Here is a 230,686-nt window from a genome sequence, read left to right as displayed (position 1 = left end):
GATTGTATCAGTAAATAGTTTCGGAATAGCTGTCGTTATTGTATCTTCAACCACTACTCCTTCTAAACGCAAAATACGCTCGCAGATATCAGCATCTAAGACGGTATCATTGTCAGTCATGCCTGTCAGTATTAAATGCTCTTCTTTAGCAAAAGAGTCTAATGACAGTAAGCTAAGCGACAACCATCCTGAGTGTCCTACTAATGGCTCAAGACTGGATACTTTTTTATCATAATTGCTGTAATCAAAGTTTATCTTCACAGTCTCAGTGGGTAGGTACTTTGCCTTATTTAGTACATACTCACCAAGTGGATGCGTGAGACGATATATGTAGGTATTATCAGGGACAGACTCGCCTTTACGGATGAGCTGATAATCCCCTACCTTGATATCCGGACTAGGCGATGTATGCAAGGTGAAGTGGAGCTGACTAGGATGAAAGTCAGCATAAGGTGCAAGTAGCGCTCGGCTAATCGTCCAAAAGAAATTACTGATACGATCCAATTGCTCTTCAGCACGCTGCTTATGAATCTTCAGCAATTCATGAATATCTGCATCAAAATGCTTTAATAGAAGGTCACGAGTTTGTAGCATTTTTTGATTGATCTGGGCTTCAAGCTCAGACTGTAGCTTATTAAAGCTTGCTTCAATCTCTTGGTTGGTACGGCACTTATCGTAAATTTCAAGAATACGTTTCTCAAAGTTAATACCGCTTTCTATCGATCCTAGTATTTCGTTCGATGCGCCAAATACACCTTCAAATAGATCAAACTTTTCACTAAGCAGCTCCATCACTCGCTTATCAGCAGCGTTGCGCTCATTAATAAAGTTCACTACGACAACATCAAAGGCCTGGCCATAGCGATGACAGCGACCAATACGCTGCTCCACTCTTTGTGGATTCCATGGTAAATCATAATTCACGACTAAAGAGCAAAACTGTAAGTTAACCCCTTCTGCTGCCGCTTCAGTAGCAATCATAATCTCAGCGTCATCTCTGAAGTAATCGATCAACGCTGTACGTCTGTCTATTGAGGATGAGCCTGTTACTCTATCACTGCCGACATGTTTAGCTAACCACCTATGATAAATACCTGTATTGACTGGGCTATTATTACTACCGTTAAAAGCAACTACCTTGCCATCAAAACCATGAGACTGCAAAAACTCTAAAAGATAGGTTTGCGTACGGCGTGACTCAGTAAATATCACGGCCTTTTTTGGTGCACCCATTTCAAACATACGAGCAAAGCCGCGCTCCAATGCTGTCAATAGCGCATAAGACTTACGGTCTTCATCAATTTCATGAGCTAAAGCAAGATAATGATCGACCTCTTTAATCTCAGATTTAAGCAAATCTGCATCAACGCCGCGATTTTCATATTCGCTATACTCGTCCTCATCCTCTTCGATAAGCTCTTCATCTATATCTTCATCAGCAATAAAATGCTCTATCCATTCAGCATCAATGGTCTGATTGTCTAAAAGAGCTTGCAAGCGAGTACGTATTGACTCTAATGTTGCGATAACCGCAGCTGTAGATGAAGCAAGCAGTTTACGCAAAACGATAGTAATGAGATGACGCTGTTGTACAGGAAAGGCATAGCTAAACTCGCGCTGTAAATAGCTATTAATTTGATCATACAAACGTTGCTCTATATCACTCGGCGTAAAAGGTACAGTCAAAGCATGACGCTTGGTATAAGGGATATACTCCAAAACGTCTTTACGTAGCGTACGATGCACAAATTGATCTAAGCGACGCTTTAGTGCTGGCAAGTTATCTTGATTGACGTATTGACGGCGAAACGCTTTATCATCTCCAAAAAGGTGCTCATCGATAATAGTGCTCAGTCCATATAGCTCCATTAATGAGTTTTGCAAAGGCGTTGCTGTTAAGAGTAGTTTACTGCGCGCAACTAAAGATTTCTTGAAGCTATTGCCTGTTTTGTTACTAGGACGATGAGCATTACGCAATCGGTGAGCTTCATCAATAACCACCATATCCCAAGGTATCTTTGCTAGTTCATGCTCCATACGAGTTGCGAATGGATACGAGATAACCGTAATCTTTTTATTTTCAAAAGGATTATAGACACCGTCTTCGCGTAGCTTTCGCCAAGTGGTAGCGTCTAATACCTGTACAGGTAAATTAAATTTATCTTGCAGCTCTAACGCCCATTGCTTCCGTAACGATGCTGGACAAACAATCAATAAATGTCTGCGATACTCTGCCCAATATTGGCATAGCACTAATGCAGCCTCAATAGTTTTACCTAAGCCTACTTCGTCAGCCAATACCACACCACGGCTCAAAGGATTGCTTAGCGCAAATAATGCCGCTTCAATCTGGTGTGGGTTTACGTCAACCTGAGCATCGAATAGCGACTGCGCAATACGTGCGTCGTCGGAGCTACTACGCTGCTTAGTAATTTCCCAAGCAAAATATTTGAGCTGGTGGTTGGTTACTTTATTCATAGTCTAAATCTTATTATTAAGTGCAGTTTTCTATATTGTAGCTTGCGTACTGCTATATCGACTATAATCAACCAACGATTATCCAAAGTCATGAACTATATAGGCTTTAAAGAATCGCAACCGATCTTATTAAGTAAGCAGTAGAGATAAAATATGAAAACAATTGAAGTTGTCGCCGCCATTATTGTTCATGATGGCAAGATTTTATGTACCCGGCGCGGCGAAAATAAATACCCCTACCTTTCTAAAAAGTTTGAATTCCCAGGAGGTAAAGTCGAAAATGACGAATCCCTAGCACAAGCCCTAACACGCGAAATTCAAGAAGAGCTCAATATGACCATTAGTGTCAAACGGTTATTTTTGACCATTGAGCACAGTTATCCAGATTTTAATATCGTTATGCATAGTTTTGTTTGCAATACTCAAAGCCGTGAGCTAACGCTTGACGAGCATATAGAAGGACTATGGCTAAAGGTAGCTGAGCTTGATAGTTTGGATTGGGCAGCAGCCGATATTCCCATTGTAGAGCAACTTAAGGCATCATTATCATGAGCAACAATCACGAAGAATTACAAAATGCCTTAGTTTCAGGCGCCTTTGGGGCGCTACCACTTTTTTGTCATGGCATCCTGTAGAATATCGGACTTAAGACATTCATCAGCATACATCTTCTTAAGACGTGCATTTTCAACTTCAAGTTCTTTTAAGCGCGCAATTAAAGAGGCATCCATGCCGCCATACTTTGAGCGCCAGTTGTAAAAGGTACTTTGGCTGATGTTATGCTCGCGGCACAGCTCAGTGATAGGAACGCCTTGTTCGGCTTGTTTTAGGATGTTGACGATTTGGTTGTCGCTAAAGCGTGTCTTTTTCATAGGATTCTCCTGCTGATGTATTCTAGCAGTTACTCTCTATTTATGAGTGTTCTTATTTATTGGGAGGATTACCCTAATCCTTGTATGTGTGTGGTGCGAGAGCTATAGTTATCACAAAGCGCAAAACTTCTAAACCAGTTAATGAACATATTTATCATTCAAATGATTTTCATCGTGTCTTTACTACAATGCTAGCCTCACTTCAACACGTCTATTAGCATCGTCTTCAGGAGTTATGCCTTTGATAGGCTGAGAGTCACCGTAACCAGCTACAATAATACGCTTTGCTATAGAACTATCTAATTGTCCGACTAGGAGTTTGCGTGCCTCTCTAGCTCTTGCAGCTGATAAAGTATAGTTGTCATCATATACTGTGCAAAATCGTTGGTAATCTGTCACAGGCTGTGATACTGGAATATTATCTGTATGACCTTCCACAAATATTCTAGCGTTCGAAGACTGTTCCAAAAAACTCGTGATCTTATCTTCTATATTGCTAAATGCTATTTTTGCTTCTGGAGTAATACAAGCGCTACCTCTAGCAAAAACGTTATCTTTTAACGTAATTTTACTTTGATCTAGATTAAAATCAATTAAATCTCCTGCACCTTGTTCGGTAACTGAAGATTGAATATCTTCTAATAAAGTTGCTATTTGCTGATGTTCGTTTTGCTGGCTACTTTCCATTTCTTGCTTATGTTTCATTTCAGCATATGTATTCTGCAATACAGATATAACAAGTAGTAGCATCACTACTGCCATGACACCTGACATTAAATCCGCAATAGATATCCATTCACTTGGTTTTTTTTGCATTTAAGTACACCCTTATGCTATAGCTTTGCTATCAATTTTAGCAAGTAACTTTTCATTGCTCCGGGTGATGCTGTCTACCAGTATAGAATAACTCTCATAGCGCGAATTTAATGACTCTAATCTATCTGCACTTTGAGATATGACTGTTAGCGCATTTTTGATATCATCTGATAACTGAGCGAAAATATTAGTTGAATCACGTTGTATTTTTACAGATTCAGATAAATTATGATTGATACCACTACTAAGATTCGGCATTGCTTCAATAACCTGTGGTAAATAGCTTGTAATTTTCTGATTACCATTCAATAGCTGTTGATTGGTCTCCGTAATTTTTTCAATCAATTCTGAGTATTTCTCATAGCGTGCATCAAGTGACTTCATGCGACGCCCACTTTCAGATACCGCTTTTAGTCCACTAGTTATATCGCCCGATAGTTGATCGATTAAGTTGGTCATTGCAGCTACTTTTTCATTTAAAATAGTACTTGTCAATGTAAATTCATCAGCAGACTTACGTTGTAGATTCATTGATTCACCGATCACGTTGGTTACTTCTTTCATAGTTTCATCAACGCTTGTAGATAATTCATCAACAGCTTTCGATATACCTAAAGTCGCTTGTCCCATACTTTTGGACATAGTTGACATGTTTTCTTCGAAACTATTACCCATGTTATTGATAGTTTCTGACAGATCTTGCTTGATCATTTCCATAACGCCTTCAAGCTCGTTACGTAAGTTTTCAACCACATCATTAAGACCTTCTGCAGAGCTACCGACAGCAGTCGCTGCTAAAGCCATTTTATCTGCAGAGCTTCCAATTGATGCCATACTGTGAACTGTATTCTCAACAAAATCCTGCATGGATTTTTGTGTGGCTTGGTTGTAACTAGCAATTTTTTGCAGCTCTGCAATACTCTTTTCCGAACTCGCGGTAGTTACATTATTGTTCTTATCAAGACTGTCTTGGACTTGTTTAAATAATCTTCCATATTCTACCAAGTTATTCTCTTGTGATTTATTAAAACTATCAATCAATAATCGACTATTATTATTAATATCGTTTCTTATTTGTCCAAATATTAAAAAACTATTATTCAACTCTTTACTATTTTTCTCTTGTAGTGTCCTGATGGTATCTATAAGCGTTTGGCTGTGCTTTTGAGAGCTATTATCAATATTTTTTAATACATCAATCATTATTTGATGTCGTTCTACCTCTTTAGTATTCAACATCCTTTCTTTTTCTTGAGCTTCTTCACGAACCTTTTTAACTGCCCATACGAGACGTTTTTCTTGGAACCCAAAGATATTAAATAGCAAATTAAGGATAATGAAACAGAGAATACCCCAAGTAGAGGTTTTGAATTTGGCACCCAAACCATCCATTAAACCCATCAACTGAGTCATGGCTGAATCCATTCCAGCTGTATCTGCCATTGCAAGTACAGTAGATGCCTTATTAAGCGCAATACCTAATCCTAAAAAAGTACCTAGCAGCCCGACAATAAGTAGCATACTAGGCATAATCTCAGCCACTTTTTCAGCTTTCGTAGCAACGGCTTCGCTTAATTCCTGCACAGAACCATGTTCACCTGCGAAATTATTTGTATCGTCATCTAGGTCACCACCATGCCAGTTGGCTTCCCAGTTAGTTTCTTTAGCTGAAACTAATAACCATATAACAGTAGCGATGGTCAAAATGATGAGACTCACTACAAAGACAGTAGACAGCGTTTCGCCGAATGGATTTAAGAACGCACCAATCTCTGCTATTTTCATTAAGCTGCTACTCCCACTTCAATTTGTTGTTTTAGTTTATCTGCACGCGCTTTACCTTCTGCCTCAAAAATATTGGCATAGTCTGTAATGAGACTTTGCTCATCATCAGTTAAAGACTCCCAAGCAACGTTATTCTGTGCAACACGCATAATGATGCTAGCAATCTCCTCACTATCCTCTAAAAGGTAATCCTTGTCTTCAGCTTCTAAAGTTACATCATCCTTTTCTAGAATTTGCATAAAACCTTCTGCAGCATAAACATAGCTTTTCATTGAGCGACGCTCGCTATCTAAACGAGTAAGCTTGGTTTGCTCTCCATTCATTTTGGTCAGTAACTCGCTATGAATCGCGGCTTCTTCTTCTGTTAGCTCTGAGGTACGCATTGCAACATCTAAACGGGTTTTTAACACTCTGTCTTTAGATAGCTTCTTACTCAATTCAGCCCACTCTTGTTCTAAAGACTGTTGTTTCTCAACCCAGACTACCATTAACTCTTCAAAGACGAACGGTATTAGAGACTTGCCAAAACGCTCTTGAATGATGCTGTCGAGTCTAATAGCGTCATCATCAGAAAGCTGTGCAGTAGATAACAGGCTCTCTGCTGTCTTAATCAAGTAAATATCGTCACTATTGATGTCGTCAATACTTTCAACTGCGATGATTTTTTGCTCTGTCATATCTAACAGCTTTTGTGTAGCTCTCAACCTCAAATAATGCTGAAAGTCCACAACACCCATCTCTAGAACATCCCTTAACTCTACTTTCAAAATTCCATAATTATTCAACATTTCATTCAGTTGTAATGCTTTTTGTTGCTCTTCACTTAATTGTGACTCATACTGTTGCTCAGCTTGCATAAAGGCATCACGGTTTTCTTTAGCTTCCTCTACTTCTTCTGGCGTTAGATACCTTTCCTTTACAAACTGAGCAAACTTAATAGTCTTTCTAGCTGCTTTTTCTAGAGCATGTAATACTGGGCTGTTTTCTAACGCCAATAATGTGTCAATCGCTTTGGCAGTAACCTCTAGTCCCGTTTTTAGCCATGGAAATGGAGCGATTAGTGCTGCTTTCTCAAGCCACGGTTTTACTTTCTGTAAAAAAGGCTTCACTTTTCTATAAACATCTTTAACTTTATCAATAAAGCCCTCGCCTTTTTCAGCTATCCAATCACAAGCCTTTGCAGCTTTTTCTCTTGCCCAAGATAGACCCTGACTGACCTTTTCTGAAGCATAAGAAACAACGCTACTAGCGGCACTAGCTACCCATGAACATGCACTACTTAACCAACCCATTTTCGTCCCCTAAATGTATAATATATTACCTAACCATCATTATCTTACTGTTCTAGCAACTCTTCTTTATCTGAAGATCTCTCTGCTGTACCTAGTAGTTTTTTTGCGATCAAAGCTTCTTTAGCTGCAAATTTACGTTTACTACTAGTATCGGTATTGCTACCAACTTCCCTTTGGGACTTTCTTACGTTTTCGATAGCTGATGTCAGATGATCAACACTTAAGGTCGCCTCTTCAATTGATACACCCGACTGCATTAATGCTTTTGGTAAAGCTAACCGCATACAAGTTCTAATTTCACGGCCTGAAAAACCATCTGATAGTTCTGCACATTGATTAAGTAGACTATCCCTCTCATCAGCCAATGGAATTTTTGCCACTAACATCCTTGACCAAAGCTTTTTGCGAGTGTCTAAGTCAGGAAGTATAAATTCAACGTGATACGTGATACGTGAGCGAAAAGCCTCATCGTAGTTTTTAGCGAAATTTGTTGCAAAGATAACAATACCGTCAAACTTCTCTAATTCAATAAGCATGGTTGAGCGCATAGCGTTAATTTCATTGTCTACGCCCTGAGTAACAGAAGACAGGCGTTTACCTAGCAAAGTGTCTGCTTCATCAAAAAATAAAACCGCATTTTGATCATAAGCGTCTTGAAAAACCTTTTGTATGTTCTTCGACGTTTCTCCCATGAGCTTGCTTTCTATTTCAGCTATACCCACTTTGATGATAGGTAAATCCAGTCGACCTGCGAACGCTTCAGCAGTCAAGGTTTTACCAGTTCCAGGACTTCCATAAAAATTCAAAATACTACTTCGTCCAATTTTATCAACTTCACTAAAACCCCAGTCCTCATAGATAACTTTATGAAATTTTAATTTCGCTAAACTTTCTTCAAGCTCGTTACGTGTATGAGCTGTCAGAATGACATCATTATCCAGATTATATTTCGCTGTCTGAGCTTGGTAAGCAATAGTATTTTTCTCACTGAACCGCCCCGACTATATCGGAGAGTGATTTACTTGAGTCAGGCAGCGATGCCTGACAGGGTTAAATTATCGTAATACCGCTTTTCAAACTCAAAAGGTGACACATAACCAATCGTGCTATGCAGACGTGTTTTATTAAACCAGTCCACCCATTCAAGGGTTGCCAGTTCAACATCATTAACGCCAGTCCAATTCTCCTTTAAATAGTCAATTACCTCAGATTTATACAGCCCGTTAACCGTTTCAGCCAGTGCGTTATCGTATGAATCACCAGTCGTGCCGACCGAGGCAATGATGCTAGAGTCCTTCATCTTATCAGTATAACGAATGGATAAGTACTGAACCCCGCGATCACTGTGATGAATCACATCTTTGGGGTTGTTCCTGTCTGCTATCGCCTGATTTAGCGCAGCCATAACCATATCCGTGTTCATGCGATTAGATACTTTCCAACCGACAATGCTACGGGCAAACACGTCAATAATAAAAGCGGTATATACCCAGCCGCTAGTTGTTTTTATATAGGTGAAGTCAGCTACCCATAGCTGATTAGGACGATGGGCATTAAAATTACGATTAATCAGGTCATCAGAGCATTTTTGGTCATCACGGCTATTGGTGGTGATCTTGCCCTTACCGCGCCAGATGCCTTGCATACCATACTGCTTCATTAAACGCTCTACCGTACAACGAGCCACATGAATACCATCTGCCTTCATCTGCTGCCAGACTTTACGAACACCGTAACGGCATTTACTGTCCTGCCAGATGCGTTTAATCTCGTTGATATAATAATCGTCATGCTGCTGACGCAACGAGCGCTTTTCAGGGTAACTCTCCAAGTCTTTAGTACGGTAGTAGGTTGATGGGGCAATCGGTAGTACTCTACAGATTGGCTCGATCCCGTATTTCTGCTTGTGATCATCGATAAATGTGACCATTATTTCGGTGGACGGTCGAGCTCCGCCTGGGCGAAAAAAGCGGCTGCCTTACGTATGATCTCATTGGCCTGTTTGAGTTCTTTGTTCTCACGTTCAAGATCTTTAATACGTTGCTCTTGGCTTTGAGCTTGTACCGATGCAGGGATAGTTTGATCTATATGCTTCTTGTGCCATGAGCGCAGGGTTTCAGGCGTGCAGCCAATCTTAGGGGCAATGGCTTGAATGGCTGCCCATGTGGAGGGATAGTCGTTTGCTGCTTCGATCAGCATACGGACGGCGCGTTCTTTAATCTCAGGAGTGTAGGTTTGTCTTTTCATTGTCGTATTCTCTCAGAATGTTAAGTCTCCGACAATACCGGGGCGGTTCACACCATTATTATCTTTTAATCTTTTAGTATCAGATAACAAAGGATTTTTAAATATATTTGAAGATCCAATGCTTTGCTCTACGTTTTCGTTTAAGCTTACTGCGTTAGAATTTTGCATCAATTATCCTAATATCTGTTGCTCATAATTAATTCTGATTAGCTTTCAAAAGTTTACTGATAACTTAATTTGCATAAATCGCTTTAAAACATTAATAATGTTGACTAAAATTGTTGATAATAGTGTATGGGGAACTTTTATGCAACAAATAAGTAACACTACTGTTATAAAATCGACTAGATTTATTGAGAAGACAAGCCGCCCGCATTATGAATGTAGGGCGGTTTAACATATCTATACTGGGCGTGCTTCAATCTTGCTATTAATCCAAGCAGCAATCTCACTTGCGACCCACACGACCCTAACCTGCGTCAGCTGTACCTTCTTAGGAAAGGTAGGGTCATAGCGCTCAGAGTCTTCATTGATCATCTCATAGATTGAAGAACGACTCAGACCTGTATAACTAATAACATCTTTGATGCTCAAGAGCTGTGGGATATGATTGCAATGTTCAATTACGGGTTGTGTAGTGTTTAACTGTTCCATGATTCTCTCCTTATAAGTTAGTGAGAAGATCTCTTCTCATATGGTTAGGGAGTCCTATATTTTTTTACGGCGTCCTATACCTTTCCGTGATGAGTCCTGATTAAGACAATAAAAAAAGAGCTGACTATTCAGCTCTTTTTTTATGCGTTATATCTTTACACTGCCTTAACTCACAGCGGTCACACTCTCTCGTAGGCTTCTTTCAATATTACCGACCTGATAAGGGGTAATATCGTTTTGCGACTTTGCTTGACGATTGCTATTAGCCGCATCTGTCTCTACGGGATAGAACTCTTCGACCACATCCAGTAAGTCGTCGCTATCAATCTCAAAGCATGAATTGCTATAGCCCTGCTTTGCAGCTGCCTCTAATGCGGCTTGGTCAAAACCGTGCTCGCCAAGCTCACGGTCAATGGCAACCGCATCTTGCACCGCATCCTTTAGCGTCACGCCATCACGAAGCGTTAAATCGACAAAGTAAATCGGCGTGCGATAGCTTTGCGTGGTACTTTTACCGCGTAAAGTGAGCTGCAATGGCAGGCAAGACAGCTTGTTACCTGATACCGCTGAAAAGTAGCTTAAGCGTGCTGCCAGCGTGCGAATACTATTAAAGCCTGTCGTTCTAAAGACGAACGTACCCAGCTCATCGTCTTCACTTAGATTCACATACAGCCTGCCATAGGGCTTACAAGCACCGCCTTGGGCTAGTGGACAGCGATCTGGTGATGGGCAGGCCAACTGCTCTACGCCATTATTCGTTCGACGTTGGCACTGCTCGCCATCACCTACACAAAGTGGGCGTCCTGTTTGTCTGTCAAAGAGTGTGTATTCTGCTCGAAGGTTTAGCGCAGGATCATTAAACAGCAGTCTTACAGGTATTTGTCTGAGCTTACCGTCATTATTGGCACGGAGCTTTTCATCAAGTGGGTGATTGATCCAGCCATCTTTGTTTTGTACTTGGCTGGTAATGGTAAATTGATCGTCCTTAGCAGGTAGCTTTTTGCCATCTTTGGCAATGACACGACCAATGCTAATGCGACCCAGTACAGGCGGGGTTATCGTAAGACCTTTAATTATGGTGATACTCCTAATTTGTTTAATAAAGCATTTAAGACATAAAAAAGCCCAGCATGGATAGCTGGGCATTGTGAGTTTGATGATCGTTGTATTTAGAGTGGCTGGTTATCCAAGACGACAAAGCGGCGGCTGCCTTGACGGGTTTTACTAAACTTTTCCAGCAGCTCAGGATGGGCTTTGATGATCGCTTTCGTATCCAAGGTCACACTGTCTTTCGAGCACTTCCAAGAGATTGCGCCTTTATCAAAGACAGCGATTTCATTATCTTTTATCAAACTTTGCAGTTGATGTTTTACTTGGTCATGACGCTGCTCTAGCTCTTGCATGTAGTCACGGTAACTGAGCAACTGCTCAAATAATTTATTAGCGCCGTCATCGTTACGTAAATCCATCTTACTTGATGGCTTGTTGATTGGATAAAGCTGCTTTAAAGCACATGCTGCCGACTCGCTATGATCAGGGGTTGGTGGTGTGTCCGTTTCCACGTACTGCCAGAACAGTCGTTCATGCTCGATAATAGATTCAATCAAACGTTCATCACGCTCAACCTTATAGATCTTTGCCTCGTGTCCATAAAGCAGTACGCAGATATGGGCAGCTTGTTTACCTGTCACTGCCAGTTGATGTTGTACTTGGCAGGTGACGTATAGAGGTACGCCATTTCGCCACAGCTTAGCACCGTACTCACCTGTGGTTTTACACTCCAGTATCTGTACGTCATCAGAGCCGATGATGCGGTAATCTAGATTTGCCAGCATAAAGCTTTTATCAGCATCGGGATGCTGCAAAATAGCATGAATGCGGCGTACCTTATTACCTGTATGCGCTTGATAGTACTTGGCAACTATCGGTTCTAACATGTTGCCCCAGTATAGCGGTGCATAGCTTTCGCTAGACTCATCAAAATCTGACGTCATGCGCCCTGTTTTTATCATCCATAATTCCAGCATGGATAAATACGGATGAATACCACAAGCAGCGGCAGCGTCAGAACTACCAATGCCTTGTCTGCGAAACTTAAGCCAATCTTCGCGGCTTAGGTCTTTGGTGTTGACCAAACGCTTTGCGGTGATTGATGATGTCGTACTGTCTTTCTTATCATGTTGCTTTAACTCCTTAGCTGTTGAAGAATTCTTAGTTACAACAGCTTTAGTAACTTTAGGAGTAACAGGTCGATACGCAGGGATGCGCTTGTAAATACCCCATTCTTAACACAACATCATCGTAGAATTGTTAAGCCACCTGCCTGTACTCAGCAGGTGTCATATCATTAAGTGAATCATGGGGTCTTTCGTTGTTATAAACCTTGATCCAGTCTTCAGTCAGCATATTGACCTCGTTTAAATTGTTGAAAAGGTAGCAATCTAAAACCTCATTGCGATAACTGCGATTAAACCGTTCAATATAAGCGTTCTGATAAGGACAGCCAGGCTCGATATAATCAATATAGATGCCATGAGCTGATGCCCAATCAGTGAATACCCTGGATGTAAACTCACTGCCGTTATCCACACGAATTTGCTTAGGATAACCATGCCACTCAGCCAGCTGATCAAGGTAGCGAATCACTCGGAGTGAGGGAATACTGGTACCAATATCAATGCCTAATACCTCACGGTTATAATCATCAATCACATTAAAGGTTCGAAAGCGAATATTGTTGTGTAGTCTGTCGCTCATGAAGTCCATTGACCATGTATGCCCCAATGCATTTGGCACACTTAGCGGCTGAGGGTTACGTGTTGGTAAGCGTTTTTTAGACTTGCGGCGTAGGTTTAAGTTTAACGCTGTATAAACTCGATGTACGCGCTTATGATTCCATGAATAGCCAAGCTTACGTATACGTTTAAAGCACTTTGGAAAGCCCCAGCGATTGTGCTTGTCAGTAAGCTCATTTAAGACATCAACAATCTCACTATCATCAAATAGCTTAGGCTTATAGTAGTAAGCGGTTCGACTCATGCAGACCACCTGACAACTCACTGCAATGCTGACATCATACTGCGCCTGTAATTCTTGCGCCCAGACTTTGCGCTCGGGTACAGGCGCTATAGCTTTTTTATGATCTCTTCCTGCATTTGCGCTTTGAGGCTTAAATCAGCATACATCTGTTTGAGCCTACGGTTTTCTTCTTCAAGCTCTTTTAATCGCTTAACATCAGAAGCTTCCATACCACCGTACTTGGAGCGCCATTTATAGAAAGTCGAGCTAGCAATCCCGTATTTACGGCACAGCTCTTTAGCAGGTATTCCAGCTTCTGCTTCTTTTAAAATGGATACTATTTGGGTCTCAGTCATTCGTTTGCTCATATCAAAACTCCTTATGGGTATTTTATAAGAAATTCTACGTTTGAGCTGTGTTATTTTAGGGGATAGTTACACGCTGAGTCGTTGCTCTATTGTTTGGCATAGTCGTGTTCATGATGAACTCCTTGTAAGTAATACATGTGGTTATCAGACTAAGGGCATAAAAAAACCACGCCTCTAAGCGTGGTTTGTGATGAAGTAAGTATCGTTAAGCGATTAAACGCAAGGCTTCGTCTAAGCTTTTGTCTTTAAGCTTTGCGCCTGCACCGAACCATGCAGAATCAAGGCGATGATCTTGCGACATAGCGCGGCGCTCATGATCGACAAATTCCGTCATCGCATTTAGTAAACCATAGGCAGTGTCTTTGGCAGAGGCCAAATCTGCACCACGACCTTGACCGTTAAACATGGTCATCACCTGATTCATTGCTTTGGCATTAGGGACAGCTTCTTTCTCTTTCTTAGCCGTATTGAATAAGATGAAGTTGTCTTCCTTGACGTCATTAAACACACGATTTAAATAGTTGGCAGCTTCCGCTTGTGTGACTCGGCGCTCTGATAACTGCTTCATTTCATAGTTAAAGGTGTCCCATTGGCTAACGGACACGCCCAGTTGCTGCTTTACCTTCTCTGCATCAAAGGTCGTGCTGTGCGGTACTTTGACCACGCCGCCGCTGCCATTGGCTAAACTGATTGCCAAAGTATTGTTGCAGACCACACGAATATTTGTGAACTGAGCAGTGGTGGCAAGAGTGCCATCACATGCAGTTGCCAGTAACAAGTAGCCGTTACTGACATCACCGCCACGAAGCGTTGCTGACTGTCCAGTGCGCGCCAACGCCCAAAACTTACGACCACCTTTAAGCACTCCAGCAGTTTCTAACTCAAAGTCTGCTTGCTCGGTCAGATCACGATAGAACTCTAGAATCTCATTGGGCTGTACTTCTTGATAGCGCTGACTGACGACTGATAACGGTTCAAGGGTGTCACTACGATACAGTACTTTGTTGCTGTCATAAGGCAAGATTAGATTTTGTCCTTTATCGTTGGTTGCCATATAGCTGACATCTGAGGACTCAATACGCCAATCCATACCTGCTTCACGTGCCCATACTTCAATGGGCTGTTTTGGGGATAGCTCGTTGCCGAGGCCATGCCAAGGGGTTTCGCCAACGTAAGCCATGCTCTCGATTAAATGTGCCATGATAGTTTTCCTTTTGATTGAGGTTTACTTAACTAAACGGATGGGTTATAGCGTGAATGATTTAAAACAGTGCTGACAAAGATAGCTTTGCTGATAGGTTGTAATCAGCGGTGTTTTTGCGCGGCCTGTTGCTACGCTCACAGCGGAGGCAATCGCAGTTGCCGTGATGACACCAATAGCAGGATTTACTTTGTAATGTTTGCAGATGCTTACACCAAGGCTTGTCAGCGTTGCCTGAGAGCACAGCTGATCGAGTACTGATGAGGCTGGGTTAGATTGACTGATCACATCGGATGAATGACAGTACGGGCAGATATTTTTCATAGAACCTCCTTATTATCGAACATAAAAAAGACCTGCTTATAGTCAATCCCACTTAAAAATGTTATAAACTAATTATCAAACCCAATTGTTATTATAAAGACCATGACTTACTCACTAGATTTTCGCAAACAAGTGCTAAAAAGCTTAGACGAGGGTATGACCTTTGCCGAGGCAGCTGAATTCTATAACCTCAGCCCAACCACGATACAAAACTGGAAGCGGCGTGTTCATAGCAAAACAACCAGGCAAACCAAACCCTATAAAATACCAGATGACGTGCTACTTAATGATGTTAAAGAACATCCTGATGATTACCAGTATGAGCGAGCCCGTCGTCTAAACTGTAGTAAAACAGGCATTTATCATGCCCTAAAGCGCCTAGGCATCAGTCAAAAAAAAGACATTAGAGCATCCAAAAGCTTGCCCAATAAAAAGAGCGGTGTATCAGGGAAAGCTTAATAGCTTTACGCAGCAAGGCTATCCCATCGTTTATATGGATGAAAGTGGCTTTGAGTCTGAAACCATTCGCTCTCATGGTTATGCACCGATTGGTAAGCCTTGTATCGATAGCTACAACTGGCAAGGTAAAAGGCGAACCAACGTTATTGGTGCTCTGTATGAAAAGATGCTGTTTGCGCTTGATTACTTTGAGACAAACATCAACAGCATTGTCTTCTATCACTGGTGCAAACACAAACTAATCCCAAGTCTTAAAACAAAATGCGTGATTGTGATGGATAACGCCAAATTTCATAAAAGCAAACGCATTCAAAAGCTACTAAACAGGCACGGGCATCGTATTCTTTGGTTGCCGCCGTACAGCCCAGACCTAAACCCTATCGAAAAGAAATGGGCTCAAGTGAAGTTTCTACGCCAAGGCTGGATGGAAAACGACTTATCCAAATTGTTTTATGATGTTTGTCCTAGCCATAACAATTTTATTTTGAACTGACTATATAGCAGGTCTTTTCAAATGGTTAGAAACAGATGAACAAAGCAGGGATAGCCACCTCAGTCATCTCATGAAGATACTATATATCTGAAATTATTTTGCTATAGGCGGTAGACCACGGCGATTGGCTGTGCGGTATTGTCCATGACCAAAGGTGCGCATACCACGCACTCTGATCTTAAGCGCTTGGTCTAATTTACTTGGATCAGCCAAGTATAGTGCCGTACTGATCGCATTTTCAGCTGTCACATCATTAACTTGAGAGTCTCGATGAACCATTCCAAGCCCTAATCGTTCGTTACGAGTAAAACGCTTTTTATGTGCAGGGTCATTGCAGTTAAAATACGACCCTAAGCCACCAGTTATTTCTTGCCATTTTTCACCAACTCTCTGCCCCAAATAAGTGTCTTTTTGCCGCTTATTACCTTGGTAAATCAATAACAGGTGGCAATGAAAGCCACGATCAAAACCTTGCTCGATTGCCCAAGCATGACCTTCCAAGTGCTCAAAGCAGGTTTTCTTATTACTAATTAAGTCTCTTAAATTGCTTACATGATCATTAAATTCATAAATATCAACTTTATCAATTTTTTCTTTTAAATATCCCAAATCAACTCGGACGACTAATAGCTTAGCATAATGATCAAATATGCAGCTTAAGTATCCCTTTAATGACAATCGATTATCTTGCTTTTGCTTTTGAAACTGCTTTTCATAATCAATCACTGCCAATTTATAATTTTCGTGAATTAAATTAATAAAATACAACGTTCGTGAATTATCCCAAATTAACTCTTCTGGTAAATACCATTCAGCAGCAACATATCCTGATCCAATAAATGCTTTGACAGTCTCTGGATAGCAAAGTTCAAAATCGAAATTGTAAAGAATAGGTAGGTATAATTCCGTGAGATAAATACTCACTTTGCTGATACTAATTCTCTGGTGCAAAATATATTTTACCAAGCGATCGGCTTGACAAAGTAGCTGGCTGAAATTGAGGTTTGATACGGTCATGACTTACTCCTTTGAATTGAGGTTCATAGGAGTAGTGCAATCTGTATTTTTTAAATTCCATTAACTTAATTATAAAAATCGTGTATAAATCAAAAAAAACAGGTTAAGTAATAATATAAATAACCTGCTAAGAAAGCACTTTAGCCACACAGTCAAAAATAAGATTTTGATTCGGAGAATACCGGTAATTATAAATAGAATGAAGGATATTCATGTAAACTTCGAAGCCATAGCGTCTTAAAAGTAGAAGATACTACTTAGTCAAGCACGTTCGACTTAGCATATTTTTGCATTTATCATGGATACGTTGAAGATGGAGTTAAGTATGTGTATACTGCTTTAACAGGTCATGTACTTATTGTAGCTTGTGTTATTAGGAATTTTTTATTACTAAAATATTACTGTAAATACTACTAAGTTAACGCTAAATTTCAATAAAAAAATTACTAAAAGTGGATGTTCTTACGACGTAGCTATCACTAAAATATTTATTTTGGAGACTCATATATGGATAATACTGTAGCTTGGATCAATAAACTCAATAATAGGGAGTTAAATTTTTTAACATTTGTTTTAAGTCATTACAATTATCAATTATTACTTCCAGCAAATAAAGAGCTTATTATTAGAGATGTAAAAGATCTTTACTCTAGAAAATTTAAAGTACTAGGTAGTATAGAAAAAATTTTCAAATCAAAAATAATTGATGAAGATTTATTCAATTGGTTAAAAGAAGATACTAGAGCTTTATTATGGATGTATGAAATCTACGACAAAAATTTCGATCGTGCCTCAATGATAAAGAATAAAACACAAGCTTCTCCCAAATTATTTGAAAATTTTATTTACAATATCGACGCTTCTTATTATCCAAACGACACACCAAGTTCTTTTTATTCATCTTCAGTAGCCATACCTAATTTTAATATAGATATTCAAAACAACTCTTATAAACCCCAATTCACTGATATTAATTTTTCTTTAGAAAAGAAAATAGAATACTTAAATTCAGCTAGAAGTAAATATATTGAGCGAAAGACTGATCGTAAAAACTTGATTTGGATAGATAAAAACAACGAAGAGCAGATATACTGGGCAATTGACTATTTAAAAAATAATGGCTTATTATTAAACATCAGGGGGTTTTTAGCTTATACGATTGATGATTTATATAATCTTATTTGTGCTAGCTTAGATACTCTTGACAATAATATTGACATTCCTTTTGGCAAGCAGTACACACAAAGCGCACACAAGCAGTTAACTATATCAAAAATGCGTAAAGCCTGGAGCCAGAAAAAATTTCGTGATAAAAAAGATGCTGAGTCTGCTCAAGAATACTTCTTGACTAGACGTCATATGAATAAGCTAAAAAAGCTAGCTGATGAATACGGTCTAAGTAGCAAAGAGTGTCTTCAAAAGCTGATTGATGAAGCTTATAATAGTATCGAGTGATAGTAATGCTTGTCTTGAATGTAAACATTTCACTTCATGTACACTACATTGTACACTTCAAAATGCACTTCAATTATTATCAAATAAAATCAATATCTTAAATACATATAACCATTCCGGCTCCGGGTACCATTACATAGTTCTATACTATCTTATAGAGTAGCCAAAGCCCCTGATATCAGGGCTTTGCTGTATCTATGATTCGCAACTCTTATCTATATGTCCAAGTCCAGCAGCTTTGAGCTTAAGCTCTTGCCATGCATATCTTGCGCCAGCGACTTGGTCACCCCGCCGCCTAATGCCCCATACAAAACAAAGTTAAAAGCTTTTAAGTTTGGCAACTCATAACGAATCACCTCTCCTGCTACAATATCTTGGAACCAGTCTTTGACCACGGCTGCGGTTACTTTATCTTTGAGCAATTCGTAATCAGTCTCCTCAAACGCGATCAGAGAAATATTGGAGATATTGCCTTTGTCACCAGTGCGAGAATGGGCAATTTCACGTAGTTTCATTTATTTGACTCCCAATATGAGACAGTAATGTCCGTATCGGTTTCTGGAATCAAGATAGAACCGATGGACACGATAGCCTGAATGTGTGAACGAATACCGCCGCCACCTGCGGGGCCATTGGTATACAGCGTCTCGACCTCTCGGGTGATGGCTTGTGCCATGGTTTTATCCGGGGTACGCGCCGCCACCCGTAGTCGCACCTCGGCCGCCTCCGCCGTGCTGGCAAACTCATTGCTATATAACGAATTGAGACCGATAAAGTCATAGCGTATCTCGATCGGTTTAATATGCTCAGCGGCTAGCCTGTTTTCAATGACCCGCTTGGCAAGCGCGGCCCTTTTGACTGCCCCTGAACCGCCGTAGCTGATCTCCGCTTCTGCGATATAGCCATCTTTATAGCCGATACTGGTTTTCAATAGACCTGTTTTGGGCCTGCCTGATCCGCCAGACACTTGAACCACATCGTTATCAATGGCTTTCACAGACACGTTAGAAAAATCAGCAATCACATCTGGGGTAAGATAGCGGGCAGGATCATGAATTTCGTACAGCAACTGCTCTTTTACCGTCGCCTCAGAGACCAACCCGCCAGCATTGGGCAGCTTGGACACGGTATACTCTCCGTCCTCTGTCACCGCCAAGATAGGAAAGCCAACATTCCAAAGCTCAGGTACCTCCTTATAATCAGGATCTGCAAAATAACCACCTGTGATCTGAGCGCCGCACTCCATCAAATGACCGCCAATTGTGCCTTTGCCCATCAAATCGGTATCGTCAAAAGACCAGCCAAACTCATACACCATCGGCGCCAAAAAGAGCGACGGATCGGCGGCGCGGCCCGTGATGACGATATCTGCGCCAGCGCTCAATGCTTGCACGATACCTTTGGCACCAATATATGCATTGGCCGAGACGATAGAATCGCCAAGATCTGCAATGGTGCGATCGTTTTCCAGCAGTGTCTCATTCTGATAACGCACAATGTCTGTAAACACATCATCACCTGTGACAGCAGCGATTTTTAAACCATGAAACCCTTGCTGCTCGGCGATCTGTTTGATTGTTTCGGCAGCAGCTTTGGGGTTGGCAGCCCCCATATTGCTGATGACTTTGACCTTTTTTTCGACACACAGCGGCAGTACTTGCGCCATACGATACTTAAGTAAACGGTCATAACCCTCGTTTGGCTGCTGCATTTTGCGCTGCTGGGCAATGGCAATGGTACGCTCAGCCAAGCATTCAAACACGATATAGTCCACGTCGCCGTAGGTCATAACATCAAGCGCAGGCGTCAATCTGTCATCAGCATAACCTGCGCCAGACCCAATTTTGATGGTTTTCATTCCTTACTCCTGATTATTTTATTTAAATGATCACGCCCGTGACTACCGCCACAATGGTCATGACCAGCGTGGTACCAAACGCCCATTTAAAGACAAACTTTTGATGATCGCCCAACTCCACACCCGCAAGGCCAATCAACAAGAACGTCGATGCGGTCAGCGGACTGAGTGGGAATCCGGTGGTCATTTGTCCCAGCATAGACGCTTGACCAATTTGGACAGGATCCAGCCCGTATGCACTCGCGGTCTGTGCCAAAATCGGCATCACCCCAAAATAATAGGCATCAGGAGTAAAGACGAGGCTTAAAGGCATGCTCAAGACGGCAACGATGACGCCCATCGAACCACCCACCGCGTCTGGAATGATCTGCACCAGCGCCGTCGCCATCGCAGAAATCATCTCTGTCCCTGATAAAATGCCCGTAAAGATACCTGCCGCAAAAATGATGGACACCACGGTAATCATGCCAACCGATTGCGACTTGATCTGATCCATTTGATCATTAGGTTTGGGATAATTGATAAGCACAGCGATGGCGAATGCCAGCATAAAGACGATTGGCAGTGGTAGCCAAACTTGCACCAACGCCACAATAGTAACTATGGTCAATATCAAATTGAACCAAAATAGCTTGGGGCGACGCATATCGCGCGCTTCTTCCGTCAGCTCATCATGCAGGCTGTGCTCCATGTCTTGAACGCCCAAGCGTTTGCGCTCTTTTTTGCCCACAAGGTAGGCCACAAATACAATCCAAACTACACCTGCCACAAACGCAGGAATAAGCGGATTAAATAACTGCGCGGTACTCACCTCTAAAGCCGCCGCCGCACGTGCAGTTGGGCCGCCCCAAGGCGTCATGTTCATCGTACCTGCACCAAGCGCCACCAAACCCGCCAGTATGATTCGCTTCATACCCAGTTTGTCATATAGCGGTAGTAGGGCTGGAATGGTGATTAAAAACGTCGAGGCGCCCGAGCCATCCAAATGCGCCACCATGGCGATCACCACGGTGCCGATACAGATTTTGACAGGATCGCCTTTGACCAGTGTTAATACCCGCGAGATAAGCGGATCAAACAAACCTGCATTGTTCATCACGCCAAAAAACAAAATGGCAAACCCTAACATGATACCCGTTGGTGCCACACCCACGATGCCGTCTAGCATAAAGCCGCCAAGCTCTGCGCCAAAGCCGCCGATTAAAGCAAAAACGACAGGCACAAGAATAAGCGCCACAATGACGGATACTTTTTTAGTAAGTATCAACGCCAAAAACACGAAAATCGTCAAAAACCCAAGTAATGCCAACACATTCCTTCTCCTTGTGAACGTTAATCTCTTCCATGTGATATCACGACCAGCTCACCTCTCCATCGGTGACTCACTGGCATCAGCTTTACTAGAAATATCACGGGTGCAGGAGGCTTCCAAGGGTACAGATGAACGTTTTGACAGGAAACTGTACCCGTTTTGGGCACACATTTCTGTGCTATGGCAGGCAGTTACTAGGAAAATGGGCGGTGCGATTCATCAAACAAAATGACAAAAATATCGGTCATTATCGATGCATTTTTAAGAAATACTGGCAGGTTTTGTATCATGTTATTAAACAAAAAATATCTCCCACACTGTCAAAAGCAAAAAGTATGCTTTGATATAACGCATCAACATAAGCGTTAATGATGGTTAAAAATAGCAGTTTTAATAAACTTAACCGTGGTTTTGTCTATATAGAATTTATTGACTCTTAAGGCAAAATAAGTCGGATCGGAGGGAAAAAACAGACTACCAGGCGCGATGAAAATATTATTATTTTTAGCGGCTTCTACCGCCTTTTTATCGTCCATCGGAATACGAAACCACAAAAAATTACCACTGGGATTATGCGGATAAAGCGTCAGGCCGTCGATTTTGTTTAGCTGAGTGATGGCAGTGGCTGACTTCTCCGCAGACAGATGCTTGAGCGCTTGCAAATGATTGGTCAAAGCGCCACTGGTGATCAGATGGTTGAGGATATTTTCCATGATGGATGAGGTATTGATCACCGTAATCATCTTAAGCCGTGTGAGTGATTTGATCACCGATTTGGAGGCGACGACAAAACCACATCTGATCGACGCAGAGACGGTTTTTGAAAAACTACTGACATAAATCACAGGACAGGTTTGATTAAAAAAGTAACTGGCAGCGTCGTCTCTTGCCAATAAAAACGGGTCGTTTTCCACAATAATCACATTATATTGGGTGCATAATGCCTGAATCTCTGCCATATTCTGAGACGTCAAATCTGTACCCATCGGATTTTGTGCAAAAGGCTGCAAAAATAAAATCTTGGGCTGAGATTTAATAATAAGGGCTTCTAAATGATTAGCGTCTATGCCCAATTTGGTTCGCTTAATGGTATTAATAGCGACTTGATGTAATTCAAGCTTACTAAATAGCGGATAATATCCGGGAGACTCAACGATGACTGGATCGCCGCTGGTCAAAAAGTGCCGAATGATCAAGTCCAAACTGTGATTGGTGCCATAGGTCAATAGAACATTTTGCGATTCAACCGTCATAGCGCGCCTGCTTAGGATGTCGACCAGCAGCCCTCGCAGTAATACATTGCCAGCAGGATCGCCATTACCACGATCAAAATGTGCCACCTCAGCGCTTTCACTCCCAAAACGGTCACTAGCCTGCCCCAAATAGCGCTCAAGGTTGAGCTTATCCATGTATTCTTTGGGATAGCGGCCCGCCCCAGGCTTATGATGCGACTGGTTGACCATTTGTTGCTCCAACAAGTCAATACCTGTATAAAACGGGGTCGCGTTTAGCATGGGTGTGTTGGACAAATCCTCTCCCACATAAAAACCCGATTTGGGCAGCGCTTTGATCCAGTGCTGCTCAAGCAACTTGTTATAAGCCGTGATTACGGTGTTTTTGGACACCTTATGTTTTTCGGCCATCGCTCGAATGGAGGGTATTTTGTCTCCTACTTTTTTTCGACCAGCTTTGATATCGTCAATCACAATGAGACAAATTTCTTCGAACTTTTTCACCGTCACACTCCATGTTGAGCAACCACCACGCTCAGTACGTACTCGCTTTCGCAAATGCTATTTCTAAAATAGATTAGTAGCATGTGAGGAAAATATCATAACTGAAAGACCTATAGTTTATAATCTGGATATCAAAATTGATATTATTAAAGAGAGAACAGACCGAACAAGGTATCTCTTCATCTCAAGTCGCCAAGTCGCCAAGTCACTGAGCATCGCGCGATAAGGCTTATTTTGGTGACTCAGAAAAAACACACTAAAAAAGGTTGTCTACGCTATGAGCATAAACAACCTTTTGATCGTGATTACCATCATAGTATCTGATGGCTAAGATTTTTTAACACCGATCAGGGATATCATGAATGGTATCTTAAAAGCAGAACGCTACGCCTCTAATAGCGCATCACCATACTCATCACGCAAGTCTTTTTTCACCATTTTTCCGGCACCGTTTAGTAAGATGTTCTCTACAAAAATAACTTTGTCAGGTATCTGCCAGCTAGCAATTTTATCTTCATAAAAACTTAGCACTTGTGACTCATCGAGTTCTGCATTCTCTTCTTTTACCACAATCAGTACCGGACGTTCTCCCCATTTTTTATGTTTTGCGGCGATAGCAGCTGCCATTTTTATCTGTGGATGGCCGGCAGCGATATTTTCAAGCTCTACTGAGGAGATCCATTCTCCACCAGACTTAATTAAATCTTTTGATCGGTCACGAATATTCATATAACCATCAGCATCAATAGTTGCAATATCACCCGTGTCAAACCAGCCATCTTCTGTAATGGCATCAGGATTCTCTGTATAATAATCGTTGATAATCCAGTGACCTTTGATCTGCAAGCGACCCTGAGACACTCCATCCTCTTTGACTGGCTTAAGTGGCTCATCAGTGTCTATGAGACGTAACTGAACACCATACGGTGGACGTCCTTGAGAGTTACGTAGCTCGTCAATCTCATCTTTACTCAGTGATTTATGCTTAGCTTTTATTTGATTCATCGTTCCAAGTGGACTGGTCTCCGTCATACCCCAGCCGTGTACCGCATCGCAATTAAAGTCTTCTCTAAACGTTTTAATCACTGATGGTGGACAAGCGGCGCCACCGACAATGGTCCGCGTCATACTATCAAGCTTACTGCCTCTGGCTTTAGCAGCGGTCAATAGGCTTTGCCAAATCGTGGGAACGCCTAACGCAACCGTCACCTTATAATCATCAATGAGAGATACTAGGCTATCACCATCCAGATTGGGACCTGGGAGCATCAGAGAGCAGCCAGTTAATGCAGCCGCATAAGGGGTTCCCCACGCGTTGACATGGAACATCGGTACTACAGGGAGTAGGACGTCTTGCGCAGATAAACCCGATACGTCCGGCATACAGAGTGCCATCGCATGAAGCACAGAAGAGCGGTGCGTATATAAAATCCCTTTAGGATTGCCTGTCGTTCCTGAGGTATAGCAAAGCGAGCTGGCAGTGGCTTCATCAAACTGAGGCCAATCAAAGTCAGCATTATGCTCTGCTAATAACTCATCAAAGAATAATACCTCAGGCAGTTTTGCGACGACACTGTCCTCTCGAGCGCTCAAGCAGATAAAGTGCTCAATCCCTTTAATATCTTCTTTAATCGCCATGATAAGCGGTAGGAATGTGACATCAAAAAATAGCACGCGGTCATCAGCATCATTGATGATGTAACTAAGCTGCTCAGGAAATAGACGTGGATTGATAGTGTGGCAAACCATGCCACTGCCTGAAATCGCATACCAAGCTTCTAAGTGACGGCGATTGTTCCAAGCCAATGTGGCTAAGCGCTCTGATGATTTAAGTCCGAGCGCAGCTAAGGCATTGGCCAACCGTTTTGAGTTATTCGAAATCGTAAGCCAATCAGTATGAGTCATTTGTCCATCGACTTCTTTGGACAAAACTGCCGTATCGCCATGATAGCGGGCAGCGTGTTCGATTAGACCACTGATCAGCAATGGCTGATACATCATTTTTCCTAACATAGTACATTCCCTGTCGTTGTTAAAAGTTCGCTTATTTTTATTCATGTATCCTCTAATACTAAAAATAAACCACAATTAAGAATAATCAGAATGGTGTGTCAAGACAAGATAATATTATAATCGCCATCGATTAAAATAAACGGCTGTTCATTATTTATAGATTGCTGCTAATACTCTATTTTCCTTATCCTACTAATTTACCAAACAGCTAACTACATTAATCATCAATAAAAAATCGTTGAATTGCTCTAAACTCATTAGGGCGTGTTGAACATTCGACCATGGCACTGACAGCGACTATTTTTTAGGCGATTCGATGTTAAAAATAATAAGTTTAGTCATTCTAAGCGCTTATTTTTAACGATGAAGCGGCAAAAAAGAGTCCTGTCCCCTGCTTTTATCGTTGGGGCTGATGCTAAAATTGCCCCATACTGCGTTACAAATCTCGCTAAGGCATCTGCATTATCGTCGCTTTGTGCCTTGTCTGGAACAATTTTAGCGATCAGCAGTGCCTATTTGCGAATGTTCAACACGCCCTAAATTTCTTAGGTACTTTGAGCAATACCATATAATGCAAAAAAACCGATCAAATTAAATGATCGGTTTTTTGTTCATGGTGGGATAGCAAGAACTAGGGACACGCCCTAAATACTTTGATAAGTTTTTTTAAAAACCAACTTCACTTTGCGTTAGTGCACGTACCTCAATCGGTACTGCATGAAACCAACCATTATCTGCGGTGCAATAAAACTGCCCGTCCCTAAAATCTACGATACACGCTGTAAAGTCGTTCCCTACTTGATCTTCCATAGCGTCTTCATCGCTCACATCACTCACGGCACACCATATTTCTTGATGGCCATTTTCAAGCATTAAGCGAGTTAATTGACTCCCCACCATTCCACTATCCATACCACTGACTCCTACAATGAAGATGATTATTTAGGCAAACAATCAGGTTACATCCGTGTTCATTCAACTATAAGCCTACGTCATCTTGAGTAAGCTCGACCTTTTTAACGGGTACAGCGTACTGCCATAGATGGCCTTTATCACAAACAAAGCCATCATCACCCAAAGACACGATAGACACTAATAATTCGTAATAACCATTATCGATGGCTGTCATAGCATGATCGTCACTGACATTGCTCACAGCACACCATACCTGATTATCATCCCGCTCTAATATTGCCTGAGTCAATCTACTACCCTGTAGTTCGATAAGCATGTCTAATCCCTCATTTTTAGTCTGTTATTTTTATACTTTACAGATAAATTCACTTTCTACAATATATTTTTTCGACTTGAAGGTTACAAATAGACATACTGAAAAGCAATTCTAGCTTGCCTTGAGTAGTGTTTTAGCTAATTACGACGATGATAAGCACGAGATATTTCATGGTGAAATCTATGCTACGTAACGTGATATAGGTCAAGGATATCAGAGTATTTTTTGTTAATATTGAACAGCTGGAAAAGCTTCAATACCAACAATAACCCCAACATCCTATATGGTAGCCAACCTTTTATAAGGTAAGAGAAAGTCAAAAAACACGCAAAATAAAGGGCTGACAATCTGCGACTGTCAGCCCTTTATCAATATTTGGTGGAGATGGCGGGAGTTGAACCCGCGTCCGCCAGCATTACGCTCATGAATCTACATGTTTAGTTTCTGTCTTTAAATTTAATCCGCACCGATCCGACAGTCAGGATGGATTGGACGATTCTCTACTTTTGAACCCAAGCGATTGAGACAATCCCTTGTGGCGAACCTATATGCGGACGCTTCAACTGGGCTAACCAACTATAGGTAATCGGCAGCGCAGTAAGCAGGGTTTAAGCTGCTAGAGCGTAAGTTTCGTCGTTTGCGACTATAACAATATATGTTTGATTAACGAGAGGACATACACTCTCGACATGCATCATTGAGTTTCATCACCAGCGTCGAAGCCAGAACATCCCCAATAAGACTGACTATTATATAGGATTTATTGATGGTTTTTCAACCTATACATAACCCTTATTACATTACGTTACAGCGAATCATCTTAAGCCAAGACGGTGTTTAGCCATTTGCCGATATTTTGAATCTGCGGCATACAGACTTGATGTGCCATCGAGTAAGTATGGTATTCAACGTTGTAGCCTTTGCTCGTCAATAACTGCTGCGCATGCTCGCCTAGGATGACAGGCACGACTGGATCATGCGTACCATGCTCAATCAGAATCGGCATGTCTTTATTGGCAGCACTATACTCAATATTGTCATTGGTCGCTAAGTAGGTGGAGAGCGTCATCAAGCCAGCTAAGCGCTCTGGGTAGCCAAGTGCCACGTGATACGCCACCGCCCCGCCCTGCGAAAATCCGGCAATAACGATGTGCTCTGGTGATACGCCGCGCTCAATCTCACGGCTAATCAAATCTTGTATCTGCTGAGCAGACTCTTCAATCTGAGCCACATCTACTTTGCGCTCCAGACTCATCTCTATGATGTCGTACCATGCTGGCATCACCATGCCGCCATTTACGGTTACTGGGCGTTTTGGTGCATGTGGAAAGATAAAACGTACTGCCATATCATCAGCCAAGCCAAGCTGCGGCACAACTGGCTCAAAATCATGACCGCTAGCACCTAAGCCGTGTAGCCAAATCACCGCGCGATCTATCTTTTTTTGAGAGGGATTGTGCTCAACGACGACGGCGTCTAAATAGTTACTCATAGTTATCCTTAATAATGTAGTGAGATATGCCCTAAGCATTTCTATGTTTTTTGTCAAAATAATGTATGTGTCATTATATGGTCAATATCATCTGTTAGTTTGAGAATATGTCAATAGTGAGGTACTAAATGGACAATAGCGAAAATGAGAACAGTATAAGAAGACACGTATGATTTTATGACCGATAAGCCCAGTACTATCAAGCTTATATACTGTCAACTGTCTACTCTTTAGTACATTTTCCTACAATTGTATCTGCATTAATGTTAAGTTCTTACAAAACTAAGCTCATACAAGAATGCAAGGCCTTTAGTTTCTTTTAGCAAACAGCAAGTAGCAACCAATAGTCAAACGCTAATCTTTTAATTCCTATCCCTACGTCCGATGGGATTTTTTATAATTTTGCAGGAACATTTTACATGACAATTTCTAATAAATCAGCGCTTGAGCTGAGTAAGCACACGCTGGCTAAAGTCAATAAGATTCATCTCGCCTTACCTTTAACGCTTGTCACCTCATTACTAATAGTAGGCTGCACTACTGATAGCCGCTCAACACTCACATCAAAAGCCTCTTCATCAATAGCGCAACTGCAATCACAGCCGCAACCGTCCTCACCTGTCGCATATACCTATGGCGTGCGTCCGTTTTATCTGATAAATGATATGGATGAGGGACCACTAAAACAAGAGCTACAGGCGTGCAGGGGGCAACTACCAAGTAAGACGGACTTCTCTATTGCGCATCGAGGTGCGCCATTACAGCTACCTGAACATACTTATGATAGTTACGTGGCGTCAGCACAAATGGGTGCTGGCATCTTAGAATGTGATGTTGCATTTACCAATGACGGTGAGCTTGTCTGTCGTCATGCCCAAAACGATTTGCACACCACGACTAATATTTTGACCACGCCGCTGGCCAAGCAATGTACCGTACCGCCTGTATTGGATGCTCAGGGTAAACTTACCAATGCCGATAGTATCGAATGTCGCACCTCAGATATCAGTGCCGCTCAATTTAAAACCTTGACGGGTAAGATGGATGCTGCCAATAAAAAAGCAACCAGTATTAGCGAGTATATGAATGCAACCGCACCGTGGCGAACGGACTTGTATTCACAAAATGGTCAGGTATTGACGTTAAAAGAGCATATCGCATTGGCACGCCAGCTAGGCATGAAGCACACGCCTGAGCTAAAAGCACCAGCCGTGACCATGCCGTTTAATGGCTATCGTTTAGACGATTATCGCCAACAGCTGATAGATACTTATAAGGCAGCGGGCGTGCCTGCAAGTGATGTATTTGCCCAGTCATTCAATATAGAAGATCTGGATTACTGGATCAAAAACGAGCCAGCTTATGGGGCTAATGCCGTCTATCTGATTGATGACAGCAATGAGACCGCTGACGATAAAACTTTTAATAAAAACGACGCAAGCACTTGGAGACATTCATTGGCTGATATCAAAGCACGCGGCATCAATACCATTGCACCGGCGCTTTGGTTATTAGTCACTACTGACGGTAAAGGCAATATGCAACCATCAGAATACGCAAAACAAGCCAAAGCCAATGGTCTAAAAATCATTACGTGGTCGATAGAGCGTTCAGGACCATTAACCGACGGTGGCGATTGGTACTATAGCGGTCTTGGAGATGCTATCAACAATGATGGTGATATGATGAATTATATTGACGTACTAGCGCAGGATGTCGGTGTCCAAGGCATTTTTTCAGACTGGCCCGCTACGGTAAGCTATTACGCCAATTGCAAAGGTCTTAAATAGATTTAGTCTATTAATAGATAATCACGCTTAGTTTGTATTACCGAGGCTAGCTTATCCATTGAGCTGGCCTTTTTGTTAAATGCATTAAAATGATTACACCGAAAACCATCTACTGAGCACCCTACTTTTCCATTAACTTTTCACACCATTCGGTTCCTAGTAGCAGGAGCATCCTGCTGTTTTGTGCTACGATAATTTACTAAGATTATAAGATGATGTAGAGACTATGACCCATATTTTACTGGTAGAAGATGATCCTGCGATCGCGATGTCGCTTAAGGTTACCTGCAAGCGCGAAGGCTGGCAGATGACTTGGCTGGATAATGCCAGTAGTGTGTTACCCATGCTGCATAGTCATGAAGCACAAGATCTATCGGCGATCATTATGGATGTCGGTCTGCCAGATGGCGATGGTCTGAGTCTGTGCCAACAAATACGTCATACACCTGATATCGACGCCTTAAAAGACTTGCCTATTGTATTTTTGACTGCACGTAGCGATGAGGTCGATCGTATTTTAGGGTTGGAGATGGGTGGCGATGATTACTGTGCCAAACCCTTTAGTCCACGTGAATTGGTCGCACGCCTAAAAGCCATTTGGCGACGTGAACAGCTGATTCAACAGTCAGGCTCTCATACCGTAAGCTCAAATGACAGCACTGACAGCACCTCCTCGAATAATCTATCAGGACAAGCATTAACGTTTGAAAACCAATCCGGCGTTTGGCACTATCAGCCGCTTAATTATTCATTAACGTGGCAAGAGCAAAAGCTGGAACTTAGTAACACCGAGCGCAAAGTTTTACTCACCTTATTACAAGCACCGAATCAAGTCTTTAGCCGTGAGCAGCTGCTTAACGCAGTTAGTGATTATCCTGATCATCGCCTAGCACGCACGATAGACAGCCATATCAAGTCGATTCGTAAGCAACTTGCGACTATTGATACGAGTATTGAAGTCATTCATACACATCGTGGACTGGGTTACGCATTATGTCCAGCTTAATAATAGCTGCTAATTTATGAATCATAATGCCAATAATGCTGAGAGCGATACTCATAACGACCAAAACAATTGGTATGCCAAATTGCATCCCATTGGTACTGTGCAGCAAACTCCTAAGCGTAAACGACTGCTCAATTTAAGTATATTTTTTAGGATTTGGCTGGCGGTCGCTTTGGTACTCATCATTTGTGGCATTGTTGTTTTTACTCAATTATTTGGCTACGTTAAGCCAACCGCGCAGCAAGTCATCGAAGACACGCTATTAGACACCAGTAAATTACTAGCCGCTAGCCTGCAAGTGCCATTGGCTACGGGCGAGCTATACGATGAAGCGTATCAAGCACAGCTCGATGCAGCCTTTGTGGGCATACCGGCGACTAACGAGCACTTAGGCGCTGTCAATCAAACCAAAAGCTATAGTAGCTTTCGGGTATATGTAACAGACAGCAGCGGCAGGGTCATTTATGATTCGCTACCCCAACCTGATAATAATGAGGGACAAAACTATGGGCGCTGGAATGATGTCTATCTCACATTAAGAGGTCAGTACGGTGCAAGAAGTACGCTGCGGGATAACCAGCAGCGTGATGGCTCGGTCATGTATGTCGCACAGCCAATAAAGAATATGTCTGGCGAGATTATCGGCGTGGTCAGCGTCGGCAAACCCGTCGCCAGCGTGCTACCTTATTTGGACGATACACGTAACCGCATGCTGATCACAGTGCTATTTATCAGCACGGCTGCCCTCATTTTAGCAGGTCTCATCGCATGGTGGCTCAAGCAAAGTATTACCTTAGTGACTCAATATACCAGTTCGCTGGCAGAAGACACCAAAAAGCCCTATTTTTATCTGGGTCATGAGCTAAACAGCCTGACAGATACCATTGAGACTATGAAGCATCGACTAGAGAATCGTGCTTATGTCACTGATTATGTGCATACACTCACTCACGAGTTAAAAAGCCCTTTAACCGCCATTCGCGCCAGTAGTGAGCTGTTAGAAGATGATGGACTAGATGGTCATACGCTTGATCAGGATGATCGGCAGATGCTCATTGAGACGGTTGGTGAGCAAAGCGTAAAAATGCAGCAGCTCATCGACCGACTACTGTTGCTTGCGAAAGTTGAACAGCCTACTTTTAAGCTCAGTCGTCAGCTAACGCCGCTACTGCCATTATTACAGAGTCTAATAAAAGACAATACCGCTAAGCAGCAACAGCAGAATCTACAACCTATCGATATATACATCGATGATCAGCACATGACAAACACTACAAACTTACCAGCAGAATTATTGGCCTCTACCAGTGTGTTTGCTGACCAATTTTGGTTGGTACAAGTCTTACAAAATGTGCTGGATAATGCCATTCATTTTGCTGATAACACTGTTGATATCTCGTTGCACAGCACAGCGCGAACGGTAATCATCGATATATTTAATGATGGAAAGCTATTGCCTGATTATGCTATTGAAAAAGCTTTTGAGCGTTATTTTAGCCTATCTCATCAAAGCCATTCTGTTCAGCAAGTGAAAAATCAGAATACAACCTATACGCTAGATACAGGTTCAGCACATCACAAAGCTGACTCAAAACAGTCCGATAGTATTCTCAAAAAAGGTACCGGTCTTGGACTCACTTTAGTGAAGCAAGTCATTGAGCATCATGGCGGTCAGGTAACTATTGATAATATCCATGCTAATGATAATAAAATTGGCACTGATAAAAATCATACTGGTAAAAATCAGCGTTCTGGTGTGATGGTTAGTATTACCCTGCCCCTGGCTTAAGAATAAGCATTGATAACAGTTCATCAATTTTCCATCATGACTGCACAGGATTTCTACTTCTTTATTTTACGATAGCACTAAGATCTATTGAACCATCAAATTTGTAAAGCAGATTAGAAGGAGAACATTTATGTCACGTCAATTAACTGATGATCCTATGATCAAGCACCTAATCGGCCTCAGTCGTCATCACTGCGCGCAGATACTATCCAGCCAAGGTGTCGGTAGTATTGAGTTTGGACATTGGCTAGCGATTCCTAGTCAGCAATTATTACTGGTCTTTCGGCATCAGCAATGTATAGCTATTGATGAATATCGATTGGCAGCCTGATATCTTGCTCGCTCAGCACGTTGATTGTTTTTAGGTAACCCCTGTATTTTATTGGGACATAAAAAAGCCCTTTATCATTTCTAGTATCAAACTACTGGAAACAACAAAGGGCTGATTGCTTTAGAGCAAAAATACTAAGTAATCGATTGTACTGGCGGCTTCACATCCGCGTTCTGACCACGGTGACGCAGATAGTGATCGAGCACTACAATCGCTAGCATCGCTTCGGCAATAGGCGTGGCACGCACACCGACGCAAGGATCATGACGGCCTTTGGTGAGCATATCGACTGCTTCACCTTGGGTATTGATACTTTTACCAGCGGTGGTAATACTAGACGTTGGCTTAAGCGCGATACTGACACGGATATCTTGCCCTGATGAGATACCGCCTAAGACACCGCCCGCATGATTGGCTGCAAACCCATCTGGGGTCAGCTCATCACGAGCGCTATGTCCAAATTGACCTGCCACTGCCATACCATCGCCAATCTCAACCCCTTTGACCGCATTGATACTCATCATCGCATGAGCGATATCGGCATCTAAACGATCAAATACTGGCTCGCCCAGACCTACGGGTACACCGCTCGCAATGATATCAAGGCGTGCACCGCAACTGGTGCCTTCGCGGCGCAAGTTGTCAATCAAGGTCTCAAAACGGCCAATCGCTTCTTTGTCTGCGCAGAAGAACGGATTGCTATTGACAAATTCCCAGTCAATTTGACTCGGATCTAGAACGTTACTATGCTCATTGCCGATTTGGGTCACATGACCACGAATTTGTACGCCCAGCTGTTCTTGTAAGTACTTCTTAGCGATAGCACCAGCAGCCACTCGCATAGCCGTCTCACGCGCTGACGAGCGACCACCGCCACGATAATCACGAAAGCCGTATTTCATACTGTAAGTATAATCGGCATGTCCAGGACGGAAGGTATCTCTGATATCGCTATAGTCTTTTGATTTTTGATTGGTATTGCGAATCAATAGACCGATGGATGTCCCTGTGGTTTTGCCTTCAAATACGCCAGAGATAATCTCAACTTCATCAGACTCACGGCGCTGGGTTGAATACTTAGACGTACCCGGTTTGCGACGATCCAGATCTACTTGTAAATCGTCTGCAGATAATGCTAAACCTGGTGGTACGCCATCAACGATGGCCATCAGTCCTGCGCCATGTGACTCACCGCAAGTGGTGACCGTAAAAACCTGCCCAATACTATTGCCTGCCATAATTGTCCTTAAACAAGTAAACGCGACTGATGGTTGTTCGACCAACCTTTTATGATTATCGCTGATCAGTTTTTATATGCTCGATTTTGTGACCCACACTCAACTATTGCATGCTATCTAATAGTTGCACATAAGCGGCAAACAGTTGACGATTGGCTACCAATTCATCATAAGTAATCGCAAAAACCCCATGTCCGCCATGTGCAAACTTCAACCAATCAAACTGAATCTCAGGATAGGCTTGCTTTAATGCCCATTCGCTGTCGCCCACTTCGCAGACCAGCAAACCATCTGGGCTAAGGTAATCTGGCGCTTCAAATAAAATACGATGTACCAAATCCAAGCCGTCTTGACCCGCGGCTAATGCATGCTCAGGCTCATATAAAAACTCAGGTGGCAAATCTGCCATGATAGCCGCATCGACATACGGTGGATTGGTGACGATAAGCTCATACTGGTTCTCAGCAGGTATCTTGGCAAACAAATCAGACTCGATTACGTTCACTTGATGGCCAAGGTCATGATGATCGACATTGACCATTGCCACGTCCAGCGCGCCTTTATCGATATCGATAGCATCAACCAACGCATCAACGAAACGGGTAGCAAGCGCGATTGCGATACAACCAGAGCCAGTACACAAGTCTAAGATACGCTCAGGCTGCGACAACTGCTTCACATCCAAGCCATGATCATAAAATACTGCTGACTTTTCATTCGGGCTAACACCCAGTGGTTTGGCGAGTTCAGTAACTTCAAAATAAGGATGGAACTGCTGACGAATCAACTCTGCGATTGGCGAGCGCGGGATAAGCACGCGCTCATCCACATAAAAAGGCAAATCACAGAAATACGACAAGTTAATCAGATAGCTCAGCGGCTTACGTTCAGCGATGCGCTCTTCTAATAGTCCTAGCACTGCCTGCTTCTCTGACGTGGTCAAACGACAGTCTAAAATCTGCTCATTGGCTGACCAATCTAAAGACAACGAATGCAACACAATGGCTGAGGCTTCTGCAAACTCATCGGTCGTGCCTTGCGCGACAACCACATCATAGTTACGCAATTGTGTGACGGAAAAACGAATAAAGTCGCGAATACTCACTAGCTGCTCGCGTGCTTCTTCTAACTCGGCATGTAAGTTAGCAAGTTCGCCATCCTCACCAAGAAGTCCAGTTTCTAGATCATACTCCATCTCACCTTCTAAGCCCTTAGACTCATCATCACTGAAGTATTGGTTTTGAAACTCTTCTGCACTCATTGTTTGGTCTTCTGACATATCGCACCTTATGGATTAACTATTAGCAGGTTAAATGGCTTGTTGCTAACAATCGATCTATTAATAAAAAAATTAATCATACATTATAGACGTAAACGCCAAATAGCGCCAATCACTGTCATTTTTACTAAAACAAAAAATAGTGAAAATAATGAGGAGTTTGCGTAAGCAGCCTGCCTGTCGCCGTACACATTTTGGCTAAAATATTACTCAACTGTAGCGAATACGTCAGCAGTTGACGTTTAACCCACTCTAAATGCAAAAAGATAGACCAAAAGTTTGCGAAGCAACCAAATTATGCGCATAATAGCCGCATTAGTAGCAACCACAAGTGATTCAATATGATGAAAATAAAGCCTATTATTACTGCTATATCTATCGCTGCCATGAGTGCCAGCGTTGGCGCACTTGCCGCCACTGCCGATAATACTCGCACATTGCCAGTACGAACAGCAAACGCCATGCCAGGCCTTGCTCAAAAGGTGAGCCTCAATGTGCAAGAAAATCGTAGTCGCTCAGATGGTGCTGCTACTGTACAGTTAAATACAGAGAACGCAAAACCCGTTGATAGCATGAACCAGCTGATCAACACTAAGCAAGATGCTCAAAATAGCACGCCAGCACCCGCTGCTGACAATATGAGCGCTGCTGAGTTGACGCGTAAAGATGAGCAGTCAGATAGCACTGATGATATCAGCGAAGGCCAAGCGGTCGCTGCACCCAGCGATGTCTCCTCTATCGACTCATCTGATCCACTCGCCTTTGAGTTACCGGAGAGTGAAAAGCGTCAAGACTTCAGTGATGATCCAACCATCAAAAATATCGAAGATAAAGATGGTAAGAGATATACCACATTAAACTTGTCAAATTACGCACAACAAGTCAATAACGCTGTCTGGTCGCCTAACATGAAAGTCAACTCAGCCATGACGATCAAAATGCAAGCGTTGCTCGATTGGAACCATGCCTCTCCTGGTCCTATCGATGGTGGCTGGGGTATGAACAGCAAAAAAGCCCTTACTAACTTCCAAGCGATGAAAGGCTTGCCAACCACAGGTAGAATGGATCAAAAAACGTGGGATGCCTTGGTTAAGAACATTCCTGCAACCAAACCTGTGCTTGTCACTTATACGTTGACTGATGATGATATTAATACCAACTTTGCCACCACGCCTGCTAGTGCAGAAGCCAAGTCAAAAATGAAAGGGCTGTATTATCAGGATATCAAAGAGATGCTTGGTGAGCGCTTCCATATGGATGTGCGCTATTTGGATAAACTCAATAAGAACAAAGAATACAAAGCTGGTGAGACCATCACTGTACTAAATACCCGTGGTGCGTTAAACAAGCGAATCAACCGCGTGGTCGCTAACAAAGCTGATAAAACGTTATATGCTTATGATGGTAACCAACTGGTAGCGACTTACCCAACGACCGTTGGTAGTGATGACACGCCGTCACCACATGGTACTTATAAGATTGTCAATAAAGTCAAAATGCCGTGGTATAAAGCCACAGTCGGTGAAGGCGCTCAGAAAAAAATCCATATGTTGCCACCAGGACCAAACAATCCAGTCGGTGTGGTATGGATGGGCTTATCTAAACCGTCATATGGCCTACATGGCTCACCAAAACCTGAAGGTATCAGTCGCCAAGCCTCACATGGCTGTATCCGCTTGACCAATTGGGATGTGCTTGAGGTTTATGCCAATATCGAAAATGGCGCAACCGTTGAGCTTAAATAACGCTCTAACCTAGATCGCTATCAGCATTTATTACCAAGTCAGCACTTACTACCAAAAAAGACCTCACTATTGAGGTCTTTTTTACGTTTGGCGACGCTTTAGCGTTTTTACTACTAAAACCAACATCATCTGAGCATCAAGCCAAAATCTGATCATCCGTCATGCTTTATGACCATCTTCGTTACCAGTGATGCTACCGATTTTTTTGGCAAAGAACATGGTGATGGGAATAGACGCCGCTGCACCCACTGCGACCGCTATTTGCATATGCGCGATCTCATCGAAACCCATAATGAGCGTACCGATGATGACAATCCCTGTGGTGACAGTGCCTGCTATGATGTAAATGACAGCAAATAATGGCCAGTTCATGACTTAATCCTTACTTTATGTGTGGGTATAGTTACTTTATACGCCATATCCCTACTAAAGGTAAGTATTTAATATAGACGCCAGCCTCATACATTTTGGCTGACTTATTCTAAAACCCATGTTAACATAAGGGTATTTCTCACTCATATTTCGCTATCTTCATTAATACTCATTTCCTATAAATTTTTACTCCGATTCCACTTTACATTCAGCCCCTCGATCATACCCTTACTACGATACCTCTTTCTATTTTGCCCAATGTCATGTCTAGCACTTTGCTTTTGCACAAAAAAAAGACAGCTTATCCCTTATTTTTCATTACAATAATGGTTTTATTTCATCTGACTAATAAAGCCCAATTGCTATGACCGCTTCTGATAATACGTCACAACAAAAAAAACCAGATACCGCTTCTCAGATTTCATCTGATATGACAAAAGAGACATCTGAGAGAAAGATCGATGATGCCCATGAACCAGAACAGACCACTGAACAGGAGTATGCAACCGAAAACAGTGAAGAGGAGTCGCTCTCTGAAACAAAAATCGTCATCACCTCACCAGAGCCTGATGTCGTCATTGCCACGCTAGACGCGCCTGATGATGACTCAGATCAATCTGAATTATCCAGCCCAAACACAGACACAGCCGCTCACGCATCAGAAACAGCGTCTGAGGCTTTTCATCAAACACAAGAAAATCCAGACACTTCCGAAGCGCCCAACACTCATGTTAGCCAACCTGTCGAACCCATTTCGATCGATCATAGTATCCATGAAAATGATCCTGCCGTTGCTGACGTCGCTGATCATCTAACCACAGAGTCTACAACGACAAACACTAGTGGTGAAAATGTGGAGAGTGATGACGACGAGCAACAGTCAGAAGAAGAAAAGATCAAAGATGAAAAAGAAGCCAAGCTAGAATCCTACAAGCAATTCGTGGCCAAGCAGTTTAGCGATAAAAAGATAGACTATCCTGAAGTCCGTGTCACGATCGAGGCCAACGCCCTACCAAGTAAAATGTACTTTGTAATGAACACGCTATCAGCCATTATTGCCAGTTATGGCTTGGTGACCAATTCAGCCGCAGTGGTTATTGGCGCGATGTTGGTCGCCATGATGCTCGGTCCGATTACAGGTGTCGCCCTAGCGATTATTGACTACCGTATGCCACTGTTGCGTAAGTCGTTGCTCACCGTGTTAGCGGGGGTGTTTTTGGTGATATTGGTCGGCTTTGTGGTGGGTCTATTGCATCAAGGTCAACCGCTGACCAATGAGATTTTGTCTCGTACCCAGCCCACGTCTATGGACTTGATGATTGCACTGGCTGGCGGTACGGCTGGTGCATATGCGATGGTGTCTCCGCACCTGTCCGTCGCCGTTGTTGGGGTTGCTGTGGCCACCGCCTTGGTGCCGCCACTCGCGGCCAGTGGCATTTTATTTGCCAATGGCGAGATACAGATGGGGCTAGGTGCTGCCTTATTGGCCCTGACCAACATCATTGCCATTCAGTTTACTAATGCCATGGTACTGTGGTTTTTAGGCTTCAGGCGCTTGGTCGATGATGATTATGAATCGGGCACCTATTTGATATTTTTCCGTCGAAATGCCGTCACACTATTGTTACTGGTCGGCTTGGGCATTTATCTTACTCTAAACCTCAATAGCAATGCCAAGCAGCAGACCTTTGAAAACAATGTCAAAGAAGCAATTAATGAACATTTTATCGATCAAGGTAACGTACTGACCAACATACAATTTGATAAGAATAATGCGTTTCAAATCATTCGTGCCGTGGTACGCGGTGAGACCAGTCCAAATTCACAAGATGTACAGCAGATCGAGGATGTGATTACCAAAGATATGGCAGAAAACTTCCCCAAATACTTGCCTATTAAATTGCAATTGCGCTACTTGCCAGTGCAGGTCATTGAGTCTGATCCATTAATCAAAGACAAGCTTGATGAGACTGATGCGGTAATTTTGACCAATTCACCATGATGCACCCTATATGAGCGGCAAATCATGAATGGACTATAACGAGCAGTTGTAACTCTTGTACCAAGAGCTTAGGCGTTTGTGCTAAAATCGCTTGCAAAATTATTTTATGTCATTTACTCAATTCTATCCGTCAGTAAGGAGCCGCTGTGAGCCAGCCATTTCGCTCAGCCGATATTCGCCAAGCCTTTATCGATTTTTTTATAAGCAAGCAGCACACCCAAGTTTCATCGTCTAGCTTGATTCCGCATAATGATCCAACATTGTTATTCACCAATGCCGGTATGAATCAGTTTAAAGAAACCTTTTTGGGCATGGAGCCACGTGACTATACACGTGCTGTGACCTCGCAGAAATGTGTCCGCGCTGGTGGTAAGCACAATGACTTGGACAATGTTGGCTACACTGCCCGCCATCATACGTTTTTTGAGATGCTTGGTAACTTCTCGTTTGGCGATTACTTTAAGCAAGCAGGTATCGAGTATATCTGGGAGTTTTTGACCTCAGATCAGTGGCTCGCGATTGATAAAGATCGTCTGTATGTCACCATTTATGAGACTGATGACGAAGCCTTTGATATTTGGCACAAAACCATTGGTCTGCCAAGTGAGCGCATCATTCGTATCGGTGATAACAAAGGGGCACCGTACGCCTCAGACAATTTTTGGACCATGGGCGACACCGGTCCTTGTGGCCCTTGCACCGAAGTGTTTTATGACCATGGCGCTGAGATCGAAGGCGGCTTGCCCGGTACGCCAGAAGAAGATGGCGATCGCTACATCGAGATTTGGAACTGCGTCTTTATGCAGTTCAATCGCCAAAAAGACGGCACGCTATTGCCGCTACCTGCGCCCAGTGTCGATACTGGCATGGGGCTTGAGCGTATTAGTGCTATCATGCAAGGCGTCCATGGTAACTATGAGATCGATCTGTTTACCCATTTGATGGATGCGGCAGCTGAGATCTTAGAGATTGACAATGAACAGCAGTCTTCACTAAAAGTCATTGCTGACCATATCCGTGCTGTGGCCTTTTTGATTGCTGATGGCGTCACACCGAGCAACGAAGGTCGTGGCTATGTATTGCGCCGTATCATTCGCCGTGCGGTACGTCATGGCAACAAGCTTGGCGCTGATAGTGAGTTTTTCTATAAAATGGTCGCACCGCTCGTGGCTGAAATGGGCAGTGCTTATCCAGAGCTAGTAGAAAAACAAAACGTGATCGAAAATGCGATTCAAAAAGAAGAAGCGCAGTTTGCCAAAACATTGGCACAAGGTCTGCGTTTGCTTGCCAGCGAGCTTGAAGGTCTAAAAGATGGCGATACGCTATCTGGCGAAGCGGCCTTTAAACTCTACGACACCTATGGCTTCCCGATCGATTTGACCGCGGATATCACGCGTGAGCGCGGTATTGCTATTGATGAAGCGGAGTTCGATGAGCACATGCAAGCACAGCGCGAACGTGCTCGTGATGCAGGTAAGTTCGATGTCGATTACAGCAGCGTCATCCAAGTCGAGACGCCAACCGTCTTTGTTGGTTATGAGCAACTTGAAGAAGAAGGCGTGACCATCGACGCGCTTTATCAAGATGGCAACCCAGCAGATAGCTTAACGGAAGGCACAGAAGGCGTTGTGGTACTTGATCGTACGCCATTTTACGCCGAAGGCGGTGGTCAAGTGGGTGAGCTTGGTGAAATCCGTACCGAATCAGGTGTCTTTGAAGTACAAGATACCAAAAAATCTGGTCAAGCCATCATTCATTATGGTGTGGTGACCATGGGTGATATCAAACCCAAGCAAACGGCGGATGCCCACGTGCTTTCAAGCATTCGTGCAGCCAGTGCCAAAAACCACTCTGCTACTCATCTATTACATGCAGCACTAAGAGAAGTCTTGGGTGATGAAGTCACGCAGAAAGGCTCATTAGTCTCAAGCGACGTCTTACGTTTTGACTTTGCTTATGATAAGCCTGTCAGTGCTGCTGAAATCATGCGAGTAGAGCGTCTCGTCAATGAGCAAATCCAAGCCAACACTCCTGCTCGTATTGAACACATGTCGATTGATGAAGCCATGAATCAAGGCGCGATGGCATTATTTGGCGAAAAGTACGGCACTGACGTTCGCGTACTAACCATGGGTACAGATCGTATCGTCGATGGTCAGCGCAAGCCATTTTCTATCGAGCTTTGCGGCGGTTTACATGTACAGCGCACTGGTGATATCGGTATGCTAAAAATCACCAGCGAGTCAGGTATCGCTGCGGGGATTCGCCGTATTGAAGCCGTCACGGGCATGAACGCGGTCAAAAACATTCAGCAAAGCGAGCAGCAACTAAGCGAGTTGGCAAGCCAGCTAAAGGTCAAACGTCCTGAAGTTGCCCAGCGTGTGCGTACCATGGCAGATAAGCAACGCGAGCTTGAAAAACAACTAGAGCGCTTAGAGCAAAAAATCGCCAGCGCTCAAGCTGCCAACTTACTCGATAATGTGCAGACTATTGCAGATACGCCCGTACTTCTCAGCACCTTAAGCGGTATCGATGGTAAATCCATCCGTACGCTGATGGATGATATCAAATCAAAACTGCCTGATAGTGTGATTGTATTGATTGGTGATAAAGATGACCAATTAGCACTAGCCGCGAGTGTCGCAAAATCTGTTACTGCTACAATCAAAGCGGGTGATATCATTCGTCATTTAGCCAGTGAGCTTGGTGGTAAAGGTGGCGGCAAGCCTGACTACGCACAGGGCGGCGCGCCGAAGTCCGACAACAGTACTGCGGTCATCAATGCCCTACCTGCTTGGATTGAAACCCAGCTTAGCTAATCATAAAAAGCCCAGTAACTCAGCGCCTTACTCTGGTTTACTGGGTATAAGATACGTGATTGGTTATAGCAACTATAACCAATCGCCATACATCTAAGCGGTACTGATACTTAAAGTTATGCAGTAGATATGGTATAAAGGTCAACGTTTGACAATATTGCTCATTCATGACAGTTGATGCAGTACCAATAAACGAATGACACATATAGGGCATAACTCTTACAATCTGGCTTTATCTATACACGCATGGACACGTGTCGCATTGAGACTGATCCATGAGAATAAAAGGTCATTAATGAATAATAGGTAGATTTTTATGGCGTTAATAGTACAGAAATACGGCGGCACCTCGATGGGCAGTATCGACCGCATCAAAAACGTCGCCAAACGCGTCAAACGCTGGCATGACAATGGTCATCAAGTCGTGGTCGTGGTCTCAGCCATGAGCGGCGAAACCAACCGTTTGATTGATCTAGCACGCCAAATCAGTAACAACCCTGACCCACGTGAATACGACCAGATGGTCTCAACCGGTGAGCAGGTTTCTATCTCGCTACTCGCGATGGCGATAAAAGAGCTTGGTATTGGTGCGCGTTCAATGACTGGTCGTCAAGTCGCGATCAAAACCGATAACGCCCATAATAAAGCCCGTATCGAAAGCATCGATGATAAAAACATACGCGAGCAGCTAGATGCCGGCAATATCGTCATTGTGGCAGGCTTTCAAGGTATTGATGAAGAAGGCAATGCAACCACATTGGGTCGCGGCGGTTCTGATACGACAGGCGTTGCGATTGCAGCGGCTTTGGGTGCTGATGAATGTCAAATTTATACTGATGTCGATGGCGTTTATACCACTGACCCTCGCGTAACCTCAAAAGCCAAAAAGCTTGAAAAAATCACCTTTGAAGAAATGCTTGAGATGGCAAGTCTTGGCTCCAAAATCCTACAGATTCGCTCAGTAGAATTCGCTGGCAAATACGGCGTACCACTGCGCGTCCTATCTAGCTTTGATGAAAACACTGACGGTAGCTTTGACCAAGAGTTTCAAAACAACGTGGGCACCCTAATTACGATAGACGAAGGAGACAATATGGAACAGGCAATCATCTCAGGTATCGCATTCAACCGAGACGAAGCAAAAATCTTAGTACGCGGTGTACCCGATCATCCTGGTATCGCCTCTGCTATCTTAAGCCCAATTGGTCGTGCCAATATCGAAATCGATATGATTGTCCAAAACCTCTCGGATAATGGTACCACTGACTTTACATTCACGGTCAATCGTACTGACTTGGACAAGACGCTAAAAGTGCTTAATGAAGAAGTCAAAGACGAGATTGGTGCCAAAGAAATATCAGGCAACAGCGAAGTGGTCAAAGTCTCACTAGTTGGTGTTGGTATGCGCTCACACGCAGGAGTTGCCAGCCTCATGTTCCAAACATTGGCTGAGAACAATATCAATATCCAAATGATATCGACCAGCGAGATCAAAGTATCTGTTTTGATTCAAGACCAACACTTAGAAAAAGCGGTCAAATCACTGCACACTGCCTTTGGTCTTGACCGTGAAGACGGCGAGAGCAAAATCGCTGGGCTATAATGCCAAAAAACTGTTAAAATACAGCTTTAGCATTGATGGTTATCTATTAACCGCTATTGAAAACTTCGCATCGTATGTAAATAAATAGCGTTTCGTTTAAACAAATAGCCTCCAAATAAAAACAGTACTTAAATAAAATAGGATCTTTTTAGATCCTATTTTATTTTTTAGCATAGTTGAAATGAGCATTTACCTAATAGTTTTGTGAAAAACCGTGACAGTATCTGTTATGCCACCTATAATGGGCTTTCATTTGGGCTAAATGAATCTACCTATCATTGCCGTGGTTTGCACAATGTCGAGTATGGTAATTATTGATATATTACTTACTGAGTGCTGCGGTGATGTTCTGCAATTGAGAAGTAATCTGATGAGTAATAATCTGTTGATGCGACATAAGGAGTGTGACGCATGTTAATTTTGACACGCCGTGTGGGCGAAACGCTAATGATCGGCGATGAAGTCAGTGTGACGGTATTGGGCGTCAAGGGCAATCAAGTACGTATCGGTGTGAATGCACCTAAAGATATTGCCGTACATCGCGAAGAGATTTATCAACGTATCCAGCATGAGCGCTCTGTACAGTCGCACATGCAACATCTTGAGCAAGGCAATTTTTCGCCGTCGTTCGATGACGAAGACTACTTCAATCGCTAATTTATAATACTTAATGCTCAACGACTAATGAGCATACATAAGCATTATATTTTTTATTTTTTAAACTGCTCTGAGGTCATTTATTTATGAGTATCCGCCAATCAGATGTATCGGCTCTACTTAATGGTTTGAATAAAAAAGCCATTGGATTCAATGATGTTATCAGCTTTATCGATGATTTTTATCGCTATTCGCCTGCCCCGTTTGTCAACGGTATGGTCCATAATGCAGCGGGCGAAAACGAAGGCAGTGCAAAGATTTTTGGATTCGCTAAGCATCACGGTTTGAATCAACTGGACACGCTAAAACTATTCGGCGAACATTATGCCAAAGTGCAAGCAACGCCTAACGGTACTGACCATGCTAATATTCGCAACTTTTTGCATTGGGGCTGGCAAGGATTTTTAATGCAAAAAAATCCATTAACCATTCGTCCTAGTGTCGACACAACTGCAATTTAAATATGTGTCGTGATTGAATAATTAATAAAGTAAAAAAAGCCACGCTCATGAGCGTGGCTTTTTTATTGACTGTTTATAGTCCTATTTATTACGAAACTTCACAGGTTGTACCGCCCCTTTCGGGTTCGGCATATTAGGATAGTGATGCTCATGCTCGACATCACACTCAGCGCCCACGATAGAACCGTCCTCTTTTACTGGTTTGTGGATATAACCCGTACGCTCGGCAAGTGGTAGGTGCTCGTGCTCCCATATCATCACCGCTTGCATGCAAGTTTCTCGCTGCTCAGCGGTAATTTTACGACCATCAGGCCACTTACCTAACTCAATCGCCATGCGGAATTTATCAACCACTTCCGGTGTTAGACTGGCTAATATTGTTTGTTTATCCATCTTGCCTACTCTCCACTACTATTTTTTCATCATATTTTTTGATGGCTATTGGACGATTTGAAAACATGCTCTAATAGATACGCTCATTCATCATCTATAATATCATCATCGACATCCAGACTGAATTCTTCGGCATGTACGTTCCAGTGCAGCTTGGTACGACAGGCTTCATAAAAGTCAAATCCAGGCGGATGCAGTAAAGTGAGCTTATCAGGATGCTTACGAATATATAAGCGCTGTTCTTGCTCAAGCGGTACGCTTGGTTTGCCATCTGCGCTGACCATCGGCTGCGTACGATTGTCTTCATGAATACGAATACAGACCTCACTATTACCACTGACAACAATCGGGCGACTAGATAACGTATGCGGATGCATGGGCACCAGACAGATGGCATCCATACTTGGATGAATGATGGGGCCACCACCAGATAGAGCATAAGCGGTTGAACCAGTCGGTGTCGCTGCTATCAGGCCATCACTATGCTGCCTATAAACATCATGTCCATCAATCTTCATCTGAAAATCGATCATATGTACCGATTTACCAGCATGCAGTACGATGTCGTTCAGCGCCATGTCTTCATGAATGATTTTACGCCCTTCTCGTATCTCCATCGTCAATAAAAACCGATGATCCAGCTGATAATCGCCCATCAATACTTGGCGTAATTTAAAAGCCGCTTCGTTGGGCTTTACATCTGCCAAAAACCCCAAACGACCACGGTTAACCCCTAATACTGGGACACGGTAGCGTGCCAATGCTTCAGCAGCATGCAATATCGACCCATCACCACCAACAACGATGACCAAATCGCAAATCTCACCAATCAAGCCACGCTTAACGATTTTGACTCTTTCTACTTCTGTGAGGTTAAGCGTTGGTAAGTTGGCTGTTTGTACATCCATGATCAACGTCAAGTTCATCTCATTGATGGTTTGCGCAATCTGTACCAGACTTCGCGTGACGCTGCGTTTACCAGCACGGCCCATCAAGCCAATACGCCTAAAAGCAGGATTTTTGATAGCGTGGAACAGCTCTGACTCGTGTAAGTGTGGCAATCTTGCTGACTGCGCTGAGTTTTCCATAAAACGACTCGGTATAACGGTGAAGTACAGGGTAATAATAGCGATAAATGCGCGCTTAGACTAGCATGTTTATGAATTATCGTTGTTAACTGTCGTAACTGGCCCCATATAAAATATATCAGATGCCTTACTCATGCTTGCTTGTCTGCTTGGGTTTTGAGACTACTAGGTTGAGCTGTAACGGCTGTCACGCAAACACAGTTGACAATAACGGCGGTTTTGCTAAAGTAGCAGCATCTCTATTTTTATATTTTATTATTAAGGACTTATGTATGGCCAATCCTATTGTCAGTCGCGCAGAACTTGCGATCGGCGGTAATCCAATGACGGTCAAAGGCGTTATTCAAAAGACCAGCCTGTTACTTGGGTTATCAGCTATTACTGGTGTGGGCTTTTTCTTTTATGCGCTTATGGCAGGTTTATCGCAAGGTTTTATTACCATGGCAGCCTTTGGTAGCATGATTGCTGCGTTTGTTCTTGCTCTTTTTATTACCTTTAAACCACAAAAAGCAAAGACGTTGGCGGTGCCTTATGCCTTGCTAGAAGGTATCTTTTTGGGCGGTATCTCATTATTTTTCATGAGAATGTATCCAACCGTCCCAGTCACGGCAATGTGTGCGACCTTCGTCACAGCAGCAGTCATGCTAGGACTGTATCGCTCAGGTTTGGTAAAAGTTACTGAAAAGTTCCGTTCTATCGTGACCTCAGCCGTTATCGCTATCATGCTAGTTTATGTAGCACAGTGGGTACTGTCTCTAGTATTTGGCTCAACCTTGCCATTCTTGTTTGAAGGTGGTGCTATCGCTATCGGCTTTAGCTTGTTTGTGATTGTTATTGCCTCTTTTACGCTATTATTAGATTTTGACAATATCGATCGCGGTGTTGCTATGGGTATCTCAGAAGACTACGAATGGTTGTTCAGCATTGGTATTCTTGCCACGCTAGTTTGGATGTATATCGAATTTATGCGTCTGCTCAGCTATCTACAAGACTAATCAAATAATTCGATAGTAAATCTGTATAAAAAAAATCGCCTTAGCTATTGATAGTTGCAGGCGGTTTTTTTATGGGCAAACTTTGAGAGCTATAGTTCAACTAAGCCCGCTTTAGGCGTAGCGCGTTTAACACCACAAACAATGAGCTAAGTGACATGCCGATAGCAGCAAGCCATGGTGGTACATACCCTAAAGCCGCTGGTATCAGCACGATACTATTATAAGCCAAGGCCCAGCGGAAGTTTTGCTTAATAATACGTTCGGTTTTATCAGAGATACGTTTGGCCGCAGTGATGGCCTCAATTTTCCCATTTAAGATAATACTGTCGCTAGATACTTGTGCCAAATCTGCAGCACCGGCAATTGAGGTGGATACATCTGCCGCTGCCAATACTGGCGCATCATTGATGCCATCACCCACCATCAGTACGACAGCGCCTTTAGATTGCAACTGCTGGATATGGTTGACCTTGTCAGTCGGTGATAAGCCATTATAAGCGGTCTGCATGCCTAAACTCTCAGCCATCACGAGCGCTTGCGGGCTTGGATCACCCGTCAACATCACAGACTCAATCCCTAGACCTTTGAGCGTATCGAGCATCGATTGGGTACTATCACGTACCTTGTCATTAAAATAAAAGCACGCCAGCGCTTGCCATTCCTTTGTATCAGGTTTCTGGCTCGACAAGACAACGGCGGAGCTGGCACGCTGCGCCGCCAAGTCAATGTTCAAATCATTGTTCGTATTGACCTCATTGGCACTGCCACTGGTTTTATCTAACGCAAAACTCACATGACCAATGCGATATACCATGTCATCAATCATAGCTTCTACCCCGCCTGCGGGATAATGCTGCATGGCCCTCGTCGGTGGCAGATGTAACTGATAGGCAGCGGTAAGTAGCGCGTGTGCAATCGGATGACGACTCCCTACTTCTAGGGCAGCTGCGATTGCCAATAGTTTATCTTTTTGTGCTGTTGATGCTGTGTTATCAGAATCAGTCTGGTTTACTGGCTCGATTACCTCAATATTTAATAAATTTGGCTTCCCATAAGTAAGCGTACCTGTTTTATCAAAAGCAACATGTGTAATTTCAGCCAATGTTTGCAGCGTATGCCCGCGCGTCGTCAAAAAACCATAGCTGGCTAAACGATTGGTTGAAACAGTCAAGGCAATTGGCGTCGCCAATGACAAGGCGCAAGGACAAGTGGCAACCAATACTGCCACCGTTGCCCAAATAGCTTGGCTTGGATCGACAATGTACCAGCCAACAAACACTAAAACTGATAGCACTAAGATACGCGCCACAAACCAACGTGCCAGTTTATCTGCTTGCTGTGCAAGTTTAGGCTTTTCGCTCATGGCGCGGTTCATCAGTCTATCAATCAGCCCTATTTGACTGTCTTTTGGTAATGCCGTCACTAACATCTCAAACGGCTGGCTATCGTTTTGCGCACCGCCAACAATATAATCGCCTTGGGACTTAATGATTAAATCACCTTCGCCTGTCAGTAGGCTTTGCGAGACTGTTGCAGTAGGACTTAACAAAATACCGTCACTGATAATCTCAGAACCCGCTTCAACCAAAATAATGTCACCCACTTGCAAGCTATGAGCCGTCACCATCTGCTTTGATGCTATATTTTCCTCTACCTGTGATAACGCATTTTGTTGATTACGTGACTGCTGCCAATCTTGAGCAATACCCGATGTGAGCTGATGAACATTGGCATCAACACCCTTCATAAAGTTAGGCATCATTTCTGTCGTCGCATCTGATGCCTTTTTTGCCTCATTTTCGATGGCGTCACCTTGTTGAGAGTCACTTTCTTTCAGCAGTTGTAAAATACGCTCTGCTGCTGATTTGTCTTCAGCCACTTTTTGTACCAATACTGGCTCTACTACGACCAGATCATTGGCCATGGTCGCAGCTTTTAGACGGGCATTATGTTCGATATAGCGTCCTGCCAGCAAAAAGAAAATAAACATACTGACGGAGTCATAGTATGTCTCCCCTTGCCCAGTAATGGTGGCATATAAACTGGCAAAGAAGGTGATAATCAAAGCAAGGCTAACAGGCACATCCATATTGACCTGGCGCGCACGAATCGCTGACCATGCGGAGGTAAAGAAAGGAATACCGGCATAAAAGAAAACAGGCGTACTAACAAATAAAGACACCCAACGCAAAAAGTCACGCTGAAATATCAACATGTCGCTATATTCACCAAAATAAAGCGCAACGGCATACATCATTGCCTGCATTGAACCGAGTGCCGCGATACCAAGACGCAATAGCATTTGGTTGTTATGACGCGCCAGCATGGCTTCATGGGTATCTTGCCGATAAGGCTTGGCATCATAGCCAATCTCATTGATGACCGCTAAAATGCGGCTAATCGGTAACTTGTCTTCATTCCAAATGACCCGCATACGCTGGTTGGTCAAATTCACCTGACACTTACTAATGCCTTCTAGCTCATCGAGACGCGACTCAATCAACCATGTACAGGCCGCACAGCGCAAATTATTAACAGACAGCTCCGCCACCGACAGCCCATCTTGCGCATATACGAACTGCGACTTTATCTCGTCATGATCATATATCTCAAGACGCGTCAGCTGGGTCGGTAAGCTTGCTGTACGGTTAATCTCCGAACGGTCAAGATAATATTGCTCAAGACCAGCCTCTACGATGCTCTGAGCTGCTAACTGACAGCCCATACAACACATCTCACGCGACTTGCCTAGAATCTCAGTATGAAACGGCGGCTTGGGCACTGGATCACCGCAATGGAAGCAGTGATCAGCAAGGGGTAGCACCAAGCCATCAGTGATGGAGTTGTCTTTATAAGGATGATTGGTAGCAGATGATACTGATGATGGGATACTAGACATAGTCGCGCTTACTTCCTTTGACAGGCTTGCTCAAAATGCATTCATTTAAGGCAAACTTGCTCTGATTGACTGTACTGTACGTCGTGCAACAGAGCCACTTTTCATCACATGAATATCACTATTGTTAGTAGCACAATATTGATAACAAATGGCTAATAGCAAATAACTAGCAACGGCGGATTCATACAAAATACATCATGGTACTTATCATAGATTGTTATCTTACATGGCGTTTATTAGCCCAATTGAAAGATGCTGATACTTGATTACAAGTATCAGTATTTTAGTAGAGATTATACTACAAGCAATCACCCTAGGCAGTACCAATGCTTATGGTCTAATACCAATGAATGCCCTCGCTAACGATGATAGATTGAAAAATTTGTCAATTTGCGTCATTATGAGGCAGTTTTTTATCCAAAAATGGTGCGACATCCGTGCAAAAATCCAATTTTAAGTTACCAAATACCAAGCTATCACCATCATCTAAGCCTGCTATAAATGCCTTACCTTCACATCAGCGCGGCTTGGTATTTAGTAGTCTTCTCTTAATTACCATCATCGCTGGCATGGTGCTATTTGCACTGTATTTGGTCAAGCTTGATCGCACCATTACCCATAAGTTTGAAGGCAAGCGCTGGGACATTCCAGCTAAAGTGTACTCACAGCCACTTGAGCTATATCAGGGTGCCAATATCGATAGAGATACGATGAAAACGTGGCTAGAGTTGCTTAATTATCAAAGCAACAAGTCTTATGATCGTACTGGCACTTATCATAGATCGGGTAATACTTATTTTATCCATACGCGCGGCTTTACCTATAGCTCAAGCGATATAGATGCTGAGCAAGTCATCAAAATGACCCTTGCTGGCAATAAAGTTGACTCTATTCAAAGCACCTTACCTGCCAAAAGTGGCATCATTCGTCTAGAGCCAGTGAGTATCGGTGGTATCTATCCAGACAGTAACGAAGATCGAATGGTTGTCTCTTTAGATGACGTGCCTCAGCCACTGATTGATGCATTGATTGCCACCGAGGATCGCGCGTTTTATGAGCATAAAGGCGTCTCGATACGCGGTATCGCCCGTGCCGTAATCAATAACTTTACTGGTGGTGCTAGGCAAGGTGGCTCGACCATCACCCAGCAGCTGATCAAAAACTTTTACCTCAACTCTGATCGCACCCTCAAACGCAAAGCCAATGAGGCGTTGATGGCGATACTGCTTGAGCTGCATTATAGTAAAGATGAAATTTTACAGACTTATTTGAACGAAATTTATCTGGGTCAAAACGGCAATCGCTCTATCAATGGTTTTGGTTTGGCCTCACAGTTCTATTTTGATAAACCACTTAACGAGCTGCGTATAGATCAGCAAGCCATGCTAGTTGGTATGGCAAAAGGCCCAAGTATTTACAACCCACGTCGTAATCCAAATGATTCAAAAGCTCGTCGTGACGTGGTGCTTGGTAACATGCTCGCAATGGGCACGCTCAGTCAAGAGGACTATGACAAAGCCTTAAAACAGCCGCTCGGTATCGTGGACAAGCCTGCTGAGGGCAAGAGCCAGTTCCCTGACTTTTTGGACATCGTCAAACGTGAGCTCAATGATGTCTATTACTCTGATGATCTCAAAAATGAAGGTCTAATCATCATTAGTACCCTAGACCCCATTGCTCAGTTGGCAGCAGATAAGGCGGTTGATAGAAAACTGGGCGAGCTGCGCCGTAGCGGTAGCAAGACTAAAGACTTACAAGGCGCGCTCGTCAGTGCCAATCCTGAGACTGGCGAATTGGTCTCTGTCGTTGGTAGTGGCAGTGAGTTCACGGGCTTTAACCGCGCCGTCGATGCCAAGCGTCAAGTCGGCTCTTTATTGAAGCCAATCATTTATATGACCGCGCTTGAGAGTGGTCGTTATAACTTAGCAAGCTCGGTGGATGACTCACCTATCACAGTCAATCTGAATGATGGTACCGATTGGAGTCCTAAGAATTATGACAACCGTGATCATGGCTATGTACCACTGACCACAGGACTTTCGCAATCTTATAACCAAGCGGCGGTACGCTTAGGTATGGAATTTGGGGTTGATACTTTTGCCAAACAGCTAAAACGCATGGGGGTTAAAGAAGAAATACCAGCATACCCATCGGCGCTATTAGGGTCTGTCAATCTGAGCCCGATGGACATGTTAGGTATTTACCAAGTCTTTGCGACTGGCGGTTTCCGCACACCTATTCATAGTATTCGCACGGTTATTGATGATCGCGGTCGTATTTTGCAGCGTACCGGACTCAATACTCAGCGCAGTATTCCACCTGAGACCAACTTTTTGACCAACTATGCGCTACAACAAGTGGTGTCAAACGGTAGCGCCAGACGGGCTCAATCACTTGGCAGCAATCTGAATCTCGCCGGCAAAACGGGCACGACAAACGACTACCGTGATGCTTGGTTTGCAGGCTACAGTGGCAACTACGTCAGTGTTGTTTGGGTTGGTCGTGATGACAACAAGCCCATTGGCTTGAGCGGTGGTACTGGTGCTCTACCGGTTTGGGTCGATTATATGAAACGCCTCAAACTCACTCCAGTGGCGCTACCAGAGCCAGAAGGTATCGAATGGTTGTGGCTCGAGAACAACTCAGGCAAGCTGTCTAACGAACGTTGTGCCAATGCTCGCTACTTACCTGTCATGTCAGCACATTTACCAGAGGAAGCCAGTAGCTGCGCGCTTAGCTTGTATCAACAAGACCGTGCTCGCGAGCAATCTCAATTCCAAAATCAGCAGAGCGCGATCAATGAGCAACGTCGTCGCGAAGGTTTAGATATCCCAAACGGTGAAGCGGTTGATGCTGGTGATTCAGAGGACAGTAATGGACAAAATAATGAAGGTCAAGACCGCGCTGACACATGGTATGACCGTGCTATTGAATGGTTTTAACATTATTTTTAAAATGTAGCGTCTGATATTTAAAAAAGGTCTCAATATGGTCTCATTTCTACAGCAGTCTGCCTCTGTGACACAAACAATGTCTTGGTGGCAGAAAAAATTTGCGTCAGTGAATACTCTAGTTGTAGGTGGCATTGTTTGTAGCATGCTAAGCCTCAGCGCATGCCAGACTGCGCCAGATAGCTCAGCTGCGATGAAAACAACACCTATTCAAACAACCCCATCATCACAGCCGCCAGTGACATCGACCACCACTGTGACTCAGGCACCCATCGTTGAAGCAGATGATGAGAACGAATACCCTATTGAGCCTTATACTCCACCCGAAAAGCTCGAGTCGCCGAACCCATTGACCCAAGAAACGCCTGTATTTGAGCCGCCTACTCCAGTGGTGACAGAGCCTAATCTGGGTATTGCCATACCATCGCGCAATGACTATATCATCTCTGAGCCCTCAGCACCGTCACACAATGATCTACTAGAGCAGGCAAGAAAAAACTCACAGCAACGCTCTCAACAATCAGCAAGTAATAACAGTAACTTGCCTGCATTTCGTAACTTGATGCAGGTAGGCGTTAATCAACTGAAATCAGGACAATTAACGAATGCTGAAAACAGCTTTACCCGTGCACAGCGCTTGGCCCCCAAGTCGTCTGCCGTATATTTTTATCTGGCGCAAGTGGCATTGAAAAAGAACCAACCTCGTAAGGCAGAAGCGATGGCACGTCGTGGCCTTAGTGTTTCTAAAAATGCCAGTCGCAGACGAGCGCTGTGGCAAATCATTTTACAATCAGGGCAAGCTCAAGGTAACTCACGCGTCGTTAGTGAAGCAAGACGAGCTTTACGCTAATAACCGCTCACTACAGTTATCATTTATCCAAAACATACATTTATTTTTTTTAGCTTAGGGTTATCGTTATGGCATGGCAACAACTGCATTTACAATGTGAAAAATCAAACGTCGATTTGGCTGAAGCGCTTTTATTAGAAGCTGGCGCACTAGCTATTGCCTTAGATGATGCAGGTGATCAGCCTTTGTTTGAACCACTTCCCGGTGAGTCACCGCTATGGGATGAAGTCATACTGACAGGGCTATTTGATGCCACCACTGATGATGGTAGCCGTCAAGCAGTTGAGCAGCTGAGTCATGAAATTGCCGCACAAGTACAGGCTACTCGTATCTGGCTAACGGCTGTTGATGACAAGGATTGGGAGCGCGAATGGATGAGTAACTACCATCCTATCGAATGCGCTAATGACTTGTGGATTGTGCCAGACTGGCTCACACCGCCCAACCCAGAGGCGACCAATATCATTATGGATCCAGGCTTAGCTTTCGGTACTGGCTATCATGCCACGACTCGTCTTTGTCTTGACTGGTTAACAGAGCAAGACCTGACAGATAAAGTGGTCATCGACTATGGCTGCGGCTCAGGCATCTTGGGTATCGCCGCTCTATTATTAGGTGCACGCCAAGTGTATGCAGTCGATATCGATCCACAAGCTGTACTCGCAACCAATCAAAATGCAGTGCGTAATCATGTCGGTGACCGTCTGCAAGCGTTCTTGCCCGAAGAGTTCACAGATTACTGCTCACAACATGATGTTTTGCCTGTAGAAGTGATTGTCGCCAATATTTTGGCCAAACCCTTAATTGGCTTAGCACCTTACTTTTCGACATTGATTGCATCGAAAGGTCGCATCGTATTGGCAGGTTTAATCGAGTCACAGACTGAACAAGTCATGGAAGCTTATCAACCCTATTTTGCACTCGATCCAAAGCATGCCTTTACCGCGCAAGAGGACCAGCATTGGCAGCGTTTATCTGGTACATTTACTAGCTAGCAACATTTAATTACATCTGTTACGATAGAGGGCAGTCAAACGTCACAGGTTTGGCGCCACTCTGTCGTTGCTCATGATTTATAGAATTTCAAAAAGCATGGTAGCTGTTGGTGAGTGGCTAAGCGGTATAGATAACCATACTTTTTTGGATTCGACCCTATGACCACCCCAATGAAAACCCAGTGCCCTCATTGCCAAGCTTGCTTTAAAGTGCAACAGAATCAACTAAATAAAGCCAATGCTACTATTAACTGTACTCAGTGCCAAAAAAGTTTTTCGGTCAATCAACACCTTATTGTAACCCCTGATACCTCCAACAGCTCCTCCTCTCAACATACTGCTACAGCACATCACGAGACTCAATCCAAGCTGAGTAATCGACCTGAAAGCTCCACTAATAGTCGTAATCAAGCATCTAATATATCAAATACTGCAAAGTCCTCACTCCATAAAAAACGTTCGGCTGATATATTGATTCATGATGACTTAATCTATGATGATATGGATATCGACGAGCCAGAAGACAGCATTGTAGAATACGACTCACTAGACAGCATGGATGCTTGGTTGACGCAAGTGAGCGATACCAATGCTGCGACGGCGACTGACAACGCGACAAACACACTTTCTAAAACCAATAATAAAAGCCAAGAGCAATTTGTAGCATCCCCTACCGAGCATACTACAACAGAACATTCCTCAATGACTCAAGAAGTACTGAGCTCAACTGCTGCCAATGACATTCATGCGAGCATCAACGACACAGCTGATGACTCATGGCTAGAAGCACTTCTTGAGGAACAAAATAAACGCGAAGCCAAATCAGTAGATAGCACAGATTTATCACAACTACTGATAGATATGGGTGTGCCTCTTAGGGACGAAGAAAATTCTGTTACAGAACGTGCAAACAAGGCGCAAGCACAGTTTGCGCCAACAGCCACAACCCATTCAATTGCATCTATCCTCTGGATACTGGGATGCTTAGTATTAGCACTATTGCTTGCCGCGCAGTATGTTATGTTTAACCTAGAGACGTTAGTCAAAAACCCTGCCAATGCGCAGCGCCTCCAAACGGTATGCTCTATTGCGGCATGTAGCTTGCCAAGCGCTGATCTGACAGCTTTGACTATTACCAATCCAAGTCATCGATCAAGTCAAATTAAAACCACAGGTACATTTAGCGATATCAGCGCGATATTGAACAACCAAAGCACAAAAGCACAGCTCTATCCAAATATAAAAGTCAGCGTTTATGGGACAGACAACCTCATTGGAGAGTTTATAGCAGCGCCTAACGACTATTTATTGGGTAAGCCAAGTCAGCTAGCTGCTAGTAATAACAGACAACTACTATTTACCATACCCGTTGACAATGCACAAATTCGCGAAATTACGATGACACCACTTTATTGAATGCTATTTTTAGCAATAGAATGAGCCTGACATATCGCTGACTTTAAGATAGCCGTCAATCTGTCAGCGCTAGACGATATTAATTTGATATACTATTATTCTGACATCTTATGGTTTGACTCTTTTTTCATTTCAAGGATATTATCTTATGGCACCTCATGCACAGCATCATGCCCATCATTTTGCTAAGAGCTCTGAGCATCCTGCCGACTATAATAAAGAAGATCATCACCATGTCGCTCACGATGTTGAGTTCCCGTTAGAAAGTGCTGCGAGTAGCGCACAGCAGCCTTTGCGTGTACATGTTGAGCGCGTCGTTCGCCAGTATTTCGCTATGCTAGGTGATGAGATGCCTACCGACTTGTACGAGCTTATCTTAAAGCAAGTCGAAGAGCCTCTATTGTCAGTGGTTCTAGAAAAAACTCGCGGCAATCAAACCAAGTGTGCACAAATCTTAGGCCTCAATCGTGGCACTTTACGCAAAAAACTCAAAACTTACGACTTAATGTAGCACTGCTATATGTGCTCACCCATTATTACTAATCATCATGCATGGCAATTCAATGTGCATGGCTTTATCTATCGCGATATAGTCTACCGTTGTTGCCATCATCACCTTGCCAGACGTTTACGTCAGGCTTTTTTTATGGAAGATTTTTTATGAGTACAACCCCACTTGCCCTACTCTCGGTCTCTGATAAATCCAATATCGTTGAGTTTGCTCAAGGCCTTATTAAAGCAGGTTTTGGCTTACTCTCTACTGGCGGTACCTATCGATTACTTACAGAAAATAATGTCGCTGTGACGGAAGTGTCTGACTATACGGGCTTTCCTGAAATGATGGATGGCCGTGTTAAGACCCTGCATCCTAAAATTCATGGTGGTATCTTGGGACGTCGTGGTACAGACGATACTGTGATGAATGAGCACGCAATCGAGCGTATTGACTTGGTTGTTGTGAATTTATATCCATTTGCTGAAACGATCGCACGTGCTGACGTGACGATGAACGATGCTATCGAAAATATCGATATTGGTGGCCCTACCATGGTACGATCAGCAGCAAAAAATCATGCCCATGTAGGCATCGTGACCGATCCTGCTGATTATGATCGCGTACTGACTGCTTTAAATGGTGGCACTGAATTGACAACGGCTCTACGCTATGATTTAGCGGTTAAAGCCTTTGAGCATACTGCGCAGTACGATGGTATGATTGCCAACTTCTTAGGCAGCCGTGTCAATGAGACGCAGGAACCAGAAAACTTCCCACGCACATTTAATGTACAACTAGAAAAAGCGCAAGATCTGCGCTATGGCGAAAACCCACATCAAAACGCTGCTTTCTACACTGAAAATCATCCTTTAAAAAGCCAGCAAGCTTCTATTGCAACGGCTAAGCAACTGCAAGGTAAGGCGCTATCATACAATAATATTGCTGATACTGACGCAGCCCTTGAGTGTGTTAAAGCCTTTAGTGCACCAGCTTGCGTTATCGTTAAGCACGCCAATCCTTGCGGTGTCGCGGTAGATAATGATCAAGTAGCTGCTTATCGCACTGCTTTTAGCACCGATCCTGAGTCATCTTTTGGTGGCATTATCGCCTTCAACCGTCCACTGACGCTTGCTGCTGCAAAAGCCATTATCGATAATCAATTTGTAGAAGTCATCATTGCACCCAGCATTGAAGACGGTGTACTTGAAGCGACTGCTACTAAGAAAAACGTACGCGTATTAGTATGTGGTGAACTACCAGCACCAGATCAGCGTGATAGTCAGCTTGATTACAAACGCGTCAATGGCGGCCTACTCGTACAAGAGCAAGACCTTGGTTTGATTACGGCAAACGATCTAAAAATCGTGACGGACGTTCAACCAACTGAAGCGCAAGTGGCAGATCTGTTGTTCAGCTGGAACGTGGCAAAATACGTCAAATCGAATGCCATTGTTTATGCGAAAGGTCAACGTACTATCGGTGTTGGTGCAGGTCAAATGAGCCGCGTTAACTCAGCCCGTATCGCTGCTATCAAAGCAGAGCATGCTGGACTGGCCACTGAAGGTGCCGTTATGGCCTCAGATGCCTTCTTCCCATTCCGTGATGGCATCGATAATGCTGCTGAAGTAGGTATCTCAGCTATTATCCAGCCAGGTGGCTCTATGCGTGATGATGAGACCATTGCAGCCGCTAATGAGCACGGTATTGCGATGGTATTCACTGGCATGCGTCATTTCCGCCACTAAACAATCATCTATTAGTTTAAGACTGGAATTAGTCGCAGCAATTGTATTTATTACTGCAACTAATTTTCAGCTTCTATTGTATTCGTGGTCACTACAGTTAAAGTATTACCCAATAAAAAAAGCCACTGCATCGCTACAGTGGCTTTTTTGCGTTTAATAATTAAGAGTAACCATACAGCGAACGCTTAGCGCCCTTGCGCATTTGCCATGTTGGCTTCGTTAATCTCAACTTGATAGACCATGCGTAGATAATCTAAGTAGTCTTGCAGCTGATCTTGACCTAAATTGTCACGAATGATGCTGGCTGTTTGCGCTCTTTGCATATCAGATAGTGGTGACTGCTGCTCAGTCTTGATGCGATCACCAACCAATAGCGTTGCACCTGCTTCAGTCTCACTAGCGAGCGCGACTACGCCATCATTGGCAGCTTGCTTGCTAAAGGCCAATCCACGCTCTTTATCCGTGAGTAACGTTGTTTGACGATTAATCTCACCCAAAGATTGCAAACTTACTGACTGCTTAGCAATATCAGCTGGCGTTTTGATACCAGCAGCGACAGCTTTCGCTTCTTTTAGCGCCAAGGCTGTGGCTTTTTGCTGACGCAATATCTGAGTGATTCTTGGCGTTGCACTAGATAAGCTCAGTGTGGTCGTAGGACGATAGTTGCTTGGTTGTACCCATACCGTACCGTTACCAACTTCTATACCTGCCGTCACGGCCTGATCTTGAATCGTAAATTCGTCAAAGGCCTGTTTGATCACTGCTGGTTGCGATAATACTGATTTGTTATTTTCTTTACGATAATCTTTGATACGTTTTATTGTGACATTCTCTTGCTGCGCAATATCTTCGATACTAAAGCCATCTGCTGCCAAATCATTAATCGAGGTTACTTTATCCGCGTAGACTTCTTGACGCTTGTACTCTTTTGCCTTAGCCGTCAGCTCAGCACGCATACTCTCGAGACTTGGAATCTTTTTGCCATTATCTTCAGTGACTGTGAATATCTGATAGCCAAAGCTGGTCTTGATAGGGGCTGTCACATCTCCAACGCTCAAGCCTTCTAGTGCTTTTTCAACAGCATCGGCGTCACCACCAAATACTGACGGATTAAAGCGACCAATGTCACCGCCTGCTTCTCCTGAAGGATCATCCGATTCTGCTTTGGCCACAGCAGCAAAAGACTCGCCTTTAGCCAAGCGAGCTTTAACTTTATCTGCTCTTGCCTTAGCATCATCACCTGTTAACAGTATTTGACTCACTCTACGCTCATCATCAGCAGCCAGACTTTGCTTATATGCTTCGTACTGCTGCTGCAACTCTTCTGTTGTCACATCATCGACTTTGATGGTCTGCGGGCTAAGCTGAATATAAGCCAAGTTGACCATTGCCGCGCTTTTTAGCGTGTCTTTATTGGCATCATAATATGCTTGAATATCATTTTTGCTCAGTTTGACCTGATCAGCATAGTCCTGCCAATCAAAACGATGTACCCAGACGTTGCGTGATTCTAGTTGCAAGTCGATCAATTGGCTAACTGCCTGCATTGGATAGACGGCTGTACCAACGATGCTCGCATTCAACTGATCCAAGCTTAACTGATTGCGAAACTCTGCAAACAGCTGATTTTTGGTCATGCCACGCTGACGCAAAAAGTTTGCAAACTGATCGTTAGAAAAGTTTCCATCAGCATCTTTGAATATTTCTTCTTCACGCAGCAAACGATTGATCGTGTCATCAGAGACTGTCATACCAAGCTTACCTGCTTGCTGCTCTAGTAATGTACGATCAATCAGACCTTTTAGTACCTGCTCGTGCAGTACGTCTTCATTCAATAAACTGGCATCATCAACTTGCTCTAGTATTTCGCTACGACGGTTATTGACGGCAGTCTGATACTCGGACAACCCTACGCTTGCCTCACCCACCTGAGCGATTTGGTTGGGATCAACCCCGCCGCCAAAATAGCTTTCGACACCCAATAGAGCCAGTGGCGATAGGCATAAAATCAATAAAATGCGACCTGGCCAGCTTTTTAAGAAATCGCGCAATTTATCCATAGTTATCTCTGCTTTATTAACCTATATTGATGAAAAACCATTGTAATACTGTTAGGAGCTGTCGAGTGCGACCTGCTAACATCAATGCTATTTAAGCCGGCAATGGTAAGAGGAAGAACGTGTACATTTTATTAGGGAAAACAAGGTTCAGTGACAATACCTTATTTAAACAACGCATCTATCGCGCGCCCTATGATACGTGATTTTTCGTATATACTCAAAATATTCACGTTGTATGAGATAAACTATAGCGACAAAAAAAGCACCTAATATTTAGGTGCTTTTTCAGTGCTTAGCTTATGACATCAGCCAAAGCGACCATCTACCATAGAGCGGCTTAGTTCAAACGCTCTTTTAGGTTTTTACCAGCTTTGAAGCTTGGTACTTTGCTTGCAGGGATGCTTAGCTCTTCACCAGTCTTAGGGTTACGGCCAGTACGTGCTTTGCGGTCTTTTACGCTAAAAGTACCGAAACCAACCAAAGAGATGCTATCGCCAGCTTCTAAAGCTTCGCCAACACTTTCCATAACAGCATTCAAAGCATCACCAGCTTGAGTCTTATTTAGACCACTTTTGTCTGCGATGCTATCAATTAATTCTGACTTATTCATAAAATTTCCTTCAAGTTTAAGGGGGTAATAAACGCTCACGCCAAGCATTGTAGCGCTCTCGTGGTACTTACGCAATAAAAACTACCTGACTGGCGTATTAACAGGTTTCGCTTTGTTATCGTCTTTATATCAAGGCAGCATAAGGAGTGCAAGCGATTTTACATCTTTTTGTGCCATCAACTACTTATTTGACACCCAATGTTACGCAAAACATCTGCAACCTATATACAGGCAAACTGTCCTCATTCAAACAATGAATCAACTTATTTGTTTACTCTTTAAAACAGTTGTCAGTTGGTGTCTGTGCATTACCAGTCATAAATTTTAATGTCTTTATCAACTGCTAGATTGTACTGTAATAATTTTACCACTGACAGAAACTAGCGTTACTTTTTATTATAAAGGCGTTACTATAAACAAAATACCACTGCAAATTTCGGGTAAAAATAAACTTAAGTTTATTACATAACTTTGATTTGCTAAATAAAAAAATGGATTATTTACATGAAGCGTTCTACGTTGTCTCACTCTCTTCTTAATATTATTCTGGTGTTCATCGAGTCGGCGCTGACACTATTGTTACGTTTGGATCCTGAACTACGTAAAGCCGCTTATCCACTTGCCAAGCAAGGTACGGTCGTAGCGTTGCGCTTATATTTGCCTCATGTTGAGGTTTTTGCCACCTTTAGTACCAAAGGTGTACTCTTGGATGCCGAGTTGCCTGTTGGTCGTAGCGAACCTGATGTCGTTATCAATGCTTATAGCATTCAAGTAATTAATGCCATCACCACTCACGATAGAGAGACGACCGAAAAATTACAGATGCGCGGTGAATCTGTTCAAGTACAGCTGGTCAAACAATTTATCATGCAGCTTGGTCTTGGTAGCCTGATTCAGGGTCTGATCAGAAAAATCAAAGGTGGTAAAGGTAAAACCAAGCCATCTGATGCTGAAATGGCGGAAAAGAAAGACCATTATAAAGAGCGTATCAAAGAACAGCAGGCCCAAATCAACACATTAACCATCAAGAACCGCGAACTTGAAACCACAGTTAAAGAGCTACAGAGTAAGCAAAAGACCTTTATGATTGTGACCGTAGTGGCATTGGTCGTCGCGGTAGTCTCGATCATAGCCCTCTTAATGAATTAATTGGTGCTAGATTTGGTTTTATTTAACGGTGCTACCAGTCATAGATAAGTGTGTGACATTTACCATAGGTGTTGCACGCTTAGTGACTATTCATATGGATCACAGTATATGAGTCACACCATATAACTATAATTTGTATTCAGCGCCCCTACATCTGTCGTTTATATATCACATCCCACCTGTTTTCCCATTTATCCCCCCTTTTTAACCACCATTGTTTTTATCAATCATAGCGATAAGCTCGATTAACCATTTAATCACACTTTAATCTTGACCAAATTACTCAGGATTAAGTATAATTGACTTAATCGTTGCACACATCGGGTTAACCATCTGTTGTTTAATAACGATAAGACACAACTTGAACGGATATGATTGACAGCTTTTATATTGATCTATTATTGACTGTATCTATCCCTTTCCAAGATCGTTATTAAATAAAAATGACCTAAAAGTTTGGAGATAACACATGCGTTTAACTACTCGAGGCAGATATGCCGTTACTGCTTTACTAGACTTGGCATTACAGACCAGTCAACAAGAGAGCGCAGTATCTCTATCTGATATCGCTAAACGGCAGTCAATTTCTATCTCCTACCTTGAACAGTTATTCTCCAAGCTACGCAAACGTGGCCTTGTGACCAGTATTCGCGGTGCAGCTGGTGGTTATAACCTAGCCAAGCCATTGAACGAGATAGATGTGATGAGCATCATATCTGCTGTCGATGAATCCGTTAATGCGATGCAGTGTGAAGGACGCGGCGACTGTCAAGGTGGTACAATGTGCCTGACCCATGACCTGTGGTGTGCACTATCAAATCATATTGAACAGTACTTGAAAAATATAACATTAGCGCAATTATTAGATATGGAAAATGTGCAGTCAGTATCAGAACGTCAGCACACCTCTACAAAAGATATTTCCATAAAAGACATCAATACTATTACTCTATCGAACAGCGAGGCAAACCCAGCATGAGCCAACATAACAACCTTATATACTTAGATTATGCCGCCACCACACCAGTTGCAAAATCAGTAGCGGCTAAGATGAGCGAATATCTGACAGTAGATGGCATCTTTGGTAATCCAGCCTCGCGCTCTCACGGCTATGGCTGGCAAGCAGAAGAAGCCGTAGAAACTGCTCGCGGACAAGTGGCTGAAGTCATCAACGCTGATCCACGCGAAATCGTCTTTACTTCTGGTGCAACTGAATCTGACAACCTAGCCATTAAAGGCGCAGCTCACTTTTATCAGTCTCGTGGTAAACACATCATCACCAGCAAAATTGAGCACAAAGCCGTGCTAGATACGTGCCGTGAGCTTGAGCAAGAAGGTTTTGAAATTACGTATCTTGAGCCGCAACCAAGCACAGGGCTTATCTTGCCAGAGCAAGTGAAAGAAGCGCTACGTGAGGATACAATTTTGGTATCACTGATGATGGTAAATAATGAGCTTGGTACGATTACTGATGTTACAGCGATTGGTGAAATCACTCGTGAAGCCGGTGTGGTTTTCCATGTTGATGGCGCACAGTCTGTTGGTAAAGTAAAAATCAATCTTGAAGAGATGAAGATCGATTTGATGAGCTTTTCAGGCCATAAAGCCTATGGTCCTAAAGGTATCGGTGCCTTATTTGTTCGCCGTAAGCCACGTATTCGCCTAAAAGCTGAGCAACACGGCGGTGGTCATGAGCGCGGTATGCGTTCAGGTACATTACCTACGCATCAGATCGTTGGTCTTGGCGCAGCATTTGCTCTAGCCAATGAGAGCTTTGAAGCAGATCATGCCCATGTTGCAAAATTGCGTCAAAAACTCTGGGATGGCCTACAAGATATCGAAGAGATCTATCTGAACGGCGATCTTGAGAACAGCGTACCAAACATTGTGAACATCAGCTTTAACTTTGTTGAAGGCGAGTCATTGATGATGTCGCTAAAAGACTTAGCGGTATCATCAGGGTCAGCCTGTACATCAGCGACGCTTGAGCCATCATATGTACTACGTGCTATCGGTCGCCCAGACGAATTGGCGCATAGCTCAATCCGCTTCAGCTTTGGTCGTTATACGACTGAAGAAGACATCGACACTGTTATCAAGCAACTGCATGAAGCTGTTGATAAACTACGTGCCCTATCGCCACTTTGGGATATGTACCAAGAAGGTGTTGATTTGAATTCAGTCGAATGGGCTGAGCATTAATATTAAGCGCCGTTAGCTAGTAATACATTTTATATATTTATTAAACGATTGATCAGACAATTAAAAATCCAGTTTTTATTAACTAAATGTTTGACCCCAATTATCGATGAGTAGTTAGATATTTAAAGTTAATATGCGACTACTCATCATCTAACTAGGAGAAAACCCCATGGCCTATAGTGACCAAGTTATTGATCATTACGAAAACCCACGCAACGTTGGTAATCTTGACAAAAACGCCAAAAACGTTGGTACCGGTATGGTCGGTGCCCCAGCCTGTGGCGATGTAATGCGTCTACAAATCCAAGTCGATGATAACGGTATTATCGAAGATGCACGCTTTAAAACTTATGGCTGCGGTTCAGCAATTGCTTCAAGCTCGCTCGTTACTGAGTGGCTAAAAGGCAAAAGCTTGGATCAAGCTGGCGAAATCAAAAACAACGATATCGCTAAAGAACTAGCGTTACCACCAGTAAAAGTGCATTGCTCTGTACTTGCAGAAGATGCCATTAAAGCCGCTATTAGCGACTATAAAGGTAAGCATGGCGTAGCAGCAGCGGCAGAAGAAGCCACTATCTAAGCCAAACCTACTAGCGTCTGCGCTGTGTTTTGTTAGCAATGCTAAAGTAGTAATACATCAGATGGTTACTAACGCTAAAAAGGTGACAATGACACTTATGTAATTGTCACCTTTTATTTTCTAAAAACTATTAGCATATTATTTTGGCAAACTCGTAACTTCGCTTGCCAGTTTACATAGTTTATTTATTGATATTTACGATTAATAGTCAATGGGAGTTGGCATGATTGAAATGACAGAACGCGCCGCTCAGCATGTTCAAGACTTTTTGGACAATCGCGGCAAAGGTGAAGGTATTCGAGTGGGTATCCGTACAGCGGGTTGCTCAGGCCTTGCTTATGTTTTAGAGTTTGTAGATATACCTGATGAAAATGACACGCGCTATGAAAGCCGCGGCGTTAGCATTTTTATTGATCCTAAAAGCTTGGTCTATTTAGATGGCCTGTTGATGGATTATGAAAAAGAAGGTCTAAACGAAGGTTTCAAGTTCACTAACCCTAACCAAAAAGGTGAATGTGGCTGCGGTGAGTCTTTTACTGTTTAATGGTTCAATCAACTGATTATTCAGTGATTGATGCACCCGTTGTGATGAATCAATACAAAAGATATAAATGCACTAATATATTTGGTAGAAGCACCAGATTAAGACTTTAAAAACAAATAAAAAAGCAAGGCGTAAGATATGACAGATACGATTCCAGAAACACAATTTGATAACTTCTTTGCCCTATTTGAGCAACCTGTACAATTTGAAGTCAATCAAGACAGTCTCGATCAGCATCTACGTCTGCTACAAAAACGCTATCATCCTGATAATGTTGCAAAGAATCTAGCAGATACTAAGCAAGCCAAGCAGCAATCAGAGCAGTATTCTGCCGTCATCAATCAAGCCTACCAAACATTGAGTGCACCTGATAGCCGTGCTGGTTACCTACTAGGTATGGCTGATCAAGCGCAAAATCTAGAACACTCCATCGCAGACTTGGATTTTTTAGAAGATGCGATGGAAATGCGTATGGATTTAGATGACGCTATTGTAGGCAAAGACCTTTTAGCCTTGCAGCAGCTACATCCTCAGATTACATCGCGCTTGGCAAACCAGTCTCAGCGTTTTGAGACTGCTTACCAAGAGCAAGATTGGCCAACGGCGATTGATGCGACACAGAAATTGAAGTTTTTGGTCAAATTGAATGCTGATGTTACAACGGGGCTTGATGACGTCGCCACTGCTGCACATTCAGATGACGATGACCTATACGTCTAGATAGCTGTGCATGATGTATCTTACTTGAAAGCTAGATTCTAAATATTTGGTTAAATTAGTATCAACTATACCGTATAATCTCTGATTTTGAGCATGCTTAACTGCCAAATTCCTCTATTTTGAGAATAAATAGATAGCGGTTAAGCAGTCATACTGAACATGCCATATTTGCCTCATTACACTTATTCATTTTATCTCTGAGTTATTCTTATGTCTTTAATGCAAATTGCCGAACCCAATCAAAGCGCTCAACCTCATCAACATCGTTTTGGCCTAGGTATTGACCTTGGTACGACACGCTCACTGGTCGCTGTAGTACGTTCAGGCAAGGCGCAAGTCTTAGAAGCAGGCGCAGCATCAGATACCTTGCTGCCTTCTGTGGTTTATTATCCAGCGACAGGTAATCCATCGGTCGGCTATGATGCCCTAGCGCATTTAGCAGACGATCCCAAAAATACGATCGTCTCGGCTAAGCGTTTTATGGGTCGCAGTCAAGCAGATATCAAATTCTCGCATCCTTATGAGTTGTCTGGTAGTACAGATGATATGCCAGCATTTGTCACGGCTCAAGGTGAAGTGTCACCTGTCGAAGTATCAGCGCGTATATTAGCCGCGCTTGAGCAACGTGCAGCGAGCGCACTGCCTGCAGACAGCATTGAGGGTGCCGTCATTACTGTGCCAGCTTATTTTGATGAGGCACAGCGCCAAGCCACTAAAGATGCTGCGCAAGCGGCTGGTATCAACGTACTTCGTCTATTGAATGAACCAACGGCGGCGGCGGTCGCTTATGGTCTTGACCAATCATCAGAAGACAACAATAAAGAAAATTACTATCTTATTTATGATTTGGGCGGCGGTACTTTTGATGTATCTATTCTGAAGTTGAATGATGGTGTCTTTGAAGTATTGGCAACTGGCGGTAATAGCGCACTGGGCGGCGATGATATTGATCGTCTGATTACCAACTGGATTATTAAACAGTTAAATATAGATCCAAAAGACGTAAGCCTGCATAACAAATCAGTACTCGCACAAGAAGCTAAAGCTTACAAGCAAGCGCTGACTGATGCTGAGCAATTGGATATCAATGTCACTGTCAACGGACAAACCTATCAAGGTGTATTGCGCCGTGAAGACATCCTTAATATCGTAGAGCCTGTTAGTCGTCGCACGTTAAGCGTATGTGAACAAGTCCTGCGTGATGCCAAGCTGACTGCCACAGATTTAGACGAAGTGATCTTAGTAGGCGGCTCAACGCGTATGCCTGCCATACAACAAGTCGTGACTGAATTTTTTGCCAAGCAGCCTCTTTGCCGTCTGAATCCAGATGAGGTTGTTGCCTTAGGCGCTGCTCAAACTGCTCACCAACTGGTGAATGGTGATAGTAACAACAATTTGTTGTTATTGGACGTAACGCCATTATCATTAGGTCTTGAGACCATGGGTGGTTTGGTTGAAGTACTCATCCCACGCAACACGCCTATCCCTGTCAAAAAACGTCAAGTGTTTACCACCTATCAAGATGGTCAAACAGGCATGGTGATACACGTCGTGCAAGGTGAGCGCGAAACAGTAGAAAACTGTCGCTCGCTTGGCCGCTTTGAGCTGTACGGTATTCCGCCAATGAAAGCTGGGTTTGCTCGTATCGAGGTCACCTTTAGCATCGATGCCAATGGTCAGCTGACTGTTAGTGCACAAGAAACCACGACCAAAACAGAAAGCAAGATCGAGATCGTGCCTTCTTATGGTTTGTCTGATGAGCAAAAAGAGCAGTTGCTTGTTGCCGGATTTAAACATGCAGAGGAAGATAAAAACGCACGCTCTTTAATCGAAACAAAAGTAGAAGCCGAGCGTGAAGTGTTGGCTCTAGAATCTGCACTCAATGAGTTTGCAGCACTGCTTTCTTCTGATGAGCAGCACACTTTAGCGGAGCATATACAAGCCCTGCGTTCTGCTCTTAGCACTAATGACTTGGCACTTATCGAAGCACAGCAAGCACAGCTTAAGCCGCATAGTGATGCCTTTGCTGCTCGCATTATGAACCAAAGCGTTCAAACCAGCATGGCAGGTACCAGCGCACAAGATTGGTAAAATCCATACTCAAAATGATAGCTTAGTTATGATACTAAGCTACTTTCTCTTATTTTTTAGATTGATTAGCATTGGACAAATAATTTATGCCAAAAGTTACCGTACTACCCCATCACGAAATCTGCCCAGAGGGCGCAGAAGTTGAGCTACAAGCTGGTCAGAATTTGTGCAAAGCGTTATTAGAAAAAGGCATCAAAATCGAGCATGCCTGTGAGATGTCAAAAGCTTGTACTACTTGTCACGTTGTCGTACGCAAAGGGTTCAATAGTCTAGATGAGATGGATGATGTAGAAGCTGATCTACTTGATCGTGCTTGGGGCTTAGAGCCTGACTCACGTCTGTCTTGTCAGGTCATGCTTGATGATGAAGATCTAACCATCGAGGTTCCAAAATACACATTGAATCATGCAAAAGAAAATCATTAATATGATCAGTACAAACTACTTATAAGTTACAAAAAAGCCAGCTATTAAAATATAATAGCTGGCTTTTTTTATACTCAATATTTCACGATATGACTTCCCAAATCATGACTTTTTGTTAGCACTATGACGTTTGCTTTCTTCAGCGATGCTCTGTGCCAATTTTTCTTCTTCTTGTTCGATACGCTCAAGCGCAAAGTTTAGACGACTCCTGATATCTTGATAGTCATTGTCTTTCATGTCTTTAAAATTTAGATGCAAGTTAAACCCTGGCAAGGTGTGATCTACCCATTTAGACAAATGACCTTTATTAGCATCAGGGTCAAGTACTTGCCATGCATTTACCTTGTCATCAAAGCCTTTTAGCTGAAGCGCTCCAACATGTTGACACTCATAGTTATGGCAAACATAATCATAAGTGCTTTCACTGACCAATATCTCATCTTTGCCAGCATTCGATTCGAGTCTTGACGCCAGATTAGCCTCTTTACCAATCAGTGTGTAACTAAGACGATTGTTGCTACCAAAATTGCCCACGTGGCAATAACCAGTTGTGATACCAATACGTATATATAACCCCTCAAACCCCATCAGCCGCCATTTTTGACGCAATGTGCGCATCTCGCGGCGCATATCTATCGCCATTGCCACGCAATCCAGAGCGTCTTGACGTGAGCCACGGCTATTAGGCTCACCGAAAAAGCACACCATGCCATCACCAATAAATTTATCAAGTACGGCACCATGTCTGTCAGCAATTAACGTCATGCAATGCATATAAGTGTTCAAAATATCAGCCACGTTGTCAGCACTCAGACTATCAGACAGATCGGTAAAGCCCACAATATCTGAAAACATAATAGTCAGCTTGGCACGTTTATTCGATACACTGACAGGGCTATCAGATCTAACAATTGGCTCCCAAATTTGCGGCGGTACAAAGCGAGTCAACTTATTGATGACCGACACCATGGTACTCAAACGTCCTCCGGCTTTAGAGGCACTTTCTTTATAACCAATATACTCTTGATACGTACTGCGAAACTGATACAAAATAACCATTATGCTTGCTAGCAATACGGTGGGAGGCACCCAACCTTCATTACAGTTCAATCCTTCGTTGTCTAGTATTGTACTGACATAATAAAAGACAATAGATGTCACCAATGCTACAGTAAATAATCTTAGACCGTTATCGACACCACTGACGATCATACGTACGCCGATTAAGGCTGCCAAACTGAGCGATATCACCGTACAAAACTGTATTGACCCAATAACGACCGCAAATAAAATAACGACCATATTAGACGTCCAAAGACTGGTTTGACGTCGATAGTTATAAATCAGAATCATCAGGCTAGGTAGTAGAACAACAACCAATAATGCCATTGAGGTAGGACGAAAATTGTAATGCGGGGCGAGTAATATGACAGTAAGAATTAAAACAAAAACTTCTGGATAGTCGAATTGACAGATTCCACTACCTTTTAACAATAGTTTTGGCTTTAACATCTCTATAAAAGGCATATTGAATTTCACTTAAATGAGATAAGCTATCAGAGAGATAAAGATATATAAGAACAACACACGCAAATTACCTATCTTAATGATAAATAATTACAAAAATATATTATACTTTCTAAATTAAATGAAACCTAGGTCAGTGGTAGCTAAAAAAATACCATTTATCATTTATCAAGATGACAAATCTTCTGGATAAATAACTGACAATGTTTGATTATTACAGAAAAAAGCCAGATATGACGAGTATCTGGCTTTTTTCTGTCGCAATAGTTTATGAGAGAGGCTTCATAAATAATGCTTTATAGATGAGGTAAAGCAATCCAAAGTTAAAAACGGATTACATCTGCCAATCAAAAGGCATTTGATGATGACCACGTAGCGCCATCATTAGCGTCTGCTGCATTTGTGCTAAGACTTCTTTGGTATAAGGGACCGCAGGAACTCCCCATATTGGATTTGGCCATTGCATATCATTTTGATAACGAACAATATGATGAAAATGAAGCTGCGGGACTTGATTACCAAGCGCGGCCACATTCATTTTATCTGCTTGAAAGGTTTTGGCTAGCTGACTCGATAACCAGCTTGACTCACGCAAGAACTGCGTTTGGTCTGCCTCAGACAATTCGTACAGCTCTTTGATACCCGATACGCGCGGTACTAATATCAGCCAAGGGAACTGGCAGTCATTGATCAAACGACAAGTAGATAATGGAAAATCACCCACTAAGAAACTATCAGCAGCAAGTTTATGATGAAGTTGGAACATAATGACGGTTCTCTTGTTGTTTAATGCAAATAAAAGTACGTAAAAATATCGAAGAAGAAGCAATCCGGTTATTTTATCAGTTATCCCTGCGATAAAATAGCACCATACACTATTGCATTTGTGTTGATTGTCTTAGAAACCCCGATGATGGCTCTCACTGATCGACTCTAGGCCGCTTCTGTCACCATATGCTCACTAAAATAACGTAGAAGATCTTGTATAACAGAGACTCGCTGTTGAGGCGTTGCCAGCTTCTCGCTATGTTGATAACGAATACCAGATGCCCCATTCATACGATAATGCTGCCCATCTGACTGAATCAGCTTAATAATCGCCAAAGCATCAACAGGGGTATCTGGTGCAAACTCCAACGTCATACTATTACTATTGGCATCAATTTTGTTAATCTTCAATGGTTCTGCTTGCAAGCGCAGTCCATGAATGGCAAAAAGCTGCTTGGTTTGGTCAGGTAGCGCGCCAAAGCGATCAATCATCTCTGTACGAATATCCGTCAACGCTTCTTTATCATTGGCGTTACTAATGCGTTTATAAAACAACAAACGCTGATGCACGTCATGTAGATAGTCTTCTGGAATAAGAGCAGAGCTATGCAAGTTAATCTCACTGGTTAGCGATAGTGGCGTATTCAAGTCAGGCTCTTTACCGGCCTTGATCGCCTTAGTTGCACGCTCCAGCATATCCATATATAAGCTAAAACCAATCGCCTGCATATTACCACTTTGCTGCTTACCCAGTATCTCACCTGCACCGCGAATCTCTAGATCTTCACTCGCCAGCATAAAACCTGCGCCCAGTGTATTGGCGCGTTCAATTGCATGTAGACGACGCCTGGCATCGCCTTTGAGACCTTTGAGAGAAGGCACCAATAGGTAACAATATGCCTGATGATGACTGCGACCTACCCGGCCTCGTAGCTGATGCAATTGCGCCAGACCAAACTTATCCGCACGCTCAATGATAATAGTATTGGCATTTGGCACATCAATACCTGTCTCAATAATAGTAGAGCACACCAACACGTTGAATTTTTTGTGATAAAACTGCTGCATGATTTGCTCAAGCTGACGCTCTTGCATTTGTCCATGAGCAACGCCCACTCGCGCTTCAGGTACCAGATCACGAATAGTTTCTGCCATACGCTCAATACTAGCCACATCATTGTGGAGCAGATAAACCTGCCCACCACGTAACAGCTCGCGCAAGATAGCTTCTTTCATCAAGGCATCTGTCTTTTGCATGACAAAGGTTTTAATAGCCAACCGGCGTGCAGGCGGTGTGGCAATGATTGACATATCACGCATGCCTGAGAGCGCCATATTAAGCGTTCTAGGGATGGGTGTTGCGGTCATAGACATACTGTCTACATCTGTCTGAATCGCCTTGATACGTTCCTTATGACGTACTCCAAAGCGGTGCTCCTCATCGACAATCATTAGCCCAAGGTTTGCAAACTTCACGTCAGGCTGCAATAGTTTATGAGTACCGATCACGATATCGACTTTGCCATCAGCCAAGTCCGTCAAGACCATGTCTTGATGTTTTTTGCCGCCAAAGCGTGACAAGCTCTCAATACGCACTGGCCAATCAGCAAATCGATCGCGGAAATTGTCTTCGTGCTGTCCTGCGAGCAATGTGGTGGGCACTAATACAGCCACTTGATAGCCAGCACTGACGGCAATAAAGGCCGCTCGCATCGCTACTTCTGTTTTACCAAAGCCAACATCACCGCAGATGAGGCGATCCATTGGCTGGTTTTGTCTCATGTCTTCCATAACCGCATGAATGGCATTGGCTTGGTCAGCGGTCTCTTCAAACGCAAACTGACTGGCAAACAGCTCGTATTGCGACGGATCTATTTTAAAATGAATACCAACTTTGGCCTCACGACGCGCTTGCATATTGAGCAGCTCTGCGGCGACATCGTGAATTTGCTCCAAGGCCTTTTGCTTGGCTCTATCCCATTTGCCACTGCCGATCTTATGTAATGGCGCTAACGCTGGATCGCCGCCACTATAGCGACTGATCATTTGTAGATTGGCGACTGGCACATAGATACTGGCATCATCGTCATATTTTAAATGAATGAACTCTTGCTCACCATCGCCCACATCTAGCGTGATTAGGCCGTTATAACGACCAATACCATGCTCGATATGAACGACTGGGCTGCCATCTGTTATCTCAGTGACGCTCTTAACCAAGAACTCCTCTGATACACCGCTTTGGCGACGACGACGCGTCTGCAAGACTTGACGACCAAATAGCTGCGTTTCACTAATCAATACCAAACGCTCAGGCACGTATACGCCGCGCTCAATCGGTGCCACAGTCAGACCGACATGTGGTAGTCTAGCGTTATTAATCATACTCGTTTTATCTGCTGCTAAAAACGCTTCAAAGCTATCATATGCTTTGATATCAATCTTACCCTTAAACAGCTCAATAAGAATTTCACGACGGCCAGCAGTCTCTGCAACAATTAGTACTGGCGTTGCTGTTTGTTGTTGAACGTTTAAAAAGTCGAGCAATGCCGTTAATGGCTCAGATTTCTGATGATTGACTGCAAGCTCTGGCGGTTCTTCGGCGCTTAATGTCACCAAGCCTTGCTGCTTAGTAGGCGTTAATGGCAGTTGCGGCTGAGATGAATCTTTACCTTCTTTTGATACAACGTCATTTGTCGTAGCCAGCTCATCACGAGCACTTAATATCACTCGTGGATATTGATTTAGTTGTTCATTAAGTGCGTTGGATAATAAGTATAAGAGCGCAGGTTCGACGATAGGCTTGTCAATATCATGGCGACGCTCTTCATAGCGGCGCTGGATTTGTGACCAATAATCTGCCTGCTTTTCGTTAATCAGTTCATCTGTGATAAACAACGCATCGCTTGGCAAATAAGAAAACAATGTACTTTCTTCTTGCCAATCTTTTAAGTCAAAAAATAGTGGCTGATAATACTCCAGTCCGCTACTCGCGATACCTGCCATTACATCTTTATGCAACTCAGACTTGCGGCTACTGGCATTAGGGAACATCGCCGCAAAATTCGTGCGAAATGTCTCTCGCCCTTCATCCAGCGGAAACTCCTTTGCTGGTAATATTTGGAACTGTTCGATAGGTTTAGAGATATCTGGCAATTTGTGCAGCAGCGACAGTGACTCTTTGCCCATGCTGGTATCATTGCCTGTCAACATCGCCTTGAGATCATCAGCGGTCAACGTGCGCTGGGTTTGCGGATGAAAAAAACGAATTGTCTCAATTTCATCGTCAAATAAGTCTAAACGCAGCGGAAAAGGCTGACCCATAGCAAAGATATCGATAATGCTGCCACGTACAGCGAACTCACCGGGCTCAAAGACATTATCAACCGCTCTATAACCCGCCTTTGCCAAAAGCCCACGTTGAGTATTGATATCAAAACGATCACCGACACTTAGATCAAAATGCTGCCCAATCAGCCAACTGGGCGGTGCGACGCGTTGCATCAATGTCTGTATTGAGATGAGTAGCACGCCTGATCTCGGCATATCCGTCAATAGGTTGATGCGTTCACTAACGATGTCTTGGTGCGGAGACAGCTCATCATATGTCAGTGTCTCCCAGTCAGGGAATACGTAAGCATCGACGCCGCAAAATGCCAGCTCGGTCTCTATCTGATTGAGTTGGTTTTGGTCACGGGCAACCACCACCTTCAATCGATCGGCAACATTCCAGTGAGGCGTTTGAGCCAAGCTTGCCAGCCATAAGCTACTGACCGCACCGTGGACAGGCGCAAGCCAACGCCGCTCGGCATTTTGGATGGGGAACAACTGCTGGTTAATGGGATCAAACGCGTCAGTCAAAGCAGTGATAGGCATAAAGAATAGGATCACAGTTAAGGAGTCAGAAAGCTATTATACGAATATTTGAGCAATTACCAAAACTTATGCCGTAACGGTTTGTCACGTAAAAGCTCACTCATTCATGATCGAGGATTGATAACGGTTATTAAGCTTTAACTATCATTACATAAAAAACCCCAACTGATAAGCTGAGGTTCTCATTCACACTGGTTAAACCAAGTTCAAATTAACGGTTTATCACTAGCGATAATGCCATTGTTGTCAGCATAGACAAACATTCCCGAGTTCAATGTCAAATCACCAAAGCGGATTTCGATATCCGTTTGACCTTCATCACGGCGAGTTGATTTGCGCGGGATGCAACCAAGTGCCATCACACCAAGATCCATCGCTGCCATGTCATCAACATCTCGGACACAGCCATATACGATAACACCCGCCCAGCCATTGTCGATGGCCGACTGTGCAATCATATCGCCGAGCAAGGCACAGCGCATAGAGCCGCCACCATCGACGACCAACACCTTACCATCGCCAGCTTTGTCTTTGCCATCACTATTCAATAGTGATTTGACGCGGCTATTGTCTTCAAAGCACTTCACCGTCACGATTTCACCGCAGAATTTATCTTTTGCACCAAAATGACGAAATACCTTACCTTCAATATTTGGTAGACATACTTGCGACTCAGGATTGGCGTCCAGTAAATCACATGTGACAAAGTTCTCTTTATTCATCTCCATCCTTTTTACTCCTTATTATGAGTGATTAAGCTGCTTGATCTTATAATACATGGTCATACTTGGCTGTAGTCTTGACTCAAAAATAATGCTTTATTTTTTCACGCGAGTCATTGCAAGCATCTTCTTATTTTCAATGATCTCTGTATGTTCAATCTGGGGTTCTGTACGGTATTTACGACGATGATAAATGTCATGAGCACTCATCGCCATTGCACTAGCGACGCGCTTAGCCGAGATAGGATGTAATGAGAGTGACTCTGAGACTAAAGGCGAGATAAGCTTAAAAGCTTTTTGACCAATGCTCTCGAGTGGACGCCCTTTATGCTTGCCTAGTAATAACGACGGTCGAAATATCACTAGTTGACCAAAGCCTAGTGCTGTAATAGATTGCTCCGTCTCTGCCTTGACTCGATTGTACAAAAAGCGGCTGTCAATATCGGCATTCATGGATGAAAGTAGAAAAAAGTTTTCTACCCCTTTGTCACGGCATAGCTTAGCAAAGTTAACATTGTAATCATGGTCTATCTTTCGAAAAGCCTCATCACTGCCCGCTTGTTTTTTGGTGGTGCCAAGACAACTAAAGGCATCTGTCGTTCGATCCGCACCAACGCTCGCAAACACTTCAGAGAGGTTATCAAAGTCATTAACCTGATAAAAACGCATGCTGGCATTAATATAACGTGGCGGGCGCCGAGCGATCACAATCAATGTATCATAGAGCTCACTCAGCTGTTTTACCAAATGCTGCCCTACCAATCCTGTTGCGCCAATCACAATTGCTTTTCGCTGCATACCCTATCCACTTATATAACATGAAAGATTCTATATTAATCACAAATGACCTATATCAAGGCCTACCATTAGAATATCATACCTAAGTTCATGAATAACTGACGCTATTATGTATGATATATTGTAAGAGATTTTAACCGCTGTCTATGTCTTTTGGTATCTGACAGGGCATTAGATGCCCTATTGAGTCCACTTCTATAAGTTTACGTTACTTCTTTGGGTATTGATAATCAAATATATTGTCCTTAGCGCAATAATTTGCTAAGATAACCGGCTTTACACGTCAACGCTGTTTAATTATTCCAAACAGTTCTGGCGCTTGCGATGATCTATTAATATTAGATACTTTAATATTAGACATCGACATCATGTTTGACGAGACGGCTGCTCGTCACCGATGATTGTTAAACCCATTATTGCAATCAACATTCATATTTTTATCTGTCTTTATCAAGGAGATACGCGTGGCTAATACTGCACAAGCTCGTAAACGCGCCCGTCAAAACACCAAACGTCGTCAGAACTCTGCGTCACAACGCTCTATGGTTCGTACTTACTTAAAACGTGTTGATGCGGCTATCGAAGCTAAAGATTATGACGCGGCTACCGAAGCTTACAACAGAGCGGTACCAGTTATTGATCGTATGGCTGACAAAGGTATTATTCATAAGAATAAAGCTGCTCGTCGTAAGAGCCGCCTAAACAAAACAATCAAAGGCCTACAAGCTTAAGATTTGTCTTGTCTAGACCGCATGACGCTTTTATAGCGTCATGACTAAAACCTTGCTACTGGTTCTCATACTGGGGCAAGGTTTTTTTATGCCTACTCGATATATATCTAGTGGAGCGTCATTACCATTTTTTGATGAAATCTTATGTCCATTGCACCCCTGGTGGTAATAGCAGTTTACTTGGGTGATACCCTGCTGCACGATATCCATTCAACAATGAACTAATCGGACGTGTATATACTTGACCACGCCAGATAAAATGCGCATTTGCCTGATCAAAAGGTTTATCATCAAACCACAAAAACACCCCTTCCATCATTTTTGGCCAATCATTCCAATCGATCTCTTCCACATCGAACATCACGGCTAAGAATGCAGACAACAAAGTATCATGACTGACAGCCAGCATCAGATGCCCATGCTGTGGCTGGTTTTGATAAAAGAGCGAGAGAATATCAAGGCCACCTTGATAAGCATTTTTGGTGCCTTCAAGATTGCCTTGCAAAAAGCGATTGATAAAATTGAGTACACCAATCTCTTTAAATATTGGGTTCGCTATTTCAGGTTCAGTAACGAGGCTACCAGGCTCAACCAGCAGTGACTGATGCGTAATATCACGCTTTAGACCTGCTCCTTCCTGCATGAGCTTCGCCGTATCAATACAGCGTTTAATGGGGCTTGAGATGCTATCAACATCGAGTGAGTATGGGAGGTGACCTGCTAACCAACGACCCCAAGACTTAGCTAGTACGCGGCCTTTAGGCGTCAGCGGCAACTGATAGCTGGCAAAACCATTGCCGTCAGAACGCTCACGCAAAGAGTGTCTGGTAAATAAAATCAGCCGCTCATTTTCAGGTAATAGTCTGACCGAAGAAATCATACTATCTGGCAGATGTGAAGGCGCAGGCGCACTTGGTGTGTGACTCGCAAGCTTGTCAGCAGAGACTTTTGATAAGGTGCTATTAAGATATTTACTCATAGTAGCAAGCGTAGCAGATTTTTTGATAGGAATGAACAACTGACAAGTCTAGTTGCACTATATCTTGTAAATATCTTGGCATACAAGGAGTGAGCTTGTTTTTAAGAGAACTAAGCGAAGATAAGTAACATGGCTTATCTACATAGATCCTCAACTAACCGATATCAATAACTTTATCCCACGCAAATGCCAACGCCGTACTGCTAATCTCATTAGGATAAGCCCTAGGATTGACAATCACTCGCGTATTACCTATTCGATAATCGAATGCTTCATGGGTATGACCATGCACCCACAAAGTCGGTGCCCAGTCCTCATGCATCCACCCAGACAAATCACTAACAAAGGCAGCATTGCTTGGTAAATTAGCATATTTTTCAGACACCGATAATGCACTGACACTATGATGACTCATGACGACCGTTTTTTTGCCCAGTGCTTTGGCAGTGATTAGTGCTTGCTGCAACCACTGACGATGCTCTGAGTGAATTTGCATGGAAACTTCAGGTGAGAACATCTCTTTACCTGCATATATCTGCTTATAATCACGCATAAAATGCCTAGCAGCAGCCATAGTATCTTCATTGGCATGATATTGATAATCCGTCCACAGTGTGCAACCTAAAATTCGTATATCACCAATATCAATATACTGGCACTGTAAGACACAAACCCCTTTGTTAGAGGCAGCATCATAATTGTCCCAAGTCGCCAACTTTTGGTCAAAACTTAGCACATCTTCGTCAAAATATTCGTGATTACCTGAGATTGTGATCAGAGGAACTTGTAAGCGTGCTGCCTGCTCTTGTAACCACGGCATCCCTCTATCGCTGTTGGCAGTGTCTCCCGCTACTAACACGATATCTGCGTCAGTTTTAGGAATATGCCCAATAGGGCGTGACTGGCGTGCATAACTATCAATATGTAAGTCACTTAGTATTTGTAATTTCATATAATTCAATATCGTCCAATAGTATCATTATCAGCCAATCGGTAACGTTAGCGTATTTTAATAGGCCAGCACTCCTTTTAATAGGCTGCATAATTGGTTGCAGATCAGCCTACTTATAAAACCTCTCAGGTAGTGTAACAGCTTTTTTCTGTCTGAAAAAAGTAAAAAAAGACAGCGATTTAGGCTGTCTTTTTTATTGTATTGCTATTAAAACTTAAATGCTTTGTAATATTCTATTTAGCTTCTCGGCAGGGTTTTTGGCTTGAGTGATTGAGCGTCCAATCACCAAATAATCAGAACCATCTAACAATGCTTGACTTGGCGTACAGATACGCTTTTGATCATCAGCATTGTCGTCTGCTAGTCGAATGCCTGGTGTGACCAATTTAAAATCGTGACCGCATAACGCTTTAAGCGTTTTCGCTTCTTGAGCAGAGCATACTACCCCATCTAACCCAGCTTGCTTGGTCAATTGTGCCAATCGGCTCACCTGTACGTCTAAGCTATCAGTGATACCCGTTTGCATCAATGCGTCACTGTCCATAGAGGTCAATACAGTCACCGCGATGAGTAATGTATCAAGGTTATTATCTATTAAACGCTGTTTTGCCAAAGACATAGCCTCTAGACCTGCACTAGCATGAACATTGACCATCCATACACCAAGCTCGGCAGCAACTAGTACCGCTTGAGCAGTAGTGTTAGGAATATCGTGAAACTTCAGGTCTAAGAATACCTCAAAGTTACGCTGATGCAGTGCCTTTACAATATCGGGACCACAGCGTGTAAATAGCTCTTTACCTACTTTGAGCCGGCATAACGCTGGATCCAATTGATCAGCTAATGCCAACGATGCTTGCAGAGTCATATTGTCTAAAGCAACAATGACGGGAGAGTTAATCATATTATTCATGGTTTTGCCGCATATCAGAATTATTCGAGCACTGTATTTTCAAAATCAACAACCATTTCTATGGCCGAGCAATTTAATCTCGCTTGCGCTTAGACAACGTACCACCTTCATTTAGATGCGTGTCTGTATTGTCTTGCATATCAATCGATCTGGCACCATAGACAGCCTCATCTACGGTTGGCGCATTAGCCTGACGGTCAATCACCACATTGGCTTGATTCAATTGCTCTTGTAGATTTGCATTTGCCTTTTGCAAACGTGAGATTTCCCACTTATTCTGTAGTACGCGGAATATAAGCAATGATAATAGAATACCAATAATGATGCCGAGTATTAGACATAGAATGAGCAGTAGTCCCAAATTCATTGTAGGCGCTTGCGAAAACAGTAAATTGACCCCGACCTCGGTATTATTTGCCAATACCAGACCAAGCGAGTAAGCAAAGCTCAAAAACAGCAATACGAATAATAAAAAGCGCATGAGACAGTTACCTCAGGTTGGAATGATAGTTTTTGGTCAGTCAATCATTAATGAATATTAGCTGTGTGCTACTTTATCATTGACTGCTTCACGTAATGCTTTACCTGGCTTAAAGTGTGGAATCGCTTTGGCAGGAACTGGTACGCTCTCCCCCGTTTTAGGATTGCGTCCGACACGAGCGCGGCGATGATGTAGACAAAAACTGCCAAACCCACGAACCTCGACTCGGCCATCATTGGCTAAAGTATGGGTCATCAAATTTAATATTTCGCGAACGGCGTCATCAACGATGGTATCTGCCATGTTGTCACAATTCGCACTCAAATTACTGATAAATTCGGATTTGTTAATCGCTTGCTGCATTATTACGCTTGCCTTGTTGATTGATGGATAAACTGATAATAAGTCAAAACAGTATTATCAACAGAAACACTAATAGCTCATATCAGAATAGTCTATTTGCACGAGTCATATCGCAACTCTAAATACACTGTCGCTCACATCTCGTTACTCAATGTTGCAAATGATAGCGGATATTGAGGAAAATAGGAATAAGAGTTTCCTTATTTAGCCAAAAATCTTACCTATTAATACAAATATCAAAACTTAATCATAAAAAAAGCGACCGAAGTCGCTTTTTTTATATTACTTTTATATCAATAACTTACAACTTACTGCATTTGCTCTTTGATCAAATCACCAATCGTTTTTGGCTGTGCATCAGAACCTGCAGCGGCAGTTGTGTTCGTGCTACCAAGATCTTTAATCGCTTGACGCTCTTCAGCTTCGTCTTTCGCTTTGATAGACAAGTTGATGTTGCGTGTTTTACGATCAACACTGATGATTTTTGCTTCAACGTCATCACCAACAGACAGATGCTTAGTTGCATCTTCAACGCGGTCACGTTGAATTTCAGAAGCGCGTAGATAAGCTTCAACTTCGTCAGCAAGCTCAATAGTAGCGCCTTTAGCGTCTACTTCTTTCACTTTACCATTAACGATAGCACCGCGGTCATTAGCGACTAGGTATTCGTTAAATGGATCAGAGCTCAACTGCTTAATGCCTAGGCTGATACGGTTAGCTTCTGCATCTACAGACAATACCATTGCTTCAACGGTGTCGCCTTTGTTGTAATTACGGATAGCATCTTCGCCAGTTTCGTTCCAAGAGATATCAGATAAATGAACCAGACCATCGATACCACCGTCTAGACCAATAAAGATACCAAAATCAGTGATTGATTTGATCGTACCAGTGATTTTATCACCGCGCTCATGTTTCTTATCAAACTCATCCCATGGGTTAGCTAGAGTCTGTTTGATACCTAGGCTAATACGACGACGTTCTTCATCGATATCAAGGATCATTACTTCAACTTCATCGCCCACTTGAACTACTTTAGATGGGTGGATGTTTTTGTTGGTGTGATCCATTTCTGATACGTGTACTAGACCTTCGATACCTTCAGAAATCTCAGCGAAACAACCATAATCAGTCAAGTTGGTTACGCGAGCTTTAACAACACTACCCACTGGGTAAGTACCGCTAACGTTGTCCCAAGGATCAGTACCAAGTTGTTTTAGACCTAGGCTTACGCGATTGCGTTCACGGTCAAACTTCAATACTTTAACTTTTAGGTCTTGACCAACTTCAACAACTTCAGATGGATGCTTGATACGGCGCCATGCCATGTCAGTGATGTGCAATAGACCATCGATACCACCTAGATCAACGAACGCGCCGTAATCAGTAAGGTTCTTAACGATACCTTCGATCTCGATGCCTTCTTCAAGCTTGTTCAATAGCTCTTCGCGCTCAGCTGAGTTTTCAGCTTCCATAACTGCACGGCGACTAACAACAACGTTATTACGCTTTTGATCAAGTTTGATGACTTTGAATTCTAGCTCTTTGCCTTCAAGATGCGTTGTATCACGGATAGGACGTACATCTACCAATGAACCTGGTAAGAACGCGCGTACTGAACCGATATCTACAGTGAAACCGCCTTTAACTTTGCTTGAGATGATACCTTTTACGATCTCATCATTGTCAGCGATTTTTTCAAGGAAGTTCCAAGTTTCAACACGCTTAGCTTTTTCACGTGACAGCAAGGTTTGACCCATGCCGTTATCAACCGCTTCAACTACGACATCAACACTATCGCCAACTTCAACTTCAAGTTCGCCTTCTTCGCTTAAAAACTCTTCACGAGCGACGATACCTTCAGATTTTAGACCAGTATCTACTGTGATCCAATCGCTATCGATGGCCACAACAGTACCGTTAATCACCGAGCCACGCTCGATATCTAGGCCTGTTTCTTCGATGCTCGCTTCAAATAGTTCAGCAAATGATTCCATTATGTCTACCTTTGTATAGCCGTATCCTGTCCAGCACAGTACGGATCAAATTTATGATTGCATAAAACGAGAATACTGGTTTTATATCTTATGCAATCATATATAAAAACGTTTGTTGTTAATAAGCGCATATTTAAACTTACTAACAACAATTGTCTTACTTTATTCTATCAAACAAAATTTTATCAACCCAGCCTAATAAATAATTAATCGTTAAAAAACACTAACTTCCAACTATACAATTCTACATTAAAAACAGAGACTATAGGAAATTTTTTAGTACTTAATATGTTGTTTTTATTAACTATTAAAAAACAGCCCTTTATCTTGGCAATGTCTTTTTACTTGCTCGTAAACCGCATCAGCATCGAGCATTGAGCTATCAAGTAACAAAGCATCTGCTGCAGGTTTCGATGGTGCGGTGCTACGGTTCTCATCACGATCATCACGTTCTTTAATCGTCGCCAAAATCGAGTCAAAATCTGCTGCTTGCCCAGCATTAACTAGCTGGGTCACGCGGCGCTCAGCACGCGCTTCCGCGCTCGCCGTCAAATATACTTTCACATCGGCATCTGGGAATACAACGGTTCCCATGTCACGACCATCAGCGACAAGCCCTGAGCGTGTCGCCATATCTTGTTGCAACGTAAGCAGCGCTTGACGAACTGTTGGAAACACCGCGATTTGTGAAGCATAGCCGCCTACGGTCTCGTTACGTACCTGATCACCTACCGCTTGTCCATTCACAATGATGTCTACACGTCCAGAATCATTATTTGGTAAAAACGCTATCTCCAAACTTTTCGTGAGCGCTAGCACTGCCGACTCATCGATTGGATGGCTGGCATCTGCTGTGATCAATCCAGCCTCAAATGCTTTGAGTCCTACGATTCTATACAGCGCCCCAGAGTCTAATAGCTGATAGCCCAACACTTGAGCTAAACGCCATGTGACCGTACCTTTACCAGCGCCACTAGGCCCATCGATACAGATAACCGGATAGCGTGCTGAATGGTGTACACTATCGTTTTTATTGAGTAGATCGTTATCAGATACGGAGACGGTCATAATACTTACTCAATAATAGTTGTTACCCGTATAGCTGTCATACAGTAGCAATGAAGCAATATTTACTGTTATATCAAATGTTTGATAGCAGGCTAAAAAATTCGCTACCAAATAGGGCGATATTATAGCAAAAAATCATTGCTACCACTAGCGCCCAAACTGATATCTTATTTATTAATCATTTTGGATTAAACGCTGTTTTTATTCTGTTTCGCTAATCGCCTACGCTCACGAAAAAACGTCTTTAGCAATTGACTAGTATGCTCACTGCACAATCCTCTATGAACTTGGATATTATGATTATAAAAAGGCTGCATTGATAAGTCCATCTGGCTGCCTACCATGCCAGCACGTGGCTCACTCGTCGCATATACTAGCCTATCAACACGTGCGTGAATGAGCGCGCCAATACACATCGTACAAGGCTCTAGTGTCACGTACAAAGTTGTCTGTAGCGGCAGACGATAATTTTGTAGACGCTGACAGGCCTCTCTTAACGCAACTATCTCAGCATGTGCCGTCGCATCATGGCAGCCAATCGGTTGATTGAACCCTTGACCAATGATCTGCTGATCATGCACCAATATAGCGCCTACTGGCACTTCACCCAGTTTAGCGCCTTGGCTTGCTAGTCTAAGCGCTTCTTGCATCCATTTACCATCTGATAGCGACCAAAACATAAGCTGAGCAAAAGGTATACTTGCTGAGTCGCTCGCCGCTGAAAAATAAGGCGCTAAAGTTGTCTTCATCATATTTAGCATTTATTGCGGTAGCTGCCAGTCAATGGGCGTTCGGCCATACTGCACCAGATAATCATTGGTTTTGGAAAATGGCTTTGTCCCAAAAAATCCACCGCGGTTCGCAGCCAACGGCGAAGGATGCACGGCGGTCAAAATAAGATGTTTGTCGGTATCGATATACTTACCTTTCTTTTGTGCTTTACTGCCCCACAAAATAAATACGGTATGTTCTGTCTGCTCGTTGACCGCGTCAATGACTGCATCGGTAAACTGCTCCCAGCCTTTATTTTGATGACTGTTTGGCTCGCCTTCTCGCACAGTTAGTGAGCTGTTTAGTAGCAAAACACCTTGCTGCGCCCAGTAAGTTAGGTCACCATGTTTTGAGGGTGCGATACCGATGTCATCTGCCATCTCCTTAAGCAAGTTGTTTAATGATGGCGGCTTAGGAATCGCTTTAGGAACAGAGAATGACAATCCCATGGCCTGCCCTGGCCCATGGTAAGGGTCCTGACCTAAAATCACCACTTTAACTTGCGATAAAGGCGTGAGATTAAGCGCATTAAACATCAACGGCGCGGGCGGATAAATGCTATCCCCTGACTGATAAGCTTCTTTCAAAAATGCGCGTAGATTGTCCATATTTTCGGACGTTAACTCATCTGTTAATGCCGCCTTCCAATCCTCTGGCAGACGGACATTGTCTAAAATAGCTTGTTTTTGTTCTGGCGTTTTGGTTGTCTGCTCGTCAAACAGCTCCATGGTATATCCTTTTATATTTATTATGAAATGAATGCTTAGTGATTGGCTTATTTTAAAGACTAATAGTAACAAAAAACCGTATGAGCTTTGTTGATGAATTATAGCAACAAAAAAACGGCTACCGTAATGTTACGATAGCCGTTACTCTTATATTCAAACTAAGTGTTTTAGCTAGCCACTGACTCAGAGTCTGAACGTGGCTCATGAGTCTCGACCACAGTCAAAACAATCCGACTATCCGGTGAACCTTTTTGCGAAGATTTATCTAACTTCACTGTATCATCGTCTTGCGTATTGTCGGCCTTAGGGGATAAAGTCAAATGAACAACGCCCCCATTTACCAAGTCACCGAATAAAATCATACTTGCCAGTGGCTTTTTGATCTCATCCTGAATCAGGCGCTGCATTGGACGTGCACCCATAAGGCGATCGTATCCTTTATCAGCCAGATAATCACGCACATCATCATCAATCTCTAACGTCACTTGCTTATCATCAAGCTGTACTTGTAGCTCAACCAAGAACTTGTCAACAACTGACACAACCACTGACGTATCTAGTGGATTGAACTGAATAATCGCGTCTAGACGATTTCGGAACTCTGGCGTAAAGACGCGCTTGAGCGCCTCAGTGTTGTCGCGGCTATGATCTTGCTGAGTAAAGCCCATAGAAGAGCGACTGATACTATCAGCACCAACGTTGGTTGTCATAATAATGATGACTTGCTTAAAGATAGCAACACGGCCATTGTTATCAGTCAATGTACCATGATCCATCACCTGCAATAGCAAGTTGAAGACATCAGGATGCGCTTTTTCAATCTCATCAAGTAGCAGTACGCAATGCGGATGTTGATTGATCTTTTCAGTCAACAATCCACCTTGATCGTAACCAACGTAGCCCGGAGGCGCACCGATCAGACGTGATGCGGTATGGGCTTCCATGTACTCTGACATATCAAAACGTACCAGCTCTACGCCTAATAGATTAGCCAGCTGACGAGAGACCTCCGTTTTACCCACCCCTGTCGGCCCTGCAAACATAAACGAGCCAATCGGTTTATCTGGTGCTTTTAGTCCTGCACGAGACAGCTTAATTGCATCAGCAAGCGTGGCAATCGCTTCATCTTGACCAAACACTAAGTGCTTAAGATCACGATCCAAGTGCTCAAGAATGCTCTTGTCATCACTCGATACCGACTTGGGCGGAATGCGTGCCAGTTTAGCGATAATGGCTTCGATATCAGCGACATCGATTTTCATCGGTGGCTTTTGCGCTTTAGCAGATTTTAGGCCATCGGCAGACTGAGCACGGTCGTTTGCCTTTGCCGTCTCTGCTTCGTCTTGCATCTCATTATCGCTGTCTGCATCGCTATCGATACCTTCGACATCAGCATCAATCTGTGCATCAAAGTCTTGCTCTAAATCTGCAATAAAGCTCTCTTCAGCTTCAATATCCTCTACATCAGGTACCACACCCAGACGTTTGTACGCACCTGCCTCATCGATCACATCAATGGCTTTATCGGGTAAAAAACGCTCATGAATGTGCTTGGCTGATAACTGTACAGCGGTCACTAATGCCTCATCCGTGTATTCCACATTATGAAACTCTTCGTAGCGAGGCTTGAGGCCACGCAAGATATCGACGGCATCATCTACACTTGGTTCTTTCACATCGATTTTTTGGAAGCGACGTGATAGTGCATGGTCTTTTTCAAACACTTGACGGTACTCAGTAAAGGTCGTTGAACCAATGCAGCGCAGCTCACCATTAGCCAAGGCAGGTTTGATAAGGTTAGATACGTCCATATTGCTGCTCATTGACGAGCCTGCACCAATGATCATATGAATCTCATCAATAAATAAAATAGCATTGGGCTTTTTCTTCAGCGCATCAAGAAGCGATTTCATACGCTTTTCAAAATCACCACGATATTTCGTCCCAGCAATAAGCGAGCCGATATCAAGGCTATAAATCACGCAACCATTAAGTGGCTTGGGTGCTTTGTCGTTGATAATCAACCATGCCAAACCTTCGGCGATAGAGGTTTTACCAACGCCTGGTTCACCGACCAATAACGGATTATTTTTGCGGCGGCGGCATAAAACTTGAGCGGCACGTTCAATTTCAGAAGCGCGGCCAATCAATGGGTCTGTTTCGCCTTCAGCAGCACGCTGATTTAAATTGGTTGCAAACTCAACCAGTGGATCTTTGCTGGTTTTTTCAGACGCACTGCGGCGCTCACCAGTCATAGAAGCACGTTGCTCAGATGGCTCTTCTTTGTCTTGACCATGTGATAAATATTGGGTCAGCTCAAGACGGCTAATACCTTGTTTTTTGAGCAGATAAACGGCATAAGTATCATGCTCTGAGAACATAGAAACCAAAATATCAGAGCCTTCTACCAATCGACCACCGCCTATAGACTGCACATGAAAAATAGCGCGTTGCAAGATGCGATCAAAGCTTTGCGTTGGCTGCGGTGACTGATCTGTATCTGCATCAACAGTTGGCGTGTGCTTATTAATATAAGCTTCAAGCTCAGTACGCAATGCCGATATATTGGCATTACAGGCAGTCAGGGTATTGGCAGCGTGAGTATTTTCTAATAGTGCCAATAATAAATGTTCAACAGTAAGATACTCATGCGATTTTTGGCGCGCAAGCGTCATTGCTAAACGTAGAGAAACTTCAAGATGACGACTTAACATAACAACTTCCTACGGTTATATCTATCTTTATAATTGATAGTTTTATGAATGAGTTAGTAAGTAAATCAGGGCGATAGATCGATTGTTCAAGGGTAAGATTCGTATAATTAAAAAATCATGGATATATCATTTGGACCATAGACTGTGTGACGAATGCTGTAATCTATCTATCAGTTAGCAGTGATTGTGATAATTCATAGTCGCTTTTCTTTATATCAACACGATACTTCGACAGAGTCAATCTATTAACGCAGACTAAAGTGTATCAAAGCATACTACGAGTACATAACGAAGAATGTGAGAGCGACGAGAAGCTTAAAGAGCTAATGTGGATAAAAAATAAGTAGATGAACGAGGATATTAATAACGAGTGATCGAAAGGTTGTAAAAATTATTAAGAAGCCTAGTTAGTATATAAGGATATATTACAATAAAATCAAGACTATAAGAGCGATATAATCACTGACATGCTTAATCAAATATGGGTATCTAAAGCGAGGCTGTAAAAATAGATGGCTTAGCTCACTTTAAAAGTGAGCTGCTATAACAACTGGATGAGAACAAAAAACGATTAGTTATGGCAATGAGAGCTGATGTAAGAATAAGATATAGTGTCTTGCTATCCTTTTACTCGCCTTGATGTGGCTCAATTTGGGTTAATAGTGGATAGCCCTCACGATGTGCCAGACTATTTACTTTTTTGGCCTTCGTCTCAGCGATGTCTTTAGGATAGATGCCCGCAATACCTTTGCTACTATTGTGAATCGTTAGCATAATTTCAACCGCAGAGTCCATACTATGGCGGAACTCTGACTGCAAAATATAGACGACAAACTCCATTGGCGTGTAATTGTCATTATACATAACCACCGCATACATAGGCGGTTTAGCAATTTCTGGCTCAGCAACCAGCACATCTGCTTGCGGTGACGTTTCACCTTCTGTGTCACCGTCCTGTGCGCGATGGGCAGGCATATTTGGAAAATGCCAATCAGCAACCGTTGGCGTAGCTTGTAATATCATTTTTTTCATCATAATCAAAGTATAATTATAAGGTAAGTTTGGAATAAGAGAGGTTAGCTAGGCAGGCGATGAAACATCAAGCACTATGACTATATATAGACATGGTGCTTTGTTTTCAACTATATCATCGCTGTTTGGTATTTATTAAGACTTGTATCTAGGGAACAATCGGGCTTTCATCAACTTCTGGCAAGTCTAAAAGTGATGGTAGCATGTTATCAACCTTATCACCGAGCTTCCAATCGTACAATTGCTCTACTGTTTGGCCACCTGCTTGCAAGCTTAGTTTTGCTTGTAAAGGTTTAAAACCTGAGGGCATCATAAAACGACCGCGTATACGAACAATACCTTCGATCGCATAGCTTGCAGGATCTAAGGGCACTTCTACAAGGTCATCATTATTGAGTAACGTCAAGGTTGGCTGGAGTCGTTTGGCTTGACCGTCGCTACTGAGCATACCAATATCAAAACCATACTCAAAAGCATTTTCGGGCAACGGCTCAATCTTAGCGCCCAATATTTGTAGCGGCATGCCACCTTTCTCAGCAATCACATCAGCATATATCTCATTAAGCTGTGAGACCTGCCTGTTTTCTACCGTCAGAGCTTGTTGATTTTCACGCAACTCTTTTAGATTTGCGAGACTTATGGCCAGCTCTTGCTTGGCTGTCGCGGCTTGATTGGTCGCGATTTTATTACTAAGACGCAAATCTTCTAGCGCTTTTGTCGCTTCTGTACCATCGATAATCGCTTGCTGAGCTTGCGTTTCCATCGAATGAAAACCACGCTGATAGCCCAGCTTATGTCCGAATAGCAATCCAGCCACGGCAGTCACTAATATCACTACTACAAATAAAGCCAATACTAATGTAGACGCGCCTCGTTGAGTGCTACCGATATCACTCATAAAGCCATTACTATTTTTATCGGAATGCGTCTTGCACGCCAAGCCATATAGAACAGAATCTTGACACGATAGACGTGATGACTTTAAAAAAAAGCGTCGTTCAAGTTTAACACGCATTTAGATGGTATCTCTTAAGAGTAAAGGCAAGTTATTATAGCGGAATTTATAATCAATACCTAGTACCATAAATATGAATGACTTAGCGACAAAAAAGCCAGCATTAAGGTACGATAGGTGCAAAATTGAGTCCCATCGACTCATCAAAGCCGAACATCACATTCATATTCTGGACAGCTTGCCCTGCGGCACCTTTTACCAAATTGTCTTGCACCACAATGACCGTCAGCTCAGCACGCTCGTTGTCTTGATGTACTGCGATACGTAGACGATTACTAGCACGCACACTGCGCGTGTCTGGATAAACACCTTTTGGCATGACATCAACAAAACCTTCTGATGCATAGCTGTCCTCAAACACTTGCTGCCAATCGATAGCCGCACCTGCGTCAGTCAGCTCCATGTGAATTGAGCTCAGCATACCGCGTATCATAGGCACTAAGTGCGGTAAAAAGCGAATGCGATGTGTAAACTGACTGTCTAGTAACTGCGCCACACCCTGCTCAATCTCTGGCAAGTGGCGATGACCTTCAACGCTATAGGCTTTAAAATTATCCGTTGTTTCCGCATAATTAAGTGCCAGTGACGCTTGACGACCAGCACCTGATACACCAGATTTGGCATCGATGACAATGCGAGATTCAACCAGTCTTTCTGCTTGCTCATTTTGTGCTTCGATAACAGGTTTTAAACCCAAAATCGCAGTAGTCGGATAGCAGCCAGGGTTACCGACCAATAAAGCGCTGGCAAGCTTATCACGATTGATTTCAGGCAAACCGTAAACTGCTGTCTTCAACAGCTCAGGGCAAGCATGAGATTGTTTGTACCAGTGCTCAAACTCCGTCAATGATTGCAGGCGAAAATCAGCTGCCAAATCGATGACTTTTACGCCAGCTTGGGTCAGCGCTTCTGCTTGCTTCATCGCAACACCATGCGGCGTCGCAAAAAATACAACATCACATTTTTGCAATGCCCCAAGCGTATTGTCACCTAAGTCACTGAAAACAATATCTGAGATACCGCGTAAGCTTGGGAAGATTTCATCAGCGCGAGTGCCAGCTTCGCTACGCGAGGTTAGCAAATCAATAGACACTTCAGGGTGAGCAGATAGTAAGCGAATAAGCTCAATACCTGTGTAACCTGTACCACCGACAATCGCTGCTGAAATCATAAATTATCCTTATTCTTAGTAAGCACTCATTATATCTAATAAATTCTATATTTTTATCTAGCTTACAAAGCCATATAGACATGAAACCAGTCTGTCAATCCTAACGTCTCTGAATATTATGGCTTTGAATACCATAGCTTTGAATACCGTGGCTTTTAGATCTTGTAGTCATGTACCGCATCAACAAACACTTTGGCATTGTCAGGATTCACCCACTGGGTAATACCATGACCTAAGTTTGCAATGTAGCCAGTTTTTTCGCCATTAGCATAGGCGCGATCAAGCATCGCATTCACTTCAGAGCGGATAGTGGCGGGTGATCCGTATAACGTTGCCGGATCTAAATTGCCTTGAATGGCTTTACTGCTTTGTAGCTTCTTATGCTTTTTGGTTAACTCGCGCTGACTCTCAGTCAGTACTTGACGCGCGCGGTCAAGCGGCATCGTCCAGTCTAGACCTAAAGCGTCAGCTTCGCTATCAGCCTGAATATCAAGCCATAATCCGCCACCTTTGGTAAATAATACCACTGGTACTTGTGGATGGCGTTGCTTTAGTTCAGCCACGATACGCTTGTTGTAATTGTGCGAAAACTCGATAAATTGACGATGACCAAGCGCCCCGCCCCAACTGTCAAATATTTGTACGATCTGAGCTCCGGCCACAATTTGTGCATCGAGATAGTCAATGACCGAAGTCACAAGCTTATCTAATAACTGATGTAAAAAGCTGGGATCGCTATACAAAAAGCCTTTGGTATAACGATAATCCTTTGAACTACCCCCTTCTATCATATACGTCGCGAGCGTCCATGGACTACCAGAAAACCCAAATAAAGGCACTTGACCATTTAGCGCTTTGCGAATGCTGGTCACGGCGCGCATTACATAGTCAAGAGAATCATTAGGCTCAAGTAATGGCAATCTATCAAGATCAGCCTGCTTGCGAATTGGATGCTTAAACTTAGGACCTTCGCCAGTCTCAAAATACAAACCCAATCCCATGGCATCAGGAATGGTCAAAATGTCACTAAATAAGATCGCGGCATCTAAGTCATAACGACGTAACGGTTGGAGCGTCACTTCAGTAGCACGTTCTGTATCTTTGCACAGGCTCATAAAGTCGCCGGCTTCAGCACGAGTGGCTTTGTACTCTGGTAAGTAACGACCAGCTTGGCGCATCATCCAAACTGGCGTGGTATCGATGGGCTCAAAGCGTAATGCACGTAGCAGCCTGTCATTTTTTAGTGGTGCAAATTGCTGCTGAATCGAGTCACTCTTGTCTGAAGCACTCATGTACAAATCTCCAAAACAACATAGTATCCATATTTATAAATAGATACTGTGCTGAATAAAATAGGTTGAATAAAATAACAATAAATATTTATAAGCTATAAAAAACAGCCGTGCTATATCATGAATACGTTATACAGTTATCGCAAGATTGTCACGATGCACCATCACCACACGGTCTTCGTTACCACCAAAGATTTTGTCAAACTTCTCTGTACGCTCACGGGCAACACGGTGCGCCTCATGCGATGAGAAGTTTACCTGACCAACGGCTATGCGCTCACCAGTGTCTTGATGAACAATTTCTACCACATCACCTTCATCAAAGCCGCCACGAACTTCTACAACGCCTACTGGCAGTAAGCTTCTGTTATGTTCAGTCAATGCTTTTGCGGCACCTGCATCAACGACCAAGCTACCTGACATACGCAAATGCGCAGCAAGCCATTGTTTCCGAGCGATGATTTTATCTTCTTCGTTGGTGGTCAATAATGTACCGACTGCCTCACCTGAGACAACACGAGTGATCACATCATCGATAGCACCGCTCACAATAACGGTTGGGCAACCACCCATTGCTGCAAGACGACCAGCACGAATTTTAGTTAACATACCACCGCGCCCAAGCTTGCCACCGTCACCTGCAATATCAAATAAATAATCAGCCATGGCACGTTCTTGACGAATCATCTTGGCATCAGGATTGTCACGTGGGTTATCAGTGAACACGCCTTCTTGATCGGTTAAGATGATGTACAAATCTGCATTAACCATCGCGGCTGCCATCGCACCCAACGTGTCATTATCGCCAAATTTAATCTCATCAATAGTAATGGTGTCATTTTCGTTAATGACCGGTAGCACGCGCCATTCTAATAGTTGCGTGAGCGCGCCTGTAGTATTGAGATAACGGCTACGATTGGACAAGTCATCATGAGTCAATAAGAGCTGTGAGCTTTGAATTCCATGCTGAATCAGTGCTGACCACCATGTTTCAATCAGTCCCATTTGGCCAATAGAAGCGCAGGCTTGTAATGCTGCCAGTTTTTTAGGGCGTTCCTCAAGGTCCATACGTACCACACCTTCAGCAACGGCACCTGACGATACCAGCAGCACTTCAACACCTTTTTTGTGCAGCTTAGCAATCTGCTTTGCCCACTCATATATGGCAGTACGATCCAACCCTCGACCATTATTTGTCAATAATGATGAGCCAATCTTGACAATAACGCGCTGAATATCAAAGTTGCGAGATTGTTTAACAAATCTTGCTTCTTCGGTCGTGTTTGCTATGTCATCTGCCATATAAACTCCTTTTTTTCATATCAATTGATTGTAGGGATTAAATTCACAATTCAAGTATAACCGCTTAAGGAACGTACATTACCTCAACACCATCGTCGTCATCATCCAAATCGGACAAATCTAAGCCTTCACGCGCGGCTTTACGAGCTGCACGATATGCTTCACGCTGTGCTTCAGTGTTTAGACGCACTTCGGCTTCTAAACGCTCAAAACGTTCTTTTTGTGCTTCAGCGAATATAGGATCTTCTATTTCACGCTCGCGCTCAAGTTCAATATCATTCATTAAATGATATTTTACTGCATCAACACCTTCACCAGTCAGCGTTGCTGTACGGAAAACCATACCTGTCCAACCAAGCTCTGCCACGATGTGTGTACAAAGCGCGTTCAAGTCTTCATCATTGACCTGATCGATTTTGTTCAATACCAAAATTTGCGGTAAGTTGGCCAATTCAGGTGAAAAACGCTCAAGCTCATTTAGGATAACGCGGGCGTTCTCGACCGGGTCGCTACCATCAACAGGCTTGACATCAACTAAGTGTAACAGACGACGGGTACGAGCCACGTGCTTTAAAAAGCGAATACCAAGTCCTGCGCCTTCTGATGCGCCTTCAATAAGACCAGGGATATCTGCCATCACGAACGAACGATGACGACCAATATCGACCACACCCAAGTTTGGTACTAGCGTGGTAAAGGGATAATCCGCCACTTTTGGTCTAGCAGCAGAGACTTGACGGATAAAGGTCGATTTACCAGCATTAGGCAAACCAATCAAGCCAACATCAGCCACAACTTTTAGCTCAAACTTAAGAACTTTTAACTCACCCTCAAAACCAGACGTGGCTTTACGCGGTGCTTGGTTGGTCGAGCTTTTGAAATGGGTATTGCCCAGACCACCATCGCCGCCCTTAGCGACCAATAGCGTCTGGCCAATCTCAATCAAATCACCGAGTACTTCATCAGTCTCGGTATCCACGACCGTCGTACCGACCGGCACAGGCAGATAAATATCCTCTGAGCCTTTACCTGAACAGTTTTTACTTTGTCCATTTTCACCGCGTTTTGCATCATAGCGGCGCGTATAGCGATAGTCCACTAGGGTGTTGGTGTTGTCCTCTGCAATGACATAGACGTCACCGCCCTTACCGCCATCGCCACCATCCGGTCCACCACGTGGCACATATTTTTCTCGGCGAAAACTGGCGATTCCGTTACCACCGTCACCTGCTTTTACCGTTACGACGGCTTCATCAATAAATCGCATCTTACGTTCCTTAATTCACAATCCAGTCGATAAACTGGTGACAACCAGCGGTTGTATTTTGAGGTTTTGCTATATCGTTCTGACAAAATGAGCAATCTATAGAAGCTATGTTACGTCATGCCCATTATGACAATAACACCCGATAATCAATCGGACTATCGGGTGTTTAAGTATGACAGTTAAAGTGATACCAAGCTATGCAAAGTAGAGTCTATTGCAGCATAATCTTTAAAGTGACCATGCTTTGAGAGGCTTAGTATAACGTTATTGCGCTACTGTATTTAGTAATCTATGCTGGAATCTGAGCGTAGCTGATTCCTGCCATCTGCGTCGCCAAACGCAATACCTGAGTACTATAACCGACTTCATTATCATACCAAACATAAACAATAGCTTGGTTGTCAGTCAAAATAGTCGCTTGGGCATCAACGATACCAACATGGGTGGTACCTACAAAGTCAGTAGATACCGCTTCTGTAGAATCGGTATAAGCAATTTGCGACTGCCACGTGCTGCTGTTAGCAATCTTACGCAAGAACTCATTCAGCGCATCAGCGCTTGCTGGTGCGGTCTTTAGATTCAAGTTCAAGATTGCTAGGCTGACATTTGGTGTCGGTACACGGATAGCATTACCCGTTAGCTTACCGTTCAATTCTGGTAATGCTTTACCAACGGCTTTTGCAGCACCAGTACTAGTGATAACCATGTTCATCACCGCACTACGACCACGGCGGTCTGCTTTGTGATAGTTATCAACCAAGTTCTGATCATTGGTAAATGAGTGAATAGTCTCTACATGACCGTTTACGATACCGTATTCGTCGTTTAGTACATTTAACGTCGGTGTAATGGCATTGGTCGTACAACTCGCAGCACTCACGATTGTGTCATCACCAACGGTGTCGTTATTCACACCATAAACGACGTTTTTGATATCGCCACCAGCAGGTGCTGTTAGGAGTACTTTTTTCACGCCAGTAGACTGTAGGTGCTTACCAAGGCCCGCTTCGTCTTTCCAAATACCGGTGTTATCGATAACTAGCGCATTGTCAATACCATAAGCAGTATAATCGATTTCGCTTGGGTCTTTGGCATAGATGACTTGTACGAAACGACCATTAACGATCATGCCGTTATTGTCTTCATCGATACTGATGCCACCTAAGAATCTACCATGGATTGAGTCGCGCTCAAGCAATGAGATACGCTTAGCCAAGTCACCAGCAGCGGCTGGACGTACCACGATTGCCTTTAGCTGCAAACCTTTTGCGCTTGATGCTTGTGACAATAACAGACGAGTCAAAATACGACCGATACGACCAAAACCATACAGTACAACGTCCGTTGCGCCATTCACGGCACCAGCGTTGTTGATAGACTGTAGAGCGACTTGTACATCAGTACCATTAGCAATCAATTGGCCAACGTCGATACGAGTCGCTTGAATCTCTTTGTTTTCGGCGATGACTTTTACCATTGCCAACGTGTCAGCGATATCAATGGCTTTAGCACCGTTATCACGTAATGCTGCTTTTTGATGTAGCGCAATTATTTGACCAACTGAAGTAGCGTCTAGCGTTTCGCCAAACAAAGTCACTTGTACGTCTTGCTCATTATAGAGCTTGCTCAATAGCCCCATCAGCTCAATGGCTTGTTGCTCTTGATTGTTGTAGTTTTTTAAGTGGTCTTGATGTAATTGGCGTAAGGTATCAGCGTTGCTCACGAGAAACATCCTTATGGTCAGTAATGTATGATCGATAAAATATGAAGAGATATAAATAAGATAGGTCGCGTATGCTCTAGGTGGTGACTGTAATAGGATAATCGACCACTATCAATATCAGTTCTTGACGTCAGAGTATTCAAATCGCCTAGATTTTAGCCTAAAATGCCTCATTTTGCCAGTAATAACCGATTAGCTAGTGTGCATAATAGGTTTTGTCGTCATATACAGACTCATATATAAATAAGGATAAAAATAAAGGCAGCCATATATGCTGCCTTATTAGGACGTCATTTACATGATAATTGCCATAGCACTTAATTAATTGAACCAATAATTTTCATTATATCTATTATGGTGCTAGATTCACTGTTTGATTGCTCTGCGACGTCAATGTAAACTCTTTCAAATCATATCCTTGCTGCTGAGCAACCTGACGATATTTAGTATACGTTTCTTGACTGATATTCGGCGACCGTGCTAGGAGCCATAAGTATTTTTTATCAGGTGTCCCTACTAGCGCAGTTTTATAATCTGCATCACGTGCTAGTACCCAATAATCAGCACGGCCGACTGGGATCCAGCGAATCCACTTCGGTAAAAACGTCACTTTTAGTTTGCTACCATTTTCATCGACTGGCTTAGCCAAACCTTCGGCCGTAATACCTGAACCATCCTCGCTCACGCATTTGTTAGTGACGATGATGCCTGACCCATCGGTCTTTTGCGTATAGTTTGCCGTGACATCGCCTGCACATTTACGCTGGAAATACATCGGTAGACGTCCAATCTCATACCATGTCCCAGCGTATTCATTGAGATCGACACTATCCACTGTCGTTGGTATGCTTGCAGGCTTATAGATAATATCGCTTGGCTTAACTGATAGCATATCGGTCGTAATCTTCTCGCTCATCACATTATCTTGCATATTACTGGTAGTAGCCATATTAATGGGCGGCGTTGCAGCATAGGCTGAAAATGCCGCTAGCGGTATGATGATCGCTAACGCAATGCCTGTATGCTTGATAAGTCCATTCATAAATATACGCTCCGGTATGTCTTTGTATGACGAGTTGATAGCGGTTGATGAAGTATCAAGGATTTGCTTGGTGCTGTCTTGCAAATTACTTGCTTGGTCATCTGCAAGCTCAGAGATTAGCGGCTCGTCTTTATTCAATGTTGCTGATCGCTTATATCCATTAGCAATGTTGAATTGTTCTTTATCACTATTTTTCAGATGTTGACTGTTACTCATAGCGGACTCTTTGACCTTAGTAAGGCTTTTGTCGGCGCTTTTGTATCCAAAATAGCTGTCTTGTGAAGGCATAGCTTCTGCCAGATGGTGCGAATATTCGCTGTTCAGGTTTTCATTGCTCAGTTTTTTATGGCTATAGTTTGCATCATTACTGGCATTTATTGTTTGTTGCGCATGACGACTATTGTTATAGCTGTTTGACTGTATAGTCTCCTGAGATTGAGAACCAGCTGCCTGTGAGTCAGTCCATGCTGACTCAGATAACTTATTGGTTTTCATAGGGATACCGTTATTAATAGTGACTGTTAAAATACTTTATCTGCATCATTTATTTGAGTTGATTTTATAATGATCCTGAGTTTCAGAGTTAATTATCGACCCAAACTCTACTGCTACAAACGCTCTTTTTTATTATAAATTTTGGTAAATGCGTTAATAGTTAGTTCACTGATAAAAATTAGAATTAATGCGTTGTAGATATGGAATATATATTAAGGGCAGCTGGACTATTAAAACAGTAGTGCAATGTATGAAAACGCAACGGTTTGTAAGTAACGATGGGTTTATGCGTTAGTACACACACATCATAATCACATAGTTACCGACTAGATAAATAACTTAAAAATCAGTTATTTATACTTACCTATCTTAATAAGCAAACATAGTCAAGTGAATGATATTACTGCTTAATGAGCACTCATTTTCTAGTTTTTTATTCGTGGAACTGACGAATGCCTGCGACACTGACACCGCCGTGCGCCAATGCTTGATCTATCATACTAGGTACCAAGCCGCCCAGACCAATGACTGGCATGTCAGCTAACTGTGCCAAAGCCGACCACGCCTCCCAGCCAAGTGGCACCGTCTCAGGATGCGTCTGAGTTGTAAGTACAGGAGACAAAAAAGCGCCAATCACTGGCGACAACTGCTGCTGTATGCGCATACTCGCAAGTTTATTAGCGGCACGAATGCTGGCAATATCATGACAGCTGACTATTAGTGGATGCTCACTCGAGATGTCGGCCAATTGCTCAGACTCTGTAATATCTTGAGTACCATTGAACCATGCCATTAATACCGAATGCGTCAGGTGTCTAGCGACAATCGAACCAGTCGTTTTTGCCTCTATCATTGCCTCTGTAATTGTCGTCTTGGAGCGCTGACAGTCATTGTCGTACGGCAAAATCGCTAGAATATCTAGACGCACATCCAGTAGCTGCTCAGCAATGTATGCCGCCTCCGTCTCTTTTAAGCGGATGTACACCCAAGCGGCTGGTGGCAGATTGTCTTGATGATAGTGCACCCATGCTGCTGCTGAATTTGGCTGGGCAGAAAAATGCGCAAGTGGATACGTAATCGCTATTTTTGTAGGAAGCTTTAGCCATTCTAAAATAGTGCTATTGGCAGCGGGCAAATGATACGCTCCTGCTAGTAGCTTAGATTTTTCAACCCACGTCATTGCTTGGCCTTCTAATCCATACTCACAATGCTTGTGCTGTTCATACTGCTGTGCGGTCAGTTCAACCTGATAAACCTGCAAGCTCACCTGCTTGTCACCATAGTCGTGATGCAAACGCCCAAGCTTCACCATCATATTTTGATGAATATCGATCCCTGTTTCTTCAGCAACCTCCCGAATCAATGCCTGCTCTGCTGACTCATCAGCCTCTATTTTGCCGCCTACAAATTCATAGCGATTGCCTTGATGCTGAGCTGCATCTCGGAATCCAAGCAAAAACTTGGTTTTATAATAAATAACGGCAACTGCAACATTGACGATGGTGATGTTTTTCGTTTTTGATTGGCCACTCATCTCATTTGGCATAACTCTACCTTTCACTTCTCTCTTCATTATGACTTTTTAATCGCCTGATTCTGCGTATATAACTTGGCAGCTGTAACAACGTGGCGACTGTCTTTATGGTCCCTATCGTTTTTATACATCTTATAAATTCTGTGTTTCTACAAGGAGAAAGCCCCCTATTCTCACTTTGGGACAGTAGCCTTAGATAAATTTACACAATAACTGCATTTTATTTTATCAATTACCTTGCAAATTCATTCAATCTAAATGATAATGATTATCGTTAAGGTTCATTAGAACATAGCTAATTTATTAAGCCACTTCTTATCAAAAGGAATTTACCATGAGTATGGTTATCTCTCGTTATCTAAACTGCCGTGAAAACCGTCTGCCAACGCTACAGTCGCAGCATCTATTTGCCCTGACCAAAGAAGTACGTATCGAGCATCAAGGCGAAGAGTATCGACTACGTTTGACTCGTAACAATCGGTTGATTCTGACCAAATAACTGTATGAGTAGACTACATTTTTTACAAAAAAAACGCCTTCATTACGAGGCGTTTTTTTTGTAAAGCAATAATTATAAGAATCCGTCTCAATCCATACCACTGATCAGATACCCACTCGGTCAAGTAAGAGCGTTAGAATTGCCAACTATAGACCACGTCTACCGCATTTTCAGCAGCCGAGCTGGCTTCTACGTAAATACGACGAGTCAATTGATAGCGAACAGACAGACTGTTTTGCGCATTGAAAACACCTACGCCGTAGCGGATATACAAGTCAGGGGTCACGTAACCGGTGACATTGACATTGGTATCTTCACTACTACCCGATGCATCCACCGTCAAGCTCTGTAAACCAAAGGCCTGTCCGATTTGATTGGTCAGACTGCGCGTACCACTCAGACCAAAGCTTAATCCAGCTGCTGCCAAGTTATTGGTCACTTGTGATTTAAACCCTTGCTCACTGATTTGAGTGGCGCTCTTATTATTGATTCGTCCTGTCACCAGCGCATTCATCGCTTGCTGCTGGGTCAATCCTGCATTATTAAAGACGATGATATTTGGACTTTCAGTCGTACCTTTCACACGCAGACCCACTGTTTTACCATCAATGGTTTTTGCCGCTTCAATACTCAAGTTGGGCTTCATGACATCGCCATTAAAGCGTACTTGACCATAATTTAGCTCTAGGCTTTGACCAAAAGCATTGATATTGGTACGACGTGATACTTGAACCACGCCTTTGGCACGCATGATGCCCGTGCCATTTTGGTTGATGTTAATCGCACCAGCCAATGGAATAACGGCACCAAAACCACGGAAATTGATGTCATCACCCAAATCAACACCGATATCAGCATTGATAGACCAAGGTTTTGATATTGCCAATACCTCATCGATGTTGCCGATCAAACGCCGATCCAGCACTACCACATCTTCTGATTGAGTCACAATGTCTTCGCTGGCCTCTGGTGGACGAATGGTAGCGGTTGGCACGCTGATAGCGCCTTTAATATCCACATAGCGATCCGTTGGGCGTACGATGATGTCGATATCAGGATTGATCTCGGCCACGAGCAGTGGCGGCTGCGTAATCACGAGCCCTTCACCAACGATACTCAATTTGGCCTGTAGTTTTTGCTGCCAGTTGACGGTTCCTGTTAAAGTTCCTGTTCCTGTACCGCTTTTGAACGTACCATCAATGGTCGCCTGCGTACCGCGAATTTTGGCCTGTGTGTTGACATTGGTCAGGTTCACTGGCAAGTCTAACATGGCGATGCGACCATCAGAGAGTTTCACATCACCATAGAACTGCGGCTTATCTAGCGTACCGCCCAGTCCTCCTGCCATTGTAACGTTGCCTTTTAGTACTCTCATACCTGGGAAGAAAGGCTTAAATATCGCCAAATCAAGCTCATTTAACACGAGTGCACCAGAGATGGGTTTCGGTGTTTTGTAAGGATCAACAACGACTTCAGCATAACCGCGAGCACCGCGACCCGTATTGATGTCGGTACGCAGCTTGATACCTTCTGGCACCGACAAGGCGATTAGTGAAACACGCTTATAAGGCAGTGTCACAGGCGTGCTATCCCCGTCTTGAATCAAGCCGATTTTGCCATTGTCTGAATAGAGTGTCGTGTTAATAGTTGGCGGACGACCACGTTGCCAACCGACAATGGCTTTACCATTAATCTTGCCGTGCCAATCAATATCCTTTGGTAAAAATACTGAAAATAATGACGTATCTAAATTCTGCAATGCCACATCGACTTCACCACTGGCTGGAGAAGCCACTAAGTTCTTGCGTAAGCATAGCTTGCCCGTTTGGTCCGTGGCTTGCCAACAATGTGCAGCCAACTGTACTTTGAGATCTGTATTATTGCCATTTTGATTATTGGGCAAATTCACAATCAGCTGTGCTGGCTGTAATTGATTTAAGGTAGCGTATCTGGATTTAACGCGGCCTTTACCGATGACTCCTGACCAACGAAGCTTGTCGCGATCAAACCCACCTTTAAGCCTAGCGCCAACATCAAGCTGCTGATTGGCTACATTTAGATCAACGATATGAGATTGCTCAGTCCCATTAAAGGAGGCTTTTACACTATCGAAGCTTTGTCCCGCAGCATCCAGACCTTCAGCGCTGACGATAAGCTGGCTTGGACTATTGGCTAGATTAACCAGCTTGCCACGTATACGACCTTGACGCAAAATAAAGCCCGGTAGTGCAATCCGTTCACCGACCAAGTCGATATAGATCGTCGGTAAAGCCTGACCTACTGGTTGAGACAAAGTCGCTCCACCAGTGACTTTGCCAGCAAGCTTATCTGACAGTTGATCTAGGCTTGTGATATTGATTTTGGTCTGTAGCTGTTTGGCATTGCCATTAGCAGTCACATAGTTGTCACCCCAGCGTAGTATCAAGTTGTCAGCATTCAAACTGTCTACCAAGGCATTCACTTGCTTATACTGTGCTTGGGCATCTTGTGTTTGTAGACGCTTAAAATAGCTGGCTAAGTCTTTTGGCAAGCGCAGTTTTGCAGCCAAGCTGCCTTTAGCACTAAGTGGCTGGCCTTTTAGCATACCGCTCAGATTGACTTGTCTGATATTGATTGTTTGCTGCGTATCGCCCCAACGTCCATCTGTATCGATGTTACCCGTGATAAGGCTTGGTGTATCCTTTAAGAAATATCCGATATTGAAGCGATCCATCACGGCACTAATGTCCCATGCAATGCCTTGACGCACATCAACCTCTCCTTTGGCATCAATACTACCTGCCGCGCCCACATGCCGCAGACGGTTGATACGGATCAGCTGACTATCGCCGCTCGCGTTAATATTCAGCTTACCTGCTGGTAACTGCTCGGCATCCAAAACCCCATCGAAATTCACAGCAAAACGCTGTAATTTACCTGCGGTATTTGGGCTGTTTTTAGGCGCAGCCTGCCACTCGCCACTGGTTTTTAGATCACCTGTGATGATTGCTGAATTATTTGGCAAAAAATACCCTAAATTAAACTGATCGAAACGTCCATCGACCGTCCAGCCAATATTACGACGCAAGTCAATGACACCTTTGGCATTCACCGCACCAGCTTCGCCATCATAATTCAATTTACGGATACTAATTAATTTTGGCGTACCCGCTGCGTCGATTGATAGACGACCTTTTGGTACATCTGCTGTATCGATCTGACCATCAAAACGTGCGTCAAATACAGACAACTTACCACCCACGATATCGACACTGGCATCACCGCTACCTGTTATACCGATTGCGCGACCGTTTTGCGTGGCATCAAGCTGTGCCTGTAAGTCGGTATTATTGACAGTAATCACATGGCGCTGACCGCTAACGCCATTTTTGGTGATATTTAACAGGCGACCACGAGCACTTAGGCGGCCCGTCAGGCGCTCAAGTGGTAAATCGCTACGGTACTCTTTAGGCAATAAACCCTTGGTCGCTGCATCAATCTGCCATGTCAACGGTCGGTTTTTGCCTGCTAGCCGAATATTCCCAGTTCCTGATAGGTCGCCTACGATGCCATCATAATTGAGGCGGTTAATATCAATGACGTCACCTGCTTTACGCAAGCGCACATCATAGTTGCCTTTGGGCGCCGCATTGAGTTCATTGATAACGGCATTGGCATCGACGGATAGGTTTGAACCACGAACGATGACATCTGCTTGACCACGCGGACTATCAATATTGCCTATGTTAGGCACATTACGGCGAGTCAAGTTTTGCCATCTTGCATCAATATACCAAGGCGCTGTCTGTTGAGATTTAGCAGACGTCTTGCCGCGCACTAGGTTGGCATTGACATATTCGCCGTCACGCTGACGTAGGTCTACATCAATCTCTGTATTACCTGTACTGTTTTGCTGCTGATAGCGTAACGATAATCTGCCATTGAGCGTTTGCGGAGCATACGCTTTAAAATCAGCATACTCATCAGGAATCGCACGTCGAATGTCAAAGTTACTACCAGCCGCACGCACTGTCGCATTAAAGCTCTCTTTCCAGCCTAAGATGCCCTGAAGCAGCAAACGTCCAGAGGGAACGTCGGCTTCTAAGCGGTCAATACGCAATTGACTGTCTGCAATGACGCCGCGCCCTTGATAATGACCGGATGGAATGTCTTTGGCAGTCAATTCTGTGTTGATGCGCAGTTGTATCTCAGAGATAACCCCTGATGCAGTCGCCATACCACTTTTTAGATGAATATTTTGGTCATCTGCATAAGGGACTAAAATATCATCCCACTTCAGTTTTGCCTGAAACGGTGCGCCTGCATCTAGGCCTTGAACCACAAAATCGCCGCTAACGTCGCTGTCGTTATAGCGGCTACGCACCTGCCCAACCGTACGTTTTAGCGTACCAGTTGCCGTGATATTCAATGGATCGATATAAGCTTTTTCAAGTGCACTCACCTCTACAATCGCGCTCAGATCCAGTGGGTAGTCGCCTTGTAAATCTGCCTCACCTTGTAAGGCACTGACTTTTACAATATCAGCATATTGCAAGCTGCCGCGACCGACCGTCACAGTGCTGCCAACCCATGTCAGATCGCGAGCCGTAGTATTGTTGATAACAATAGGCTCTTTGGTCACTTGCTTATAAATAATTTTATTGATTTTTGCGTGATCAAAACGTAGATTGACTGGTAGCTTTAGCGTCTTATAATCAAACGGCTCGCCAGTCGGTGGTTTCTTATTGAGAATTTCGATGGTCTGTATATCGGCATCACTCAGGTGTACTTCTTTTGCAAATATCGCACGCCAGCCTATCTTGACATAAGCTTTGTCCACCAAAATCTCAAGGTCTTCAGTGGCTTCAATATCGATATCTGTCACCCAAATACCATCACGCAAATTACCGCGCCCATATTTGAAACCGATACCCGTCTCAGCACTGATTTTTTCTAAAATGAATTTAGTACCCGCATCAGTACCTGCTGCATAAAAAAATATCGCAAACATAATCGCTAGTACGATAATGACCAGCACCAGCAGCTTGAGTAAAAATGATAGCGGATACCAGCGCCTAACGGCACGAGCATCGCGCTGTGCTGGGTCTTCATCTGGTGCATTGTTAGGCGGGGTATTTTTTGTCTGCATGACACTCAACTACGTTAAAAAGTGATGACCAGCAATCGGTACGATAAGTAATGAATAAAACGGTTCAAGCGATCTGTGTTCATATGTAGGAAGTAAGCTTTTACAACGGCGAGCCAATAAAGAAATGTAATCGCACAGGAATATTGTCTTCTGTCACCCCTGCGGCGACATCGACACGCACCATCCCAACAGGAGAGGCCCAGCGCACACCGACGCCGACGCCAACTTTGGTTTCAGCATCAAAGTCTTTGTCGTACGCATTACCAACATCGGTAAAGAATGCACCGCGAAAGCCCGGTTTGAACTCATAGTTATACTCTGCACTACCAACCGCTAGTACTTGCCCGCCTGTCAGATAGCCTTTATCGTTTAGTGGCGATAAGCTCTCGTAGTCATAGCCACGGATGCTTTGGTCGCCACCTGCGAAAAAGCGCAATTTATAAGGCACATCATAGAAATCATCTGCCCAAATATAACCACCATTCAAACTACCAAGCACTTGATGTTTTTTGTCATCGCCAAAGCTATAAATACCGCTAACACCAGCACGCACGATGGCCAAATCAGTATCACTCAGCGCTTTGTCAGCACCTGCTTCAATCGAATAATACTGACGCATACCGCGCGTTGGATTGGTCGCACTATCCGTGTCGGTTTTATTCATGCCATAGCCAAACAGCAATGCTTGCTGCTTGGGGTTTGACGAGGTAAAGCGGATAGGTAAATCATCCCGCGCAGCGCCGTCAACGCCAGTCTCTAGCTCATCTAAACGATAACGCATAGAGTAGCTACGATTCCAACCACTATCACGGCGAATATTACGTGCCAAAGCCGCTTTTAAAGTGGTGGTAGATAAATCAAAGTTACCTTTGCCTTGGTCAATGACTTCTTCTTCATAAGTAAGACGCCCATCTAATTTATCATTGAGTGGATGATTCCAAGGGCGGCTCGCATAGACAGCGACGTTTTTGCTGATTCTGGACACTTCGGTTTCTGCGCCTGCTTGATAGCCCTGACGGTTAAGCAAATTATAATCGATCTTGGCGGTTGCTCGCACGCCTGTGTCAGTACCGTAACCCAAACCAACCTGAGCATCACGCGGCTTATCAGCGTATACAAAGACATACAACGGTACTTTTTTGCTTGTGGCAACGTCTTGCGGTGTTTTACGTCCTGCGAGCGTTGGCGGTACGAAATCCTCATCAACGGTGAAGTCTGCATCATCAGGGAATATTTTTTGGGCCACATTACTGATAGAGTCACTGATTTTGCCTAATAAGTTATCCGCTTCTTGGTCTTTTTCATCCAGCACGCGGTCATCCGGCAGGCGGCTTAGACGCTCTGCTTTTTGCTTAACCGCTTGTAGCTTATCAAGCGTTTCTTCATCAACCTCAAACTCGATAGCAGCAATATCAGCTTCATTGACCGTCTCGCCACTACCATTGCTAAGCGCACTTTCACGCTCTACGCCAGTACTACTACCCGTATCTTCTGTACTAGCCAAACGATTATTGGATGCTGCTAGAGTAGCATTATCTCCAGTCATATCTGAGATGCCATCCTTATCAACATCCTCATCCAATATAGCATTGCTATTGGTAGGTGCATTATCAAATGCCAATGTACTGGCCTCACTCCGGTCATCTGGCGGTAATATCGATTCAACGTTGACAGCGTTGAAATAGCGAGTCGCTGATAAGTCATTACTAAACTTTGTCACTGATGGACGATAGAATGGGTCACCCGGCGCAAACTCATACAACTGCTGCAATAACGACAATTCTACTGGGAGTTTGTCAGGGTCTTGTGTCAGCGTGTTGGTTTCTTTGTCATAGGTAAAGAAAACAACATCATCAAACTCGTAGCGGTCGCCTGTGTTGTAGACCAAAGACATGTCCGCTTTGTTGTCTGGTAAGATAATATCGACAGATTTGTTTAACCAATACTGATCAAAATACCCATAGGTATTACTCAAAGACTCAAGCGCCGCTTTACTACTCTTGTAGACACGGTGGTTAAAAATATCCCCTTCTTGCGGCGGTAATTCTTTTTCAAGCGCGACAAACTCTGCTTGCTCACCGCCCTCACCGCGGATATCAACGATACGGCTGTCTACAATAACAGGCTCGCCCAGCTCTTCGATCACCACATTGATCGTATCACGCGTAGGCTGACGCAGGCTGAGAGTCACATCATAGTAACCCACTGCTTTGGCAGCATCCAATGCCGTTTGACGCAAACGTGGTAGCGCTGCGGTAAAATCAATGACCGACTGTACTGTCGTATCATCAAGGGCCGCTTTAATATTCTTCATTGGCTGAATATCGTCGTCAGCTTTGATGAGTTTTGGTTGACCATTTGCCGTATCTTCGGCGCCAGCTTGTTGTATATAAACTGTGGTCTCCACACTTGGTAACGCCATCACACCACCATTGAAAAAGCGATTATAGAGACGCTTGACAATGTTGCTTTTATTACGTGCAAGTGGTTTTGACTGGTCAGCTTGCTCGATGCTTTGATTGACGGCCTGAGTATCATTCTGATAATCCGGTAGGTAGTCTTCAGGATCAATCACATCTGAGGGCATGTTACCGCCATCAGTTATATCGCTATTACCTGCTATTATCTCATCATTAATGCCATTTGCCGCATTGACATTGCCACTGCTGACAGAGTCACTCACGTTAATGGGACGTGACATAATTTCAGCTGTGGCTGCCTGTTCTGCTGCGGCCTCACTTCTACCCAGTGTGTCAAGATTGCTAGGCATAGGCAAGTTGGTCGCATCTAAGTCAACATCTAAGCCGATGGGCGGCGCTGTGTCGTTCAATGTGGCAATTGGCGCATCAAAGGCACTGTCGTTGTTAATGCTGTCGATATCTTGGGTGTTTTGTAAATCGAGCGCCGCCAGCTCACGATCAATCTGCTCAGGCGTCATCATCTGATAGCCTTGCTGCTGTATCGCTGTTGCTTGCTGCAACAAATCATCATTAGATAGATCTGCCTGCATGCCTTCTACGTACATATCCTCGTCGAAACGATTTGAATCTTGCAGGCCACTATTGTGATTATTATTTCGGGCACTGTCATTCTGAGAAGATGACGAGTTAGCGCCTGATTTTTTGATACCTAGTGTTTGTTCGCTATAGTCGTCCAAGACCGACTGATCAATAATGCCTTGCTCCACTGCTTTTTTTAGACGTAGTGCATCTAGGGCAGCATCGAGCTGGGTATCATCGTCTGATAGTGCGCCTGATGTATTATTGGCTGTTTGATTGTTAGCTGATTGAGTCTTAGCGACTTGATTACTGGTCGATGCATTGGTGATATTTGTGTTGATTGTCTCAGCCAATGCCGCAGGTGCGACACTAACTAGACTAGTAGCTAGCGCGGTACAGAGCGCTGAGCGCTTAAAATGAATACGGGGAGTACCGACATGAGTGCTTTGGATGCTGATATCGTTCTGAATACTCACGCTGTCACGCTGCCTCATTAATATGTTGCGTGCTCGAGTTGAAGGCGGCTGGGTCATGTTTACGTCCTATCCCTTCACGCGGCATACTATTATTAACGATTGATTATCGCCAAGTCTGACCGGTGAATAAACTTATAGCAGTGGGCTGAAATTAATGGTTTACTACGTTGCTTGTCATGATGGAAGTCTCTGGTGCATATTATTCAGCACTCGATGGGTGACACCATACAAACAGTCTTGATTGATAGCAAGCCTTCACCTTTACCGTCGCTCGCACCTTTTAATGCAACCATATAAAATTTACAAATCATAACTTAGTTAATTATGAAATCATAGCGCAGGTTTCATGTATTTTTACCTAAGCCTTGCTATTATACGGCTTAATATTGATAAAACCTATGCTGTATTTCGATAAGTTTTTGATAATATTGATAATTGCTATCGCATTATAAGCTGCGTTCAGCGCCTCTTCTTACTTTATCAGCCGCTTCTCATCTGTAGGAACATTCATGTCCAATCAGTTTCAGCTATTTAAGCGCCGCCGTTTTAGCGCCATGTTTTTCACTCAGTTTTTGGGTGCGTTTAATGACAATATCTTTAAACAAGCACTTATACTGGTTCTGACTTATACCGCTGCCAGTCAATTGGGTGTGGAAGTCAGTATTTTAAATAATTTGGCCGCGATGTTATTCATACTGCCCTACTTTTTGTTTTCGGCATTGGCAGGACAAATCGCTGATAAGTATGAAAAATCCAAGCTCACGCAGTTTATCAAAGTACTTGAGCTAGTCATCATGGCAATCGCTGCGGTTGGTTTTGTTTTTGAATGGTACACCCTTTTATTTGTCGCGTTGTTTTTGATGGGCACGCATTCGACCTTTTTTGGACCGATTAAGTACGCTTATCTACCACAGGCGATGAAAGAAGATGAGCTGGTCGGTGCCAACGGTCTGTTTCAAATGGGCACTTCTCTAGCCATTCTTGTTGGTATGATTGTCGCTGGTATCTTAACTCAGCTGTCACACTCCTTATATTGGATTAGCGCTACCGTATTGGTCGTTGCTGTGCTGGGTTATCTGGCAGCGCGCTATATCCCTAACATGCCAGCCATGCAGCCTGATCTTAAGATTAACTGGAATATTATCACCATCAGCTTGTCTACGGTACGCTATCTCTACTCTCTGCCATTCTTGTTTTTTGTCATTCTTGGCAACAGCTGGTTTTGGTTTTATGGGGCGACGTTTTTGACTCAAGTGCCAGAGTTCAGCAAAGTCATTTTGCACGGTGATGAGTCGGTGGTGATTTTTCTATTGACGCTATTTTCAGTAGGGGTATCGATAGGTTCGCTCCTATGCAAATCATTGACCAAAAACCAAGTCAGCCTGCGCCTATTGCCTTTTGGTATTGCTGGATTGAGTATCTTTGCTATTGATTTGTACTTTTCACTTTCAAGCCTAAACATAAATGTGAATAATGACACATTGCTTGGTATCAGTGATTTATTTGGTACGAGCGGTAGCTGGCGCGTTTTTGCTGATTTGTTCTTATTGGGATTCAGTGGCGGTTTATATATTGTGCCTTTATATGCCTCAATGCAGGCCTATGCGCCAAAGAGCCATCGCGCGCGTATCGTGGGTGCCAACAATATATTCAATGCGATATTTATGGTCACATCAGCGATTTTTGCGATTGTCATCTTAAATGCATTAGGGCTAAGTCTACCGCAGCTATTTTTGGTAACAGGTGTGCTCAATATTGTTTTTGGTATCTTCTTATACCTTAAGCTAAATAGGCATATCAAACAGGCGGTTATCCAAACCAATGATGATGTGGTTATATAAATAAGCCATATTGAGCTTAAATAACGATAGCAATCGATAGGTTATCAAGGCAATAATATTGATGCCGATAATTTGGATTGTTTGCTATAGTAATGTATATAAGAGCTGTGCACAGGATTATTGCCCTAGAGCAGTCACTAGTCTTATTTTATTGATAGAATTTAACGCCATCAGGAGTGAACCATGGCCCTGCGTCCTTTATCCAAAATCGATCAGCTATTGCTTGGGGTCGACAAAGCATTACGAGCTGTCGTGCCAAACTCAAACCCCAGTACGCGCCCATTGCCAGTGAGTAGTGACGAGATTCCTGAACTGACCATCACAGAGGCACGCCATGTCGCAGGGCTGATGCGTATCAATCATACCGGTGAAGTGTGCGCGCAAGGTCTCTACCATGGACAAGCATTTGCTGCCAAAGACAGTGGCGTCAAGCAAGCTATGCAGAACTCTGCTGAAGAAGAAGTCGATCATCTGGTCTGGTGCGAGACGCGCTTAAATGAGCTGGGTAGCCATGCGAGTGTGTTTACCCCGCTTTGGTATGGGATGTCTTTTGGCCTAGGTGCAGTCGCAGGCGCCATCTCAAATGAGTTTAGTTTGGGGTTTGTCGCGGAGACAGAAGCACAAGTTAGCGAGCACCTGCAAGATCATATCAATCAACTACCCGAACATGATCAACGCTCAAGAGAAATACTGGCACAAATGGATATCGAAGAGCAACATCATCGCGAGCTAGCACTGGCAAGTGGCGGCGCTGCGTTGTCACCACCTGTACGTCAGACAATGCGCTGGATGGCCAACCGTATGAAGGCGACCGCTTATCATTTATAAAGGCAAATAGCAATTTGATGTCTGAGATGACGAGCAATACTCGATTTGCTCAGCCCAAGCGAGTAACAATCCTACCACAGATAGCGCAAAGCTTAATTTGCTAGGGTATTAAAAATTTGTACGATTTTGCAGCAAACATATATCCTGACTATCAACCGATTAATAAATAAATAACGACTAAATAAGGTAATGATTTTTATGAAAGCAACTCTCTCTAATAGCGCGTCTTCCAAGTCGCCAAAGCTTGCAACCTTGACTGCGCTCGCGGCCGCCTGTGCAATGATGCTTTCTGCGCCTGTGAATGCTGCAGAAGCTGACACTGCTGCTACATCAGCACCTGCTGTACCGAGCGCTGTAGATTCCAGTAAACGCGTGATTCGTCTAGCAAGGCCAGGTGCAACGACCAGCACAGCTCAAAGCACAACAGATGCTACGCCTGCTAATAGCGCTCAGTCAGTTAATACTCAGCCAATGATGCCGTCAAGCAACACTCAGTCTAACCGTACCCCTTTGAGCACGGCACAGGCAGCACAGATGATGCAATCAAGCAATGCTCAACCAAATCGTGTACCTATCAGCCCCGCTCAGCCACCAGCATCGCAAATGATGAATCCAGCTAACGCCCCTGTGATGAGCGGTACTACTCGCATCTATGAGCCAGGTCCGATGACCGCGACTGGTATTGATCTGCGCAGTGGTCAGCTCTCAAATATTCCAACGCCACAAGTACAGCTCTCAGATGTGAGCTTTATCAAAACCGTCTTGATTCCACAACAAAAAGGCCTAGGTACTGATAAGCTTGACGTCAGCTTGCTTGATGATTTTATCGCAGACGTCTCACCGAATGCTCGTCACTATCCACCAAACTTCCCTAACCGCACTCAGCGCCATTACACTCGCGAAAAAATCAAAGTATTGGCCGATTGGATTGAGCCTTACGCCAAATCACCAAATGCGTCTTATGATGTATTGATGCGCGCAGCCAAGCTAAATGGTATGGGTCGTAATCTAGACTTGGGCTCAGACTACACGGTACGCGGCGGCCAGTATGTTGATCGTGCGCTCAAAATCCAGCCAGATAGCGGTGAAGCCAACTTCTTATATGGCATGATGCTATCAGAAGGTGGCGGGTTTAAAGAAGGCCAAAAATATCTAGACCGAGCCGTATCTCTGGGTTATACCGAAGCAGAGCAAAGCTTGGCACAGTCAGACCTACTCAGTGATCGCCGTGCTAACGCCCTAGAGCGCCTACGTCGTCTTGAAGCAAAATACCCTAACAACACCGTTATTCCTCAGCAAATCAAACTGGTTGAAGATGGCAAATTCTACATTTGGGATATCCCTGCACCGGATATCAATGTCAAACCAGGTGCCTAAATTGGTACTGTTTGTCTATACTAAAGATAAACAAATAGTTTGATAGCCTGAGAATACCTAGCGCCTTTGTTTTTATGAATATAAAGCCAAGGCGCTTTTTTATGTCTGGCTTTTTTGTGCCTAATAGCAAGCTGCTTGCGCAGAACCCTGTCTTTTCCTACTTTGTCTAAATGAATGCCCTTTTTACCCAAAAATTTAAGTGTATCTCAAAACAATAACCATCCTTTAAAAAAGTCATTCGATATATAGCGCTTGGTTATAACCCTTCAAATAAAATAGTCTAATATCAAAAGTTACGCTAAACTCTACCATAACCAATAGCACTTCCATTGCTGGTTTTCTCATCACTTCTTTTTTACCGGACTGACCTATGACTTCTGCTAGCCCTAGCAAAAACACGGTAACGCAAGCCAATAAAAAAATGCTGCCTATCGCCTCAGTTGCATTATTGACAGCGGCAATGCTGCTACCAGCCTGTAGTGTCGTCTCGGTAGAAAAACAAGCATCGGCCAAGACCATCTCAGCACAGCGCGGTAATATCGTCACTGATAATCAACTAAGCAGCGATACGGCATCTGCCTTGCTATCAGCAGGTCTTGATGAGCAAGCTTGTATGCAGCAATTCGACTTGTGCTTGACTCAGCTCACGGACAGTATTTTAAATAAACACTATCGACCTGCACTGGCAATTTTTGCAGAACTGCACTACGCAAAAGCGCGCCAGCTTGCTGACTCACAAAACTGCCGCAATGCACTTGCCCGTCCACCACTTGACCCATACTATGCCAATGCGCCTTTGAGCGACGACGATGCCAAAACGCAGCAAGAAGAGACCACTCTTTGCTTAAACAATTATCAGGACAGACTGTTTGATGCGATTAAATATAGCTATACCTATTTGTTTTATGACAGTCTGACTCATGATTTTGAGGGTGCTGATGAAAGCTATAGTAGTGCTCACACGCAAACCCGCATCCCAACTGACAACGATATTCAGACCCAAGATATCTATAACGCTGCCAGCAATGATGTCATCACGCAGCTTTATCGATCGACCGAAAACTCAGATAAATTGATGAATGGCAAAAAAGTAGAATACTTAACCATCCCTTCTGCTAGGCGCGATAGTAGCGATCAAGCAGCGATTGCCAACCGAGCCCCGCTAAAAGGTAAAGCGACCGACCAAGTCAAGGTCATGAAAGTACAAGTAGATGATTATGACCTCGGCATCTATTTGCCCAATGAAAACAACTATTTGCAAAATGCTCATAAGCAAGACTCTGCGCTTGCTGACTTAGTTTCTACTTACGAGCTACGTCTCTCTGGGCTGAATTCTGTTAGCAAACGTCCCGGTTTAGGTATCAGCTTAGTCGCTTCTCTCGATGATCGTTACACCATCACGATTCGCCAATTATTATCATCATCACTATCGGGTCGATTAACCAATGAGAGTGACAATACAAAAGATAGCGAGCCAAGCTCACGCATTTATCCTACTGGTCATCTCCTGCTAACTGGTTTGATCAAACCAAGTGGTGATAGCGTGCTGGATGTGCTGAGCAGTCGCCAGCTCGATATCCATCTATACAATCCATATCAAACTGAAACCGTCAATATTCTTAACGATAACTATCCATTAGCAGCCAATTTCTCAGCAGGTTATGGAATGTGGCTGGCAGAAAACCAGTTGGATAGTGTGGGTTATTTGAACCTCATCACACGCCAGCCAGATGCTCGTCTGCCCAAACTGTTTATGCTCGAACCTTATGACCCTGACAAGCGTGTCATCATTATGCTACATGGTTTGGCCTCTAGCCCAGCCACGTGGGTCAATCTCACCAACGATATTCTCAATGATGACAAACTGCGCGACAATTACCAGGTTTGGCAAATATTTTATCCAACCAATTTGCCTATTTTAGAAAACCGCTATCAGATTCAGCAATTAATCAACACGACTTACGAGCAGACGGACCCAACAGGACAAAATCGCGCCAGTAAAAACAGCGTGATCATTAGCCACAGCATGGGTGCCCTTATCGCGCGCATGATGCTGTCCGATGATAATTTGGTCGATGATTTGGACAGACTTGATGATCAAGACATTCTCTCTAGTAGTGAAAAACGGCAAATCCGCGATGCACTAAAAGAATCGTTTGGTGAAAAGGAATTAAAAAAACGGTTTGAGCTACAATCCTTGCCACAAGTAGACACCGCTGTCTTTTTATCTGCACCTTTTCGCGGCACTGACTATGCAGACCGCTGGTTTACGCGGGCGCTGCGCCGCATTGTCTATCTGCCAGTCGGTTTGGTAAAAACAGTGACTGACAACTTGGCAACGATTGCCACGCAAGGCGATCTGGCACAAAACCCGTTGGGCGCTTTGTATTTGCAAAACGGTGCCAGCCAGCTAAGCGATGACTCTTCTTTTATTGAGCTGACCAAAGATCTGACGATCAATAGTCGTGTCACTTATCATTCGATTATTGCCAATAATGATGCTGATATCACCAAAGGACTGGCCCAAGCACAGCCTGACGGTGCCAAAATTGATTTATCGCAAGCGCTAGAAGAAGACGCTAAAGACGAACGCGCAAGTGCCCGCGTGTCAGATGACACATCAGAGCTGCCTCCTGAGCCACTGGTCGCTGCCGTCACTGTTGATAAAAATATCAGTCAAGCCCTAACCCAACGTTTATCAGACGGTATTGTGCCTTATACCAGTGCGCACTTAGATGGCGCGGCGTCTGAGACCATTATCAATGGCGGTCATAGTATTCAAACCAATCCACAAACGATTTTGACACTGCGACGGATTTTGCATAAACAGTTACAAGAATGATGTATGTTTTTGTTATTGGGGAACATTTTAATGCATGGGAAAGCAAGTAATAAACAAAACAGATGTTTTATAAAAAAATACTCGCTATTCCCAAGTCATTGTTATTCATAAAATTAATTTTATTTTCAAGGGTGTTTTATGTTTGTTTTTCTGACTCCTAGGTATGCAGCTGTCTAACCGCACGGGTTGCGTCACTATCTAGGGAAGCGCATAATATATGCATAGCACATACCTGTAGTATATGAGTTTATAGGGACATAAATTATTCAATTCAGCTAAACAGTGAATCGTAACCTTAGCCACAATTTATGCCTGATGTCGTTAAAGTTTTACGCCACTAAGAGCCATTGCCCGTAATCATTGTCACCTTGATTTATGTACCGTTACGGACAGTTACTTGAGCGTTGTACGGAAGACAGCGCTATGAAGCTAACAGATAAGAGTAACCATTTATGTTTGCTACGTTTATGATTGACCAGCTCGATGCGCTGACACTCGCGCGTATCCAGTTTGCTTTTGTTGTCTCCTTTCATATTGTCTTTCCCGCTTTTTCTATTGGACTTGCTAGCTGGCTGACCGTACTTGAGTTTCGCTGGTTAAGAACAGGCAATCCTGTTTTTGCGGAAGTCTACAAACACTGGGTAAAAATATTTGCCGTGGTGTTTGGTATGGGTGTGGTTTCAGGGGTAGTAATGTCTTACCAGTTTGGGACCAACTGGGCAGTCTTTTCAGATAAGGCGGGTAACGTCTTAGGCCCACTCCTCGCTTATGAAGTACTGACTGCATTTTTCTTAGAAGCCTCCTTTTTGGGTATCATGCTCTTCGGTTGGGGCCGCGTTAGTAAGCGCATGCACTTTGTCGCCACTGCAACCGTCGCTATCGGTACGTTGATCTCAGGGTTTTGGATCTTGGCCGCCAACAGCTTTATGCAGACGCCGCAAGGATTCATGGTCGGTGCTGATGGTCTGCTTTATCCAACCAACTGGCTTGAGATTATTTTTAATCCCTCATTTCCCTACCGCTACGCACACATGATGACCGCTGCTTTCTTGACGACTGCTTTTGTGGTTGGTGGTATTGGTGCTTATTATCTACAATCCAAAAAGCACATCGAACACCGAAAACATGGCCGCGTGATGTTGGGCATGGCGATGATTATGGCGATTTTTGTGGCACCTGCGCAGGTATTAATCGGTGATGAGCACGGGCTAAATACGCTTGAGCATCAGCCTGCCAAAGTCGCAGCCATGGAAGGTATCTGGGAAGATGAGCGCGGGGCAGCATTACGTCTCTTTGCGATTCCTGATCAAGAAAATCAAACCAATAAATACGAAGTAAAAATCCCTTATGTCACAGGTTTGATTCTCACTCACTCTTTAGATGGTGAAGTGAAGGGTCTTAAAAACTGGGCAACAGAAGACCAACCACACGTTATTATTGTATTTTGGGCCTTCCGTATTATGGTTGCCATTGGTATGTTAATGGTGCTTGTGGGTCTATTTAGTGTCTATAAATACTTCAAAAAACAGCAGTTCAGTCCTGACAGCAAGCTGTTCCACCGTGCATGGATGATGATGACGCCGCTTGGCTTTATCGCGCTACTTGCCGGTTGGTTTGTCACCGAAACAGGGCGTCAGCCATGGACAGTCTATGGTGTAATCCGTACAGCTGAAAGTATGTCACCCTTAGCAGCCCAACAGGTTGCCACTACATTGATCGGCTTTATTATCGTCTATACCTTTGTTTTTGGTGCAGGTAGCTTTTATATCTTGCGCTTGATTGGTCAAGGGCCAAAACCTTATACCGATCCTGCCGAAGACAATTTCTACGAGCATTCAGTAACCGAAGGTCAAGGTCGTACGCTGAGCGGAGATAATGATCCTGCTGGTCACACGACCAAGCAAGATATCGACACACCAGCAGATGACATCGATGATGGAGGGTTACGCTAATGTTTAATTTCGGTGATGTATTAGACTTACCCTTAATTTGGGGTGGATTGATTGCGCTTGCAGTCTTCATTTATGTCCTGCTTGATGGCTTTGATTTAGGCTGTGGTATTTTATTTCCGTTTGCAGGCTCAGACAAAAACCGTAGTCGCATGATGAACTCTATCGCCCCATTCTGGGATGGTAACGAGACGTGGCTGGTATTGGGTGGCGGCGGTCTATTCGCAGCTTTCCCAGTCGCTTATGGCATTATCATGACAGGCTTGTATCTGCCGGTCATCTTTATGCTGTTTGGCCTGATCTTGCGTGGCGTGGCGTTTGAGTTTCGCTTTAAATCGAGCACCCATCGCTACATTTGGGACGGCTTCTTTTTCTTTGGCTCATTGCTGGCCGCTTTCTTCCAAGGCGTGATGCTCGGCTCTTTAGTACATGGTCTTGAGGCGAGCAATCGCTTGTATACTGGCGGCCCATTTGATTGGTTGACCCCATTTTCTATGGTCAGCGGGGTGGCTTTGATTATCGGCTACTCACTGCTTGGCTCAACGTGGCTCATTTTAAAGACCGAGCACGATTTGCAAGTGTGGGCGCGTAAGGTTTCAGGCTGGCTGTTGATGGCGTTGGTTGCTGCGATGATTGTTGTGACCATCTTTATGTATTTTTCAGACATCGATGCGCTAGAAGATTGGTTTACACTCGGACGCTTGCCTTATCTGGCGCCGATGCCAATTATTGCGCTGATTGTGTTCTTTATTATGCGTAAAGACTTGACCACTGAGCGTGAATATCGTCCTTTCTTATTGACGGTATTGCTCTTTTTATTGGGTTATATTGGTGTGTGTATCGCCATATTCCCATACATTGTGCCGTATCAGATGACGGTTTACGAGGCGGCAGCGACTGATACATCGCTATCATTTATGCTGGTGGGTGCGGTAATCATGTTACCTATCATCTTAAGTTATACTGCTTATGCGTACTATGTGTTCAAGGGTAAAACTGATCACGAACATATGTACTAGTCATTGTAAATGACAAGCAGCTAGTAGTGAGATAAGCAGGTGCTACACATTTTTGTGGCACCTGTGCTCAATTTGTCAGATAAGAGGTCTTTATGAAAAATCTCAGTAAAAAACATTTGAGTAAAAAGCAAAGACTGAGTAAAAAGCAAAGACAATGGGCTTGGTTTTTGGGCTTATATGCCGCAGGATTTTTGACGATCTTTACGATTGCGCAATTGATTAAGCTGGCAATGGGCGTTTAACACGGTTATCAGACAGTGTCGTTACCTATGTGCTACGCGCTCAATTTACCAGCCCTTGTATTCACTCTTCATTTCTATTGGTAAAGATTGAACAAGATATAGAAATCATCTGTGTAAAAAAGCAGCGTTGAACGATCAACGCTGCTTTTTTGTGTTTACCAGTGTATTTTTGCTTATCTTATGAATTTATTCGACCTTGATGATTATCGATATCGTTTTTTTCAATAAATTCATTCACTTGTGCCAAGCGCTCGGCTGTACCGACGTCGATCCAGTTATCAGTAATCACTTCAGCAGTAATCTGGAATTTGATCATTGCTTGCTTAAGTAGTGGCGCCAATGCGGCAGGCTGTCCTGATACCAATCCCTCTACCAACGTAGGAGACATCACGCTAATACCAGCGAAAGTAAACTTGTCCGCATCGCCAACTGGCTGCTCGCTGGCAAGACCATTATTAATAGCGAAATCACCACCATCATTGTGCTCTGGATTGTCAATCAACAACAGGTGCGCGCGCTGATCCGCGCCTAATGTATAGTCTCGCAACTGAGCAAAATCATAGGTCGTCCAAACATCAGAGTTGACGAGAATAAATGGCTCGTCTCGCAGCTTGCCTGACTGTAATCCCTGAAAAATACCACCTGCCGTCTCTAACGGCTCATCACCTTCTACTGACCAATGTAGTTTGACTCCATATTGCGCACCGTCGCCCAAGGTATCCATCAGCTTATCTGCCAGCCATGACGCATTGATCGTGATATCGGTAATACCTGCGGCTTGTAGTGCTTTAATATGCCAGACAATAAGTGGCTGACCGCCCACTTCGACCAAAGGCTTGGGCGTATCTAGTGTCAATGGTCGCAGACGTGTGCCCTTGCCAGCAGCCAAAATCATGGCTTGTGTAATCGTCGAGCTAGACATGCTTACTCCTATTTTTATTATTTAGTTTATCAATTTGATTAAGCATCATCTAGGCTGAAGCAAACTTACCTTTGTATGCAGGTAGAACAGCATCTTTTAGCCATTGATTAAAAGGTAGGACGGCATGCTTGATCGCATCATTACCTTGTTCAGCCAGCCAGTTTAATTCAATAATTAAATCACGCATGACTTTGGGAATATCACCCAAATAGCGATCTTTGCCATCGCGTTCAGATAATCGAATAAAAATCCCTAGTACTTTTAAATGACGCTGCACGCCCATTACATTAACGTCGTTTTCAAGCTGAACCACATTATCGGCTGTGGTTAGCAATTGTTGCTTTTGTAGCTGCCAAAAGTCGTTAATCCATGCAGATACTTGGTGCTCTGGCCATTCAACATAAGCATCGCGTACCAATGATACTAAATCATAAGCATAAGAGCCGATGACGGCATCCTGAAAATCAATCACACCTAAGCGCGATGTGTCCGCTTGGTCTTGCATGAGGTTACGACTATGATAGTCGCGATGCACAATGACTTGTGGCTGTAGCAGGATTTCATTGATGAGTGCCGATTTTAAGTTTTCCCACACCTCCTCATTCAGCTCTACGCCGATATAAGGGATAAACCACTCACTAAACAGATTCATTTCGCGATCTAATAACGCCGTATCGTAATCTGGGAGCTGATACTGAGATTTTGCAGTCTCGACTGGTACCGTTTGCAGCGCTACTAACGTCTGCATGGCGAGCTGATAATAGTCATTGATTTGCTCTGGTGTTGCATCATTCAGCAAATGAGCAAACTCTACTGCACCAAAGTCTTGTAGCACCAAAAAACCTTTTTCTAAATTTTGTGCGATGAGCGTCGGCACATTGATTGCAGGCGACATGAGCTTGGCAACATTGATGAACTGCCGCATGGCATCTTGCTCATCAGCAGAATCCATGACGATATGACGCGTATCTCCTGATCCGTCAGCCTCTAGCAGTTGAATGCGATGATAGCGGCGCGCACTCGCGTCACCCGGTAAACTGTCTAGATCAAAGGGCTTATCTACAAATACTTGCTGCAACCAATGCTCGAGTTGTTGTTGGCGATTGTCGTTATTGTTATCGGTCATGTCAGGCTCTATAGTGGTTTTATCAGTCATAATGGGCATCACAGGTTAAATATAAATCATAAATAATTAAAGTAGTGATAAGTCAGGCAAATACTTGCTAAAATGGTCATATCTTAAGCCGCAACAACTGCGTTAGTAGACATATCAAGATATCATTCAGTAATTTAACGATAAGCTGAAATTTTTAGCTCATTTAAAAACAGCTTGGCTATATTATAAATTTTGGTAAATAGTGTAGCTGATTTGGTTTTTTTTGACTATGATTAGTCGTCATTATATGTAAAACAGCCAAATTCTTGAGATGACGCTATCGATGAGTGATTTTTTAGCCGTTCATTAACAACTTGGTCTTGTTGAATAATACGACTATGCAATTCAGTATCGCAATCCAATAGGCTCTGCAATCATAGGTGTGCCCTTGTTATATTCTCCGCTTTACCAAAGCATTCGTTTAATCTTATTTGGTGCCTTAGGCTTATCTAGCCTAACGGTTAATGCTGCCATCAACGATGCTGACACACAGACAACTGAGCCATCAAGTGCTGGTAGTACGAGCAGCTACCTTCCTGATACCAATAACAGTAATGTGACTCAAAGCAGTGATTACAACGATATCCGTTATAAAGACGCGCGCTCACAGATCGATAATTCTCAAAGAGCGACTCCTGCCTCTGATTTTGATGACACCCGTTTCGCAAGCGATGCTAAGTTAGAAGACAGCGCCTCCGATGATGTTTTGAATATCACAGAGATTAATGAGTCTTCTGATACCGCCTCAATACAACCATCAAATATGCCAGATAGCGATCAGGTAAGCCGCGACACACGCGCTAATGCTATAGCTACACCTGAAAATACCGTAGCGGATAACCGTCGGCTAGATATCAGTGATGAGAGCATTCAAGACAGCTTAGTGCGTTTGGCAGAATTCTATGAGCTTACACCAGAGACTCCTGTCTCAAATGACGTGGATAATATAGAAGATGCTGAGTCAGATAACATACAGAGTACTTTAGCGCCTACAGCGCAGACCATTACAAAAGTCGGTAAAAACTTACGATTATTGCCAAACGCTATAGATAGTGCACAACGCTGTGAAGGTCAATGGGTCTATCCAAAGAGCAACCCTAATTATCAGCGTGCTGTGAATGAAGCTGGCGGTGCAAATGGACAACCCGTACCTGATGTCGACAGTATTCCCAACAATCAAGCACCTTTATTCACAGAGTCAGACTACGGTTATTACAATAATATCAACTATGCTGAGCTATCAGGTAATGTGAAAGTCGATCAGGGCACCCAGCATATCGAAGCAGAGAAAGTTGTGATTAATCTAAGCAATGGCGTGGCTGCTGCACAAGGTAGAGTCATGTTTACCGATCAGGCGACAGGACAATCACTGCAACGTAGCAATGCACCAAGCAACGCTCAAGCCAGCTTTAATGAAAGAGCAAAAAAAGATGGTTTGATTGGGGTTGCAGACAGCTTAAATTATAATACTGAAACTGGACAATCAACAGCCAACGATGTGGCTTTTGCTAGTGTTGGGCTACAAGCACACGGCTACGCTAAACGCTTGAATAAGCCCAATGATAGTGAGTACGAGTTGGACGAGGTGATGTTTAGCACCTGTCCACCCACCAACCGTAAATGGCAATTTGATGCCAAAAGTATCGATTTGAATACTGATACAGGGCGCGGTGAAGCCTATAATACGACTTTTCGCATTGCTGACGTACCGGTCTTTTATCTGCCCTACTTTAACTTCCCAATAGACAGTCGTCGTAGCAGCGGATTTTTATTACCAAGTGCGAGCGTGAGTAGTAAGAGCGGTGTTGAGATTGATGTTCCTTATTACTTCAACCTAGCGCCCAACTACGATGCCACGCTCAATACGCATGTATATACTGATCGTAATCCTATGCTCTCAGGTGAGTTTCGTTATTTGACCGAAAACTATGGAGAAGGCATTTTTAACGGTTCATACTTGCCTAATGACAAAGAATATAATGACGAAGATCGTAAAAGCTTTTTTTATGATCATTATTGGTCATCGAAAAGTATTCCGCGATTAAGTGGTGATGCCAAATATAGCTATGTATCAGATGCAGACTATCTTGATGATTTTGATACCTTAGGTTTATCAGATAACACCATCAACCTACCAAGGCGTGCTCGAGTTAATTATTATAATGATTACGTCGATGGTGAGTTAAAAGTAGAAACCTTTCAAACGTTAGATGCGTTTACTGATAATGGTGAGGCTCTAGAGGATAAAGACAAACCCTATTCACGCCTACCACAACTAAAGCTCAACTATCGACTGCCGTGGGCGAAGAACTTTGACATCACTGGTGTACATGATTCTGCCTATTTTAAGAAGTCTATTGATGATGGCTCTGAGGATGAAAAGAGCGGCGCACGCATTTATAACAAAATAAGTGCCGTCTATCCGATGGAGAAGTCTTGGGGCTATATTAGACCGAAGCTAAGCCTACAGCACCTTTATACTTCCTATGATGAAGACAGCTTGGCAGACAATAACATCAGTGAAGAAGATGGTAGCCAATCCGTATTTGTGCCACAAGCCAGTATTGATGCAGGTCTGAATTTCTACCAAGCAGGTTCACCCTTTGGCGCTTTTGATGACACCATGGGTGGCTATCGTCTGCTTAGCCCGCGGGTGAAATACACGTATTCACCGTACAAAAACCAAAATGATATCCCTAACTTCAATACTCGTATTGCCTCTATCAACTATGAGCAGCTATTTTCAGACAGTTGGTTTTTAGGCCATGACCGCTTGCAAGATCTGCACTCTATTACGCCTGGTGTCAATTATCGTTACATCGATGCAACGGGTGTGACACGTTTTGATGGTAGCATTGCAGAACAGTTCTATATAGATGATGGTCGTGTCACGCTTGATGATGAGCAACGAGTTTTCAACTCTTCTTCCTCAGGCATGGTATGGGTTACCAGCACCCAACCTTATAACAATTTTTGGGTTGATGTGAGCGGTGCGCTGACTAACGACTATGATTTGAACTATATCACGACTGAGCTACGTTATCAGCCATCAGACAATAGCTTGTTCAATGTGGGCTATGTCAAGCGCCAGCGTGATGAAAATACGGATCAGTTGCCATTGTCCGCATTTACCGCCTCTGCTGTTTTCCCTATCAACAATAGCTGGCGGATATTGGCTCAAGGTCAATATGACTATAATAGTAATAAGATGCTCGATTCACTTATCGGCGTTGATTATGAAGATTGCTGCTTTGGCTTTGCAGTTTATGGTCGTCGTTACTATAATGACTTAAATGTCAAAGACGAGCCAACACAAGCTATTATGGCGGAAATTAGATTAAATGGGCTTGGTAGTGGCAGTAGCCGCTTAACACGATTGCTCTCTGATAAGATATTAGGCTTTGAACCTGTCCAAACTGCATGGAAAGACTAACGAGATTTTTTGAAGTAAAATATTATTTATATAAAAATGTATAAAGCACTATCTACAATCCAATTATGGACAACACTGTCGGGTATTTAATGATTAAAAGTATTGGATCGTGTTGACCAACTACCATCCGATGCGATGATATTGATGAGGAGCATCATGAGATTTTTTTCTTTACGTCAAACCAGCCGCGTTGTACTACTGTCTATAGGGGCCAGCCTTACGCTCACTTTGAGCGCTCAAGCAGCCACGGTGGCACCTGCAGTAGCACAAACGTCGAATCCGGCTGGACAAAATACCGTCGATCGTTTGACACCTGCCAATAGTACTGATGGCATCGTGGCTTTGGTCAATGAAAACGCTATCTTGAAGAGCGAATTGGTTGATGCCATTACACAAACCCAAGCCCGCGCACGAGCAGCGGGCGAGCCAATTGCAAACTCAGCACAACTACAGTCTGAGGTACTAAACGCGCTTATCTTGCGTGAATTGCAACTATCAATGGTAAAACGTGTCGGCCTATCTCCTGATGAGACCGAGATCAATCAACGCCTTGCTCAAATTGCTCAATCTCAAGGGCTTAATAGCATCTCAGCATTACAGCAACGCTTAGATGCCGCGCGTCCTGGTAGTTATGCCGCATTACGTGCTCAACTGATCGAAGATGCTGCTATTCAAGAGCTGCAGCAGCGTCAAATCAGTCGCCGAGTACGCATTAGCGAGCAAGATATTGATGCATTTTTGGCGTCGCCTGAAGCAAAACGTTTGAACCAAAGTGAATACCAAACTGTGCATGTACGCGTTCCTTATATAGATGACTACAGCCGTCTGTCAGCAGCTCAACGTGAGGAAGCGCTAAAAGTTGCACAGGATTTGCGTACTCGTTTACTTGAACCAAATGTCAATGTCTCTGAAGCTGTTGCTGCAAGCCAAGGTAGCTATCCTATCCCTATTCAAGGTGGCGATATGGGCTTTCACAAAGCCGCCTCCCTGCCGACAGAGCTATCAAGCAAAATTACCAATCTCGATATTGGTGCAGTTAGTGAGCCGTTACTAACGCCTGAAGGTATCGATATCGTTAAGCTGGCTGATAAAAAAGCCAGTGATACCATGCTGATTCCGCAGTGGCACACTCGTCATATCTTAGTAAAAGTCGATGAGTTACAGACAGATGCACTGGCTGAACAGAAAATTAATGATTTGTATGAGCAACTGCGTAATGGCGCTGATTTTGCTGCCTTAGCATCAACCTATTCAGACGATCCAGGATCGGCTGGACGCGGTGGTGATCTTGATTGGGTCAGTGAAGAAGATATGGTGGCTCCATTTGAAGCCACAATGAAAAACACAGCCGTTGGTGACTACTCTGCTCCATTCAAAACTCAGTTTGGCTGGCATATCCTAAAGGTTGACGGTAAGCGTCAGCAGGATGTGAGCGAGCAATATCGTCGCAATATGGCACGCCAAGCTTTGTATCAACGCCTAGCGCCTCAAGCACAAGAAGACTGGTTGCAAGAATTGCGTGCAGGTGCTTACATCCAAGTACTCGGTTAAAGACTTACGTTCAACTGCTTGGTCATAAGTTAATACACTGAACGCTAATAATACTAATTAGCTTGCACAGAAAAAGGGTATATGCCAATGCATATGCCCTTTTTTTATTTAGAAATTGACTGCCAGTTAATTAGAATAATGGATAGCAAACCGCCTAAGTACAATTAACTTAACAGACGGTTAAACCAATCTATTTAGCTGTTTATAGCAAGAATATTACAAATCGATAAAGGATGCACAAAGAAAAGCCCCGAACCTAGGGCGATTGGTTCGGGGCTTCAGTGCTTCATGTTATTGTTATTATCTCTCTTCCGTGTTGACTCATCCTAAGTCATAAACAGTAACGTATAAGACAGCGGGCTGACCTGTTCTTTTATTGATACCGTCTCAACACTGCATCCTTGCGTATCCTTGTGTTGATGAATGTATTATAGGACAATCAATTTGGTACGAATAGAAGCTAAAGACCTTATTTGACGTAAGCATATGCTTACGTTATAAGAGTAAACTTTAACCTATACGTCGCACTTCTTATCAACTAAAACTGCCTTGCGCTTCTTTGCGTTCATCTGACATTTTCTTGCCTTCTTTTTTACCTTCTTCAATCTTGCTATCTGCTTCTGCTACATCTTCTGCTTCTGCAGTAGGCGCGTTACCTTCTTGCTTACTCGTTTCTTCTGGCTCATATTGTAAAGTCGTCATGACAGGAAAATGATCAGATCCTATAGACGGCATACGTTTGATATCAACTACTGTAAAGCAAGCACTATGGAAAATGTGATCCAATGCCCAACGCAGAAACGGATATTTGACATGAAAGGTGTTGATAAAGTGTCGACCAATACGAGGATCTAGCAGCCCAGAAATACGCTGAAAGCGGCGCGTGGTTTTTGACCATGCCACATCGTTGAGATCACCAGCCAATATCGCGGTTTGCTTATTTTCTTTGATGTGTTTGCCAACCATCAACAGCTCAGCATCACGCGTGGTAGATTTATCAGCCTCAGTTGGACTTGGAGGCATAGGATGCAAGCAGTATAGCCAAATCACGCGGCCGCCTTGCAAGCGTAACTGCGTATGAATAGAAGGTATGTCATCAATCATTAGGTACTTCACTTCAGGATCTATGAGCTCAAGCTTAGAGTACAGGTGCATACCGTATAGATTATCCAGCGGAACCTTCACTGTATATGGATAATCAGACTCAATTTGCTGTAAGGCTTTCTCCCATTTTTTATCAGTTTCAAGCGTAATTAAAATGTCGGGCTGTCTATGCTTGACCAAATCAACCAATTTTTGTGTTTCATTATTGGGTGTTAATACATTTGACACCATGATTTTTAATTGATGTGCTTCCCCTTCTGGCTTATTTTTCGCTTTTTGAACTTCTTTTTTCCACAACCTTGTATAGGGCAATACCATTCTGAGTTGAAACGCTAGTGTGATGCTAAGCACTATAAATAACAACCATTGTCCCAGTTGCCACTCTGAGAAAAACACGATCATGCCAATCCAAGCAATAATGCCCAGTACCATTATCTGAATGCGTGGGAATTCGACGCCACGTACCCACCAATTATCCAGTGGCACCCAACCCCAGATCGTTACAAATGCGATGAATCCTGCGAGCCATTGTAAGCTGTAATATAATAGTGAGAGATCCATAGTATGTGATAACCGTTTATTGAGATGATAATGGGGCCAATAATGACATGTGCTGTGCCATTCATTCCATGACAACGCACATCATTATCTTAACTGAACTGAGTTTTAAATGAACTGAGTTGTAACTGAACTGACGTCAAGTATGAATGCTAGAAGCTTACTTTAGCATTTCATAAGATTTTCGCCTATATATGAGTCGTGATTCTGCAACAACTGCCATAAAAATTTACAATACCTGCCCAATCAAAATAATAAGTATTTTATCGAAAGACTTATTCTTTATAGGCAACCAAATATATTTTGCCAATACCTAAGCGCGACTCTAATAATAACGTAAAGTTATAGTACACATAGTTAATAGTGTATGGAAAACGAGTAAATAATAGCCAAAACGCCTTGCTTTTTTGTACCATTCACGGCATTGTTATCGGTTGGTGATGCAACAAATAATTGTAAATAGGACTGAATTTCATGAGTAATTTAACAGTAGGCTTGGTAGGCTGGCGCGGCATGGTAGGATCAGTATTGATTCAACGTATGCAAGAAGAAAATGACTTTAACGGTATTACGCCTGTCTTTTTTTCAACCAGTAATGCTGGTGGTGATGCGCCAAAATTCGACGGTATTAAAACTGGCCAACTAAAAGACGCTTATGATATTGAAGCACTCGCTGCCTGTGATGTGATTATTACTTGCCAAGGTGGTGATTATACGTCAAAAGTTCACCAACCACTACGTGATAGCGGCTGGACTGGCTATTGGGTTGATGCGGCAAGTACGCTACGCATGCGAGACGATAGCATCATCATTCTTGATCCAGTCAATCGCAGCGTCATTGATGACGCCCTAGCCAGGGGCAAAAAAGACTTTATCGGTGGTAACTGTACCGTATCTTTGATGCTGATGGCGATTGGTGAGTTATTTAATAAAGGTTGGGTCGAATGGGTCAGTGCGATGACCTATCAGGCGGCTAGTGGCTCTGGTGCCAATAACATGCGTGAGCTTATCTCAGGTATGGGTGTTTTGCATGACGCTGTACAAGATGAGCTGGCCAACCCTGCTAGCGCCATTCTTGATATTGATAAAAAAATCGCTCAGACACAGCGTTCAGCAGACTTCCCTACACAGTACTTTGGTGTGCCGCTTGCCGGTAGCTTGATTCCTTATATCGATGTACAGTTAGAAAATAAGCAGTCAAAAGAGGAATGGAAAGGCGGCGTTGAGACTAACAAAATTCTTGGTAATGACGAAGCTAGCACGATTCCTATCGATGGTATGTGTGTACGTGTCGGGGCAATGCGTTGCCATGCACAAGGTCTAACCATCAAGCTCAAAAAAGATATCCCTCTAGAAGAGATTGAAGCCGCCCTAAAAAATAGCGGCAACGAGTGGTTAGACTTGGTCGAAGACGACAAAGAAGCCACTATTAATCGCTTAACGCCAGTCGCGGTGACTGGCACATTAACAGTTGCATTAGGCCGCTTACGTAAGCTCAAAATGGGTCCTGAGTATTTAGGTGCCTTTACCGTTGGTGATCAGCTACTGTGGGGCGCAGCAGAACCATTGCGCCGTATGCTAAATATCATTCGTGAGCAAAACAACTAAATCGAGTAACCAAAATATCAGATAAAAAAGACAGCAAGTGCTGTCTTTTTTGTGTGGTCAAGAACCTAAATGGCTAAGAACAATGACTATATGCCCTAGTATTACTTTTGCTCATACGCAATCATTACCTCGTTACGACGTAAAAATGGCAATGCCCATGGCTCATCGTAACGTGCCAATTCTGGCTCACCTGTAGGCGTTAAATGTTTGCTTTGCATCCAATTTCGCAGTTCTTGTGTCTTTTTATCTACTTTATTACTTCCAGTAAATCCTGAGAATTTGATAATGTCATAATTTTGAGCTCGTACTTCGACGATTTCGACTTCTGGGTTATTTGGTTTTGCTGACGTCTCCATCGTATATTTACTGGGCATCGCGAATTGTACGCGCCACTTTCCGTCATCTTGCTGCATACTGACTGACTATATTGACAGAATGAATATCAATATCCAAAAAATCCCTAACAATGCTATAATTAGCGCCATTTTCATAGCTCATATATCGGTTAACATATGCAATTTGTCTTACATAAAACAGCCAGCGGTGCAACGCGTGCACGCCGCGGCACCGTTCATCTCAATCATGGCGACGTGCAGACGCCTGCCTTTATGCCTGTTGGGACTTATGGTACGGTCAAAGGTATGCTGCCACGTGATATCGAAGCCATTGGTGCTGATATCATTTTAGGCAACACTTTTCACCTCTGGTTACGCCCAGGTACGGAAGTGATTGATAAATTTGGCGGCTTGCATAAGTTCATGCATTGGGACAAGCCTATTTTGACGGATTCAGGCGGCTTCCAAGTATTCAGTCTGGGGGCCATGCGTAAAATTACCGAAGAAGGTGTTAACTTCAAATCGCCTATCGATGGTGCCAAAGTATTTCTTTCTCCTGAAAAATCCATGCAAATCCAGTATAGCTTGAACTCAGACATCGTCATGCAGTTCGATGAATGCACCCCTTATCCAGCGACTCACGATGAAGCAAAGAAATCTCTAGAGCTATCACTACGCTGGGGACAACGCTGCGTTGATGAGCACAATAGACTGGGTAGCACCAACGCATTATTCGGTATCGTACAAGGCAGTATGTATCCCGATTTGCGCCAGCAATCACTCGAAGGTTTGCTAGATATCGGCTTTGATGGTTATGCTATCGGCGGTCTTTCAGTTGGTGAGCCAAAAGATGAGATGATGGACGTCCTAGACTACCTGCCTGATGATATGCCAGCAGATAAGCCGCGCTATCTAATGGGCGTTGGTAAGCCTGAGGATTTAGTTGAAGGCGTACGCCGCGGTGTGGACATGTTCGATTGTGTGATGCCAACTCGTAACGCGCGTAATGGCCATTACTTTGTGACGGGCGATGCAGACAATGCTGGTGTGGTACGTATCCGTAATAGCCAGTATCGTAACGACGAAGGCCCATTAGATCCTGAATGTGACTGCTACACTTGCCAAAACTTTAGCCGTGCTTATTTGTATCATCTTAATAAATGTAAAGAAATGCTTGGCGCGCAGCTTGCCACCATTCACAACTTGCGCTATTACCAACGTTTGATGCAAGGTATCAGAGACGCCATTGAGCAAGATCAGTTTGATGAATTCGTTAGCGAATTTTATAATAAGCGTGGACAAACCATTCCTGAGTTAAACTTGCGTTAATCCATTTTAGTATTTATTGATATTATTAGACATAAAAAGGGCTTAAGATAATTCTTAAGCCCTTTTTATGTGTGTTGCTTTTATCACTCAATGATTTGCATGTCTAAATCATTGTAAATAACTATTAGCCCATCAGTGAGGTAACAAATACCACGATCACAGCGATTGGCGCGATGAATTTTGCAACAATTTGCCAAAGCTGCCATGTCGCATTAGATAAACCAAGCTCTTGCTGAATACTACGCTGATCCATTTTCCAACCAACAAATACGATAGCCGCAAGACCTGTTAGAGGTAACAGGAACTTACTGGTAATCTTGTCTAGGGCATCAAAGATACCGTTACCCATAATAGTAAATTCAGACCATAGGTTAAACGATAGCAATGCGGCAATGCCTAATAGCCAAATCACAGTACTGGCAACGATAGTCGATACGGTACGGCTCATCGACGTACGCTCTTCTAGTAGCTCAACCGTTGGCTCTAGTAATGAGATAGATGAGGTGACAGCTGCAAAGGTAATAAGCAAAAAGAACAATGCACCAATGATAATACCCGCACTCATGCTACCAAAAGCAATCGGTAAGCTGACGAAGATCAGACCAGGACCTGACGCAGGATCTAGACCGTTACTAAAGATAATTGGGAAAATGGCTAAACCAGCCGCCAAAGCGATAACCGTATCCAAAATAACAACGGTACGTGCAGTTTTTAGCAAGTTCACTTCGCGGCCCAAATACGAACCATAAGCAACCATGATGCCCATACCAATCGATAGCGTGAAGAAGGCATGACCTAATGCTGCAAGCATAACGTCAGCCGTCAGCTTGCTCATGTCTGGCGTGAACAAATAAGCAACTGCCTCACCAAAACCGCCATTCATTATGTTATAACCAACGATAACGAAAAGGATCACACCCAATAGTGGCATCAAAATCTTGGCTGCTTTTTCGATACCACTCGTTACACCAATACCAACGATAACGGCCGTTAAAATCATGAATACAGTGTGCCAAATCGTCAATGTACCGGCTGATGCTAGCATCGCATCAAAGGTCGCAGCCACAGAATCACTATCTTGACCTGTAAAGCTGCCTGACGCCACTTTGGTGATATAGTTAAGTGCCCAACCACCGATCACACTATAGAAGGATAGAATTAAAAAGCCACCCAAAATACCAGTAGCACCAACGATGGTCCAGCTACGAGATTTACCTTCGCTAGCAGCCACATCCGCAAACGTGTTGACTGGGTTTTTTTGTCCACGGCGACCAATGAGCCATTCAGCAACTAATATTGGAAAACCGACTAGCGCGATACAGAATAAATAAGCGATAACGAAAGCTGAACCACCGCTCTCACCCACCATATATGGAAACTTCCATATATTTCCCAAACCTACTGCTGAACCTACTGCCGCTAACACGAAGCCAAAACTTGAGCTCCATTGCGCATGTTCTTGTTTATTGATAGCCATTTTTTGCGTCCTCGTACTTCAAATAACGCTACTGACAATCCTCCTTGATCATCATAAATAGTCACTACTACTATCAAACTATTTAGTAAACACTTCAATATGGAGTGCCCCGTAACATTAAGAAAGAATTGTTTACAATATCATAAACGCTCAGTTTCTGCTAAGCGACCAAAAAAGTCAAGCACTCATAAATATAAAAAGCCATAACAATTGGTTATGGCTTTTAGCAATATTATCTTTTATTAATAAAATTTAGGCAGATTAAAACTGTAAAAAACGACTATCTAGCCTAGCTTCTATCGTAGCTCAATATGCGTTTAACGCACCACCCCGCGACGACTTTTTTGTAGTGAATCAATCAACAATTGAACTTTTGGCTCTTGAGATAGTAGCTCACCTTGCAGAACCTCTAAAGCTTGCGCTGTCGTCAGACCCGATCTAAAAATAGTACGATACGCTTGGCGTAGGACATCAATGGTTTCTTTCGACCAATCTTTTCGGCGCATGCCTTCGATATTTAGACCATGAGCTTTTGCTGGATTACCAGACACCATCGTAAACGCTGCGACGTCTTTTAAAATCAAGCTGGCGCCGCCAACCAGACTATAGTCATCTACTGTACAAAACTGATGAATGCCTGAGTTACCACCGATGATTGTATGGCTGCCGATAGTCACGTGACCTGCAACACCAACATTATTTGCCAGCACATTATGATCGCCAATCACACAATCATGCGCCACATGAGTATTGACCATCAACAAGTTATGACTACCTATCTTGGTTAGCTCACTATCTTGTGCAGTACCGCGATGTAGGCTACAAGCTTCGCGAATCGTATTGTGATCGCCAATCTCAAGCCAAGTACGCTCACCTGCATACTTTAGATCCTGAGGATCCTCTCCAACACTCGCAAACTGATAGAATTGATTGTGTGCACCGATACGCGTCAACTTTGTGACAACGACATGCCTATGCAACACAGTATGTGGTCCAATTGACACTTCATCACCAATGATACAGTAGGGACCAATGATGGCAGTCTCATCAATCTGTGCAGATGGTGAGATGAGTGCTGTAGGGTGAATCTGACTCATGATGTGGGCCCTTGTATCATTTAATGCAAATAAATAGTCAGCCAAATACAGCCAGTTTGGCTTCATGAATGAGGCCAATATCCGCTGCTTTGTTAAATATCAATATAATAGCTCATTATAATTGTGAAGATCGATTCGATATAGCGCTTTATGAATGCTAACTTATTACAAACTTAGGCACTTTTACTGTCTTTGATTTTTTGCTGCTCTTGACGCGCAATCATGATTTGAGCACTCGCAGCAAGTTCGTCTTCGACATGCACCGTACAATCAAACTTATAAATACCATGGCGCTGCATCACTGTCTTGGCACGAATGGTGAGTTGATCACCAGGAATGACTCGGCGCTTAAAACGCACTTTATCCACACCAGCAAACAAATACAGATAGCCATCTTCTGAAGTCAGACCTGCGGTAATGAACCCAAGTATGCCTGAAACCTGTGCCATTGCCTCTACCATCAATACCCCTGGCATGATTGGCTCGTCAGGAAAATGCCCATTAAAAAACTCTTCATTAATGGTCACATTTTTGATACCCGTAATGCACTCTCCTGGTGTACAAGCGACCACTCTATCGACCAACATAAAAGGATAACGATGTGGTAAATAATGCTTAATCGTATGATACGTTAGTGGCAGGGTAAGACCTTGCTCAGCCAAGCTTTTGATGTCTTCATCAGTTGGGATATCTATATGGTCATTGCTCATAATGAGGCTTCCTTGCTATGTTTTGGATGTTTATTGTTTGTATGTGTTCGCATTAATCACGACCAAGCTGACGAAAGCGTACCGCTGCACGGCGCCAATTAGCAGTTGGCATAGCAGCAGTTCCAGAAGAGTAAGAACCAGCAGTTTTTATAGATTTGGTAACCATGGTCATACCTGATAAAACCACATCATCTGTAATTTCGATATGCCCTGTGATACCAACAGCACCGCCAATAATGCAGCGTTTACCTATCGTCGTACTACCGGCAATACCCGTTTGGGAGGCAATGGCAGTACCGTCACCAATACGTACGTTATGAGCAACTTGAACCAAATTATCAATGATAACATGATTGCCAATAACCGTATCATCAATGGCGCCGCGATCGACACAGGTGTGACTACCAATGCGTACATGATCACCAATAATCACACGGCCTAGCTGAGCGATCCGCTCCCAGCCTGAAACACTAGGGTTGTTGGTAGGAGCAAAGCCAAACCCTTCGGCACCAATGCTCGCACCCACATGCAATCTTGCATAATTGCCAATGACACAATCATGGCCAATAACCACTTGCGACTTGATAACACTGTCAGTACCGATCTCAGAATGCGCCTCAATCACTACATGGGCATCAAGTGAGCTACGCGCTCCTATCTGCACATAGTCGCCAATGACACAAAAAGGACCAATATTAACCTCATCACCAATCACAGCGCTATCAGAGATCACAGCACTAGGATGGATTCCAGCAGATAGTGACTGACGGGCAAATAGTTGGCTAGCGCTGGCATAAGCTAGGTATGGGTCAGAGACAACCAACGCTAAGGCCGAGTCAGGTACTTGGTCACGATACGCTTGGGTGATCAATACTGCACCTGCTTGGCTACCGGACAAACTAGAGATATAGTGAGGGTCTGCCAAAAAGCTTAGCTGCTTTTGGTCAGCAGTAGTTAAACTTCCAACACTGTTAAATGGGTGACGTAACTGCTCAGCACTAATATCAGCCTTATTGATAATGGGCTGACGCTGCTCAATCCGAGTGATAAGTTGCTCAATCGTTATCATAATGACTATTAATAGACTATTGTTATATATAAAACGGTCGTCAAAATAACAATGTGTTTTGACGACCTACTGGAAACTAATGACATTCTAACTTACTTAGACAAATATTTGAGAACGATTAGATATATTTAGATAATATTAGCGATCTAGAATGTATTACCGATCTGGAATTGGACTTTTTCAGTTTCGTCCCCTTCTTTATCACCAAAAGGTACGGCATAACTGAGTGAAATTGGACCAATTGGTGTATACCATGTCACGCCCGCACCTGCACTAAAGCGGAATTCGTTGTCTTGGGTCAATAGTGGTACACCTGTATCCTCACCAGTGCCAGGATTAACGAAGGTACGGTCTTCTTTGTCACTTGTATCAAATACCTGACCACCTTCAGCAAATAGTACTGGACGTACTTGGTCTGCCCAATCGCCTTTAAACGGCATCGGTAAAATCAATTCGGTACCAAAAGTAACTAACGCATTACCACCTACTTTTTCGTCCTTATAACGAACACTATCATTGATGGCATCATTATAGCTTTGCGACTTAGGACCCAATCTTGATGATTTATAACCACGAACCGAACCATAACCACCAGCATAGAAGTTTTCATAGAATGGCAAATCATTACCATAGCCAAGCTTGGTATAACCACGCGCGATCCAATCTTTATAAATCGGATAGTAGATATTGCCGCGATAAACCAGTTTCTGATAACTGGCATCACCAAGACCAATGGTCGCATCGACCGTATGGCTCATGCCTTTATTTGGAAATACAGGGCGATCTAAGGTGCTATAATCCCAGCCCAATAGTAAGTTGTAAGTCTGATAATCATTTTTAAAGCCAGTACGACCTTCGAAATCTCCAGTGAAGTCTTCAACAGTACCGCCATCATCGATGATTTCTTGTGCGTTTGATATGCCGAGGAAACGACCACCACGTACTGTCGTGTTGTCGACATTTAGACCAGCACTGACACGCTTGGTTTCATCAACAGGATAGCTGTAGTTCAGCGTGGCACCATAAGCGTCGGTGACATATTTACTAACGTTTCTGTCGTCGTATTTGGTTTCGCGATAATAAGCACTCACCCCTTGTGAGACGCCATTTTCTGTAAAGTATGGATCGGTATATCCTAAGCTATACGAATCACGTGTCTCTGAACGTGATAGTGCGGCTTTAACGCGGTTACCAGTGCCCATAAAGTTATTTTGGGTCAAATCCAACTGAAAAGTAACACCGCCGCTCTGCGAGTAACCTGCTGCAATCGTTGAACTACCAGAAGGTTGCTCTTCTACTGTATAGTTGACATCTACTTGATCTGGCTGATTGGGTACTGGTTTTACATCAACGTTAACTGCTTTGAAGAAACCGGTACGCATAAGGCGTGTACGTGAAAGCTGAATCTTTTCACTAGAGGCAAGAGACCCTTCCAATTGACGCATCTCACGGCGCAATACTTCATCTTGAGTTTTTAGATTGCCTGTGAAGTTGATACGGCGAACATAAATAGGACGTGCAGGATCGATATAATAATCCACGTCAACCATCTTGGTATCGTCATTAATGCGTGGTACGGGTCTAACTTGGGCTAAATAATATCCTTCGTTACCATAGCGTCTCTTGAGCGCGGCTGTTGTTTCATCCAGTTTGGCTTGTGAATATTTTTCATTAGGCGCAAAAGTAACCAGCTCTTTTAGTTCGTTGTTATCAAAAGTCGGCTTACCTAAGAAATTGACGTCACCAAACTGATATTGCTCACCTTCACTCAAACTGACTTCGATGAACACACTACGTTTATCTTCACTAATATTGAGTACCGCGTTATCTACTGCGAAACGCACATAACCATCGTTTTGATACAATGCTTTTAAGTTGTCTAAACTGGCGGCCAGTTTTTCTTGTGCATATCGATCAGATTTTGATAGCAAGCGTGTCCATGATGATTCTTTTACAGCAAAGACATCTTTGATTTCTTCATCACTAAAATGTTTGTTACCAATCACATTGATATCAACAACTTTAGCAGGCTTACCTTCGATGAAGCGCACATCAAGCTTGACGCGATTACCATCAAGTACCGTCTGATCTACTTCAATATTACTGTTGTAATAGCCTTGACTGATATACTGCTGTTGTAGCTCATTAGCAACGCCTTGCAGGGTCGATTGCTTCAGTACATTACCGACAGACAGCCCAGCATTCCCAAGGCCTTGCTCAAGCCCTTCTTTAGGAATGAGCTTATTACCTTCAAAATTCACTTCGGCAATGGTTGGACGTTCAATAACATCAAACCTTAGATTGCCACCTTCGACACGGCTTTGAATATCAGCAAAGTTTTCAGTCGCATACAGTGCCTTGATACTGGCAGCTAAGCTACTGTCATTTACCGTATCTCCTACCGTAATAGGTAGAACCGGATAGAGGCTATCAGGGGTTAGGCGTTGCAAGCCATTGAAACCGATGTCAGTCACTACAAATTCTGCAGCCTGTACCGGCATACTCATCATCGCTACAACTAACGGCAACCCAGCCGCGCTCATAAATAAAGGCGTACGCATAAACACTATCCGTCAATAAAAAACTTGCTAAAGTTAAGGTAAAAAGCATATGTTGTCCAGCCCATTTGCACAAAGTCGCAACTCCATGCATGGCTAACTCAGAACACTTTATATAAAAAGAATCACAAAATAAACTAAAAATTACGATTAGTACAGAGGCGATGACACAAAGTATCTTGCGTATAATAGCAACAATCAAAGCGTAAGAGCCATTAAACCATTAGTATATCGTGCTTTATTGATTATATTACTCATTAACCGATCAAAACAGCCGACTGATGTCATTACCAATTGCTAACACCATGAAACTTGCCAGTAAGAGTAAACCGATATTTAACCCCACCATTTGCACCCTTTCAGAGAGCGGCTTACCGCGAATCAGTTCGATGAAATGATAAACGATATGACCACCATCCAATACTGGAATCGGTAAAAGATTCAACACAGCAAGACTCAGGCTAATCAATGCAGCCGTCGATAATACCATCTGCCAACTGATATCAAAGCTTTGCTTGGCGACTTTGGCAATGGTAATCGGACCTGACAAGTTATCCAGACCAATCATACCTGAGAGCATTTTTCCCATCGAGCTTACCGTCATCACGGCGAGTTGCTCAGTCTTCTCGAACGACTTGACCAATGACTCGCCAGGGCCATAAACCACGGTGGTTTTGTAAGCATCAGGAATAACAATCTCAGTCTGATCAACCATGGCGCCAATTTGACCGTAATTATTACCCAAGTTGTCTTTTTTACCTTGCGGCATAATTTGCAATTGCACCGTTTTGTCATCACGCAATACGGTAAAATCAAGTAACACCTCGGGATTATCACGAATAATACGCGTGGCGCTAATCCAATCGTCAATGTTTTGATTATTGATGGCGGTAATACGATCGCCCACCTGTAGACCTTGACGGCTAGCCGCACCATCAGCCGCCAATTCACCGACAATCGGGGCAATCTGTGGCTGCCACGGTAACATACCAAAGCTGGTCAATGCATCTTTACCTTGTGCATCACCCTGCATAAATTGTGTGACTGGTGCTTGATAGGTTTTGATCGACTGATTGGGTTGAGCATCTGACTGTAGTGTAATACTCACATTGTCTGTCTCACCCATCCGTCCTGCAAGGCGATAATTGATACCTTCCCACGTCTGTACATCGTGCCCATCAATCGCAACAATCTTATCACCGACAGGTAACTGCGCCATCGCAGCTGGGGTATCTGGCAGCACTTGCCCAATTTTGGTAGCCAATTGCTCAGACGGCGTCATAAACAACACCCAAAAGAGCGCAATAGCAATGATGAAATTCATGATAGGCCCAGCGGCGACAATCGCAATCTTCTTGAGCGGATGCTGATAATTAAACGCAAGATGCTGTTCATCTTTTGCGACATTGCCTTCACGCTCATCAAGCATTTTGACATAGCCGCCCAGTGGCAATGCTGAGATACGATAATCGATGCCACTTTTTTTGCTGGTCCAACCAAATAGTTTAGGGCCAAAACCGATAGAGTATGTTAATACTTTGACGCCGCACATCCGTGCCACGATATAGTGCCCCCACTCATGTAAGGCAATGAGTGGACCTAAGACAAATATTGCCGCAAGAAGCGTTAATAAAAACGTCATGATCTTTTCTCAGTATTGTTGCTTAGCATCTTTTATCAACATCAACATCAACATCAACATCAACATCAACATCAACATCAACATCTTCACTGATATCGTTTATTAGTACCATTTTTTAACCAAGAGGCTATTTATGGCTAATGATTGCTACGATTATGCCAATTTTGCCACAAGCTTATCAGTAAGGTGACGCGCTATTTTGTCAATGGCCAATATATCTTCTATGTCAGCCGTTTCGTTTAATGGTGGCAACTGTATATCGTTTAAGGCACGCTCATTGATATCAGCAATGTCAGTTAAACGAATTTGTCCATCCAAAAACGCCGCCACTGCAATTTCATTGGCTGCATTTAGTACAATAGTCGCCTGCGTACCTGCTTGCATTGCTTGACGAGCAAGGCGTAGACAGGCAAATTTTTGCAGATCAGGCTCAATGAGCTCCAAACCACTAAGTGCATATAAATCTAATGGCTGTGAGCCACTATCAATACGGCTCGGGTAACTGAGCGCATGAGCAATCGGCGTTTTCATATCTGGGCTGCCTAATTGCGCCAAAAAACTGCCATCACTATATTCTACCATTGAGTGAATGATACTTTGTGGATGAATGACCACATTTATCTTATTTTCAGGCAGATCAAACAAATGACAAGCCTCGATCAACTCAAGCCCTTTATTCATCATTGTGGCTGAGTCGACAGATATCTTCTGGCCCATTGACCAGTTAGGGTGCTTGACTGCCTCTGCAACAGTTGCTTGCTGCATCTGTTCAAAAGACTGCTGCAAAAATGGGCCACCTGAAGCCGTCAACCACAGTTTGCGTACACCATGATTTGGCTGATGAATTTGGGTGTTGTCTTGCTGAATAGCGAGTGGTAAGCACTGGAAAATAGCATTGTGCTCAGAGTCGAGGGGTAACAACGTAGCATTATGTGTTTTGACCGCATTGATCATGACCTGCCCTGCCATCACCAGCGCTTCTTTATTGGCGAGCAAAATACGCTTACCTGCGCGTGCTGCGGCTAAGGTAGAAGGCAGTCCTGCTGCGCCTACGATGGCAGCAACAACCGTATCTGTTTGGGTATCGGTTGCAATATCTATCAGACCAGCCTCGCCCCCGACCACCTCAATATCAAGCCCTGCCACACTAAGCCGCGCAGCAAAATCATCCACTGCCGATAGAGGTACGCTCACACGTTTTGGTAAAAACTGCTGACAAAGTCCAAATAGCTTATCTAAACGGTGGTAGCCTGACAATGCGTAAACTTCATAATGTTGCGGTTGCGCCGCTAATATTGCTAACGTGCTATCGCCAATCGAGCCTGTCGCGCCTAGTACGGCAATGCGTTGCGTCATAACCATTAATGCCTATGATATTTAGTATTTAGAGAAGGAGAAAAGAATAAATGAGGGTTGAACAGTATAAAAGGCAATAAAGCTATATAGCAATAAATAAGACCGTTGTAAAAGACTAGCCAAAACGGTCACTTCGCTTACTTATCACATCATAAAATCAGCTAAGTGACTTTGTCTTATACCACAATCAAACCTAGCTGCTGTATCGCCCAAAAGCCAAGTGCAAATATCGGAGTTGCAGATAGCAATGAATCAATACGATCAAGTACACCACCATGCCCTGGTAAGATGGTACCAGAGTCTTTGACATCAGCACGGCGCTTGAGCATTGATTCAAAAAGATCACCAAGCACAGAAGCCAGAATCGTTAGCGCCGATAGTGCCACAAAGGCGACTAGCGATGCGCCCGTCAGTTGTAGCTTAAACACACTGATCGCAACGACTACCAGTAGACCTGTAATCAAACCACCGGCCAATCCTTCCATACTCTTATTTGGTGAGACATTGGGTGCCATTTTTCGGCGGCCAAGCTTACGACCAACAAAATAAGCACCGCTATCAGCACACCAGACCAATAAAAACACATAAAGTAGCCACCATGCTGATAGCTGCCAGAGGTAAAAAATCGCAGTAATGGAGGCTGTCAAAATAACCACACCCAACAACGCTAGATGTTTTCCGTACCATTTTGTCTGTGTTGGGAATGCACGTACCCAAGACAGTGCCATCAGCCATATGACAAGCGAGGCCGTCCACCAGAATAACCAAGTCACCTTCAACATAAGCGATACGACAGTTATCACTAAAACTAATAGCACAAAGACAATAGGTTGACGCCACTTCGGCATCAACTTCGCCCACTCATGAGCTGCGATAATGACGCCAACGGCTAAAAGCGGTGCGAACAAAATAGGGGTTTGGCTCGCAAACATTGCAATACCAACGATAATAACGAGAACTATTGCCGTTCTAATTCGTTGCCACATACTTATCGAGCCTTATAATAATGAAGAAGGTACAGTCAAAAAAATGCATTATAACAGTTGATAGACCTGTGCCCATTAATAGCATTGACCCTCATTAAAACGGTTTATCATCTCGTAAGCAAGCGGTATTAGCGACCTAGAGAATACTGTCTGAATTTTTATGGCTACTATTGCATCAGCGACTATGCTGCTCTATCCCTACCTGCTCGCTGGTTTTACCAAAACGGCGTTGACGCTGTGCAAACTCAGCCATCATCGAAGCCAGCTCTTCTGGAACAAAATCTGGCCATAAAGTTGGCGTGAAAAACAACTCTGCATAGGCCGCTTGCCATAATAAAAAATTCGATATTCGATAATCACCACCGGTACGAACCAGCATGTCTACTGCTGGAGCGTCTGCCAGTTGTACTTGCTCACCGAGCATTTCTGCACTAATATCTTCAGCTCTCAACTCACCTGCCTGCACTTGTTGTGCCAGCTGTTTTGCTGCATGAGCAATATCCCATTGTCCACCGTAGCTAATCGCAATGACTAATGTCATGGCATCAAAGCTTGCAGTTTCTGCTTCGGCATCCGCCATTAACGCTTGTAATTCTTCACTAAGCTGACTGCGATCACCGATAAAACGTAAGCGAATACAGTATTTTTTCATACGCGGCATTTGCTCATCAATGGTCGATGCCAACAACTGCATTAATAGTGCAACTTCACTAGGTGGTCGCTGCCAATTTTCGCTAGAGAAAGCAAAAACAGTCAGTACTTCAATACCGGTCTCGACACAATATTCTACGATAGGGTCTAAAGCAGTTTTACCAGCTATGTGACCTTGACCTTTACCCAGGTTATTGGCTTTGCCATATCTGTTATTACCATCCATGATAATCGCGATATGACGAGGAAGAATGTTAGGAGCCGTAACGGCTGAAGTGGACATAGGCAAACTTGCTTATTGTTAAGGTAAAATAATAATAACGTATGCAGTGGCGATTAAAAGCGCCATGTAAATAATTCACAAATTTATCATAATTTAGCGATCAAAATTTTTATAGCTTACAATATATTTGAGAAATATCAGTAAACTGCACTCACATTAATAAATCATATTATCCATGTCATAATAAACAGCCAATAACTACAAGGTATTGGCTGCTAAAATGTAGATAATACTCTGAACTAAGTTTTGCCATAAATGATGGATGGCAAAACTGCTCTTATTAAACTTCCATCAAATCGCTTTCTTTTTTGCTGAGGCGGCTATCGATGGTGTCGATGTACTTATCAGTGATTTTTTGAATGTCGTCATTAGCACGGCGCTCATCATCTTCTGATATTTCTTTCTCTTTTGCTAGATCTTTGATGTCATTCATCATATCACGGCGAATATTACGGATAGACACACGGCTGCTCTCTGCTTCTCCGCGAGCAAGTTTTTGCATATCGCGTCGGGTGTCTTCGGTCAACGCTGGCATGGGCACACGAATCACATCCGCTGTCATTGGGTTTAAGCCCAAATCTGCTTCGCGAATGGCTTTGTCTACTGCTTGTACCATCGTACGGTCAAACGGTTGAACCAATAACGTACGTGAGTCTTCAACGTTGACGCTGGCGACTTGGTTTAGGGGGGTTGGTGCACCGTAGTAGCTGACCATCACGCCTGACAACATACCTGGGTGTGCACGTCCAGTGCGAACTTTACTGAAAGTGTTTTCAAGCGCTTCCAACGTTTTTTGCATGCGTGCTTCGCCGTCTTGCTTAATCTCTTTAATCATTATGTGTCCTTATTTATCGCTATCGACAAATTTTTTATTTGCTATTGGGATATTTGTTATTAGCTACTTTTTGTTATTAGCCACTCTCTGAAGTGACCGATCAACGCTACATCAATTCAGGGAATTAATTAATGAAAAACGCGTGTGCCTTCGTTTTCACCCATGATGACATTTAGCAATGCATTAGGTTTGGTCATATCAAACACTTGTAGCGGTACGTTATGCTCGCGGCATAGCGCGATAGCCGTCAAATCCATCACGCCAAGTTTCTGCTCTAACACTTCATCAAAGGTCAGGCCGTCGTATTTTTTGGCATCAGTATGGAGGCTTGGGTCTTTGTCATAAACGCCATCAACCTTAGTCGCTTTCAAAATCAAGCCGGCTTCAATCTCGATACCACGCAAACAAGCAGCCGTATCAGTGGTGAAGAATGGGTTGCCTGTTCCAGCAACAAAGATACACACTTCACCATTTTTGAGATAGCGAATCGCATTACGACTGCTATAGCTTTCGGTGACCTCACCAATTGGCAATGCAGACATCAAACGCGTTTTGATATTACGACGCTCAAGCGCATCACGCATCGCCAGACCATTCATGACAGTGGCTAGCATACCCATCTGATCACCCGTCACACGGCCAACCAAACCTTCTTTTTGTAATTGTGCGCCGCGATATAAGTTACCACCGCCAACCACGATACCAACCTGAACACCTAGTCCACGCAAATGAGCGATAGACAGGCTCATTTTATCGAGCACTTCGGTATCAATACCCATGTCTTTGCTACCAGCCAAGGCTTCACCAGAGAGTTTTAGCAAGATACGGGCGTAACGCGGGTTTTTGTCAGACATGAGGTCACCTTATTATCATGAAATTATAAAGAAAATTATGGGTAAAACACAAATCAAGTTTGCCCGTAACGCTGCACTTAAGGACAAGCGTATTAAACAGGCTAAATTGCGCTAATTGTAGCAAAAACTGCCCGCCATTGGGCAATTTTCACTCGTATATCTTGTCGAACACTTAACCTTGATAACTGGCAAACAGGTCGTATTCACTGGCATCATCAATCGTCACGGTCAAGAACTGCCCAACTTTGACTTGAGCGGTAATATCATCAACATAGACATGCCCATCAATTTCAGGCGCATCAGCATAACTGCGGCAAATAGCGATATTCTCATCACTATCAATCTCATCAACCAATACCATTAAGGTTTTGCCGACTTTTTCTTGTAGTTTTTGCGCTGAGATCTCTTGTTGCAGCGCCATCAAACGCTCGTAGCGAGATTGCTTGACGTCTTCAGGCACATGGTTTGGCAAATCATTGGCGACAGCACCTTCTACTTCTGAATACGTAAATGCACCCACGCGGTCAAGTCGCGCTTCTACTAGCCAATCAAGCAAGCACTGAAAATCTTCTTCAGTCTCACCCGGGAAGCCAACCACAAAGGTTGAACGAATCACGATATCAGGGCAGATATCACGCCATGCTTTGATACGAGCCAAGGTGTTTTCGCTGTGTGCAGGACGTTTCATTGCTTTTAGAATACGATGACTGGCATGCTGAAACGGAATATCGAGATAAGGCAGCAGTTTCTTTTCGCCCATTAGCTCAACGACTTTGTCTACATGTGGGTATGGATAAACATAATGCAGACGCACCCAAATGCCTAGATCATTCAAGGCTTGGCATAAATCATAAAACTTAGACTTGAACGGCATGCCATTCCAAAAGCTGGTCTTATATTTGAGGTCCAGCCCATACGCTGAGGTGTCTTGCGAGATGATAAGCAACTCTTTCACGCCCGCTTTTTTGAGCGCCATGGCTTCGTTCATGACATTATCGATCGGGCGCGACACGAGATCACCGCGCAAACTTGGGATAATACAGAACGTACAGCGGTGGTTACAGCCTTCTGAGATTTTTAGATACGCATAATGACTGGGCGTCAGTTTGACCCCCGCTTCATTGATCAAGTCTATTTTTGGGTCGTAATTGGCATCCAAGCTGCGATTTGGCTTTGGCACGTGCTGTGCAACGGCTGTAATCACCTCACCATAGGCATGCGCGCCTGTCACTGCGAGTACAGCGGGATGCATTTCACGGATTTTGTCCGCCTCTTTGCCCAGACAGCCTGTGACAATCACTTTACCGTTTTGACTAATGGCCTCGCCAATCGCATCAAGCGACTCTTGCACCGCTGACTCAATAAAGCCGCAGGTGTTGACCACGACCAAGTCCGCACCGTCATAGTCGCTTGCAACTTGATAGCCATCACGGCTCAGCTCAGTGATGATACGCTCACTATCCACCAAGGCCTTGGGGCAACCTAGTGACACAAACCCAATTTTTGGCGCTGCGCTCACTGGCATCGTGGCAGTTGCATTAGCCGTCGAGGCTGAAGTAGCGTGGCTGCTTTGAGTAATGCTGCGGTTTTGATTGTGGTTGGCTTTATGATGATAAGGCTGGTCAGTATGTGTTTGACTGACATCTGTCTGACTCTGCTCTTGCAGTATTGATGGCTTTGCAGGATTAAAGATAGTGGCAGTGTCTTTTACGGCTGACGTAGGGGCTGTCGTTGTCGTGTTCACTGACTCGGTAGAAGTTTTGGACATGGCTGACCTTGCTAGAGATAAATTGGCTGAGCGCATTGTACGTTTTTTTTGCAAAAATCACCAGTTTTGCCTCTCTATAGTCTTGATTTATGGTTAAATATTGATTCAAACATCCTATTTTTCTGGGCAATATCCATGACTGCTGATTTTATCACCACCAAAACCACCCCTGATTTAGCATTCGTATCACAGCATCTATTCACCGCTATTTTGTGGGTCAATGATCAGTTATCGATAACCCGTTTAAATGCTCAAGCGGAGCAATTACTGGCTATTAGTAGTGGGAGGTTAATTAACCAGTCTATCTTGACGCTATTGGCACCCGATGAATTAAAACTAAAAGAAAATGCTTCTATCGACAATGTCAGTGATGATAGTGAAAACAAACCTCTGGATGAACCCCTCTATTCTTTGACAGAGCGGTTCAATCAAGCACAAAACTACCAACAGCCTTTCATTGACCATGATCACGTCATCCAGACGCCTTTGAATGGCAACCTACTACTTTCGGTCGATTATAGCGTGACGCCTGTTATCTACGAGCAGCAGTCGTATTTTATTATCGAGATGTGGGGCAAAGACCGCCAAAGTCGCATCTCAGAGGAGCAGCGCCAGCAGCAGCAATATGCGGTTGCTCGTCACATGCTACGGTCGGTCGCGCATGAAATCAAAAACCCACTTGCGGGCATTCGGGGTGCAGCGCAGTTATTACAGCGACAGTTTATTAAATTCAGTGATGCGAATACGACGACGGCTAACAGTCACTCTAACGCGCTCAGTATCTCACAGGACACTAGCGCTGGCACAAACGATGATTTGCAAAAAATGAATCAAAAGCTGCGTAACTATACCGATATTATCATCTCAGAAACTGACCGTTTGACACATCTGATTGCTCAACTGCTTGGCTCAAATCAGCTGCCAAACTGGCAAACGCTGAATGTCCATGAACCACTAGAGCATGTTTTGACCTTGGTAGTCAGTCAATACCCACAAGTGACGATACAGAGGGATTATGATTTGTCATTGCCTGAGTTGTGTGCTGACAAAGACCAATTGATTCAGGTATTTTTAAATATTATGAATAATGCATGTGAATCTATGACTGAGTTTGAGCAAACGCTACAGCAGAACAAGCTCTCTGCGTCTAAGGAGTTACCATTAACCGATGTGCAGACCGATAGAGAGACTGCTTATCAGCCAACCTTGCACATTCAAACGCGCGTTGCCTTTCAGCATACGATTGTTGGGCAGCAGCACAAGCAAGTGCTGCAAATCACTATCACTGACAATGGTTCGGGCATTGATCCGGCACTTATCGGACAAATATTTTTTCCGATGGTGACCAGCCGTGCAGCAGGTACTGGCCTTGGCTTATCTATCGTACAAGATATTATCAGCCATCATCATGGTATGATTGATGTGAGCTCTACAGAGGAGGCGAACGGCAAGCAAACACGCTTTACACTATATCTGCCTTTTACCCAGCCCGTCACTGAATCATAGAACACATGGCGGCATAAAACTGCTAAATTGTAAGACATCCAATCCCAAACCGACAATAACAATTGCTCATTAGGCCCGATACATGACCCAATACAGTGACAACCAAAACCCTAAAAGCGATGCACACTCTCCAATAGTCACCGTCAATAATGCACCCAGCGATCAGCCTGCAACGCTCTGGTTAATCGACGATGATGCAGCGCTGCGTATGGTATTGGCCGATACGTTTGAAGATGCTGGATTGACCGTTATCAGTTTTACCCAAGCGCAGGCAGCATGGACTCGGCTCAATGATGCGCTAAAACAGCAAGAATCAGCCACACAGCTGCCAGACGTAATATTGACTGATATTCGTATGCCAATGATGGATGGATTGTCATTTAGTGACTGGGTACACCAGCACTTTCCGGACATGCCGATTGTCATTATGACAGCGCACTCAGACCTCACCTCTGCGATTAATAGCTATCAGACCGGTGCGTTTGAATACTTGCCAAAGCCCTTTGACCTAGATGATGCTGTTGCCACTATCTATAAAGCGATCAACTACCAGCCAAATATGGCGATAGCTCATTATTCGAACGAATCTGATACCCATATCGCGACTGACGCGCGCGCTGACAGTGAGATAACACCTGAAGCACCTACCAGTACACACTCTAAACACAGCAAAAATAAAGCTGAGGTGACAACTGCCTCTAAAGCTAATAGCAATCCGAGCGGTATCATCGGTCAGTCACAAGCCATGCAAGCCGTGTTTCGTGCCATTGGTAGATTGGCGCAGTCCCCCATCTCAGTCTTGATCACCGGAGAGTCAGGAACAGGTAAAGAGTTGGTTGCCAGTGCCTTGCACCAGCACTCACCGCGCAAACAGCAACCATTTATCGCCCTTAATATGGCAGCCATACCACATGATTTGATTGAGTCTGAATTATTTGGTCACGAAAAAGGCGCGTTCACTGGTGCAACGACAACTCGTCAAGGACGTTTTGAGCAGGCTAATGGCGGTACGTTATTTTTGGACGAAATTGGCGACATGCCCTTTAGTACCCAAACACGTCTGTTACGCGTACTGGCCAATGGCGAGTTTTACCGCGTTGGTGGACAGCAGCCGATCCAAGTAGATGTCCGTATCATCGCCGCCACTCACCAGAACTTAGAAGAATTAGTCAAACAAAATCGTTTCCGTGAAGATTTGTTTTATCGTCTCAATGTCATTCGTCTACCGCTGCCACCACTGCGTAAACGCCCCGAAGACATTCCTGCATTAGCGACCTACTTTATGCAGTCGGCAGCTGAGCAAATGAACACAACACCGAAACATTTGCATCCTGCGGCCTTACAGATGATGCAGACCTTTGACTGGCGCGGCAATGTGCGTCAACTTGAGAATGTCTGCCTATGGCTGACAGTGATGGCCACGGGCGACACCGTGATGGCGACAGATTTGCCACCAGAGCTATTAGAAAACACGCCTCTAGACTCAGAGCTAGACCAAGAACACGACTCGTCACCACAAGCAAATACAGAAAACCCTCAACTGCAAAATAAAGATGACTTAAATAATTACAGCCAAAATAATCAAGTCACTCAAGCTCCTGCCAGCCTTAGTTGGCAAAAAGCGCTCGCTATCTGGGCTGAACAATCTCTCAATACTGGCGAAACTGATATTCTACAAACGGCCACGCCTGAGTTTGAGCGGGTCTTGCTAACAGCAGCACTCAACCATAGTGGTGGCAAAAAGATAGAGGCAGCAAGTTTACTTGGTTGGGGTCGCAATACCCTGACCCGTAAATTACAGCAGTTAGACATCTCTGCACCCAGAGTGCCATCCAAAGAGTAAATAAAGGCTTAAAACGCAATATTAAAAAGCCATTAATATCAATTATTTATAAAAATACGTGAAAATAAATGCAAAATAACTAAAAATAATCGCAAATAGGGGTTGACCAAAAATTCAAACTCTATATAATAGCCAACCACTGAGACGCACTACCGAATCAGTTAACTGTCTAGATAGCGTTTGAACTTAATCGCTTTTGATGATAGAGTAACGAAAATGGGGCTGTGGCGGAATTGGTAGACGCACCAGATTTAGGTTCTGGCGCCGCAAGGTGTGAGAGTTCGAGTCTCTCCAGCCCCACCATTTTCGGATAGTACATCTTAGACCAAATATTAAAGCCTGCTTTTTAGCAGGTTTTTTTGTGTCTGTCATTCAGCATTTCCAGTTATAACCTTTATAAATTTGCTATCACCTCATCCATACTCTGATACCTTTTCTCTATTCGCTTTGCCAATGCTTTATCAACAATACTTTGATAGCGAACATACTCTAGCGGTAATTTTGGAATAGACTGCTGGCAGTGCTGAATGGCCCAATCTGTCATGGACTGATTACTTTGAGGGTCTATATTAAATGGTCGCTTCCCTACCAATATCTCAACCATCATGATACCGAAGGCATAGATGTCACTTTGTATCGTTGCTCTTTGTTCTTGCCAGCGTTCAGGTGCCAAATATGCTGGTGTTCCGCCAGAAAAATTTATTGCGTTTGGTCGATCATTTCTTTGGGCTAATGCAAAATCTGTCAATAGTAAGTCAGGCACTATACAATCACTATCGGCGTGACTTGTTAGATTATCACTGAGCAAAATATTACTGGGTTTAATATCATTATGAAGCCAGCCAGCGTTGTGTAGGTTGCAGACTAAATGAGCAGACTCTTTGATCAAATCATGTTTTTGCTTGTCTGTTAATGACACATGGTGATTCAACAGCTTAGCTAAGCTGCCGCTTTCATAATAAGGCATGACCAATACCATTAACTGCTGGCTCTGTTCTAATGTGTCGACCTCTACATTGTGATAGGCCAATAGAGGTGGCGTAATAGAGCTAACTTGGGTTTTCTGCGAAGTATATAACGCTTGCAACACGCTTATTTCATGAGTTAAATCTGAGACACTTTGAAGTCTAATTGAAGTGGCACATAGCTCCCATTTAATTATCACGCTACCATACTCTACATGGCGTGCACGCGTTATACCTTGATAGCAGCTTTGCTTGCTGCGTTGTTTGGTAATTTGCGTTTTACTCTCTTGGGTTTGCTCTGTGCTTCCCTCTCTGTATTGTTGACTGATACGCTGATGCACTATTTGGGTATATTGTAACTCTGACAATGCTTGGGTAATGACTGGCAATAGTTGTCCAGATTGCGCTTGCAAGGCTTGTGTAATAGGCAAATTACTGGCACTATTTTTCACAGTGTTATCTCTCATCATATTATAGAGTCGCAATCGCGCACTATCGTTTTACCCAACCGCCACTTTACCGCTAGAGTCATTATGTCACAGTCTAACAATTATGCCCTGCCCGCCCCTTTATTAGTATTGCTTAGCCAGTATCTACAAGAGCACGTCACACCAACCATTGAGATTGACCCAAGCCAGCTTGCGTATCGCTGGGTCGGTGGACGTACTGGTCACCTACAGCCTTTGTCTGTCAATTTATTTTTGAGCTTGGATGATTTGCAAGGTATTGATGTGCAAAAAGCAAAGCTGGTACAAAACACCCGCCAGTTCCTAAAAGGCTACCCTGCCAATCACGTCCTGATGACAGGGACACGTGGTGCCGGCAAATCCTCGCTGATTCGCGCCCTACTACAAGCCTATCACAGTGAAGGGTTACGCATTATCGAGATTGCGCGTGATGATCTACAGGTGCTAGACAAGATTCGTGCCGCGATTAATGCGCTGCCAGCGGACTGCGCTTGTCGCTATATCGTCTACTGTGATGATTTGGCATTTAACGGTCAAGATGAGAGTTATCGGGCGCTAAAAAGCGTGCTTGATGGCGCGCTTGATTCTGAGCAAGACAAGCTACTGGTCTATGCCACCAGTAATCGCCGTCGCTTGCTACCACAAATGATGAAGGACAATCTTGATATTTATAATGGGCAGACGGATGAAGTCAATCCTTATGAGACCATTGACGAGACCGTGTCATTATCAGATCGATTTGGCTTGTCCTTGACCTTTCATCCTATGGATCAGCAGACTTACTTACAGATTGTGCAGCATTATTTAAATTTAGAGCAACGGAAAATTTCAGCTCGCATTGATACTGATATTGAAATGGATGTGGACGGTGAAAATCTACCTGACAAAATCAGAATGGACGCCTTGCGCTGGGCATCTGAACGCGGTGGACGCTCAGGTCGAGTCGCTTATCAATTCAGTCGTTATTGGAGTGGCAAAACACAATTGGCTATTGAAGACCGTAAATCATAGCTGCTAAGCCATATCAGCTGCTAAGCCATATCTTTGAAACTATCTCTTTACAGTCACGCCTAATTGCTGCGTGCAGAGCCTACATACTGCACGCGACTCTCCTTTTGACTGCCCGCTTGATTGTCTACCAAGTCGGTAGCCCCATTGACGCTATATTGAGCAAAATCTGCTGCCAGCCATAGATTGCCGTTATAGACACTTTGCGCATCTAAGCGGATATATGCCATGTTTGGTGTTTCACTATCTGGATTGTCAAAGCTCTGATAACGAGCGCTAAAGTGAGTCAAAATGATGTTTTTCAAGCTCATTTTTTGTGCGAAAGTACCTACTATATGCGCGCTACTATGCATGGGGTCAAAGTCAGGGTTGCGGGCTTGAATGGCCATCATGACCTCATGCGTATAAGTGGCCTCATGCACCAATAAATCAGTATCAGCAACTGCTTCACTCAAACACTCTGGTGTGTCATTATCCCCTGCCACCACTACTTTTGTCCGCTGCACATCATCATGAACATAGTCTGCTGAATGTAAGTGCTGACCATCCTCAGTGATGACATTTTCGCCTTGTTGCAGCTTGCCCCAAAGCGCGCTTGCTGGAACACCATCCGCTATAAGTTTACCTGTATTGAGCGTGCGACGATTGATCATCTGCGTGATACCAAACCCGTAAGACGGCACGCGATGCGATAATGGATAAACCTCTATCATGAGCTGATGTTGATTATCCAAGTCAATTTTTACTTTACCTTTATTAACTTCTTGCGACAACAGATTTTCTATCGACATAAAATTGAGGGTAAATGGCAGATATAATTCAGTATGTAGGATAAAGACATCAAGCAGCGCCGAGATGGCTTTTGGTGCAATGATCGTCAGTGGCTCACGGCGACCTGACATCGCGGCACTCGCCAGCAGCCCTGGCAGGCCATAACAGTGGTCGCCATGGACGTGCGTAATACAAATAGCCGTCAATTGACGTAAGGAAAGTTTGGTATGCAGTAACTGCTGCTGTGTGCCTTCGCCACAATCGATGAGTAGCCACGGGCGCGACTTTTTATTTTGACTGTTACTATGCGGCTGGTTGCCTTTTGATGAACCAGACGCATGAGGATTCAAGCACTCGATTGCCAATGCCGTTACATTACGCTGCTTGGTCGGCACGCCTGCGGAGGTGCCCAAAAAGGTTAATTTCAGCATAGGTCATGTCTTTTATTTATTAGAGGCACGGGTTAGGACCGTTGGCATATCATGGTTTTTTGACCGTCAACCATTTGCCCACCATTGGCCGTACATTCATTAACCATATTAGATTCATAAGATTTCCAGCCACCATAAAAACTAGCGGCGCACAAAATTACAACCAGTAGTTTTTGTGACCAAGATTTGATAGATACTTGCTGGTTATCAACCGGTTGCCTATTTTGCAAGTTATGATCTAGCGACTGCTTAGCATCTGTGTCTTTCTTTGTTTTTGCATGATGCGATGTATTCAAGTCTGTCATTATTTTATCCTAAAAAAGGCTTTGCTTATGAATAAACAAAACCTTTTATCTAATATCACCTCAAGTATTGAGAGGTGTTTAAGTGTTTATACAAGTATCTTTTAAAACTGCGGTGTTCCGCCCTTTGCCTCAGCACGTTTGAAAGCGGGGCGTTCTTGACAGCGTTTGAGCCAATTTAATAGATTAGCGTATTTAGATTGATCCATACCTGCACGCGCATTAGAGGCGGCTACCACAATATACATTTGAATATCAGCGGCACTGAACGTCTCCCCTGCAAACCAATGACTGTCTTGGAGATGCTGCTCCATCAGATTTAGGTTGTTGATAATATTATTGTTGATCATGCCATCTTCAACTTGTTTGCGAATACCTTTACTGATCGGTTTGATCAGCATAGGCGATCGTTCAACGACTTTACTAAATACCAGACGCATAACTAACTGTGGCATCGCCGTGGCTTCGGCAAAATGCAACCAAAAAGTATAATCTTCCCACGCCGCTTCATTATCATCAGCCGGCTTAAACTGATGCTCTTTATCATAGTGTCTGAGCAGGTATTCAATGATAAAACCGGACTCAGCCAAAGCGCGATCACCCACTTCAAGCACCGGCGTGTGTCCCAACGGATGCACTTTTTTTAAGCTCTCAGGTGCAAGATACGCCTTCGTACGCTCATAGGTTGTCAGCTCATAATCCAGCTCCAACTCTTCTAGTAGCCATAAAATACGAAACGAGCGCGAATTGTTTAAATGATGCAGAGTTAACATAAACCGTCCTAGTTATATATTGTTTTAAATCAGCCATAATCTCTTAAATATGGCGCCACGTTTTGAATTAAACATGACACCACTGTGCTCGATAATAGCGTAATTTATGCCCCTTTGACACTGCAATTTTGTAGGACAATGACCAAGATACTGCCTTGTAAGTCAGGTTTATGTAAACCTAGGAGGCACCAGTTTTAGTCACAATCACAGACAGTGCTTCAATCTTGCGCGTCATCTTATCGATCTTTTGCTGATATTTTTTGATTTGGCGAAAGCGGTGCGCCATTAGCACGCCCTTAATACGGCGATTTTTGAGACGGCGGCGTGGCGGATAACCCAAGCACACAAACAAAGTCGCCCAAGAGATCGCACCATATTCAAAGATATCATAAGCGATACCGAGACCTGAGCATATAATCGCAGCCCACTGTAGCAAGCTCATACTCTCATTATAAAAAAATCGACCAACCACGATCATGATCATCGGATATAAGAAGTAACCCAACGTCACCTCAAGACCCAAACCATTGACTGGCGCCCACATAAACATCCAAGTTTGCGCCCCCAAAATCGGAGTGGGTAGTATGAATAAAAACCACTCTTTGGCATTTTTTAAGGTTTTTAGATAATCAAAAATATGCTGCCACTGTTTTAGCACACCCACCAGCAGCACCAGACCAAAAAACATCGTGAGCACACGCCACGAAGCAACTTGCGTACCTGATAACGGTTGCAACAGCAAACCAAATAGGAATAGCAATGAGTATAAAAAATTTGCAGCCACAGCAGTGATCGCACCCTGAGAAGTTTGGTTAGTAATCAACATCACAACAGCCTTTAGAGATTGGGACACATCCTTTGCAATTTTAAAAAAAACAAAAGCCTCAGACGATAACGTCTGAGGCTTTTTTATATAGGGTGGTCGCGCAATCTAAGATAAACGCTATTAATGTATCCTGCTACATTATGGGCGGCATTATGTCAAAGTCAAAATAGATAAGCAATACCAGTGTGCATCTAGTATCTCAATGTCGTTATCAAGCAAATTTAATGCTCGTAAGTCCTTATTTTGCATCAAGTTGTTCGAGTTTTTGCTGTATCTTATCCATCTTTTTTTGATAACGACGAATCTTACGAAAGCGATGCGCTTTTAGCACACCATCGATACGCTGATTGATAAAATGACGACGCGGTGGAAAGCCTCCTACCTGCGGCTCTCTATATCCATGCAAGCGGTCATTACGCTGACGAACGAGATAGCCTATCGCACTATCGATTATCATGACCACTAGGGCAAGTGTAATCATGCCGTACATAAAGAGCGAGCCACCTTCATCAAGACTTTGACTCAGAACGGTAATAGACAACACAAATAACAGTAGCGGCTCTATGTAGCTCAGCGCCCCAAATAGCGAGACCGGCAACTTGCTACTCGCAATCATCGTTAGCGACATTGCCAGTGCACTAAAGGCACCCAGCAATGGCAGTAGGTACCAAAACTTCATATTTTGTGCCGCCACACTAAAACCACCAGTGAGATAAAGCATGATCAATACCACGGGCGTCAGCAATGTCAAATCAAACAACAAGCCAGTAATGGGCGGTACAGCAAGCGTGCGGCGCAATAGATAATACGGCGGATAGCCCAAACATACAAATAGCGTCACCCAAGACACCGAACCATATTGAACAATGTCGTAGCCAATACCGAGCGCTGCCAGTATTGCTGCCGCATACTGCAAGACACTCATATCCTCACGATAAAAAAACCGACCAAGCACAATCATCACAAGTGGCAATAAAAAATAGCCCAAGGTGACATCCAGTCCAAATCCATTCACAGGTGCCCACATAAACAACCAAATCTGGCCGCCTAAGATCGGTGCAGGCAATATAAATATCAGCCATTCTTTCAAGGTCTTAAGCGTCTTTATATAATCAAAGACATGCTGCCATTGCTTAGTCAAACTGAGCAAGATGACCAAACTTAACAACATCATCAGCACGCGCCATGAGGCTACCTGTGTCCCCGTTAAGGGCAGCATAAACAGTCCAAACAAAAACATCATCGAGAATAAAAAGCTCGACGATACCGCTGCGACAGTTCCCTGAAAAGTTTGATTGGTTGTAAGCATAACAACAGCCTTAAAAGTAAAATCCTATGTACATTATTAAGAAAAAGTGAATAAAAAATAAAAGCCTCCGACGACAACGTCAGAGGCTTTTTTCTAGGACAATGATCAGAAACTAGACTGAAAAGCTAACTACCAAGACTATTACTCGTCATCGTCTACTGCATCATTATCCAATGTGTAATCGTTGGCAATATCGATAGCGTCGTTGGCATCGCTCAAAGCAGTATTGTCAGTTGCGGTATCGATATCTATCTGCTCCTGACTTTCCACCTCAAACGTGCCATCTTCTTTCATCGCATCGATTAATTCATCATCACCCTCTTCGTGCTCAACACGCGCCATAGCGACCAATTTTTCATCTTTTGGCAGACGAATGAGCGTGACACCCTGAGTGTTACGACCAGAGCTCGCAACGTGCTCAACTGGCGTACGTACTAGCGTTCCTTTGTCAGAGATTAAAATAATATCATCGGTAGCGTCAACCTTAGTCGCTCGCACCAATGCGCCATTACGCTCACTGGTCTTAATGGCGATAACACCGCCACCGCCACGGTTTTGCGTATTAAACTCTTCGATAAGGGTACGCTTACCAAAGCCGTTTTCACAAGCAATTAGGATTTCATGTACATCATCTTCGATAACGACCAATGATTTGATAAATTCATCAGTAGCCAAACGCATACCGCGGACGCCTTTCGCTGTACGGCCCATCGCACGAGCATCATTCTCATCAAAACGAATCGCTTTACCACTTGAAGCAAATAGCATCACTTCTTGATTGCCGTTGGTAATACGAGCGCTGACCAATTTATCACCCTCTTCTAGACCAACCGCGATCAAGCCGTTCGAGCGAATATTGGCAAACTGTTCAAGCTCAACACGCTTGACTGTGCCATTGGCGGTTGCAAAGAAGACAAAGCGGCCGCTAACTTCCTCAGACATTTGCGGAATCGGCAATATCGTCGTAACGGTTTCGTCGCTATTTAAACCAATTAGATTGACCAACGGACGACCACGAGCACCGCGGCTGGCAATCGGCACTTCAAACCCACGTAAGCTAAAGACGCGGCCACTGTCTGTGAAGCACAATACCGTAGAGTGCGTTGAGGTCACGACCAGATGATCAATCACATCATCTTCTTTCATTGCCGTTGCAGACTTACCTTTGCCGCCGCGCTTTTGTGCGACGTAGTCATCAATTGGCTGAGTCTTGGCATAGCCAGTACGCGACACCGTCATCACAACGGTTTGCTCAGGAATCAGGTCTTCACGGCTGAGATCCATGCGTGAGTCGATGATGTCGGTGCGACGCTCATCACCAAAGTTATCACGAATCTCAATCATCTCATTAGAGATAATACTCATCAGCTTATCAAAATCACCAAGAATAGACTCTAAATGAGTGATTTCGCGTAGTAAGTCTTGGTATTCCTCGGTCAATTTATCTTGCTCAAGGCCCGTCAAACGATGTAATTGCATGTCTAAAATCGCATTGACCTGCTCAAGTGACAAGCGATAACGCTCTTCGCCTTCGATCAGACCAAACGGCGCTTTAGGATCTTCGCCATCGATAAACTCAGGACGTACTGACTGACTACCAGCAGCCGTGAGCATCGCAACGACACTGCCTGAACCCCATGTATTATTCAATAAGCTTTCGCGGGCGAGTCCACGGTTTGCAGAGGCTTTAATCGTCGCAATAATCTCATCGATGTTGGCTAATGCAACCGTTAAACCTTCTAGCAAATGACCACGGACGCGGGCTTTGTTCAATTCATAAATCGTACGGCGCGTCACCACTTCTTGACGATGACGGACAAATGCAGCGATAAGCTGACGCAAGGTCAATAGCTTTGGCTGACCATTGTCTAGCGCGACCATATTGATGCTAAAGCTAGACTCAAGCGGCGTCTGCAAGAACAAGTTATTGACAATAACTTCGGCAGTCTCGCCGCGACGCAAGTCAATAGCGATACGCATACCGTCTTTGTCAGACTCATCACGAATCTCACTGATGCCCTCGATTTTTTTATCACGAACAAGCTCTGCGATACGCTCAATCAATTTGGCTTTATTCGCCTGATAAGGGATTTCGGTAAATACGATGCGCTCACGATCGCGGTTGACGCCAGTATTGCTCATCGGCTCAATATGATAACGACCACGAATATGCAAACGGCCTTTACCCGTGCGGTAAGCATCTAAGATACCTGCACGGCCATAGATAATACCGCCTGTAGGGAAATCAGGACCTGAAATATGTGACATCAGCTCTTCGGCTGAAACTTGTGGGTTTTCGGCATACGCCAAACAAGCATTGATCACTTCGGTCAAGTTATGCGGTGCCATATTGGTCGCCATACCAACAGCAATACCTGTCGCGCCATTGACCAATAGGTTAGGGATACGCGCTGGCATCACGCTTGGCATGCGCTCAGAGCCGTCGTAGTTGTCTTCCCAATCGACCGTATCTTTGTCCAAATCTGCCAGCATCTGATGAGTCAGCTTGGTCATACGTACTTCGGTATAACGCATCGCTGCCGGAGGATCATCATCGATCGAACCAAAGTTACCTTGACCATCAACCATTGGGTAGCGCAAGCTAAAATCCTGCGCCATACGGACGATGGCATCATAGACAGCACTATCGCCATGTGGATGGTACTTACCGATCACATCACCAACCACACGGGCAGACTTTTTGTACGGCTTATTATAATCATTAGACAACACGTGCATGGCATACATCACACGGCGGTGTACAGGTTTGAACCCATCACGCACATCAGGCAGCGCACGCGAGACGATCACGCTCATCGCATAATCCAGATAGGATTGCTTTAGTTCATCTACGATGCCAATAGGACTGACCGATTCGCTCATATACACTCCTTCACTCACATTTTTTTCTAACGTTGACACATCGCTTATGGCACCCACAGATCATATAAAAATACTGCCACATAAATGGGCAGTCATGATCAAAATACATACCATAAAAAAACACTGCTACACATGCAAAACAATAGGAAAATAGTGATACGGTTTTTGTTAAAAACAATGTTTAATAAAAGAAGCTATTTTAGCACAAATTTGCTGATTTAGGGGGTTCTGACCACCATTAAAATCAAGCTAGGCGGTTCATTTGCAGTGATATTTTGAATTACCCATACACTCTAAAATAATTCTAATGACAGGTTTTTTTTGATTGGCTGATTTTGCCATTTTTACAGACGAACTTACAACCTGCTGAGCAAAGAGATACTCCGTCCATCTTAGCTGAACAGAGCCTACCAATTGTTCTAACATGAGCTAATGGGTTTCATAAGTATATGATGATTTAAATTAGGTCAATGAGGCTATTTTTTTAGTGACGCTGGACAAAAAAATCCTAAGCGTTACACTAACTCATCTTTTATAGAACTCGAATAACGACCTAACAGGCTACTTTTATTATGGATATCATTCTTGCGATTGTTTGGATTTTAGCAATGGTGCTATATAGCTTTTCGAGCGATTATGTTGCTAGTTTTCCTAACCATAACAATCGCGCTGTACCCTATGTCCGTTGGGGAGCACTTTTAGTCGCCATGGCTTTGTCAGCATATTTAGCAAAAGCCTATCAAGAAAACCTACAAGGCAACGGTATGTGGGTATTTGTTATCGTCGTATTTGTCATTATTGTTTTAGCCAAGATCGTCTTTAAATGGGTCATTAATAGACGTTTGAAACGCTAAGCTATACTGAATATTTTTGTTGCTCTCAACCTCTCCGCTATTGATCTGAACGCCTTATGACCACTGAACATCAAAACAACCAACTTGGCCTAAACCAAGCCACCGCACCAGAAGACACACGAGCAGATCGTAGCTTCGATACCATTGCCGATCATTTTGAAAAAAAGGTCTATGGCGGTTTAAAAGGTGAAATCCGATTGGCGGTATTACGCCGTGATATTGTTGAATATAGTACACAAATGAGTGAAGCGCTTGGACGACCGCTGCGTATCTTAGATGTGGGTGCAGGGCTTGCACAAATTGCCATAGAGCTTGCTACTCAAGGTCATAGCGTCGTCATCAACGATATCTCAGCAAATATGCTTGAGAAGGCAAAAGCAAACGCTGAACAAATCGATCAAGCGCTGGATATCACATGGTACGTCTGTCCATACCAAACACTTGAAGAAACGCTAGGTAAAGAAGAAAACGATAAGTTTGATTTGATCCTATCGCACGCGCTACTTGAATGGTTGGCAGAGCCTGCTGCCGTCATGGACTTCTTTGATCAATATCTAACCGATGATGGCGCGCTATCTTTGTGCTTTTATAACCCTGCAAGCTTTGATTATCGCAACCTCATCATGGGAAATTTTAATTTACTCGATAATACGGACTATAAGGCGGACAATAAGAAAAGCCTCACACCCAATCATCCCGTTGCTAAAGAAGAAGTGGAGTCTTGGTTGAAGGCGCATGACTATCAGACGGTACGTAGCAGTGGTCTACGGGTATTTCATGACTATGCACCGCTCAAGCGTGGCGGGCATAACGATCCAGAGGCGGTGATAAGGATGGAGCTGCGCTACTCACAATTAGAGCCATACAAATGGCTTGGACGGTATTTGCATATTCTGGCTAAACGGTAAACTTAGACAACCGCTCAAAAGCTGTGAAGGCTGCTAAACGTCTTCATCAACTCTCGATGATCTGTCATATTCTGACCAAGTGGTGGCATTGACCTCTTTTTCGTCAAACACGACCACATGCTCCAATAACGGCAAGATACCAATATGTGAACCAATTTCATGATTATGATGGCTAGCAACCAGTGATAATATGGACTGTCCGTCATCTAACTGTAGACGGTACAAATAGTTGGCACCGCGGAACACTCGCCCAATCACCAAGGCTGTCTGCGTACTATCATCATCATGAATGATGTCATCAGGGCGCACGAGTACCTTGATTGGGGTACCATTTGGATAATCATATTCGCAGTACTGTGGTTGTCCTGATTGATCATAGACTTCCATGCGGCGATAGATATTGCCAAGCGCCGTCTCTACACGACCTTCTTTGATGATACCGTCTATCATCGCGCCTTCGCCGACGAACTCAGCGACAAAAGGACTGACAGGCTCATGATACAGCTCGCTTGGTGTTGCCCATTGTACCAATCTGCCCTTATCCATTACCCCGACTTTATCTGCTAACGCAAACGCTTCGTTTTGGTCATGAGTGACCAAGATTGCCGTAGTATTGGTACGTTTGAGAATGTCACGGACATTCATTGCCAAGGATTCACGTAATACCACGTCCAGATTAGAAAATGGCTCATCAAGTAGTAGTAATTTAGGCTTCGGTGCAAGCGCCCTTGCAAGTGCCACACGCTGCTGCTGACCACCGGACAGCTCATTTGGACGTTTATCCGCATGCTCCGTCAGTTCGACCAGGCTTAGCATCTCAGCCACACGAGCTTTTTTGTCAGCCGCTGACCATTTATTGAGGCCAAAGGCAATGTTTTTTGCCACGCTCAAATGACCAAAAAGCGCATAATCTTGAAACACCATCCCCATGCCGCGCTTGGCTGGTGCCACGGCAAAAGAGTCCCGAGCTGTTTTTTCCGTTAGACGTTGATTGTTTAAATGGATAGTACCGCCGCGGCTTTGCTCCAGTCCTGCAATCGCTCGCAATGCCGTGGTCTTGCCGCAGCCACTATAGCCCAAGAAGCAACCAATCTCTCCTTGCTCAAGCATCAACGACATGCCATTAACTACAATAGTATCGTCATAGCCGACAATTAGGTTTTGTACACTAAAATATGGATTGGTCGCGATAGTGCTCTCAGTATCTTGGCGCGCAGTATCGGCTTGTTCTACAGGCTTGCTACATTGAGACTGGGTTGTCCGAGTTTGCACGACTGGTGATTTTTTGACAGGAGTACTACGTGCTCCAGTCTTTACTGACTGAGCGTCTGACGAGTCGTTCATTGAATCAGTGTACATAGACAATCCCAGTTCGCTATTAGTAAATACAATGTTGGATAAAGCAGTAAAAATGATAATATAAGTTGGATCAAGCACCATTAAACATGACACATTTATAAGCAGCAATGGCGGTTAGCTGTGTTTGTCACTTTGACGCAATAGTATCCAAACAGGAAGCAATCCGACCAGTACAATCAATAAACTTGGTAATGCTGCCCGCCCCCACATGCCTTCGCTTGTCATCTCAAACACGCGCACCGCCAGTGTATCCCAGCCCTGCCTGCGTGTCATCAATGTGATCGGCATCTCTTTCATCACTTCGACAAATCCCATTAACAATGCCGTTAGTACCCCAGGGCTAAGCACAGGTAGCATCACATGACGCCAACGCTGGTACGCACTGTCACTAAGCAGTTTCGCTGCGGCCTCTTGATTGACGGTCAATCGTTGTAACTGCCGATCCACTGGCTGAAAACTCACCGTCATAAAACGCGTCGACAATGCCAATAGCATAACGATCACACTGCCTGAGAGCACCTGCTGCGAGGTGATACCAAAAGCAATCATTTGATTGTCTAGCCACGCAATAGGAATAAAAATACCCACTGCCAATACTGTACCTGGCACGACGTAGCCTAAATTAGCGAGCGTGGTCATCAGTTTAGTCGATTTATCAGGATATTGCCGCTTGATCCACGCAATAATCACTGCCAAAAAGGCAATAAAAACTGTGGTCATACTAGCAATCATGAGGCTGTTAGTCACAAAATCAATATAGCGCGCATCAAAATCTTGGCGAAAATTCAGTGCAGTCCAATAAATCAGCTGCAAGAACGGTATTAGAAAAGCCAGCAAAAATACAAACGTACATAGCAAGCTCATCCCTATTTTGGCAGGAGTACTGGCGTCGAAACGCTGGTTGCTGCCTTGCGTAATCGAGTTGCCGCGCTTGGCCTGCCAATACTGCTCAAACAGTACTACGATAAAGATCATACCGATGAGCAAGGCTGCTAACTGAGCCGCTGTGGTCAAACTAAAAAAGCCAAACCACGCCTTATAAATAGCGGTGGTAAACGTATCGACATTGAATACCGAAACCGCGCCAAAATCTGCCAATGTCTCCATACTTGCCAGCAATAAGCCACCGATAATCCAAGGCAGTGCTTGCGGTAATGCCAACCGAAAAAACACGCGGCTACGGCTCAAACCTAGCATCTGCCCTGCTTCAATAGCCCGTCGACCTTGTGACAAAAACGCCTGACGCGCCAGCAAATACACATAGGGATAAAATGCCAACGATAAAATTAAGCCAGCGCCCCATACATTGCGTATTGAGGGAATCGCTGTCGTGATACCAAAATCGCGCAGTCCTGTCTGTAACGGCCCACTAAAATCCACAATACCAATGGTGACAAACGCCAATACGTAAGCCGGTATGGCAAGCGGCAACATGAGCGCCCACGAAAAAAACCGCTGACCAGGGAAGCGGTACATGCTGGTTACCCAAGCGAGAACGGTACCGATAGTGCCCGATATAACCGTCACCATAAACAGTAGAATCGCCGTATTTTTGAGCACTTGCGGCAGGACATACTCTGCCATATGCGTCCAAATGTCTGCGACTGGTTGCGTCCACGACAACAACACGATCAAAATCGGCACCAGCATAAACAACGAAATCAGCCCTAAGACTGATTTCGAGATAATACGTTTACGAAGGGCATGGTCTTGACTGACCGTCTGATTGTCATCAGCTCTGCTACTGATTGGATCTTGCTCGCTAACAGACGCATCTGGCGTTGTGATCATAGTATCATTACCGTGTCATACTCACTCATCGAGACTTTTTAAGCGCCTACCAAACTCAAAACGTTCATTGTTTCATGACTAAACATTTCATCATCAGATTTTAGCAAATTGTCTTTAAAAAAGATGATGTTGAGCTTGGTATCACGATGACTGGCAGTCTTTTATTTATAACCCGCTTTGTCCATCATTTGAATGGCTTGAGTTTGTAGCTCACCAAATTTCTGTACGTTGATATCGTCTTTTTTGAACTCGCCCCAAGATCTGAGCATTTCTGACTCATCCACCCCTTCTTTGACTGGGAATTCTTTGTCTGAGCTGGCGTAAAGGCCTTGCGCCTCATCAGATGACAACCACTCAATCAGTTTAAGCGTACCGTCTGGATTATCTGACCCTGTAACCACGCCCGCGCCTGAAACGTTTACATGTGTACCAGTGGTGCCTTGGTTTGCCCAGAATATTTTCACAGGGAAGTTTGGTTTTTCGTCTAATAGGCGGCCATAGTAGTAACTGTTGGCGATACCAACTTCACACTGACCAGCAGCAATCGCCTCTAGCATGGCGGTATCATCACTGAACACGTCAGTGGCAAGATTATCAACCCAACCACGGATGACAGCTTCTGTTTTTTCTTCACCCAAATGCTCTATCATGCTGGCCACAAGTGACTGGTTGTATACCTTTTTAGAAGTACGCAAGCATAGTTTGCCTTTCCATTTTGGATCCGCCAAATCTGCATAAGTCGATAATTGATCGGCGCTAACTTTGCTTGGGTCATAAAAAATCGTACGCGCGCGCAGTGATAGACCTGTCCACTGACCTTTTGGATCGCGATACTTTGCAGGGACATTGGCCTCTAGCACAGACGACGCTACTGGCTGTAGCAACCCTTGCTGAGCCGCTTGCCATAAGTTACCCGCGTCCACCGTCAGTAGCATGTCAGCTGGAGTGTTTTGACCTTCCGCTTGCAAGCGCGCCATCAGTGGGCCAGTTTTGTCTGTGACAAGTTCAATCTTGACACCAGTCTGTTCAGTATAGCGATCTAGCAATGGTTTAATCAGCTGCTCATTACGTGAAGAATAAATAGTAATTGTTTGACCATCTGCACTGGTCGCACCGTCATCATTAGCTGCTTGCTGTTCAGTTTCAGTACCAGCCTCTGTTGTCTCTGTCTCCACGCTGTCTTCGGTTGTAGAAGAATTGCTACAGCCAACCATTCCCAACATCAGGCCAAATATGGCAGCAGACAATACAGGCTTGGTGGTGAATAGATTAGTGCGGATGGTGTTCAGTGGCATGGTTTTCCCCATAGTAATGCGATAAAAAAGAGACGGCAAATAGTGAGATAAAATGGTCAAAGCCCCTATTTGTTGGGATTCGTTGGACCATAATCATGGAAACAACATACTAATAGAAATGAGATTAACTATCAATACATTTATCTAACCCAAGATGCTGAAATTATTTGGCTTATTAGGGCGTGTTGAACATTCGACCATGGCACTGACAGCAACTATTTTTTAGGCGATTCGATGTTAAAAATAATAAGCTTAGTCACTCTAAGCGCTTATTTTTAACGATGAAGCGGCAAAAAAGAATCCTGTCCCCTGCTTTTATCGTTGGGGCTGATGCTAAAATTGCCCCATACTGCGTTACAAATCTCGCTAAGGCATCTGCATTATCGTCGCTTTGTGCCTTATCTGGAACAATTTTAGCGATCAGCAGTGCCTATTTGCGAATGTTCAACACGCCCTAGTCATTTTCTAAAGCTAAGTTGTACCCAAAACGGCTCTTGTGTTTTTGTACTCCTGCACTCTTGGGAATGGCAAATATATTAACGAATACCACACCAATTTAGAGCAGCCATTGCCCTAACATAACATTGACCGCCGCTTCTGTACGCAATATACGCGGCCCTATATGTACTGGCGTGCACCCGTGTGCGGCGAGTAGCGCTATCTCATAATCGATCCAACCGCCTTCAGCACCGATGCAGACCAAACTGGGCAATTCTAATGTTGTATCTAATTGTCGAAATTCAGAAAATGACTGCTCAGCATAAGGGTGTGCAACGATGGCTTGATTACTCACCAAACTGGTAAGCGTATCCTCGACAAATGGCTTAAAACGTTTTTGTAGCGTAATACGAGGTGCAATCGTATCAACCCCTTGTTGCAAGCCTTCTAATACAAACTCATCAAGACGCTCAAGCAGCGGACTTTGCCAATAGCTTTTTTGCGTGCGATAGCTGTTAACAAGCACAATATCGCATACGCCAAGCGCCGTCATATCCATGATCAAACGCCGCAATACTTTGGGACGAGGTAAGGCTAAAACCACTGTCAGGTCCAGTTTGGCTGGCGGGGTAATACCGAGCTGAACATCGTATAACTGAATACTATCAGCAGCAATGTCCTCAATGACAGCCGTACCAAGATTGCCATCTAGCTGCCCAATTTTGAGCGTGTCACCGACTTTTGCGCCCAGTATGTTATTGACATGATCGACTTGCACCACATCATTGATTTGCGCTTTACTTGTGGAGAAATTTTCAACGGGCAGTAATATACAATTCATAATATCTCTTGGTCTAACTTTTTAGGATAATACCGTTCAATAACATCCTCAATCATAGCCAGTTGACGAGTCAACACTGCTTGCTGTTGTACGGTTATTGTCTCACCCGCCTGTCCTGCCTGCGTCGCTAATGGTAAATCACTTAACCACACCTCTAGCTGCTGATAAATAAGTGCGATGTCATCAGCGCTATCAGTACCGTACTGATGATTTACTGTACTTTTAGCGCACTCATTTGAGCCATCTATCGTCATTGGACGATAAAACTCATTGTTTGGTTGATATAAAGCGCCCACCTCGGCCAGTTTATCGACCACACTTTGGCACGATTGGGTGTAACGACCCATGATAATAGGCGTTGCCACGCTCGCAGGTTCAACGGGATTGTGTCCGCCTATGTCTACTAGCGACCCTCCAACCAATGCGACATTTGCCAGTGTATACCAAGTCATCATCTCACCCATGCTGTCCGCCAGATAGACTTGCGTGTCTCCATTGATGGCCTCATCAAGACTGCGCCGTGCCATTGTTAGACCAGTCTTTTCGATCAATGCTGCAACTTCATCAAAACGCTCAGGATGCCTAGGCACGATGATCAGCAACGTATTGGCTAGTGCTGTCTGCGACAATAGCTGCTGATGTAGCGATAGCGCCGTCTCTTCTTCGCCGTTATGAGTGCTTGCTGCCACCCAAACTGGTCGGTCTGCTATCGCAAACGCTTTTGCCAGCGCATTTTTTTTAGCGAGCGCATTTTTTTTAGAGGGTATCTGCGCACTTGCATCTTTTGCATCAACAGCTAAATTATCGGAATCGATAGCTTCCACATCAATTTTAGGCGTATTGATGACCCACTTTAGCGACCCTGCTACGCGGATCTGTGCGCTATCCGCCCCTAATTGACGAAAGCGTTTGGCAGAATCGCTGTCTTGCGCAATGATGAGCGCAAGGTTTTTCATCATGCTGCTGCTCACCGCACCGATTTTTTGATAACTTTTAAAAGAAGACGCCGAGAGACGACCATTGACTAAGATACTTGGTATCTGATGCTCAGCAAGCTTGGTCAAGATATTCGCCCATAGTTCAGTTTCGACAAACAGTGCGGCGATAGGCTGTACATGCGTCAAAAATGTCTCAATCACGTCAGGAGTATCAACGGGGACATAACTGTGGCTCATGCGGTTTTGAGCGATTGCATCTGCAAACCGACTGGCACCGCGAGCAAAACCTGTCTGCGTGGTGTTGGTCAACCATATCTGATAGCCACTAGCCAGTAATGCGTCTAATAAAGGTGCAACCGTATTGGTTTCACCCAACGATACCGCATGACACCAAATCACACCTTTATTACTGTGACCAGTAATCGCTGGACGCGGTGGATATTTTTTGCCAAAACGCTGCGCCACTTCTTGCTGATAATTGTCACGTTTGTGAGAGCGCCGCCATACTTGCAGGCGATATAATGGTTTTAGCACACCGATCAGAAATTGATAATAAAATGGTGTCTGATACACCGCACGATCAGTCAATGAATTATGACCTGACAACCTAGTGTCAGTCGAATGGGAAGAGGTGTCAGATGGAGTATGAGATGATGGCATGGAGTAGCCCAGATTAGTAATGAATCAAACAGCAGAAGGGTAAAAGTAAAAACGCGCCAATTCTACCTGAAATCAGCGCGTAACCATAAACTTTTAAAAGTTTACTGAGTCAATAGCGCCTAGACAACAATCAGTATCATCAATGCGATCAAAATCACAGCGCCAAACAATAACTGATAACGCTTAGTATTGCTTTGCTCTTGTTTTTGCGTCGTGATCAGCGCTTGCGCTTGCTCCCATTGAGACACAAGGTTTGCCGCCTCTATATGACCATTATCTGCCGCTTGCTCTAGCCAGTATTTACCACTATCAATATCTTGCGGCATGCCTACCCCTTGATAGTACAGCTTGCTAAGTAAACGCTGGGCACGGCTGTCGTTTTTGCTAGCGGCTTGTTTCACCCATTCCACGCCAGATTTTTTAGCGTCCTTGTCATCTGCCGTGAGTCCTTCGCCAAGCAGCTCATACATCGCCAAGCGTAGCATGGCAGCCGTATTACCCGCTTCTGCAGCCACCTGTAATGCTAGCAATGCTTTATTTTTTGCTGCTATATGATTGTCTGAAAACACAACTTGGCCACGCGGTTTGTCCTGCTTGGCAATGTGCTGCTCAAACTGATCGAGGACTTTGCAAGCTTGCTGATATTCAGTCACGCCTGCTGTTTGCGGCACCTCAATCTCATCTAGCTCTATGAGCAGCTGGGTAAACATTTCTGGTGTCGGTGGGGTTTTTACAGGCGCCATAGGCTTGGTGGCTGGCGACTCTGTCTTCGTTTTCTCAGGTTTTATTTGAAGCTCTGGTTGGCGCGGCGCGGTACTCACTAATGGTTTAGATACAGTAGTTGCAGCAGAAGGGCGCTCGATATTGGCTGATACTATATTAACATCAGCCAATTCATTATTTACCGGTACGTCCTCTGATGCCTCATAATGACTAGCAGGTTGACTTGTACTGATAGTCGTACTCGAATCTGTCGTTGAGTGAATGCTTTGGGTCGTATTATGCGTTGCTGATTCAGTCTTTAAATAACTAAGAGTATCTGTATTATTAGCTTGATCCGTTAAATCTGGCAATCTTGCGCTGACTGCTTGGTATAGTCCACTCGCCGCCTGTCCCCCTTGTAGCGCTTCAAATGGCCGATCAATATTGCCAAATAGACGCAGCCCTATTGGCTCTAAAGGAAAAAATAAAGGCAGCGCATCAGTAGCCGCATTATTATCACCATAGCCAACGGCCATATGCTGATAAAAGTCATCGGTAATCAATGACAGCTCAGGGTAGCGTTTGCGTAGCTCAAACTGCCCATACCAATGGGGCTTATTTTGCCACTGCTGTGCCAATACGCGACCTGCATAAAACGCCAAAAACACCATAAAGTTGCGATAGTGCTCATCGACTAATAACGTCGCCTCGTTCCATATACCGCCTTTTATCATGTCACGGCGCACCTGAGACAATAGTGTATCAATACGCTGTAAGCTCTCAAGCGACTCATCTAGCGCACAATTATGTAGCTCTGTCTCATATGCGATACCACCTGCGATAGGACGCCCAGCTAAAAAATCTTGCCAGTAGCCTTCTGCAATATAGTCAAGTGGTGTTAAGGGCGAGGCAGACATAGACAAGCGTGTCCTTTTCTAGATAAGTTGATTATAGAGACAATGATAATGATTAAAAATATGAGCATCAAAAACACGGACAGGTTACCTTAACCTAAAATTGAGCGTGCTACAATAAAGGACTAAACAAGCGTACAACATTATCAAATAAGCGTTTTGATCCATGGCGCTGCTGCCACTCTTCATTGCCCAAAATACGGCAACTTTGTAAATATATTTCTTGACAGTCAGCCACTTGAGCGACCATCTCTGGCGTATAAATCGCCAAGCTGACTTCCATATTTAAATAAAAACTGCGCATATCAATATTGACCGTGCCAAACAGACAATAGTCGTCATCGATCACCACGGTTTTTGCATGTAGCAACCCCCCTCGAAATAGCGCAATGGTCACGCCAGCATCCAGCAGCTCTTGATAATAAGCTTGTGAAGCATGTTGCACCAAAAACGAATCGACTTTTTCAGGAACAATAATCGTCACCTCAACGCCGCGCTTTGCCGCTATCGTCAGTGCACCTGATAGCGACTCATCGGGTACAAAGTATGGGGTGGTAATACGAATACGCTTATTGGCACGGTGAATCACAGTCACTAACGTATTGTAAATCACATGCGCTGTCAGCTGCGGTGCTGACGGTATGAGCTGTGCCATCACCTTGTCTACGACAGGCATCTTTGGTATCACAATTGAAGTGCTACCGATACCTGGCTGCTCGTGATAATCAATGTGATCGCTCAATACTTTTACGCGACTGTTTAAGTCGTTGATGGTCGGATCCATCACATAGAGCTTTCGCGTATAGTTATTGATTCGCTGATTGAGCGCATCTAGGTTTTCGTTGTTTTCGGCGCCGATATCAGTAACAATAACTTTGGCCATGGCGGTATTGATACTAATAGAGTGCTGGCTGGTGGTTCTAATCGCCACATCAATCCACTGTCCGACATTTTTATTTTGCTTAAAAAACCGTGGATCAACCAAATTAAAGCTACCGATATAGCCAATATATTCGTCAATGACCACCATCTTACGGTGATTACGCAAATCCGAGCGCTTAAATAGTGTCTTAAGCAGTCCCACTGGCAGCGACTGATGGACAAACACACCGGCTTTTTCTAATTTACGATGGGCACTACTATTAATAAAACTAAAGCTACCTACACTATCAGCCAATATGTGACACTCAACGCCGCGCTGAGCGGCTACTGACAACGCCTCTATCACATCGAGTACTTTTCCTCTGGGATATACAATATAAAACTCCATAAAGACAATGCGCTGCGCTGCATGGATATCCTCAATCAAACGCTGAAAAATCGATGCAGGATCTGTTAACAACTGCATTTGATGATCGGGAAATACTCCTAGCCCTGTCCAGCGCGTTCCTATTTGGCTCACACCGCGGTATTTGATGGGTAGCAGATCTTGTCCTTTATCAAACACCAGATGCTCGCGCCGTGCCATGTCATTCATTATGATGCTTGCTTGATCCACGCGCTCACGGTAGCGTCGTCCAATCATCGGCTCGCCTAGTAGTATGTATGCAATCAGACCGAACACGGGCACGGTATAAAGCACTGCAATCCAAGCAATGGATACACCAATATTACGCTGCACTGACACAACGCGTAACGTCATAACAATCATCAGTATAATATGAAATATCAGACCTAGACCTGCGTACTCTCCCCACGTCCAGTTAGTAAAGATCTGCCCAATCGTAAAAATATCTATGCTGGCCTCCCTCAATCATGCTCAAAAAACAAAGTATCCGTAGTATAGTAGCTTTTCACCATCAAACAACTGCTAACAATCATAACCTGCCTCTAAAAAATACAAGTAAGTATCTACCATATATTACTGTTTTTAATACCATTAAAAATTTATTTCCGATTATTTCATAAAATAGTCAAAATAACGTTTGACAGCCAAGTGTAAATCTATATAATACACACCCACAGCAAGGGGACTTACTTAGATAAGCCCAGCTGATTAAGTTAACGTTAAGTGTGACAGCTAATGTTAATGAAGCAATACAGAAGTTCTATTTAAAGAATTTCTCTTGTAGTAGAAGTTATACCTTATATTGGGTACTGAGCTTCTAGAATTTACGAAAATGTAAATTCTCTTGCGCTCGGACGAAGCAGTGCTTCGTTTGCTCCTCGCTCAGGGTGATTAGCTCAGTTGGTAGAGCGTCTGCCTTACACGCAGAATGTCGGCGGTTCGAATCCGTCATCACCCACCACTTTTTAGCAAGTGGGCTCTTTAAATAAGAGTAAGAAGCTAAGACGACCTAAGCAGCGGTAGTTCAGTTGGTTAGAATACCGGCCTGTCACGCCGGGGGTCGCGGGTTCGAGTCCCGTCCGCTGCGCCATATTTAAAACTTAAGTTTTATACAAGTTTCGCCTCAAACATTAGATTGTTTGGGGTTTTTTTGTGTTTGAATTTCGTCGTTAAGCCTTTATCTATAAGGTGTGTATATTTTACCCCTACTAATTATTTATAATTGGCATAATCTTTGATAATGTATGAATGACAAGTTTTTTTGCATGCGCCCTATCTTCTGAAAAACGGTGACCAAGTACTCGGTGACCAAACGGTGACCATTTTGTGACCAAGGTTATTAAAGTTGCTGACTGTAACTGATCCTTAAAGTTCATGCTTACTGATAAGTCTAGTAGCTTAAATGTGAAGCTCAAACTAAGCTTTAGATAAAGACGGAAACCTTTCTACCCATTCACCGATAACCACTTTGTCAGTTTCAATACAAAATGGTATAGCCCACAATCTCAATTCTTCTGCTAAATAAAAACACTCCAAAGGTATTTCGAACTGATGATGCTTAGGATAAATAAGCATCATGTCCCCACACCCGTTCAAATATTTATAACCATAAGCAAATAACTGATAAATATCCGACTGACTGATATTGAAATTGTTATCACTGTTATTGAAGCTTATTAACTTCCACTTAGTATCAAGTACATGGTGATTTCTTCTTTCTTTACTGATTAATAGATCAGGTTTTAATTGAAAGCGCGGTTTTAAACCTTTTTGGTTATTCACCATGTGCTTACTAGAAGCTTGTGTTGTTAGTTGCCAGGGCGCCTTAATATCTCGTCGTAGGCATCTTGCTACATACTTCTCGAACAAAATTTCCATTGGAAATAACAATGCAATACCCCGATGCTCTCCCTTTTGAAAGTTTGGATTAAGCTTTTCAAGTATTAGTTGGCACCATGGCTTTATCGCTCGGTAGGATTGCAATATTTTGATGTCTGACCACTTATGCATTGAGTTTAGAGGCTCTCTAAGACTCGCTATAGGGTCTAAGATGTGTGAGAACTCATTAGCCAGTCGCCAGTTCTCAGAACTTCTACAGTGCTGCTGTACGTAATCCAATGCCGTTTTAATTAATTGGTTCTCAAGTCGATTGGAATGATAGACATCATGACGAATATGAAAAAGATGAGCTCTACCAACCGTTTGCCTTTGTTGAACTGTAATATCAAGCTGGCCGCGAATAAATCTACTTTCTTCTTCGACTCGCTGATAGTCAAATCTGAGCCCAGACGCTACCAGCTCCTTTAGCAAATATAAAAACTGGTAGTATATCCATTCGTGAATAGGTAGGTTCATTCGATTGAGATTGGCAGATTGAGCCTCTTTATAGGACAATTGCAAAACGGAGCTCAACATTTTGCATAAGACGGCTCTGCTATTATCTGGTTCCTGTAAACCTAACCCTGTCTTTGGTAGTACCTCAATACCTTCGCCGCAAGGACTTTCTAAATAGCCCACATAAGAGTGCAGCTGTAAGTATTGTGGACGCTTATAAGTAATAAACCGTCCATAGCTCTCTTTTTCGCTTAATTGCACTAACCAATCAAAAGTTTCTTGCTTGATAATAGCTAAATCTAAGCTAGGACATGCTGTCTTATCTGTTGTCAGCTGAGCATATTCTCTGACTTGAATCATGCTTCGCTATCCAAAATTTTAGACTCAGTCTGGATTAGTATTTTCTTATAGGATTCAGGATTGTTAAAAGCAGTCTTATTAATATGATAACGACGGTCGTTTAGACCTGTAATACTACTATGAAATAACTCGCTAACGGTCGGAGTTATCTCCCTAGTTTGAACAAACTGTTCTGATGTATGTTTACTAGGATCATTCAACACCCAGCCAATACGCTCCCAATCTGAAAAGAAATATTCCTGAAGTAACGGGATAATCCGTCTCTTAAAAATGTTACCTAATTCAATTTCTCTTTCGTCATCTGAATCTAAGTCTTTCAAGGACCAAAAATACGAGTGCCCTATGACGTGTTCACGATCTAACAGGACTTCAATACGCTGATTCATTACTGTCAGAATTTTAGATACAGCAATGCCATGAACTTTTATGCCATCTAATAGTTTAGGTTGAGGTAATAGCTCAACAAAATCAAATCGACGGCGTAATGCTAAATCTAGCTGTGCAAGAGATTTATCAGCGGTATTCATAGTGCCTAGTATGTAGAGATTTGAGGGTACTGAGAACGGTAGTTTTGAATAAGGCAGTATAACTTCACGCGCATCTGTACCGCCTTTACGCTTATCAGGCTCAAGTAATGTAATAAGCTCACCAAAAATACGGGATATGTTGCCGCGGTTGATTTCATCAATAATAATTAAATGTGGTAACTCTCTAGAATTGGTAGTAGGTTCTGGAGTAAGCAAATGTTTTAATTTTTCTCGATCAATGGTTGTGTCACGTAACTGATAAATAGCCATCTGAGACAATGACTTATCAAATAAACGTTCTTTTGGAAGACTCGGGCTATATATACGCAGCCACTTAACCTTTCTTAATTGCTGAAATCCATAGCGCTCTTTCGTGTCTAAAAATTCATAGTCGTCTGTAATCTCAGCAATAGCACGGAACTTATGGTTACCATTAGATATGATTACTAGATCACCAATACTAACCGCATTTTTGAAAATATTAACAGCTGTAGCTTTATAGTTACTAGGATCATCAGCTAAAGAAATGTTATGCGATTGCTCTATCTTTGCAACTACTTCTCTACGATTACTACAGTTCGAAAAGTCGATGTCATCACCCCAACCTAGAAGCACATAATTGTTATCAATGCATTCATTAAATATCTCATTTTCATCGGAGATATTAGTATTTCCTAAAGAAAGCTTCCATATATTCTTACCTTCAATATTGACTGTTTGTGTAGAGCCCGTCTGTTCTGTTGTTATGGCATTAGTACATAATTGCTTGAAAACACCATCAACCACTTCATAGCTAATGTTTGAATTATTATCGTTTCCTTCTACAACTACAGGTCTAATACCTTCCACGAAGTCCTCTGACCTCTGCTGTCAACAACGGAGAAAAACACTTGGTAGATTTCATCAGGCAGCCTGACGGTAAAAGTCTTGGAATACTTGAGCAGGCGACTTAAATCCTAACCCTTTTTGTATCCGTTGACGGTTGTAAAAAATCTCAATATATCTTGTAACATCAGCGATGGCTTGCTGACGAGTTTCATAGACCTTGTGGTAAATCAGCTCATTTTTTAGCTGACCCCAGAAACTCTCAATCGGGGCATTATCGTAGCAATTGCCTTTTCGGCTCATAGAGCCAGCTAAGCCATGCTTTTGAATGATTTGGCGGTACTGATAACTGCAATATTGGCTACCCCTATCAGAATGCACGATAAGCCCTTTAGCGGGTCGTTTATACTTGATGGCATTGTTTAACGCTTGGCATACTAAATCAGAGGTCATGCGTTTATTTAGGGCATAGCCCACGATTTCTTTGCTATACAAGTCTTTGACCGCTGCTAGATATAACCAGCCTTCATTGGTCCAGATATACGTTATATCGCTGACCCAGGCAATATTGGGTGCTACCACGTCAAATTGCTGTTCTAGCAAGTTTGGATAAACAGGCTTGTTGTGATTTGAGTCAGTAGTCGTTTTAAATCGCTTGTGACGCTTGCAGTAAATACTATGTTCTTGCTTAATTTGTCGCACCATGTAAAGGCTGATGTCATGTCCTTGGTTAGTTAAATGCTGATGTAAGCGTTCATGACCGTAGCTTTCTTTGGTATCCATGTGAGCGGATTTGACCAGTAATTCACAGCGGTTGTGGTGCTGTTTTCGCTTGCTGATGCCTCGCTTTAGCCAGTCATAGTAGCCTGATAGGCTGACTTCAAATAGGGTCGCCATACGTTGTATGCAGTATTTTAATCGATTCTCTTGCATAAAGGCGTACTTGGCTACTGGTTCTTGGCAAAGTACGCCGTTGCCTTTTTTAGAATTTCTCGTTCTTCTTGAGCGATTTTTAGTTGTTTTTTAAGGTCTTTGATTTCATCCAAGGCGGCTATGAGTTCAGGGTTATAGTTTTGTGTGCCTGCAAGTACGCCGCTTTCTGCTTTCCTGTGCCAGTTCGCTAGTGTGTTCATGGGTATCCCTAGCTCCTTAGCCGTTTGACTGATGTTGCCGTTATTTTCTTTGATTTTGGCGATGGCTTCGGCTTTGAAGGTGTCGCTGTATTCTACTCTTTTCTTACTCATGGTAAACTCCTGTTTAGATTACAAGTTTACCAAATATTTTTGTCCGTTTTTTTCAGCATACATCACAAAGGGATGGAGTCATCAGAACGTATATATTTATATGGAAACAACCAGAACTTTAGTGCCTGAGCTGTGGGTACGCCATCAAAATCTTTAGGAAGAGAAATATCTTTCCCAATTACATTTATTAATTTACTAATTAGTTTTTCTCTATTTTTAACTCCAAATTTCATAAAAGCAGCAAAAAAAGTAAAAGGATCTATCTCTTTCAATGCTTCTTTTTTTTCTTCTTCTATGTATTCATCTTCTAATCCTTTAGTATAGTCAATCCCACTTAAAAATGTTATAAACTAATTATCAAACCCAATTGTTATTATAAAGACCATGACTTACTCACTAGATTTTCGCAAACAAGTGCTAAAAAGCTTAGACGAGGGTATGACCTTTGCCGAGGCAGCTGAATTCTATAACCTCAGCCCAACCACGATACAAAACTGGAAGCGGCGTGTTCATAGCAAAACAACCAGGCAAACCAAACCCTATAAAATACCAGATGACGTGCTACTTAATGATGTTAAAGAACATCCTGATGATTACCAGTATGAGCGAGCCCGTCGTCTAAACTGTAGTAAAACAGGCATTTATCATGCCCTAAAGCGCCTAGGCATCAGTCAAAAAAAAGACATTAGAGCATCCAAAAGCTTGCCCAATAAAAAGAGCGGTGTATCAGGGAAAGCTTAATAGCTTTACGCAGCAAGGCTATCCCATCGTTTATATGGATGAAAGTGGCTTTGAGTCTGAAACCATTCGCTCTCATGGTTATGCACCGATTGGTAAGCCTTGTATCGATAGCTACAACTGGCAAGGTAAAAGGCGAACCAACGTTATTGGTGCTCTGTATGAAAAGATGCTGTTTGCGCTTGATTACTTTGAGACAAACATCAACAGCATTGTCTTCTATCACTGGTGCAAACACAAACTAATCCCAAGTCTTAAAACAAAATGCGTGATTGTGATGGATAACGCCAAATTTCATAAAAGCAAACGCATTCAAAAGCTACTAAACAGGCACGGGCATCGTATTCTTTGGTTGCCGCCGTACAGCCCAGACCTAAACCCTATCGAAAAGAAATGGGCTCAAGTGAAGTTTCTACGCCAAGGCTGGATGGAAAACGACTTATCCAAATTGTTTTATGATGTTTGTCCTAGCCATAACAATTTTATTTTGAACTGACTATAATACCAGTTTTAGCGAGTATGTTGACTAACTCTTCCTGCTTGTCCTCGTAGTCAACTATCCAATCCGCAATAGCTTTAAAAGCCGGAATCCATGTGTACTGCTCATTACGCTGTCTGACATCCATTAAACAATCTTCCATATAATTTTTTCTAACTATTAAAAAATAAAAATTTTTACGGCATTAACCCAGTGGGAGATTGCCCAAGTATTTGAGACTATACTCATGCCACTAAAGGCATACACAAAATAGGAGCAACACCATGAGTAAGTCTACGCAATCAAAACCAACTTCAAACCAAGGCAACGGTGGGAATTGGCCAACTAAGAACGGTTCAAGCAATTCGTCGGGATCAAATCGCGGAAATGCAAAGCCTAAATAAATTCAAATATAATCAATTTGGAGAGGCAGATGCGGTAGCAAGCCACATCTGCTTTCAAAAATATGAGATATTCAAGCAACAAAGATTTTAATCATCATATAAAGCGCCTAATAAAGCAAGGCTGGTTATTTAGAAAGAAACGAAAACACAATCAGATCGTTGCACCATGTGGACAGTCTGTTACTTTTTCTAAAACGCCGAGCGATCATAGGGCACTTAAGAATTTTATCAATGATATTAAACATGCAAAAGAAGGATATGTGTAATGAGCAATACAAGCATTAAGAAAACCCCTTATTTCCTCCCTGCTGAAGTAGTAAGAGCGATTGCTAGAGCTATTGATAGCAAGAATGATAGTGAATCGTTAGATAACAAATGTCATGATCTATATCTAAGTAAGAATGAGCTTGACCAGCTTATCAATATACATATACATAAAGTTATCGAACGAGTTGAGCTAAAAAGATCAGTTGAGAACGAGCTTAAGTCTTTGATTGCCCAAATGTTTGACGATTACCTGAAGGTAATAGCAAACTACGGTCTATCAGAGCGAAATAGAGATGATATTGGACCTTGGATAATTGAAGCCTTCTTTTGCCCTCACTTAATTAATATTGTCTCTTTTTTAGGGGTAAGAACAAAACCCTTTCAAAAATCTGACTATATTGAGCTAATGACCGATACCTCTACAAGTTTGGAGCTTGCTTTTAAAATAGTTAAAAAACGGGTTAAAGGTTGGAGTGCCTTTTATGCAGGTTTACCTAAGGGTGATAAGGATAAAATTACGGCCTGGCGTCGCGGCGATGATCTACCCAGTTATGGCAGTTTGCTGTCGATTCTCAACCCTAAGCGCCATGATATCTCAAAAAATATCCTCGTCTTCTTAATAACGGCTCGTGCTATTGGTTACTTTAAAAGACATAATGATTTTGAATTATTAACTCAATATTTCAAGTCGCCTAAATCTCTTGAAGCTCTAATGGTTCAATTTGAAGACTTACTATTAGCACTAAACGAGAGTGATATGCAATATGTAGCCACTCTATATCAGAAGAAAGATGAGCAGTTTCTTCATCGACCTTCTACTATTATTTTAGAACTGCTAACTTATAGTTTAAGCAGTTTTTCGAAGGATGAAATAAAACAGGCCAAAGAATATTTTTTTAATGCATTTGAGCTGAGCCTATATCGGTCAGGACATTTATGCGAGCGAATTATTGAAGTTGGTTTCGTTATTGCTAGCTGGCAAGAAACCCCTGATATGAGCTTAATATCCAAGCTAAAAAGTGTCCAAAATCTATATGGCTACACTCTACCTACGATAGTGACTGGGGATACCAAACGGAAGAAAGAAAACCTAGTTGAAGACTGGGAGATCAATATGTGGCGGAGCAACGCGCAAAGGGTGTTCAGTAATTTCAAGGTTGAACTACCAGAAAAATATCAAGTGAGCTCAGCTATTCTACCTATACATTTAAACGCAAAAGAGCTAGCGCTTGACATCAAAAAGCCCAATAAGAAAGTAAAGCTAAATGACAATAGCAAGCTCCATAGAGATAAGAATAAGAAGAAGCAAGTAACGACACAGCTCATCTGGAATACGTTGCTTGAAGACCTAAATGCTGTTAATAAACTCTTGCAAGCTGGTGCTGACATCAATATCCTCTCTGATAACAATGAATCAGCTTTATTAATTGCTTTGCAGTATATGAATTTAACAGAGCCTCATGAACCAGACGATAGCTTTTATCAAGCGCTTAAAGGTTTGGAGTATACGCCAAAGACAATCAACGCGGTAACCGCTAAAAAGCATCTTTTCCCATTATTAAGTGCCGTGCAGACGGGACGACCTGATGTCGTCGAACATATTGTAAACTTAGGGGCAGATGTCAATCAAAAAGGTGGTGGCAGCCATCTAGACGCACTAACCATGTGTATATCTCTAATCGGAACAATTAAGAACTCAAAACTGCTACTTAACCAGTTTAATATGATGGCTAAAGACCCAAAAGTCGTAATAGAAAAAATGAGCGACTTTGAGTTTTCTACCTTCATCAGAGATACACAAGGTAGTTTTGGTGTTAATAGACAGCAAGTGAAACGCTATCTTGCCCAAAGTAGGGAAAGTTCGGATGCAACGGCTATTCTTAAAGATGTATCTAACTTTTTCCAAGAGAAAATTCAGGCAAACTACGAGATATTCGATTTGAGCGAAATGCGAAAAATAGCAAAGCTACTAATTGATCGAGGTGCAAATCCTAGCGCTAGATATGACTGGCATGGCATCGATGGGTACACTCCATTTTTATTAGCTTGTGAGATTAATGAAGCTGAACTGGTCTCTTATATGTTGGATAACGCTAATGAGTACTCAAAAGATGACATTATCAATACGGTATATAGAGATCGTAGAGATGGTCAAGCTATTGGCTATGAGAGAGTTTGTAAGTATTTTAAATCAGACGATGTGCTGGAAGTCATAGATAGGCATTTAACTTTAGCTAGTAGTGATGAAGTGAATTAACTTCATTAGCGTAATCTTTTAATACAACCTGATAGCCATAAGAAAGTATTATTGCTTTCAGGTTATATTAGATCAAATATACGTATAGCAATCTATGGCATACCTTCAACGACCGTAGTATTCTCATCATTGTATATTCTAAGTTTGGGCTCCATCATCTCGGTTCCATAGTCGTAGACTATAAATTCAGGCTGAAATCTATCTACAGCTTGGCCAATATATACACAGGCCGCATTTGAGGCACAAACCAATAGATGTATTTTTTTAATACCATGCTTCTGATTTAAGTTAGTGAAAATTTCCTTAAGCCTATTAGCTAGTTTTTCACCTTCAAGTGGATGTGCTATTGCGCCATTACCGTACCCATAAGTTTTAGGAGGATATATATTTATTACTGGAAGCTTGTCTTGGACCTGTTGATTAAGATGCTCAATTGTTGCATCAATCATTGCAGCATCTGCGGTTAGTTTGACGCTAACAATAACCTCAGATTGCCCTGAGTCAATCTCTGGCTCGTCAATAATAAATGCATCTTCTCTAGGCTGCACCCCAGGCCACATCCAACTACTAGCATCTCTGTAACGCAGCATTGGCATTAATTTAGACTTATTGCCAAATTTTGCGCCAAAACCTATTAAAGCAAAAGTTGGTCCCAAAGCAAATACAGCTGCGCTACTACCATTAGCCCATGACTTTATTTGGCTAACAGAGTTTCCTATATGCTCTGAACATCTTCTATGGAACTCTTGGATGCTGTGTCTTGAATCAGGAACACCAAAGTCTATAGGAGTTAAGTCATTTTTTGGCCTACACTTGACTACGCTCAATGATTTCGAAATTGACATTGGATCCGGCGTTTCTATACTTTGTCCATTTACGCTCCACGGAATAAAATATACTGGAACAGGTGTATAACTCAATGCGTTGAGTAGACTGTTACATAGCTGAACATGCATAGTTCTCATAGCTTGTAATTTAGATGCGGGATAATCTAAACTAGCTATTCGATCTACTAATCTATGATGAATATCACACAATAATAGAACGTTATCTGGTTCATCTGCTAAATTTTTTGATAAGTATATTATTCCTCTAGGTCCACTCTCAGAAGCTGCAATGTTATGAGCCATGTAACCGAAGTTACCTCTATGCCCTGATAATGAATCAAAATCTAATCTTAAACCGCAGCCAGAAAACATGCATCTACCATGACTCTCTTCCATAACAATGCGTTTGGTCGATTGACTAAATTTGTTTCCTCTTCCTTTAATTTTCTCTCGACCTAAACTCCACCGTTTGAATAATTTAGTAGTTTCCTTGGCATTAAGCTTCTTAGAGCTAATGCTATTTTCATCCCACAGATTCTTAAAGTTTTCTTGTGACTGAAAATCATCCAAACTAAATTCTTCCTTCTCGGAAACTTTTAACCTCGTGTCTATTATGTAGCTATCACTTATGTATGAAACCAACTTTTCATTATCGTCACGCTGAAGAGAAAATCTAAAAACATCAATCAATTCACCGTCATTGAACAGTAGTGTCATTAAGTTATGGTAGCTTGCGTCTGAAAGAAAGCCAACACGATCCCATTGCAATCCTGTTTCTCTAAGATGATCGAGATACTGTTTGGCTGACTCAAGGTCGGTAAATATAGTTTTATTTAAGGATTGATCATGCAAAGTCTGAGTTTTCGCAGATAGGTTATTCGTAGTCATTTTTCAATCGTCCTTATTATAAAAAGGTAAATAGCCTAAAAATATTCTAGAGGTTTGAGAGTAGGCAATCCAAAAGCCAATATGACTCGTACCAACGATGACATACAAAATACGTTCTGATAGGTATTTAGAGCTAGTGAATTGACTGGCTAAATCATTTAAGTCGGTATTAGATGGATTAGGTTTTGGCTCAGGATGTGTATGCCATAGCCCTAGAAGACCACCAAAACCTTTGGTGTCTTTCCAATATTTTTTCAGAGCTTTATCGTGAGATTTGGAACGAAAGAAAGTAGTACGAGTACGCTTATCTCTGAACATGGGCGTCGTTAAGTCGTCTACCAGTATCGTATGACTATCTGGATAGTATCTGCCTAATAATATACCGCCAGCTTCCTTTGATCTTACGTGCGATTGTCTAAAACCGAACCAAGCGGCTATTACAGACTCTGATATTGCGCCATCGTATGCTTTATCATTTTCCTTCCATACGATGCGGTTGTTTAGGTACTGCAACATGAGCATCCTGCCACCTTGATAGAGCTTAATGACTGTGAATAATAACCACCATTTTGTAGAGCTGCCTCATGGTGCTTAGTAGCTTCTAAGCCATAGTCAATCGGTAATTTATTGGTAGCGCACCATGATGTATGCTGAAAAAAACGGACAAAAATATTTGGTAAACTTGTAATCTAAACAGGAGTTTACCATGAGTAAGAAAAGAGTAGAATACAGCGACACCTTCAAAGCCGAAGCCATCGCCAAAATCAAAGAAAATAACGGCAACATCAGTCAAACGGCTAAGGAGCTAGGGATACCCATGAACACACTAGCGAACTGGCACAGGAAAGCAGAAAGCGGCGTACTTGCAGGCACACAAAACTATAACCCTGAACTCATAGCCGCCTTGGATGAAATCAAAGACCTTAAAAAACAACTAAAAATCGCTCAAGAAGAACGAGAAATTCTAAAAAAGGCAACGGCGTACTTTGCCAAGAACCAGTAGCCAAGTACGCCTTTATGCAAGAGAATCGATTAAAATACTGCATACAACGTATGGCGACCCTATTTGAAGTCAGCCTATCAGGCTACTATGACTGGCTAAAGCGAGGCATCAGCAAGCGAAAACAGCACCACAACCGCTGTGAATTACTGGTCAAATCCGCTCACATGGATACCAAAGAAAGCTACGGTCATGAACGCTTACATCAGCATTTAACTAACCAAGGACATGACATCAGCCTTTACATGGTGCGACAAATTAAGCAAGAACATAGTATTTACTGCAAGCGTCACAAGCGATTTAAAACGACTACTGACTCAAATCACAACAAGCCTGTTTATCCAAACTTGCTAGAACAGCAATTTGACGTGGTAGCACCCAATATTGCCTGGGTCAGCGATATAACGTATATCTGGACCAATGAAGGCTGGTTATATCTAGCAGCGGTCAAAGACTTGTATAGCAAAGAAATCGTGGGCTATGCCCTAAATAAACGCATGACCTCTGATTTAGTATGCCAAGCGTTAAACAATGCCATCAAGTATAAACGACCCGCTAAAGGGCTTATCGTGCATTCTGATAGGGGTAGCCAATATTGCAGTTATCAGTACCGCCAAATCATTCAAAAGCATGGCTTAGCTGGCTCTATGAGCCGAAAAGGCAATTGCTACGATAATGCCCCGATTGAGAGTTTCTGGGGTCAGCTAAAAAATGAGCTGATTTACCACAAGGTCTATGAAACTCGTCAGCAAGCCATCGCTGATGTTACAAGATATATTGAGATTTTTTACAACCGTCAACGGATACAAAAAGGGTTAGGATTTAAGTCGCCTGCTCAAGTATTCCAAGACTTTTACCGTCAGGCTGCCTGATGAAATCTACCAAGTGTTTTTCTCCGTTGTTGACAGCAGAGGTCACCACGATTGTAATCCAGTTTTAAGTTCAATCACGAACTCAGCTATAATCACTGCTGTTTTCATAGCGTGGACTGAACCATATGCTGTGAACGCTCCAGCACATCCAGTAATATTTTTTGATAAAACTATGCCAGAAGGATTACTAAACAAACTGGTCTTTATATAATTTGAAGGATTGCCATCGTCATCATAGTAAAGACACTTCAAACAGCCATCTTTATTACTATTAAATCCTAAAATATGACCGCCCAATCCGTAAGCTTCTAGCCAACCAGATGCAACATGAACACTGGTATCATATGTATATAAGCGTCGGCACACTTCGAGTTCTGTTGGTGGGTGACCTGTAGCTAACACTATAGAATGAATTTCAGATAGCTGTTCACTGTTTTGACTAATGAGCCAGTTTAAGATATTAGTCTTGTAAGCTACTATCTCTAACTCAGGTATGTTTTGTTGCAGACGATTTCTAAGGGCACTAACCTTTGACTGGTTAACATCTTGTATTCCAAGGTAATGCCGCATAACGTTGTCAGTTTTCATATCATCATAATCAACCAGTATTAGCTTATCGATATCTGACTCAACCAGTATCTCTGCAACTCTTGATCCAACTGAACCGCAGCCAGCTATCACAACAGTTTTCTTACTTGAAAATTGAGACTCAACCCCAGTACGATTAAGTAAGTATTCGCGCCAGCCACGCTGTAAAGTTTGAGCCTTAAAATTGCGATATTTATTTGAAGTCATATCCTGATAGTAGGAAATGACCAAGTATGTATGCATTTTGGGTGTAGGTATCTCTAAGAGAACGATTTTAAACTTACTTTTCTTGTTTAAGCTGTCTAACTGTTGGGTACTGAAGTTTAAGGTTTGTTGTTCCCACCAGTGTTCATCAAAGGATGTGAAAAGATTAGGAATAACAAAATCCTCGATACGAGGTAAGGATATCTTAGTTACTTTTATAGCAGTATAAGGGCTAGAGCTAAGTGGATGTTGATTAGCTCTGTCAACTAAGTATTTGATGTAATGACACTGAGGTGTATTACGTTGTTTCGTAAGATTAATACACCATGCATATAAGTTGTCAGACTGATTTGGATTATGCGTCGCAATAACAATAGGGTCATCCGATACGACTGTTTGATTGTAACCATCGATCTCTTCATATAAAGCCTCTCTGTTTCCAGCACTGTACGATTCAAGAGCATTCGTCAGAATGCTTATAGCCGTATCTACAGCATATTTGAAGAGACCAAATAAGTCAGCGCTATCAAACATCTCACCTTGATGATCTTTAACACATATCAAGCCGTTATTACCTACATGATCTAATGCTGGTAAGTTGCATTGAGTAACTGATACGGTAGGCAGCAATAGCCAGCGCTTTTGATCAATATATTTGACTGATAAAGGGATTGTCTGTCCATGAATATTTAAATCAAAGCCTATGGCTATAAAACCATCTTTTCTATCCTCACTCTCAATATTCTTGCCATTAAGAGACTGAATGTGTTGTTCAAAGCTTTGCTGTACGCCATCGCTAATTGTCATGACATTCCCTACGCTGATGAACCAGTGCTGACATATGGCGCTTCATTACTTTTTTTAGCTTTATCGGTTTTGTCCACTACTGGAAAGTCATCACCAAAAATTTTTCTTAATGTCTTACTGGCTTCATGCGCGTCTGGCTCATTGACGGCTGATTGTAAATTATCTCTTAGTGTTTCAAAACGCTCCTTAATAATAGCCATATCCTCATCACTAACAGACTTTAGCAAATCACCACCGGGTGTTATAGGGAGATTAATGCTGAGACGACCAAAGTAATCAAAATTACTCAGGATAGTTTCAACTAACTCTAGTAAAACCTCTCCATCATTTTGGGTATCTACACCTGGTTCTAACCAATGATATGCTGCCATGGTCAGCCCAATACTATGAATCTCAACAGATTTATGATGACGCCATCTTTTTAAGTAGCGTACACATCTACGAAACTGTTTACGTTGATCAGAACCATTATCTTCATAGGTATCATTGCCTTTATATAAACCATTGATTATTGAATTGATACCTTCAGGATCCGCTGCCTGCCAAACTCGCTTAGCCTCAGCTAAACCTTTTCTACCTTTAGCTAGATAATATGTATCATCGTATACGTTGCTAGACTTTGCATATATTGGCAAATCAACATGATAATCTGGTTTGCCATCCTTCATATATGTCACTGTCACACATGAACGACTCACTTCTACAGTCCGATTATTGTGTTTGATACAATCTGCGACTAACTCTTTTAATTCGACCGGTTTATAGTCTTCTTTATGGCAGTCCAGTAATACACCAACATCAATATCGTAATCACCAGTTCTGACAGGTTTAATACCTGTATTTAAAGCGTAGCTTCCTTGGTTGAAGCTTCTTTCATACTGAGGATAGCCATCGTCTTTTCTTTCTGCCAATTTACTCTTAAGCTTATCGATGATTAGGTCGCGTTTTTCACGTAAAAAGTCGTTTTCTTCATAAGTGCCTAATTTAATAGCATTATGGAATTCTAAGAACTGTTTCTGCAAATCTGCCATATTACACCTCTCAATAATTGTTAAGTTTTAATAGTTATAGAATATATCAAGTCTCTACCAACATTGATAGGTACAGAACATTTGCATACGACAAATAATGTCGCATCCATCCAAATCAACGCTGAAAAAAATCCAACAATAGCTTAAAGTAGCTCTACCAAAGCAAAAGCTTAAGATATTGCATTACTAGTCGATACCCGGTGAGAGCTATCGCGTTATATGATAAATTACCACTCAGGATATCAAGCACTAAATAAGCCTTTAATGGCTGACAAAAAAAGAGGAAGTAAGGCGATATGCCTATATTGAACTGGTTAAATAAAGAGCAAGCGTTGACCACAGCGCGTGACTGTCCGTATCGTTTGCTAGAGCTAGTGCCAGAATTATCGTATGGCGAGTCAGATACTGACAATATGCTCATTCAAGGCGATAACCTCGATGCATTAAAGGCGCTCATTCCGACGCATTCAGGGAAGGTGAAGTGCATCTTTATTGACCCGCCTTACAACACTAAAAGTGCCTTTGAACACTATGACGACAATCTCGAGCACAGCAAATGGCTGTCGATGATGTACCCACGCTTAGAGCTATTGCATCAGCTACTATCTGAAGATGGTTCTATTTGGATTACGCTTGATGATAATGAAGCACATTATGCCAAAGTTATTTTAGATGAAATATTTGGACGCAAAAACTTTATATCGAATTGTATTTGGCAGAAAGTATACACAATCAAAAACTCAGCAAAATATTTTTCCGAAATGCATGATCATTGCCTCGTGTATGCAAAATCTAAAGATCGATGGCTTATTAACTCTTTACCAAGAACTGAAAAACAGAATAAAGCTTATAAAAATTATGATAACGATCCTAGAGGTCCTTGGAAAGCTACGCCAATCCAAGCTAGAAATTTTTATAGTAAAGGTCTATATGAGGTTAAGTCTCCTTCTGGAAGAGTTATCGATGGCCCACCAAAAGGATCTTATTGGCGTATTTCTGAAGAGTCATTTAAAGCTTTGGAAAAAGATAATAGAATTTGGTGGGGAAAGAAAGGCGATAATGTTCCAGCACAAAAACGCTTCTTATCAGAAATTGAAGGAGGTGTAGTACCATCTACTATTTGGTTCTATGATGAAGCAGGTCATAATGCTGAGTCTAAAAATGAAGTTAGAGCCGTCTTTGAAGGTCTAGAAGATGAGCTATTTATTACACCTAAGCCAGAGAGACTAATACAAAGAATTCTTCATCTAGCTACAAAAGAAGGAGATCTAGTGTTAGATTCGTTTTTAGGGTCTGGAACGAGCGCTGCTGTAGCTTTGAAAATGAATCGTAAGTTTATAGGTGTAGAACTTGGAGAGCACGCAGAAAACCAATGTGTGTACAGACTAAAAAAAGTAGTTGATGGTGAGCAAGGCGGTATCTCAGAAGACGTCAACTGGGCAGGTGGTAGCGGCTTTAAATTTTACCGCTTAGGTGATGTGATCTTTAATGAAAACGGTTCGCTAAAAGAAGGTATTAGCTTTGATGCGCTCGCCGCGCACATCTGGTATGGCGATACTCGGCAATCGCTCCAGCAGTCTACCAAATCACCGCTACTTGGCGTGCATAATGGTGTCGCTTATTACCTACTTTATAATGGTATTTTAGGTGATAGGCGTCCTAACGGTGGTAACGTACTCACATCAAAAGTGTTAGCTATATTACCTCCTCATCCTGAAGACCCCAAAAACGGTAAAAAAGTCATCTATGGTGAGACGAGCCGAATGGGAGACGCTCGCCTCAAGAGTGAAAATATTATATTTAAGCAAATACCATACTGTAACTATCCCCTAAAATAACACAGCTCAAACGTAGAATTTCTTATAAAATACCCATAAGGAGTTTTGATATGAGCAAACGAATGACTGAGACCCAAATAGTATCCATTTTAAAAGAAGCAGAAGCTGGAATACCTGCTAAAGAGCTGTGCCGTAAATACGGGATTGCTAGCTCGACTTTCTATAAATGGCGCTCCAAGTACGGTGGTATGGAAGCTTCTGATGTTAAGCGATTAAAAGAGCTTGAAGAAGAAAACCGTAGGCTCAAACAGATGTATGCTGATTTAAGCCTCAAAGCGCAAATGCAGGAAGAGATCATAAAAAAGCTATAGCGCCTGTACCCGAGCGCAAAGTCTGGGCGCAAGAATTACAGGCGCAGTATGATGTCAGCATTGCAGTGAGTTGTCAGGTGGTCTGCATGAGTCGAACCGCTTACTACTATAAGCCTAAGCTATTTGATGATAGTGAGATTGTTGATGTCTTAAATGAGCTTACTGACAAGCACAATCGCTGGGGCTTTCCAAAGTGCTTTAAACGTATACGTAAGCTTGGCTATTCATGGAATCATAAGCGCGTACATCGAGTTTATACAGCGTTAAACTTAAACCTACGCCGCAAGTCTAAAAAACGCTTACCAACACGTAACCCTCAGCCGCTAAGTGTGCCAAATGCATTGGGGCATACATGGTCAATGGACTTCATGAGCGACAGACTACACAACAATATTCGCTTTCGAACCTTTAATGTGATTGATGATTATAACCGTGAGGTATTAGGCATTGATATTGGTACCAGTATTCCCTCACTCCGAGTGATTCGCTACCTTGATCAGCTGGCTGAGTGGCATGGTTATCCTAAGCAAATTCGTGTGGATAACGGCAGTGAGTTTACATCCAGGGTATTCACTGATTGGGCATCAGCTCATGGCATCTATATTGATTATATCGAGCCTGGCTGTCCTTATCAGAACGCTTATATTGAACGGTTTAATCGCAGTTATCGCAATGAGGTTTTAGATTGCTACCTTTTCAACAATTTAAACGAGGTCAATATGCTGACTGAAGACTGGATCAAGGTTTATAACAACGAAAGACCCCATGATTCACTTAATGATATGACACCTGCTGAGTACAGGCAGGTGGCTTAACAATTCTACGATGATGTTGTGTTAAGAATGGGGTATTTACAGGATAATTACATCAAGGATAGAGTATTGAGAAAAACTCTTAAATATAAGTATAAATACTATACTTAATTTACCTTGATGTAAGTATAATATTTATACTTATTAGGTGACCAAAACAAGCTTATTAATCAGTATAAAATGTATTAAAGTATGCTAAACGTCTTAACATAATAATCTCTATAGCCCTTGCTACATAAGTCTTTACAGGTTGACATAGATTAAAGTAATTTAATGAAATATGGTGGGTCTAGCCTGTCACGCCGGGGGTCGCGGGTTCGAGTCCCGTCCGCTGCGCCATATTTAAAACGAATTTAGACTGTAAAGTCTAAGCAAGTTTCGCCTCAAACATTACATTGTTTGGGGTTTTTTTGTGTTTGTGTTTTTTGTCTATGTTCTTTCTAATATAACTACCTCTCAATAAGCATCTATTTTGTATTCGCAATAGTTATAATCATTCAACGGACGTGCAGGTATTTTAGTACTATGGACGCTGACTCATGCGACTCACACTAGCAATCAACGCCACCATTACTACGCCCATGATAATCAAAATACCAGACATCATATGCGCTGCCTCATAGTTGAGCGCTTCAACTTGCTCATATATCGCAATCGACACTACCTTGGTCTCACCTGAGATACTCCCCCCTATCATTAACACCACACCAAACTCACCAATGGTATGAGCAAAACTTATCAAACTACCCAAAATAATACCCACGCGCGCTTGCGGTAAGGCTACCTTGACGAAGCGGCGCAGGCGACTGGGTTCTAACAGATGCGCGACTTCTGTGACACTTTGCGGAATACGCAAAAACTGTGCATACACTGGCTGTATATAAAAAGGCAGTGAGTAAATAATAGACCCAACCACTAGACCTTCAAAGGTAAAAATAAGCGGACTAATATTGTGCTCAATCAGCCATTGACCGATACCCATACTTGGACTTAGCAGTAATAATAAATAAAAGCCAATAACCGTAGGCGGGAGCACCAGAGGCATGGCAATGATGCCCATGAGCAGAATTTTGAAACGCCCAACTGCCTTCTTTTGACTTGGCTTGGCAAGCCAATAAGCCATAGGAGTTGCAAACAACAGTAAGCACAAGGTCGTGATAGAAGCGAGCTTAATACTTACCCAAAATGGACTGAGCATATCTGACATAAGAGACTGGTCGATCATATAATGTCACGGCTCGTTTTATAGGTAGCGTGTCTAGGCTAACGGATTACTGAATGGGCAGGTAGCCTGCTTGCGCGAAGTGCTGTTGTCCTGCATCCGAGCGCAAGTAATCAGTAAACGCCGCTGCTAGGACTGTATTATTGATAACGATACCATCTTGTAAGATGGCTGGATAGGATGCTTTTGGCACAGTAATAAACTGCTCAGGTTTGGCTTTTATCGCAACGAGTTGAGACTGCGCCACAAACCCATAATCCACGCTACCTGTATGGGCGTACTGAAATACTTGACCAATATTTTCTGCCTGTATCAGATTCTTCTGAGCGCTTAATTTGTCATATAGCTTTTGTGATTGTAGATAAGCTTTTGCAGATGCACCATAAGGAGCAAGTTCAGGATTGGCAATAGAAATCTTGCTATCATCTGTGAAACTAGCACTTGTAAACGCGTCAAGAAGCGATGCTGGCGTAAAATCATTCAAAGGTTTTGTGACACTATAGAGTGCAAGCTGACCTCTAGTATAGGTAAACGGTTGTACAGATTTATCACGCTTGTCATCAGACAGCTTTGCCGGAAACTCTTGATTGGCAGACAAGAATATATCATAAGGGGCTCCTGCCTTGATTTGAGCATATAGCTTGCCAGAAGACGCGTAAGTGACTTCGATATCTAAGTTACCTTGATTCGACATATTGCTATCTGTTTGATAGCTATCAATGATATTAGGTAGGACATCAGATAAGTTGGCTGCCGCAGCGATACGTAGTGTTTGGTGCTCAGTTGTAGCAGTCGCCCATTCTGCATTCGTACTGTTATCTGCTGTACAAGCATTTAATGCCAGTAGCAAACACGCAGAGGTACTAATAGCAGCTAGTGACCTACCCATTGTTGCTGAGCCATTTAGATGAAGCATCTTCGTAATATTCTTGCTTCCACACAGGAATGTCGGCTTTGATAGTATCTAGTATCCAGCGACACGCATCAAATGCTGGATAGCGATGCGCTGACACTACCCCCACCCACACCGCCACATCACCAATCTCTAACGCTCCGATGCGGTGTATGGCAATAGCGTGAGTGATCTCAAAGCGCTTTTTGGCTTCTTCTATAATGGCGCGGCCTTGGTTGATTGCTAAGTCTTCATAACCGTAATACGTAAGACGATCAACGCTCGTGGCATTATTATGGTTGCGCACTCGCCCTTCAAAGCAAACAAACGCACCGCAGCTGTCATTGTCTAACGTACTTTTGAGCTTATTTTCGTCAATTGCAATATCGAGTAACGCAAAACCGTCGCGCTCAGCAATAAGATAGGCTTCATCGGTACTACGTTTGATGGTCATTGAATGGTTATGGATATTATCTGTCATTTTTTTCTCTATTTACACTAATTGTGGCGCTATAGCCGCTTATAAATATATACCTAACCACCAGCGACTGGCGTGATAAATACTACGCTATCGCCGTCATTGATTTGATCTGTCCATTTGGCGAAGTAATCATTGACTGCCACCCGTAGCTCTGCTTGCGGACGGCTAAAACGATGCTTTTGGCTAAGCTGTTCATATAGTTCAGTCAATGAGGTGTCTTGGGGTAGTTTGACAGTCTCTTGCTGACAGTTAGCCTCATCTGCCAAACTGGCGAAATACATGACATTGATATCCATCGTTGATTCGATATCAGCTTTTGTCTCAATAACACTCATAAACTTCTCCTTTTTTTGCAAGCGTCCTTGCTTGATATCCAATATATCTTTAGTCATTGATTAGGTTTTTTATCACACTAAGCATGAGTATAGTCTGACTTGCCACCTGTTTTTTTAATCAGGTGAATATCATTTATAACGATGTCATGTGATAGTGCTTTAGTCATATCATAGATGGTCAAGCAGGCAACGCTCACGGCGGTTAGCGCTTCCATCTCAACCCCTGTTTTGTGCGTGACTTTGACTACAGCGCTGACGGTGATACTGCTCAGCGCATCATTATACACAAAGGTGAGGCCGATCTTATCTAGTGGCAGCGGATGACAAAGCGGTATCATATCATGCGTGCGTTTGGCAGCCATAATACCGGCAATATGTGCCGTTTGCGTAATGCTGCCTTTTTTGGTCATCCCATCAGCCGCTTTGATCTGCGCATAAATCTCGCTCGGAAAACGAACTTGCCCAGTCGCGTTCGCTTCTCGCGTCGTTGCGGTCTTGCCACTGACATCAACCATTGTGATGTCACCATTACCATCTAAGTGTGATAAAGCAGATTGATGATTTGTCTGAACGCTGTTACTCATTATATCGCCTTTTCTTAGTAATCTCTTTATCGGTATTTTTATTATGTTGGTAGCGCGGCACACGCCTGTTCAAACTCTTGAGGCATATTAAAATTGGTCAAATGCTGCCAGTCCTGAGTAAATGGCAAGGTTTTTACCATCGGCTGAATAAAGGGCATGACTCGGCGCTGACCACTATCAATATAAGCTTTCAAATCGGGTTCAATGTCTAAATGATAAAGTCCCAATAGTGGATATAAGTGACTGTTATCTTTTAAGCAAATGACGCGCTGATTAGCCGCTGTATTAATCGCTTGTTGCAATTTCTGCCATAGATCAGTGACGGGTATTAAGCTGTCACAACTCATCACCAGTAGCCACGATGCGCGCTGATTGTTAGTTGTAAACAGATTATTCGAGCCAGTCAATGTTTGCAATGCTGATTCGATAGCAACCAACGCACCGCCTGTACGAATCTGCTCATCATTATCCGCGTCAAAATCAGAAACGTAGTCAGCAATAGGCATAACGGGCGAACTGGGTTTGTCCAAAGTAGCATCTGAATCAACATAAAAGCCTAGCCCATTATCCGCAACCAAAATAGGAACTTGCAACTCGCTGGCATGACGAACATGATAATTTAGCAGCTGCTCACCTGTCGGCAGAGTGAGCGTCGCCTTTGGTGTTCCCATACGTTTGGATGCTCCGCCAGCTAAAATAACTATACCTGCCAAGTTGTCCAGCCTATTCGAGCAACCCATCATTATGCCATTGCCTGTCATTTTTGGTTAAATAGCCGTTATGGCTTAGAGCGTGTTGAACATTCGCAAATAGGCACTGCTGATCGCTAAAATTGTTCCAGACAAGGCACAAAGCGACGATAATGCAGATGCCTTAGCGAGATTTGTAACGCAGTATGGGGCAATTTTAGCATCAGCCCCAACGATAAAAGCAGGGACAGGACTCTTTTTTGCCGCTTCATCGTTAAAAATAAGCGCTTAGAATGATAGAATGACTAAACTTATTATTTTTAACATCGAATCGCCTAAAAAATAGTCGCTGTCAGTGCCATGGTCGAATGTTCAACACGCCCTAATTATTTATCATCAATTATTTATAAATCAGTCATGACTGGGGTTTTGTGCCAAAAAATGCGGCACAAAGTTACACGGACGAGTACGGCTATCAAACTGCTCTTTTAGGATATTTTCCCACCCTGTACGGCACGCGCCCGATGAACCTGGTAGACAAAAGATACCGGTACCATTGGCCATACCAGCCACTGCCCGCGACTGCACCGTAGACATACCAATCTCGTCTTTTGAGATCAAACGGAACATCTCACCAAAACCATCAATCGACTTATCAAATAGTACGCTGACAGCTTCTGGCATGCTATCTCTAATAAAGAGCCCTGTACCACCTGTTGTGATGACCGCGTGCACGTCTGGACTGGCAATCCAGCCACTAATGACCGCTCTAATCTGATAGATATCATCAGTGATCAGCTGACGGTCTGCCAAATGATGTCCAGCCTCGGTCAAGCTATCGGCTAGATATTGACCTGACGTGTCTTCTGCCAGCGTACGGCTATCAGAAACAGTCAATACCGCAATATTAAGAGGGGTAAACGGTGCAGCAGGCTTACTCATAAAAGATCCTTTATAGATATAATTTTATAAATGTATTAAAAAAAGCTTATGTCGGAAAAGCGATAGCAAAAACAGCATCAGTTATCATCAGAATTAGAGACTCAGAATGCCTTAACCACCGATTATCGAGAGATTGTGCATGATACCACTGTTCGAGTCATGCAGATGATGATGCTCAGGCTTAATCGGCATAAAGCTATGTAAAGTGTTTACCAGTCCTTGGATATCGTTTTGTTGTAAGTATGGACGAATATCGTAATTACCTTGGTCAAATAAGCACAGATGCACCTTGCCCTGACTACTGACTCGCAAGCGGTTACAAGTATCACAAAAGTGCGCCGCATAAGGGGCAATCATACCAACACGGCCGACATAATCAGGGTGACTGTACTCGACCGCTGGACCATCGGCACTGCCACGCTCGTGTGGCTGCCAACCATGGTCTAACAAATAATCCGTGATGATATCAGACTGAGCATGTTGGGCAAAAAACAAGTCGCTATTGTCACTGGTCTGCATAAACTCAATAAAACGATACGTTACTTGCCTGTCTTTGACGTAGTCGATCGCGGCGATCAGGTTTTCAAAGGCAGTCTCTGCCATCAAGACGCTATTTATTTTAAGTTTGATATCCGTCGTTTCTAGCAAGGTATCCATATCTGCCAGTATCTGCGGTAAAGTATCAAAACCTGTCATTTTGTGAAAAGTGGCCGCATCAAAACTGTCCATACTGATATTGAGCTGATCAAGTCCAGCCGCTTGCCAGCTGGCTAAGTGTTTACCCAACTTATAAGCATTGCTGGTCATCGCTACTGTTTCAATACCGTCCGTTTGCTTGATCGTTTCGATAATCTCGACAACATCACGGCGAATAGATGGCTCACCGCCTGTAATTCTCACTTTTTTGGTACCTACTTGGGCAAAGCCGTGCACCAATGTCGCAATTTCAGAAACGCTCAACTCATCGTCAGGACGTTTGCCCTGATAACCATTTGGCAAGCAGTACTCACAGCGAAAATTACAAAAATCCGTAATAGATAGACGCAGATATGTCAGACGCCGTGCAAACCCATCCGTTAAGGGCTGATGGATTTGGGTTGCCTGATCAATCGGCATCACTAAATTAGACGGTATATAGCTGTCAGACAGCACAGGTGCTGACGCAGGAGAATACAGTTTTGGGCTGTCTATTTTGATATTGTTGTCATTCATATATTACTGCCATCAGTATTGCTTGCCATAAGCGTTACTTTATTATTCGTGTTTAGCATCCCATTGCTAGATTGCTTTTTAATTTAGTTCCATCATTTTATAGCAGATTGGCAAACGGTGAATTAGCGATGCAACCAAGGAAACGGCTGTACGGTAACCTCACCACCAGATACTACGTTGCCACTGTCTTTGTCTAATACAATAAAGCAATTGGCGCGGCTCAGCTGTTTTATTCTGTGTGATTGTTGACTTGAAAAGCATTCAACTTGGTAATGACCCGCCTCATCTTGTGACAATACGCCGCGCTGAAAGTCTTTGCGGCCAGGGAACTTTTTGATGTCATTTGTGAGTTTAGCGTTGATCGTTAGCGCCATCGGCTGCTCGGACACACTCGCACCTGACATCTGCCATAATGCGGGTATCACAAACTGTAGCGCGCCCACAACTGTGGAGAGCGGATTACCCGGTAGACCAAAATACAACACGGGCTTATCGAGATTTTTATTTAACTCGCCAAATACGAAAGGCTTACCAGGTTTCATCGCCACTTTATAGTGGTTGATTTGCCCAAGCGTTTCGATCACCGTCGTCAGAAAATCATAATCGCCGACTGAGACGCCTGCTGTCGATATGAGCACATCACAGTCTTGCATGGCTTCGTTGACCGCAGCTGTCGTCTTATCCAAATCATCAGGAATGATGCCATAGTCACGAATGATTATAGGTAAATCCGACAGTAAGCTTTTGAGCGTTGGGGTGTTTGAATTATATATTTGAGCTAGATGTTCCAGCTCATCGCCAATAGCGACGAGCTCATCGCCTGTCGCGAGCACACCGACGACGAGTGGTTGAAACACGCTCACTTCGCTGATGCCTAAATTTGCCAGCAAGCTGATATCGGCGGGATTAATTCGTTTTCCTATCTTTAGCACAGCTTCGCCAGACTCAACCTCTTCGCCTTGCGCACGGATATGATCGTTGGTTTCGGCCGTTTGCGTGAGAGTGATGCTGTACGGCTGAGTCTTATCAATGGTCGCTTTGATATCAGCAAAGTTGGTATTCTCTTGCATGATGATTGTATCACAACAGTCAGGGACGACCGCGCCAGTAAAAATACGCACACCCTGCCCTGCTTTTGTCTCACCAGCATAGGCACTGCCTGCTTGAGACTCACCAATGATTTCAATCGTCTTGCCTTCTGACAGCTCACTTCCTTTTGCAATGGCATAACCATCCATAGCAGATAGATTCTGTCTTGGCACATCAAAAGGTGATGCAATATCTTGCGCGAGTATGTGGTTACGGCTGTCTAATAGATCACAGATATTGACGGCTCTTTTGTGCAGCGGAAAATCCACATCATTATAATCATTGATACGCAGCTTTATTGCCGCTTGTAATTCTTCCATAGTAATCATAAAGGTATGCTCTTTTGATCGTTCTCATTATTTGTGATTGAATCTTTATTATTAAAAGCTGTCCTTAGAGTCTATCATTCACAGTATCGATTTTGTTGTATTAACCTTGTTCTGATAAGTTTTGAAGATTGCGAGATCAAGCCAACTCAAATATTTGATGATTATCACAATATTTATCCATTCAATAAATTTCAGCAAAATCAGACATAGCCTGAGGCAAAAAAAGCACCTTGGCAAGGTGCTTTTTGTAGAGCAAGGTAACATGCTTAATTGATGATTAATGACTGATTTATAATAGCTAAAAGCGATTATGAATCGTGACCTTCATACGGTGTATAAATACCGTCAGCTTATCTCACCATCCAGCCAATGAAGAGGCGCTATTTTGAGTGATAAACCCATCTGGTATTTGCCCATTATCCGCCTGCCAGCGCTGGAATGCCATGCGCGTGTTGGTACCTACAATGCCATCAGCCCCTTTGGTATCGTAACCCATGCTCGTCAGACGGCGCTGTAAGTTAGTCACTTGCGTGGTTGATAACGGACGCTCATAGCGGGGCCATGATTTTCGCAGACCACTTTGTCCATCAATCGTTTTGCCCAATAGGCTCACCCCTAGCGCATAACTCGACGAGTTATTGTAAACCTTGATAACATCAAAGTTTGGGCTTAGCAGCAATACGGGACCATCTTTACCAGCTGGCAACCATAGCTCCATCTGAGTATTGGCATCTAAATAGACGTCATCTATCGTATCGACACCCATCGCCGCCCATCTGGCTGCAGGTTGCTTACTCCCCATCAGTGAATAATCAAACGAAGCAGGTACAGTCGCCTCATAAAAAGGTGCTAGACCGCGCACCCAGCCTGAGTTGCTCAGATAGTTGGCAGTAGAGGCGAGTGCATCACCTGTGGCCCAAGGGTTACGGTGACCGTTGCCATCACCATCAACGCCTTGCTTGAGCCAAGTCTCAGGAATAAACTGCGTTTGTCCCATGCCGCCTGCCCAAGAACCATCTAATTGCGACCATGATACGTCGCCACGCTGGAGTAGCGTCGCTAAGGATAATAGCTGAGCTTCTGCAAATTCTTGACGACGACCATCGTAGGCGAGACTGGCAAGCGAGCTTGGCAAATCACTGTTACCTGTGACCGCGCCATATGACGACTCCATACCCCATATCGCTGCGATCACCTCTGCATCAACGCCATACTGCGACTCTAATTGAGACAAAAACGCACGCTGCTCTGCAAACTTGCGCTTACCTACGCTCACACGCCCACTAGAGACAGCGGAGTCCACATACTCCCATGGCATCTTAGAAAACTCAGGCTGTCCTGAATCCAATGAGATCACTTGCTGATTCAGATAAGCGGAATCGAGTAATCGGCGAATGACTCCCGCATCATAGCCTGAAGATATTGCACGCATAGAAAAGTCTGACTTCCAATCAGAAAAACTGCTATAGCTTGGCTTTGGGGCGGGCTGCGGCTTAATAACTGGCGCTGGTGTTGGCTTGACCTGCACGGTTTGGGTTTGAGTAATCTCAACGCCACCTTGACGCACAGGCTTTTTTTGCATGGCTTGCTGACTTGTACACCCGACCATCACTAATGCCGGCATAAGAGTGAAGTATTGTTTTTTTAATCTCATAAAAAGTCTCAAACATAAATAAATAAAATGGACCAAAGCCGCCCAGCCATCAGCGACATGGCTCAATACTAACGCCCAAGTACCGTACGTGGATCAATCGGATTGCCATTTAAGCGAACTTGGAACTCCAGCCCCACTTGATTGGTCTGACCACTGCTACCCATCGTCGCGATACGCTGGCCACGCTGTACCATATCCCCTTCTTTTACCAGCAATTGGCTATTGTGTGCGTAGGCCGTGATGTAATCATCACTATGGCGGATCATAATCAAGTTGCCATATTCTGGTAGACCGTTGCCTGAGTAAAGCACCGTTCCTGATTGGCTAGCAAGTACTGGATCACCGACATTACCAGCAAACCACATGCCCATATTGCCCGCCGCTGGATCAATGTTACGCGTCACTGGATTGCGAGTAGGATAATCATAACCAAAGGTCGAATTGGCAGTTGCCTCGTATGCTGGCGTTCGAGACTGGGTTACAGGTGGGGTATAAGTTGGTTGCGACTGTGCTGGTCTGCTATAGCTATTGTTACTCGCTGTGGTCGCTGCACCGCCCTGCCATAGTTTGAGCCATTGCCCACTATAAATCGTATATCTACTGTCCAGATTATTTAGTGCGCCAATCTGACGATAGTTAAGACGATAGCGCGCCGCAATTTGGCTGACCGTATCGCCACGTTGTACGTGATGGTAGTTAGGGACGCCTTGTGCGTTGGTAATAATCTTAGGACCTACTTGGTTTGGTGATTGATAAGTAGGCTTGGTTGCACAGCCGACTACAGACAAGGTAGCAACTGCCATAGTGCCAATCAACGCCGCCTTAGCAAGGTGCGATCCGGTCATGATTCTTTTCATACAAGGTTCCTGTTCTTTGTGTTGCTTATCTATTGTTTTATCATCCAAAAGCGCTTGATATCACTCAAAAGCCTCCAGATATTGTTACTACAATTAGCGATCTAGCAGATGATTTATATCACTCGTACAGCAAGCGATATGGTGATTATCACCTATGTCATTGATAATCATATCCTATCGAACTTATAAATCTAGTGCCAAAAGCTTATCCAATGCCCGCGCTGGGGTATGATGTAGACGTACTGGCGACAAACTGATGTATCCTGCCGCCACTGCTTGATCATCCGTCATGCCCGATGTTAATACAACATTTTTTTGATTGGTTGATTTAGCTGAAATGTCTAAGGGTCGCTCATTTTTGTGCTTGCTGTTTTTACATTTTCGTAAAGACAGCCAATACGCATCTCGGCCGCGAGGGTCAATCATATGACGCACGGGCCGGGCGATCTGCTTGTGTCCCAACGAGGTAACCTTTCGCCCTTTGATATCACTGCTGCTATCCATATCAGGAATATTAACGTTTAATACATGATAGGGCAAACTTTTGAGAAACTCTAAAATCGAGGTATCAGTGAGCAATTTGACAACTTCATTTGCCGCCACTTGATAATCACTGGCTGATTCTTGTCCACCATTTTTTACGCCGCCACCTACCAAAGACGTGGCAATAGCAGGTATGCCCAATAACTGCGCGGTCAATGCTGCGCCAAAGGTACCAGAAAACATCACGTCCTGTCCTAAGTTTGCACCTGAATTGATACCTGTAATGACACAGTCAAAATCCACGTCACGGTATAGCTCATGCAGCGCCAGATGGACACAATCAGCTGGTGAACCATTGACCGCTATAAATCCCGATGGCAATTGATGCGTATGCAATGGCTTTGATACACTCAATGCACTAGCATAGCCACTCTGCTCCTCGTTTGGTGCGACTACCACGACCTCACCGATGGTGGATAGTGCTTGAGACAGTGCCAATAATCGGCGCATACACCCCATCATCATTACTAATTAAAATCTTCATGTCAGCTCAGTATGTTTGTGTCAAACCGTCTTTCTAGTAGAAAGTTTTGCTACCGTACCATATCTTTATTCGTATAAAAATAGCAACCAAAGGCTAGGGCGTGTTGAACATTCGCAAATAGGCACTGCTGATCGCTAAAATTGTTCCAGATAAGGCACAAAGCGACGATAATGCAGATGCCTTAGCGAGATTTGTAACGCAGTATGGGGCAATTTTAGCATCAGCCCCAAAGATAAAAGCAGGGGACAGGACTCTTTTTTGCCGCTTCATCGTTAAAAATAAGCGCTTAGAATGACTAAACTTATTATTTTTAACATCGAATCGCCTAAAAAATAGTCGCTGTCAGTGCCATGGTCGAATGTTCAACACGCCCCAGTATATAAAATAAAAAATTTGGCGATTACTCTTGAAAGCCTTGTGATATCAGTACATTAAAACTAAATTATCTTGATAGCCCGAGCGATTATACCTGAACAATAGATAATCCCGAACTCAGTCTTTGACCAAAAACCGTCTGGCATTTTTGTCTATTGTTATATTATTTGCCTCAAATGGAGTCGAAATGAGAGAAATAAGGCAACGCGTTACAATATGCAACACCGTACAATAATACAGACTGATGCGTTTATACTGATGTGACTTCATTGGTATATGCTACTGATATGTTGCTGTAAAATGCCTTTGGCTCACAAGATATCTACACATAAATCAATATTTTATGTGACTTTTGTTTTTTTACCCATTAACATATCACCATCAAATAAAGATAAGCGAGTGTAATACTGAATGAAGAATCAATCGATATTATCTATAGCTTCTGTGATAGCAAAGACCGCCTCAAAAATCGGGCTGGCAGGACTGATAACGTCTGTTGCCATGCTGTCTCAAGCGTCTAATGCTGCAAACAATCCTGCGACCACTATTCCGCTAGATATGTCTGGCATTAATATCACAAAGCATGAAATTGCTGTGATGCAGGTACTATCAGAGATCTGTCCATCAATGCTGAACGGCAATCAAAAACAACGTTTTTATAAGTCTTATACCGTGCAATTGCATGAGCTGATGCCTTCGTTAGAAGATCCAAAAGCAGCGATTCAATACCTGTCAACGCAGCAAGACTATCGTCAGATACTGCAAGGTATTCGTAGCTGGACAATGGGCTTTTCAAAGCAAGAAAATAAAGCGCTATGCGAAGATCTTGCAAACGCAGAATATTAATCGCTAAAAAGCGTGTAAGCGTAGAGAGCCGTCTTGAGCGCTAGAAAAGCCCGTCATAATTAACGACAATAAACCATGGTCTTGTTCTTTCTGGAGCTCTACTCTCATCATCGTTAAGAACAATACTCTACACTTACCCATTAAGTTTAATGAACAAAAAAGCTTGCTGTCATTCCGCTTATAAACCACAAGCGGTACAGCAAGCTTTTTTGTGGTCGTTGAATTTATGCTGATCAAAAGCTATCTATAGGTTAGTAAGAGCAAACACTTAATATAGTCAATCCTAAATAAAACAGATACATTATATATCAAGGTGGAACTGGTCTAAATTTTCCTTGCGTGCTGTGCCTAGGCTGCTCGATGCTGCGTAAAATTTATCCCAGTCCCACTGTATCGTTTTTATACTGAATTCACTATACCTACTCGCTTTTCTTTTTATTCATGCCTTACTTTTTTGCATTTATCGATTCCCCATCGGTTGGCATTTTGCTAAGATAAGGCGTTAATTTTATGTCTATCGTACAGTCGTTCTTGTTTTGATTAATACATTATTTTAGACATGATGTTTAAGGCATGCTGCTTAAAATAATGTATGAAAATTGACAGTGAATACAAGCGATAGATACATTTGGTTCCATGATGCGGTGTAATGATATATGACAGTAAAGCGTGTAAAAAATCAGCTAGTACAGCTGGTCGTTGGTGTAAGTATCTCAATGAGTGCAGTGATGGCAAACGCAGCCATACAACCACCTGAGATGGATAATACCGCCTATGTATTGATGGACTATAATACTGGTGAGATCTTGGGTCAAAAAAATGCGAATGAGTCATTACCGCCAGCGTCTCTGACAAAAATGATGACCAGTTATATCATCGAACAGCGCTTAGCATCAGGCGACCTCAAAGAAGACGACCAAGTACTCATGAGCCAAAATGCATGGTGCCGTGGTAGCAGCAGTCAGTCTTGCATGTATGTACCAGTCAATAAGACGGCGAGCGTCATCGACATGCTACGCGGTATTATCATTCAATCAGGTAATGATGCGTCAAAAGCCATGGCTGAGCATATCGCGGGTAGCGAAGCATCATTTGCAATATTGATGAATGAGCAAGCGCAAAAGCTTGGTATGGAAAACTCTCATTTCGTCAACTCTACTGGCATGCCTGCTGAAGGGCATCAGGCATCAGCGCTGGATCTGGCCAAACTTGCTCGCGCTATTGTCAAAAACAGCGGTGATTACTACAGTATTTATTCCGAAAAAGAGTTTACCTATAATGGTATCACTCAGGGCAACCGCAACGCCCTACTCGCAACCGATCCTACCGTTGATGGTCTAAAAACGGGCCATACTGATGCGGCAGGTTATTGCTTAGTCGCTTCGAGTAACCGCGACGGTATGCGCCTCATCTCTGTCATCATGGGCACCAAGAGCCAGCAGGCTCGTGCTGATCAGTCGCGTGAACTACTCAACTGGGGCTTTGGCCACTTCACCACAGTGACCAAAGCACCTGCTGGTCAGTTCGTTAGCAAAGTTCCAGTATGGTTCGGAGAAGCCGATGAGGTAGAGCTGGCAACGGGTGATAACTTAAAAATCCTAACCAGTAAAACGCAGAAGAATAAAATCACGACCGTGGTTGATATTCCTGACAGCCTAGAAGCGCCGATTAAGAAAGGTCAAGAAATCGGCAAGATGATGGCCGTTATTGATGGTAAAGCTGTCGCATCTGTCCCTATTGTTGCCACTAATGATGTCGCACAGTCAGGACTCTTGAGCCGTACTTGGCAACATATCGTACGCTGGGCAAAAAACCTGTTCTAAAAAATTTTAGAGCGTATGTTTTTTCAGCCTAACTCAATTCAAGAAACAAAAAAGACGCCTTAAAATTGGGCGTCTTTTTTATTTGTTGTAAAAAAATCCTGGCTTGTTTGTGCTTTTTATCAGGAAATTACATCTAACGGGCTAGGCGATTTTAAAAAGCCAAACGTATTTTTTTATAGTGTTTTAGATCCATACTAGCCAACGTTTTAACAAGTCACTCAAAGCCTTGTGCTCATAAGTCGTACTATGACAGTAATCGATGCCAGCTGCTTTTAAACCATACTCAAAATTATCGACATAACGCGCTTGATGTTGGGGGTACCAATATATCAATAACGCACGTTGCACGCTTTCTTCGTTTTCATGTTGGCGAATAAGCTTGGCTAACAGCTCAGCTTTGTCCGCGAGCACGTCCTCAGCGAACATCACCATATCGACCTTCTGTGCCCTTATCTCATTCATGACTTGCTGTACGTCCTGGTGACAGATCACCGTAGCGCCCAGATACTCTAGCTCATTGAATAACGCACCCGTCTCTTGATCATAATAATAAATAATCGTTAGCCCATTTAAGAGCCGCTGCTGGCGAGATTGTTGTTGGTTTGGCATTACTAACGTCAACGTAAACTGCGTCCCTGATCCCAAGGTACTATCAACTTCGATGGTCGCCCCCATGAGCTGCACCAATTGCTTAACCACAGGCAAGCCCACACCTGAGCCTTCATACTGGCGCGTTTGTGACGAATCCACCTGAAAGAAAGGATTGAAAATATCATCAATATGATTGCTATCAATACCGATGCCCGTATCTTTGACACTGATTTTCCAACGATTACTTTTATCAAAATGCGTCAGTTGTGACGTGATCACTACCTGTCCAGTAGGAGTAAATTTAATGGCATTACTGACTAATATGGATAATATTTGTTGAATTTTTGCTGAGTCGCCATAAAGACTGTAATCTACATGATGAATATTACTGGTTAACGCTAAGCCTTGTTGATTGGCTATAGGTTCAAACTTTATCAAAAGATCAGATATCAACTGTAGCGGATTAAATTCATTGTTATGAATTTTTATTTGTCCTTTTTGTATCTGATTTAATTGAATAATATGATCCAGTGACAGCACCAGTTTATCACTGCCGTTGCTAATAATTTCGACAGCGTCTTTTTGCTCTCTAGTTAAGGTTTCGTAGTCCAATAACTGTAGCCCGCCCACGATAGCATTGAGCGATGTTTTTAGTTCATGGGTAATCATGCTTTGAAAATTATGCAACTGCACATCAAGCGAGACATCTTTGTTATGTAGTTGCTGCTCAAAGGCAGCAAGCGTATCATATCCTTGCTTGGCCTCTTGCAGTCGATCAAACAAGATAGCCAAGGCCTTTTTTATTTGTGTCAGCTCTTGAAAGTTAAAGCGCTGCGGAATAATAGGTAGCTGCTCTAGCTCTGCGTTTTTGATGATAATACCGCAGACACCATTTAATGCTTCGATATCTTTGACCGGCCAATTCAGCTTTCGAAAGATATATATACCTGAAATAATAGTCAGTAGTAACGTGGTCAGCCACAACGGAATAATGCTACGAAACCAATATGAACGCAGTACTTTCACATCCATGGTGATGTTGATATAGCCAATCAGCGTGTTATTCCTATTCGTGCTACCGATCGATTCATCCGTAACTGATGATGTGCTCATACTCTCAGACAGATCTGTCGCTAGCTGCTGATTAGATGTGGGTTTATTGGGTCTGACACTCAAAAAATCTTCGTACTTACTAACGACAGGATAGTTGAAGCTGACCGTATCGGCAAATAAAGCATTTTTCCAGTCATCTAGTGATTGGCTGATATCGTTGATAGGCTGGGATGTGGAATAAAACACAATACTCTGAATGCTCGGCTCATTTTCTAATAAAACATTCACTTGCTCAGCGACGACGTCAGCACCATCTGGTGTCGATGCACTGGTTGTTAGTAACGAGGCTAATTGCTGTATATGCTGATGTTTTTCTTGGTAGTGATGCACCAAACCATAAATAAAAGGCAATACAAAGCCTGCCAGCAGAGCCAGAATTACGGCCTGTCCAACAGAGCGCCAAATGAGCATAGAAATGGTTTGAGACGAACGATTGTTCATATCACTCTACTGAGTCAAGAAAAGTTTTACTTATATTACAAGTATTTGAGAGATGTGATAAGCGAAAGATTGAGGTAATTAACGAGTATACTGAACTGCCAAAAAAAGCACTATATGATTATAGTGCTTTTTTATTTTACCGTGCTGAGCTGCACGATAAAATAAGTCATAGCAAATCATGTGATTAACGAGACTTTTTATCTTTGGTAGTGAATTTCTTCGCACGATTGCGCTCACGCTGACGCAATTGCTGTGTTTTTGCCTTGGTTGGCGTGTCGCTCTTATTGGCGTATGGGTTGTCATTTTGTTTAAAGATAACATTGAGCGGCGTACCTTCAAGCTTAAATACTTGACGGAACTGGTTCTCTAAATAGCGCTGATAGCTCTTAGGAAGCGCGCTGGTTTGATTGCCATGGATTACGATAACAGGTGGGTTGTGACCACCGATATGTGCATAACGTAGCTTAATACGGCGACCAGCAATAGTTGGTGGCGGATTGGCAGTGACAGCATCTTGCAAGATTTGCGTCAAGCGATTGGTAGAGACTTCAAACATTGAAGACTTGTAAGCACGCAAGATAGATGGATATAAATTACCCACACCAGTCCCATGTAGTGCTGATATCAAATGTACTTTTACATATGGGATAAAGTTAAAACGACGATCCATCTCAAGCTTAATATAGTCTCTTTGATCTGGTGTCAAACCATCCCATTTGTTGATTGCTACGACTAGAGCACGACCAGCATCAAGTGCATAGCCAATCATATGCAAATCTTGGTCAACAATACCTTCATGCGCATCAATGACAATGACAGTTACATTAGAGTCTTCAATCGCTTGCAAGGTTTTGATAACAGAGAATTTTTCTACTTTTTCATCGATTTTACCGCGGCGACGTACACCAGCCGTATCAATCAATACGTAGTCTCTGCCCTCACGCTGATAAGGGATATAAATACTATCACGCGTCGTACCAGGCATATCAAATACCACTACGCGATCTTCGCCCAACAGACGGTTAACCAGTGTTGATTTACCAACGTTTGGACGACCGATAATCGCAAGCTTCAAACCGTTTGGCTCAACTATATTCTCTTGCTCAGGCATATCAGCCGTTAAGACTTCAAGCAAGTTGCCCACACCGCGACCATGACTGGCTGCCATCGGATACGGCTCGCCCAATCCTAGCGCGTAAAACTCTGCTGGCGCTGCATCGTGGACACCATCAACTTTATTGGCAACGACATAGACCGGTTTGCCTAGGGTATGCAAAAACTTGCCAATCTCAGCATCAGCACCAATCATACCAGCACGAGCATCAACGACAAATACAATGATATCTGCTTCGTGAATCGCGGTATGCGACTGCTCAGACATATAGTCATCGATATTACCGCTGCCGTCATCTGCTTCACCAATACCACCAGTATCCACAACGATGAATGACTTATCTTCATAAGTTGCATCACCGTATTGACGGTCACGAGTCAATCCCGACAAATCAGCAACCAATGCCTGCCGACTTTTTGTGAACTGATTAAATAAGGTGGATTTACCGACGTTTGGACGACCAATTAAGGCGACCACAGGCTTGATACTCATGGGTTACTCTCAGTGAAAGGCACAATGACGGACAGTACAATTATTCTTATGACCACTGATATAACAATAGTAACGAATAGGGCTGCACTTAACCGCAAATTAAAATGAATGATAAAACAATAGCAAAAATAGTAGCTAGCTATTTTTTGGCTAAAAAATAATTGGGACGACTAAATTATATATAGTATATATGGTTAGCACATCGGTCGCATAGAGTACGCGAAAGCCTGTACTTAAACAAGCGATTTACACAAGGCACTAAACGCTGACTAAGCAGCGTTTGTGTTTTGTAGATAAAAACCAGTGTACTGTTTTATCAGCGCGTTAGCTGCCAGATAGCAACTTGTCCTGACGTGCTTTGAGTCATCAGGCGATTGCCTTGTACTTGCAAGTTCGTCAACGTCCCTTTTGTCTGCACGCGGCTAACAATATTGCCAGTAGCAGGGTCAAATAAATGTACCACACCGTCAAAATCACCGACTGCAATATAATTGCCAATCATGACAGGATTGGTTAGGTCACGATAAGCCAGTGCCTCACTTTCCCACAATGTCTCGCCACTATTGCGATCATAGGCAACCACTTTACCATCTAGGCTAGTAGCAATCACTTGCTGAGGGTTGACGGCAAGTGCTTTTAAACTAGCAAGCTCATTGACGAACATCACTTGACGTGAGGCCAAATCAATACCTAATAGCTGACCACTATAACTAATCGCAAACAGCTGATTTTTATCCACGATAGGCTTGCCATCGACATCGCTCATGCGCTCAACTTCGCTGCTTCCAGACCCAATGCCAACACGTCTTGACCACTTTGGTAAGCCATTATCAACGGTGACTGCATGCAAACGACCATCAGCAGTCGCCAACAATGCCGTTTCATTATCTAGCAAAGTTGGTGCCGCACTACCGCGCACGCTGATCGCTGGTACTTGCGTCGCAAACTGCCACACTGATTCACCAGTCTGTAGCGATAAGCCATGCAAGAAGCCATCATTCGCTGATAATACCACACGATTATTACTGATAAGCGCTGGGGATAAAACCGACCCTGACAACTGCTGCTGCCAGCGTTTTGCGCCAGTCATAGTATCAAACGCCATTACTTGACCATTGCGAGTACTCACAACCGCTGTCTGACTCAGCGCATCCAACGCCACACCGCCTGTGATCTGATCACCGACGTTAACCGACCATAAGCGCTCGCCTGCCTGATTAAACCCTATCAGATCACCACCGCGTGATGCCGTAACGATTTGCCCATTGGCGTAACCAACTTGCAAATCTAGAGGGTCTTTCTTACTGGCTTTTTTGTTACCTACATCGGTGCTAAATACTGGCTGGAGCACGTTGAGCGGTTGCGCAATCTGTACCAATTTTACTGGGTCATTAACCACTGGCTTGATGCCGCGGTTACACCCAATCACTGCAGTGCTCATTACGGCAAGTACTGCCACATGCATGACTGTCTTCTTGATAGTCTGACTACTTAACGTAGTTTTTAACATTTTGCTAGAGCGAATAGATTGAGTCATTATATGTTCTCACTACAAATGAATTATTATTAATTGGTACATTGGCCAACAGCACATTAGTCATTATGACGTCATATCAAAAAGCATTTAATCGATTGCTACTGCTCAATACTATCTTAGTTATTTACTGAGCTTAGTTATTTACTGAACTTAGTGACTTATTGAGCAGCTTCAACGCTCGTATTTTCTGAGTTTTCAACCACTAATGGCTGCTCAGGAGTCGCTGATTCTTGGATAAGACTGGTGGGCCCAGCAATTGGCTCAGGAGTGATACCCAAGCTTTCCATCTTTAAGGCCAATACTGCACGCGTTTCTTGGCGACTACGTAATAGCTCCCAAGCATTATTGTAAGACTTAATCGCTGATTCTTTGTTGTCTTGTGCCAAGTAGATATCACCTAGCAGCTCTTGCTGACTGGCTTCAAACGAGCTTGGCATATCGTTGTTGGCTTCTGACAAGGCCGCATCTGCATCGCCTGTCGCCAGTAACGTCTTGGCATAACGCAGCTGAGTGATTGCCTTTAGACCGGCATCGCCCAGATCGATTGCTAGCGCTTGCTTAAATGTCTCAGCTGCCGCCGTAAAATCATCATTATCGACCTGTTGGCGAGCTTTTATCATCAGCGCTTGCCATGCGTATACTGATTCACCATGCGTACTGACTAAAGCATCAATATCTTTGTCTAACTGTGTGCGGCTCTGTACCAGCGACTCTTGTGCATCGGCTTCTAGATCTGGATTTTGCGAAGCCAGGCTGACTTCTTCATTCAGTCGTTGGATATCGGCATATTGATCAGCGGCGACAGTATCTACTCGCGCATGGTTGTTCTGCCAGTATGTCCAGCCAAAATAAGCAGCCAGTGCCAATAAAATCGCAGTGACAATATAACTACCATACTGCTTTAACGCTTGCATGGAGTTGTCTGCATTCGGCGAATTGGGGGTCAGAGCCATATATATTTACCTGATAAAATGTACATTAAATTGCTGATGCCAAAATCAAAAATGCGGCGTTGCAAGACGATTATTTACGAGAAAAGTTATCTTTACTCGATAGCCAATCTTGTGTGACAGTCTGCTGCTCACCCCTCTGCATGTCTTTGATACTGATGGTATTATCATCCAGCTCTTGCTGTGCGATAATGACTGTCAATGCTGCGCCTGACTTATCTGCCTTTTTCATTTGCGCTTTTAGACTCGTTGCACTTGCCATCTTCACGCGTACATCTGGACGACTATAACGTAGGTTTTGTGCGTAGCTGATACCTGCACTATAAACGTCAGGATGCGCCACTACAAAGACATCACAAGCGGGTTTGTCAGCAATCGGTGCCACGGCTTCCATCAGTAGCAATAAGCGCTCGAGCCCCATTGCAAAACCAATAGCCGGTTCAGATTTTACAGGTTTTTTATCTGACTTATCATCGTTTGTACCTATGGACTTTAATTGTCCAACCAGACCGTCATAGCGACCACCAGCGCATACCGTCGCTTGACTGCCAAGCTTATCCGTTACCCACTCAAAGACCGTTTTATTATAATAATCAAGACCGCGCACCAGATGTGGATTAATCTCAAAATCGATACCAAGCGCAGTCAGATAAGCTTGAACTTGTTCAAAATGCGCCACACTCTCTGTACCCAAGAAGTCAGCAAGCTTTGGTGCGTCTGCTAATACTGCCTGCGTACTTGCCTCTTTACTATCTAAGATACGTAATGGGTTGGTCGTCAAGCGACGTTTGCTGTCTTCGTCTAATTGATCTTTTTTGTCCGTCAAATAGGCAACCAGCGCTTCGCGATAGGCATGGCGTTCATCAAGCTCACCTAGGCTGTTTAACTGTAAGTGCATCTCATCTTTTAGGCCCAGTTCTTGCCACATCAGATGCGTCATTGCAATCAGCTCAGCATCAGCGTCTGGTAGCGCACTACCAAAGCTTTCAACACCTAGCTGATGAAACTGACGATAGCGGCCTTTTTGCGGACGCTCATAGCGGAACATTGGACCAACGTACCAAAGCTTCGGCGTGTCCCCACGCAATAAGTTATGCTCGATAACGGCACGTACTGCTCCTGCTGTACCTTCAGGACGCAAGGCCAAAGGCGTGGGTGGCTCAGATTTATCAGTGAAGCTGTACATCTCTTTTTCAACGATATCTGTCGCACCGCCAATCGCACGTGCGAATAGATCAGTTTGCTCAACGATAGGCAAGCGAATATGCTCATAACCATATCTACCAAGTACATCAGCCAATATCGCTTCTAGATGCAGCCACTTTGCTGATTGGTCAGGCAAAATATCATTAAACCCTTTAATAGCTTTAATCATGATACGGTCATGTCCTTAAAATTTAACAATTATGTCTATTATTGTTATCTACGTATTAACAAAAAAAATGTGCTGCCTACCCTTTGTTTACACAGCAAAAAGCAGATACTTGCATTGCGACTTATTTTACGCGAATAATCTCGTTCTCACGCTTTTTCGCCAAATCTTCTGCATGGGCGCGAACCATACTTTCTATTTCATCGACTACATTGTCGGTATCGATAAGATGACTTTTTTGACCCATACGGTATACCAGTGATCTTGGTGCGGCACCAACGATACCGATATCTGCTTCTTTTGCTTCGCCTGGACCATTCACTTTACAGCCAATCACGGATAAATCCATTGGTTCACGGATGTCTTCCAAACGTGATTCTAAGGCCGTCATCACTTTAATCACGTCAAACTCTTGACGCGAGCAGCTTGGGCAAGCGATAAAGTTTACGCCATTTGAGCGGATATTAAGCGACTTTAAAATATCAAAGCCAATTTTGATTTCTTCTTCAGGCTCAGCCGCTAACGAGATACGAATCGTATCGCCAATACCGTCTAATAACAGACCACCAAGCGCAATGGCAGATTTGACAGCACCAGTACGGTAGACACCTGCTTCAGTGACACCTAAATGCAGTGGGTTATCAATCTGCGCTGATAGCAGGCGATACGCATCCAATGTCAAAAACACATTACTGGCTTTGACAGACACTTTGTATTGGTCAAAATTAAGACGCTCTAAAATGTCGATATGACGCATTGCTGACTCAAGCATCGCCTCCCCAGTCGGCTCAGTATACTTACGCTGAATGTCTTTTTCTAAAGAGCCTGCATTGACGCCGATACGAATAGGAATATTGTGATACTTAGCACAAGCAACCACTTCACGCACCTTGGCATCGCTACCGATGTTACCAGGATTGATACGCAAACAATCAGCGCCGGCTTCAGCCACTGCTAAGGCAATCTTATGATCAAAATGCACGTCTGCAACCAAAGGTACGCTCACCAATTTACGAATCTCGCCAAAGGCTTTGACGGTATCCATCGTCGGCGTTGATACGCGCATCAAATCAGCGCCGGCTTCTACGCAGCGCTCGATTTGGGCGACGGTTGCCGCCACATCGCAAGTGTCAGTGTTGGTCATGCTCTGTACGCTAATTGGCGCATCACCACCAATCGCAACATCGCCGACATAGATTTTTTTGGTCAAACGGCGGTTAATAGGCGATGGCATTGACATAGATAAATCCTTAAATCAAAAATAGAAAAACCACAGGCTTGTATATATAAATGAGCTTAGACGTATAGTAGTTTTATTAAACGCTAGTAATCATGCTCGATAAGAGGCCAATGATGACTAAGGTACTAGCTCAAAGGTAGCTTGCTTATCCGTTGCATAAGTATCTAAAGCAACCGTTTCTTGATTGAGCATCAAGCTAACATTATCGATATTATCAATTTGTACACTAAATGGTGGCACGCCTGTTAGGTCATAGTCACCTGCCGTCTGTGAACCACTGATGAGACTATTACCCGATGCATCCGTGATGCTAACCACAGCATCATCGGTCAACTTCACGTTTAAAAAAGCCGTATCTGCACTGGCAGCACCTAAATTCAACGCAGAGCCAGACGCACCGATATCACTTGCATCATTGCTAATCGCAGCCCCTTGCGCTTGCTCAATAGCAGATACATCTTCAACAGTAGAGACAGGCTCTTGGCTATTTTCTTTACTCGCATTACTCACCATACGGAATAAAAATACTGCCAAGATAATGAGTCCAATCACACCGATGATCAATAGCGGATTAAAACGAATGCGATTGTGTGTATCGCGTTGCAGCGTGCCCATTGGTTGCAATGGTGTATCAGTATTATTGACCGATTTGGCTTTGAGTTCACTGGGGTAAGCGGCATCAAAACTACTCGCGATTTTGGCTGAGTCTAGGCCCAAATATTTGGCATAGTTAATAGCGAAGCCACGAGCAAATGCCGCTTGCGGTAATTCAGCAAAGTTTTCGCTCTCTAGTGCTTCTAGATGACGTTTTAAGATAAATAACTCGGCGGCTGCCTCTTCTAAACTGACTTGCTTCGTTTTACGGGCTTGCTGCAACGTGGCACCAAATGATCCCTGAGCGTTAGATTGAGTGTTTGATGATGGGGTGATCATTTCCATGGTGCCTCTGGATTGTTAAGCCAAGTCTTAAGTTGTTTCGCTTCGTCGCTCAATGGATAAGCGGATAAAAGCTGCTGTGCCAATTGCTGGCGAGTTGTAATGTTGTTTTGTGCTGCCGCAAGTTTGATACCTTGTAGGAGCAATCTAGGACTGATGCCCTGCCCTTGTACCAATATCAAGGTCTCGTCATACAAGCGCTGAGCCTGCGGTACTCGCTGCTGCTCAAGCAATAAATCTACCAGCTCGATATGAGCAATAATACTATTGCGATTGCCATCTAGGGCCCGCAAAAACGCTTTAGCAGCGGCACTATTGTCACCCAACTGAAGGTATGTACGCCCTAAATTCTCTAACGCACCGATACGGCCTTCATAACCTAATGAGGCGCCTGCAATCTCAAACTGCTCTGCCGCCTCACGATAGCGCTTCATCTGTGATAAATAAACACCGTAATTATTGTGTGCTTGCACAAAGTCTTTATCCAGCGCGATGGCTTTTTTAAAGTACTGATCGGCTTTTGCAAGATTGATGCGGCTGCCTTCTTGCTGCAACAAAACGCCCATCATATCATAGGCTGGCGCGTAACGGCTATCAGCAGCAAAGGCTTTTTCGAGTTGACGCTGCGCCGTATCGAGCTCATTTTTGCGGATATATTGTGCAGCAAGTGAGGTACGTACACGAGCAATTTCTTGCTGATCTAAGTTGCGGTCACCGCTGGGCTTCGTGGATGTCTGATAAGGCGCGATGCCTGACAAGTCATTGTTTGGTGTACTCTGACAGCCACTTAGCAATGATAATGCGAGTGCGGCAGCCAGTAATGCGCACTTCGGTGCAGTGACTCGGTTCGTCACCACACCTGCCTTTTTATAAAGGTTAAAAAATGGTTTTTGCTCTACCAACTGATAAAAATTTTTAGAAGTCATCATAGCCGCCATCATAAAACTGTGGTTCAATGCATTCGATCTTCGAGGCATCAGTTTAATAGATTTAGCCCCTATAAGTACAATTTAGTTGTTATTAATTGCTATGTTCTTCAATCTTGACCGTTATTGATACATTTTCATTACCGTTGCGACAGATAAAAGACAGCTAAGCTTCTTTTAGAACAGACGGATATTTATCCTGTCATATGCAAAACGTATCAAACATTTTCACGATCTTTGATGCTTTGTTGCCATGCAGCCGAGCGTCTGGTACGGTCAGCCACTTGTCCGACCAATTGACCACAAGCGGCATCAATATCATCACCGCGTGTTTGACGAATGGTGCAAACAAACCCAGCTTCACTCAGTATATTGCTAAACGCATGAATGCGGTTGTTGCTTGACTTATCGTACGACGCATGTGGGAACGGATTGAACGGAATAAGATTTATCTTACTTGGTAGCCCTTCTAATAGCACGACCAACTGATGAGCATGCTCATTGCTATCATTGACGCCATCCAGCATCACATACTCAATCGTGACGTGCTTTTTATGACGCGGATTGACATCATAGACGTAGTTTTTTGCAGCGGCAATCAGCTCTTCTAGCGGGTACTTTTTATTAATTGGCACCAGCTCATTACGCAGTTCATCATTGGGGGCATGCAGTGAGATAGCCAGTGCTACATCGATATCTTGTGCTAGTTGGTACATTTTAGGTACCACGCCTGAGGTTGACAAGGTCACTCGACGTTTTGATAGTCCATAAGCGTGATCGCTCAGCATCAGCTCCATTGAGCCAACCACTGGTTTATAGTTTAATAATGGTTCACCCATGCCCATCATGACAACATTGGTGACGTTATTTTCCCATAGGCTATGATCGACGTTTTCTAGGCTTTCGTTTTCGTCAGTCATATATGAAGCATTAGCGACCCACAGCTGTCCAATAATCTCAGCGGCACTCAAATCACGCTCAAACCCTTGCTTGCCCGTACTACAGAAACTACAATCGAGTGCGCAGCCAACTTGCGAAGACACACACAAAGTCTTACGACCATTTAATTTACTGTCATCCGCTGGAATCAATACCGTCTCAACCAATGAGCCGCCCGTCACTTCAAACACCCATTTACGCGTACCATCATCACTATATTGACGATGAATCACTTTTGGTGGCGTAACGCAGGCATTGGCTGATAACTTATCCCGCAATGATTTGCTCAGATTGGTCATCTGCTCAAAGTCAGTGACTCCGTGCTGATATATCCATTTAATCACTTGCGTCGAGCGAAATGGCTTTTCACCGATACTTTTAAAGTAATCGGCAAGTTGCGACTGCGTCATCCCTAATAGATTGGTCTTGGCCTGCGCCTCATCTACTATCTTGATACTAGCCGTCTTGTTAGTGGGTGTGTGTTGGATCGGTGATTGAACAGTGGACATAATAGGTAACCTTTTGGCATAAGCCATGAACGTCGTTATACAATTAAATGATGCATTGAGCAATCCGTTATGAGCGCAAAATTTGTCCTATATAGAATGCAAATAATTATCTATATTGACAATGTGCTGATAAAGGATTGATAACGCTAGTAAATCTAATAATGAGGCAAGCGCCTATGAATTTCAATAAGCAACGACACTGTTATTACATATAACAGCTAAAACGGCTTATACCCATAAGATATAAGCCGTCTCGCGATACTATTTATTAACAATCAATATTGCAAATAATAGCTGCTATTAACGCGTACGTGCACAAACTTCGTCTTCATTGAAGAAGTAGCTGATTTCACGTGCCGCTGATTCAGCTGAATCTGAACCATGTACCGCGTTTTCATCGATGCTGCTAGCGAAGTCAGCACGGATAGTGCCTTCAGCAGCTTCTTTAGGATTGGTTGCGCCCATGATTTCACGGTGCTTAGCGATAGCATTTTCGCCTTCTAGTACTGATACCAATACTGGACCTGAAGTCATGAATGATACTAGGTCGTTGTAAAATGGACGCTCAGCGTGCTCAGCGTAGAAACCGCCTGCTTTTTCGTCATCAAGTTGTAGCATTTTAGCGGCAACAATTTTTAGACCAGCTTGCTCAAAACGATCATAGATAGCACCAATGTGGTTGCCAGCAACTGCGTCAGGCTTGATGATAGATAAAGTACGTTCGTTAGCCATAAAAAAACTCCTAATAGGGGGTCAGTTTGGTAAAAGTAAAGGGGTAAATGCTTTGTTTTAACGTTGGCCGCCATGTCGACGAAGCGGATAACTCATGATTTATCGATAGCAAAACACGAGCGTCAACATAGGATTGTTGCCTATTATAATGATTGAGGCTATAAATGATAGGATTAATTTATGACCGCACCTTGCATAAAAGTAAATATTTACAAGCTGAATAAAGGTTAAAAATCAGCTGTCAGTTAAGTATTAGATTAGCAGTCTACTTTACTATATAATTATGTCTTTGCGACTTTATAATTGGAACTGTTCCAGTAAGGTCCTTCATCTTTTTCTTGAGCCTAACGACTGTACTATCACTACTAGGTAGACGTATACGACTACACACAATGATACATTGAGAGCTCTTAAATCCTTCAAAGTTCTTTCTAGTCGTTTTGATAGTCTGTTCAATCTGAGAGAAAGCCTTTATTAGGTCACACCCTTTAAGCTCAATGTAAGTAACGCAGCTATTGTTCCAGTGCACTATATAGTCACATTTTTCTTGTTTAGAAGACTTAATTAAACCTCCATCAACTTTAAGCTTATTTAGTAATACTTTATTTGGGTTTTTAAAGTGGCAACAGCTCTTGTTTTCTCCCACAGGCAAATCACCATTGTGTTTAGTAGTGTTTCCTTCGTAATCCATATCAGTCATCTAACTCCATAAGCTGATCCATGACCTGCCCAAACTTATTAGAAACACTATCTAATATCTCACCGCCTATCATTTTATATTCATAGTCTTTAATATCAGTTATAACTCCATTACCAATTGAAAAAGCCGATATATCATTCATGTCAATTGGGTACGCTCCATTACTCATTTTCAAAAAATCTACTTCTGACAACTTTTTTTGTTTAATTAATTGACTAGCATATATACTATTATTGAGAGCAGATATTATATAAGGGCTATGCGTAGTTATAAAAAATTTCGTATTAAATTTATTAGTTAAAGCTAGTAATGCAGCAACAACTTGTGATTGAGCTGTTGGAAATAGATGAGCTTCTGGTTCTTCGATGAAAAGAAGGTCAAATGAAACACGATTTTTAATACCGGCCATAGTTGCTAACATTAGCATCAGTGGGAAAGCTTCCTGCTGACCAGATGAAGCTCGTGAAAAGCTTACCTTATAATTATCACCTACCAGCCAATCCTCGCCATCTATCTCCTGATAATAACCTTTAAGTATCTCGTAGAAGTATTGTTTGATAATATTTTCATTGTTAAAACTCCCATCCTTATAAACATTTCTTTTATAAAAACTTTTAATGCTCTGGAATATACGACCAAAACTTTTCATAAAAGGATCGATATTCAGTCTATTATCAACTAATAAAGAGAATGAATTTTTTTCTAAAACTGAAAAGAAACTCCTACTCGATGGAATAAAACCATTTGCATCCAAAAACCCTTCATTAGCTTTGAGAGTATTATATATTTTCCCACTAACATTCATTTTTAAGTCAAAGAACTTTTCATCAATATCATCACCATCTAGAGACTCATATTTTTGTATTAATTCCTGATAACTATCATGAATATCCAAACATTTATCGTAAATATGAATCAGACTATCAGACAAGACAACACTATGTTTACAATTCTTTCTTTTATCAGACTTTAAGACAATAGTAAGATCATCATCATAAAAGTACTTTATAGTAAAACTTTTATTTTCATTCCAACAGTTTAAAGGGAAGTAATCTAGAAAGCTTTCATTTAAAGATAAAATAAAGTCTTGATAACTTTGTCCTTCGCTCGTACTTTCGAACATTTTTCTTCCAACATTTCTAAAGTAATAGACCAATTTAGCTAACAGGCTCTTACCACTAGCTTGCTCGCCTATTAAAATATTAAATTTATTAATTGGCATCTCTACATCTTTAAATATTAGAAAATCCTTTATAACTATCTTTTCCATTAAAATACCTTTTGCTTTGCTCAATAGAGAAAGGACGGTAAAACCGTCCTTAATGTAGCATACTATTTATGTAAAAACACTATTTAAGCATCATACGGGTCACGAAGTACGATGGTCTCTTCGCGGTCAGGGCCGGTTGAGATGATATCTACTGGGCAGCCAATCAATGCTTCGATACGCTTGATGTATTTTTTGGCGTTTTTTGGTAGGTCGTCATAGTTGGTAATACCAACGGTAGACTCGCTCCAACCTTCCATCGTTTCGTACTTCGGTGTGACAGACTCATAAAACTCTGCGTCGTGCGCGCCAGCACATTCTGTCTCAGGGAGGTTGTAACCCACACCGATTAGCAATTCTTCAAGACCGTCTAAGACGTCAAGCTTGGTCAAGCAGATACCTGACATAGAGTTCAATACCACCGCACGGCGTAGTGCCTCGGCATCAAACCAGCCGCAGCGACGCGCGCGGCCAGTGGTCGCGCCAAACTCATGGCCGACTTTGGCTAAGTGGGCACCCACATCATCAAACAACTCTGTTGGGAATGGGCCACTACCGACGCGCGTGGTGTAGGCTTTGGTGATACCAAGTACATAGTCTAGGTACAATGGGCCGATACCCGTACCAGTCGATACGCCGCCTGCTGTGACGCTTGAGCTGGTGACAAACGGATAGGTACCGTGGTCGATATCAAGTAGCGTGCCTTGTGCACCCTCAAACATTAGGTTTTTGCCAGAAAGGCGCAATTGATTGAGGTCTTCGGTCACATCAGTAACCATGCCTTTGATCTCTTCGCGCCACTCTTGGCACAGTTTAAAGGTCTCATCAAAATCGATGGCATCGACTTTATAATACTGTGTCAGTTGGAAGTTGTGATATTCGATTAGGTTACGTAGTTTTTCTTCTAAATCATCACGGAACAAGTCAGCAAGCTTAATGGCACGGCGCGCCACTTTGTCCTCATACGCAGGGCCAATGCCGCGACCTGTGGTACCGATTTTGCCTGTACCGCGTTTGGCTTCGCGTGCTTGGTCAAGTGCCACGTGATATGGCATGATGAGTGGGCAGTTTGGCGAGATACGTAGACGCTCGCGTACTGGTACGTTGTTGGCTTCTAGATCTTTTATCTCTTTTAGTAGGGCATCTGGCGCTAGTACCACACCGTTACCGATGAAGCAGGTGACGCCTTCGCGCAAGATACCAGATGGGATCAAATGTAGGACGGTGGTTTTGCCATCGACAACCAGTGTGTGCCCAGCGTTGTGACCGCCTTGAAAACGAGCAACGGCTGAGGCTTTTTCGGTAAGTAAATCAACGATTTTACCCTTACCTTCATCGCCCCATTGGCTACCCAAAACTACGACATTCTTACCCATGATCAATCCTTACCTTTATGTATTGAGGTGTGTGCAATAACGGTTGCAAAACTAACGTGATGTTAGCAGTGTTTGATGCTTGTGCTCAGTGCGCTTATCATTGCCGAGCCAAACCAAGTATGTTTTATCTTAAAGTCTTTATCCAAGCGGCGATGCCACTGTAAATATACCTATAAGTCAGCCAAACTGAATCTAGTTAAGCTAGATAGTTTGTAGTTGCCATTGATTGTCAGCAAAACCCAAACGATGTGTCACGCCATCGGGACGATCGTCCGCGTTTAGTGGCATGGTGACACGGTAGCCCTGCTCGCGTAAGCTGGTGGCCTGCTGGAGCAAGGTTTGTCGCTGCTCGGGGCTTGCTTGAGTGGCGGCTTGATAATCGATCAGCACGATACTTGGCGCTTCAAGCTGCGTGTGCGCCAGCAAGCGGCTGACATCCATACTAAATCCTGTGGCTTCACGTGGCTGGCTGGCGGACAGATGGCCACCGCTTTGCATACCATCAAAACGCCCGCCGCGTACCAGCGGCTGCGTCTCGCTATTGATATAGCCATTAAAGACAATGCCAGTATGATAGTGATAGCCTGATAGCTCAGTCACATCGATACTCACCGGACACTGCCACTGCGTTTTTAGGTGCGTTTTTAGGCGCTGTAGCTCATCGATAGCCGTAGATATCTGTTCATCTTGCTGTGCGGCAGTAGAGAGCTTGGTCAGCAAATTATCGATATCGTGACCAAAACGCGCTAAGGCATAAAAGTCATCGCCCATCGGCAATGCTTGGCAAATGCGTTTGAGCTCTGGTAGGTTTTTATTGGCATATAAATGCATCAATTGCTCAGCGTCGCTGTCAGATAGCGCAGCCATCTCAGCCAAACGCTTAAATATCGCCACATGACCCAAGTCAATATGCAGTGCCGCGCTCATATCTAGTGTATTGACCATCCCAAACAAGACATCAATCAGCTCGATATCGGCTGCCAAATCGGCGCAGCCAAATATCTCAGCGCCTAACTGCAAGGGCGTACGTGAACCAAACAGTCCTGATGGCAAGGTGTGAATCACATCGCCTGCATAGCAATAACGCGCAATACCTGTACCGCCGTGATGCGCATCAATACGCAAAATCTGCGGGGTAATATCGGCACGCAAGCCCATCAAACGACCCGTCAGCTGATCGATAATCTTAAAGGTTTGACGTTTCAGATCTTCTGATGCATCACTCAGCAAAGATTCAGTAAACTCAATCATCGGCGGACAAACCAGCTGATAACCATGAGTGATAAGCTGCTCAATCAGTTGATGTCTAAGCACTTCTTGCTTATGGGCATCTTCAAACAGGACATCGACCACGCCATCAGGCAACAGCCAACTGTTGGCCACATCGCTGGCAAAATGGTTTAGGTAGGGCATGCTATTAGGTTTAGCAACGCTATCGGCAGGCTGAGTGGCCGCATTTTTTGTTGCATTTAACTGGGCAGGTTTTGCAGAATCAGAACTGACAGACACAATAAATCCTTGTTTGGCGTATCGCTTACCAAAAAACGCGGTACTAAAAGGTTGTATTTATAAGGGCATTGACATCGTATCGTTGTGTTTTTAACACACAACATCATTGACCCAATTATTTATAAACAAACCAGGTGACTTTAAGAGGGTGAGTAATAAGTATAATTTGGAATGATAAGACGAGTATCTTTATGCGCTAAAAAATTGCGACCAATAATCAAGGCACTTTATGCTTTAGTTTAGCATAGCACTCAAGGTTCGCCTAGTGACAATTAGCCACAATCCGCATCTAATTACCGTCTAAGTGCTTCTCATTAGTACGGTAGAGGTAGCCGTTGACACTCATATATTCAGCTCGGCATTGACAGACCACAACAGCGTTTATTTTTTGTTATACATACACTGATGAGCATGATTACGGCAGCGTCATCAATACCGACTCATGGTACACTAACACATATTTTTATCTCGGAAGCCTTATGTCATCTGATTACCACCCAAACCCTGCCATCAACCAAACCAATGTCTTAGGCACAGCGCTTGCCAGCTGTTGCTTCGACCCTATCACTGGCTATTATCGCAATGGCTTTTGTCATACGGGCAACCATGATGTTGGTCAACATACCGTCTGTGCCAAGATGACCAGTGAGTTTTTAAACTTCTCAGCCAGTCGTGGCAATGACCTTATCACCCCGCTACCTGAATATAACTTTGCCGGTCTCAAGCCTGGTGATTACTGGTGTATCTGCGCCCTGCGTTGGGTCGAAGCACTAGATTTTGACATTGCCCCGCAGATAAAACTAGAAGCTTGCCACGAGAGCCTACTGGCATTGGTAGATATCGACACGCTAAAAAGCTATGCATTGTAAAAGGTTGTTCATAGATAGTGCGACCAAATGATAATGGCTTTGCTTAAGACAAGTTTTGATTCTTGCATCTGTTTATTATATGACAGGAGGGTGTGTGGAAAACGACAACAACCAATTAATCAAAAAAACGGCTCACATTGCACCTGACTCTAATATGAGCCACATTTATGCCAATATGAATGATCGGCATCTCTACCTAGATGACGATGACAGCTATATCTACGGCGATGCTGAAGCCACGACTCAGGATACCATCGAGACCATGACGGTCTACGATCCTGACTCTGAGCGTTATGAAGATATTGATTCATCAAGTAAGGATGAAGTGGTTAATTGCTATGCGTATTCGCGAAAAACAGGTGAAAATCTAGACAAAATCGCCCTTACTGATGTGAGCCGTGCTCTTAGCAATAACGGTCAGTTTATTTGGCTCGGTCTCTACGACCCCAGCCTAGAAACCATGGTCAAGGTAAAAGACGCCTTTGATCTACACGAATTGGCGATTGAAGATGCGTTTGCCGATCACCAGCGAGCCAAGGTCGAAAACTATGACAATGATATGGTCTTTGTCGTGATACGTACCGCCAAGCTTGAAGACAATGTCATTCGTTATGGTACGACTGCGATATTTATGGGCAAAAACTACCTGATTACGATTCGTAATGGTCCGTCAAACTCCTATGCGCCTGTACGCGAGCACTGTCATCGTCGCCCAGAAAAGCTACGCATGGGGCCGATATTTGTACTCCATGCCATACTCGATTTTATCGTTGATAACTATATGCCGATCACCGATCGATTGGGACGATATTTGCGTGAGCAAGAGCGTTATGTCTTCACCTATGAATTTGATAAAGGCACATTAAAAAATCTGTATCAGCTCAAATCACAGCTGGTACATATGCGCGCTATTATCCTACCCGTACAAGACATCTGTAGCTTCTTTATCAATCATAAAAAAAGCGAGATAGTCTCAGGGTTTTCTCAAGCAGCCAAGCCATATTTTCGCGATGTGAACGATCATCTCCTGCACTCATTGGATGCCATTAATGGTCTTAATGAGATGCTAAGCGTGGTCATGAACACTTATATGGCCATGGTCAATATGGGACAGAACGAAGTCGTACGTAAGCTTGCGGCGTGGGCGGGTATCCTTGCCGTACCAACCGCTATCGCTGGTATCTATGGTATGAACTTTGACTTTATGCCCGAGCTCCATTGGAAGTATGCGTACTTCATTATTATGATAATCATCATCGCTCTTTGTAGCTTCTTGTATTACAACTTTAAGCGACTCAAATGGCTGTGATAACTCATTCATACACAAAAAAAGGGCTACCACTGGTAGCCCTTTTTTATGCTGATCGTCAATCATTATTCGCGGCGGTGCTTGGTATGGCTGTCTGGCGCTTGCGCATTATCAGGCAGCATGGCCTTGACCGTTAAATTTGCATACTGTTTATCAAGATTGTCTTCTGGGCGACCAAATGTTTTTGCCGTCCAAGTGAGTATGACAATAGCCCCACTCAATAGCATGATTGCCACAGAAATCGTGGCCAGCAACCATAGATGAAAATAATCTGACACTGCCTGAACATCAACCACTAGATGTCGTGATAAAGCCGTTATCGCAATGAATATCAAAAACTGTACGGGCAAACGATGGGTTTTAAAGTAAATCCCTATCATAGCCAGCAGCTCAAGATAAATGAATAACATCAAAATATCTTTTAAATCCGCTGAGCCTTTTTGGACAATATAGATAAACTCTTTACCTGCCGTCCAGACCACCACCACGCTGATTAAAAATAAGATAACGTAATGACAGACATCGACAAACTCTCTACCAATACCTTGTAGTCGCTCATGAATACCTACGTCTTTTTTAGCCATTTTTAGGTCCTATCAACGAAGAGGTGGTTGATTTGGTCTGAGGCTACTTTGCCTCAAGCCCGTTATTTATTGGCGATCAGCACTCACATGACTATCTTTTTAGTTAATACCCAAACCTGCTGATTTTTCAGCCGCATCGACTGTCTGGCGAATAAGCGTGTTGATGGTCATTGGGCCAACACCACCTGGCACTGGTGTATACGCGCTGGCAATGTTTTCCATGCCTTGCATTTCAATGTCACCAACACCGCCGTTATCTGTCGGATGGAAACCCGCATCAACGACTACTGCGCCTTTTTTGATCCATTCTGCTTTGATCAGCTCAGGCACGCCCACTGCGCCCACGACGATATCAGCGCGTTTGATATGCGCCGCCAAGTCTTGCGTTCTTGAATGACAGATAGTCACCGTACAGTTCGCATTCAATAGCATCATCGCCATTGGTTTACCCAAAATAGCACTACGCCCTACGACCACAGCCTCCAAACCCGACAGCTCGATATTATGATGCTCTAGTAGATGCATGATGCCTTGCGGTGTGCACGAGCCGTAAGCGGATTGCTGCATCGCCATACGACCAAAACCAAGACAAGTCACGCCATCGACGTCTTTTGCCAAGTCGATTTGCTCAAAGCAAGCGCGCTCATCGATATGTCCAGGAACTGGATGCTGTAGCAAAATGCCGTGTACGTCTGTATTGCTGTTTAGCTCATCTATCTTTGCCATGAGCTGCTCAGTGGTCGTGGCACTCGGCATCTCAACACGTATAGAGTCCATGCCAACACGCTTACAAGCGTTGCCTTTCATACGGACATAAGTGGCAGAGGCTGGATCGTCACCAACCAATATCGTCGCTAAGCTTGGGGTGCGCCCCGTTTTATCTTTGATCGCATCCACGCGCGTGCGTAGATCCTGTTCTATTTGTTTGGCAAGTGCTTTGCCGTCCAAAACGGTGGCGGACTCTTGGGCAATAGACATAGTAACTCCAATAGAGGATACGATATAAAAAAATAAAGACAGCGCGTGCAAGTACTTTGCATGCCTGTCTTTTGCTTCGTCAACCTTTGACTAATAATAATATTGTACCTGTGTACGCTGCAAAATCCTAGCGTGTATTGGGATACAATAAAAAAATGGCCTACTATCATTTAGTAGACCATTTAACTCTCATGTATTCACGTTATTTATTAGCCGCTATAGGCTTGGGCTAATAAGTCTGAAACTCTAGCCCAACGCCTGCTCCAATATCACTTGACTGAGTATCAGAGTCTACGCCCCATAAGCGAGATGTCACTAAAGTTTTTGGATTCAACTGATGCGCCCATGATATGTCAATAGCTGTCAGCTTATCTTTCATTGGAAATGCTTGGTTATCAGACTTCCCAGTGCGACGATCCAACTCTCCTGACTGATTAACCTTAGCATATTGCAGTTTTGTATTGACAAAGTTTCGACTATCTAGCCATAGCTTGCCACCTACTGATATGCTCTCTGCATCGCCGCCCAAAGAATGCCCGAGTGGATAGCCTTGCTGATAATAACCATCGGTATAGTTAATATGGTCATATGAAATCCCTCTGACCTCACCGCTGGTACGCGTATCGGCATATTCAGCATACAGCTGATAGGGCTTGCCGTAGGCAGATGAAGCATAGTCAGCGCCGGCTAGATACATGTTCTTCGCCGGTAAGCCACCCGCTTCGTCTTCACCGATATACTGACCGTAGACGCTAGCCGGAACATCAATCAGTGAGGCGAGCTTGAGTTTGGCATCAAAGCCGCCCAATTGGTTGGCTGGATCGCCACCATCACGACCACCATTATCTTTGGTACCTAATATAGCATCACCAAAGGAGCTTAAACTTTCAGGTCGACCCTCGCCGCCCCACATAAAACTACGTGAAGCGCCGACTTCTAACCAAGGCAATGGGCTAGCGGTTAGACGCGCGCCAAACAGCTTAGCGTCAGGAACCGCATCATAATCATCCAATTGCCCAGCAAACAGCTGGTACTGCCAAGGTCCGACCCAGTTTAAATACTTATAATCAGGCGCAGTTTGCTGATCACGCTGCATAGTAAAGCCGGTCACCGGGATGCTAGCATCACCGCGAATCAGGCTACCGTCATGCCCAGGACCCCACCAAGTCGGAATCTTACCAGCGACTAGCCATTGATTAGCCGCCATGCCAGCAAGATAAGACCCCTCAAAGCTAACATCAGAGTCATCATCGATGAGCTCGTCATTCTTGACATTAGCCTGTAGGTTAAACTCCCAATTGGCTTCGCTAAGTCCAACTGAACCACTAAGCTGTTGTCCGGCGAGCTTATCATCGCCAAAGCTTTGGGGCAGCTGCTGCCGATCGGTCTGTATAGAGAGCTCGCCAGTCGCTTTAACCAGAGACTCACGATCTTTATTAAGACGGGTTTGGATAGACTGCACGACTTGCCGCTGCACAGGCGTAGTTAACTGGGCGCCCAATAGTCCGCGTTCAATCTCATTAGCCGTCAACGGCCAAGTGCTGGTACTGATCTGAGTGACGCCTTGAGTGTTGAGCCAGTCGATATCAGCCTTTAAGCGCAAGTCATTCATATAGAGGTTTTGCGCAGTAGCAGTTGTGGCTAGCATAGAAGACATTGTTACGATACTGGCAGTTAATGCCGTCATTAACTTTTTATTCATAAGGGTCTGCTTTTATAACAAGGTTTGATAAATAATAGCTTAATAATACAGATTATACTTACACAGCATCAGCCATTTTGGTAAATACTTGTTCGATAGCTTGCACAGTTTGTTCAATCTCTGACTCAGTTAAAGTTGGATGTACTAAGAACATGAGACTCGTCTCACCCAATTGTTTTGCGATTGGTAAAGGTTCTGCTGGCCGCAGACCAGTATTATCAAAGGCTTTTTCACGGTAGACTTCAGAAGCGGAGCCGGAGAAGCAAGGCACTTTTAATGCATTAATCTCCGCGATAATACGATCTCGCGACCACCCTGCTGGCAAATTCTCTGGCTGTACGTAGACATATAGTTTGTAATAGGCATGTGTACAATCGGTAAACTCTGGCGTTTGCTCTAGTCTAGGTACAGACAAATAGCCTTTATCTTGCCACTTTCCACAAGCATCAAGGATAGCATGGGCATTGGCCGTACGCTTAGCAGTCCAATCCTGCATGCGCTGTAGCTGGATACGCCCGATCACTGCTTGCATCTCAGTCATACGCCAATTGGTACCGAAGCTTTCATGCAACCAGCGATAGCCAGGTGGATGCTGTGTCTCATAAACCGCAGCGTAGCTCTTACCATGATCCTTATACGCCCACATCTTGCGCCATAGCTGCTCGTCGTTGGTGGTGACCATGCCGCCTTCGCCGCCTGTAGTCATGATTTTGTCTTGGCAAAAGCTCCAAGCGCCAACATGACCGATACTACCGACGCTACGACCCTTATAAGTTGCACCATGAGCCTGTGCGCAGTCTTCTATCACATAGAGGTCATGCTGCTCTGCTAGCGCCATGATGCCATCCATATCGCACGGCCAGCCTGCCAAATGCACACAGACGATAGCTTTGGTCTTATCGGTTAGTACGGCAGCTATAGTCTCAGGAGTGATATTGCCCGTAGCTGCATCCACTTCGGCAAAGACAGGCGTCGCGCCAGCATTGACTACTGATGAGATACTAGCGATAAAGGTACGCGGGGTAACGATGACTTCATCACCTGCGCCGATATCCAGCGCTTTTAATGCCACATCCAATGCCAGTGTGCCATTACCCATGGCAATCGCGTATTTGCTGTCTGCCCACTCGGCAAACTCACGCTCAAACTGACGACCCTCTTGTCCGGTCCAATAGTTGACTTTATTAGACAATAAAACAGCACTGACCTTGTTCGCCTCTTCTTGAGTAAAGCTGGGCCATGGTGAGAAAGGAGTGTTTAGCATAAGGTTCTCAATTTTTTATAATAAGTCATAAGATTTATAGTGTGCTAGTTTTAGCAAATTATTTACTCAAAAGTCGTGCTGGATTACCTACTACTATGGCTCCGGCTGGCACGTCTTTAGTCACCACAGCACCCATGCCGACGATAGCGCCTTTACCAATGATCAAGGGTTTATCAGGTGTGCCTTGCTTGATGACTGCACCAGTACCGATATAAGCGTGGTCATGAATATGGATATTGCCATTACAGCTGACTCTAGGGCCGAAAGTGACGTAATCACCAATAATGCAATCATGTGAGATATAACTATAAGTATTAGCATGAAAAAACCTACCGATTTTGATATTCACCTTTAAGCAAACATGACTACATAAAATACTACCTTCTGAAATTTCTACAGTATCATCATCTAAAACGATAACGGTCTTAGAACTCACTGTTATATTTTTGATATTATCTGCAACCAATCTATTAGATAAAAGCTCACGTATCTGACTATTAGCTATAGCAATAGTTGCTTCTTTATTACTAGAAGGATGTTGCAGAAACTCATCGTAAGTTAATACTTTATGCCCATTTAACTCTATTGACTCACTATTGTCGTCAATAAAAACAAAGCAGCTGATACCTAAATGAGGGTATTGTGTTTTTACTAATGGCATGATTTGTCTACCAAATCCACTTGCACCATATACACCAATTATTTGCTTCATTTTTCACTCTTACTCTTATTTGTTATTTGAGCCGACGTTAGCACAAATAAATTTATGATTAATCACATAAAAATAAAAAAAAGCTAATCGTTAATACTTCTAATAATATCGAAACTTTCCGCCATATCAGCACCAACATAAGCCCCTCTAAGTGCTACTAGATGCTCAATTGCTTTAATTGATCGTGTACTTGGAAACTCTTTTAGTTGACTAGAGAAGCACTCCATTGCTTTAATCTTACTTGTAAAATCTGAACATGTTAAAACATTGAAATATCGCGGAATAAAAACAGCTTCTACAGTCGGATGTCCCCACTCC

General features: G+C 43.4%; 181 protein-coding genes, 3 tRNA genes, 1 other RNA gene, 2 pseudogenes and 1 other annotated feature (2 of these 188 running past the window's edge). Of the genes and pseudogenes, 60 read left to right on the top strand and 127 right to left on the bottom strand.

Going from position 1 to position 230,686, the window contains the following annotated elements:
* Window positions 1-2,478: the 5' portion of an SNF2-related protein gene (locus tag AOT82_RS13440; protein ID WP_071003560.1), read on the bottom strand. Its footprint begins 375 nt before the window's first position; only the first 2,478 of its 2,853 coding nucleotides appear in the window; the start codon lies at window positions 2,476-2,478; its stop codon lies off the left edge, out of view.
* 153 nt (window positions 2,479-2,631) lie between these two features.
* Between AOT82_RS13440 and AOT82_RS13435 the strand changes: the two genes are divergently transcribed.
* The gene (locus AOT82_RS13435) at window positions 2,632-3,030 is read left to right on the top strand and encodes a (deoxy)nucleoside triphosphate pyrophosphohydrolase (RefSeq protein ID WP_071003559.1); all 399 of its coding nucleotides are present in this window, start codon (window positions 2,632-2,634) and stop codon (window positions 3,028-3,030) included.
* Between the two features lie 59 nt (window positions 3,031-3,089).
* Here the strand turns inward: AOT82_RS13435 and AOT82_RS13430 are convergent.
* The 13 genes and pseudogenes from AOT82_RS13430 to AOT82_RS13365 all read right to left on the bottom strand — a co-directional run.
* Window positions 3,090-3,350, bottom strand: a pseudogene (locus AOT82_RS13430) (transposase); the annotation flags it as partial.
* A gap of 183 nt (window positions 3,351-3,533) precedes the next feature.
* Window positions 3,534-4,166, bottom strand: coding sequence for an OmpA/MotB family protein (locus AOT82_RS13425; protein WP_071003557.1), 633 nt, complete (start codon window positions 4,164-4,166; stop codon window positions 3,534-3,536).
* A gap of 12 nt (window positions 4,167-4,178) precedes the next feature.
* Entirely contained in the window at window positions 4,179-5,951 is a 1,773-nt protein-coding gene (locus tag AOT82_RS13420; RefSeq protein WP_071003556.1) for a hypothetical protein, read from the bottom strand.
* Entirely contained in the window at window positions 5,951-7,243 is a 1,293-nt protein-coding gene (locus AOT82_RS13415; RefSeq protein ID WP_071001252.1) for a hypothetical protein, read from the bottom strand. Before AOT82_RS13415 ends, AOT82_RS13420 begins: the two co-directional genes overlap by 1 nt.
* Window positions 7,244-7,287: 44 nt before the next feature.
* On the bottom strand, window positions 7,288-8,049 hold the full coding sequence (locus tag AOT82_RS13410; RefSeq protein WP_227517159.1) for an ATP-binding protein: 762 nt from the start codon (window positions 8,047-8,049) through the stop codon (window positions 7,288-7,290).
* A gap of 221 nt (window positions 8,050-8,270) precedes the next feature.
* Window positions 8,271-9,490 (bottom strand): IS3 family transposase gene (locus AOT82_RS13405; protein WP_379542907.1). Its coding sequence is split into 2 segments (ribosomal slippage): window positions 8,271-9,214 and window positions 9,214-9,490, totalling 1,221 coding nucleotides; the frame shifts between segments, so codons are not numbered across the junction.
* Window positions 9,099-9,215: a sequence feature (AL1L pseudoknot), on the bottom strand. It overlaps the preceding gene by 117 nt.
* Before the next feature lie 12 nt (window positions 9,491-9,502).
* On the bottom strand, window positions 9,503-9,658 hold the full coding sequence (locus AOT82_RS13880; RefSeq protein WP_156771000.1) for a hypothetical protein: 156 nt from the start codon (window positions 9,656-9,658) through the stop codon (window positions 9,503-9,505).
* A 234-nt stretch (window positions 9,659-9,892) separates the two neighbouring features.
* The gene (locus tag AOT82_RS13395; RefSeq protein ID WP_071003555.1) at window positions 9,893-10,144 is read right to left on the bottom strand and encodes a helix-turn-helix transcriptional regulator; all 252 of its coding nucleotides are present in this window, start codon (window positions 10,142-10,144) and stop codon (window positions 9,893-9,895) included.
* 165 nt (window positions 10,145-10,309) lie between these two features.
* Window positions 10,310-11,221: a recombination directionality factor gene (locus tag AOT82_RS13390; protein ID WP_071003799.1), complete on the bottom strand. Its 912-nt coding sequence runs from the start codon at window positions 11,219-11,221 to the stop codon at window positions 10,310-10,312.
* A 92-nt stretch (window positions 11,222-11,313) separates the two neighbouring features.
* The gene (locus tag AOT82_RS13385) at window positions 11,314-12,420 is read right to left on the bottom strand and encodes a YqaJ viral recombinase family nuclease (protein ID WP_442965721.1); all 1,107 of its coding nucleotides are present in this window, start codon (window positions 12,418-12,420) and stop codon (window positions 11,314-11,316) included.
* 34 nt (window positions 12,421-12,454) lie between these two features.
* Window positions 12,455-13,530 (bottom strand): IS3 family transposase gene (locus AOT82_RS13380; protein WP_442965703.1). Its coding sequence is split into 2 segments (ribosomal slippage): window positions 12,455-13,281 and window positions 13,281-13,530, totalling 1,077 coding nucleotides; the frame shifts between segments, so codons are not numbered across the junction.
* Between the two features lie 205 nt (window positions 13,531-13,735).
* A complete protein-coding gene (locus AOT82_RS13370) occupies window positions 13,736-14,731 on the bottom strand; it encodes a DUF932 domain-containing protein (protein ID WP_071003554.1) in 996 nt (331 codons plus the stop codon).
* Window positions 14,732-14,776: 45 nt separating this feature from the next.
* Window positions 14,777-15,055 carry a hypothetical protein gene (locus AOT82_RS13365; protein ID WP_071003553.1) on the bottom strand — a complete coding sequence of 93 codons (279 nt, stop codon included), beginning with the start codon at window positions 15,053-15,055 and terminating at the stop codon, window positions 14,777-14,779.
* A gap of 102 nt (window positions 15,056-15,157) precedes the next feature.
* Between AOT82_RS13365 and AOT82_RS13360 the strand changes: the two genes are divergently transcribed.
* Complete coding sequence (locus AOT82_RS13360) at window positions 15,158-15,514, top strand: IS630 transposase-related protein (RefSeq protein ID WP_071002712.1); 357 nt, start codon at window positions 15,158-15,160, stop codon at window positions 15,512-15,514.
* Window positions 15,495-16,007 carry an IS630 family transposase gene (locus AOT82_RS13355; protein ID WP_227517133.1) on the top strand — a complete coding sequence of 171 codons (513 nt, stop codon included), beginning with the start codon at window positions 15,495-15,497 and terminating at the stop codon, window positions 16,005-16,007. Before AOT82_RS13360 ends, AOT82_RS13355 begins: the two co-directional genes overlap by 20 nt.
* 93 nt (window positions 16,008-16,100) lie before the next feature.
* Here the strand turns inward: AOT82_RS13355 and AOT82_RS13350 are convergent, their stop codons facing one another.
* Window positions 16,101-17,024 carry a YagK/YfjJ domain-containing protein gene (locus tag AOT82_RS13350; RefSeq protein ID WP_071003552.1) on the bottom strand — a complete coding sequence of 308 codons (924 nt, stop codon included), beginning with the start codon at window positions 17,022-17,024 and terminating at the stop codon, window positions 16,101-16,103.
* Between the two features lie 507 nt (window positions 17,025-17,531).
* On the opposite strand from AOT82_RS13350, the gene AOT82_RS13345 reads away from it, so the two are divergent.
* Window positions 17,532-18,479 (top strand): hypothetical protein, encoded by a 948-nt coding sequence (locus tag AOT82_RS13345; RefSeq protein ID WP_071003551.1) that lies wholly within the window; start codon window positions 17,532-17,534, stop codon window positions 18,477-18,479.
* A gap of 215 nt (window positions 18,480-18,694) precedes the next feature.
* Here AOT82_RS13345 and AOT82_RS13340 read toward each other — a convergent pair whose 3' ends face one another.
* The 9 genes from AOT82_RS13340 to AOT82_RS13300 all read right to left on the bottom strand — a co-directional run bounded on the left by AOT82_RS13340 (window position 18,695) and on the right by AOT82_RS13300 (window position 28,121).
* The gene (locus AOT82_RS13340; protein ID WP_071003550.1) at window positions 18,695-18,994 is read right to left on the bottom strand and encodes an AtuA-related protein; all 300 of its coding nucleotides are present in this window, start codon (window positions 18,992-18,994) and stop codon (window positions 18,695-18,697) included.
* Window positions 18,991-20,337, bottom strand: coding sequence for an acyclic terpene utilization AtuA family protein (locus AOT82_RS13335; protein WP_071003549.1), 1,347 nt, complete (start codon window positions 20,335-20,337; stop codon window positions 18,991-18,993). Before AOT82_RS13335 ends, AOT82_RS13340 begins: the two co-directional genes overlap by 4 nt.
* Window positions 20,338-20,359: 22 nt before the next feature.
* Window positions 20,360-21,649 (bottom strand): CitMHS family transporter, encoded by a 1,290-nt coding sequence (locus tag AOT82_RS13330; protein ID WP_071003548.1) that lies wholly within the window; start codon window positions 21,647-21,649, stop codon window positions 20,360-20,362.
* Window positions 21,650-22,014: 365 nt separating this feature from the next.
* Window positions 22,015-23,385 (bottom strand): aminotransferase-like domain-containing protein, encoded by a 1,371-nt coding sequence (locus AOT82_RS13325; protein WP_071003547.1) that lies wholly within the window; start codon window positions 23,383-23,385, stop codon window positions 22,015-22,017.
* Window positions 23,386-23,769: 384 nt separating this feature from the next.
* Entirely contained in the window at window positions 23,770-25,398 is a 1,629-nt protein-coding gene (locus AOT82_RS13320; RefSeq protein WP_071003546.1) for a long-chain fatty acid--CoA ligase, read from the bottom strand.
* 666 nt (window positions 25,399-26,064) lie between these two features.
* Entirely contained in the window at window positions 26,065-26,310 is a 246-nt protein-coding gene (locus AOT82_RS13315) for a hypothetical protein (RefSeq protein WP_071003545.1), read from the bottom strand.
* Window positions 26,311-26,377: 67 nt separating this feature from the next.
* A complete protein-coding gene (locus tag AOT82_RS13310; RefSeq protein WP_058024156.1) occupies window positions 26,378-26,629 on the bottom strand; it encodes a hypothetical protein in 252 nt (83 codons plus the stop codon).
* A gap of 376 nt (window positions 26,630-27,005) precedes the next feature.
* Window positions 27,006-27,364: a transfer-messenger RNA gene (ssrA, locus tag AOT82_RS13305) on the bottom strand.
* Window positions 27,365-27,449: 85 nt separating this feature from the next.
* On the bottom strand, window positions 27,450-28,121 hold the full coding sequence (locus AOT82_RS13300; protein ID WP_071003544.1) for an alpha/beta hydrolase: 672 nt from the start codon (window positions 28,119-28,121) through the stop codon (window positions 27,450-27,452).
* Between the two features lie 419 nt (window positions 28,122-28,540).
* Here AOT82_RS13300 and AOT82_RS13295 point away from each other — a divergent pair, with 419 nt between their 5' ends.
* The 4 genes from AOT82_RS13295 (at window position 28,541) to AOT82_RS13280 (ending at window position 33,037) form a co-directional block, all read left to right on the top strand.
* Window positions 28,541-29,911, top strand: coding sequence for a glycerophosphodiester phosphodiesterase family protein (locus AOT82_RS13295; protein ID WP_071003543.1), 1,371 nt, complete (start codon window positions 28,541-28,543; stop codon window positions 29,909-29,911).
* 226 nt (window positions 29,912-30,137) lie between these two features.
* Window positions 30,138-30,917: a response regulator gene (locus AOT82_RS13290; RefSeq protein WP_071003542.1), complete on the top strand. Its 780-nt coding sequence runs from the start codon at window positions 30,138-30,140 to the stop codon at window positions 30,915-30,917.
* A gap of 16 nt (window positions 30,918-30,933) precedes the next feature.
* Window positions 30,934-32,706 (top strand): two-component system sensor histidine kinase CreC, encoded by a 1,773-nt coding sequence (gene creC, locus AOT82_RS13285; protein ID WP_071003541.1) that lies wholly within the window; start codon window positions 30,934-30,936, stop codon window positions 32,704-32,706.
* A gap of 130 nt (window positions 32,707-32,836) precedes the next feature.
* The gene (locus AOT82_RS13280) at window positions 32,837-33,037 is read left to right on the top strand and encodes a hypothetical protein (protein WP_071003540.1); all 201 of its coding nucleotides are present in this window, start codon (window positions 32,837-32,839) and stop codon (window positions 33,035-33,037) included.
* A gap of 134 nt (window positions 33,038-33,171) precedes the next feature.
* Here AOT82_RS13280 and aroC read toward each other — a convergent pair whose 3' ends face one another.
* Window positions 33,172-34,275 carry a chorismate synthase gene (gene aroC / locus AOT82_RS13275; RefSeq protein ID WP_071003539.1) on the bottom strand — a complete coding sequence of 368 codons (1,104 nt, stop codon included), beginning with the start codon at window positions 34,273-34,275 and terminating at the stop codon, window positions 33,172-33,174.
* Between the two features lie 103 nt (window positions 34,276-34,378).
* Window positions 34,379-35,554: a 50S ribosomal protein L3 N(5)-glutamine methyltransferase gene (gene prmB / locus AOT82_RS13270; RefSeq protein WP_071003538.1), complete on the bottom strand. Its 1,176-nt coding sequence runs from the start codon at window positions 35,552-35,554 to the stop codon at window positions 34,379-34,381.
* Between the two features lie 341 nt (window positions 35,555-35,895).
* On the opposite strand from prmB, the gene AOT82_RS13265 reads away from it, so the two are divergent.
* Window positions 35,896-37,299, top strand: a complete 1,404-nt coding sequence (locus AOT82_RS13265; RefSeq protein ID WP_197496702.1) for a L,D-transpeptidase family protein — start codon at window positions 35,896-35,898, stop codon at window positions 37,297-37,299.
* A 159-nt stretch (window positions 37,300-37,458) separates the two neighbouring features.
* Here AOT82_RS13265 and AOT82_RS13260 read toward each other — a convergent pair whose 3' ends face one another.
* Complete coding sequence (locus AOT82_RS13260) at window positions 37,459-37,671, bottom strand: hypothetical protein (protein WP_071003537.1); 213 nt, start codon at window positions 37,669-37,671, stop codon at window positions 37,459-37,461.
* A 364-nt stretch (window positions 37,672-38,035) separates the two neighbouring features.
* Here AOT82_RS13260 and AOT82_RS13255 point away from each other — a divergent pair, with 364 nt between their 5' ends.
* The 5 genes and pseudogenes from AOT82_RS13255 to AOT82_RS13235 all read left to right on the top strand — a co-directional run bounded on the left by AOT82_RS13255 (window position 38,036) and on the right by AOT82_RS13235 (window position 45,213).
* Window positions 38,036-39,673 carry a DUF389 domain-containing protein gene (locus AOT82_RS13255; RefSeq protein WP_083328964.1) on the top strand — a complete coding sequence of 546 codons (1,638 nt, stop codon included), beginning with the start codon at window positions 38,036-38,038 and terminating at the stop codon, window positions 39,671-39,673.
* 146 nt (window positions 39,674-39,819) lie between these two features.
* Window positions 39,820-42,492, top strand: a complete 2,673-nt coding sequence (gene alaS / locus AOT82_RS13250; protein WP_071003536.1) for an alanine--tRNA ligase — start codon at window positions 39,820-39,822, stop codon at window positions 42,490-42,492.
* 316 nt (window positions 42,493-42,808) lie between these two features.
* Entirely contained in the window at window positions 42,809-44,095 is a 1,287-nt protein-coding gene (locus tag AOT82_RS13245; RefSeq protein ID WP_058024167.1) for an aspartate kinase, read from the top strand.
* 411 nt (window positions 44,096-44,506) lie between these two features.
* Window positions 44,507-44,674: pseudogene (gene csrA / locus AOT82_RS13240) on the top strand (carbon storage regulator CsrA); the annotation flags it as partial.
* A gap of 164 nt (window positions 44,675-44,838) precedes the next feature.
* On the top strand, window positions 44,839-45,213 hold the full coding sequence (locus AOT82_RS13235; protein WP_071003534.1) for a HopJ type III effector protein: 375 nt from the start codon (window positions 44,839-44,841) through the stop codon (window positions 45,211-45,213).
* Window positions 45,214-45,294: 81 nt separating this feature from the next.
* Here the strand turns inward: AOT82_RS13235 and AOT82_RS13230 are convergent, their stop codons facing one another.
* Window positions 45,295-45,606: a YeaC family protein gene (locus tag AOT82_RS13230; RefSeq protein ID WP_071003533.1), complete on the bottom strand. Its 312-nt coding sequence runs from the start codon at window positions 45,604-45,606 to the stop codon at window positions 45,295-45,297.
* A gap of 83 nt (window positions 45,607-45,689) precedes the next feature.
* Window positions 45,690-46,694, bottom strand: coding sequence for an NAD(+) kinase (locus tag AOT82_RS13225; protein ID WP_071003532.1), 1,005 nt, complete (start codon window positions 46,692-46,694; stop codon window positions 45,690-45,692).
* A gap of 272 nt (window positions 46,695-46,966) precedes the next feature.
* Here AOT82_RS13225 and AOT82_RS13220 point away from each other — a divergent pair, with 272 nt between their 5' ends.
* A complete protein-coding gene (locus tag AOT82_RS13220) occupies window positions 46,967-47,689 on the top strand; it encodes a Bax inhibitor-1/YccA family protein (RefSeq protein WP_071003531.1) in 723 nt (240 codons plus the stop codon).
* A 100-nt stretch (window positions 47,690-47,789) separates the two neighbouring features.
* Here the strand turns inward: AOT82_RS13220 and AOT82_RS13215 are convergent, their stop codons facing one another.
* Window positions 47,790-50,588, bottom strand: coding sequence for a heavy metal translocating P-type ATPase (locus AOT82_RS13215; protein WP_071003530.1), 2,799 nt, complete (start codon window positions 50,586-50,588; stop codon window positions 47,790-47,792).
* Between the two features lie 437 nt (window positions 50,589-51,025).
* On the opposite strand from AOT82_RS13215, the gene mrcB reads away from it, so the two are divergent.
* The 6 genes from mrcB (at window position 51,026) to purH (ending at window position 59,041) form a co-directional block, all read left to right on the top strand.
* On the top strand, window positions 51,026-53,530 hold the full coding sequence (gene mrcB / locus AOT82_RS13205) for a penicillin-binding protein 1B (RefSeq protein ID WP_071003528.1): 2,505 nt from the start codon (window positions 51,026-51,028) through the stop codon (window positions 53,528-53,530).
* Window positions 53,531-53,576: 46 nt separating this feature from the next.
* Complete coding sequence (locus AOT82_RS13200) at window positions 53,577-54,389, top strand: tetratricopeptide repeat protein (protein ID WP_071003527.1); 813 nt, start codon at window positions 53,577-53,579, stop codon at window positions 54,387-54,389.
* Between the two features lie 68 nt (window positions 54,390-54,457).
* Window positions 54,458-55,384: a 50S ribosomal protein L11 methyltransferase gene (prmA, locus tag AOT82_RS13195; RefSeq protein WP_071003526.1), complete on the top strand. Its 927-nt coding sequence runs from the start codon at window positions 54,458-54,460 to the stop codon at window positions 55,382-55,384.
* A gap of 159 nt (window positions 55,385-55,543) precedes the next feature.
* Complete coding sequence (locus tag AOT82_RS13190; RefSeq protein ID WP_071003525.1) at window positions 55,544-56,800, top strand: DUF3426 domain-containing protein; 1,257 nt, start codon at window positions 55,544-55,546, stop codon at window positions 56,798-56,800.
* A 148-nt stretch (window positions 56,801-56,948) separates the two neighbouring features.
* Window positions 56,949-57,311 (top strand): DNA-binding transcriptional regulator Fis, encoded by a 363-nt coding sequence (gene fis / locus AOT82_RS14270; RefSeq protein ID WP_083328962.1) that lies wholly within the window; start codon window positions 56,949-56,951, stop codon window positions 57,309-57,311.
* Window positions 57,312-57,460: 149 nt separating this feature from the next.
* Window positions 57,461-59,041, top strand: coding sequence for a bifunctional phosphoribosylaminoimidazolecarboxamide formyltransferase/IMP cyclohydrolase (gene purH / locus AOT82_RS13180; RefSeq protein WP_071003524.1), 1,581 nt, complete (start codon window positions 57,461-57,463; stop codon window positions 59,039-59,041).
* 185 nt (window positions 59,042-59,226) lie between these two features.
* Here the strand turns inward: purH and AOT82_RS13175 are convergent, their stop codons facing one another.
* Together AOT82_RS13175 and AOT82_RS13170 are read right to left on the bottom strand one after the other, a co-directional pair.
* Complete coding sequence (locus AOT82_RS13175) at window positions 59,227-61,101, bottom strand: SurA N-terminal domain-containing protein (protein WP_071003523.1); 1,875 nt, start codon at window positions 61,099-61,101, stop codon at window positions 59,227-59,229.
* 337 nt (window positions 61,102-61,438) lie between these two features.
* Window positions 61,439-61,759, bottom strand: coding sequence for an HU family DNA-binding protein (locus AOT82_RS13170; RefSeq protein WP_161808411.1), 321 nt, complete (start codon window positions 61,757-61,759; stop codon window positions 61,439-61,441).
* Window positions 61,760-62,215: 456 nt separating this feature from the next.
* Here AOT82_RS13170 and AOT82_RS13165 point away from each other — a divergent pair, with 456 nt between their 5' ends.
* The 8 genes from AOT82_RS13165 (at window position 62,216) to fdx (ending at window position 69,422) form a co-directional block, all read left to right on the top strand.
* Window positions 62,216-62,860 (top strand): hypothetical protein, encoded by a 645-nt coding sequence (locus AOT82_RS13165; RefSeq protein ID WP_071003522.1) that lies wholly within the window; start codon window positions 62,216-62,218, stop codon window positions 62,858-62,860.
* A gap of 469 nt (window positions 62,861-63,329) precedes the next feature.
* Complete coding sequence (locus AOT82_RS13160) at window positions 63,330-63,839, top strand: Rrf2 family transcriptional regulator (protein WP_071003521.1); 510 nt, start codon at window positions 63,330-63,332, stop codon at window positions 63,837-63,839.
* Window positions 63,836-65,062, top strand: a complete 1,227-nt coding sequence (locus tag AOT82_RS13155; RefSeq protein ID WP_071003520.1) for an IscS subfamily cysteine desulfurase — start codon at window positions 63,836-63,838, stop codon at window positions 65,060-65,062. The genes AOT82_RS13160 and AOT82_RS13155 overlap by 4 nt, the downstream gene beginning before the upstream one ends.
* A gap of 169 nt (window positions 65,063-65,231) precedes the next feature.
* On the top strand, window positions 65,232-65,642 hold the full coding sequence (gene iscU / locus AOT82_RS13150) for a Fe-S cluster assembly scaffold IscU (protein ID WP_058024183.1): 411 nt from the start codon (window positions 65,232-65,234) through the stop codon (window positions 65,640-65,642).
* A 223-nt stretch (window positions 65,643-65,865) separates the two neighbouring features.
* Window positions 65,866-66,186: an iron-sulfur cluster assembly protein IscA gene (gene iscA, locus AOT82_RS13145; protein ID WP_071003519.1), complete on the top strand. Its 321-nt coding sequence runs from the start codon at window positions 65,866-65,868 to the stop codon at window positions 66,184-66,186.
* 138 nt (window positions 66,187-66,324) lie between these two features.
* Window positions 66,325-66,906, top strand: coding sequence for a Fe-S protein assembly co-chaperone HscB (hscB, locus tag AOT82_RS13140; protein ID WP_071003518.1), 582 nt, complete (start codon window positions 66,325-66,327; stop codon window positions 66,904-66,906).
* Between the two features lie 210 nt (window positions 66,907-67,116).
* Window positions 67,117-68,997, top strand: coding sequence for a Fe-S protein assembly chaperone HscA (hscA, locus tag AOT82_RS13135; protein ID WP_071003517.1), 1,881 nt, complete (start codon window positions 67,117-67,119; stop codon window positions 68,995-68,997).
* 86 nt (window positions 68,998-69,083) lie between these two features.
* The gene (gene fdx, locus AOT82_RS13130; RefSeq protein ID WP_058024187.1) at window positions 69,084-69,422 is read left to right on the top strand and encodes an ISC system 2Fe-2S type ferredoxin; all 339 of its coding nucleotides are present in this window, start codon (window positions 69,084-69,086) and stop codon (window positions 69,420-69,422) included.
* 102 nt (window positions 69,423-69,524) lie between these two features.
* On the opposite strand, the gene AOT82_RS13125 is transcribed toward fdx, so the two are convergent.
* The 5 genes from AOT82_RS13125 to AOT82_RS13105 all read right to left on the bottom strand — a co-directional run bounded on the left by AOT82_RS13125 (window position 69,525) and on the right by AOT82_RS13105 (window position 77,113).
* Complete coding sequence (locus AOT82_RS13125; RefSeq protein ID WP_071003516.1) at window positions 69,525-70,949, bottom strand: adenylate/guanylate cyclase domain-containing protein; 1,425 nt, start codon at window positions 70,947-70,949, stop codon at window positions 69,525-69,527.
* Window positions 70,950-71,283: 334 nt separating this feature from the next.
* Window positions 71,284-71,715, bottom strand: coding sequence for an HIT domain-containing protein (locus AOT82_RS13120; protein WP_071003515.1), 432 nt, complete (start codon window positions 71,713-71,715; stop codon window positions 71,284-71,286).
* Between the two features lie 167 nt (window positions 71,716-71,882).
* Window positions 71,883-75,593 (bottom strand): transcription-repair coupling factor, encoded by a 3,711-nt coding sequence (gene mfd / locus AOT82_RS13115; RefSeq protein WP_071003514.1) that lies wholly within the window; start codon window positions 75,591-75,593, stop codon window positions 71,883-71,885.
* A gap of 206 nt (window positions 75,594-75,799) precedes the next feature.
* Window positions 75,800-76,315, bottom strand: a complete 516-nt coding sequence (rraA, locus tag AOT82_RS13110) for a ribonuclease E activity regulator RraA (RefSeq protein ID WP_071003797.1) — start codon at window positions 76,313-76,315, stop codon at window positions 75,800-75,802.
* A 96-nt stretch (window positions 76,316-76,411) separates the two neighbouring features.
* Window positions 76,412-77,113: an NAD-dependent epimerase/dehydratase family protein gene (locus AOT82_RS13105; protein WP_071003513.1), complete on the bottom strand. Its 702-nt coding sequence runs from the start codon at window positions 77,111-77,113 to the stop codon at window positions 76,412-76,414.
* Window positions 77,114-77,577: 464 nt separating this feature from the next.
* Between AOT82_RS13105 and rpsT the strand changes: the two genes are divergently transcribed.
* On the top strand, window positions 77,578-77,844 hold the full coding sequence (rpsT, locus tag AOT82_RS13100; protein ID WP_071003512.1) for a 30S ribosomal protein S20: 267 nt from the start codon (window positions 77,578-77,580) through the stop codon (window positions 77,842-77,844).
* A gap of 142 nt (window positions 77,845-77,986) precedes the next feature.
* Here the strand turns inward: rpsT and AOT82_RS13095 are convergent, their stop codons facing one another.
* The 19 genes from AOT82_RS13095 to AOT82_RS13005 all read right to left on the bottom strand — a co-directional run bounded on the left by AOT82_RS13095 (window position 77,987) and on the right by AOT82_RS13005 (window position 100,695).
* Window positions 77,987-78,823 (bottom strand): histidine phosphatase family protein, encoded by an 837-nt coding sequence (locus AOT82_RS13095; RefSeq protein WP_071003511.1) that lies wholly within the window; start codon window positions 78,821-78,823, stop codon window positions 77,987-77,989.
* A 154-nt stretch (window positions 78,824-78,977) separates the two neighbouring features.
* A complete protein-coding gene (locus tag AOT82_RS13090) occupies window positions 78,978-79,775 on the bottom strand; it encodes a metallophosphoesterase (RefSeq protein ID WP_071003510.1) in 798 nt (265 codons plus the stop codon).
* 214 nt (window positions 79,776-79,989) lie between these two features.
* Complete coding sequence (pyrF, locus tag AOT82_RS13085) at window positions 79,990-80,688, bottom strand: orotidine-5'-phosphate decarboxylase (RefSeq protein ID WP_071003509.1); 699 nt, start codon at window positions 80,686-80,688, stop codon at window positions 79,990-79,992.
* Between the two features lie 73 nt (window positions 80,689-80,761).
* The gene (locus AOT82_RS13080; protein ID WP_071003508.1) at window positions 80,762-81,169 is read right to left on the bottom strand and encodes a lipopolysaccharide assembly protein LapA domain-containing protein; all 408 of its coding nucleotides are present in this window, start codon (window positions 81,167-81,169) and stop codon (window positions 80,762-80,764) included.
* Between the two features lie 57 nt (window positions 81,170-81,226).
* Window positions 81,227-81,532 carry an integration host factor subunit beta gene (locus tag AOT82_RS13075; RefSeq protein ID WP_058024195.1) on the bottom strand — a complete coding sequence of 102 codons (306 nt, stop codon included), beginning with the start codon at window positions 81,530-81,532 and terminating at the stop codon, window positions 81,227-81,229.
* A 308-nt stretch (window positions 81,533-81,840) separates the two neighbouring features.
* Complete coding sequence (gene rpsA / locus AOT82_RS13070) at window positions 81,841-83,529, bottom strand: 30S ribosomal protein S1 (RefSeq protein WP_071003507.1); 1,689 nt, start codon at window positions 83,527-83,529, stop codon at window positions 81,841-81,843.
* A 300-nt stretch (window positions 83,530-83,829) separates the two neighbouring features.
* Window positions 83,830-84,597: a (d)CMP kinase gene (cmk, locus tag AOT82_RS13065; RefSeq protein WP_071003506.1), complete on the bottom strand. Its 768-nt coding sequence runs from the start codon at window positions 84,595-84,597 to the stop codon at window positions 83,830-83,832.
* Window positions 84,598-84,785: 188 nt separating this feature from the next.
* The gene (gene tadA, locus AOT82_RS13060; RefSeq protein ID WP_071003796.1) at window positions 84,786-85,277 is read right to left on the bottom strand and encodes a tRNA adenosine(34) deaminase TadA; all 492 of its coding nucleotides are present in this window, start codon (window positions 85,275-85,277) and stop codon (window positions 84,786-84,788) included.
* A gap of 81 nt (window positions 85,278-85,358) precedes the next feature.
* A complete protein-coding gene (locus AOT82_RS13055; protein WP_071003505.1) occupies window positions 85,359-86,096 on the bottom strand; it encodes a uracil-DNA glycosylase in 738 nt (245 codons plus the stop codon).
* A gap of 167 nt (window positions 86,097-86,263) precedes the next feature.
* Entirely contained in the window at window positions 86,264-88,810 is a 2,547-nt protein-coding gene (gene clpA, locus AOT82_RS13050) for an ATP-dependent Clp protease ATP-binding subunit ClpA (protein ID WP_071003504.1), read from the bottom strand.
* Window positions 88,811-89,437: 627 nt separating this feature from the next.
* Window positions 89,438-89,833, bottom strand: coding sequence for an ATP-dependent Clp protease adaptor ClpS (locus AOT82_RS13045; protein WP_083328960.1), 396 nt, complete (start codon window positions 89,831-89,833; stop codon window positions 89,438-89,440).
* Between the two features lie 157 nt (window positions 89,834-89,990).
* A complete protein-coding gene (locus AOT82_RS13040; protein ID WP_223333592.1) occupies window positions 89,991-90,740 on the bottom strand; it encodes a hypothetical protein in 750 nt (249 codons plus the stop codon).
* 220 nt (window positions 90,741-90,960) lie between these two features.
* On the bottom strand, window positions 90,961-92,028 hold the full coding sequence (gene argC, locus AOT82_RS13035; RefSeq protein WP_071003502.1) for an N-acetyl-gamma-glutamyl-phosphate reductase: 1,068 nt from the start codon (window positions 92,026-92,028) through the stop codon (window positions 90,961-90,963).
* 155 nt (window positions 92,029-92,183) lie between these two features.
* Window positions 92,184-93,320 (bottom strand): uroporphyrinogen decarboxylase, encoded by a 1,137-nt coding sequence (hemE, locus tag AOT82_RS13030; RefSeq protein WP_071003501.1) that lies wholly within the window; start codon window positions 93,318-93,320, stop codon window positions 92,184-92,186.
* Between the two features lie 129 nt (window positions 93,321-93,449).
* The gene (gene proB / locus AOT82_RS13025) at window positions 93,450-94,622 is read right to left on the bottom strand and encodes a glutamate 5-kinase (RefSeq protein ID WP_071003500.1); all 1,173 of its coding nucleotides are present in this window, start codon (window positions 94,620-94,622) and stop codon (window positions 93,450-93,452) included.
* Between the two features lie 64 nt (window positions 94,623-94,686).
* Window positions 94,687-95,889, bottom strand: coding sequence for an Obg family GTPase CgtA (gene cgtA / locus AOT82_RS13020; RefSeq protein WP_071003499.1), 1,203 nt, complete (start codon window positions 95,887-95,889; stop codon window positions 94,687-94,689).
* Between the two features lie 289 nt (window positions 95,890-96,178).
* Complete coding sequence (locus AOT82_RS13015; RefSeq protein WP_071003498.1) at window positions 96,179-97,621, bottom strand: glyceraldehyde-3-phosphate dehydrogenase; 1,443 nt, start codon at window positions 97,619-97,621, stop codon at window positions 96,179-96,181.
* Between the two features lie 343 nt (window positions 97,622-97,964).
* Entirely contained in the window at window positions 97,965-99,149 is a 1,185-nt protein-coding gene (locus AOT82_RS13010; RefSeq protein ID WP_071003497.1) for a lipocalin family protein, read from the bottom strand.
* Between the two features lie 433 nt (window positions 99,150-99,582).
* Entirely contained in the window at window positions 99,583-100,695 is a 1,113-nt protein-coding gene (locus AOT82_RS13005) for an NUDIX domain-containing protein (RefSeq protein WP_071003496.1), read from the bottom strand.
* A 328-nt stretch (window positions 100,696-101,023) separates the two neighbouring features.
* Between AOT82_RS13005 and hemP the strand changes: the two genes are divergently transcribed.
* Window positions 101,024-101,182 carry a hemin uptake protein HemP gene (gene hemP, locus AOT82_RS13705; protein ID WP_379542873.1) on the top strand — a complete coding sequence of 53 codons (159 nt, stop codon included), beginning with the start codon at window positions 101,024-101,026 and terminating at the stop codon, window positions 101,180-101,182.
* Window positions 101,183-101,315: 133 nt separating this feature from the next.
* Here hemP and AOT82_RS13000 read toward each other — a convergent pair whose 3' ends face one another.
* Together AOT82_RS13000 and AOT82_RS12995 are read right to left on the bottom strand one after the other, a co-directional pair.
* Window positions 101,316-106,310: a translocation/assembly module TamB domain-containing protein gene (locus AOT82_RS13000; RefSeq protein WP_071003495.1), complete on the bottom strand. Its 4,995-nt coding sequence runs from the start codon at window positions 106,308-106,310 to the stop codon at window positions 101,316-101,318.
* A gap of 100 nt (window positions 106,311-106,410) precedes the next feature.
* The gene (locus tag AOT82_RS12995; protein WP_071003494.1) at window positions 106,411-109,842 is read right to left on the bottom strand and encodes an autotransporter assembly complex protein TamA; all 3,432 of its coding nucleotides are present in this window, start codon (window positions 109,840-109,842) and stop codon (window positions 106,411-106,413) included.
* 452 nt (window positions 109,843-110,294) lie between these two features.
* On the opposite strand from AOT82_RS12995, the gene AOT82_RS12990 reads away from it, so the two are divergent.
* From AOT82_RS12990 to AOT82_RS13875, 7 genes are all read left to right on the top strand, one after another.
* Window positions 110,295-111,626, top strand: a complete 1,332-nt coding sequence (locus AOT82_RS12990; RefSeq protein WP_071003492.1) for an MFS transporter — start codon at window positions 110,295-110,297, stop codon at window positions 111,624-111,626.
* A gap of 189 nt (window positions 111,627-111,815) precedes the next feature.
* The gene (gene coq7 / locus AOT82_RS12985; RefSeq protein WP_197496799.1) at window positions 111,816-112,454 is read left to right on the top strand and encodes a 2-polyprenyl-3-methyl-6-methoxy-1,4-benzoquinone monooxygenase; all 639 of its coding nucleotides are present in this window, start codon (window positions 111,816-111,818) and stop codon (window positions 112,452-112,454) included.
* Between the two features lie 198 nt (window positions 112,455-112,652).
* A complete protein-coding gene (locus tag AOT82_RS12980; protein ID WP_071003489.1) occupies window positions 112,653-113,831 on the top strand; it encodes a tetratricopeptide repeat protein in 1,179 nt (392 codons plus the stop codon).
* Window positions 113,832-114,201: 370 nt separating this feature from the next.
* A complete protein-coding gene (locus AOT82_RS12975) occupies window positions 114,202-116,673 on the top strand; it encodes an esterase/lipase family protein (RefSeq protein ID WP_071003487.1) in 2,472 nt (823 codons plus the stop codon).
* A gap of 452 nt (window positions 116,674-117,125) precedes the next feature.
* Entirely contained in the window at window positions 117,126-118,625 is a 1,500-nt protein-coding gene (locus AOT82_RS12970) for a cytochrome ubiquinol oxidase subunit I (RefSeq protein WP_071003485.1), read from the top strand.
* Window positions 118,625-119,641, top strand: a complete 1,017-nt coding sequence (gene cydB / locus AOT82_RS12965; protein WP_071003483.1) for a cytochrome d ubiquinol oxidase subunit II — start codon at window positions 118,625-118,627, stop codon at window positions 119,639-119,641. Before AOT82_RS12970 ends, cydB begins: the two co-directional genes overlap by 1 nt.
* A gap of 92 nt (window positions 119,642-119,733) precedes the next feature.
* Complete coding sequence (locus AOT82_RS13875) at window positions 119,734-119,883, top strand: hypothetical protein (RefSeq protein ID WP_156770998.1); 150 nt, start codon at window positions 119,734-119,736, stop codon at window positions 119,881-119,883.
* A 178-nt stretch (window positions 119,884-120,061) separates the two neighbouring features.
* On the opposite strand, the gene murU is transcribed toward AOT82_RS13875, so the two are convergent.
* Both murU and AOT82_RS12955 read right to left on the bottom strand, forming a co-directional pair.
* Window positions 120,062-120,805: an N-acetylmuramate alpha-1-phosphate uridylyltransferase MurU gene (gene murU / locus AOT82_RS12960; RefSeq protein WP_071003481.1), complete on the bottom strand. Its 744-nt coding sequence runs from the start codon at window positions 120,803-120,805 to the stop codon at window positions 120,062-120,064.
* Window positions 120,806-120,854: 49 nt separating this feature from the next.
* Entirely contained in the window at window positions 120,855-121,970 is a 1,116-nt protein-coding gene (locus tag AOT82_RS12955) for a phosphotransferase (RefSeq protein WP_071003479.1), read from the bottom strand.
* A gap of 379 nt (window positions 121,971-122,349) precedes the next feature.
* Here AOT82_RS12955 and AOT82_RS12950 point away from each other — a divergent pair, with 379 nt between their 5' ends.
* Together AOT82_RS12950 and AOT82_RS12945 are read left to right on the top strand one after the other, a co-directional pair.
* Window positions 122,350-125,394: an LPS-assembly protein LptD gene (locus tag AOT82_RS12950; RefSeq protein WP_071003477.1), complete on the top strand. Its 3,045-nt coding sequence runs from the start codon at window positions 122,350-122,352 to the stop codon at window positions 125,392-125,394.
* A 156-nt stretch (window positions 125,395-125,550) separates the two neighbouring features.
* Window positions 125,551-126,945 (top strand): peptidylprolyl isomerase, encoded by a 1,395-nt coding sequence (locus AOT82_RS12945; RefSeq protein WP_071003475.1) that lies wholly within the window; start codon window positions 125,551-125,553, stop codon window positions 126,943-126,945.
* Between the two features lie 534 nt (window positions 126,946-127,479).
* Here the strand turns inward: AOT82_RS12945 and AOT82_RS12940 are convergent.
* Window positions 127,480-128,610: an endonuclease/exonuclease/phosphatase family protein gene (locus tag AOT82_RS12940; protein ID WP_071003473.1), complete on the bottom strand. Its 1,131-nt coding sequence runs from the start codon at window positions 128,608-128,610 to the stop codon at window positions 127,480-127,482.
* 471 nt (window positions 128,611-129,081) lie between these two features.
* Here AOT82_RS12940 and asd point away from each other — a divergent pair, with 471 nt between their 5' ends.
* A complete protein-coding gene (gene asd, locus AOT82_RS12935; protein ID WP_071003471.1) occupies window positions 129,082-130,215 on the top strand; it encodes an aspartate-semialdehyde dehydrogenase in 1,134 nt (377 codons plus the stop codon).
* Between the two features lie 101 nt (window positions 130,216-130,316).
* Here the strand turns inward: asd and AOT82_RS12930 are convergent, their stop codons facing one another.
* Window positions 130,317-130,628: an SOUL family heme-binding protein gene (locus AOT82_RS12930; RefSeq protein WP_071003469.1), complete on the bottom strand. Its 312-nt coding sequence runs from the start codon at window positions 130,626-130,628 to the stop codon at window positions 130,317-130,319.
* 99 nt (window positions 130,629-130,727) lie between these two features.
* Between AOT82_RS12930 and tgt the strand changes: the two genes are divergently transcribed.
* Window positions 130,728-131,879 (top strand): tRNA guanosine(34) transglycosylase Tgt, encoded by a 1,152-nt coding sequence (gene tgt / locus AOT82_RS12925; RefSeq protein WP_071003467.1) that lies wholly within the window; start codon window positions 130,728-130,730, stop codon window positions 131,877-131,879.
* Between the two features lie 124 nt (window positions 131,880-132,003).
* On the opposite strand, the gene AOT82_RS12920 is transcribed toward tgt, so the two are convergent.
* The 12 genes from AOT82_RS12920 to rimO all read right to left on the bottom strand — a co-directional run bounded on the left by AOT82_RS12920 (window position 132,004) and on the right by rimO (window position 147,165).
* Window positions 132,004-133,356, bottom strand: coding sequence for a sodium-dependent transporter (locus AOT82_RS12920; RefSeq protein WP_071003465.1), 1,353 nt, complete (start codon window positions 133,354-133,356; stop codon window positions 132,004-132,006).
* Between the two features lie 317 nt (window positions 133,357-133,673).
* Window positions 133,674-134,453 carry an acyl-ACP--UDP-N-acetylglucosamine O-acyltransferase gene (lpxA, locus tag AOT82_RS12915; RefSeq protein WP_071003795.1) on the bottom strand — a complete coding sequence of 260 codons (780 nt, stop codon included), beginning with the start codon at window positions 134,451-134,453 and terminating at the stop codon, window positions 133,674-133,676.
* A gap of 173 nt (window positions 134,454-134,626) precedes the next feature.
* Window positions 134,627-135,163 (bottom strand): 3-hydroxyacyl-ACP dehydratase FabZ, encoded by a 537-nt coding sequence (gene fabZ / locus AOT82_RS12910; RefSeq protein WP_058023665.1) that lies wholly within the window; start codon window positions 135,161-135,163, stop codon window positions 134,627-134,629.
* A 52-nt stretch (window positions 135,164-135,215) separates the two neighbouring features.
* Complete coding sequence (gene lpxD, locus AOT82_RS12905) at window positions 135,216-136,232, bottom strand: UDP-3-O-(3-hydroxymyristoyl)glucosamine N-acyltransferase (RefSeq protein ID WP_071003462.1); 1,017 nt, start codon at window positions 136,230-136,232, stop codon at window positions 135,216-135,218.
* Between the two features lie 146 nt (window positions 136,233-136,378).
* Window positions 136,379-138,793: an outer membrane protein assembly factor BamA gene (gene bamA / locus AOT82_RS12900; RefSeq protein WP_071003460.1), complete on the bottom strand. Its 2,415-nt coding sequence runs from the start codon at window positions 138,791-138,793 to the stop codon at window positions 136,379-136,381.
* 262 nt (window positions 138,794-139,055) lie between these two features.
* On the bottom strand, window positions 139,056-140,432 hold the full coding sequence (gene rseP, locus AOT82_RS12895; RefSeq protein ID WP_071003458.1) for an RIP metalloprotease RseP: 1,377 nt from the start codon (window positions 140,430-140,432) through the stop codon (window positions 139,056-139,058).
* A 153-nt stretch (window positions 140,433-140,585) separates the two neighbouring features.
* Window positions 140,586-141,794, bottom strand: coding sequence for a 1-deoxy-D-xylulose-5-phosphate reductoisomerase (gene ispC, locus AOT82_RS12890; RefSeq protein WP_071003456.1), 1,209 nt, complete (start codon window positions 141,792-141,794; stop codon window positions 140,586-140,588).
* Between the two features lie 170 nt (window positions 141,795-141,964).
* Window positions 141,965-142,774 carry a phosphatidate cytidylyltransferase gene (locus tag AOT82_RS12885; RefSeq protein ID WP_071003455.1) on the bottom strand — a complete coding sequence of 270 codons (810 nt, stop codon included), beginning with the start codon at window positions 142,772-142,774 and terminating at the stop codon, window positions 141,965-141,967.
* Window positions 142,775-142,949: 175 nt separating this feature from the next.
* Window positions 142,950-143,708 (bottom strand): polyprenyl diphosphate synthase, encoded by a 759-nt coding sequence (uppS, locus tag AOT82_RS12880; protein WP_071003453.1) that lies wholly within the window; start codon window positions 143,706-143,708, stop codon window positions 142,950-142,952.
* A 280-nt stretch (window positions 143,709-143,988) separates the two neighbouring features.
* Window positions 143,989-144,543 carry a ribosome recycling factor gene (gene frr, locus AOT82_RS12875; RefSeq protein WP_071003452.1) on the bottom strand — a complete coding sequence of 185 codons (555 nt, stop codon included), beginning with the start codon at window positions 144,541-144,543 and terminating at the stop codon, window positions 143,989-143,991.
* A gap of 128 nt (window positions 144,544-144,671) precedes the next feature.
* Window positions 144,672-145,397: a UMP kinase gene (pyrH, locus tag AOT82_RS12870; protein WP_071003450.1), complete on the bottom strand. Its 726-nt coding sequence runs from the start codon at window positions 145,395-145,397 to the stop codon at window positions 144,672-144,674.
* 172 nt (window positions 145,398-145,569) lie between these two features.
* On the bottom strand, window positions 145,570-147,165 hold the full coding sequence (gene rimO, locus AOT82_RS12865; protein ID WP_071003448.1) for a 30S ribosomal protein S12 methylthiotransferase RimO: 1,596 nt from the start codon (window positions 147,163-147,165) through the stop codon (window positions 145,570-145,572).
* Window positions 147,166-147,300: 135 nt separating this feature from the next.
* Here rimO and AOT82_RS12860 point away from each other — a divergent pair, with 135 nt between their 5' ends.
* The 3 genes from AOT82_RS12860 (at window position 147,301) to AOT82_RS12850 (ending at window position 150,817) form a co-directional block, all read left to right on the top strand.
* Window positions 147,301-148,671, top strand: a complete 1,371-nt coding sequence (locus AOT82_RS12860) for a two-component system sensor histidine kinase NtrB (protein WP_071003446.1) — start codon at window positions 147,301-147,303, stop codon at window positions 148,669-148,671.
* 82 nt (window positions 148,672-148,753) lie between these two features.
* Window positions 148,754-150,514, top strand: coding sequence for a sigma 54-interacting transcriptional regulator (locus AOT82_RS12855; protein WP_071003444.1), 1,761 nt, complete (start codon window positions 148,754-148,756; stop codon window positions 150,512-150,514).
* Window positions 150,515-150,732: 218 nt separating this feature from the next.
* Window positions 150,733-150,817, top strand: a tRNA-Leu gene (locus AOT82_RS12850).
* Window positions 150,818-150,908: 91 nt separating this feature from the next.
* Here the strand turns inward: AOT82_RS12850 and AOT82_RS12845 are convergent.
* A complete protein-coding gene (locus tag AOT82_RS12845; RefSeq protein WP_227517158.1) occupies window positions 150,909-151,931 on the bottom strand; it encodes a serine/threonine-protein kinase in 1,023 nt (340 codons plus the stop codon).
* An 81-nt stretch (window positions 151,932-152,012) separates the two neighbouring features.
* Here AOT82_RS12845 and AOT82_RS12840 point away from each other — a divergent pair, with 81 nt between their 5' ends.
* Complete coding sequence (locus AOT82_RS12840) at window positions 152,013-152,957, top strand: ATP-binding protein (protein WP_071003442.1); 945 nt, start codon at window positions 152,013-152,015, stop codon at window positions 152,955-152,957.
* A 59-nt stretch (window positions 152,958-153,016) separates the two neighbouring features.
* Here AOT82_RS12840 and AOT82_RS12835 read toward each other — a convergent pair whose 3' ends face one another.
* From AOT82_RS12835 to gyrA, 6 genes are all read right to left on the bottom strand, one after another.
* Window positions 153,017-154,156: a ribonuclease Z gene (locus tag AOT82_RS12835; RefSeq protein WP_071003441.1), complete on the bottom strand. Its 1,140-nt coding sequence runs from the start codon at window positions 154,154-154,156 to the stop codon at window positions 153,017-153,019.
* Between the two features lie 32 nt (window positions 154,157-154,188).
* Window positions 154,189-154,461: a hypothetical protein gene (locus AOT82_RS12830; RefSeq protein WP_071003439.1), complete on the bottom strand. Its 273-nt coding sequence runs from the start codon at window positions 154,459-154,461 to the stop codon at window positions 154,189-154,191.
* Window positions 154,462-154,562: 101 nt separating this feature from the next.
* Entirely contained in the window at window positions 154,563-155,231 is a 669-nt protein-coding gene (locus AOT82_RS12825; protein WP_071003437.1) for a glutathione S-transferase, read from the bottom strand.
* 178 nt (window positions 155,232-155,409) lie between these two features.
* Window positions 155,410-156,057 (bottom strand): hypothetical protein, encoded by a 648-nt coding sequence (locus AOT82_RS12820; protein WP_227517157.1) that lies wholly within the window; start codon window positions 156,055-156,057, stop codon window positions 155,410-155,412.
* A 238-nt stretch (window positions 156,058-156,295) separates the two neighbouring features.
* Entirely contained in the window at window positions 156,296-157,366 is a 1,071-nt protein-coding gene (gene rarD / locus AOT82_RS12815; RefSeq protein WP_071003433.1) for an EamA family transporter RarD, read from the bottom strand.
* A gap of 141 nt (window positions 157,367-157,507) precedes the next feature.
* Entirely contained in the window at window positions 157,508-160,249 is a 2,742-nt protein-coding gene (gene gyrA / locus AOT82_RS12810) for a DNA gyrase subunit A (RefSeq protein WP_071003431.1), read from the bottom strand.
* A 572-nt stretch (window positions 160,250-160,821) separates the two neighbouring features.
* Between gyrA and AOT82_RS12805 the strand changes: the two genes are divergently transcribed.
* Window positions 160,822-161,103: a hypothetical protein gene (locus tag AOT82_RS12805; RefSeq protein ID WP_058025545.1), complete on the top strand. Its 282-nt coding sequence runs from the start codon at window positions 160,822-160,824 to the stop codon at window positions 161,101-161,103.
* Window positions 161,104-161,159: 56 nt separating this feature from the next.
* A complete protein-coding gene (locus AOT82_RS12800; protein ID WP_071003429.1) occupies window positions 161,160-162,011 on the top strand; it encodes a methyltransferase domain-containing protein in 852 nt (283 codons plus the stop codon).
* Window positions 162,012-162,044: 33 nt separating this feature from the next.
* On the opposite strand, the gene AOT82_RS12795 is transcribed toward AOT82_RS12800, so the two are convergent.
* From AOT82_RS12795 to AOT82_RS12765, 7 genes are all read right to left on the bottom strand, one after another.
* On the bottom strand, window positions 162,045-163,370 hold the full coding sequence (locus tag AOT82_RS12795) for an ABC transporter ATP-binding protein (RefSeq protein ID WP_071003793.1): 1,326 nt from the start codon (window positions 163,368-163,370) through the stop codon (window positions 162,045-162,047).
* A gap of 114 nt (window positions 163,371-163,484) precedes the next feature.
* Window positions 163,485-165,161 carry an ABC transporter permease gene (locus AOT82_RS12790; RefSeq protein ID WP_071003427.1) on the bottom strand — a complete coding sequence of 559 codons (1,677 nt, stop codon included), beginning with the start codon at window positions 165,159-165,161 and terminating at the stop codon, window positions 163,485-163,487.
* Between the two features lie 161 nt (window positions 165,162-165,322).
* A complete protein-coding gene (locus AOT82_RS12785; RefSeq protein ID WP_071003425.1) occupies window positions 165,323-166,456 on the bottom strand; it encodes an extracellular solute-binding protein in 1,134 nt (377 codons plus the stop codon).
* Between the two features lie 556 nt (window positions 166,457-167,012).
* Window positions 167,013-167,735, bottom strand: coding sequence for a 16S rRNA (uracil(1498)-N(3))-methyltransferase (locus tag AOT82_RS12780; RefSeq protein WP_071003423.1), 723 nt, complete (start codon window positions 167,733-167,735; stop codon window positions 167,013-167,015).
* Window positions 167,732-169,333 (bottom strand): 3-deoxy-D-manno-octulosonic acid transferase, encoded by a 1,602-nt coding sequence (locus tag AOT82_RS12775; protein ID WP_071003421.1) that lies wholly within the window; start codon window positions 169,331-169,333, stop codon window positions 167,732-167,734. Before AOT82_RS12775 ends, AOT82_RS12780 begins: the two co-directional genes overlap by 4 nt.
* A 119-nt stretch (window positions 169,334-169,452) precedes the next feature.
* A complete protein-coding gene (locus AOT82_RS12770) occupies window positions 169,453-170,952 on the bottom strand; it encodes a tetratricopeptide repeat protein (RefSeq protein WP_071003419.1) in 1,500 nt (499 codons plus the stop codon).
* A gap of 109 nt (window positions 170,953-171,061) precedes the next feature.
* Window positions 171,062-172,702 carry a cardiolipin synthase gene (locus AOT82_RS12765; RefSeq protein WP_071003417.1) on the bottom strand — a complete coding sequence of 547 codons (1,641 nt, stop codon included), beginning with the start codon at window positions 172,700-172,702 and terminating at the stop codon, window positions 171,062-171,064.
* Between the two features lie 420 nt (window positions 172,703-173,122).
* On the opposite strand from AOT82_RS12765, the gene AOT82_RS12760 reads away from it, so the two are divergent.
* Together AOT82_RS12760 and AOT82_RS12755 are read left to right on the top strand one after the other, a co-directional pair.
* Window positions 173,123-173,198: transfer RNA gene (locus tag AOT82_RS12760), tRNA-Val, on the top strand.
* A 52-nt stretch (window positions 173,199-173,250) separates the two neighbouring features.
* Window positions 173,251-173,327 (top strand) — tRNA-Asp (locus AOT82_RS12755).
* Window positions 173,328-173,653: 326 nt separating this feature from the next.
* Here the strand turns inward: AOT82_RS12755 and AOT82_RS12750 are convergent.
* From AOT82_RS12750 to AOT82_RS13870, 4 genes are all read right to left on the bottom strand, one after another.
* The gene (locus AOT82_RS12750) at window positions 173,654-174,931 is read right to left on the bottom strand and encodes an McrC family protein (protein WP_071003416.1); all 1,278 of its coding nucleotides are present in this window, start codon (window positions 174,929-174,931) and stop codon (window positions 173,654-173,656) included.
* On the bottom strand, window positions 174,928-176,307 hold the full coding sequence (locus AOT82_RS14130) for an AAA family ATPase (RefSeq protein WP_071003414.1): 1,380 nt from the start codon (window positions 176,305-176,307) through the stop codon (window positions 174,928-174,930). Before AOT82_RS14130 ends, AOT82_RS12750 begins: the two co-directional genes overlap by 4 nt.
* Window positions 176,308-176,361: 54 nt before the next feature.
* Window positions 176,362-177,527 (bottom strand): IS3 family transposase gene (locus AOT82_RS12740; protein WP_156770960.1). Its coding sequence is split into 2 segments (ribosomal slippage): window positions 176,362-177,269 and window positions 177,269-177,527, totalling 1,167 coding nucleotides; the frame shifts between segments, so codons are not numbered across the junction.
* A 62-nt stretch (window positions 177,528-177,589) separates the two neighbouring features.
* Window positions 177,590-177,799 (bottom strand): hypothetical protein, encoded by a 210-nt coding sequence (locus AOT82_RS13870; protein ID WP_156770997.1) that lies wholly within the window; start codon window positions 177,797-177,799, stop codon window positions 177,590-177,592.
* Window positions 177,800-177,911: 112 nt separating this feature from the next.
* Here AOT82_RS13870 and AOT82_RS12730 point away from each other — a divergent pair, with 112 nt between their 5' ends.
* The 3 genes from AOT82_RS12730 to AOT82_RS12720 all read left to right on the top strand — a co-directional run bounded on the left by AOT82_RS12730 (window position 177,912) and on the right by AOT82_RS12720 (window position 181,671).
* Window positions 177,912-178,268 (top strand): IS630 transposase-related protein, encoded by a 357-nt coding sequence (locus AOT82_RS12730; RefSeq protein ID WP_071002712.1) that lies wholly within the window; start codon window positions 177,912-177,914, stop codon window positions 178,266-178,268.
* Window positions 178,249-178,761, top strand: a complete 513-nt coding sequence (locus tag AOT82_RS12725) for an IS630 family transposase (RefSeq protein ID WP_227517133.1) — start codon at window positions 178,249-178,251, stop codon at window positions 178,759-178,761. Before AOT82_RS12730 ends, AOT82_RS12725 begins: the two co-directional genes overlap by 20 nt.
* 651 nt (window positions 178,762-179,412) lie before the next feature.
* Window positions 179,413-181,671, top strand: coding sequence for an ankyrin repeat domain-containing protein (locus tag AOT82_RS12720; protein WP_071003412.1), 2,259 nt, complete (start codon window positions 179,413-179,415; stop codon window positions 181,669-181,671).
* 92 nt (window positions 181,672-181,763) lie between these two features.
* Here the strand turns inward: AOT82_RS12720 and AOT82_RS12715 are convergent, their stop codons facing one another.
* Window positions 181,764-183,386 (bottom strand): SAVED domain-containing protein, encoded by a 1,623-nt coding sequence (locus tag AOT82_RS12715; RefSeq protein WP_071003410.1) that lies wholly within the window; start codon window positions 183,384-183,386, stop codon window positions 181,764-181,766.
* Between the two features lie 3 nt (window positions 183,387-183,389).
* On the bottom strand, window positions 183,390-183,908 hold the full coding sequence (locus tag AOT82_RS12710; RefSeq protein ID WP_071003409.1) for a Mov34/MPN/PAD-1 family protein: 519 nt from the start codon (window positions 183,906-183,908) through the stop codon (window positions 183,390-183,392).
* 184 nt (window positions 183,909-184,092) lie between these two features.
* Between AOT82_RS12710 and AOT82_RS12700 the strand changes: the two genes are divergently transcribed.
* Window positions 184,093-185,258 (top strand): IS3 family transposase gene (locus AOT82_RS12700; RefSeq protein WP_156770960.1). Its coding sequence is split into 2 segments (ribosomal slippage): window positions 184,093-184,351 and window positions 184,351-185,258, totalling 1,167 coding nucleotides; the frame shifts between segments, so codons are not numbered across the junction.
* A 42-nt stretch (window positions 185,259-185,300) separates the two neighbouring features.
* Here the strand turns inward: AOT82_RS12700 and AOT82_RS12695 are convergent.
* Entirely contained in the window at window positions 185,301-186,857 is a 1,557-nt protein-coding gene (locus tag AOT82_RS12695) for a ThiF family adenylyltransferase (protein ID WP_071003408.1), read from the bottom strand.
* 8 nt (window positions 186,858-186,865) lie between these two features.
* Window positions 186,866-187,888, bottom strand: coding sequence for a nucleotidyltransferase domain-containing protein (locus AOT82_RS12690; RefSeq protein WP_071003406.1), 1,023 nt, complete (start codon window positions 187,886-187,888; stop codon window positions 186,866-186,868).
* A 296-nt stretch (window positions 187,889-188,184) separates the two neighbouring features.
* On the opposite strand from AOT82_RS12690, the gene AOT82_RS12685 reads away from it, so the two are divergent.
* Together AOT82_RS12685 and AOT82_RS12675 are read left to right on the top strand one after the other, a co-directional pair.
* Window positions 188,185-189,726: a site-specific DNA-methyltransferase gene (locus tag AOT82_RS12685; RefSeq protein WP_071003404.1), complete on the top strand. Its 1,542-nt coding sequence runs from the start codon at window positions 188,185-188,187 to the stop codon at window positions 189,724-189,726.
* A 50-nt stretch (window positions 189,727-189,776) separates the two neighbouring features.
* Window positions 189,777-190,852 (top strand): IS3 family transposase gene (locus AOT82_RS12675; RefSeq protein WP_379542921.1). Its coding sequence is split into 2 segments (ribosomal slippage): window positions 189,777-189,995 and window positions 189,998-190,852, totalling 1,074 coding nucleotides; the frame shifts between segments, so codons are not numbered across the junction.
* A gap of 520 nt (window positions 190,853-191,372) precedes the next feature.
* Here the strand turns inward: AOT82_RS12675 and modB are convergent.
* The 12 genes from modB to surE all read right to left on the bottom strand — a co-directional run bounded on the left by modB (window position 191,373) and on the right by surE (window position 202,128).
* Window positions 191,373-192,074 (bottom strand): molybdate ABC transporter permease subunit, encoded by a 702-nt coding sequence (gene modB / locus AOT82_RS12670; protein WP_071003402.1) that lies wholly within the window; start codon window positions 192,072-192,074, stop codon window positions 191,373-191,375.
* A 46-nt stretch (window positions 192,075-192,120) separates the two neighbouring features.
* Window positions 192,121-192,960 (bottom strand): molybdate ABC transporter substrate-binding protein, encoded by an 840-nt coding sequence (modA, locus tag AOT82_RS12665; protein WP_071003400.1) that lies wholly within the window; start codon window positions 192,958-192,960, stop codon window positions 192,121-192,123.
* On the bottom strand, window positions 192,953-193,444 hold the full coding sequence (locus AOT82_RS12660; protein ID WP_071003399.1) for a molybdenum cofactor biosynthesis protein MoaE: 492 nt from the start codon (window positions 193,442-193,444) through the stop codon (window positions 192,953-192,955). Before AOT82_RS12660 ends, modA begins: the two co-directional genes overlap by 8 nt.
* 53 nt (window positions 193,445-193,497) lie before the next feature.
* Window positions 193,498-193,779 carry a MoaD/ThiS family protein gene (locus AOT82_RS12655; RefSeq protein WP_071003397.1) on the bottom strand — a complete coding sequence of 94 codons (282 nt, stop codon included), beginning with the start codon at window positions 193,777-193,779 and terminating at the stop codon, window positions 193,498-193,500.
* A gap of 77 nt (window positions 193,780-193,856) precedes the next feature.
* Complete coding sequence (gene moaC, locus AOT82_RS12650) at window positions 193,857-194,363, bottom strand: cyclic pyranopterin monophosphate synthase MoaC (protein WP_071003395.1); 507 nt, start codon at window positions 194,361-194,363, stop codon at window positions 193,857-193,859.
* Between the two features lie 41 nt (window positions 194,364-194,404).
* A complete protein-coding gene (mobA, locus tag AOT82_RS12645) occupies window positions 194,405-195,076 on the bottom strand; it encodes a molybdenum cofactor guanylyltransferase (RefSeq protein WP_227517155.1) in 672 nt (223 codons plus the stop codon).
* Between the two features lie 387 nt (window positions 195,077-195,463).
* Window positions 195,464-195,994, bottom strand: a complete 531-nt coding sequence (moaB, locus tag AOT82_RS12640; RefSeq protein WP_071003391.1) for a molybdenum cofactor biosynthesis protein B — start codon at window positions 195,992-195,994, stop codon at window positions 195,464-195,466.
* A gap of 111 nt (window positions 195,995-196,105) precedes the next feature.
* Complete coding sequence (moaA, locus tag AOT82_RS12635; protein WP_071003389.1) at window positions 196,106-197,206, bottom strand: GTP 3',8-cyclase MoaA; 1,101 nt, start codon at window positions 197,204-197,206, stop codon at window positions 196,106-196,108.
* Window positions 197,207-197,328: 122 nt separating this feature from the next.
* On the bottom strand, window positions 197,329-198,624 hold the full coding sequence (locus AOT82_RS12630) for a molybdopterin molybdotransferase MoeA (RefSeq protein ID WP_071003387.1): 1,296 nt from the start codon (window positions 198,622-198,624) through the stop codon (window positions 197,329-197,331).
* Window positions 198,625-198,979: 355 nt separating this feature from the next.
* Entirely contained in the window at window positions 198,980-200,278 is a 1,299-nt protein-coding gene (locus AOT82_RS12625; protein ID WP_071003792.1) for a lytic murein transglycosylase, read from the bottom strand.
* 68 nt (window positions 200,279-200,346) lie between these two features.
* Window positions 200,347-201,135, bottom strand: coding sequence for a M23 family metallopeptidase (locus AOT82_RS12620; protein WP_071003386.1), 789 nt, complete (start codon window positions 201,133-201,135; stop codon window positions 200,347-200,349).
* A gap of 183 nt (window positions 201,136-201,318) precedes the next feature.
* Window positions 201,319-202,128: a 5'/3'-nucleotidase SurE gene (gene surE / locus AOT82_RS12615; RefSeq protein WP_227517154.1), complete on the bottom strand. Its 810-nt coding sequence runs from the start codon at window positions 202,126-202,128 to the stop codon at window positions 201,319-201,321.
* Between the two features lie 820 nt (window positions 202,129-202,948).
* Here surE and AOT82_RS12610 point away from each other — a divergent pair.
* A complete protein-coding gene (locus AOT82_RS12610) occupies window positions 202,949-203,383 on the top strand; it encodes an MCR_0457 family protein (protein WP_058025084.1) in 435 nt (144 codons plus the stop codon).
* Between the two features lie 656 nt (window positions 203,384-204,039).
* A complete protein-coding gene (locus AOT82_RS12605; protein ID WP_071003384.1) occupies window positions 204,040-205,206 on the top strand; it encodes a D-alanyl-D-alanine carboxypeptidase family protein in 1,167 nt (388 codons plus the stop codon).
* A 183-nt stretch (window positions 205,207-205,389) separates the two neighbouring features.
* On the opposite strand, the gene AOT82_RS12600 is transcribed toward AOT82_RS12605, so the two are convergent.
* The 13 genes from AOT82_RS12600 to AOT82_RS12535 all read right to left on the bottom strand — a co-directional run bounded on the left by AOT82_RS12600 (window position 205,390) and on the right by AOT82_RS12535 (window position 222,950).
* The gene (locus tag AOT82_RS12600; RefSeq protein WP_071003382.1) at window positions 205,390-207,351 is read right to left on the bottom strand and encodes a sensor histidine kinase; all 1,962 of its coding nucleotides are present in this window, start codon (window positions 207,349-207,351) and stop codon (window positions 205,390-205,392) included.
* 184 nt (window positions 207,352-207,535) lie between these two features.
* Window positions 207,536-208,957, bottom strand: a complete 1,422-nt coding sequence (der, locus tag AOT82_RS12595) for a ribosome biogenesis GTPase Der (protein WP_071003380.1) — start codon at window positions 208,955-208,957, stop codon at window positions 207,536-207,538.
* Between the two features lie 316 nt (window positions 208,958-209,273).
* Window positions 209,274-210,494: an outer membrane protein assembly factor BamB gene (gene bamB / locus AOT82_RS12590; RefSeq protein WP_071003378.1), complete on the bottom strand. Its 1,221-nt coding sequence runs from the start codon at window positions 210,492-210,494 to the stop codon at window positions 209,274-209,276.
* 158 nt (window positions 210,495-210,652) lie between these two features.
* Window positions 210,653-211,447 carry a YfgM family protein gene (locus AOT82_RS12585; RefSeq protein WP_071003377.1) on the bottom strand — a complete coding sequence of 265 codons (795 nt, stop codon included), beginning with the start codon at window positions 211,445-211,447 and terminating at the stop codon, window positions 210,653-210,655.
* 70 nt (window positions 211,448-211,517) lie between these two features.
* Complete coding sequence (hisS, locus tag AOT82_RS12580) at window positions 211,518-212,819, bottom strand: histidine--tRNA ligase (RefSeq protein WP_071003374.1); 1,302 nt, start codon at window positions 212,817-212,819, stop codon at window positions 211,518-211,520.
* A 121-nt stretch (window positions 212,820-212,940) separates the two neighbouring features.
* Window positions 212,941-214,056 carry a flavodoxin-dependent (E)-4-hydroxy-3-methylbut-2-enyl-diphosphate synthase gene (gene ispG / locus AOT82_RS12575; protein ID WP_071003372.1) on the bottom strand — a complete coding sequence of 372 codons (1,116 nt, stop codon included), beginning with the start codon at window positions 214,054-214,056 and terminating at the stop codon, window positions 212,941-212,943.
* 117 nt (window positions 214,057-214,173) lie between these two features.
* On the bottom strand, window positions 214,174-214,995 hold the full coding sequence (locus AOT82_RS12570; protein WP_320157875.1) for a helix-turn-helix domain-containing protein: 822 nt from the start codon (window positions 214,993-214,995) through the stop codon (window positions 214,174-214,176).
* Window positions 214,986-215,921, bottom strand: coding sequence for a type IV pilus biogenesis/stability protein PilW (pilW, locus tag AOT82_RS12565; protein ID WP_227517153.1), 936 nt, complete (start codon window positions 215,919-215,921; stop codon window positions 214,986-214,988). The genes AOT82_RS12570 and pilW overlap by 10 nt, the downstream gene beginning before the upstream one ends.
* 215 nt (window positions 215,922-216,136) lie before the next feature.
* Window positions 216,137-217,366 carry a 23S rRNA (adenine(2503)-C(2))-methyltransferase RlmN gene (gene rlmN / locus AOT82_RS12560; protein ID WP_071003367.1) on the bottom strand — a complete coding sequence of 410 codons (1,230 nt, stop codon included), beginning with the start codon at window positions 217,364-217,366 and terminating at the stop codon, window positions 216,137-216,139.
* A gap of 300 nt (window positions 217,367-217,666) precedes the next feature.
* Window positions 217,667-218,098: a nucleoside-diphosphate kinase gene (gene ndk / locus AOT82_RS12555; protein WP_058025095.1), complete on the bottom strand. Its 432-nt coding sequence runs from the start codon at window positions 218,096-218,098 to the stop codon at window positions 217,667-217,669.
* A gap of 692 nt (window positions 218,099-218,790) precedes the next feature.
* A complete protein-coding gene (locus tag AOT82_RS12545; protein WP_071003363.1) occupies window positions 218,791-220,068 on the bottom strand; it encodes an AAA family ATPase in 1,278 nt (425 codons plus the stop codon).
* Window positions 220,069-220,151: 83 nt separating this feature from the next.
* Window positions 220,152-221,441, bottom strand: a complete 1,290-nt coding sequence (locus tag AOT82_RS12540) for an adenylosuccinate synthase (protein ID WP_071003361.1) — start codon at window positions 221,439-221,441, stop codon at window positions 220,152-220,154.
* A gap of 201 nt (window positions 221,442-221,642) precedes the next feature.
* Window positions 221,643-222,950, bottom strand: coding sequence for an ATP phosphoribosyltransferase regulatory subunit (locus AOT82_RS12535; protein ID WP_071003360.1), 1,308 nt, complete (start codon window positions 222,948-222,950; stop codon window positions 221,643-221,645).
* Window positions 222,951-223,429: 479 nt separating this feature from the next.
* On the opposite strand from AOT82_RS12535, the gene AOT82_RS12530 reads away from it, so the two are divergent.
* Together AOT82_RS12530 and corA are read left to right on the top strand one after the other, a co-directional pair.
* Window positions 223,430-223,819 carry a DUF2237 family protein gene (locus AOT82_RS12530; protein ID WP_058024362.1) on the top strand — a complete coding sequence of 130 codons (390 nt, stop codon included), beginning with the start codon at window positions 223,430-223,432 and terminating at the stop codon, window positions 223,817-223,819.
* A 154-nt stretch (window positions 223,820-223,973) separates the two neighbouring features.
* The gene (gene corA / locus AOT82_RS12525) at window positions 223,974-225,128 is read left to right on the top strand and encodes a magnesium/cobalt transporter CorA (protein ID WP_442965720.1); all 1,155 of its coding nucleotides are present in this window, start codon (window positions 223,974-223,976) and stop codon (window positions 225,126-225,128) included.
* 65 nt (window positions 225,129-225,193) lie between these two features.
* Here the strand turns inward: corA and AOT82_RS12520 are convergent, their stop codons facing one another.
* The 6 genes from AOT82_RS12520 to AOT82_RS12495 form a co-directional block, all read right to left on the bottom strand.
* Window positions 225,194-225,712: a phosphate-starvation-inducible protein PsiE gene (locus AOT82_RS12520; protein WP_071003358.1), complete on the bottom strand. Its 519-nt coding sequence runs from the start codon at window positions 225,710-225,712 to the stop codon at window positions 225,194-225,196.
* Window positions 225,713-225,811: 99 nt separating this feature from the next.
* Window positions 225,812-226,690, bottom strand: coding sequence for a bifunctional methylenetetrahydrofolate dehydrogenase/methenyltetrahydrofolate cyclohydrolase FolD (gene folD, locus AOT82_RS12515; protein ID WP_071003356.1), 879 nt, complete (start codon window positions 226,688-226,690; stop codon window positions 225,812-225,814).
* A 229-nt stretch (window positions 226,691-226,919) separates the two neighbouring features.
* Window positions 226,920-228,392: a capsule assembly Wzi family protein gene (locus AOT82_RS12510; protein ID WP_071003355.1), complete on the bottom strand. Its 1,473-nt coding sequence runs from the start codon at window positions 228,390-228,392 to the stop codon at window positions 226,920-226,922.
* Window positions 228,393-228,450: 58 nt separating this feature from the next.
* Window positions 228,451-229,656 (bottom strand): DegT/DnrJ/EryC1/StrS family aminotransferase, encoded by a 1,206-nt coding sequence (locus AOT82_RS12505; protein WP_071003353.1) that lies wholly within the window; start codon window positions 229,654-229,656, stop codon window positions 228,451-228,453.
* 58 nt (window positions 229,657-229,714) lie between these two features.
* Window positions 229,715-230,368 carry an acetyltransferase gene (locus AOT82_RS12500; protein ID WP_071003351.1) on the bottom strand — a complete coding sequence of 218 codons (654 nt, stop codon included), beginning with the start codon at window positions 230,366-230,368 and terminating at the stop codon, window positions 229,715-229,717.
* A gap of 83 nt (window positions 230,369-230,451) precedes the next feature.
* Window positions 230,452-230,686, bottom strand: partial view of a PIG-L deacetylase family protein gene (locus AOT82_RS12495; protein WP_083328957.1) — the final stretch only. The gene runs 446 nt beyond the window's last position; 235 of the gene's 681 nt are visible here — the last part of the coding sequence; its start codon lies beyond the right edge, outside the window; the stop codon is at window positions 230,452-230,454.

The organism is Psychrobacter sp. AntiMn-1 (assembly GCF_001854065.1).
Taxonomy (GTDB): domain Bacteria; phylum Pseudomonadota; class Gammaproteobacteria; order Pseudomonadales; family Moraxellaceae; genus Psychrobacter; species Psychrobacter pacificensis.
This window is presented reverse-complemented; position numbering and strand designations above follow the sequence as displayed.

Bases quoted from the DNA above. Each gene is read 5' to 3' on its own strand.
- AOT82_RS13435 (WP_071003559.1), top strand. From the start codon at position 2,632: ATGAAAACAATTGAAGTTGTCGCCGCCATTATTGTTCATGATGGCAAG.
- AOT82_RS13425 (WP_071003557.1), bottom strand. From the start codon at position 4,166: ATGCAAAAAAAACCAAGTGAATGGATATCTATTGCGGATTTAATGTCA.
- AOT82_RS13420 (WP_071003556.1), bottom strand. From the start codon at position 5,951: ATGAAAATAGCAGAGATTGGTGCGTTCTTAAATCCATTCGGCGAAACG.
- AOT82_RS13415 (WP_071001252.1), bottom strand. From the start codon at position 7,243: ATGGGTTGGTTAAGTAGTGCATGTTCATGGGTAGCTAGTGCCGCTAGT.
- AOT82_RS13880 (WP_156771000.1), bottom strand. From the start codon at position 9,658: ATGCAAAATTCTAACGCAGTAAGCTTAAACGAAAACGTAGAGCAAAGC.
- AOT82_RS13395 (WP_071003555.1), bottom strand. From the start codon at position 10,144: ATGGAACAGTTAAACACTACACAACCCGTAATTGAACATTGCAATCAT.
- AOT82_RS13370 (WP_071003554.1), bottom strand. From the start codon at position 14,731: ATGGCACATTTAATCGAGAGCATGGCTTACGTTGGCGAAACCCCTTGG.
- AOT82_RS13365 (WP_071003553.1), bottom strand. From the start codon at position 15,055: ATGAAAAATATCTGCCCGTACTGTCATTCATCCGATGTGATCAGTCAA.
- AOT82_RS13360 (WP_071002712.1), top strand. From the start codon at position 15,158: ATGACTTACTCACTAGATTTTCGCAAACAAGTGCTAAAAAGCTTAGAC.
- AOT82_RS13350 (WP_071003552.1), bottom strand. From the start codon at position 17,024: ATGACCGTATCAAACCTCAATTTCAGCCAGCTACTTTGTCAAGCCGAT.
- AOT82_RS13345 (WP_071003551.1), top strand. From the start codon at position 17,532: ATGGATAATACTGTAGCTTGGATCAATAAACTCAATAATAGGGAGTTA.
- AOT82_RS13340 (WP_071003550.1), bottom strand. From the start codon at position 18,994: ATGAAACTACGTGAAATTGCCCATTCTCGCACTGGTGACAAAGGCAAT.
- AOT82_RS13335 (WP_071003549.1), bottom strand. From the start codon at position 20,337: ATGAAAACCATCAAAATTGGGTCTGGCGCAGGTTATGCTGATGACAGA.
- AOT82_RS13320 (WP_071003546.1), bottom strand. From the start codon at position 25,398: ATGTTAGGAAAAATGATGTATCAGCCATTGCTGATCAGTGGTCTAATC.
- AOT82_RS13315 (WP_071003545.1), bottom strand. From the start codon at position 26,310: ATGGATAGTGGAATGGTGGGGAGTCAATTAACTCGCTTAATGCTTGAA.
- AOT82_RS13310 (WP_058024156.1), bottom strand. From the start codon at position 26,629: ATGCTTATCGAACTACAGGGTAGTAGATTGACTCAGGCAATATTAGAG.
- AOT82_RS13300 (WP_071003544.1), bottom strand. From the start codon at position 28,121: ATGAGTAACTATTTAGACGCCGTCGTCGTTGAGCACAATCCCTCTCAA.
- AOT82_RS13295 (WP_071003543.1), top strand. From the start codon at position 28,541: ATGACAATTTCTAATAAATCAGCGCTTGAGCTGAGTAAGCACACGCTG.
- AOT82_RS13290 (WP_071003542.1), top strand. From the start codon at position 30,138: ATGACCCATATTTTACTGGTAGAAGATGATCCTGCGATCGCGATGTCG.
- creC (WP_071003541.1), top strand. From the start codon at position 30,934: ATGAATCATAATGCCAATAATGCTGAGAGCGATACTCATAACGACCAA.
- AOT82_RS13280 (WP_071003540.1), top strand. From the start codon at position 32,837: ATGTCACGTCAATTAACTGATGATCCTATGATCAAGCACCTAATCGGC.
- aroC (WP_071003539.1), bottom strand. From the start codon at position 34,275: ATGGCAGGCAATAGTATTGGGCAGGTTTTTACGGTCACCACTTGCGGT.
- prmB (WP_071003538.1), bottom strand. From the start codon at position 35,554: ATGTCAGAAGACCAAACAATGAGTGCAGAAGAGTTTCAAAACCAATAC.
- AOT82_RS13265 (WP_197496702.1), top strand. From the start codon at position 35,896: ATGATGAAAATAAAGCCTATTATTACTGCTATATCTATCGCTGCCATG.
- AOT82_RS13260 (WP_071003537.1), bottom strand. From the start codon at position 37,671: ATGAACTGGCCATTATTTGCTGTCATTTACATCATAGCAGGCACTGTC.
- AOT82_RS13255 (WP_083328964.1), top strand. From the start codon at position 38,036: ATGACCGCTTCTGATAATACGTCACAACAAAAAAAACCAGATACCGCT.
- AOT82_RS13245 (WP_058024167.1), top strand. From the start codon at position 42,809: ATGGCGTTAATAGTACAGAAATACGGCGGCACCTCGATGGGCAGTATC.
- AOT82_RS13235 (WP_071003534.1), top strand. From the start codon at position 44,839: ATGAGTATCCGCCAATCAGATGTATCGGCTCTACTTAATGGTTTGAAT.
- AOT82_RS13230 (WP_071003533.1), bottom strand. From the start codon at position 45,606: ATGGATAAACAAACAATATTAGCCAGTCTAACACCGGAAGTGGTTGAT.
- AOT82_RS13225 (WP_071003532.1), bottom strand. From the start codon at position 46,694: ATGGAAAACTCAGCGCAGTCAGCAAGATTGCCACACTTACACGAGTCA.
- AOT82_RS13220 (WP_071003531.1), top strand. From the start codon at position 46,967: ATGGCCAATCCTATTGTCAGTCGCGCAGAACTTGCGATCGGCGGTAAT.
- AOT82_RS13215 (WP_071003530.1), bottom strand. From the start codon at position 50,588: ATGTCTAGTATCCCATCATCAGTATCATCTGCTACCAATCATCCTTAT.
- AOT82_RS13200 (WP_071003527.1), top strand. From the start codon at position 53,577: ATGGTCTCATTTCTACAGCAGTCTGCCTCTGTGACACAAACAATGTCT.
- prmA (WP_071003526.1), top strand. From the start codon at position 54,458: ATGGCATGGCAACAACTGCATTTACAATGTGAAAAATCAAACGTCGAT.
- AOT82_RS13190 (WP_071003525.1), top strand. From the start codon at position 55,544: ATGACCACCCCAATGAAAACCCAGTGCCCTCATTGCCAAGCTTGCTTT.
- fis (WP_083328962.1), top strand. From the start codon at position 56,949: ATGGCACCTCATGCACAGCATCATGCCCATCATTTTGCTAAGAGCTCT.
- purH (WP_071003524.1), top strand. From the start codon at position 57,461: ATGAGTACAACCCCACTTGCCCTACTCTCGGTCTCTGATAAATCCAAT.
- AOT82_RS13175 (WP_071003523.1), bottom strand. From the start codon at position 61,101: ATGGATAAATTGCGCGATTTCTTAAAAAGCTGGCCAGGTCGCATTTTA.
- AOT82_RS13170 (WP_161808411.1), bottom strand. From the start codon at position 61,759: ATGCTTGGCGTGAGCGTTTATTACCCCCTTAAACTTGAAGGAAATTTT.
- AOT82_RS13165 (WP_071003522.1), top strand. From the start codon at position 62,216: ATGAAGCGTTCTACGTTGTCTCACTCTCTTCTTAATATTATTCTGGTG.
- AOT82_RS13160 (WP_071003521.1), top strand. From the start codon at position 63,330: ATGCGTTTAACTACTCGAGGCAGATATGCCGTTACTGCTTTACTAGAC.
- AOT82_RS13155 (WP_071003520.1), top strand. From the start codon at position 63,836: ATGAGCCAACATAACAACCTTATATACTTAGATTATGCCGCCACCACA.
- iscU (WP_058024183.1), top strand. From the start codon at position 65,232: ATGGCCTATAGTGACCAAGTTATTGATCATTACGAAAACCCACGCAAC.
- iscA (WP_071003519.1), top strand. From the start codon at position 65,866: ATGATTGAAATGACAGAACGCGCCGCTCAGCATGTTCAAGACTTTTTG.
- hscB (WP_071003518.1), top strand. From the start codon at position 66,325: ATGACAGATACGATTCCAGAAACACAATTTGATAACTTCTTTGCCCTA.
- hscA (WP_071003517.1), top strand. From the start codon at position 67,117: ATGTCTTTAATGCAAATTGCCGAACCCAATCAAAGCGCTCAACCTCAT.
- fdx (WP_058024187.1), top strand. From the start codon at position 69,084: ATGCCAAAAGTTACCGTACTACCCCATCACGAAATCTGCCCAGAGGGC.
- AOT82_RS13125 (WP_071003516.1), bottom strand. From the start codon at position 70,949: ATGCCTTTTATAGAGATGTTAAAGCCAAAACTATTGTTAAAAGGTAGT.
- AOT82_RS13120 (WP_071003515.1), bottom strand. From the start codon at position 71,715: ATGTTCCAACTTCATCATAAACTTGCTGCTGATAGTTTCTTAGTGGGT.
- mfd (WP_071003514.1), bottom strand. From the start codon at position 75,593: ATGCCTATCACTGCTTTGACTGACGCGTTTGATCCCATTAACCAGCAG.
- rraA (WP_071003797.1), bottom strand. From the start codon at position 76,315: ATGAATAAAGAGAACTTTGTCACATGTGATTTACTGGACGCCAATCCT.
- AOT82_RS13105 (WP_071003513.1), bottom strand. From the start codon at position 77,113: ATGCAGCGAAAAGCAATTGTGATTGGCGCAACAGGATTGGTAGGGCAG.
- AOT82_RS13095 (WP_071003511.1), bottom strand. From the start codon at position 78,823: ATGAGTAAATATCTTAATAGCACCTTATCAAAAGTCTCTGCTGACAAG.
- AOT82_RS13090 (WP_071003510.1), bottom strand. From the start codon at position 79,775: ATGAAATTACAAATACTAAGTGACTTACATATTGATAGTTATGCACGC.
- pyrF (WP_071003509.1), bottom strand. From the start codon at position 80,688: ATGAATAATATGATTAACTCTCCCGTCATTGTTGCTTTAGACAATATG.
- AOT82_RS13080 (WP_071003508.1), bottom strand. From the start codon at position 81,169: ATGCGCTTTTTATTATTCGTATTGCTGTTTTTGAGCTTTGCTTACTCG.
- AOT82_RS13075 (WP_058024195.1), bottom strand. From the start codon at position 81,532: ATGCAGCAAGCGATTAACAAATCCGAATTTATCAGTAATTTGAGTGCG.
- rpsA (WP_071003507.1), bottom strand. From the start codon at position 83,529: ATGGAATCATTTGCTGAACTATTTGAAGCGAGCATCGAAGAAACAGGC.
- cmk (WP_071003506.1), bottom strand. From the start codon at position 84,597: ATGACCGTCTCCGTATCTGATAACGATCTACTCAATAAAAACGATAGT.
- tadA (WP_071003796.1), bottom strand. From the start codon at position 85,277: ATGTTTTGGTCGCTATCAGATGGTAAATGGATGCAAGAAGCGCTTAGA.
- AOT82_RS13055 (WP_071003505.1), bottom strand. From the start codon at position 86,096: ATGGAGCTGTTTGACGAGCAGACAACCAAAACGCCAGAACAAAAACAA.
- clpA (WP_071003504.1), bottom strand. From the start codon at position 88,810: ATGTTAAGTCGTCATCTTGAAGTTTCTCTACGTTTAGCAATGACGCTT.
- AOT82_RS13045 (WP_083328960.1), bottom strand. From the start codon at position 89,833: ATGATATTACAAGCTACGCCAACGGTTGCTGATTGGCATTTTCCAAAT.
- AOT82_RS13040 (WP_223333592.1), bottom strand. From the start codon at position 90,740: ATGAGTGATATCGGTAGCACTCAACGAGGCGCGTCTACATTAGTATTG.
- argC (WP_071003502.1), bottom strand. From the start codon at position 92,028: ATGATTTCAGCAGCGATTGTCGGTGGTACAGGTTACACAGGTATTGAG.
- hemE (WP_071003501.1), bottom strand. From the start codon at position 93,320: ATGAGTGCTTCAGACAAGAGTGACTCGATTCAGCAGCAATTTGCACCA.
- proB (WP_071003500.1), bottom strand. From the start codon at position 94,622: ATGGCAGATGACATAGCAAACACGACCGAAGAAGCAAGATTTGTTAAA.
- cgtA (WP_071003499.1), bottom strand. From the start codon at position 95,889: ATGCGATTTATTGATGAAGCCGTCGTAACGGTAAAAGCAGGTGACGGT.
- AOT82_RS13015 (WP_071003498.1), bottom strand. From the start codon at position 97,621: ATGTTTCTCGTGAGCAACGCTGATACCTTACGCCAATTACATCAAGAC.
- AOT82_RS13010 (WP_071003497.1), bottom strand. From the start codon at position 99,149: ATGAAAACCAATAAGTTATCTGAGTCAGCATGGACTGACTCACAGGCA.
- AOT82_RS13005 (WP_071003496.1), bottom strand. From the start codon at position 100,695: ATGCCAAATGAGATGAGTGGCCAATCAAAAACGAAAAACATCACCATC.
- hemP (WP_379542873.1), top strand. From the start codon at position 101,024: ATGGTTATCTCTCGTTATCTAAACTGCCGTGAAAACCGTCTGCCAACG.
- AOT82_RS13000 (WP_071003495.1), bottom strand. From the start codon at position 106,310: ATGCAGACAAAAAATACCCCGCCTAACAATGCACCAGATGAAGACCCA.
- AOT82_RS12995 (WP_071003494.1), bottom strand. From the start codon at position 109,842: ATGACCCAGCCGCCTTCAACTCGAGCACGCAACATATTAATGAGGCAG.
- AOT82_RS12990 (WP_071003492.1), top strand. From the start codon at position 110,295: ATGTCCAATCAGTTTCAGCTATTTAAGCGCCGCCGTTTTAGCGCCATG.
- AOT82_RS12980 (WP_071003489.1), top strand. From the start codon at position 112,653: ATGAAAGCAACTCTCTCTAATAGCGCGTCTTCCAAGTCGCCAAAGCTT.
- AOT82_RS12975 (WP_071003487.1), top strand. From the start codon at position 114,202: ATGACTTCTGCTAGCCCTAGCAAAAACACGGTAACGCAAGCCAATAAA.
- AOT82_RS12970 (WP_071003485.1), top strand. From the start codon at position 117,126: ATGTTTGCTACGTTTATGATTGACCAGCTCGATGCGCTGACACTCGCG.
- cydB (WP_071003483.1), top strand. From the start codon at position 118,625: ATGTTTAATTTCGGTGATGTATTAGACTTACCCTTAATTTGGGGTGGA.
- AOT82_RS13875 (WP_156770998.1), top strand. From the start codon at position 119,734: ATGAAAAATCTCAGTAAAAAACATTTGAGTAAAAAGCAAAGACTGAGT.
- murU (WP_071003481.1), bottom strand. From the start codon at position 120,805: ATGTCTAGCTCGACGATTACACAAGCCATGATTTTGGCTGCTGGCAAG.
- AOT82_RS12955 (WP_071003479.1), bottom strand. From the start codon at position 121,970: ATGCCCATTATGACTGATAAAACCACTATAGAGCCTGACATGACCGAT.
- AOT82_RS12945 (WP_071003475.1), top strand. From the start codon at position 125,551: ATGAGATTTTTTTCTTTACGTCAAACCAGCCGCGTTGTACTACTGTCT.
- AOT82_RS12940 (WP_071003473.1), bottom strand. From the start codon at position 128,610: ATGGATCTCTCACTATTATATTACAGCTTACAATGGCTCGCAGGATTC.
- asd (WP_071003471.1), top strand. From the start codon at position 129,082: ATGAGTAATTTAACAGTAGGCTTGGTAGGCTGGCGCGGCATGGTAGGA.
- AOT82_RS12930 (WP_071003469.1), bottom strand. From the start codon at position 130,628: ATGCAGCAAGATGACGGAAAGTGGCGCGTACAATTCGCGATGCCCAGT.
- tgt (WP_071003467.1), top strand. From the start codon at position 130,728: ATGCAATTTGTCTTACATAAAACAGCCAGCGGTGCAACGCGTGCACGC.
- AOT82_RS12920 (WP_071003465.1), bottom strand. From the start codon at position 133,356: ATGGCTATCAATAAACAAGAACATGCGCAATGGAGCTCAAGTTTTGGC.
- lpxA (WP_071003795.1), bottom strand. From the start codon at position 134,453: ATGAGTCAGATTCACCCTACAGCACTCATCTCACCATCTGCACAGATT.
- fabZ (WP_058023665.1), bottom strand. From the start codon at position 135,163: ATGAGCAATGACCATATAGATATCCCAACTGATGAAGACATCAAAAGC.
- lpxD (WP_071003462.1), bottom strand. From the start codon at position 136,232: ATGATAACGATTGAGCAACTTATCACTCGGATTGAGCAGCGTCAGCCC.
- bamA (WP_071003460.1), bottom strand. From the start codon at position 138,793: ATGCGTACGCCTTTATTTATGAGCGCGGCTGGGTTGCCGTTAGTTGTA.
- rseP (WP_071003458.1), bottom strand. From the start codon at position 140,432: ATGACGTTTTTATTAACGCTTCTTGCGGCAATATTTGTCTTAGGTCCA.
- ispC (WP_071003456.1), bottom strand. From the start codon at position 141,794: ATGGTTATGACGCAACGCATTGCCGTACTAGGCGCGACAGGCTCGATT.
- AOT82_RS12885 (WP_071003455.1), bottom strand. From the start codon at position 142,774: ATGTGGCAACGAATTAGAACGGCAATAGTTCTCGTTATTATCGTTGGT.
- uppS (WP_071003453.1), bottom strand. From the start codon at position 143,708: ATGTCCACTTCAGCCGTTACGGCTCCTAACATTCTTCCTCGTCATATC.
- frr (WP_071003452.1), bottom strand. From the start codon at position 144,543: ATGATTAAAGAGATTAAGCAAGACGGCGAAGCACGCATGCAAAAAACG.
- pyrH (WP_071003450.1), bottom strand. From the start codon at position 145,397: ATGTCTGACAAAAACCCGCGTTACGCCCGTATCTTGCTAAAACTCTCT.
- rimO (WP_071003448.1), bottom strand. From the start codon at position 147,165: ATGTCCAAAACTTCTACCGAGTCAGTGAACACGACAACGACAGCCCCT.
- AOT82_RS12860 (WP_071003446.1), top strand. From the start codon at position 147,301: ATGACTGCTGATTTTATCACCACCAAAACCACCCCTGATTTAGCATTC.
- AOT82_RS12855 (WP_071003444.1), top strand. From the start codon at position 148,754: ATGACCCAATACAGTGACAACCAAAACCCTAAAAGCGATGCACACTCT.
- AOT82_RS12840 (WP_071003442.1), top strand. From the start codon at position 152,013: ATGTCACAGTCTAACAATTATGCCCTGCCCGCCCCTTTATTAGTATTG.
- AOT82_RS12835 (WP_071003441.1), bottom strand. From the start codon at position 154,156: ATGCTGAAATTAACCTTTTTGGGCACCTCCGCAGGCGTGCCGACCAAG.
- AOT82_RS12830 (WP_071003439.1), bottom strand. From the start codon at position 154,461: ATGACAGACTTGAATACATCGCATCATGCAAAAACAAAGAAAGACACA.
- AOT82_RS12825 (WP_071003437.1), bottom strand. From the start codon at position 155,231: ATGTTAACTCTGCATCATTTAAACAATTCGCGCTCGTTTCGTATTTTA.
- AOT82_RS12820 (WP_227517157.1), bottom strand. From the start codon at position 156,057: ATGTTGATTACTAACCAAACTTCTCAGGGTGCGATCACTGCTGTGGCT.
- rarD (WP_071003433.1), bottom strand. From the start codon at position 157,366: ATGCTTACAACCAATCAAACTTTTCAGGGAACTGTCGCAGCGGTATCG.
- gyrA (WP_071003431.1), bottom strand. From the start codon at position 160,249: ATGAGCGAATCGGTCAGTCCTATTGGCATCGTAGATGAACTAAAGCAA.
- AOT82_RS12805 (WP_058025545.1), top strand. From the start codon at position 160,822: ATGGATATCATTCTTGCGATTGTTTGGATTTTAGCAATGGTGCTATAT.
- AOT82_RS12800 (WP_071003429.1), top strand. From the start codon at position 161,160: ATGACCACTGAACATCAAAACAACCAACTTGGCCTAAACCAAGCCACC.
- AOT82_RS12795 (WP_071003793.1), bottom strand. From the start codon at position 163,370: ATGTACACTGATTCAATGAACGACTCGTCAGACGCTCAGTCAGTAAAG.
- AOT82_RS12790 (WP_071003427.1), bottom strand. From the start codon at position 165,161: ATGATCACAACGCCAGATGCGTCTGTTAGCGAGCAAGATCCAATCAGT.
- AOT82_RS12785 (WP_071003425.1), bottom strand. From the start codon at position 166,456: ATGCCACTGAACACCATCCGCACTAATCTATTCACCACCAAGCCTGTA.
- AOT82_RS12780 (WP_071003423.1), bottom strand. From the start codon at position 167,735: ATGAATTGTATATTACTGCCCGTTGAAAATTTCTCCACAAGTAAAGCG.
- AOT82_RS12775 (WP_071003421.1), bottom strand. From the start codon at position 169,333: ATGCCATCATCTCATACTCCATCTGACACCTCTTCCCATTCGACTGAC.
- AOT82_RS12770 (WP_071003419.1), bottom strand. From the start codon at position 170,952: ATGTCTGCCTCGCCCTTAACACCACTTGACTATATTGCAGAAGGCTAC.
- AOT82_RS12750 (WP_071003416.1), bottom strand. From the start codon at position 174,931: ATGATTCAAGTCAGAGAATATGCTCAGCTGACAACAGATAAGACAGCA.
- AOT82_RS12730 (WP_071002712.1), top strand. From the start codon at position 177,912: ATGACTTACTCACTAGATTTTCGCAAACAAGTGCTAAAAAGCTTAGAC.
- AOT82_RS12720 (WP_071003412.1), top strand. From the start codon at position 179,413: ATGAGCAATACAAGCATTAAGAAAACCCCTTATTTCCTCCCTGCTGAA.
- AOT82_RS12715 (WP_071003410.1), bottom strand. From the start codon at position 183,386: ATGACTACGAATAACCTATCTGCGAAAACTCAGACTTTGCATGATCAA.
- AOT82_RS12710 (WP_071003409.1), bottom strand. From the start codon at position 183,908: ATGCTCATGTTGCAGTACCTAAACAACCGCATCGTATGGAAGGAAAAT.
- AOT82_RS12695 (WP_071003408.1), bottom strand. From the start codon at position 186,857: ATGACAATTAGCGATGGCGTACAGCAAAGCTTTGAACAACACATTCAG.
- AOT82_RS12690 (WP_071003406.1), bottom strand. From the start codon at position 187,888: ATGGCAGATTTGCAGAAACAGTTCTTAGAATTCCATAATGCTATTAAA.
- AOT82_RS12685 (WP_071003404.1), top strand. From the start codon at position 188,185: ATGCCTATATTGAACTGGTTAAATAAAGAGCAAGCGTTGACCACAGCG.
- modB (WP_071003402.1), bottom strand. From the start codon at position 192,074: ATGATCGACCAGTCTCTTATGTCAGATATGCTCAGTCCATTTTGGGTA.
- modA (WP_071003400.1), bottom strand. From the start codon at position 192,960: ATGGGTAGGTCACTAGCTGCTATTAGTACCTCTGCGTGTTTGCTACTG.
- AOT82_RS12660 (WP_071003399.1), bottom strand. From the start codon at position 193,444: ATGACAGATAATATCCATAACCATTCAATGACCATCAAACGTAGTACC.
- AOT82_RS12655 (WP_071003397.1), bottom strand. From the start codon at position 193,779: ATGAGTGTTATTGAGACAAAAGCTGATATCGAATCAACGATGGATATC.
- moaC (WP_071003395.1), bottom strand. From the start codon at position 194,363: ATGAGTAACAGCGTTCAGACAAATCATCAATCTGCTTTATCACACTTA.
- moaB (WP_071003391.1), bottom strand. From the start codon at position 195,994: ATGAGTAAGCCTGCTGCACCGTTTACCCCTCTTAATATTGCGGTATTG.
- moaA (WP_071003389.1), bottom strand. From the start codon at position 197,206: ATGAATGACAACAATATCAAAATAGACAGCCCAAAACTGTATTCTCCT.
- AOT82_RS12630 (WP_071003387.1), bottom strand. From the start codon at position 198,624: ATGATTACTATGGAAGAATTACAAGCGGCAATAAAGCTGCGTATCAAT.
- AOT82_RS12625 (WP_071003792.1), bottom strand. From the start codon at position 200,278: ATGAGATTAAAAAAACAATACTTCACTCTTATGCCGGCATTAGTGATG.
- AOT82_RS12620 (WP_071003386.1), bottom strand. From the start codon at position 201,135: ATGAAAAGAATCATGACCGGATCGCACCTTGCTAAGGCGGCGTTGATT.
- surE (WP_227517154.1), bottom strand. From the start codon at position 202,128: ATGCGCCGATTATTGGCACTGTCTCAAGCACTATCCACCATCGGTGAG.
- AOT82_RS12610 (WP_058025084.1), top strand. From the start codon at position 202,949: ATGAAGAATCAATCGATATTATCTATAGCTTCTGTGATAGCAAAGACC.
- AOT82_RS12605 (WP_071003384.1), top strand. From the start codon at position 204,040: ATGACAGTAAAGCGTGTAAAAAATCAGCTAGTACAGCTGGTCGTTGGT.
- AOT82_RS12600 (WP_071003382.1), bottom strand. From the start codon at position 207,351: ATGAACAATCGTTCGTCTCAAACCATTTCTATGCTCATTTGGCGCTCT.
- der (WP_071003380.1), bottom strand. From the start codon at position 208,957: ATGAGTATCAAGCCTGTGGTCGCCTTAATTGGTCGTCCAAACGTCGGT.
- bamB (WP_071003378.1), bottom strand. From the start codon at position 210,494: ATGACTCAATCTATTCGCTCTAGCAAAATGTTAAAAACTACGTTAAGT.
- AOT82_RS12585 (WP_071003377.1), bottom strand. From the start codon at position 211,447: ATGGCTCTGACCCCCAATTCGCCGAATGCAGACAACTCCATGCAAGCG.
- hisS (WP_071003374.1), bottom strand. From the start codon at position 212,819: ATGATTAAAGCTATTAAAGGGTTTAATGATATTTTGCCTGACCAATCA.
- ispG (WP_071003372.1), bottom strand. From the start codon at position 214,056: ATGTCAATGCCATCGCCTATTAACCGCCGTTTGACCAAAAAAATCTAT.
- AOT82_RS12570 (WP_320157875.1), bottom strand. From the start codon at position 214,995: ATGGAAATGATCACCCCATCATCAAACACTCAATCTAACGCTCAGGGA.
- pilW (WP_227517153.1), bottom strand. From the start codon at position 215,921: ATGATGACTTCTAAAAATTTTTATCAGTTGGTAGAGCAAAAACCATTT.
- rlmN (WP_071003367.1), bottom strand. From the start codon at position 217,366: ATGTCCACTGTTCAATCACCGATCCAACACACACCCACTAACAAGACG.
- ndk (WP_058025095.1), bottom strand. From the start codon at position 218,098: ATGGCTAACGAACGTACTTTATCTATCATCAAGCCTGACGCAGTTGCT.
- AOT82_RS12545 (WP_071003363.1), bottom strand. From the start codon at position 220,068: ATGGAAAAGATAGTTATAAAGGATTTTCTAATATTTAAAGATGTAGAG.
- AOT82_RS12540 (WP_071003361.1), bottom strand. From the start codon at position 221,441: ATGGGTAAGAATGTCGTAGTTTTGGGTAGCCAATGGGGCGATGAAGGT.
- AOT82_RS12530 (WP_058024362.1), top strand. From the start codon at position 223,430: ATGTCATCTGATTACCACCCAAACCCTGCCATCAACCAAACCAATGTC.
- corA (WP_442965720.1), top strand. From the start codon at position 223,974: ATGAGCCACATTTATGCCAATATGAATGATCGGCATCTCTACCTAGAT.
- AOT82_RS12520 (WP_071003358.1), bottom strand. From the start codon at position 225,712: ATGGCTAAAAAAGACGTAGGTATTCATGAGCGACTACAAGGTATTGGT.
- folD (WP_071003356.1), bottom strand. From the start codon at position 226,690: ATGTCTATTGCCCAAGAGTCCGCCACCGTTTTGGACGGCAAAGCACTT.
- AOT82_RS12510 (WP_071003355.1), bottom strand. From the start codon at position 228,392: ATGAATAAAAAGTTAATGACGGCATTAACTGCCAGTATCGTAACAATG.
- AOT82_RS12505 (WP_071003353.1), bottom strand. From the start codon at position 229,656: ATGCTAAACACTCCTTTCTCACCATGGCCCAGCTTTACTCAAGAAGAG.
- AOT82_RS12500 (WP_071003351.1), bottom strand. From the start codon at position 230,368: ATGAAGCAAATAATTGGTGTATATGGTGCAAGTGGATTTGGTAGACAA.